This window comes from Rhizobium sp. ARZ01, assembly GCF_014851675.1.
GTDB lineage: Bacteria > Pseudomonadota > Alphaproteobacteria > Rhizobiales > Rhizobiaceae > Mycoplana.
This window is the reverse complement of the sequence record NZ_JACVAE010000001.1, coordinates 173,015-401,780: the sequence shown is the minus strand read 5'-3', so window position 1 is coordinate 401,780 and position 228,766 is coordinate 173,015. Positions and strand designations below refer to the sequence as shown.

The window sequence follows — 228,766 nt, the reverse complement described above, 5'->3', positions numbered from 1 at the left end:
CCGCTGCCGCCGTTTATCGTGTTAGCAGCGCTGTTGCCGTAAAGCTTGTCGGCGTAGCTCGAACCGGTCAGGTTCTCAATGGAGACGTAAGTGTCGCCCTTCGCATCGTTGGAGTTGAGCGATACCTTGGCCAGGCTGGCGACAACGCCCTTCGTCGCACCGGCATAGGATGCCGTGTCGGTACCCGCGCCGCCATTGAGCTTGTCCGCGCCCGCGCCGCCGATCAGCATGTCGTTGCCGGCGCCGCCATCGAGTGCGTCGTTGCCGCTGCCGCCGTTTATCGTGTTAGCAGCGCTGTTGCCGTAAAGCTTGTCGGCGTAGCTCGAACCGGTCAGGTTCTCGATCGACACGTAGGTGTCGCCCTTCGCATCGTTGGTGTTGAGCGATGCCTTGGCGAGGTTGGCGACAACGCCGTTCGTCGCACCAGCGTAGGATGCCGTGTCGATTCCCGCGCCACCATCGAACTTGTCCGCGCCCGCACCGCCGTTGATCGTGTCATTGCCGGACTCGCCGTTGATCGCGTCGTTGCCGGCCTCACCGTACAGCACATCATTGCCGGTACCGCCATAGAGCTTGTCATTTTCCGTGCCGCCCTTGACGGTGTCGTTGCCGCCTTGACCAAAGAGCGTGTCGTCGCCGGCGCCACCGTTCAGCACGTCATTCTTGTCGAAGCTCTTGAACACGTCCTTGCCGGTGCTACCGACAAAGTTGATGCTGTTCTTCTTCAAGAGATCGAGCAGCCCCTTGGTGTCCGCCGCCGACAGACTGGCGCGCAGCGCGTTGGCATCGGTGGCGTTTTCCAGGCCAAGGCCGCTGATCTTCAAATCGGTCGTCTGCTTGAAGGTACGGCTTGCGGCATCGAGCTTCGTGCTCGTGCCGAAGCGTAATGCGCTGAGAGACCCCGTCACCTGATGGGTGTTGATATCGTAGGCCCAGTTGGTCTTGCCCGCATCGAAGACGAGCCCCGTCGCCTTGGCGTCGAAAAGGGCGTACTGCTTGCCGGACATGCCGTCAGCTCCGGAAAACTGACCCCGGCCACTCGGGACGAAGGTCGCATCGAATCTGCTGAGATAGCTGAGAACATCGACACCGGTGCCATTCTTGTCGGTATCGTAGGCGGTAATCGTGATCGCCATGAGCTTGTCCCCCAAAGGCAAAAATTGAACACGAAAACTCCGCTATTAAAGGTGATTATTTTTGTCAAGTTTGTATCGGCCAAAATATGAGTTTTCTTGTCATATTATAAAATTCTGCCCGGGACCAGGCACCTCGGGATCACGGCGAGATCCATCCGGCACGATCGACGATCGCAATGGCATGTTCCCCACCTGATGCATCGCCCCACGCACCGCACAACCAAGATAAAACTCTATAGTTTTTATAGACTTAGTCATTAATGCTTGCCCCTGCCCCTATTCTTTGATCGGCTGGGAATAGAGAGATATTTGCTCTCTCCGGGCGGCATTAGAAATCCGTTTTCCTGTCCCTGCACAGCTTCGGCTGCGATATTCCGCGGACAACATCAGGATTTTCTGTCCATGGCATCGCAACTTGAAACCACTGCAAAAGCGCTCAACCGGCAGCTCGAAGGGCTCGATCTTGCTGGACGGCTTGCGCTCGTCGCAGGCCTGGACGGCAAGGCGGTCTTCACCACCAGTCTCGGAATTGAGGATCAGGTCATCACGGCCGAGATCGGCCTCAATCGCCTGTCGATCGAGGTGTCGACGCTCGATACCGGTCGGCTCTTCAAGGAAACCTCCGACTTGATCGGCGAAACGGAAGAGCGTTTTGGCATCGAGATCATCCGCTTCCATCCAAGCCAAAACGATATCGACGACTTTGCCGCCCGGTTTGGCATGAACGGCTTCTACGAGAGCGTCGAGGCGCGCCATGCCTGCTGCGGCGCGCGCAAGCTGAAGCCGCTTGCGAAGGCGCTTGAAGGGGCATCCATATGGATCACCGGCCTGCGCCGCGGCCAGTCGGGCAACCGGGCGGACACGCCGTTTGCCGAGTTCGACGCGGAGCGCAACCTCATCAAGGTCAATCCGCTGGCCGACTGGGACCTCGAGGCGATCCGGGCCCATGTGGCCGACAACGCCGTGCCGGTGAATCCGCTGCACGTGCGCGGCTACCCCTCGATCGGCTGCGAGCCCTGCACGCGGGCGATCAAGCCCGGCGAGCCGGAGCGCGCCGGCCGCTGGTGGTGGGAAAACGACGAGAAGCGCGAATGCGGCCTTCACGTTCCCGAGACTGCCATACCCTCGCTCAATTCAAGTTCGCTCTAGGCCTCCTCCCGGCCGAACGATTTCTGGAGACGATTAGGAATGTCCGATATCCGCAACGAGGCGGAGGCCAAGGGCGCAACCGCCGCCAAGCCACCGCTCGATCCGCATCTCAAGGCGCTCGAAAACGAAGCCATCCATATCTTCCGCGAGGTTGCCGCCGAATTCGAACGGCCGGTGATGCTTTACTCGATCGGCAAGGATAGCTCTGTCCTTCTGCACTTGGCGCGCAAGGCCTTCCATCCGGGCCGCGTCCCCTTCCCGCTTCTGCACGTCAACACCGGCTGGAAATTCGCCGAGATGATCGCCTTTCGCGACGAGATCGTGGAGAGCTACGATCTCGACCTGATCGAGCACGTCAACCCGCGCGGGGCGGCGGAGAACGTCACCCCGTTCACGCACGGCTCGGCCCGCTACACCGACATCATGAAGACTGAGGCGCTGCGCCAGGCGCTCGACTCCGGAAAGTATGACGCCGCCTTCGGCGGTGCGCGCCGCGACGAGGAAGCCTCGCGCGCCAAGGAACGCATCTACTCGTTCCGCACGCCTGACCATCGCTGGGATCCGCGCAACCAGCGCCCGGAACTCTGGAACGTCTACAACGGCATGATCAACAAGGGCGAGAGCGTGCGCGCCTTCCCGCTCTCCAACTGGACCGAAGTCGACATCTGGCGCTACATCCAGGCCGAGAACATCCCGATCGTTCCCCTTTATTTCGCTGAGAAGCGCCCGTACGTCGAGCGCGACGGCATGATGATCCTCGCCGAAGATCCCCGCCTTGAAATGCTTCCCGGCGAGACCAGGCAGGAGGGCCTGATCCGCTTCCGCACGCTTGGCTGCTTCCCGCTGACCGGCGCCATCCGCTCCACCGCCACGACGCTCGACGAGATCATTTCCGAGCTCGAAACCGCAACCGTTTCCGAACGCCAGGGCCGCGCCATCGACCGCGACCAGTCCGGGTCCATGGAAAAGAAGAAGCGCGAAGGGTATTTCTGAGATGACCGCATCCGCCACCGCAACCGTCATCGCCTTTCCGGCCCCCGAAGCCGAGCGTGTTACGCGCGACTCGCGCCCGCTGCGGCTCATAACCTGCGGCAGCGTCGATGACGGCAAATCGACGCTGATTGGCCGCCTGCTCTGGGACACCAAGGCGGTCAAGGAAGACCAGGCCGCGACGCTGAAGCGTGATTCCTCCGGCAAGCAGAACGATCTCGGCCTGCCAGATTTCGCGCTATTGCTCGACGGTCTCCAGGCCGAGCGCGAACAGGGCATCACCATCGACGTGGCCTATCGCTACTTCTCGACCGACCGCCGCTCCTTCATCGTCGCCGACACGCCCGGCCATGAGCAGTACACCCGCAACATGGCGACCGGCGCCTCGACGGCCGACCTCGCCGTGCTGTTGGTGGATGCCCGCGTCGGCCTCCTTGAACAGACGCGCCGGCACGCCACCATCGCGACGTTGATGGGCATCCGTCAGTTCGTGCTGGCCGTCAACAAGATCGACCTGACCGGCTATGACCGCACCCGCTTCGAGGAGATCAGCCACGAGTTCAGGGAACTGGCGCTGTCGCTCGGCGTCAAGCAGGTCACCGCCATCCCTGTCTCGGCGCTGAAGGGCGAGAACGTCGTCTATGACGGCCGCGCCTCCATGCCCTGGTACGAAGGGCCGACGCTGGTCGAGACGCTGGAGAAGGCGACGGTCCGCTCCAACCAGACCGTCGGCTTCCGCCTGCCAGTGCAGCGCGTCTCGCGCCCGGGCGAAAGCTTCCGCGGCTATCAGGGCACGGTCGCCGGCGGCGCGGTCAAACCCGGCGACAGCGTCGTTGTGCTGCCGTCCGGCATGATCGCCAATGTCAAGCAGATCGTTACCTTCGACCTCGTGCGCAATGCCGCCGTCGCCGGCGATGCGATCACGCTGGTGCTCGACCGCCAGGTCGACGTTTCGCGCGGCGACATGATCGTCTCGCTCGACAGCCAGCCGATGACGGGGCGCAAGTTCGACGCCCAGATCGTCGCGCTGCAGCCCGACGGCATCGAACCGGGCAAGCGCTACTGGCTGAAGAGCGGCAGCCGCCGCCAGCGCGTGACCGTCGCTCCGACAAGCCAGCTCGATCTCAAGTCTGGCAAGTGGAGCGCCATCGAGACACTGTCGATGAACGCGATCGGCAAGGTGGCGCTGACCTTCGACGAGCAGGCGATCTTCGACACCTACGAGCAGAACCGCACGACCGGCGCCTTCATCCTGATCGACCCCGACACCCACAACACGGTTGCCGGCGGCATGATCACCGGGCGGCATTCCGAGCTCGGCGGCATCCACAAGGACGACGAACGGGTTGTCCTGTCGCTGCCGGCCGATCTCGCCGAAAAGCTGATGGCGACCGCGATCTTTTCCGAGCGTCGCCACGATGCCGAGGTACGCCACACAAGCGCCGGCAGAGCAGCCGAGCTGCTGTCCGAACTAGACGGATAGCGGGGTAAAAATCGACGTTGCTCCGGAAGCCGCCCTAGTGATCGTCCGGGCGGCTTCCGCGATGGGCTTTGGGTCAGGCGAAGATGAAGTCCCCGGCCGACAATTCCTTGACGGACGCTATCCCGGCAATCTTCAGCGAGTTGGCGCCGCTGTTCCACGTCAGCAGAAGGTAGCTGCCGGCGTCGCTGAGGTGTTGGGCTTTCAGGTCGCTGAAGCTGGTGATCTCCGAGATTGCCGACAGATCGATGACATCGCTGACGGTGCTGAAATCGGTGATCGTGTCGTGGCCGCTCGCGGCGCTGAAGACGAAAGTGTCGGCTCCCGAATTTCCTGAAAGCCGATCCGCGCCTGCGCCGCCGATCAGCAAGTCGTTGCGGCTGCCGCCATAAAGCACATCTGCCCCGCTGCCGCCGTTCAACCGGTCTGCTCCGCCCTCCCCCTTGAGGATGTTGGCACCGGCATTGCCGGTGATACTGTTCGAAAGCGCGTTGCCGGTACCGGCAATGGCGCTCGTTCCAGTCAGCAGCAGGTGCTCGAGATTGTCGCCGAGCGTGAAGCCGACCGACGACTTGACGAGGTCGGTGCCTTCTCCGGCCTTTTCCCGCACGCTGTCGCGCGCGTTATCGACGATGTAGGTGTCGTTGCCGGCTCCGCCCACCATGCGATCGGCGCCGGCGCGCCCGTCGAGCAAATTGGCATAGGCGTTGCCGGTCAGGATGTTGACCAGTGCGTTGCCGATCGCGGTTCCGGCCTTGGCTTGCAGGACAAGTCTCTCCACGTTGTCGGCGAGCGTGAGCGACACGGTGGAATAGACCGTATCCGTGCCGGCGCCGGATGCTTCCCTCACGAGATCGGACACATTGTCGACGTAGTAGCTGTCGTTGCCGCGCCCGCCGATCAGCGTGTCCTTGCCTGCACCGCCAGAAAGGATGTTTGCGGCATCATTGCCGGTCAGCACGTTGTCGAGCGCGTTGCCGGTGGCGTTAGTGGTCGAAGCCCCCGTCAAGGTCAGGTTTTCGACGGCGGCAAGGGCTGCAAGCGAGTAGCTGATCGCCGAGCGCACGGTATCCGTACCTTCCGCTGCCTTCTCGACGATCACATCCGCATCGTCGCCTGTCGCAGTGATGGTATAGATGTCGTTGCCGCGCCCGCCGACCAGTGTGTCGCGACCGGCCCGCCCGGTGATTTCGTTGCCGGCGTCGTTGCCCGTGAGCTTATTGGCCACAGCGTTTCCGGTCGCTTTTTCAGCCGCGCCTTGCAGGACGAGGTTTTCGACGTTTTCGCCAAGCGCCAGCGAGACCGTCGAGTAGACGGTATCGCTGCCGGCACCTGGGGTCTCCAACACGATGTCGGACAGGCCGTCCACATAGTACTGGTCGTCACCGCGTCCGCCGAGCAGGGTGTCGCCGCCTTCATTGCCGATCAGCGTGTCGTTGCCGTCGCCGCCGGAGAGAATATTGGCCGCCTGGTTGCCGATGAGAACATTGTCGAGCGCGTTGCCGGTGGCGCCGATATCGGCCAGACCGGTGAGTCTGATATTCTCGACGGCGGCAAGTCCCGCGAGCGAGAAGCTGATGCTCGAGCGAACAGTGTCGTTGCCTTCTCCCGCATTCTCCCGGACCACATCGGCTTCGTCGCCGACCGCGCCGATGATGTAGACGTCGTCCCCGCGCCCGCCGGCGAGCGAGTCGACGCCAGCGCCACCGGAAAGTGTGTCGTTGCCGTCGCCACCAGCCAGACTGTTCGCACCCGAATTGCCCCACAGAACGTTGTCGAGTGCGTTGCCGGTGGCGTCGATGGCTGCCGAGCCAGTCAGTGCGAGGTTTTCGACGGTCGTAAGTCCGGCGAGCGAGAACGTGATGGCTGAGCGGACACTGTCGTTGCCTTCTCCCACATTCTCCCGGATCACGTCGGCTTCGTCGCCCGCCTCGATAAGGTAGACGTCATCCCCCCGTCCGCCGATCAGCGTGTCGTCTCCCGCTCCGCCGGAAAGCGTGTTGTTGCCGTCATTGCCAGTCAGGATGTTGGCCAGACCGTTGCCGGTCGCGTCGATATTGCCCTCACCCAGCAACGTCAGGTTTTCGAAATAGTCGCCGAGCGTCCATGACAGGGAGGCCTTCACGAGATCGGTCCCCCCGTAGTAGGCCTCTTCCTGGAGCGTGACTGCAGAGGAGACGACAAAGACGTCGTCGCCCCAGCCGCCCTTGACGATGCCGCTGACGGTTCCCCCCGTCGTATCGAAGAAATCGTCGCCTCCGCCGAGATCGACGCTTGCAAGCGAGCCGGTATTGATGATCCGGTCCGCAGCGTGCCTCAACGTGATCGCGCCGGTGATCGATCCCGAATTCGTCAGGAACAGGTCGGGGACAGTGCCATCGAACCGGTTGGTGCCATCGAGCACGATGGTGCCGTCAATGGTTCCGGCATTCCGGATCGTGAGCCCCTCCCCGGCGGACCAGATGGCCATCCCGCCCTCGAAGCCGCGTATGATTCCGTAGTTGATGATCTCCGCATCAGTGGCGCGCGTCGTCAGGTGGAAGGTACCGCCATGCGCCATGGTGTTGGTAATCACACCGCCGCCTTCATTGGTGAAGGAGGCGAACCGGTCGTCGACGATCACGGCCATGAAGGCCGTGATTGACCCCCAGTTCGTCACCGAGGCATAGGAGCCTCCAAGGGTAATGCCCCCCATGTAGGCGGTGATCGTTCCCCTGTTTTCGATGTCGGCCAGCGCCCCGGTCACCGTCAAAGCGCTGTATTGGGCGCTGATCGTCCCGTGGTTCCGGATGACGGCATCCTCCTGGTCGGCGACCACGGCCGAGGTCCAGGCCCGAACCTTGTTCCAGTTCGTGAAGCTGCTGCCTTCTCCGTCTAAGGATACGGCATATTGGCGGGTATCGATGTTTCCGTAGTTGCTAATCTCAGTACCGTAGACCGATGTGTATAGGCCCTGGTAACCGAGAATTTGACCGGTCGACCGGATATAGATCTCCGCGACTTCCGCTTCGGATCCCGCGATAGAAATCGCCGTGCCCCAGTCCGTCTTGACCGTGCCTGCGATATCGAAGCCGCCGCTGTCCGACCGGGTCGTGGTGGCGGACAGTGCGGCGAAGGGCGCGGAGGCAGGCACGGTGACATCGACCGTGACCCCCGCGTTGACCACAACGAGGCTGTTGAACGGAGCGTTAAAGCGGGTGGTCCGGTCCGTATCTATGATCTCGGTGTATGTGTAGCTCATTGCCGCCTCTTCATCCCTCGCGAACTGCGTGCTTGGACAATGGAAAGGCCGGAAGATCAACCGATCCGGCGTGGCCCGGCCCCTCTTTGGGATATCTGGTCAAGACATTGGGATAATTCGCAAAGCATATGCGTGTTGCGCCGAAGCAATTGCCAAACCGGGGGTTGACGCCGCATCAATCTCAACGTGATTATCTGTCGTTGAATCATCCCACATTGAGAACCGCATGGCGCCTGTGCTGCAGAGACTCCCGCACCTGACCTTGAGCGCCAGCGGCCTTTCCGATCCCGAGAGTTTTGAGACATACAGGCAGGCGGTTTCTGCCATCTTCGATGCAACGCTCGACGACTGGCAGCAACAGCCGGATTTTCGGGTGCATGTCGATTGCGTCCAGCTCGGTCCCATGCTGCTGAGCCAGGCAAACATGTCTAATGGCGCCTATCGTTACGAGCGCAGCATGAAGAAGGTCGCGCAGGTCGGCGCAGACGCCGTGCTCGTGCAGATCATTCTCGCCGGCAGCGACGTGCGGATCGTCAAGGGTGATGCCGTCGTCTCGGCGCCGGGCGACGTGTTCATCTGCGATCTCACCCGGACGATCTCGACCAGAGCGAAGGACTGCTGCAACTTCACCTTCGTTTTTCCCCGTAGTCTGCTCGGTCTGCCCGACCTCGAACTGGACGGCCTGCACGACATCTATCTGCCGGCCAGCTCGACACAGGCAAAGCTGCTTCTGGCGCATGTCCAAATGCTCTGGTCGGAGCGGGACCGGATCGCGTTGCCGGACGCCGCGATGTTCGCCCAAAGCACCGCCGGGCTGATCGCAAGCCTTACAGTCAACAGCATCGACAACGATGTTCGGCAGGCCCATGCCTCACGCGCCGAAATTGCTCGCGTGCAGCACTTCGTCGACAGCCACCTGATGGATGCGGAACTCGGGCCGGACATGATCTGCAGCCGATTGGGCTTCTCGCGCTCCTCCCTCTATCGGCTGTTCGAGCCGCTGGGAGGTGTAGCAAGCTACATTCGCGATCGGCGCCTGCGCCGCGTCTTCCGGCAGCTCGCGAGCCGGCAGACCAGCCACCGAAAGCTGGCGGAAATTGCCTTCGACACCGGTTTTTCCAACATCCCGGCCTTCACCCGCGCCTTCAAGGCCCACTATGGCGTGACGCCGCGTGAAGTGCGGATGCTGGCCGAGTCCGGAAACGGCTGGCCTGTGCATTTGGACGAACCGGTCGACGGCGGCGAACGTCTCGGCCACTGGCTGAACAGGCTGGGCAAGGCATGAACGAGCCCGCCGGCCGCGAGAATCGTTGGAGCGACTGAGACGGCCAGAAGGGGCCGCGTGGGCCCCTTCTCGTTCATTATTTGCGTAGTGACTTGGTCAAGCCTGCTCAGAAGTAGAAGTACCAGAGCAGCAAGACCACGAAGAGCGGAACGCCCATTAGCCACAGTATCAATGCTCGACCCATGTCTTCCTCCGCAGCGACAGTTGGTGCGGAAGGAATGCCGGAGCATTCACATTGTTCCCGTGGCTTTTATTAGCAGTGCGGTCCCAACGAGTTGCAAGCCCCGAGAATCGCAATGATACCCGTGACTTGCAGACGCAGATTGCGTGATTGCCGTTGCGGCATGCTCAACGCGTGGCCGCTGCTTCCTTGCCGGTTTCCTGGTTCGGAACCTGAGAAAAATAGTTCGCGATCAGCGCGCCCGAGATATTGTGCCAGACACTGAAGATGGCGCTGGGAACGGCGGCGACCGGCGAAAAATGCGCATTGGCCAGCGCCGCACCGAGGCCGCTGTTCTGCATGCCCACCTCGATCGCAATCGCCTTGCGCTTGGCGACGGAGAGCCCGGTCATCCTGGCGGCGAAATAGCCGAGCAGATAGCCGACGCCATTGTGCAGGATGACGACAGCGAAGATCATCAGTCCGGTGCTCGCGATCGCCGCCTTGCTGGCACCCACGACTGCGGCGACGATCAGAACGATACCGGCGACGCTGACGAGCGGAAGGGCCGGCACTGCTGCCGTGACGACACGCGGCAACAGCTTCTGTAGCAGGAATCCAAGCGCCAACGGCAGCAGGACCACCTTCAGGATGCTGACGAGCATCGCCATCGCGTCAACCGGCAGGTACTGGCTGGCGAAGAACCAGACGAGGAACGGCGTGACCAACGGGGCAGCAAGCGTCGTGACGCTGGTGCAGGCCACGCTGAGCGCGACGTCGCCCTTGGACAGATAGGTCATGACGTTGCTCGACGTGCCGCCGGGGCAGCAGCCGACCAGGATCACGCCAGCCGCAACCTCGGGTGACATCGGGATGATCTTTGTCAGCACGACAGCGATAAGCGGCATGATGATGAATTGGGAAGCAACGCCGACGCCGACATCGAACGGGCGGCGCGCGACTTCACGAAAATCGTCGAGCGACAGTGTCAGGCCCATGCCGAACATGATGATGCCGAGCAGCGTCACGATATAGGGCGTCAGTTGCTTGAACGTATCGGGAAGGACGAAACCGAGGACGGCGAAGAGGATGACCCAAAGGGCGAAGGTCTTTCCGACGAAGGCGGAAAGGGATGCGATGGCTTTCACAATAGTCTCCAGATGATGAACATCCGCCCCGCAGTACGCCTGCGGGGCGGATGGTTCAACCGCTAATATTAGCGAATCTTGCTCAACAGGAGACGGAGGCGAAAGGAATCACCGCTCCCGGAACGCCTTGTTGAAATAATCGGCCAGCGGCTTGACCAGGTACTCCAGCGGCGAGCGCTCGGAGGTCTGGATGAAGGTCTCGACCGGCATGCCGGGGATGACCTGCTTGTCGCCGAGCTTCTTCATCTCGCCGGCGTCCGGCTTGATTTCCGCCTGGTAGTAGGTGGCACCCGTGCGCTGGTCCTGAAGGACGTCGGCTGCAACCTTCGTCACGTGACCGAAGATCTCCGGTGTCGTGCGGTGGTCGAATGCGCCAAAGCGGATGTGGGCGACCTGGCCGACATGGACCTGATCGATCTGCGTCGGCGAGATCTGCGTCTTGATGACGAGATTGTTCTCCTGCGGGATGATGAAGAGCAGCGGGTCGGCCGGCTTGATGACCGACTTCAGCGCGTGCACCTGCAGCCCGAGAATGACGCCCGGAACCGGAGCGGTGATATCCATGCGGCTCAGGGTTTCGAGCTTGGCGGTGCGGTTTTCCTTCAGTTCGGCGATCTTCGCCTCGATCTCGCGCAGCGACGTCGTCGCCTCTTCGCGCATGTTGGAATCAACGTTGAGGATCGCAAGCTCGATCTCGGCCACCTTGCCGGCATTTTCTGCGATGTTCGACTTGGCCTGGCTGATCGTGCCGATAATCTCGGCCTCCTCGCGCTGAAGCTGCAGAACACGGCTGGCATTGGTCAGCGACTGCTTGAGCAGCTTGTTCTGGGCATCCAGTTCCTCGCTGATCAGCTTCAGTTGGGTGTCCAGCGCCCCGATGCGGCTCTCGAGCCCTTCGTTCTGCTTGGCAATCTGCTTCTTCTTCTCGGTGAGCTGACCGATCTGCTTGTCGCGCGTTTCCAGCCGCGCCCGCATCAGCCGCGTCTGGCCGTCGATGATCTCCTGGATCTCCGGATCGGACTTTGCGCGCTCAACCATCTCCGGATCGAAGCGAATTTCAGGCTTTTCGTCCTGCTCGGCCATCAGGCGCGCGGCCGTGCCCATCAGGCTGAAGAGCTGGCTCTCGATGACCGCGAGCTCCGACCGGTCGAACGTGTCGTCAAGACGCATCAACACGTCTCCGGCGGCAACCTTGTCACCGTCCTGCACCATGATCTTGCCAACGACGCCGCCGGTGGGATGCTGAACGACCTGACGGTTGCTCGCGACTTCGATGATACCGGCTGCGACGACCGCGCCATTAATCCGGGTCAGGGCTGCCCAGGACGCCATGCCGCCAAGCAGCACAAAGACCGTGCAGTACCCGATGAGCGCGTAGCTCCGACCGCTCCATTTCTTGTCCATCGTATCGAATTCCTACTCTATCTCGCGCCTTGAGGCGTCTTACTTGTTGCTGCCGCCGGTGCCGGTGCCTGCGACGACCTGGGCGTGATTGCGCAGGTGTGCGCGGAGCACGTCGTCACGCGGACCAAAGGCGAGACGCTGACCGTTTTCGAGAATGAGAATGAGATCGCATTCCTCGATCGCGGCCGGCCGGTGCGCCATGATCACGACAGATTTGCCCTCGGCCTTGAGGTTGCGGATGGCGAGGTTGAGCGCCATCGAGCCCTCGGCATCGAGGTTCGAGTTCGGTTCGTCGAGAACCACCAGCACGGGATCGCCGAACAGGGCACGGGCAAGCCCGATGCGCTGCTTCTGGCCGCCGGACAGTTTGGCACCGATTGCTGGCAGGTGCGTGTCGTAACCGTCCGGCAGGCGCAGGATCATGTCGTGCGCGCCGGCCTTCTTCGCAGCCGCGACGACCTTTTCCGCATCCGGGTTTATCTGCATGCGGGCGATGTTTTCCGCGACCGTTCCCTCGAACAGCACAACGTCCTGCGGCAGGTAGCCGACATGCTCGGCTAGACCGTCGAAGCCGTACTGTTCAAGCGAGGCCCCGTCGAGGCGGGCGTTGCCGCCGGCCGGCGGCCAGATGCCGGTGAGGATGCGTGCCAGCGTCGACTTGCCCGACGCGCTCTGGCCGATGACGCCGAGCGCCTGGCCCGGACCGAGATCGAAGGAGAGCATGCGGAGCGTCGCGACCTTCTCGCCCGGCGGGATCGCCGTGACCTGGTTGACTTCGAGGATCGCACGCGGCTTGGGCAGCGCGGTACGGGCCTCTTCCTCCGGGACCTTGCCGAGCAGCTCGGACAGCTGCCACCAACCCTGGATCGCACGCTGTACCAGCGCCCATTGGCCGATCGCACCTTCAATAGGAGCGAGCGCGCGGCCGATGATGATCGAGCTTGCGATCATCGCGCCGGCCGAAATCGAGTTCTGCAACACGAGCCAGGCACCAAGCGCCAGGATGGCCGACTGCAGGAAGACACGGAAGGTCTTGGACGAGATGGCATAGAAGCCGTTGCTGTCGCTGTAACGGATGTTGGCTTCGAGCGCCTTGTCGCGCAGCTTCTGCCAGCGCGCGGATACGGAGCGACGCATTCCGAGCGCGCGCACGGTATCGCTTTCGCGCTGCAGGACTTGGGTCATCTCGTCGCTCATGCGACCAGACACCATCGCCCGCTCCTGATCCGCCTTGGTACCGTTCTGGTTCAACCATGTCAGCGTGACGAGGATTAGGCCACCGGCGACGCCGAGTGCTCCCATCGCCGGATGGAACATGAAGATGATGAACAGGAAGAACGGTGTCCACGGAATGTCGAAGACGGTGAACAGAGCCGGAGAAGACAGCGCCTTCTGGATGGCGTCGAGGTCGCGCATGCCGGTCAGCGTCGAGATGCCCCTGGCGTTCAGGCCGGTGCGGTCGAGCACCGCATTGAACACGCGCTTGTCGAAGCGCGCCTGGAAGCGGGCACCAACCCGGGCTGCAAGCCGGCTGCGAATGTGGTCCAGCACGCCCATGATCGCGAACAGGCCGACGATCAGGCCCGTCAACGCCACCAGCGTCGCCTCGGAACGGGACGCGAGCACGCGATCGTAGATCTGAAGCATGAAGAGCGGCCCTGTCAGGACCAGAAGATTGACGAAGAAGCTGAACAGCCCCATTGCCAGAAACGCATTCGCGCTATCCTTCAGCGCGGCGCGCAACTCGTCCGCGCCGACCTTACCTGCAGAAAATGCCACGTTTTGCCCTCTTTCCACCGTCGAGACGGTATCGAAATAAAAACACGAAAACCTGCCGCGTCAGGCCCGGGGACACTGGCGGGCGGACAAGGCAGGAAGTCGTCTCAGAGTAAAGACGATATGGATCCCGTTTTATTCGCAAATCAATCGCACAAAATGGCAGCAACTGGACATTTTAGTGACATCTAAATCACCATTGCTACCATGTCGATTAATCCTACGGCATTAAACCTATGTCAACGCTTCCGTTCATGCCGGTTTGTCTTCTGCTTTGCTGACGACGGCGGCCGCGTCGTTTGGAGGAGCAACCTCTTCGCCTGTCTGGGCCGCGAGCCGACCGAGCAGATTGAGAACGATGAGGCAGGCAACGGCAGAAAAGGCCGCGATCGCCCAGTAGCCCAACCCGACCGACAGGCCTACTCCTCCCGACAGCCACATGCCAGCTCCCGTCGTCAGGTTCCGCACCTTACCGCGCGAAAAGATGATCATGCCCGCAGCCAGAAAGGCAACACCTGATGTCACCGCCTCGACGACGCGCAGCGGGTCGATGCGAACCTGCGCGTCGCCGAAGTGGCGCATGTGTACCATCTCGATGGAAATGATGGCAAAAACCGCGGCGGCGAGACTGACAAGAATATGCGTCCGAAGCCCGGCGGGGTGATTGCGGTACTCGCGCTCGAGCCCGATCAGGGCGCCCAAGGCGATCGCTCCCATCAGCCGCGCCGCAATGACTGCAAACGGAAGCTCCGTCTCCTGAAGGATATCATTGACGACCTGCTGCATGGCGAGCGAAACGCCATACTGCATTCGAAGTTCCCGGCAAGCCCCAGTGGTTTCGGCGCCCAACTGTGGACCGTCGCCACCCTGCGATTTTTTTTCAGTTTGGCGCTTGTGGAAACGAAAGGGCTGTTCTATACGGACGCCGCTGGTCACGGAGTGTAGCGCAGCCTGGTAGCGCACCTCGTTCGGGACGAGGGGGTCGAGTGTTCGAATCACTCCACTCCGACCAGCTAAATGCTTCTCCCGAAGGCACTTTCCCCGTAAACGTCGCACGCCGGTTTTATTCGTGAGCGGAGTCGTGCATTCAGAGCGGGCAAATCTGGTGCGGGTGTTCGACCCTTGAAATCCATCCTCTAATTCGGCGACGGCGAAGTGATTTCGCCCACCCGAATCCGCTATCGCATCTTTGCGATTGTGCTACTATTGCTTGTAGAGAGATCCCTCTCGCGCCTACGCTGCCAACAACCACCCTCTCGTCTACGTCGACCGGCGCATATGCCGATCAACAGAGTTCTGGTCAGCAACTGGCCCAGAACCAAGTCGATAACGATGATGACGTAGATGATGACGGCGATGACGAAGACGATGAGCACCACAACAAGCACGAAGTCTTCCAAGGAGAAGACCATTACGTCGACGAGTTTTGCGCCCAGCCGTGGCGCCCATGGCAGCCGCTACCGCGTTAGCACGACCTGTACCGCTTATCCGCCAGTTCAGGAGCACTCACTCGCCGAAATCGGGCACGTAGAGACATTGCGTGCGCCCTTTCGGGCCGAAGTTGCCCAGGCCTGCACAGCGGTGAAAGCGGCCGTCGGGCGAATGCTTCACCGGCCAGCTATTGTATTTGATAACCTCGCCGGTCGTCTTCACCAGCCAACCCTCCTTTGTCGGCCTGACCTCGTCGTCAGACACGGGCTTGCAATCGCGACCGGAGCAGCATTCGAGCTCATAGAAGCTATGCGCCGAAGCCGTCCCGGCTAGCGAGACCGTGACCATGAGGACTGTCAGCATCGAGCGTGCAATTCGCATACGTCGCCTCCTCCACCGACTTTGGGGGTCCATGAAGGAACATTAGCATGGCAGCATAAAGACGCGACAGCGGGCAGGACACCGAAGCTGGCAGAACGCCGGCCGGCTACCGGAGTGCTTCGGGGCTAGGTCACCGCGCCACGAACCGCATAGCGGACATCGCGCCAGACCTCGGTGCGCAGGATTTCCTCCAGCACATTGACCGCCTCGAACACGTCGCGATAGCCGACATAGAGCGGCGTGAAACCGAAACGCATGGTGGACGGCGCGCGAAAATCGCCGATCACGCCGCGCTCGATCAGCGCCTGCATGACCTCGTAAGCGCCCGGATGGCTGAACGATACCTGGCTGCCGCGTTTGTCGGCCTCGCGCGGCGTTTCCAGCACGATGCCGTACTGGCCGCACTTCTCCTCGACAAGGCGGATGAAAAGGTTCGTCAGCGCGATGCTTTTTTCGCGCAGTGCCGCCATGTCGACCGTGTCCCACATGTCGAGGGCTCCCTTCAGGGCGCGCAGCGACAGGATCGGTTGCGTGCCGCAAAGGAAGCGCACCATGCCGGCCCCGGCCGCATAGCGATGCTCGAAGGCAAAGGGTCGGGCGTGGCCCCACCAGCCGCTGAGCGGCTGGACAATGTTTTCGTGATGGCGGCGGGCAGCGTAGACGAAGGCTGGCGAGCCGGGGCCGCCGTTCAGATATTTGTAGGTGCAGCCGACCGCGAAGTCGACATTGGCACCATCGAGATCAACCGGCAGGGCGCCAGCCGAGTGGCACAAGTCCCAGACGACCAGCGCGCCGGCCTCGTGCGCCCGCTTCGTCAGCGCGGCCATGTCGCGTAACTCACCGCTCTTGTAGTTGACGTGGTTGACGAGGATAACGGCGACCGTTTCGTCGATCAGGTCCTCGATATCAGGCGCATCAATGCCTTCGAGGCGCAGTTTCGCTCCCGGCAGCGTCGAGGCGACACCCTCGGCGACATAGAGGTCGGTCGGGAAACTGCCGGCTTCGGCGACGATCACCTTGCGGTCCGGGCGAAGCGCCATCGCGGCATGCAGCGCCTTGTAGATGTTGAGCGACGTTGTATCGCAGACGACCGTCTGACCGGCTGCGGCACCGATCAGGCGGCCGACGCGGTCGCCGAGTTCGAGCGGCAGCTGGAACCAGCCGGCCGTGTTCCAGCTCTTGATCAGGTCCCGGCCCCACTCCTCCTTCGCCGCCGTTTCCAGTTCGGCAAAGGCTGCAAGAGAAGCCGCCCCCAGGGAGTTTCCGTCGAGATAGATCATCCCGTCCGCAAGGGCGAAGTTTTTGCGATAGGCGCGCAGGGGGTCTGCCGCGTCCATGGCATCGACGGCAGCGACATCAAGGGTTCCGGTCATGATCGAGCAATCCTGTTTCGTCGGGCCACGCCGCCCGCACGAGGGGGCAAAGTGCGGCAATCGGTGCGATGGGCGCACTCCCGGCGAGCGGTCGTCGGGAATGCGCAGAACCCTGCTATTCGCGCATGTGCTCGCGTGCAGGTGCCGGGCCGCGACTCCGCTTCAGGCTCGGCAGAGCCAGCATGGCGAGCACGAATAGGCCGGTCGCAAGTTTCAGGTCCGGCGGCGGCATGCCGGCGGCAAGGCAGAGCGAGACGAGCTGATAGTAGACGACCGCACCGACGAACGGCGCCAGCAACTGGCGCAGCACCGTCTTCTTGCCGACGATCGCTTCGCCGATCATCAGCGCGGCAAGGCCGTTGATCAGGATGCCGATGCCCATGTTGACGTCGGCAAAGCCCTGCGACTGCACCATCAGCGCGCCGCCGGTGGCGGAAAACGCGCTTGCCATGCCGACACCGCCGATCGTGGCTGCCCAGACGTTGATCCCCTGCGCCTCGGCCATGTCGGGGTTGGCGCCGACGGCACGGACCGCCGTCCCCTTCTCCGTCTTGAAGAAGCGGTCAAGCAGCAGGAAGACGACGAGGCCGAAGAGGCCTGCAACGACGATCTTGGCTACAGGGAAGCCGGCCTGCGTGAACGGCACGTTGTCAAACAGCGTCGGCGAGCCGAACACAGAAAGGTTGGATTTACCCATGATGCGGAGGTTGATGCTGTAGAGCATCGTCATCATGAGAATACCGGCGAGCAGCGTGTGGATGCGGAAGCGCAGGTGGATGAAGGCCGTGCAGCAGCCGGCGAGGAAGCCAACCAGCATCGCCACAAGCACCGCCGGAAACGGTGCAACGCCCGCTGCCAGCAGCACGCCGCAGACGCAACCGCCGAGCGGGAATGCGCCCTCGCTCGTCAGGTCCGGGAAGTTCAGCATGCGGAACGGGATCATGATGCCGAGCACCACGAAGGCGAGGATGAGGCTCTGGGCCAGCGTGACCGGGATCAGCCCGAGGAAGCTCGTGAGCGTGGTCTGAAAGAAATCCATGGTTGTCAGCTCGCCAAAATCATGCGGTCGGTCTTCACGGCGAAGTGGCTCACCAGGTCAGCGACCGTGGCGTTCTTCTTCTCTTCGCCGGTGATCTCAAGGCGCACCTTGCCGGCATCGAGCATCACGACGCTGTCGCCGAAATCGATGGCGTGCTGCATGTTGTGCGTCACCATCAGCGTCGTCAGCTTCAGCGCCTCGACGGCGCGCACCGTCGCCTGCATGACAATGTCCGCCGTGCGCGGATCCAGCGCCGCCGTGTGCTCGTCGAGAAGCAGCACATCGGGCTTGCCACCAACGGCCATGATCAGCGACAGGGATTGCCGCTGGCCGCCCGAAAGCAAGTCGACGCGGGTGTCGAGGCGGTTTTCCAGGCCGAGGCCGAGCACGGAAAGCCGTTCCTTGTAGTCTGCGAGGCGTGCAGCGTTGAGGCCCTTCCTGAGCGTGCGCCTGGACGCGCGCAACTCGGCAAGCAGCATGTTCTCGGCAATGGTCATGCTGGCTGCGGTACCCTTCATCGGATCCTGGAAGACCCGTGCAAGGCGAGTTGCCCGCTTATGGACCGGCATGTCGGTCACATCGTCGCCATTGATAAGGATCTTGCCGGCATCGAGCACCAGCGCCCCGGAAATGGCATTGAGCATGCTGCTCTTGCCTGCGCCGTTCGAGCCAATGACCACTCCGAACTCGCCATTGGCGAGCTTGAGGTTCAGGCCGTCGAGTGCGACCTTTTCGTCCGGCTGCCCCCTGTAGAAGGTCTTTCGCGCCGATCGGATTTCGAGCATCCGCTTCTCCCTGTATGACGACGGCGCCCGAGGGCGCCGTCGAACTTTCTGCTTTGTTTTAGGCGATTAGTTGGTGAAGCATTCGCAGTTGTCGAACGAGGCCGGGAGCTCGGCGCCGAACTCCTTCAACACGTCCTTGTTCACCAGCGGCGCATGGTCCTCATAGGCCGGGCGCCAGGCCGGGATTTCCTTCGGGTCCTTGCCCTTCAGGATCTCGGCGGCGATCTTGCCGGCGGCAATACCGACCTGGTCGTAGTTCACGGCGAAGCTTGCCGGCACCACGCCGTTGCGGACGGCCGCGTCGTCGGAATTGACGATCGGGATGCCGGCCTGGCGAGCGGCGGCGGCAACGGCGGCGATCGCCGGCTGCAGCAGGTTCGATGCCGGCGTGTAGATCACGTCGGCCTTGCCGGCGAGCGAGGCGATGCGCTGCTGAATGTCGTTGACGTTGTCGACGCCGACTTCGACGACCTCGAGGCCCGCAGCCGGACCGGCTTCCTTCATCTTCTCCAGCAGCGCCACGTCGTTGGCTTCACCCGGATTGTAGGGAACGCCGATGCGCTTTGCCGTCGGAACCAGCTTCTTGGCGAACGCCATCACCGCGCCGACGTCCTGAAGGTCGGTGGCGCCTGTCATGCCTTCGTCACCGGCCTCCCAGGACGGAACGAGCTTGGCTGCGACCGGGTCGGTCACGGCGGTGAATACGACCGGAATGCCCGAGCCGGCGAGCGCCTTCTTGGCGATCTGCGAGACCGGCGTCGTGACGGTGTAGATCATCTTCGGCTGCTCGGACTGGAGCTTCTGGATCATCTGGGGCACGAGAGAGGCATCGAAATTCGTGTGGCTCTCGGTGTAGACGACATCCGTGCCCTCGACGAAGCCGTTTTCGGCCAGTGCCTTCTTGAAGCCGACAATCGAGGCGTTCAGCTGCGGATGCTCGCCGAAATTGGCAATACCGATGCGGATTGGATCAGCTGCGGCGGAGCCTGCCGCCATCAGGGCGCCGGCGAGAACGATCCCTGACAACCAACCAAATTTCGACTTCAACATTATTTCCTCCACACATGACAAAGCCGCGGCGAGCCCGCAGTCTGGCGGCGATCATAGCGGTGCAACGAACGCTGTCAAACGCCGATATATAATCTTCTGCGACTTTGCAGATGATATATATTTTGCCGAAACCTATTCTATATATATCTGCAGGATTGGGCCGCTCCGGCCGGGAGAGACTATGCGGAACGAGAGAGGCGGAACGAAGACCGAGGAGGCCTACTGGCTCCTGCGACGCGATATTCTCTCCACCCGACTGCCTCCCGGCGCGTCCCTCAAGCTCGGTTCATTGCGAGAGACCTACGCTCTCGGCTGGACACCGCTGCGCGAGGCGCTGTCTAGACTGGAAGCCGAACGGCTGGTGACGGCTGTCAGCAATCGCGGCTTCGCCGTGGCGCCTGTGTCGCGGCACGAGTTGGAAGATCTGGTACGCGCCCGCATGGTCGTCGAAGTTCCGCTCCTGCTCGAATCCATCGAACGTGGCGGCAATGCCTGGGAAGAGGCGCTTGTTACGGCGCACTACCGCCTTTCGCGGTGCAAGACGGCGGGCGATGATCCATCCGAAACTGCCGTCAACGACTGGGACGAGAAGCACGAGGCCTTTCATTCGGCGCTCATCGGAGCCGCGACCTCCAGCTGGCTGCTGCGCTTCCGAAACACGATCTCCGATCAGTTGCGCCGGCATCATCGCTTCCTTGGGTTGGCGCCGACGCTGCGCGCCGCGGCCGGCCGGATCGACGGACACGAGGCCGCGATGGCCGCCTTGCGCGAAGCGATGGGACTTGCCCATCACACCGCACTGATGGAGGCGGCGCTCGACCGGGACGCGGAACGCGCGCAAAAGCTGATGGAAGAACACATCGGCTACACGATGGACGTCTATGCCCATTCCGAGGACGGCGCGGCAGTTCGAGCCGTCGAACTCACGGCCTGATTTCGAGCGGATCTCAAACAACGGATTCATTTCAACGCTCTAGGCAGCCACCCTCACGCACTGAATCCGGCCCTTCAAGCTGCGCTCAAAGCACGGTGCGGACCTTCCACAATTCGGGAAACAGTACGACCTCCAACATCTTCTTCAGGTAGGAGGCGCCGCCGGTGCCGCCAGTGCCGCGCTTCATGCCGATGACGCGCTCGACGGTGGTCACGTGATTGAAGCGCCAGCGGCGGAAGTAGTCCTCGAAATCGACCAGCTTTTCCGCAAGCTCATAAAGCATCCAGTGGCGCTGCGGATCGCGATAGACCGCCTGCCACGCAGCCAGAACCGCCTCGTTCTCGCCGCGCGTCTCGCGCCAGTCGGTGCGACCGGCATCCGCGCCGATGTCGAAGCCGTTGCGTCCGAGAAGGAGGATGGCCTCGTCGTAGAGCGATGGCTGTGAAAGGATGGCCTCCAGCTTCTCCATCAGATCGGGGCGGTGCTGGTGCGGCCCGAGCATGGCGAGGTTGCGGTTGCCGGTGAGGAACTCGATTGCGCGGTATTGCCACGACTGAAAGCCGGAGGACTGGCCCAGCGCGTCGCGGAAATCCGTATATTCGCTCGGCGTCATTGTCCGCAGCACGTCCCAGGCACTGTTCAACTGCTCGAAGATGCGGGCGACGCGCGACAGCATCTTGAAGGAGAGATCCAGCCGATCCGCCCGAATTGAGGAGATCGCAGCGCGCATCTCGTGCAGCGCGAGCTTCATCCACAATTCGGATGTCTGGTGCTGGATGATGAACAACATTTCGTCATGCGCGCTCGACAGCGGCGCCTGCGCGTTCAGCACCTTTTCGAGATCGAGATAGTCGCTGTAGGACATGCGGTCCTTGAACGACATCTGCGCGCCTTCGCTGGCGGGATCGTATGGTTCTATCATCTTGCTTCTCCTGCCGGCCGGATCCGAACCGTCCCCTGTAACGACAGCATTGACCACAATTTGCCGCCGATCTGAACCCTCCGAGTGAAAATTTCGATCGGGCGGCTACCCAGGCATTCAGCCTCGCCCTATAGACTGCGCCCGGACTGCAGGAGGACAAGGCATGTTCGGATTCAAGATCGAGGACTGGAGCAACGCGTACAGCAATAGCGCAAACATTGCCGGGGGAGACCGCTGGCCGGGCGCCTGGGAAGAGCCCGCCCGGCGATATCTCGAAGAAGCTGCAGCAGCACGGCGGGTCAGGCTCGACCTCTCCTATGGCGCCGCAACGCGCAACCGTCTCGACCTGTTCCTGCCTGAAGGCGATCCGAAAGGGCTCGTCGTCTTCATCCATGGCGGCTACTGGATGCAGTGCGACCAGCGCTTCCTCTCCCATCTGGCAAAGGGTCCCCTCGCCCGCGGCTATGCGGTGGCCATGCCCACCTATACGCATTGCCCGGAGGTGACGATATCAGACATCACCGCAGAAGTCGGTGCCGCAATCATGTCCGCTGCCGCAATGGTCGGTGGCCCCATCATGATCACCGGACACTCGGCCGGTGGCCATCTTGCCAGCCGCATGGCCTGCGAAAATTCGCCGCTTTCCGCCGAGATCCGCAAGCGCGTCCGCCATATCCTCTCCATTTCCGGCCTGCACGATCTGCGCCCGTTGATGCGGACCGCGATGAACGAGACGCTGCGGCTGGACGAGGCGACCGCATGCGCCGAGAGCCCGGCACTGCTTCGCCCGATCGAGGGCGCGCGCGTCACCTGCTGGGTCGGCAACTGCGAGCGGCCCGAATTCCGTCGTCAGAACGCGCTGCTCGCCAACATCTGGATGGGACTGGGGGCTGAGACGGCCGCCATCGAGGAGCCGGATCGCCATCACTACAACGTCGTCGATGGTCTTGCAGATCCTGACCATCCGCTTACGCGCACGCTCCTCGGCGAGTAACGGACGGGGCCAGCTTGTGTGCCGCTTCAGTTGCCTCAATAGGCATTAGCAGCTGGGGCATCGGCCGTTAATGCCGCCTTCAGCTTGGCCGCCGCAACCGCATATCCGCCGGAGGCACCATCGATGAAGTGCACGTGATCGCGGGCAAGCGGCGTCGGCACGACGCAGGTCATCAGCGCGGTATCCTGCCGGTGCAGGCCGTAGCGACAAACGCCCTCCAGCCGCGCCCTTTCCAGCCGCGCCTCGATCTCCGCCAGTCGGTCCGGATCGACATCGAGCGTCATCTTCAGCCCGTCGTCGAACTTGCGGAAGTCGGAATTGGCGACGATGTCGTTGCGATAGCGCTTCGGATCAAAGCGCCCAAGAGTGAGGCCCAGCCGCAGCAATGTCTGCATCAGCAGGTACTGCAGCACGATAAACGCCTTGCGTCGGAGCCGCCCGCCCTTCGGCACGGCCGCCCGCGCCTCGGCATCAAGGGAAGCCGGGCTGAGCCCGAGGCGCAGCCCTTCGATACTGACCGGACGGCCGGCACTCTCTTCACGCGCTGCCAGGGCGACGACATCGGAAACGAGCGTGCGGAAGGCCGGTTCGCTGCCGCCCGGAACGGGAACGGCGATGATCGAGACGATTTCGCCGTGACGCGCGGCGATCGGGTTCCAGCGGCAGGAGAGTCCGGCGAGATCCGGTCGCGCGCCCGGCGGGGCTATCGGGTTCATATCAAGCCCCTCCTTCATGCGCCGCTCGGCCCAGGCGGCCCCTCCTCCGGCAAACATGGCATAGGAGACGAATTCGTTCACCCGGTAGCGCGCCACCAGCACGTCCTGCCCGGCCGCGCGGATGGTCGACACGGGAACGACGGCGCCGCGCATGTCGAGCTTCAGCTCCTCCATCGTCCAGCGCTGCACGGCAGAAAGGGCAGCGCGCGCCGTGCCCACCTGCATCGCCGGCACCGCGACCAGTGCCCCGTCTCCGCCGAAGACGAAGGGCAGGTCGTGGCGACCGATCGCGTTCAGCACACCGGAAATGACGCTGGCGCCAGCCATATTGACGGATTTGTAGCGTCCGGCCTCGATGGCCCCGGTCGAATCGACGATATCGGCAAGCACGAGCGCCCATCCGTCCGGCAGCGGATGATAGTTGGCCTCATCGGCCACTCCCTCGAAATCGGAGAAGCTCGCCAGCGTGCTGAAGAAATCGTCATCGGCACTGTCGACCATGGGCGAGCCTACCATATTGGGTTTCGCTACTGGATCAGAATGCCGTGAGCGATCGACGGGCCGGATGGCGCAGTCGAGTGGCCAGTTCTACTGGCAGACGTCGACCCAGGTGCCGCCAACGAGCTCGATCATCCGCTCCGTCGGAATGCGGACGGCGGCATTGGTCGCACCGGCCGCGGGAACGATTTCCTCAAACGGCTGCAGCGACACGTCGCAATAGACCGGAATCTCGGACGGCAGGCCGAAGGGGCAGACACCGCCGACAGGATGGCTCGTCACGGCAACGACCTGCTCTGCCTCGAGCATGCGGGCCTTGCCGCCGAAGCGGTCCTTGAACTTGCGGTTGTCCAGGCGCGCCGTGCCGCTTGCGACGACCAGCATCGTCTCCTCGCCGACGCGCAGGCAGATCGTCTTGGCGATCTGCTCGGGGGCCACGCCATGGGCGGCTGCCGCCAGCGCGACCGTCGCCGAGCTTTCCTCGGTCTGGAGGATTTCGATTTCGGGCGCGTGCGCCTCAAAAAACTTGCGGACGGATTCGAGACTCATGGTGGTGAATGGATATCGGGGATTGCGCCCTTCGGCAAGCACTCGCCATCCTGCCGCTTTGCGCGAGCGCCGTACCAGCCCGACTGCATGGCGCCGCAAAGTGTTGCAATTCGGCCAAACTTGACAAATCGATGCCTTGGACAACGGCGTGTTACCGAAGAAGCGACTTTCCTTTTCCCCGGTCTGCGATAGAGCGAAAGGCACGCTCCCAAGCGCCAGTATTTACCCCGCACAACGCCCAAGGAATTGGTTCGCATGATCCTTCGCATTGCCACCCTGGCAGGCCTGATGCTTGCCGTCGCCGGATGCACCTCCGTCGCCCCAACCATTCCGACCACGCCGCTGGAAACCCGCTGGATCGGCCAATCCGCCGGCGCGTTCTTCGCCGCATACGGCCCGCCGGTCCGCGATATCGCGAGCGACGGGCAGACGCTCTACACCTGGCGTGGCGGCTTCATCAACCGCAAGGCCTGCCAGGTCGAGTTGACGGTCAACTCTGACTACAAGATCCGCAAGATCCGCCCCGTCGTCGACCGCAAGGATCCAAAGGGCGGCCCGTCGCATTGCGAGAAGGTGCTGGACGCGGCAAAGCAAGCCCCGAGCGCCTGACAGGACCCCAAGGCCGGACCCCTGCTCCGGCCTTTTTGTTCGCGCCTGCAAGGGGACCACGCATGCCTGCATTCGACCGCCTCTTCGATGACGCAGTGTTTGCCGATTTCTACGATCTCGAAAACGGCTGGGGCACGGATCTGGACTATGTTGCCGCGATTGCCGCGGACGCCACTTCCGTTCTCGATCTCGGCTGCGGGACGGGCGAGCTTGCGATCGCGCTTGGCGCAGGCCGCCGGGTCGCCGGCGTCGATCCAGCTGCCGCAATGCTCGAAATTGCCCGCGCCAAACCGGGCGCGCATTACGTGCGGTTCATCGAAGGCGACGCACGGACGGTCCGGTTGGGCGAGACTTTCGACCTCGTGGTGATGACCGGGCACGCTTTCCAGGTCTTTCTGAACGAGGCCGACCAGCGCGCCGTTCTTGCCACCATTGCCGCCCATCTGGCGCCGGGCGGCCGCTTCATCTTCGACACGCGCAATCCACTTGTGCGCGAATGGCTGGAGTGGGTGCCGCAGGAATCCGGACGCGTGCTGGAACACGCCCGGCACGGACGGGTGAAGGCGTGGAACGACATGGCGCACGACGAGGCGACTGGCATCGTCACCTATCAGACCCACTACTGGATCGAAAAGAACGACCAGCACCTCATGGCGGAATCGAAGATCCTGTTTACGCCGAAAGCACGGGTCGAGGCGATGCTTGCCGACTATGAACTTTCGGTCGAACGCTGGGCGGGCGACTGGCAGGGCGGCGCATGGCACGAGAACGCCCCGGAAATCATCCCGATCGGCAGGCTTTCCACCGCCTGACCTCCATGACCTCAGCCAGTCGCGAGCCTCTGGGCATGTTCCGGGCGTCAACCATTCGTTAAAATTTTAGCATCGTCTTTTATTCCCGGATAAGCGCGTTTCTTAAGCGCGCGGCAACACCCTGCAGCGATCATTGTGGGATGCTGGAGGGAGTATGATGCACCCGAAATTTGCCGAGCATAGGCAGGAGCGCCGTCGCAGCCTGCCGCTTGTGTCAGCCATTCCCGGCCTGATCTGTGTCGGGCTGTTGTTCGTCATCTTTGACAATATGAGCGGCACGGGGCTGGTCACGGCCTTCCGCGCCGCGGTCGCGAACTGCCAGATCAAGGGCAACATTGACCTGGTCGACGGCAGCAAGAGCTACTACCTGCCGGGCCAGGACCGCTACGCGTCGATCCGGGTCCAGCCGGCTGGGGGCGAGCGCTGGTTCTGCAGCGAGGAGCAGGCGCGCGCCGCAGGTTGGCACAAGGCGCGGCACTAGCGGGCTGCACGGCGGCGACCGATCGGCCCTGCCGCGCCGAGGCGGCCCGCTGTTGAACCGTGCGTCTTGGCCAGCACTTATTTCACTCAATACAAATATGACGGTGCGGGCGATACACACCAGCAGGTTCATATCCCGTTCAGGCACAACCTGCTTTAACGCTCTTACCCAACAATTGGGGCTATAGAGGGTTGTATAATATGAGAAAATTCAAAATCACGATACTTGCCGCCGCACTTTCCCTGGCAGCCGGCGCTGCCCAGGCAGAGGACCTGGTCTTCACCCTGAAGAACGGCACGAACTCCGTGCTGAACAACTTCTACGCGTCGCCGGTCGGTGTCGAAAACTGGGAAGATGACATTTTCGGCCGCCAGGCGCTCGGCCCGGGTGAGGAGATGGAAATCACGATCGCTGACGGCCGCACCGTCTGCGAATACGACATGCGCTTCGAGTTCCAGGGTGACGACCTCGACACCACAACGGACTCGCAAAACCTCTGCGAGCTCGGCGAGTACACGATCCACGAATAAGCGACCGGACTTTCGTCCGTTGCGACCCGCCGGGGAAACTTGGCGGGTTTTTTGCTATAGGGGAGTCTCGGCAAAGCCATTTTCAGTGGCGTGCCGCTCAACGCTGTTCTCAGGGGTAACAAGCCTTGCTTAAAGACGGACCACAACATCCTGACGTTGCCGCCTGCTTCTCGGCCAACCACCTGTCACGCGGCTTGCAGCTTGCTGGACGCGGTTGCAGATCCACCCTGATCGCGTCCTGGTCAAAGATCGGCGCATCGGCGCAGAAGAGCTGCATCGGGCGAATACCGTCACTGACCTCAAATGTCAGCCTGGCCGAGCCATTCAGGCCCACATGCTCGGAGACCTTGCGGATGATCGCCGCGAACTTGCCGGCCCGCATGTGGTTTCGTCCGCCTTCGTCAACATCCCACAACTGGACGAAGATTTCGCTCCACGCCTCCGGGTTCGCCCCGCAGTCAAGCGCCGAGAACTGGCCCGCCTTCACCTCGGTCACATGATAGCCCGGCCTGACAGGCCTTCCTTCGTAGTGAAAGACCAGCGGAAGGTCGGGCGCCGCATCAAGGGCAACCAGAAGGGCCGTGAGCGAGATGTCGGCCTGTGAATTTTCGGTCTTGTCGAGCGCGGTCATATCGTCTATCCAATATTTTAATGATATTAGGAATATCGAAACATGGAAGAACGTCAAGCCCTCGGCGCATTCGCGGCCCTTTCCCAGGAAACCCGCCTCCAGATCGTCCGGCTCCTCGTCGTCGCCGGACCTGACGGGATGCCCTCCGGACAGATCGGCGAGAAGCTGGACGTCTCCCCATCAAATGTCTCGTTTCACCTGAAGGAGCTGGAGCGAGCCGGCCTTGTGTCGACCGAACGGGCGTCCCGCTCCATCATCTATCGCGCCGACTATGATGCGCTTGGGGGACTGGTTCGCTTCCTGATGGAAGACTGCTGTGCCGGTCATCCCGAAATCTGCGCTCCTGTCGGCGCTTCGAACGTCTGTTGTTCGCCTGCCCTGAAGGAGAAGATGCAGTGAGTGAACTGATCTCCACATCCCTGATGATGCGTGAACTTCGAGACTGATCTTGTCCACATTCGAACGATACCTGACCGTCTGGGTCGCGATCTGCATTGTTGTCGGCATTGCGCTTGGACAGGCCTTCCCAGCCTTCTTTCAAACCATCGGCAGCGCGGAGCTGGCCCGGGTCAACATTCCGGTCGCGGTGCTGATCTGGCTTATGATCGTACCGATGCTGCTGAAGATCGATTTCTCCGCCTTGGGGCAAGTTGGGCGCCATTGGCGAGGCATCGGTGTGACGCTGTTCATCAACTGGGCCGTCAAGCCGTTCTCGATGGCGTTGCTCGGCTGGCTTTTCATCGGGTGGCTGTTCCGCCCCCTGCTTCCGGCAGACCAGATCGATTCCTACATCGCAGGTCTGGTCATTCTCGCCGCCGCGCCGTGCACGGCCATGGTGTTCGTGTGGTCGAACCTGACCAGGGGCGAGCCACATTTCACGCTGTCGCAGGTCGCCCTTAACGACACCATCATGGTCATCGCCTTCGCCCCCATCGTGGCGCTGCTGCTCGGCCTCTCGGCGATCACCGTTCCGTGGAGCACGCTCATCCTGTCCGTCGTGCTTTACATCGTCCTGCCGGTGATCGCCGCGCAAGTCATTCGACACGCGATGCTGAAGGACGGCAGCCCGGACCGATTGACTGGCCTGCTCGCCAAGCTTCAGCCGATCTCACTGCTCGCGCTGCTCACCACATTGATCTTGCTGTTCGGCTTTCAGGGGCAGCAGATCATCGCCCAGCCGGTGGTTATCGCCCTCCTCGCCATCCCAATTCTCATCCAGGTCTATTTCAACGCGGGGCTTGCCTATCTCTTGAACCGCGTCTTCGGCGAGCAGCATTGCGTTGCCGGCCCCTCAGCCCTGATCGGTGCATCGAACTTCTTTGAACTCGCGGTTGCCGCAGCAATCAGTCTCTTCGGCTTCAACTCGGGCGCAGCGCTGGCAACAGTGGTTGGCGTCCTGATAGAGGTTCCGGTAATGCTCACCGTGGTATGGATCGTCAACCGCAGCAAGGGCTGGTATGAGCGGGGCTTGCCCGCCGCCCAGAAGACGATCGCAGACGAAAGAGCCTGACCATGGATGCCACGATCTATCACAACCCCGATTGCGGCACCTCGCGCAATACGTTGGCGCTCATCCGGCATGCCGGCATCGAACCGACGGTCATCGAGTACCTTCTAACCCCGCCATCGCGGACTGAACTGGCGACGATGATAAAGGATGCCAGCCTGACGGTACGGCAGGCGATCAGAGAGAAGGGCACACCCTACGCCGATCTCGGACTCGATGACGATTCCCTGACCGATGAGCAACTGATCGACGCGATGATGGCGCACCCCATCCTGATCAATCGCCCCTTGGTCATCACGCCGCTCGGAACACGGCTGTGCCGCCCTTCGGAGGTGGTTCTGGACATCCTGCCCGACACATTCGCAGGCCCCTTCGTGAAGGAGGACGGCGAGCGCGTCCTCGATGCTCAAGGCAAGCGCATAGCCTGACCCGCGAGCGAGAGCATGTCCGAACAGGAACGAATGCCTTCTGCCATCGTCGCGGCCCTGGGCCTGACCCAGATCATCGGCTATGGCACCCTCTACTACAGCTTCAGCATTCTCGCCCCGGACATGGCCGAGGAAGCGGGATGGACGGTCGATGCGGTCTTTGCCGTCTTTTCGGTCGCGCTGCTGGTCGGCGGGCTCGCAGCCCCCGTGCTGGGCTCCATGATGGATCGTTTCGGCGCCCGGGGCATGATGGCGCTCGGATCGCTGTTTGCCGCATTCGCGCTGGCTCTTTGCGCTTATTCCGCCTCGGCTTCCGTGTTCATCGCCGCGATCATCCTGCTGGAGGTCGCATCGTCCATGGTCCAGTATCAGGCGGCGTTCGCCACGCTCGTGCAATTCCGCCCCATGGTGGCCGCAAAAAGCATCACCTATCTGACCTTGATCGGCGGCTTTGCCTCGACCCTCTTCTGGCCGATCACCTCGAGCCTGCACGGCCTGTACACGTGGCGGGAAATCTACTTGTTCTACGCCGTTCTCAACCTTGCGGTTTGCGCTCCGATTCACGTCTGGGTCATGCGTCGAAAGCCTGTCGAACACGCTGGAGCGGAATCAATGACCGGCCGGCGCGAGGTTCATGGCGTTCTGCGCCCGGATAGGCGCAGGGTCGGCTTCTATGTGGCGTCGGCCGCGTTCGCCCTTCAGGGCTTTGCCCTGTCCTCGATGCTCGTGCACATGGTTCCGATGCTCACCCAACTCGGCCTTGGCGCAGCGGCGGTCATGGTCAGCACCATTTTCGGGCCCTCCCAGGTCCTCAGCCGACTGATCAACATGCTGTTCGGTCAAAGGCTCTCGGCAACAACGCTGGCAACGCTCGCCGCCATGATGATCGTCGGCGGCATCGTGACGCTGCTCGTCTCCGGAGGGTGGATCGCCGGAGCCGCTGTCTTCGCCCTGTTGCTGGGCCTTGGCTCCGGCGTCAACAGCATCGCGCAAGGGGCGCTTCCGCTTCATCTCTTCGGCTCAAACGGCTACGGCAGCCTCACAGGAAAAATGGCAGCGATCCGCCTGAGCGCCGGCGCCGCCGCCCCGTTCGTTTTCGCCGCCCTGACCGAAAACTTCAGCATGACAGTATCACTTGCCATAACTGCGGCGCTTGGCGGCCTGGGCCTGGCCGGCTTCATGATTTTGGGCCACCTGGCGCTCGGTTCTGCACGAAATGATACGCTCCGTGGTACGGAATGAGTTCGCACAGAGATTGGCCGCGAAAGTGTGCCTCGGTGGGCTGAAGCAAGAGCAACTGAAAGCGTGTGTGAAGGCAGTGAAGGTGCCGTCTCTTCGTTCGCCAGCGTGACCGTCCACGCATCAACGCTTGATTGGTGTTTCACTCAAACGCTTATAGTATGCACCGTTAAGGTATTCCTTCGCGCTCGGAAAGTGGGAATCCTCGACTACATTGTCAGGGTCTACAGTGATGAGGAGTTGGCGCGCGAGCTGGCGACCCTTCGGGCTGAGGAACATGATCATTCTGCGCCCCTCCTTCGGGTCAGGCGCGGTCTCAATGAGACCATATCCCGGTTTGCCCAGCCTGTGCCAGTCGCCCAGTGCCGCGACAGAGCGCGAGCAGGATGCCTGAGAGATGCCTACCTCGTCCGCGAGATTGGCCATTGTGGTGCCGGGACGTGCCATGATGGCCAGGAACACGTGCGCCATCTGGATTGGCATCTGCTCCCCGCCCCTGCGGAGAGTGGAAATGATCTGGAGGAGTTTGACATTACTGGCATTGGTCATTCGGACGGCTCGTAAGGGATACCCAACATCTTGGCTCAGGCCATATTATTGTCAGTGAAACTTCTCAAGCCTGAACCTCCGCGTAGCTACGGGGTGGATGAAAAATCTTGACATTGCGAACAAACAGGGCAGTGGGTTCGCCGGGATCATCTTCATTGCCACCAACGCCTCGTCGGCTGGCTTCAAGTCGACAATGAAGGTTTGGGGCAAGTTGTCCGTACGTGCGGAGCGTCCTCATTCGTTGATCGTCACGTTGCTTCCCCGAATCCAGAGGGGAAAAAGGAGGTACCACCACCTAATAAAACATTGATTTTGCTGACGCCAGAAGAGATGGCTGGGGCGCCTGGAGCCCCACCAATCCATGGATAACCCCATAGAAAACATTGAGATTGTTGACTTCCTTTGATGGCGTGCGCTACCAACGCGTACTACTGACGTGTACTACCGGGAAGCAGATGGCTGATACTCGATACCTGAAACAGCGGCGGCAGGGCTGGTACTTCGCGATGAAGGTTCCTGCCGATTTGATCGAAAAGATAGGCAAGTCGGACATCGTGAAATCGCTGCGCACCCGCGACCTGTCACAGGCGCAGAAAGATCGCTGGCCACTGGCTGCAGAGTGGACCGCTCACTTTGAAGTCCTCCGTGGCAAGCGTACGTGGACACCTCCCGAGATCGAGGAGAAGGCACAGGCAGAGTACCACGACACGCTGAAGATGCTTGCCGAGCACAATGAGAGCGGGGAAAACGTCGACATTTTCGCCGAGCTTGAAGCCGAGAAGTTGGAGAGCGGGAAGCTCAACGATCTGGACCATGCCCTCGTTTCGGCTCGCATTGCGGCTGCAGCGGGACGCAGAGCCGTCATGGACGGAAGAACCTTCACCCTGCCGCCCGCCTTCGGACGCAACGGTATCGACATGGAGACCCTTCAGCCGGTGACATTGAAGAAGCAAACGTCCGGAGCCTTCGCCGACGCAGCCCGTCGCTACATCGAGGAAATCCAACGCGACCCGTCTGCCAAGCTCACGGAGCAAACGCGCGGCCAGTACGAAGCCGTGTATCGGTTGTTCGACCAGTGGGCGGGCAAGCCAAGCCTGGATGAGGTTGACCGTAAACAGGCGGCGGAGTTTCTCGACAAGATTGCTACGCTTAACCCCCACTGGGGTCGAAGCCCGCAGACAAAGCAGCGGACCTTCAGCGAGATCATCAGGGATTTTGGCAGCCATAAGACCGGCCTCACCAACCGGACCATCAACCGATACGCCACCGCCCTCTCCATGGTCTGGCAGTGGGCTAAGCGGCGTGGCCTGTTGACGAGTGAAAACCCCTGGGAGGACCAACATCGCAAGATCGGCGAGAAGAGGAAGACCCAGAAGCTGCCGTACACGATTGACGAATTGGAGAAACTCCTCGTCAGGCAGCCTGAGTTTCGCCCCGAGAAACAGAGCCACCCCAACACGCTTGCTTGGCTCTGCCTCATCTCAGCATATAGCGGCATGCGCTTGAACGAGATGTGCGATCGGAAGGCTGCCGACATCAAGCAAGAGGACGGCGTCTGGTACTTCGACATCACCAACGCAAAGTCAGAGGCGGGCGATCGGAAGGTGCCCATCCATACCCGCCTTATCGCTGCTGGCTTGCTCGACTTCATCCGCCATCACCAGAGCGAATGGCTGTTCCCCGCGTTGAAGCCAGGAGGCCCTGACGGCAAGCGATCATGGTACATCTCGAAGCGTTTTACCGAGCACAGGCGAGCGTTGAAGATCACCCGACTTGACGAACGAACAGGAAAGGATCGTGTCGACTTCCATTCCTTTCGGCGCAGCGCAATCAAAGTGCTTGAACGAGCAAGACTACCCCAAACCGAAGTCGCGCAGGTTGTCGGCCATGACCGGGAGGGCATCACGTTCGGCATCTACAATCCCGAAGGTCTCGACATTCACGCTCTGCAACAGGTGGTCGAGGCGATTAGATATCCCGAGATCGAGCAGCTCTTCGCGACCGCTGCGTGAACGAACATCCATAGGACGTTTGTTCCTTCAACCATCAAACGACCTTCAGGGCCCCGTTGAGCGATCTTCGGGGGCTTTGCTTTTGGGATGCTGTTTCCGTTCGGTTTCGACCGACCCGAGCTTGGTCAAGTTACGTCCGCACAAGGAGACAACGGACGTCAGAAGCGTAAGTCGAAAATTCAATCAATGCAGCCCATCGATTGCCCCACACATTAGGATGAAGACCATGCGCGATCACCTGATTGTCATTGATAAAAACTGCAACCTATAATTACCCCTTGCTTTGGAATAGAATTGAGCGCGCGATTACCCCCACCTTAGTAGATATATAACGCCCGTTGACCCCTCGGTTGGCCCCGTCCAATCTGGCACCACCAGCCCTACCGCACCGCCGCCTCATGGCGATCTTCCAGCCGGAAGTGCGGCGTGATGGGTTTCATCGCATCCCTTCATCATTGATCCAGCTTTCGGTCTCCTCGTTCCTGACGGTTCGGGGAGATTGGCATTTTGTGGCCATCCGAGGGGGACCGCAGCCGACAACAACATCATGACCACAAAATGAGGACGTTCCGTATGGACGCACACGCAGACCACGGCGGCGACATGCTGTCGAGTGACATTCATAGACAACCCATCGCTACTGTGCTTGAGGCCCTTCATCGTGTCGATCCGAACGCCCCTGCAGAGCCTGTTGAACTCCCGCTCAAGAGAGCCAATCAGGCTCGCAAGGAGACGGCAGAGTTCAACCATAAGGCAGTTCACATCCTTGCCGAGCTGGGATGGACGACGTGTGACATTGCCGGGAAACTGGAGATCACTCAGCGCCATGTTCAGGCCCTTGTAAAGCAGCCCTGCGAAGCCCTTGAGGTGGAACGCCGGGGGGTGCGGGAGAGAGGGGCGCGAGAGCGTCTTGCTCGTACCAGCGCCTCATTCTTCAACGAGGCATTCCCTGAGAAAGAGCCGCAGTTGCAACTCGATCCATCACTTCCGACCCGTGAGAAGGTCAAGCGGTACCTACGAGAGGGGAAGGTGTCACAGGCTGAAGCGGCCCGACGCCTCGGCATCTCCCGGCAAGCTGTGTCGAAACACGTCCAGGCACTGTCTGTTCAATGAAAGTGAATGATCTATGCGAACTGTTCACACCAAAGCGAAATTTGGGAGACCTTTGAAACGGATTTTATACAGCGCGATCAATCACTTAAGTGGTTGACATCCCTACATATAGGTAACCTTCGACGAGACAAGACTGGGGATTTGATGGTGGAAGACCAAGGATTGAGATCGTCCTAATCAATATCATCATCCACGCTCATCGAGGGAGACCAAGGATGGGGATTGAATAAAGGTGGTCGAGGTGGGTCTGATGAAATCAGGCAATCTCGGGTGATCTTTATCAGGGGGATGGTGACTGTCGACATCCTCCCCCTCCCAGCCTGACTGAGCATCAGCATCAGCACGACCAGCGTTCTTACGCACCCGAAGGCCGTCAGGCCCAGAGCCTTCCGCTCTTGCTGGGAACAGGTCGTTCATCTGTTCATCCCGTGGTTTGGGAGAGCAGTCGGCCAAGGCCCTGCAAACCTTGGTCGGCTCTTTCATGCCCGTGCTGTCGCACGACCCCGATCCACATCGATGAACATCACGCCTGTTCGATCCTTCACCAAACCCAAGGACGAACTCATGAACACTCATACCAACACCAACGCCCACCGCTTCTACATCGTCCCGACCAAACGGGACAAGCGACACACCCTCTACTCAGTCCTCTTCAATGGTCGTGTTGTCATCCTCGGAACACACCTCCCGACAGCCCACGGCTGCCGCTATCTGGCCTCGATGGGCCTTTCTGGCCGAGCAGAGATGTGGGACTTCTCACGGTCCTACGCCCGCATGGTCTTCCCTGACCTGGTCAAAGCCGCTGGCATGACGATCGAGGATGATGACCACGGTAGGCCGCGCGTTAAGCCAGTCAGAAAGCTGTGGCAGGACCACATTCATGAGGGTTCAGACGCCGGGATGGACAATCACCCATCCAACCATAAACGCCTCTCTACGGTCGCTTGAGCAGGAGACCTCGATGACAGCAACTACCGTGCAACTCGCAAGGGCGAGCCTCGCAGCGACCTCAAGCCATCAGGCTGAGGACAGCCTTCCAGAAGCCCTTCGCGTCGATGCTCTTCTTCTGCCCAGGCGGAAGGACGGCCTTCGACGCTATCGGCTTGAGTTCCTGGGAGAAGTGCTCAACGAGCTTACCTCGCTCCCCGGCCCCATGGCCCGTGATATCCTCACTCGACGGGGTCATGTTGGCTGGGTCGAGATCACCTTCGACGATGGCAGACCAAGTTCCCGGATGTGGGCTGGAGATGTACGACTGAGGCCCTTCTCTGATGGGTGAGACCTCCCGGTGATGGAGATGGCGATGGCTTGAGAGCTGTTGCCGTCTCCTCCGGTCGCCCTGACGAGTTGGCCTTCTCGGTCGCGCCTCCCCGAAATGTTCATAGCGAATTTTTCTGGCCCCACATCAGATAGGCGGAAACGCAGTTTCCCCCGGTGGCCCCCCGCACTTTGATCGAGCAAGGCATCGCCTGTCTCGCCACAGCCATGCATGTCTCGCCTCGTCCGCTGGCTGGCGATAGCGTGTCAGCACCAACTCACCACCTTCAACTACCTCTCCAAACTCGTTCGCGTAGTAGAGATCGATGGCCAAGCCGTGGCTCGCTGCGTCCGATGTGTACCGCGTCCTCGGGTAGAGGACGAATGGTCTAACAAACTTACACCAACGCGGCCTTGGCGCTGTGATCATCATCGCTGAGAGCGGAATCTATCGGCTCATCAATCGCTCCAGCAAACGGAGGCCCGTCAGTCCCAAGACTGCGTCACCCGCATAGCGCTCCCCGCGATCCGCAAGGACGGTGGCTATATCCTCGGCGAGGAGAAGGTCTCGACCAGCGAGACGAGCGAGCTGGTTCGATTGTGGTGCACCTTTAACGAACCACTCCGCAGTTGGTTCGATAAATGTCGATTGACAACTCAAAGCGAACCAACAATAAGAGAACCACCCATAACGAACTGAGGCGGTTTCCCATGCATGTCCGTGCCTATCTCCGAGCCAGTACCAAGGACCAAGACGCCAGCCGCGCGAAGGACGACCTGCTGCGCTTCGCTGACGAGCGTGGGCTGAAGATCGCGGCCTCTTATGTCGAGAACGAGAGCGGCGCCTCCTTGGCCCGTCCTGAGCTATTCCGTCTGCTGGCTGACTGTCACCCCGGCGATGTCCTGCTGGTCGAGCAGGTGGACCGCCTGAGCCGATTGAACGCTGCCGACTGGGAGAGGCTGAAGGCTGAGATACAGCAGCGCCGTGTGAAGGTGGTGGCGCTCGATCTGCCAACATCTTGGATGATGGCCACAGCTGACAAGGACGACATCCAGAGCCGGATGCTGGACGCCATCAACGGGATGATGCTCGATATGCTCGCAGCCATAGCTCGTAAGGACTATGAAGACCGCAGAAGGCGGCAGGCGCAAGGTATCGCCAAGGCAAAGATCGAAGGCGTCTACAAGGGACGCCCCGAGGACACAGAGCGCAACGAAGCCATCGTGAAGATGCTCCGAGCCGGCCAGTCCTGGAACACGGTCATCAAAGCCACTGGTTGTTCACGCTCAACCTTGTCGAGACTGGCTGCAAGATTGAAAACGGATGCTTGAGACTGCCAGCGCGTCGATTTCCCCCTTCGCTTTCGAGAGGGAGATTATGGCTTTTTCATTGAGCGATGTGTGAAGGGCTGGAGAGAACCCGATAGCGGCAGCGTGAGAGGCCTCTCCGGCCGCCCCCAAAACCTTGGGTCTTTAGGCACATGCTCGCCAGCACCGTCGCCATCCTTTCTTCTCAAGGAATTGCCCATCTCCTTTTGCAGCAGCGAAACAAAGTCCCCGCGTGACTGCCAGACGTGCGCTCTCAGCGCTTCCTTGTCCCCATCAAAGCCGATCGCCAGATGACGCGCCGCGTAGCAAGCCCTCAGCACATGGTCGAGAATTGCGACCCGTGTTCCCTTGTCATCGCTGTTTTCTATAGGCTTGCGCTTGGACGTGATCGGCGGCCAGCTAATCGACAGGCCAAGAAGCGTGCGGCGACCTTCATCCTTCACGTTGGGAAAGAACAGGCGCCCCTTGTCGACCAGGGCACTCGCTCTCTCGCTGAGCTTCTCGATCTTAGCCGGGCTGTATTTCGTTTCTGAAGAAAGCGGAGAGCAAGCCGTCTCGATTTCCGCCATCACGTCAATAACTTCATGGCCCCATTGGGTCATTTCAACATCACGCTGACGGCTCGCTGCGCGTGAAGAAAAGAACCACTGCGCCAGCGTCACCAGCACTGCGGCCACACCAGCAACCGCCGCCAACATCCCTTCAGACATAGTCCCCCTGCCCTTCAAACATGCCCGAAACCCCAGCGACTCTAATGGGCAGCCACTTCCTTCAACAACAACTCCGCCTGTGCCAGCACAGTCTGAACCGCTTCCTGCTCCAGATCGGGTGGATAGCCGAACTTCTTAAGAATGCGCTTGACCAGCACCCGCATCTTGGCCCGCGCGCTCGACTTGTGATGCCAGTCGACGGTCGCGGAGTTGCGCATCTGCTCGACAAGCTCATGGGCGATCACGCGCAACTGGTCGCTGCCCATGGCCTGGACGGCGCTGTCATTGGCCGCAAGCGCATCGTAGAAGGCGATCTCCTCCTGCGAGAGGCCCAACTCTTCCCCGCGTGCGGCTGCGGCCTGCATCTCCTTGGCGAGCGCGATCAGTTCCTGGATCATCTCGACGGTGGAGATTGCGTTGGCATGATAGCGTGCCACGGCCTCCTCCAGCCGTTTAGAAAAGGCCTTGGACTGAACGACGTTAGATTGCGAGCGGCTCTTGATCTCGCCATTCAGCAGCTTCTTCAGGGCCTCCAGCGCGAGGTTCTTCTTCTCCATGCGTTGGACGTCGGCAAGGAACTCGTCCGACAAGACGGAGATGTCCGGCGACTGCAGTCCGGCAGCCTTGAGGATGTCGACGATCTCGGCATTAGCCACTGCCTGATTAAGCAGTTGCTCGACGGCCAGCGACTTGGCCCTGTCCGACATTTTGCCGGAAGCGGTCGTCTTCACGAGGGCGGCACGCACCGCTTGGAAGAAGCCGACCTCGTCGCGGATTTCCGCTGCGGCATCGCTTGCGGAGGCCAGCGCGTAAGCCTTGCTCAGCTCCAATACCGCGTCCTGATAGCGGCGGTGTGCCTTCTTCTTCGCCTCGATACCCTCGACCGTCGCAGCCTCCTTCTCCTGCCACTTCAGTATCCAGTCTATGCCATCGGCCAGGGCTTTCAGACGCTGCTGCGGGGCTCCTGAAATGCCGAGGGTGTAGTCGTGACCACTGAACATGGCGCGAACGATCTCGTACTTCTCCAGAAGGACGGCGACGGCCTCATCCTCATCGATGCCGGTCTTGTCGCGGTCGGATTGGGAGTATTGTGCCAACGCCTTCTTCAGGTTCTGGGCGATGCCGATGTAGTCAACGATCAGCCCGCCTGGCTTGTCCTTGAAGACGCGATTGACGCGGGCGATCGCCTGCATCAGGCCATGGCCGTGCATGGGCTTGTCGATGTACATGGTGTGCATGCAGGGCGCATCGAAGCCGGTCAGCCACATGTCGCGGACGATCACCAGTTTCAGCGGGTCGTCGAGCTTGCGGGCACGCTTGGCGAGATCATCGCGCCGCTTCTTGTTGCCTATGTGAGGCTGCCATTCGAGCGGGTCGGATGCCGAGCCGGTCATCACGATCTTGATCGCGCCCTTGTCGTCATCGTCCGAATGCCACTCGGGCCGAAGCGCAACGATCTCGTTGTAGAGATCGACACAGATGCGGCGGCTCATGCAGACCGCCATGGACTTGCCCGGGAGGCCTTCAATGCGTTTCTCAAGGTGCGCAACGAGGTCGGCAGCGATCTGGGAGAGGCGCTTCTTCGAGCCGACCAGCCTCTCGACAGTCGTCCACTTGGCCTTCTGCTTCTCCTGCTCACTCAGCGTGTCGTCTTCGAGCATCGCCTCGATCTCGGCATCGATCTTCGGTTTCTCGTCCTCGTTCAGCTCGATGCGGGCCAGCCGGCTCTCGTAGTAGATCGGAACCGTGGCCTTATCCTCGACCGCCCGGCTGATGTCGTAGATGTCGATGTACTCGCCGAAGATCGCGGGTGTGTTGACATCTTCCGCCTCGATCGGCGTCCCAGTGAAGCCAATGAACGAGGCGTTCGGTAGCGCCTCACGTATGTAGTGGGCGTAGCCATAGCGGCGCTTGCCAGTGTCCTTGTCCAGCTTGGCATCGAACCCGTACTGGCTGCGGTGCGCCTCGTCCGCCATGACTATCACGTTGCGCCGGTCCGTCAGCATGGGGAAGCGTTCCTCGCCCGCCTCGGGCGTGAACTTCTGAACGGTAGTGAAAATCACCCCGCCTGACGCCCGGTTCAACAGCCGCCGCAGATCGTCCCGGCTGTTGGCCTGCTCCGGTGTCTGGCGGATCAAATCCTTGCAAAGGCTGAAGGTGCCGAAGAGCTGGTCGTCGAGGTCGTTGCGGTCGGTCAGCACGATCAGCGTGGGGTTCTCAAGCTCGCGCGAGCGGACAATCAAACCTCCGAGGAACGCCATCAGGAAGCTCTTGCCCGAGCCCTGGGTGTGCCAGATCACGCCGATCTTGCGGTTGCCGTCAGGCTTTGCCGCCTCGATCGCGCTGGCAATCGCCTTACGGGCGCCGTGGAACTGGTGGTAGCCGCCAATGATCTTGAAGGCGCCCGCCCCCTGATCACCGAACACGATGAAGTCGCGGATAAGCGCCAGGAACCGCTCCTTGTCGAAGACGCCCCGCAGCAGCGTATCCATCTCATAGGGACCGTGCGGCGTGAAATCACCATCTGCGCCCGTTACCGAGCGCCAGGGCATGAAGCGCTCCTCGTCCGCCGTCAGCGATCCGATACGGGCGAGCATGCCATCTGAAGCAATCAACACGGCATTGGTGCGGAACAGTGAGGGCACCTGCGCCTTGTAGGTCTGCAGTTGCTGGAAGGCCTGATCGATGGTCGCCGCCTCGCTACCTGCGTTCTTCAGCTCAATGATGCCGAGCGGCAGGCCGTTAACGAAGACCATAACATCGGGTCGGCGGGTGTACTTGCCCTCGACGACGGTGAACTGGTTGGTCACCAGCCAATCGTTGTTGTCGGGGTTGTCGAAGTCGATCAGCCAGACCTTGTCGCCCTTCACCTCGCCATCGCCGATGCCGAACTCGACATCGACGCCTTCGGCAATCAGCTTGTGGATGCGACGGTTCTCTTCCACCAGCGAGGGCGTCTCGGTCAGCAACAATTGGCGGATTGCCTGCTCCAGGGCATCATCCGGGATCATCGGGTTCAGCCGCACCACTGCAGACCGCAGGCGTTCGATCAGCAGCACATCACCATAAGCGTCTCGGGCGGGTGCGCTGCCATCGGGAGAAATGACTGCAGCGTTCTCGTACATGTATCCGAGTTCGCCGAAGGTGTTGATCACCACTTCTTCAACAAGGCCTTCGTTGAAGCCCCCCTTGCTGTGGTCGGAAGCTGACTGCATGTAGGGGACATCGTCCATTACCAGACCTCGAAACGTTCAAGATTGCGCTCACCGGCTCGCTGCATCAGCGCGGACCTAAACTCTTCTTTGATCACGCCGGCATCGCGGGGGGCGGTGGTCAAGTCGTCCACATCAGGTATTGCGGCGAGCCAAAGGGCCTCAACTTCTGCGGCGGTCAGTCGGCCGACCTCTTTCTGAAGGAGCGGTTCCAGAATGCTGTCCCAGGGCTCGTCGTCATCAAAGTAGGGGCCGTTTTGCGCATCGTGACACAGCTCGTCCCAAAGGCTCTTGTGCTCGTAGTCGCCAAAGACGCCGGAAGCATGCCGACGCTGGAGAGCATGGATGATACGCCCCGCCGCACGCTGATTGTATTCTGCGGCCAGCCTCCGCAACGCGGCCCACATCAAATCATGAGGTTGGGATGATGAGGCGTCCGCTCTGGTGACCGCATCGACAGACATCGTCACTCCCCCATCAACCCATGTTGCGGCAGTCGATCTTGATGCGACCGACTACCCCAAACTCCAGGTCGAGTGCTCGGCGCGCATCAGCGGCGACAATACCTTCCTCACCGCCTGTTGGAACAATGTACTTCGGCAGTTCAGCCTTCATTGCATCACTACCCACGTTGAGAAGTGTAATCGAAGGGAAGTCAGAGGAAGCCTTCGTCAGAGGGCAGGCCAAAAAGTGCCACGGCACGGTGATGTGTTCCAACGAGGTGAGATCGTTGTTTCCCCCGGTGGTGATCTTTGAAGCATCCCCTATCAAGCAGCCAGCTTCCAATCCAAGGGGCATTTTGGCTGCTGTCCACTTTCGTCTGGCTGTTTCAGGGCTGTAAAAGCAAAGAACTGGCATCAGCTTCATGGCTGCGGCGCCACGTATCAGCATGTCCACCTGAGGTGCCAGAGAAGACTTTGCTTTGTATGTGAACAGGCTCCTCATTTTCCCGGCATTCCGAGCCAGACGCTTCGCTTGAACCCGCATTTTGAAGGTGTAAGCCCTGCCAATCAGATGCCATTCCCAATCCGCACCGTTTCGTGCCTCCTGTCGCTTGGTGAAGGTTTCCACGTGAACGATCGAAGAGTGACGTCGCCAGATTTCAAGAAGGCAGCTCTCGGTGATGGTTTCCTCCCCATACGAGATCTCGCATCCGTACGAGAGTTGCAGATTTCGGGAGACCACATCTCCCAGCGTAAGCAGAGTGTGGCACAGATGAAATGCATCGCTGCTCACTGTGCCGCCTCCAATTGCGTTTCAGCTATTCGAAGGCTGAGTTCGCCGGACATCACTTTGGGAAGAAGGAGGTCACGGGTGGCGGCGAGCGTGCGGCATTCTATCTCGTTTGATGTGATCCTCTGCCGTAGAAGTCCGGCGATGCGCCCAAACTCCCGTACAATCGCTGGACTGGCCACTGCCACCTCAAGGCGATACGCGTTGCTTCGGTTTAGGCCCGGCACAGCGGCATCCGTATTCATGCCATCCAACCCCAGCGTCTGCAGGAGGTGGTAGCAGTAGATCATTGGCCTTTCCGACCTCACATAGAAGACGGTATCGATTGGATAGAAGTCACGGTCCTCCCAGTACAGGCTGCCGATCGTCCCCTTCCTGCCCACGATTACAGACGGCCCTTTCACCAGTGCGGCATCATGGAACCCACCAATCCCGCCGGAACCATACACCGGAAATGAACCATCCCGACGGTCACTCTTTGTCAGGGACTTGCCGTATGAAAGCTCGAGCACATCCTCAAGTCTTCCTACGCTCCACCCCTCGGGTAGTCCGTCGTCGCCCAGCCTTGCAGGGAAGTGATCGGCGAGTTGCTGCGAGCGTTCGGCATCGGCGACAAGACCGCCCATGATCTCGACAGGATCGGATGCACCTTCGATCTTGCGGCGGCTCGGGCCAAAGTCAACGAACCAGTCGCGGAAGATCGCCTGGGCCATTGCCTCAAGCGTCACGTTCATCTGTCGGTTCAGCTCGATCTTGTCGTCGAGGGCGCCGAGCAATTCAACGACCCGCTCTTGGTGATCTTTTGGGGGCAGTGAAACCTTAAACTCATGGCAATCGGCCACACGAATGTGACTAACCACTGAACCTGACCCGTCATGGGCGCCAAATTGCTGCTGGAGGTCTGGCGAACGAAAAGTGTAGTACAAGTACCGCGGAACTATTTTCCTCGGGTCAGGCCGATACTGCATGAGGCGTTGGCCAAGGAATACTGTCCCCAATCCACTCACATAACCGACTTCACCGATAGGAGCCTCGCGCGTAAGGATGACGTCACCATCAAGCACTCGTGCACGCCTCGTCCATCGCTCGTAGGTAGCCTCATCCACGTACCTGCAGGTGGAGAGGTCAATGCGACCGTCCTTGACGTTAGTTGTCCTGATCATTCGAAACGTTGTCTCGTGGTCGGCGACTGGTGCAGTTCGATTGACACAATCAACTATCAACGAGCAGACGTCCTTAACGGAGACGCGCGGCCATTTAGTCATTGCCAGACACCCAGCCGAGAGCGTTGGCGATGCGCCCTTCGAGCACACGTCCTTCGGCAAACTGAGCCATAAGGTCGCCGGCCAATCCTTCGATCTTCTCTGCGAACGGCGCACCATCATCCTCGACATCTGCCGCACCGACATAGCGCCCCGGCGTCAGCACGTGGCCGTGGCTACGCACCTCTTCCAAGGTCGCCGCCTTGCAGAAGCCCGGCTCGTCCTGGTACTCCGACCAGCTGTTCTTATCCCGCGTCTCAGGCTTGGCCCGCCAACGATGGTAGCTTCCGGCGATCTTCTCGATGTCTTCTTCTGTGAACTCGCGGCGCACACGGTCCACCATGAAGCCAAGTTTGCGGGCATCGATGAACAGGATTTCGCCTCGCCGGTCGCGGTGGCCGTTTGCGCTCTTGTCACGGGCCAGTATCCACAAGCAGGCGGGTATCTGCGTCGAGAAGAACAACTGACCCGGCAGCGCCACCATGCAGTCCACTTGATCAGCCTCGATCATCGCCTTGCGGATATCGCCTTCGCCAGACTGCTGCGATGACATAGAGCCGTTAGCGAGCACCACGCCTGCCGTGCCGCGAGGGGCAAGATGGTGGATGATGTGCTGCAGCCATCCGAAGTTGGCATTGCCCTTGGGCGGCACGCCGAACTTCCAGCGGGCATCCTCCGCCAACCGCTCGCCGCCCCAGTCGGAGATGTTGAAGGGCGGGTTGGCAAGGATGAAGTCGGCCTTCATGTCCGGCAGTTCGTCGCGGTGAAAACTGCCCTCGTTGTTCCAGCGGATGTCTGCGTCGATGCCCTGCACGGCGAGGTTCATCTTGGCGAGGCGCCAGGTGGTGTGATTGATCTCCTGTCCATAGATGGCGATGTCGTCCCGCCGTCCACCGTGTTCCTCGATGAACTTCTCCGACTGCACGAACATGCCACCCGAGCCGCAGCAGGGGTCGTAGACGCGGCCCTTGTATGGCTCCAGCATCTCGACCAGCGTGCGCACCACCGAGCGGGGCGTAAAGAACTCGCCACCACGCTTGCCCTCGGAACTGGCGAAGCCCGAAAGAAAATACTCGTAGACGCGGCCCAGCAGGTCCTTGGCCTTGTCGGAGCTGTCATGCATGCCGATGTTGGAGAACAGGTCGATCAACTCACCGAGCATCGTCTTGTTCAGCGTGGGGCGGGCGTAGTTCTTTGGCAGCACGCCCTTCAGCCCCTCATTCGACGGGGCCTTCTCGATCGCCTCCATTGCCTCGTCGATCAGCTTGCCGATCTCTGGGCGCTTGGCGTTTGCCTGGAGGAAACTCCAGCGGGCTTCCTTCGGCACCCAGAAGACGTTCTCAGCGAGGTATTCCTCCGGGTCTTCCGCATCGGCATAATCATCCGCCTCGAGCCGGGCGTGCAGCCCCTCGAAGGCATCGGAGATGTACTTCAGAAAGATCAGGCCGAGAGCGACGTGCTTGTATTCGGAGGGCTCCAGGTTGCCCCTGAGCTTGTCTGCTGCCTTGAAAAGCTCAGCCGTGAAGCTGAGGTCACCATTCACTTCTTTTGCCACGCATACGCTCCTGAATCAGTGAGCCGACGATAGCAGCGAAGCAGACTGTGTAAAGGGAAGACGGGCAAGCCCCAGCTGTCCATCCATCGTGTACTACTGGCGTGTACTACCACGGACGCAACCCGCGCCATAAGTCATTGAATTTAATGGCATTATACAGAGTGGCTGGGGCGCCTGGATTCGAACCAGGGGATGGCGGTACCAAAAACCGCTGCCTTACCGCTTGGCTACGCCCCAACGCGCGGGCCATGTGCCCGCCAAGCGGGAGCCTGATAGCAAAGCTCATCCCGGTGGACAATCCTTAAGTTCCCATCCGCCCAAGTTTCTTTTCGCACGTATCGTTCTGTGCCTCGGGACTGAGACTTCCGCCTGCAATTGCTGGCCAAATTATACCTGTTCCGTACGTCGTGTGGCGCGTGCCCACGGCCGCGCGAAGACTGGAGGCGTGCGGATCAATAACAGTCTGATTCTGCGCGTGAACCGCATCGAAAATCGATTCCGGCCATCACGGTTATGCGCTAAGGTCCGCGCGGCACACGCCGCCTCAAACGTCGGCGCTGCCGGCATATTAATAAATTACTATGGATTTCCCTATGAGCCAGTTCCGTGCCCGCCCACCTGCTGTACCCACCCTGCTTCTTGACGACAACGTCGTGCGTGTCACCCGCTGGGACTTTGAGCCCGGTGCCGATACCGGCCATCACGTGCACGGGCTCGGTTACGTGGTCGTGCCAATGACGGATTGCAACATGACGGTGGAGGATGAGAGTGGCACCTACCCGGTGCATCGGCCGGCTGGCATCGTCTATCGCCGCGAGGCCGGGATTGCCCACAACATCGTCAATGGCGGCGACGAACTGATGAGCTTCATCGAGATCGAGTACAAGTGAGAAAGTCCGCTTCTCCCACCTTCAACCTTGAATTTCAGCCGGCACATGGCGAGGCTGTGCCGGTTGCCGAACATGTGCAGCGCATTACCGTCAACAATCCTTCGCCGTTCACCTTCCACGGCACCAACAGCTACATCGTCGGCGACCGCTCGGTCGCCGTCATCGATCCCGGCCCGGAGGATGAAGCGCATTTTCAGGCGCTGATGAAGGCGCTGAAGGGGCGCGAGGTGACGCATATCGCTGTCAGCCATACCCATCGCGACCACTCCCCGCTGGCCCGCCGGCTGAAGGCGGAGACGGGTGCTCTGATCGTCGCAGAGGGGCCGCACCGCGCGGCGCGTCCTCTCTTTATCGGTGAGATCAATCCATTCGCCGAAAGCTCCGACAGCGACTTCGTACCCGACATGGCGCTTGCCCATGGCGAGCGCGTGTTTGGCGACGGCTGGTCGCTGACAGCGCTGTTGACGCCCGGGCATACGGCCAACCATGCGGCGTTCGCTCTCGACGGCACCGGCATCCTGTTTTCCGCCGACCATGTGATGGCCTGGGCAACGACGATCGTGGCGCCGCCGGATGGTGCGATGGCCGACTACATGGCCTCGCTGGAAAGGCTGCTCGAGCGCGATGACCGGCTCTATCTGCCGGGCCACGGCGGGCCGGTCACCGAACCGTCATCCTTCCTGCGCGGCCTCAGGACGCACCGCAAGATGCGCGAGCGGGCCGTGAAAGAGCGCATCCGCAAGGGTGACCGGCTGATCGCAGACATGGTGAAAGCGATCTACAAGGACACCGATCCGCGCCTGCACGGCGCGGCGGCACTGTCGGTGCTGGCGCATCTGGAGGACCTCGTCGAGCGCGGCGAGATCGTCACCGAGGGGCCGCCGTCACTGCACGGCATCTACCTGCCGGGCTGAGGGTGTTGCAGCCGCTGCCATCCCTTGCTAGCGCCTGACCGCGCGCGCTATAGCGATCAGGATGCAAGCACCGATGAAGCCGGCAATCAGGTAGCCGAGCCATCCGCCAAGGTTCACGCCGATCAGGCTCAAAAGCAGATTGGCGACGAAGGCGCCAACAATGCCGAGCACAATGTTCATGAACACGCCCAATTGCGACTTCATGAACATCTCGGCCAACCATCCAGCAATGCCGCCAATGAGGATGGCGGCGATCCAGCCAACGCCTGCGTCTTCCATGTGCACGGCCCTCGGTTGAAGATCAACTCAAGATAGCGCGCATTGCAAAGGCGTCAAGGAAATGCCGCGGCGCTCGTTCCGGCATCGTCGCACCGATCTGACCTCGACCGAGCCCAGAGGCTGATGCGGTCACGACATTTCGGCTAGTCGCCGGCAATTCCCAGCAGCTCGGCGTCGAGCGCCTTCAGGTATCTCGCGGCGAAGGCGGCCCCCATGCCGAGATCGTGCGGGCCATAGCGCGAGGCGACGCGCATGTCGACAAGCGCCGTCTCCTCCTCCTCACGCAATCGGATCGAAACGTCGAAGCGGAAGCCGAACAACAGCGAGCGCCACTCCCCCTGCAGGATCACGTCGCTCGGCCCACCATTGTTCGGCAGAAGCCCCTGCTCGACCGGGCGTTCGGAGGGAACCGGGATGACGGCAACTTCGCTTTCGCCGGACTTGTCCGCATCCTGTTTGACCACCAGATCTTCGAGATCGGCAATCACATTCTCCAGTCCGCTTTCCTCGGTGAAGACGATCTTCTGTTCTTCAGCGACCTTGCGCACGCCCTGCAGAACGCGGTCGAGCGCGCCCTCATAACGGCGGCCGGTCAGCCCCGGATAGGAGGCATCCTGGACTTCCCGATCCCTGAGCGTCACGGGCGGCCGCGGCAGAAAATCCTGCTCCGCAATCGGCACCTTCAGCCAGGGGGGCGATGCGTATGGGTCGGTCGTGACATCGTAGATCATCGGTCGGGTGAAATAGGCATAGGCGGCGAAACCGGGCACCCCGAGCGGAAGCGCTGCAAGCAGAAGTGCTGCAAACGCTGCCTTGCCGCCGCGCGCGCCGACTCGCCACAGGCGGACCAGTCCGACGAAGGCAAGCAGAACGGCAATCAGAGCCAGGCCAGCCGCAATACCGGCAAGCACGAGGAAATGCGGCGTCGTCAGCGGCCCGAAGCGATGGGACAGGGACGCGGCGAGAAAAAGTACGAGGGCAAAGGCGGCCATGCGCCGCGCCCAGTGCGCCGCGTGGGAATAGGGCCGCTCGTATCGAATGACCATCGCCATTGGCAGATCCTCTTCTTCGCCCGCGCATCGCTCAAGCTCGAAGGCGCGCGCAAATCAGTGCTGCCAGACAACTATCTCGTAGCCCCGACGTCAATCAAGGATTCGAGAAATCGGTGGAATGCCGGACCGGCGACCGAATTCCCTTGTGTGCCGCAAAATTGACACGCTCGTTAACGATTTTTGCCGCGGGCGGGCGAAAGGAGCTTTGTTATATGTTGCCGACACAGATGACCGTACAGCACGCACGGCCACTCGCCTTGCCTCCTCCCTCCAGCGACCCCACCCTCGCGCTCGAACTGGTCGAGCTCGAGCTTTCCCTGGATGGTTTTGCGACCGAGCAGGACGGGTTTTCCGAGGCGGTGCACCGCGCGGCAAAGGCGCTCGGCGGCGAGTTCCTCTTCGACCTGCCGGCCTCAGGTCTCGCCGAGGATTGCCAGCGCATCGCGGCACTGCGCATTCCCGAAGCAAACAGCAACGACATGAAGATCGTCTTCGCGCTTCTCGACGACAGCGGCACCGGCATTCGCGTCGAGGATCCGAGCGAGGAAACGACCGGCCTGAAGAATTTCGCCGACTCCTTCGTCGGCGTTCTCGAGCGCATGCAGTAAACTTGCCTGCCTGATCGGTCTCGCTATATCTCTTTCAGTGGAAGCGCGTGGCCGATTGCGACGGAGGCTGGGATGCGTGCGCAGATGCTGTTGGCGCTGGCTGCAACGGCCGCGATCCTTGCCGGTTGTCAGACGATAACACCGGAGCAGCAACGCGCCGCCGACGAGCAGCAATGCCTCGGCTATGGCTTCAAACGCGGCACGACCGCCTTTGCCGACTGCCTGCAACGCATCGACCTCAATCGCGCCGCCGACGCCCGCGCAAGACGTGTCGAGACCGCCGTCGAATTCGGCAGCTGGAATCGTCCCTGGTACGGGCCTGGTCCGGGCTGGTGGTGACAGGTCGCGACGCCTGCCACCGATATCCCGGACTTATTTCCCTGACCGCTCGACAAAGGCAGCCTGGGCGGCCGCGAGGCGCGCGATCGGCACGCGGAATGGCGAGCACGAGACGTAGTCGAGTCCCGCCTCTTCGCAGAAATGGATGGACGCCGGATCTCCGCCATGCTCGCCGCAGATGCCGAGCTTGAGGTTGTTGCGTGTCCGCCTGCCGCGCTCGGCGGCGATCTGGATCAATTCCCCCACACCGTCGAAGTCGAGTTGGACGAACGGATCGCGCTCGACGATCCCTTTCTGCAAGTAGGTGGACAGAAACGCGGATGCATCATCGCGCGAGATGCCGAAGGTCGTCTGCGTCAGGTCGTTGGTACCGAAGGAAAAGAACTCGGCCGATTCGGCGATCACATGGGCGCGCAGGGCTGCGCGCGGCAGCTCGATCATCGTGCCGATCAGGTAGTCAATGTTCACCCTGGCTTCGGCGATGACCTCCTTGGCCACGGCTTCGATGCGCTCCTTGACGAAGTCGAGTTCGGCCTTCAGGCCGACCAGCGGCACCATGATTTCCGGCACCACGGCGGCACCGGTGTCCTTGGCCGCCTGACAGGCAGCCTCGAAGATGGCGCGTGCCTGCATCTCGGCGATCTCAGGGTAGGAGATCGCCAAACGGCAGCCGCGGTGGCCGAGCATCGGGTTGAACTCGTGCAGCGCATCCACTCTCTGGCGCAGTTCCGCCGGATCGAAGGAAAGGGCGGAAGCGACCTCGGCGATTTCCTCGTCGGTCTTCGGCAGGAATTCGTGCAGCGGTGGATCGAGCAGACGGATCGTCACCGGCAGGCCGTGCATGATCTCGAACAGCTCGGTGAAATCCGAGCGCTGCATCGGCAAGAGCTTCGCAAGGGCCGCACGCCGCCCGGTTTCGTCCTCGGCCAGGATCATCTCGCGCATCACATTGATGCGGCCGTCCTCGAAGAACATGTGCTCGGTACGGCAAAGACCGATCCCCTCCGCACCGAAGGAGCGTGCCGCGCGCGCATCGGCCGGCGTCTCGGCATTGGTCCGCACCTTCATGCGACGGGTCGAGTCCGCCCATTCCATGATGCGGCCGAAATCGCCGGAAAGCTCCGGCTGCAACATCGGGATCGCCCCTTTCAGCACCTGTCCGGACGAGCCGTCGATGGTGATGACATCGCCCTTCTTCAGCGTCACGCCCTGGGCGATCAGCAATTCGTTGCGCAGGTCGACACGCAGTGTGCCTGCGCCGGATACGCAGGGCGTGCCCATGCCGCGGGCAACGACGGCCGCGTGGCTGGTCATGCCGCCACGCGTCGTCAAAATGCCTTGGGCTGCATGCATGCCGTGGATATCCTCCGGGCTCGTCTCCACACGAACGAGGATCACCTTGCGACCGTCATCCTGTGCGTGGACCGCTTCCTCTGAGGTAAAGACGATTTCGCCTGTGGCGGCGCCCGGCGAGGCTGGCAGGCCCGAGCCGATCACATCGCGCCGGGCACGAGGATCGATGGTGGGATGCAGGAGCTGGTCGAGGGACGCAGGGTCGATACGGGCGACCGCCTCTTCCTTGCTGATCAGCCCCTCCTCCGCCATCTCGACGGCGATCTTGAGGGCCGCCTTGGCGGTGCGCTTTCCCGAGCGGGTCTGCAACATCCAGAGCTTGCCGCGTTCGATCGTGAATTCCAGATCCTGCATGTCGCGGTAGTGTCCCTCCAACTGCGTGCAGATCTCGTTGAACTCGGCGAAGGCCTCCGGCATCAGTTTTTCCAGCGACGGCTTGTCCGAGCCGGAAGCGATACGGGCGTCTTCGGTGATGTTCTGCGGCGTGCGGATGCCGGCGACGACATCCTCGCCCTGCGCGTTGACGAGGAATTCGCCATAGAGCGCGTTCTCGCCGGTCGAGGGATTTCGGGTGAAGGCAACGCCCGTTGCCGACGAATTCCCGAGATTGCCGAACACCATCGCCTGGACGTTGACCGCCGTGCCCCAGTCGGCCGGAATGTTGTGTAGATTGCGATAGGTGATCGCGCGGGCGTTCATCCAGCTGGCAAAGACTGCGCCGATCGCGCCCCAAAGCTGCACTTCCGGGTCCTGCGGGAAGGTCTCGCCCAGCTCTTCCTCGATCGCCTGCTTGTAGCGTGTGATCACGTGCTGCCACTCGACAGCAGAGAGCTCGGTGTCCTGCTCGTGGCCGAGCCTCGCCTTCTCGTCTTCCAGAATCTCCTCGAAGACCTCGTGATCGAGGCCCATGACGACGTCGCCGTACATCTGGATGAACCGGCGATAGCTGTCCCAGGCAAAGCGCGCATCACCGGCATCGTGGCCAAGCGCCTGCACAGTCTCGTCGTTGAGGCCCAGATTCAGCACCGTGTCCATCATGCCGGGCATCGAGGCGCGCGCGCCGGAGCGAACCGACAACAGCAATGGCCGCTCGTTATGGCCAAAGGTACGGCCAGTAACCTGTTCCATCCGCCGCAACCCGGCGCGGACCTCTTCCTTCAAACTGTCGGGGATTGTGCGGCGGTTCTCGTAGTAGTGGGTGCAGGCCGTGGTGACGATCGTCAGTCCAGGGGGAACGGGCAGGCCGAGATTGCACATTTCAGCCAGGTTGGCTCCCTTGCCACCCAGAAGATTACGATTTCCGGCATTCCCCTCGGCGCTTCCCCCGCCAAAGGTGTAAACCCACTTCTGCATTGCTGTTCTCCACCCCGAAACAGTACTTTATGACAGATTTACAGCATATGGCACGCGTTGGAAACGGAGTGCACACGACAAAATGCTGCAATGCACCAACATTGCAACGGCATCGCAACATTCAAGGCATTACGAAGCATGAAAATTTGCGGAAAGAGGCGCAATACCACCCCCCGGAAGGCATCATTTTTCCTGGATTGACAACCCGTCCTTACCGACCCTGATCTCCACTCCGTCAGGCTGTTTTTCCTCCTGATAGGCATAGTAGGAAAATCCAACCACAACGACGATCAGTGCACCAATGATCATATAGAGGGCGTTCTTGCTCATGGATGTCCCTTGCGTCCTGTTCGGCTTGACGCGATCGCAACGCAAGACGGGTTGAATTTGTTCCGGACACGTCCTGCGGGAGGGTGATCGAATTGCGCAGGTTTGGGGGTCAGACGGCTTCGCGCAATTGCTCGGCGGTCTGCAGGTCGACGGAGACGAGCTGGGAGACGCCCTGCTCGGCCATGGTGACGCCGAACAGGCGGTTCATGCGGGCCATGGTGATCGGGTTGTGGGTGATGATGACGAAGCGGGTCTCGGTGGAAGCGGCCATTTCGTCCATCAGGTTGCAGTAGCGCTCGACATTGTGGTCGTCGAGCGGCGCATCGACCTCGTCCAGCACGCAGATCGGCGCGGGATTGGTGAGGAAGACGGCAAAGATCAGCGCCATCGCCGTCAACGCCTGCTCGCCGCCCGAAAGGAGCGTCATCGTCTGCGGCTTCTTGCCCGGCGGCCGGGCGAGGATTTCGAGGCCGGCGTCGAGCGGGTCCTCGCTCTCGATCAGCTGCAATTCCGCCGTGCCTCCGCCGAAGAGGTGGGTGAAGAGCCGCTGAAACTGAGTGTTGACCACGTCGAAGGCGGCGAGCAGTCGCTCGCGGCCTTCGCGGTTCAGGCTCTGGATCGCCGAGCGCAGCTTGCGGATCGCCTCGATGATGTCCTCGCGCTCGGTGACGAGCGCCTGCAGCTTCTCCGAAAGCTCCTTCTGCTCCTCCTCGGCGCGCAGGTTCACCGCACCCAGCCGCTCGCGTTCGATCTTCAGCCGGTCCAATTCCAGCTCCGTTTCGCGCGGATCGGGCAAAGGCATATCGACAGGGTGCTCGGCAAGCTTCAGCGCCTCATGCGGGGCGCAATGCAACGCTTCGCGGATGCGCGCTTCGCCGTCGACGCGGCGTTCGCGGGCGGAGACAAGGCGCTCCTCGGCACGGCCGCGCTTCTCGCGTGACTCGGCCAGCTGCGACAGTGCAGTCGCGGCAACCTGGTCCGCTTCGCGCTGGCGGTTTTCCGCCTCCTGCAGTTCGTCGGCGGCAACGCGGCGGGCCTGTTCGGCCCGGGTCAGCTCGCTCATCAGCAAGCGCCGCCTCTCCTCGATCTCCTCCGGCGCTTCGGCGATCTGCTCCGCCTCGTCCTGCGCTTCCGCCTCGCGTTCACGCAGCGAAGCGATGTGGCGCTCTGCATTGGCGGCACGGTTGCGCCAGGTGTCGCGTTCGGCAGCAATCGCCGTCAGCCGGCGCCGGCGCTCGGCCATCTCGCGCGCGAGGCCGTCATGGAGCGCACGCGATTCGGCTAGGGCCGCGCGATCGGTCGCGACCTTGGCGGACTGTGCCGAAAGCCGCAAGTCGAGTGCTGCGACATCGGGCGCATCCTCGAGCGCGCCGCGCGCCTCCTCGAGCGAATCCGCCGCCTCTTCCACCTGTCCTTCAAGTTGCGTCTTCGTCTCGGAGAGAACATCGCGGCGGCGGATCAGCTCGCCCGATGCCCGCTCGGCGGCATCCAAAGCTTGGCGTGCCTCGGCAAGCGCGCGGGCGGCAAGCCGTTGGGCGTCGCGCGACATCTGCAGCCGTTGCGTCTCGGCGCGAATGGCGGTTGCGGCCCGCTCCAGACCTTCCTGCGCCGCGCCAAGTGCCGTCTGTGCATCGGTCAGTTCCACCTCCAGCTCGCGAAGACGGTTCTTCTGCGCCAGTCGCAAGGCGGCAGCACTCGGGGCATCCGCGCCGGTCACATGGCCGTCCCAACGGAAAATCGCGCCGTCGCGGGTGACGAGACGCTGGCCGGGCCGTAAATCGGGCAGGAGCGCAAGCGCCTGTTCCTCGTCGGCGGCGATGCCGATTTGGCGCAGGCTGCGAGTGAGCACGTCAGGCGCGCGCACGTGGGACAGCAGCGGCACGACGCCACCCGGCAAGCCGGCGTCGTCGGCACCGTCTCCCGCAAAGCGCCAATGCGCCGGTGCTGCCGTATCGACTGGCGAATCCAGATCGTCGCCAAGGGCCGCTCCGAGCGCGGTCTCAAAGCCCTTGTCGACCTGCACGTCCTCGACAACAGGAGCAAACGAGCCGCCCACGGCGCCCGCCTCCAGCATGCGGCGGATGGTGCGCATTTCCGTCTCGACGGCGTTGACCTGGCCGCGCGCCGCCTCGACCGGACCGCGCGCCTCGATCTCTGCAAGCCGTGCGGCCTCCAGCGCCTCTTCCGCTTCGGCCAGCCGTTCGCCTGCCTCTTCCAGCGCGCTTTCGGCGGATTGCACGTCCTGGCGCTTCTGCTCCGGGTCCGGCAGGGCAGCGATGCGCTCGTCCATACCAGAGATTTCGGCCTCGAGGTTCATGAACTGCTGGGCAAGGCGCGCCTGGCGATCGGAAAGATCGCGAATCGTCTTTTCGAGCTGATTGCGCACGGCCTGCGCTTCGGCACGCTCGGCGGTGATGGCGCCAAGTGCACGTTCACTCTCCGCGAGGCGCTCGGCGGCTTCGTCCATCGCTTCGCGCGCGGCGGCGGCACGGTCGTCCGCTTCCCCGAGAATTTCGCCGATCTCTTCTTCCTCGGCAGCCAGCCGTTCCAGGATTTCGGCGTTGTCGGCGACCATCGCCTCTTCGCGGGAAATGTCCTCGGAGAGCTGGGCAAGCCGTCGGGCCAGTTCGTCGCGGCGGCGTAGCAGCCGGCCGGCATCCTCTTCCAGCTGCGAACGGGCAATCTGCAGGCGCTGCAAGGCTGCCGCGAGCTTCGCCTCGTTCTCGCGCAGTTCCGGCAGCTTCAGACTGGCGATAGCTTGCGCCTTCGCAGCTTCCATCTGCGTCTGCGCCCGTTCGGCGACGAGCGAGGTCGCCTGGTTCAACTGGCTTTCCGCCTCGCCCTCGGCCTCCTTGGCCTGGGCCCAGCGGATGTGCAGCAGCATCGCCTCGTGTCGGCGGATATCGGCAGACAGCATCTTGAAGCGGTTCGCCTGCCGCGACTGTCGCTTGAGGCTGTCGATCTGGCTTTCGAGCTGCGAGGTGACGTCATCGAGACGTTCAAGGTTGGTCTCGGCGGCGCGCAGCCGAAGCTCGGCCTCGTGGCGGCGCGAATGCAGGCCGGAAATGCCGGCCGCCTCTTCGAGTAGTTGACGGCGCGCCTGGGGCTTCGCCTGGATCAGTTCGCCGATCCGCCCCTGCCCGACCATCGAGGGCGAGCGCGCGCCGGTCGAGGCGTCGGCGAAGAGAAGCTGCACGTCCTTGGCGCGCGCTTCCTTACCGTTGATGCGGTAGACGGAGCCCTGTTCGCGCTCGATGCGGCGGCTCACCTGGATCTCGTCGCTGTCATTGAAGGCAGCCGGCGCGGTGCGGTCGGAATTGTCGAGATAGAGGCCAACTTCCGCGGTGTTGCGCGCAGGCCGGTTGCCAGAACCGGAGAAGATCACGTCGTCCATGCCGGACGCGCGCATGTTCTTGTAGGAGTTTTCCCCCATCACCCAGCGCAGCGCCTCGACAAGGTTCGACTTGCCGCAACCGTTCGGGCCGACGACCCCTGTCAGGCCGCGCTCGATGACGAATTCGGTCGGCTCGACAAACGACTTGAAGCCGAGGAGACGGAGCTTGGTGAATTTCATGCGGTCAACCCGCCCTTGTGGGACAGGTGAATAGCGGGCGCGCGGCTTCCGCCGCCGCCCGCTTCAAATTCGGCCGAACGATCAGAGCTTGCTGTCGATAAGGGCCGACATGGTGTCAACCGACATACCTCCGGTATAGCGCTGACCATTGATCAGGAAACTCGGCGTTGCCGTAATACCGAAATCCTTCGCGCCGCGCTCGCGTACCGCATTCACATCATCGAGAAGCTTCTGGTTCGTCAAGCAGGCCTCAAAGCTCTCCTGTGTAAAACCGGCGAGTTTCGACATCTGCAACAGTGCTTCGCGGCCATTTTCCGCTGCAGCCCACTGTTCCTGCTGCTTGAGCAGCATGGAGACCATGGGGAAATACTGCTCTGGCGGCGCGCAACGCGCCAGCATGAAGGCCGCAGCAGCGCGCGGATCGAACGGGAATTCGCGCAAAATGAAGCGGACCTTACCCGTGTCTATGTACTTCTTCTTGATCGGTTCGAGCGTCTCATTGTGGAAGGTGGCGCAATGCGGGCAGGTCATCGACATGTATTCGACGATCGTGACCGGAGCATTCGCGTCGCCCATGACCATTTCCGGCAGCGGGCCTGGTTCGAGAACCTTGGCCATGTCGACGTCGCCATCGGCAGCGGGGACCTCGACCTTGGCAGCCGGCGCCGCCGGGGCCGTCTCAGCCGCCGGAGCCTGGGCCGTCTCGGTCGCCGCCGGCGCAGCCGTCGTAGTCGTGGCCGTGTCCGCAGGCTTGCTCGCTGCCGGCTCGGCAGGCTTGGTTTCGGCGCTATCGGTTGCTGCCGGCTTGGTCTCCGGAGCCGCAGCCGTCTCCTTCTTCTCGTCGCTGCAGGCGGCAAGCGTAACGGCGAGCGCGGCAACGGCAACGCCGCTCATCAGACGCTTCAAAAGGCTCAATTCGGAAAAAGACATGGTCTCTCCTGTGGGGACAAAGTAAAAATTCTCTCGGTTGACCGGATATACCGGCTTTCGGATGCGAACAAGCACCCCCAACACCATGATCTTCAAAGAATTGTGACCGTGTGATGATGCACGTCAGCGTCGGTTCGGACCCTGCCTGCCGAGCACGGCGGTGCCTAGGCGCTTGAGCGCAGCCTTGAGCGCATCACCTTCGATCCCCTCCACCAGTTCTTCGAGGTGGCGTGCGGCCTCCCCGGTCAGTGGCCGCGGGGCGCGCCGGCGCCTTGTCGGCGGCGAGACAGGCTTCTGCACGATCCTGACCTGCCGGATTGCGGGATAGCCGAAGAAGCCGTTGATGCGCTGGATCAGTTCGCCCTGCTGGTGGGAGAGAAAGAGCGCGCGCGACCCCTCGCAGGCGATCGTGAGAACGCCCGGCTGGTAGCCGCCATCCTCGCCCGCCATCTCGGACGCGCGCCGCGGCCAGGTGATCTTCTCAGGCCGGCTGCAATCGGCAAAGGAACTGCCGGCGATCTCGTCCCACGAGCCGAGCAGCATCGTGTTGATGCCGGCACGCTTGGCGAGCACGGGATCGATCAGGTCGTTGGCGACCTCGCTGATTTGCATTGCACCCCTGCGGGGTGGACGGGAACTCACGGCAGTCGATACTCCAGCGGGCGGCTTTCCTGCTCAGGCGAAATTTGCCTTGAAGAAAGTGTGTTGCTTGGCCAGTTATACGCTTCCTCTTCACATTCAGGCAATTCATGACCGACGCGCATACAAAGCCAGGCCCAACCCGACAGATCCTTGCCTGGTACGACCGGCATCATCGCGACCTTCCCTGGCGGGTCTCGCCGGCCATGGCCGCGCGTGGCATCCAGCCCGATCCCTATCGGGTGTGGCTGTCCGAGGTGATGCTGCAGCAGACCACGGTGCAGGCGGTAAAGAGCTATTTCGATCTCTTCATCTCGAAGTGGCCGACCGTGACCGATCTTGCGAAGGCGGAAACCGAAGAGGTGATGAAGGCGTGGGCGGGGCTTGGCTATTACGCGCGGGCGCGCAACCTGAAAAAATGCGCCGAGGCCGTCGCCTTTACGCACGGCGGACACTTCCCCGACACGGAAGGCGGGCTGAAGGCCCTTCCCGGCATCGGCGCCTATACGGCAGCGGCAATCGCCGCGATCGCCTTCGACCGGCAAGCCGCCGTGCTCGACGGCAATGTCGAACGGGTGATCTCCCGCTTCCATGCGGTCGACGCCCCCCTGCCCGGCTCGAAGCCGCAGATGCGCGCCCTCGTGGCCGCGTTAACGCCGGCCAACCGGCCCGGCGATTTCGCGCAAGCGATGATGGATCTCGGTGCCACGATCTGTACGCCGAAGCGCCCCGCCTGTGCGCTCTGTCCGTTGAATGAGGACTGCCGGGCGTTGGCCGGTGACGATCCTGAACGCTTTCCCGTCAAGGCGGCGAAGAAGGACAAGCCCGTCCGGCTCGGCGCGGCATTTGTTGCGATCGACGAGACGGGGGCGGTCCTTCTGCGCAAGCGGCCCGGACACGGATTGCTCGGCGGCATGACGGAAGTACCAAACAGCGACTGGACCGCCCGTCGCGACGGATCGACGGAACCGGACGCCGCTCCCTTCGCCGCCGACTGGCAACCTTGCGGCACAATCATACACGTGTTCACACATTTTGAGTTGCGACTTGCCGTCTTCCGCTGCAGGGTCGGCCGCGCCGCGGACGGGGGACCAGGATGGTGGGAGCCGCAGGCTACGCTAGACGGCCAGGCCCTGCCGACCGTCATGAAGAAGGCAATCAGGCAGGCGCTTCCCGAGGTTTTCGAGCCGAAGGCGCCTGCACGCGAAAAGGTGAGGACACCATGACTAGCGAAATCCGGCACATCGTCTTCGATATCGGGCGTGTGCTGATCCATTACGATCCGCAGATCCCCTACAGCCGGCTGATCCCCGACGAAGCGCAGCGCAACTGGTTCTTCGCCAATGTCTGCACCCACGACTGGAACATCGAGCAGGACCGCGGCCGGAAGTGGGAGGATGCCGAGGCGCTGCTGATCAAGGACCATCCGGAGCAGGAAGAACTGATCCGCGCCTTTCGTAAATACTGGCACGAGATGGTTTCGCACGCCTATCTGGAAAGCGTCGCCATCATGGAAGGCCTGATCGCCGACGGGCGCGACGTGACCATGCTGACCAACTTCGCCGCCGATACCTTCAAGGAGGCGCGCAAGCTCTATCCGTTCCTGAACCGGCCGCGCGGCGTCACGGTTTCCGGCGAGGTGGGCCTGATCAAGCCGGATCTGGCGATCTACGAGAAGCACGCGCAAGATTTTGCGCTCGAGCCTGCGCACACGCTCTTCATCGACGACAGCGACAAGAACGTCGAGGCGGCACGCATCGCAGGCTGGAACGCTGTTCTCTTCACCGGCACGAAGAAGCTGAAAAGCGATCTTGCCGCCCACGGCGTTTGCATTTGACCGATTAAGTAGAAACGCCCGGAGCCAGTGGCTCCGGGCGTTCGTGCCTGTCCGGGACTGAAGGTACGAAACCGGAAGGCCGAAGCTGTTTGGCGAAGGGTCCGTCGCCTTTCGAAGACCCGTCACACTCGCTGCCATCATCCTATGCCGCGATAGTTAACAGCGATTGAACGCCCCCACGCCAGAATCCGATTTCGACAATATTCACAAATGCTTGCATACGGGCAGGGATTGTATGCCGCATCGGCGTTCTAGTGGCGAATTGAAATGGAGGGGCCCACCCGGGAACCGGGCCGGCGGGGGAACTGAGATCCGCTCAGCAGCGAGAGCGGTTGTTGGGGCGAATGACGTTCATCTGCAACTCGTGGGCGGACGCATAGCGGCCGAGAATCTTGATGAGCCGCTTCTCCTCGGCCCGATGGATGCCGGCCTTGCGGCAGTATTCGGAAACCTCCCAGACATGCTTGGCCCGCTGATGGTCGAGCTGCCTGATATCGATATGCCTCATGATCGCCTCCCAACTGACGAGGTATAACGCCGTACTTCGCCCCAGGTTCCACGGCCACAATACAACGTCGCCGTGTTACTTCGATCGCATGTGCAAGGATATTGTGATCATAGCGCTGACGCTTTGTCCACTTATGACTAAAGTCTAATATGATCATCACTCATGTTCGTCCCACCAGAGGGTGTCGAATAGACGCCTCAAACTGCCGCAACCTCCGGCGCAGGGTGCACCGAAGGCTGCAACAGGAGGTTTTCCTTGTGATCGGAGCGTGGCTGTCCGCTCAGTCGAGCTTGGCCATATCGCTCCGGACGACGGCGCGCAGATCGTCGATCGGCTTCAGCTCGTTGCCCTGGGCGTAGTGCCAGAAGGTCCAGCCGTTGCAGGCATCCAGTCCCTGCACCTTTGCACCGAGGCGATGGATGGAGCCGGCGTCGTTGCCGGATGCAAGCGTGCCGTCTGCCCGCACGATTGCGCTGTAGCGGCGCTTTGCATCCGTCAGAACCGTGCCGGGCACGATCAGGCCGCTTTCGATCAGGGTGTTGAAGGCGACGCGCGGCTCGGCTTTCTTGCCGGTCATGACCGTGAGCGCCGATGTGCCAAGAGGCTGCACGGCATCGATCCGCGCCAGCGCCGCGTCGATATAGTCCTGCTCGCGCTCGATGCCGACGAAGTGGCGGCCGAGACGCTTGGCGACGGCACCCGTCGTGCCGGAGCCGAAGAAGGGATCGAGCACGACGTCGCCCGGCTTGGTGGAGGCCATGATGACGCGGGCCAGCAGTGCCTCCGGCTTCTGCGTCGGATGGACTTTCTTGCCGTCGGCATCCTTCAGGCGCTCACCGCCCGAGCAGATCGGAAACAGCCAGTCGGAGCGCATCTGTACGTCGTCGTTGGCCGCCTTCATCGCATCGTAGTTGAACGTGTATCCCTTCGCCTTCGGATCACGGCTCGCCCAGATCATCGTCTCATGCGCGTTCTGGAAGCGCCGGCCCTTGAAGTTCGGCATCGGGTTGGTCTTGCGCCAGACGACGTCGTTCAGGATCCAGAAATTGAGGTCCTGCAGCGTGGCGCCGACGCGGAAGATGTTGTGGTAGGAGCCGATCACCCAGATGGTGCCGTTCGGCTTGAGCACGCGGCGGCAGGCGAGCAACCAGGCGCGGGTGAAGGCATCGTAGGCCTCGAAGGAGGCGAACTGGTCCCATTCGTCATCGACGGCGTCGACCAGCGACTGGTCCGGACGATGCAGCGTGCCGCCAAGCTGAAGGTTGTAGGGCGGATCGGCAAAGATGACGTCGACCGACTGGTTCGGCAGCGCGTCGAGAGCGGCGACGCAGTCGCCCTTGATGATCGTGTCGAGCCAGCCATTGGCGCGGACGGAACGGGCTTCGGCAAGCGAAAGAAATTTTGACATAGGAAACTCGCTGATACGCTTACTCGGATACGGCTTTCTGACCCTTATGGTTACCGAAGATGGTTACCGAAGGGTGAAGGGCCTCGAAGAAAGTGACGTATCCGCGTCTCGTGGCGGTTCACGGCCGGTGCGGCCCGAAGTCCGCGTCCGGCCTGCCATTGTCGCATTGTCCTCCAACACAAGCCAGTTCGGCCGATCTTCGACGCATCAAGCGCCCTCGTGCCAGGCGCGGCTGTCGGCCGGCGCCTCTTCGCGATCGACCATGCCGTAGTCACGCAGAACCGAGACGACGCGCAGTCGATAACCGGCGAATATGCCGCTCCGGCCAGCTTCCTGCGCGGCCCGGTGCTCGGCACTGTTTCGCCACGCGCTGACGGCCTTCTCGTCGCGCCAGAACGAGAGCGACAGGATCTTGCCGGGAATTGAAAGGCTTTCGAAGCGTTCGATGGAGACGAAACCGTCGATTTCCTGCAGCCGGGCATTCAGCCCGGCGGCGAGATTGAGATAGACGTCGCGGCGGCCGATCGCAGGGGAGACCTCGAAGATGACGGCAATCATGGCGCCACCTTCATTGCATGCGGCAAGGACATGTTTTTCAGGAAGATCCGGTCTTCCTTCAGGATGAAGCGTTCGCGCTTGGCAAACTGATAGTTCTCCGCACCAAGCGGATCGGCAGCGAGCCGGGCGCGATAGGCCTCGTAAGCCGCGAGGCTTTCGATATTGTAGACGCCGTAGGCCGTCGTTGCCGAACCTTCATGCGGGCCGAAATAACCGATCAGGTCGGCACCGTTGCGAGGGATCGACTGGCCCCAGTTGCGGGCGTAGGTGGAAAACTCCTCCTTCTTGAACGGGTCGATTTCGTAGCGGATGAAGCAGGTGATCATCGTCAGGGCTCCTTGTGTTGAGATGCCCCGTGATGCCACATTGATCGACGACAATGCTTCGACTATGATCGAAGTATGAAAGAAGGACCTGATATCGCCCAGATCGGCGCGCTCATTGGCGACCCCGCCCGCGCCAACATGCTGACCGCCCTGATGGGCGGCCAGGCGCTGACCGCCACGGAGCTCGCGGGTGCGGCTGGCATCACGTTACAGACGGCGAGTTCGCATCTGGCCAAACTGGAGGCCGGCGGACTTGTGACCCAGCGCAAGCAGGGGCGGCACCGCTACTTCGCGCTCTCCGACGACGAGGTCGGCCTGCTGCTCGAAGGCCTGATGGGCTTTGCCGCCAATCGCGGCTTTTTGCGCGCGCGGCCCGGGCCAAAGGACCCGGCACTGCGCAAGGCAAGGGTCTGCTACAACCATCTCGCCGGCGATTTCGGCGTGCGCATGCTGGATCGTCTGGTCGCTGATGGGCACGTCGCCGTCGATGGCGACGACGCAAGCTTGACCGAAGCCGGCGAAGCACGGATGGCCGAGATCGGCATCGACCTCGGCGCGCTCCGCGGCCAGCGACGCCCCATGTGCCGAACATGCCTCGACTGGAGCGAACGGCGCTCGCATCTGGCGGGCTCGCTTGGGGAAGCACTGCTCACCTCCTTCATAGACACGGGTTGGGCAAGGAGGAACGGCGACAGCCGCGCCGTCCGTTTCACGGCGGCCGGAGAGCGGGCGTTTCTCGACCTGTTCCCACCCCTCGACCGGGGCTGACTGGGACAGATGGAGCGGCGTTGACGCGGTGCGCCGCTTTCGAGATCAACAAACGTGGCCCCTCGACGAAGGTTGAGCTTCGAGCCACCATCGTATAAATGACGCATCAATTCATCGTGCCGCGACACCCGGTCGACAGGCGCGCCGCAATACACTCTCCCTCAAGGACGATCTCAATGGACGGTTTCGACCTCATCATCTTCGATTGCGACGGCGTTCTGGTCGATTCCGAGATCATCGCCGCCGAAGTCGAATCGCGGCTGCTGACGGAGGCGGGCTATCCGATCGGCGTCGAAGAGATGGGCGAGCGGTTTGCCGGCATGACCTGGCAGAACATCCTGCTTGCGATCGAGCGCGAGGCCTCCATCCCCCTTTCGGCTTCGCTTCTCGACAAGTCGGAGAAGCTGTTGGATGCAAGGCTCGCCAGTGAGGTGACGGTCATCGATGGCGTGAAGCTGGCGCTGTCGCGGCTGAAGCGTCCCTATTGCATCTGCTCCAACTCCGCATCACACCGCCTCGACATGATGCTGAGCCGGGTCGGCCTGCGGGAGGTCTTCGCGCCGCACATCTATTCGGCGAAGGATCTCGGTCCCGATCGGGTGAAGCCGAAGCCCGACATCTTCCTGCACGGCGCCAAGCAGTTCGGTGCTGATCCGGCGCGCACCCTCGTCATCGAGGATTCCGTGCATGGCGTCAGCGGCGCTCGCGCCGCGGGAATGCGTGTCGTCGGCTTCACCGGCGCGTCGCACACCTATCCCTCGCATGCCGACCGCCTGACGGACGCCGGTGCGGAGACGGTGATCTCGCGCATGAGCGATCTGCCGGGCGTCATCGCGGCGCTGGCGGAGTGGCAGGAAGCGTTCTGATAACCGAAGGGCCGTGGCGTCAGTGATGTCGCGGCATCTTCAGCCGTAGTGCTCCGGGCAATACCTCGATGCGCAGCGGCAGCATGCCGGGCGTTTCGCCGTCGCATTCGGCAAGCGCCACATTGGCGGGGTCGTCTGCGGCCGGCAGCACCGTGACGGATCGGGCCTGACGGCTCCACACCATCGGCTGGCCGAGATGACGGCCCGAATAGATCGTGTTCATCAGCGCGAACAACCTTGGCTTCCAGGCGGCGCGAATGACGACGACATCAAGCACCCCGTCATCCAGAGAAGCCTTTGGCGCAATCTTCATTCCGCCGCCGAACCAGCGACTGTTTGCAACGACTACAAGCAGGATGCGCTCCCGTCGCTCCTCGCCGTCATCGAAGCGCAGCAGTACGTCCTGAAAACGGTAGCGCAGCATTTCGCGGATCGAATGAAAGAGGAACAGCGCCTTGCCGCCGACAGCGCCGGTGCGGTGGGAACGGTTTGCGGCCAGCGCAGTCGGGCCGGAAACTCCGAGGCTCGCGACATTGATGAAGTAGCGTCGGAATGGTTCGCCATCTTGACCACGGCATTCGAGCCTGCCGGCGTCAACGTGGCTGACCTCGGTCGTTGCGATTGCGCGAAGCAGATCGTCAATGTCTTTCGGGACATGAAAATCACGCACGAAATCGCTGCCCGTGCCGAGCGGCACGAAGGCGAGGCAGGCCTGCGGTCGGCAGGATGACAGAATTCCGTCCGCGGCGTCGCTGATCGTTCCGTCACCACCGACAGCGATCACCAGTTCAACACCTTCCTCGGCGAAATCGCGTGCAATCACGGTCGCATCGCCCGGACGCGTCGTTTCCCGAATTTCCGCGGACGGGAAATGCCTTGAGAGGGCAGCGATTGCCCGCAAACGTCCGGTCACCCCTCGCCCGGAGACCGGATTGACGATGATGCCTGTCTTCAACTGAAATTCCCCCGCCCCTTCGTTCCATACTGAGGAAGGATGGGCAAGAGACCCCAATTATCGGCCAACAACTCAGTTCGTCTTGTACGGGCCTTCATCGAAGCCGACATAGATCTTGGCGTAGGAGCCGGCGCCGCCGGGGATGACGACATTGGCGTCCGTAAACACGTACTGCGCCGTGCCTTCGGGTGGGATGGTGACGCCGAATTTGCTCAGGTTCGAGTAAAGCGTGTTCTCCCCGTCGGTGGCGGCAACCCTGATCGGCAGGTTGACGGCGCCGGGAGCACCGGCGGGACCGGAGACGATGCGCCCCTGAACCATGACGGTAACCTTCAGGCTGTCCGCCGTCTGGACGCACTGGCGCGTCGTCGCCGAGAGTGTCGCCTGATACAGCACCTTCTGCGGGTCGTCCTTGGCGCCCTTGGCATAGGCGCGATGAACGGCGGTGCCTTCGCGCAGGAACACCTGCGGGCAGGCACCCTGGATCACTGCGGCTTGCTGCGATGCAGCCTGCTGCTGGCCCTCGCCGGAAGATACGCCGAGGTCGGCGCCCTTTTCCGTCTGGTTGCAGCCTGCGACGATGGCGAGTAGGGAAATGCCGATAAGGCGGCGGCCCGTCGTACCAATCACGTGTGTCTCACCCCTGCATTCGGACTTGAGATGCCCGCTTCAACTTATAAAAAACGGGCCTTTCTAGACCCTCGCGGATGCTCTATAGCAGCGGTGCGGCAAAAAATCGATTGTCCAAAATCGGCGTTCCACTTTTTGCTGTATCCGCTCGCATGCCGGGAAATCCCATCTCCATGCGTTGGAACCGCAAGGGCGATGGACTTTGCCATTGCTTGCCGCAACGAGAACCGTGCCCCTGCGCGGTTCGGATAGTTTCTCACGGTGCGGCATTCGCCGCGACCGAACCGGAAGGAAGCCTCGTGACCGCAGCCAAGCGCCTGCATGCGCCTGTTTCTTTCCGTCAGTCTGCCGTTCAATTTCAGGGATGATCACGTGAAATACATTTCGACGCGGGGCGAGGCCCCTTCCCTCGGTTTCTGCGACGCGCTTCTTGCAGGCCTTGCAAGCGACGGCGGCCTTTACGTGCCGCAGGAATGGCCGACGTTTTCGAAGAAGCAAATCCGTGCGATGCGCGGCATGAGCTACCAGGAGATCGCGTTCACCGTTCTGTCGCCCTTCGTCGACGGCGAGATCGACGGGAAGGTTTTCCGATCGATGATCGACGGGGCCTATGCGACGTTCCGGCATCCGGCGATCGCCCCCCTCGTGCAGACCGGCCCGAACGAATTCATCCTCGAGCTCTTCCACGGCACGACGCTCGCCTTCAAGGATGTGGCGATGCAGCTTCTCGCCCGCCTGATGGACCATGTTCTTGCCGAGCGCGGCCAGCGTGCGACGATCGTCGGCGCCACCTCCGGCGATACGGGCGGCGCGGCTATCGATGCCTTTGCCGGGCGCGACCGCACCGATATCTTCATCCTCTTCCCGCACGGCAAGGTCTCGCCGGTGCAGCAGCGGCAGATGACGACGTCGACCGATGGCAACGTCCATGCGCTTGCCGTCAAGGGCACCTTCGACGATTGCCAGAACCTCGTCAAAGCTATGTTCAACGACAAGGGCTTTCGTGAGCGGATGCAGCTTTCCGGCGTCAATTCGATCAACTGGGCGCGCATCATGGCTCAGATCGTCTACTACTTCACGAGCGCGGTCGCGCTCGGCGCTCCGGACAAGAAAATCTCCTTCACAGTCCCGACCGGCAATTTCGGCGACATCTTCGCCGGCTTCGTCGCCAAGCGGATGGGTTTGCCGATCGACCGGCTGGTGATCGCCACCAACGACAACGACATCCTCGCCCGCACCCTGAAGACGGGTCGATACGAGATGCGCGAAGTGGTTGCCACAACCTCGCCCTCGATGGATATCCAGATCTCCTCGAACTTCGAACGCCTCCTGTTCGAGGCCTCCGACCGCGATCCGGCCGAGATCAGGAGCCTGATGGGCGGCCTGAAGCAGTCCGGTGCATTCCAGATCGGCGACAGGGCGCTGAAGGCAATTCGCAAGGAATTCCGCGCCGGGCGCGCAACGCAGAAGCAGGTTGCCAAGACGATCGCTGAAACGCTTGAAAAGACCGGCTATCTTCTCGATCCTCACACCGCCACCGGCGTCTTCGTCAGCGCAAAAAATGCGCGTGCGGCGAGCCCGATGGTCACGCTCGCAACTGCCCATCCGGCAAAATTCCCCGCCGCCGTAAAATCGGCGAGCGGTATTGACCCGGCGCTTCCGACGTGGCTTGCTGACATGATGCAAAGGGAGGAGCGGTACGAAATCCTGGAACCGGAACTCGCAAAGGTGGAAGCCTATATCGGCACCCACTCCCGTATCCGGGGTTAGCGATCGCGGAAAGTCTGAACATGAAAGTTGAGTGCACAAGGCTGCCGTCCGGTCTGACGGTCGTCACCGAGAACATGCCGCATCTGGAGAGCGCTGCTCTCGGCGTGTGGATCAAGTCCGGCTCCCGCAATGAAACGGCGGACGAGCACGGTATCGCCCACCTGCTCGAGCACATGGCCTTCAAGGGCACGACGCGCCGCTCCGCCCGGCAGATTGCCGAGGAGATCGAGAACGTCGGTGGCGAGGTCAACGCCGCGACCTCCACCGAGACCACCTCCTACTATGCCCGCGTGCTGAAGGATCACGTGCCACTGGCCACCGACATCCTGGCCGACATTCTGACGGAATCGGTTTTCGACGAGGAAGAACTCGCCCGCGAAAAACACGTCATCCTGCAGGAGATCGGCGCTGCGAACGACACGCCTGATGATGTCGTCTTCGACAAGTTCTCGGAAGTCGCCTATCGCGACCAGACGATCGGGCGCGCCATTCTCGGCACGCCTGAGACCGTTCTCTCCTTCGAGCCGAACGAAATCCGCGCCTATCTCGACCGCAACTACACGACGGATCGCATGTTTGTCGTCGCTGCCGGTGCTGTCGATCACGACAACTTCGTTCGCGACGTGGAGAACCGGTTCGCCTCCCTGCCACACGCGCCTTCAGCACCGCCCGTTTCCGAAGTTGCCCATTATACCGGCGGCGACACGCGCGAGACGCGCGACCTGATGGATGCGCAGGTCCTCCTCGGCTTCGAGGGCAAAGCCTACCATGCCCGCGATTTCTACTGTTCGCAAATCCTGGCCAACATCCTCGGTGGCGGCATGTCTTCAAGGCTGTTCCAGGAGGTTCGTGAGCACCGCGGCCTCTGCTACTCGGTGTATGCCTTCCACTGGGGCTTTTCCGATACCGGCATCTTCGGCATCCATGCGGCGACCGGCGGCGAGAACCTGCCGGAACTCGTGCCAGTCATCATCGAGGAACTGCGCAAGTCCGCTGACCGGATCGACGAACAGGAAATCGACCGTGCCCGCGCACAGATCCGCGCCCAACTCTTGATGGGGCAGGAAAGCCCTGCAGCACGTGCAGGCCAGATCGCCCGCCAGATGATGCTCTATGGCCGTCCTATTCCGAACGAGGAATTGATGGAGCGGCTGGCCGGCATCACTGCGGCACGCCTGACCGACCTTGCTGGACGGCTCTTCTTCGACACGCGCCCCACGCTTTCGGCCATCGGCCCGCTGGAGCAACTGGCGTCCGCCGACGACATCGTGCACGCACTGACGCGTGGTGAGACGACGCAGCGCGCGGCGAGCTAGGCAGGCTCAGGCTGCGTCCGGTTTGACGGCATCGCGGACGCTGGCGTAGAGTTCGTCCTACGGGGATGGCCAGGCGGCCGGGCAAGGATGATGCGGGAACGCGGGGCGTTGCCGCACGGAGAGGCGTAAATGGCGCGATCGGTATTTCGGTTCCTGTCCAGACAGTCCGACACCGTCGTACTCGAAGACGATACGCATCTGCTTCGCCTCCCCCGCTTTGCCGACTATCGCCCGTGGTATCAATTGCGCTCCGAAAGCCGCCGCTTCCTCGAGCCCTGGGAACCGACCTGGCGCAGCGACGAACTGACCGAGGGCTCATTTCGCGCCCGCGTGGTGCGTAACGAACAGGAATATGCAAGCGGCCAGGCCCTGCCGCTCTTCCTATTCCACAAGAGCGACCAGCGCCTGTTGGGCGGGCTCACCATCGGCTATATCCGGCGGGGAGCGGCGCAATGCTGCATGATCGGCTATTGGATGGGCGAGCGATACGCCGGTCACGGCCACATGTTGGCGGGTCTGAAGCTTTCGATCCCCTACATCTTTACCGGGCTTCAGTTGCACCGCATCGAGGCAGCCTGTATTCCAGACAATGTGAGGAGCATTCGCGTCCTTGAAAAGGCCGGCTTTCAGCGCGAAGGCTACCTGAGAGAATATTTGAAGATAAACGGGGAGTGGCGTGACCACGTAATGTATTCACTGCTGGCAAGGGACAAGAGCCAGCAGCGGGTGCAGGTTGCGCCGGAGAGAGGGGTGTTAGACCCCCAGACGACAGGAAACTAGCGCTTCGATGACTTTCCGTACCGTGCCGACACTGCTGCTCGTCAGCCGGGTGCTCGCCCTCATCCTACTGACGGCGCTGGCGCTTGTCGGGCCGTTTGTTTCGTCGGCCGAAGCCGTGGAACCGGTGCAGATCTCCCGCGACGACACCGCACTCGACCTGACGGCGACAACCGAGATCTACACGGGGCGCGGCGAAGCCTTCCAGGTATCCACCGCACCCGGCACAGACGGCATCGTGCGGCGCATCGAGGTGAGGGCGACCAATCCCGGCCACGAGGGCGACTGGGCCGTCTTTGCTCTCGCCAACGTCTCTGAGGAACAGCTCGAGCGCGTCATCGTCGCCCCACATTTCCGGTTGGTGCGTTCCAAGCTCTTCTGGCCGGACCTCGGCTCGAAGCGCATCCTGTCGATCACTCCGAGCGAGGGCTTTGCGCTTGACCGCCAGCCGAGCGAAGAGGCGGACGTGTTCCGCATCACGCTCAATCCCGGTTCGGTCGTCACATTTGTCGCCGAACTTGCCAACCCTGAACTGCCGCAGATCTATCTTTGGGAGCCGGACGCCTACAAGGACACGGTCAATGCGTTTACGCTCTATCGCGGCATCGTGCTCGGCATTGCCGGGCTTCTCGCGGTTTTCCTAACTATCCTCTTCGTGGTGAAGGGGACCTCGATGCTGCCGGCCACGGCTGCGCTCGCCTGGGCGGTGCTGGGCTACATCTGCGTCGACTTCGGCTTTCTCTCCAAGCTGATCAGCATTACCGCCGGCGACGAGCGGATCTGGCGCGCCGGGACGGAAGTGTCGTTGGCTGTCGGCCTCGTCGTGTTCCTCTTCACCTACCTGAACCTCAACCGCTGGCACGCCCATCTTTCCTACGCGACGCTCGCGTGGATCCTTGGTCTCGGGCTGTTGTTCGGTGTCGCCATCTATGACCCGCCGATCGCCGCAGGCATCGCCCGGATCTCGTTCGCGCTGACGGCATCCGCCGGCATCATCCTGATCGCCTATCTCGGCTTCAATCGTTACGACCGGGCCATCCTGCTCGTGCCCGCCTGGGCGCTAATCCTCGTCTGGCTGTTCGGCGCCTGGCTAACGGTGACGGGCAGACTTGCCAACGACATCATCCAGCCGGCGCTCGGCGGCGGCCTCGTGCTGATCGTTCTCCTGATCGGTTTCACCGTGATGCAGCACGCCTTTGCCGGCGGCGCCTATCAGCAGGGGCTATTCTCCGACCTCGAGCGGCAGTCGCTGGCGCTCACCGGCTCTGGCGACACGGTCTGGGACTGGGACGTCGCGCGCGACCGCGTGGTCACGATCCCCGATATTTCCACCCAGCTTGGCCTGTCTCCCGGCGTCATGCACGGTCCCGCCCGCAACTGGCTGCCGCGCCTGCACCCTGACGACCGCGACCGTTTCCGCGCCACGCTTGATGTACTCCTCGAACACCGTCGTGGACGGCTGAACCACCAGTTCCGCGCCCGCGCTGAGGATGGGCACTACCACTGGCTGGCGATCCGGGCGCGGCCGGTGCTCGGCGCGAACGGCGAGATCATCCGCTGCGTCGGCACGATCGTCGACATCACCGAGCAGCGCAACTCGGTCGATCGGCTCCTGCAGGATGCGCTGCACGACAATCTCACCGGCCTGCCGAACCGCCAGGTGTTCCTCGATAGGCTGCAATCGGTGCTCTCGATTGCAGGGTCCGGTGAAGCGGTGCGCCCGACCGTGCTTGCCATAGACATCGATCGCTACAAGCAGGTGAATGACGCGCTCGGAATCGCCGCCGGCGACAATATCCTCGTTGCGCTGTCGCGACGCCTGCGCAGGATCCTGAAGCCCCAGGACACGCTTTCGCGGCTTTCAGGCGACCAGTTCGGCCTGATCCTCTTGTCCGAGCGCGATCCGGCCAAGGTGGCCGATTTCGCCGAGGCCGTCAGCAAGGCGATCACGGTGCCGATCAACTTCGCCAATCGCGAGATCATCCTCACCGCCTCGATCGGCCTCGTCTCTTGCCTCGACCCGCAGCAAGACGCAGCAAGCCTGCTCAACGATGCGGAGCTTGCGATGTACCGGGCGAAGAAGGCCGGCGGAAATCGCGTTGAGCCGTTCCGCCCCGCCTTCCGCACCATGGGCACGGACCGGCTGCAGATGGAAACGGACCTGCGCCGCGCGATCGAGCGCAAGGAACTCTCGCTCGTCTACCAGCCTATCGTTCGGCTCGCGGATGCCGAGATTGCCGGTTTCGAAGCGCTGATGCGCTGGGAGCATCCGAAGCGCGGCAGCATCTCGCCGGAGGAATTCATCCCGGTCGCCGAGCAGTCCGACCTGATCAGCCAGCTTGGCGCCTTTGCCTTCGACAAGGCGGCGAGCGACCTGATGGACTGGCAGTTGCAGACCGGCGACCTGCCGATTTTCGTCTCGGTCAACCTCTCCAGCGCGCAGTTGCTCAACAACGAACTCTACAACGACGTCCGCGCGGTGCTTTCGAAGACCCGGTGTGAGCCGCACAAGCTGAAGTTCGAATTGACGGAGTCCGTGGTGATGGAGAACGCCGAGCAGGCGCGCCTCGTGCTGAACAAGCTGCGCGAGGCCGGCCTTGGCCTGGCGCTCGACGACTTCGGCACCGGCTACTCCTCGCTCGCCTATCTCACACGCTTCCCCTTCGACACGATCAAGATCGACAAGGCACTGGTGCGCGACAGTTCGGACAAGCGCACGGTGCTCCTGCGCTCGGTAATCTCGATGGCGCGCGAGATGGAAATGCATGTCGTCGCCGAGGGCATCGAAACCGAGGAAGACGCGATCGAACTCGGCCGGATGGGCTGCGAGTACGGCCAGAGCTACCTCTTCGGGCCGCCGATCGGCTACGATTCGGTCTTGCGCCTGTTGAAGGAGCGCTTTCCGCTCATGAAGCGGGCTTGAGGCTTGAAGGACGCCGCCGGCCCTGATGCAGGTTGGTGGACATCAACGTCGGGTCACGCTTTCTGGCCCGGCTTCTTCCATATGGACTGCCATCCCTGTCCCGACAGGACAAGGCAACTGATGCCGGCCGGATTGGTCAGAGCCACCGTAAAGGTGCCGGTGTCGGCGACATAGATTTCCATAATCGTCTGCTCGTTGACCACTCCGACCGCTGCGAGTTTCTCGGCATAGGCCTCTTCGAGGTAGCTTCGCAAATCGGACTGGTTGGCGCAGTTGTGTTCCGGCTGCGAGACGGTGACCGCCGGCTGTACCGTTAGTGCGAAGATCAGCGTGACGGTGCCCGCGAGGCCACGGTTCAAAAAGCGCAACATGACTCACCTCCTTTCGCCGGACGACGAAGAGAAGGTTTACGTAGGCTGTTCGCCGGGTACCGGCAACTCGGTCGGCCGCCGCTCCTGCCATCGAACGGCACCGCTTTGTGTTATTTTACGCCGTCGTCGCGCAATCTCACAGGGACTCCAACGGCCACAAGTGACCGTTTAATCCCATGACAAAGCCCGCGGCACCGTCGCACACAGCTTAACGTGTTTCGAAGGATTGGCCTTGCTGGCCTTGCCGGCGCGCAGAAGCGCTATCAGGCGTGCCCGGCTTCCATCGACAGCATTGCCGGTGTGACGCCCATCAAGGCGAGCGCACGGTCGTACTTGTCCTCGGTTGCCGTATCGAAGATCAGATCTTCCGAGGCCGGGCATGTCAGCCAGCCGTTGGAGGCGATTTCGTTTTCCAGTTGCCCGGCGCCCCAGCCGGCATAGCCCAGCATAAGAAGACCGCGACGCGGCCCCTCCCCGCGGGATATCGCCCGGACTATGTCCAGCGTCGCTGTAAGGCTGATGTCGTCGCTGACAGGGATACTGGATTCACAGGCATAGTCGTCCGAATGCAATACGAAACCCCGGCCGCTCTCGCATGGGCCGCCCGTGCGGATGGGAAAATCGACTGTTCCGTCCGGCAGTCGGATCACCTCGTCCTCAGCCACCAGCTGCAGGTGCAGAAGCACATCGGTGAAGCTCATCTCTTGAGGTCGGTTGATGATGAAGCCCATCGCTCCATCTTCGGAGTGGGCGCAGATGTAGACGACGGAACGCTCAAAATTCTTGTCGAGCATGCCCGGCATGGCGATCAGGAAGTGACCGTCAAGGAAGCCGCGTTCTCGTTTCTTCTTCAGGACCGACATTGCCATAGCCAACAGCCTATCAATTCACGGCCAAATGAAAAGCACCTTCTCGCCGCGTCGCTGCTTTTGCCCGGCATCTTGAGAACCAACACTCTGATAGAACTGGAGCAGCGCACGCCGCGATCAAGAGAATATGATCCAGAAAACGGCAAAGGTGGTGGAATCTTCGGGAGACGGAGGCTACATCTTTCGCCCATGAGAGGTTTGCGTTCTACCTTGTTCGTCCTATCGGCGCTCGTTTTGGCTCCGACCTTGGCGGCTGCCGCCAGTTCCGATTGGTTCGAGACCCAGGGTGGCCGCGTTCGCCTCGTCGTGTTGCCGGAGCGGGCGGATGGGACGATACCGGCACTGCTCGACGTACAGCTCAAACCCGGTTGGAAGACCTACTGGCGCGATCCAGGGCAAAGCGGCATTCCACCCTCGATCAGCTTTTCGCCGGCCTCCGGACTGGCGCTCCAGACAATGCGGTTTCCGGTTCCAAAGCAATTCGACGACGGCTATTCACGCTACGCGGGCTACGACCAGTCCGTTGCCCTTCCACTGACCCTGCGGCGCGACGGATCCGCCCCCGATGGCAGCAAAGTTTCCGCCTCGATTTTCCTTGGCGTATGCAAGGATATCTGCATACCCGTGCAGGCCGAGCTTACGGTCGACCTGCAGGCATCGGCGACAGCTGGATCCCAGGACGAGGCGGTCGTGGCGGTAGCCGAGGCAGCCCTTCCGGAAGCCCCCTCGCCCGATTTTGCCGTCAGCGACGCGCGCTGGAGCGCCGACGGAAAGTCGATTTCGGTCACATTCACCGCCCCGGCACGGCGGTCGGACAAGCCCCCGCAAGTGTTCGTCTCGGGACCGGAAGGCTTCCAGTTCGGTTCCGGCGCGGCGCCGGAGCGCATTGGCGACGCCTACCGCGTCGACGTCCCCCTTCTGCATAAGCCAAAGTCGGCGAGCCTCTCCGGCGCTGCGATCCTGTTCACGGTCGAAAGCGGCGGCCGGTCGATGGAAACGCCGCTTGCCATCGACTGACCACGGCCTATAGTCCGCGCCGACTGCCCGCGTACCCCGCGCGGGTTGGAGCAAGCAAGGAGAACCACCGTGACGATTGCCGTTGGAGACAAACTTCCCGACCTGAAGCTGAAGGAAACCACGCCGGAAGGACCGGCGGACGTTTCGACCGGCGACCTCTTCAAGGGCAAGCGTGTCGTGCTCTTCGCCGTGCCCGGCGCGTTCACGCCGACCTGCTCGCTGAACCACTTGCCGGGCTACCTGGAAAACCGCGACGCGATCCTCGCCAAGGGCGTGGACGAAATCGCCGTCGTTGCAGTCAACGACGCGTTCGTCATGGGCGCCTGGGCAAAGGAGAGCGGCGGCGCCGGCAAGCTGCGCTTCCTCGCCGATGGCAGCGCTGCCTTTGCCAAGGCCCTCGGCCTCGATATCGATCTGACCGCAGCCGGCCTCGGCGTTCGTTCCAAGCGCTACTCGATGCTGGTCGATGACGGCGTGGTCAAGACGCTCAACATCGAGGAAAGCCCTGGTCAGGCGACCGTTTCGGCCGCTGCCGCGATGATCGAACAGCTTTGAGGCCGTAAGTAAAACATCCAATTTTGGACGCCTGATGCCGCTCGCGACCCCTGTCTCGAGCGGCGTTTTACGGGATGCGAATGAGTTTCTCTGCAAGCCCTCTTGTGCGGATTTCCACGGATCGCCTTGTCCTGCGGCCGACGGCGGCTTCCGATGCAGATCGCGCGTTCGAGATCCAGTCCGACTGGGACGTAACGCGCACGTTGCGCATGGCTTCCTTTCCGCCTGTTCGGGAGGATATCCGGAACTGGTTCGCCGATTATCAACGCGAGTGGATTGCAGGGGAGGCCTTTCGCTTCGCGGTCGAACTGCGGGGCCGCCTCATCGGGCTGGCCGATGTTGATGAAATCTCCGGCAGCGCGTGCGAACTGGGATACTGGTTTGAGAAGTCTAGCTGGGGGCATAGATATGCATCAGAGGCGGCGCAGGCCGTCGTGAACTTTGCCTTCGGGAAGGCGGCACTTTCGGAGTTATGGTCAGGCCATGCCGCCGACAATCCGGCATCCGGCAAGGTGCTGCTCAAGCCAGGTTTTTGCCCCTTAGACACCGTCCGCAAGGTGTCATCATCGCGCGGTGAAGAAGTCATTCACCAGCGCTATCTACTCCAAGCACCAGCTTGCCGGAGGGACCGCCCTCACCGCTTCTTGAACGGCTCCATGCCCATGCGGGCGAGTTCGTCGGCGCGCTCGTTTTCCGGGTGGCCGGCGTGGCCCTTGACCCAGTGGAGCGTCACCTTGTGGCGCCGCCGAGCCTCATCCAGCGCCTGCCAGAGCTCGCCGTTCTTCACCGGCTTCTTGTCGGCCGTCTTCCAGCCGTTCTTCTTCCAGCCGTGGATCCACTTCTCGATGCCGTCCATGACGTATTTCGAGTCCGTGTAGAGATCGACCTCGCAGGACGCCTTCAAAGCGTCCAGAGCGGAGATTGCCGCCAAAAGCTCCATGCGGTTGTTCGTCGTCTGCGGCTCGCCGCCGGAAAGCTCCTTCTCGACCTCGCCATAGCGCAGCACCGCGCCCCAGCCGCCCGGTCCCGGATTGCCCGAACAGGCACCGTCGGTGAAGATATCCACGTGTTTCATCGATGCACCAGGCCGTACTCTTCGGCTGACTTGATCTGCCGGTGGAAGCGCAGCTTGCGCAGATATTCGAGCGGGTCCTTCTTGACCACCAGAGCACCAGGCGGCGTCATCAGCCAGTCATAGAGGCGCGTCAGGAAGAATCGCAGTGCCGAGCCGCGTGCAAGCAGCGGCAACGACTTCAGCTCGGCGCCGTTCAGCGGACGCACCTGTTCGTAGCCATCGAGAAGCGCCATGCCCTTGGTCAGGTTGAACGAGCCGTCCTTTTCGAAGCACCAGGCGTTCAGGCCGATGGAAACGTCATAGGCATAGCTGTCGTTGCAGGCGAAATAGAAATCGATCAGGCCGGAAAGCTGATCGCCGATAAAGAAGACGTTGTCCGGGAAGAGATCGGCGTGAATCACACCATGCGGCAACGTCTTTGGCCAGTGGCTTTCGAGATAGGCGAGCTCTTCGGCAATCTCGTCCTGCAGGCCGGGCTCCACCTCGTCGGCGCGATCGGCAGACTTCTCCCACAAGGGGCGCCAGCCATCCACGGAAAGCGCGTTCTTACGGGTCAGCGTGAAGCCCTGACCGGCGACGTGCATGTCCGCCATCGCCCTTCCGACCTCACGGCAGTGCTTCGCCGCAGGCTTGCGCAGCCATGTACCCTCGAGGAACGTGATCATCGCGGCCGGGCGGCCGGAGAGTTCGCCGAGAAGTTCGCCATCCTTCCGCGACAAGGGCAGCGGGCAATTGAGACCGCGATCGGCGAGATGGTGCATCAGCCCCAGAAAGAACGGCAGGTCTTTCGGATCGACACGCTTTTCATAGAGCGTCAGGATGAAGGCGCCCTTCGTCGTGTGCAGGAGAAAGTTCGAATTCTCGACCCCTTCCGCAATGCCCTTGTAGGAAAGCAGCGTGCCCGCCTCGTACTCGGTCAGGAAGCGGGCGAGGTCGTCCTCTGTGATATCGGTATAAACTGCCAAATTTTTCAGCTCACGATCGAAGGCCCGGGAGGCAAGCCTTAATCCTATTCCCCATTGACGAAGGCCATGTCGGCCGTCGTCAGTTCCATGTTGCGGAGCTCGCGGTTGACGAGGAAATGCTCTGTTTCCTCGACAGTCTCGGCAAGCTCCACCGTTGTTTTATATCGGGCACGGAACGCCTCGATGATCTCGTCGACGATAACCTCCGGCGCCGAAGCACCTGCCGACAGACCGACGGTACGAATTTCGCCGAGTTCATTCCAGTCGATTTCCGCCGCGCGCTGAACGAGCAACGATTTTTTTGCACCCGCGCGCAGTGCGACTTCGACGAGACGCTTGGAATTGGACGAGTTCGGCGCGCCGACGATAAGGAACAGGTCGCAGCCGGGAGCGGCCTGCTTCACCGCTTCCTGCCGGTTCGTCGTCGCATAGCAGATCGAATCGGCTGCGGGCGCGGTCAGGTTGGGGAAGCGCTCCTTCAAGCGTGCGATGACGCCGGCGGTGTCGTCGACCGACAGTGTCGTCTGGGTGACGAACCCGAGATTGTCCGGGTCGGCTGGCACATAGGCGTCGGCGTCCTCGACGGTCTCAACCAGCGAGACTGAGCCCTCCGGCAGTTGCCCCATCGTGCCGATCACCTCGGGATGACCGGCGTGACCGATCAGGATGACGTGGCGGCCGAGGCGCTGGTGACGCATCGCCTGCTTGTGCACCTTGGAGACCAGGGGGCACGTGGCGTCCAGATAGAAGAGGCTGCGCGCAACCGCATCCTCGGGCACCGATTTCGGCACGCCGTGAGCGGAAAACACGACCGGCTGAGCGCGGTGTTCCTCGGGGATTTCATCCAGTTCCTCGACAAAGATGGCGCCTTTCGCCTCAAGGCCTTCCACGACATAGCGATTGTGGACGATCTCGTGGCGGACATAGACCGGGGCGCCATAGGCCTTCAGCGCCAGTACGACGATCTGGATCGCCCGGTCGACGCCGGCGCAGAAGCCGCGCGGGCCGCAAAGACGGATCGTCAGGGGGGAAAGTGCGGTTGTGGAAGCCATGTCAGAGTGTCACCGATACGAAGAAGAGTGCGATGATTGCGAGTAAGGCGTCGTTGCATCAGCGCTGTCAGCAGTACGAATAGATTGGCGAGTCATCAGCAACCGGGTTTCATTGCAGGGGGCATGTCGGATTTAGCATAAATCACCAGCGATGAAAGTCGCGAAGCGTGTCCACGTGTCATTACCGACGCGCACGCCAGATGTAGACGCCGCTCACGCCCACCATTGCCAGCGCCAGGCCATACCAGGTCAGCGCATATTGCAGATGATTGTTCGGCATCTCGAACTGGGTCACACCGCCAACTGGAAGCCCGCCCGGATTGGTCGCGCTGTCCGCGTCGATGAAGAACGGCACGAGGTTCGCAGGCGCGATGCCGGTGCTCGCGGCCATCGCATCAAGGTCCTTCCAGTAAAATACGTTCTTGGAAATATCATTGTCCGGAACGAGCGATGAGGGTTTCCCGTCGAGTTTCTCGCGCGCCAGCCCGCTCAATGTCTGTCCGCCCGCAATCTGTCCCTCCCCTCGGGTCCTTGCCTCCTTCTTCTCGAAGGGTGCAAAGCCGCGGTTGATGAAGACGTATCGCCCGTCGGCCAGCAGCAGCGGCGTGTAGACATGATAGCCGGACTGGCCGTTCCAGGTGGCGAGGAAGTGTCGCTCCTTGTCGTGATCGAAAGTGCCGGTGACCGATAGCGGCCGATACTCGATGTCGCCGCCTGTCCTTTCCATCGCCTCGATTGCTTCGAGCGTGACAGGTTCCTCTGTCCTCCGCTCGGATATGTCTGCGAGCAGCTTTTCCTTCCAGGCAAGCCGCTGCACCTGCCAGGTTCCAAGCGACAGCAGCGTTGCAAGTGCAGCAACCCATACCAGTGCCGCCAGAATCTTCCGCACGGGACCGCGTGCCCGCGGCTGCGCCTCAGCCACGGTCAATCTCACCGGGCCGCGCTTTGTTGCGATACTGGAGTGCGATCAGCACACCCTTCAACATGCGTGTCAGCACCAGGCCGAACACGGTTGCGAGCGGAATCCACAGCAGGAAGTGCAGCCAGAGTGGCGGACTGAGATTGACCTCCATCCACAAGGCGAGACCGAGAACGACGAAGCCCACGATCAGAAGAACGAAAACGACGGGTCCATCACCGGAGTCGGCGAACGCGTTGTCTAACCCGCAGGCGGCACAGCGCGGCTTGACCTTCAGGTACCCGTCGAAAAGCTTCCCCTGTCCGCAGCGCGGACAATGACCGCGCATCCCGGTCGAAAACGGTTCGACCGGCGGAAAGTGGGCCCTGTCTTCATTCATCGTCAAACTCCGGATAGCGCTTACGGCCCGGCTGCGAAGCACCGGATCTACTTTGAAACCAAGATCCGCCGCTCAGCGCCACGTGCCAATTGTCAAATAAGCGTAAGCCTATCTACGCCGCGCGTCCAACAAAGCGGATGCGACATAGCGACCTTGCCTCAACGAGAAACGGCCGCATTGCTGCGGCCGTCCCTGAACGATATGATGGCTTATCAGCCGTGGGCGATGGCCGCACCCCAGCTTCCCCAGATGTAGATCGAGAAGAAGAGGAACAGCCAGACGACGTCGACGAAGTGCCAGTACCAGGCAGCCGCCTCGAGGCCGAAGTGCTGCTTTGGCGTGAACGCGCCGCCGATCGCCCGGAACAGGCAGACCAGCAGGAAGATCGTGCCGACCAGAACGTGGAAGCCGTGGAAGCCGGTCGCCATGAAGAAGGTCGCGCCGTAGATCGAATCCTTGAAGGCGAACGGAGCGTGCGCGTATTCGTAAGCCTGAACGAACGAGAATAGGATACCGAGCAGGACCGTCAGGGTGAGACCCTGAATGAGGCCCTTGCGATCGTTGTGCAGGATCGCATGGTGCGCCCAGGTCACGCAGGTGCCGGACAGAAGCAGGATGATGGTGTTGTAGAGCGGCAGATGCCAGGGATCGAGAACCTCGATGCCCTTCGGCGGCCAGACGCCACCGGTATGCTCGACACGCGCAGCCTGGATGGCCTCGCCCGGGAAGAGGCTGGCATCAAAGAACGCCCAGAACCAGGCCACGAAGAACATCACTTCGGAAGCGATGAACATGATCATGCCGTAGCGCAGGTGCAGCGACACAACGCGGGTGTGGTGACCCTCGTTGCCTTCCTTGATCGTGTCGGCCCACCAGCCGTACATCGAGTAAAGCGTGATCGCGAGACCGATCACGAAGACCCACGGGTTGGCCATCTCCAGGCCGAAGATCTTCAAGGAGCCGCCAGCGAGGTAGCGCATGTAGATGATGCCGCCGATCGCCAGCACGAAAGCGCCGATCGATGACAGGAGCGGCCACGGGCTTGGATCGATGATGTGGTAGTCGTGATTCTTCTGATGCGCTTGCGCCATGTCAGTCATCCCCGAATGTATCGCGTTCTCGTCCCCGGCTTAGCCGGAAACGCGTGTCTTTCAAAGTTTGCTCGTTTCCTCATCGGCCTTGTCCGCCGAAGCCACCGGCTTCGTCTTCTCGTGCGGAAAGAAAGTGTAGGAAAGCGTAATGGTATGAATGTCCTTGGTCTCGACCGGTTCGACGATCGCCGGATCGACGAAAAACACAACCGGCATGTCCATCTCCTCGCCGGGCTTCAACGTCGTCTCGGTGAAGCAGAAGCACTCCACTTTGTTGAAGTAGGCACCGGCCGCCTGCGGCGTGACGTTGAACGTCGCCTGCCCGGTCGCGTCGGCATTCGAAGTGTTGCGTGCCTTGTACATGACCTGCACGGTCTCGCCGATCTTCAGCTCGAGCTCGCGCTGGACGGGTTCGAAGGTCCACGGCAGACCCGGTCCGGTATTGGCATCGAAACGAACCTTGATCTTCTTGTCGAGGATGACGGAGGACGCCTGCTCGACGCGTTGCGTCGTTCCGCCGTAGCCGGTCACCTTGCAGAACATGTCGTAGAGCGGAACGGCGGCATAGGCCATGCCGAGCATGCCGACGACAAACGTCAGGCAAACCGCGACGATCGTGCCGTTACCCTTCTTCTGCTTCTTGCTGGCTTTGATATCCGACATGCTTCAGCCCGCCATACCGCCGCCGGCGAATTTCACCAGCGTGATGATGTAGAAAAGGACCACAAGGCCGGCGAGTGTCACGGCGAGCGCGACATTGCGACCGCGCCGCGACTTCTTCTGCTTGTCGTTGAGAGCAATGGTTTCCATCAGAAACTCCATCCTGCCGTCCAGCCGGCAGCCATGACGGCGTGATCGATCATCAGGCCGGAAAAGATGGCGAAGAGGTAGAAGATCGAATAGCCGAACAGCTTCTTCGCCGGAACCATGACGCGATCTTCTTCCGGCATACGCAGCACGCCGATCGAATACCAGACGAATGCGGCACCCATGGCGGCGGCAAAGATGCCGTAGCCGAAGCTCGCAAAGCCAAGACAGCTCGGCACCACGGAGATGATGGCCGTAAGCACCGCATAGATCAGGATCTGGTGCTTCGTGGTCTTCTCACCTGCCACGTTCGGCAACATCGGCACGCCGACAGCGCCGTAGTCGCGCATTTTGAACAGTGCGAGCGCCCAGAAATGCGCCGGCGTCCAGAGGAAGGTGATGAGGAAAAGGACGATGCTCTCGATGGAAACGCCGTTCGTCACGCAGGCCCAGCCGATCATCGGCGGGAATGCGCCGGCGGCTCCGCCGATAACGATGTTCTGCGGCGTCGAGCGCTTCAGCCACATCGTGTAGATCACGGCATAGAAGAAGATGGTGAAGGCGAGCAGACCGGCGGAAAGCCAGTTGACCGCGAGACCGAGGATCACAACCGAGAAGGCGGACAGCGTCAGCCCGAAGGCGAGCGCTTCGCGCGGCTGGACACGGCCGGAAGGAATGGGACGTTTTGCGGTGCGCGACATGACAGCGTCAATGTCTGCGTCGTACCACATGTTGAGTGCACCCGACGCGCCGGCGCCGACCGCAATGCAGAGAATGGCGATCAGGCCGATAACCGGATTGATGTTGCCGGGCGCCAGCACAAGGCCGGCAAACGCCGTGAAGACGACGAGCGACATGACGCGCGGCTTCAGGAGCTCGAAAAAATCCCGTGCTGTCGCCTCAGAGAGGACCATGTCCCCGCCCTCCGCAGTCGCTTCGTGATGATCGATGATTGCCATATTGCCTGTCTAATCGCTGGGGCCGACACCTTCGGCCTGGTATCTGGAGAGGCCGCCGTTGAACGGCGGCCTCCGTGTTCGTGTAGGACCTTACTTGATCTTCGGGAGCTGTTCCCACTGGTGGAACGGCGGGGGCGACGACAGCTGCCACTCGAGCGTGTTCGCACCCTCACCCCATGGGTTGTTGCCGGCGACCCGCTTGCGCGCGAACGCTTCAAAGACACCGAAGAGGAAGATCAGCACGCCGAAGGCTGCAATGTAGGAGCCGTAGGAGGAGACCTTGTTCCAGCCGGCAAACGCATCCGGGTAGTCGATGTAGCGGCGCGGCATGCCGGCCAGACCCAGGAAGTGCTGCGGGAAGAACACGAGGTTCACGCCGATGAACATGACCCAGAAGTGCAGCTTGCCGATGAACTCGGAGTACATGTAGCCGGTCATCTTCGGGAACCAGTAGTACCAGGCCGCGAAGATCGCGAAGACGGCGCCGAGCGACAGAACGTAGTGGAAGTGAGCAACCACATAGTAGGTGTCGTGCAGGGCACGGTCGAGGCCGGCGTTGGCGAGCTGAACGCCCGTGACGCCACCGACGGTGAAGAGGAAGATGAAGCCGATCGACCAGACCATCGGAGTGGTGAAGCGGATCGAGCCGCCCCACATCGTCGCGATCCACGAGAAGATCTTGATGCCCGTCGGAATGGCGATGACCATCGTTGCGAAGACGAAGTAGCGCTGCGTGTCGAGCGACAGGCCGACGGTGTACATGTGGTGCGCCCACACGATGAAGCCGACGGCGCCGATCGCGACCATGGCATAGGCCATGCCCAGGTAGCCGAAGATCGGCTTGCGCGAGAAGGTCGAGATGATGTGGCTGACAATGCCGAAGCCGGGCAGGATCAGGATGTACACTTCCGGGTGACCGAAGAACCAGAACAGGTGCTGGTAGAGGATCGGGTCACCGCCGCCTTCCGGCGCGAAGAAAGCCGTACCGAAGTTGCGGTCGGTCAGCAGCATGGTGATGCCGCCCGCCAGAACCGGCAGCGAGAGCAGCAGCAGGAAAGCGGTGATCAGCACTGACCAGGCAAAGAGCGGCATCTTGTGCATCGTCATGCCGGGCGCGCGCATGTTGAGGATCGTGGTGATGAAGTTGATCGCACCGAGGATCGACGACGCACCGGCAATGTGGATGCCAAGGATAGCAAAGTCCATGGCGGGACCGGGCATGCCGGAGGTCGAGAACGGCGGATAGAGCGTCCAGCCACCACCCGCGCCATAGGCGCCTGCCGGCCCTTCAACGAACATTGAGAGCAGCACGAGCAGGAAGGCCGGTACGATCAGCCAGAACGAGATGTTGTTCATGCGCGGGAACGCCATGTCCGGCGCACCGATCATGATCGGCACCATCCAGTTGGCAAAACCGCCGATCAACGCCGGCATCACCATGAAGAAGATCATGATGAGGGCGTGCGCCGTCGTGAAGACGTTGAACATGTGCTTGCCGCCGTCGATGGCAGCATCACCTTCATAGCCGTAGACCATTGAGGCCAGGCCGTGGAAGATCTGGATGCCCGGCTCCTGCAGCTCGGCACGCATGAAGATTGAAAGCCCGCCACCGATGATACCGGCGATGATCGCGAAGATCAGATAGAGCGTTCCAATGTCCTTGTGGTTCGTAGAGAGGAACCAGCGGACAAAGAACGAGGGCTTGTGTTCGTGATGACCGTGGTCATCGTGGGCAGCGGTTGTTCCGGCCATGGATTGCACTCCCTTGGAATTACTGCGCGGCGTTCTGGGCGACGTCGACGGTTTTCTTTTCACCGTCGATGGATGCCATCAGAGCCTTGTTGGCCTCGCCGACATTGGTCGCAGCGGCGGCAAGCCAGGTGTCGAACTTTTCCTGCGAGACGACACGAACGGCGATCGGCATGTAGGCATGATCCTTGCCGCACAGCTCGGAACACTGACCATAGAAGAGACCCTCACGATCGGCCTTGAACCAGGTCTCGTTCATGCGACCAGGAACGGCGTCGATCTTGATGCCGAAGGACGGCATGGCGAAAGCGTGGATGACGTCTGCGCCGGTCACCAGAAGGCGAACGTGCTTGCCGACGGGAACGACGAACTCGTTGTCGACGGCGAGGAGACGCGGATAGACCGCCCTGTCTTCCTTGCCGGCAGCGGCGCGGTCGGCGTCCTGCAGGAGGAGGGAGTCGAAGGAGAGCGGGCTGTCGCCAACCTGGTACTCATAACCCCAGTACCACTGGAAGCCGGTCGCCTTGACCGTCAGCTCCGGCTCTTCCGTCGGCGCCAGCTGCTTGGTCAGCAACTGGAACGAAGGAACGGCCAGGAACAGAAGCGCGATCACCGGACCGATGGTCCAGATAACCTCGATTGCTGTGTTATGGCTGGTCTTGGACGGAACCGGGTTCGCGCCCTCACGGAACTTCACCACAACGACGACGAGGAGAAGAAGCACTAGGAGCGTGATCGGGACAATAAACCACAGGGTATAATGCTCGAACCAGCGAATCTCTTCCATGATCGAGGTGGCGGCAGGCTGGAGTCCCTTCTGCCAATCGACTGGCTGATCGGCCAGGGCACTCGAAGCAAACAGCGAACAGCCAATGGCGGCCAACGCTGCAAAAGCTTTCTTTATCACAACATATCTCCCCAAAGTGTTTGATTGGGATCAAACAACGCGCAGAATCCTGCAATGCTGAGTGCTTAAAATCACAGTTTCCGGCTCGCCGCAACCGCCTCGGATGAATGCCCATGCGTCATTTTTGCGCAAACGCAAGTCTGGAGGGCCGACAGCCAAATTTTCACCAGACTCTTTATAATTGGGGCCGCTGGTGGCCCCTCAACCGGAGTGCGACCCAGACAGACAGAGGTGTGAAGTTTGCCCACCGCCACGACGAATTGTCATGTGGCAAGCCCGCTTGCGCAAAGATTCGGCTACGACGTCCAATTTCCGCCGCATAGACTGGAAAAGAGCGCTAGGGGCTTTTATTTTCTGCCATCGCTATTCAAGAATGGCGCGTATGATTCGAGATTTCGAGGTTCTCATGGGTTCCGGTTCCCCTTCGCGTCTGGCCAGGACGTTTGGCGCCTTTGCCGCTCTAGCCATGGTCGCGGTGAGCTCGCCTGCTCTTTCTCAGGCACAGCAACAGCCGGGCACGGTGAAATCCAACCATGGCGCATGGTCGATCGTGTGCGACCAGCCGGCCGGCGCTTCGGCCGAACAATGCGCCCTGATGCAAAACGTGATCGCGGAGGACCGTCCCGAGGTCGGCCTTTCGGTCGTCGTCCTGAAAACGGCCGACCGCAAGGCGAAGATCCTGCGCGTGCTTGCGCCGCTTGGCGTTCTGCTGCCGAACGGGCTTGGCCTCAACGTCGACGGCAAGGACATCGGCCGTGCCTATTTCGTCCGCTGCTTCTCTGACGGCTGCTATGCGGAAGTCGTCCTGGAGGAGGAGCTTTTGAAGACCTTCCGCTCCGGCGCGACTGCCACCTTCATCGTCTTCCAGTCACCCGAAGAGGGCATCGGCATTCCCGTCGACCTGAAGGGGTTCGGCGAGGGTTATGACGCCCTGCCTTAAGCGCACTCGGACCTGACAGGTACAGCACACCGCTATCCCGTTGACGCCCAACTGAACCCGCTGAACAGGTGAAAGCTTGTCGTTTTCCGACCGGCTCTCTACATGGTGGGCAAAACGATATCGCCCGCGGAGCTCCCCATGAACACCGATCTCCTCTCCCTATTTGACGCCGACGAAGCGGCCGTGCGCAAGGTCCTCAGCCAGACGCTTGCAAACGCGGACGATGGCGAACTCTATCTCGAGCACGCCCAGGCGGAGTCGCTGACCTTCGACAACGGGCGCCTAAAGGGCGGCAGCTTCAACACGGACCAGGGGTTTGGGCTGCGCGCGGTTGCGGGCGAAGCCGTCGGCTACGCGCATTCGGGGGAAATGTCGCTCTCGGCGCTGAAGCGGGCAGCGGATGCCGCAGCAGCGGTTACGCGCGGATATGCCGGCACTTACGCGGCGGCCCCGCAGGGCACGAACCGCCGCCTCTATGGGCCGGAAAACCCAATCGGCAGCCCGACTTTCGAAGAGAAGGTGGCGCTGCTGCAGGATATCGACGCCTACCTGCGCAGCAAGGAACCGAAGGTCCGCCAGGTCACTGCGTCGATCGCGGCAAGCTGGCAGGTGGTCAACATCCTGCGGGCCGATGGCCACAAGGTCACCGACATTCGCCCCATGACGCGCATCAATATCTCCGTCGTCGTCGGCGAAGGCGACCGGCAGGAGAGCGGTTCATTCGGAATGGGCGGACGCCGCGGCTTCGGCGAATTCCTGACCACGGAAAGCTGGCAGCACGGCGCAGACGAAGCGTTGCGACAGGCGCTGGTGAACCTGGAGGCGATCGAGGCGCCGGCAGGCACAATGGACGTCGTGCTTTCGTCAGGCTGGCCCGGCGTCATGCTGCATGAGGCCGTCGGCCACGGCCTCGAGGGCGACTTCAACCGCAAGAAAACCTCGGCCTTTTCCGGGCTGCTCGGCGAGCAGGTGGCAGCAAAGGGTGTCACGGTCGTTGACGACGGGACGATCGAGGCGCGCCGCGGCTCGCTGACCATCGACGATGAGGGCACCCCCTCCGGCTACAACCTGCTGATCGAGGACGGCAAGCTGGTCGGCTACATGCAGGACCGGCAGAATGCGCGCCTGATGGGCATGAAGGCGACCGGCAACGGCCGGCGCCAGTCCTATGCCCACAGCCCGATGCCACGCATGACCAACACCTACATGCTTTCCGGCGACAAGACCCCGGACGAGATCATCGCCTCGGTGAAGAACGGCATCTACGCAGTCTCCTTCGGCGGCGGTCAGGTTGACATCACCTCCGGCAAGTTCGTCTTCGGCTGCACCGAGGCCTATCTGATCGAAGACGGAAAGATCGGCGCGCCGGTGAAAGGCGCGATGATCATCGGCAATGGCCCGGAGGCGATGCGCCGGGTGACGATGATCGGCAACGACTCCAAATTGGATACCGGCATCGGCATGTGCGGCAAGGCTGGGCAGAGCGTTCCGGTCGGTGTCGGCCAGCCGCATCTGCGGATGGACCAGATCACCGTCGGCGGCACGAAGGCCTGAATCACGTCCGCGAATGCCGGACATCGCCAGGCGCGTTAACCGCGCGGATACCATAGCACCCGCATAAAGGCGGCAAGAGAATCGCCTAGGGAGCGCAGATGTCGACATTGCAAAATGTTATGCGCCAGAGCCTCAAGCGCGCCGCCATTGCGGGCGGCCTGGAACTATCGAACCTGGCCGGCAGAGCAGGACTGTTGGCGTCCGCGCGTGGTCGTGGCGCGATCTTCACGCTGCACCATGTGCGGCCGAAGGTCGAGCATCCCTTCGACCCCAACGCTCATCTGGAAGTCACACCGGAGTTTCTTGACGAAACGATCCGCTTTCTCGCAGCCGAGGGCTACCAGTTCGTTGCCCTGCACCAGCTTGCCGCGCGGATGGCGATTGCTCGCCCCAAAGAGCGGTTTGCAGCCTTCACGCTCGATGATGGCTATCGAAACAATGCCCTCCACGCGCAGCCGGTCTTCACGGAGCATCGCGTTCCGTTCACGGTTTTTGTCACCGGGGGCTTCGCCTGCCGTACGCACAGCATCTGGTGGGAAACCCTGACCGAACTCCTGCGTGCCCTGCCGCACCTCGAGTTCGATTTCGGCTCCGGGCCGGTGACGCTGCCCTTGGCAACCAACCGGCACAAAGAGGCTGCCTTCGCCCGATTCACTGCGTTCATTCACTCCGGGGATGAGACGACCGCAATCAGGACCCTCGACGCCGTGGCCAAGGCCAACGACGTCGACCCGCTGCTGATCACCGAGCGACTGATCATGCGCGAGCCGGAACTGAAGAGCCTGGTGCTGAACCCGCTTGCCACCCTCGGCGCTCATACCATCAGTCATCGCGCCCTGGCGCGGCTCGACGAACACGAGGCAAGGGAAGAAATGCAGGCATCTGCCGAACGGCTGGAATGCATCACCGGCATCCGCCCCGTTGCCTTCGCATACCCATACGGCTTCAGCCCCACCGTTTCCCAACGCGAACACAGGCTTGCCGCCGAGTTGGGCTTCACGGTTGCGGTCACGACCGATCCCGGAACACTCGACGCACGAAGCTTCGACACGCCCATGGCCTTGCCGCGGATCTCGCTGAACGGGCTCTACCAAAAACGCAAGTATGTTTCGGCGCTGGCGTCCGGCATACCGTTCAGACTCCTGCGCCGCTGACCCCGGCATTCCAAGCGGCGATGCTCCTCCACGGAGACTGGCTGTGCGGCTCGAAGACCGTCTAAGCAAGCTTGAGGGCTGAAGAGATCTCGCCGACCGTCGCCTTCTCCGCCTCGCTCACTGGCGTGCCCCCGAATCCGAGGAACCCGCCCTCCTTGGAGGCTTCGGCGACATCCTTGCTGATCTGAAGGAGCCAGGCCTTGAAGGCCGGTGCATCTGCAGGCGCTTTGGCATCAACGACATCCGCCGCCTGACGGACCGACTCGATGCATTTCGCCTTGATCTCGTCGGATTTCGCGCCTTTCAGTGCGGCTTGCAGCCCGTCGCGGGCAGCATTGCGGCCTTCGGAGGTCTCAAAGCTCTCGACGACAGCCGTCATCAATTGCGTCGATCCTGCACCGGACTTGGCCTGTAGCAGAGCGCGGCTGCTCGCCATTCCCTCCTTCAGCATACCCCAAAGACCGCTCGGTTCGGCGGCGGTGACGGCAATTCCCGCCGCCATCACGCCTTGCAAAAGTTGGTTCCATTCATCGGGAGTAAAAGTCGATTTGTCAGCCATGGCTGATCGCCTCCTCTAGCAGCGGTAGAAGTGCGGGAAAATCCGATCGAAAGAGCACCGCCGGCCCCAGGCCGGCGATCGCTCTTTACGAGGTCAAGGCGCCAGCGCGGCGAGCTTTGCCTTCAAGGTGTCGATCGTCGGCTTCAGCACGTCAGAGACACCCGGGAGCGCCAGAACCTTGTCGAACAAGGCGTTGAGGCTCGTGATTCCGGGTTTGACGAGGTCCGACAACATGGTCTTCTGCTCCGCCGAAAGCTGCCCCAGCATACCGCCAACTTTGTCGAACGCGTCAGTCGCGGTTTGAAGCTTGGGCACGGCAGCCTGCGCGGTCGCGGCATCCGTGACGCCGTTCAGGGTCGTCTCCAGCTCCCGCATGGCATCGGTGACCTGCTTGCCAACGTCGACGCCACCGATCGTCAGCGACGGAGCGGCGGGCGTAGCAGGCTGAGTTTGGGTCTGTGTCTCAGGTGCCGGTGTCGTCGGCTGGGCGGGCTGCGTCTCAGTCTGAGCTGGGGTCTCGGGTGCCGGGGCGGTCTGTTCCGCCGTGCGTTCGGCCGGCCGGCCGAACAGGTAGTAGAGGATCGCCAGGAGCGCGAGTGCTGCCAACAGCCAATAGAGCCAGTTGCTGCTGCGCGTGGGGGTTGGCGCTGTGGCTGTGGCCGACCGAGCGGCTGTTGTTGCCGAAGCAGCGGCACGCGCCGCAGCGTCGCTAGCGGCTGTTGAGGCCGAACGGGCTGCCCCACCGAGTGAGTCGAGCACTCCCGTGCCACCCAGCAAGTCCTTCAAGCCTGTCGGCATGGCGGCCGCAATGTTGTCCTTCTGTCCGGCCAGCAAGCCGGCAATACCGTTCGCAGAAAGGTCACTGCCAACGTTCTTTGCAATCCCGCCCATGACTAGCGGCGCCAACATGCCGAGCAAGGAACCGCCAGCATTCTGGCCAAGACCGGAATAGCTGCCGATCGCGTTCGCCAGCGCGCCGCTGGTGTTGCCACCTAAGAGCGAGGACAGCAATTGCGAACCCGTTTGCACGAGCGATGACTGGTTTCCGCCGGAGAGCAGGCCGCCGAGGTTGTCGAGAACGCCGCTTTGCTGGCTGGCAGCATCCGCTACCTTCTGTGCCCCACCGGGCTGGGCCGCGACACCGGCCAATCCCGCCAGCACCGCCGGTACGGCCGCGGCAACGCCGCGCTGGACCTTGTCGGTGTCAAGACCGAGCGCAGCAGCCAGTCGCGCAATCACGTCGGGGGTCAAGAACTGCATGAGATAGGAAACAAGATTGCTGGCCATTGAATTCTCCTCCGCGTGAGTGCCTTGGATTCAGCCTTGCCCTGATGCGTGCGAAGTCGTCTTGAAACGATAATCCAACGCGCGGTCCATCGGACTGCGGGCTCAATGTTTTCCTGCCTTGATAAAAAATATAGCACACCAATTGGAGTTGTATACTCCGGCGGGCGTTCGCGGCCTGTGCGTGCGATCTGGTGGGAAGCGACCCCGCCTCCCTCCTCGACTGCGGACCGCATGACCGGGACATACTCGATTTCGCAACGAGTGCCCCGATCCAAACGCTATCGCGCATGGGCGTGCGACAGCGCATGGGAGGAGCGGCATCAGGGGTACATCCGTACCTTTTCCCACCCCTCACCGCCTGCTGCGCGGCGAAATTCCATCCGGTCGTGGAGGCGGAAGGGGCGATCGTGCCAGAACTCGATCGAGACGGGTTTGATGCGGAATCCCGACCAATAGGGCGGGCGCGGAATTTCCCCGATCGCGTAGCGCGCCGTATACTCGGCGACGGCCTTCTCCAGCGCGAAGCGGCCCTCGAGCGGGCGGGACTGCTTCGAGGCCCAGGCGCCTATGCGGCTGCCGCGCGGACGGGATGCGTAGTATTCATCAGCCTCCGCATCGGAAACGACTTCGACGGGTCCACGCACACGAACCTGGCGCCGGAGCGATTTCCAGTGGAAACACATGGCCGCCTTCCCCGCTCCGAGGACCTCCTGCCCTTTCTGGCTCTCAAAATTCGTGTAGAAGACAAAACCGCGTTCATCGAATCCCTTCAGGAGAACCATGCGCACATTTGGCAGGCCGGAAGCATCGACAGTGGCGAGCGCCACGGCGTTCGGATCGTTCGGCTCGCTCTTTTCCGCGTCCTTCAGCCATTTTCCGAACAGGGAAAACGGTTCGCTTTCCTCGGTAAAGTCACCGGTTGTTAACTCTGTGTCGCTCATATTTGAATCCAATGCCGAATGTCGGTCCGTTGGGACGCGCCGGAGTTGAAGTCATAGCAAAGTCGCGACGGGAGACAATGATATTGTGGACGAGACGGTCACGAATCGCCCTGCTCGCGCTCTGCCTTGCGCCTCTTTCGGGCTGCATGAGCGGGCTTGATTTTGCCTCGGAGATGTCCGTCGACAAGGCCGTCAAGACAAGCGCGGTACCCGGTGCGCGTCTCGACAACACCTCCGACGCAGTAACCGTACGCAACGCAGTCTCCTCTGCGGACCTTGACCGCAACGCCGGCAACCCGATCCCCTGGGCGAACACCGTCTCGGGCAGCGCAGGCGTCGTCAGCAGCGTCTCGGAACTCAACGACGAGGCGGGGCGCACATGCCGGGACTTCACCACGACGCTTCATTCCTACTCCGGTGTTGCCAACTATGACGGGCGAACCTGTGTCGGGGGCGATGGCATTTGGGCGCTGACGCGCTTCGACCGGCAGCAATAGCCAGCCGGACCGAAAAGCTTGGCATTAGGGCATCAGTAAGTAAGCCTACGCAGCCTATGCGATTCTCTGATGGACGCTGTAACCATCGGTTAGGACGTTGCTGGCATCATCCATCCCCGCAGGCTTTGCGGGGCCTGCCAGACTACAAGAGGCAAGGCTCCAGCAAAGAAGAGCGGGTAGATGTTAAAGCGTGATCCGTACGCGGTGTTGGGTGTCCAGCGCGACGCTGGCCAGGACGAGATTAAGGCGGCCTGGCGCACCCTCGCCAAGTCCGTCCACCCCGACCAAAACCAGGACGATCCATTCGCCGCAATCCGCTTCACCGAGGCCGGTCGCGCCTACGAACTTCTGCGCGACCCGGACAAGCGCAGCAGATACGACCGCGCACACCGTGAAGCCGAGATCCGGCGCGAGATGGAACTGCGCCGCATGGAACGGATGCGCCGCCAGCAGAGCGCACGCAAGGCACAGTCTGAGAAGTCCGAGAAGGCGCAGGGCGCGGCCGAGAGCGCTGAAGACATGGTGTCCCGCATCTTCGGCGTCGATGCGCGCCAACAGCAGCCGGCGGGCGATGCTCCCCCGCCCCCCCAGCCCTCCGCAAGCGCCGAACGGCAAGCGGTGCCGGGGCCGCAGGATTCCGGCGCCGAAAATGCCGCGGTAGTTCCCGCAACACGGCGCGCTGCGGCCGCCACCGATATCATCTCCGCCATCGTGCGCCGCATCCGGGGCTCAAGGCCGGTGGTCGAAAAGGCTCCGGACCTTGTCTGCGACATTACTGTAACTATCGAGGACCTGTTGAAGCAGTCTCGGCTTACGCTGGATATCAACGGCGAACTCCTCAAGGTGCCGCTTGCGGCCGGCACGACCGAAGGCACGGTCATCCGGCTCAAGGAACAGGGGCACCGGATCAACGATCTCAAGCGCGGCGACGCGATGATCACGGTCCGGGTGGCACCCGGTGCGTTTCGCGTCGATGGATTTGACCTTCGGACCACGCTCCCGGTATCGATCGAAAACGCCGTTCTCGGCTGCGAGACGACGATTCCCGGACCGCACGGTGACGACCTTCCGGTGACGGTGCCGGCCTGGTCCAGTTCGGATCATGTCATCCATATCGACGACCATGGCCTTGCCGGCAGCGATGGCAAGCGCGGTAAACTGATCGTCGAAATCCGGCTTCTGCTGTGGGAAAGGCCGGACGACAAAATGATCGACCTGATGAGAAGCCTGCGCGAAGGGCTGTATCTGTAACGGATCAGTGAAAAGCACCCAATGTTACGGGCGCTAACAGTTCCTGAACCCTGTTTTGCTTGAACCCTGATGCTGCCTATGCCATAGGCAAAATCCAAACGAAATCAGCAAGGGACATTCCATGGTTCAGGCATCCGGTCTGATGAGCGGCAAGCGCGGCGTCATCATGGGCGTGGCGAACAACCGGTCGATCGCGTGGGGTATCGCCAAGGCCGTTCGTGCGCAGGGCGCAGAAGTCGCCCTCACCTATCAGGGCGATGCCCTCAAGAAGCGCGTCGAACCGCTTGCGGCGGAACTCGGCGGCATACTCGCCGGCCATTGCGACGTGGCCGACGAGGCTTCGATCGACGCGGTCTTTGAAAACATCGAGAAGACGTGGGGCAAGATCGACTTCCTCGTGCATGCGATCGGCTTCTCCGACAAGGACGAACTGACGGGCCGCTATATCGATACGACCCCGCAGAACTTCGCCAGCACGATGCAGATCTCCGTCTATTCGTTCACCTCGGTCGCGCGCCGCGCCGAAAAACTGATGACGGACGGTGGCTCGATGCTGACGCTCACCTATTACGGCGCCGAAAAGGTCATGCCGAACTACAACGTCATGGGCGTCGCGAAGGCGGCGCTCGAGGCGAGCGTGAAATATCTCGCCGTTGACCTCGGCCCGAAGAATATCCGGGTCAATGCGATCTCGGCCGGACCGATCAAGACGCTCGCCGCATCCGGCATTGGCGATTTCCGCTACATCCTGAAGTGGAACGAGTACAATGCACCGCTGCGCCGGACGGTGACCATCGAGGAAGTGGGCGACGTCGGGCTCTACATGCTCTCGGATCTCTCTCGCTCGGTCACCGGCGAAGTGCATCATGCCGACAGCGGCTATCACGTCGTCGGCATGAAGGCCGTGGACGCCCCCGATATCTCGGTCGTCAAGGACTGAGGCTTTTCCGGAGCACGGCTGTGCTTGTCTATATGATCCGTCACGGGCAGACCGACTGGAATGCCGAGGGACGCCTGCAAGGCCAGAAGGACATTCCGTTAAACGCCATCGGACGCCGCCAGGCGTCCGACAACGGGCACGCCCTGAAGGCCATTCTCGGCAACACCGCCAATGACTTCGACTTTGTCGCAAGTCCGCTCGGACGAACGCGCGAAACGATGGAACTCGTGCGTGCAGCCATGGGCATCGATCCCCTCGCCTATCGCACCGATGATCGCCTGGTCGAAGTCTCCTTCGGCGACTGGGAAGGGTTCACCATCTCTGAGCTGAAGCAGACCGTGCGGCAGCGGGTGAAGGAGCGTTCGCGTTCGAAGTGGGACTTCATCCCCCCCGGCGAAGCCGCCGAGAGCTACGAAATTCTTTCCTGGCGCGTCGGCTCGTGGGCCAAAGACATAGACAGACCTACCGTCTGCGTCAGCCATGGTGGCGTCTTCCGCGCATTTTTCAAGTTCAGTGGCATGCCCGTGACCGAGGCGGCAAACGCCCCTGTCCATCAGGATCGAATCCTGCGGATCGATGACGAAGGAGCGACCTGGCTATAGGTCGCCCGGAGTAATGGAGAGCCCTGAGGCGGCCGTTACTGGATTATTTCCAGGTCGTCGATGATGCGCTTGCCGTCGACCTCCGTGTAGAAAACCAGCACCTTCACACCGGGCGTAAGTCCCTCGAAGTTGAACTCCTCGGGCGCCTGATACTTCTTTCCATCGTCGAGGGAGAGGCTCAGTCCAGACGTATCGACATTGGTGATGACAGCTTCAACATCGGCGCTTTCCGCATACACGTTCAGCGGCGCCAGAAAGCCTGCCGCGACCAGCAGCGCGGCAATCATGAAACGCATCCTGCGAACCCCCTTGATTGAATCAGTGTTCTTCTCAGCCACGCTAGATGCCCTTCGAATATGGCGAAATTCGCCCGCTGCGACGCTTCCGGTCCAAATGGATGCCGGGAAACTGGCTGCCGATCAAGTCCCGACAAAACACCATCCCCGGATTCGGATTTCGAACGCGGCAATGAACACAACCTGCGCGGGATATAAATCCAATCTTAATCTAAGCTTCCTAACGTGCGGGCTGACGTTAGGGGATGGCGTTGCGGGCCGGGCATATAGCACACAGAATCAAGACCTTTGCCGATTGGGCCAGACCGTCCCTCTTTCCGGCCGCAATCGCGGCGACCGTAATATTCGTCGCCGGTTACGCCTACGAGAAGCAGAATGAACGCCTGAACCGAAGCGCGCTGCATGCGCGTGTCGCTACGGAGTTGAGTCTGATCGGCGCGCGGATCGAGGGCGAAATCAACAGGAACGTGACTGCACTGCAAGGGGTTGCGAACCTGTTCGCAACCGCACCGGAACAGGCGACGGCCGAATTCGACCTTTTTGCCCGTAAATTGCTCGTGCAGAATGTTCAGTTTCGCCGTATCTCCGTCGCGCCAGGCGGGGTCGTCGCTCAGACTTTTCCGCTCCGGGGAAACGAGCGATACAACGGTACCGACCTCAATCGCTTCAGTTCGTTTCGCATTGCGACAGAGAAGGACCGGGCCTTCGGCCGACCGGTCATGCTCGGCCCGGTGCAACTGCCCGACGGCAACAGTGGCTTCACGCTGTTCATGCCCGTGCTTGGCACCGACGCGGGGCCTTTTGCTTTCTGGGGCTTCGTCGAAGGCGTTATCGATGAGCGCAGGCTTTATTCCGAAGCCGGGCTGTCCGGTCAGGCAAACGGCGCCCGGCTCGAGCGATGGAGCGGCGGCACGAGCCTGAAGCTCTCGATCCGCAACGTCAGTGTTGACGACGACAGTCCGGAGCCATTTTTCGGCGATAGCAAGATATTCGACAGTGCGCCCGTCCTGCGCATGGTCAATTTCCCGGGCGGTTCCTGGGAGCTCGCCGCCGTGCCCACAAGTGGCTGGCTAGCACCATCGGACAGCCAGGCACAGATCCGCCTTGCCACTGTCGGTGTCGCCCTTATCATCATTCTCCCGATCTTTCTCGCCGGTGGCCTTGTTGGAGAGCGACAGAGGCATATCGCCGGCCTGAAGGCACGCGAGACACAGATCCGTTCGCTCTCGCAACGGCTCGACCTGGCATTGGAAGCGTCCAAGACCGGAATTTGGGAGATCGCACTTTCCGACCGCAGACGAGAGTGGGATCGCCAGATGCACCTCCTGCACGGCCTCCCCGAGGCGCAGGCAGCCAACGAAGAGCTGTGGCGGGCAGCTGTGCACCCCGAAGACCTCACGGCTGCTGAGGCAGCCATCGCAACCGCCATCGAAGGTCAGTCCGGCTACTGGTCACAATATCGCATCGTCCCGCCGGACGGTAGCATTCGCCACATCCGCAGCGTCGGCTCGCGCCTGACGATCGGCGGCGATGAAAAACTCACGGGCATAAGCTGGGACGTTACCGAAGACGTGCTCCTCAACGAGCGGCTGAAGACAGCCAAGGAGCAGTCCGACCGGCAGAAGGAAGCGTTGATCAAAATCACCCAGCGCCTGGACATGGCGCTCGGCGCCTACCAGTGCGGCCTCTGGGAGGCGGATCTCGATGAAGGGCTGACGCTCTGGGACGACCGCATGCACCAACTCTATGGTGTTCCCAGCACCGGCAAACGCGTCACCCACGAGACCTGGCTGAATGCGCTTCATCCCGACGACCGTGCGGAAGCCGAAACACAAGCGACCGAGAGCATCCATGCGGGAACGCCCTACCTGCGCAAGTCCCGCGTCGTGCACCCTGACGGAGCGATCCGGCATATCCAGTCGGTTGGCAAGTTTCACGTCGAAACGGACGGAAGGCGGAAATTTGTCGGCCTTGCCTTCGATATCACCGACGACGTGCTGATGACCGAGCAATTGAAGCACGCCAAGAAACTCGCTGATGCAAGGAACATCGAACTCGAGCAGGCCAAGGACCGCATCGAGTACAATTCCCTCCACGATCCGTTGACGGGCCTCGGCAACCGGCGAAAACTGGACGGCCATCTGGACGCATTGGCCGAGCGCAGCAAGTCCGAGACCATCGGCATCGGCATACTCCATATCGATCTCGACCGGTTCAAGCAGATCAACGACACGCTCGGCCACGCGGCCGGCGATGCGCTTCTTGTCCATGCCGCGCAAATCCTGCGCTCATCCATCAATGAGGGCGATCTGGTCGCCCGCATCGGCGGCGACGAGTTCGTTGTGGTTACCGACCGTGACGACCAGGCGCACCTTTCGACTTTGTCGCAACGCGTCATCGGCCTGATGCGCCAGCCTGTCGACTACAACGGCCACATGTGCCGCTTCGGCGTGAGCATCGGCGTGGCTGTCGCCAACGGCCGCGCGCTCGACACCCGCAAGCTGCTCGTCAATGCCGATATCGCGCTGTACCGAGCCAAGGGCCTTGGGCGCAACCGGCACGAATTCTTCAATTCGATTCTTGAGGCCGAGATCGTCAACAGCAAGCGAATTGCCGACGACATCCTGAGCGGCATCGAAAACAACGAGTTCATCCCCCACTACCAGCCGCAAATCTGTGCACGCACGCTGGAGCTTGCCGGCGCCGAAGCCCTGATCCGCTGGCGTCATCCGCAGGACGGACTTCTAAAGCCTGACCGGTTCCTGAAGATCGCCGAGGACCTGAACGTCATGGCGACACTGGACCGGGTGATGCTTGAAAAAGCGCTGATTGACTGCAGTCGGTGGGCTGCTAAGGGCATCCTCATGCCGAAGATCTCGGTCAATGTCTCGGCTCGACGGCTGCGCGACGAAACGCTTGTCGACAGCCTGACCGGATTGTCGATCATGCCGGGCCAGATCTCTTTCGAACTCGTGGAATCCATCTTCCTCGATGAGACCGACGATGTGGTGCTGAAAAATATCGAACGCATCAAGGAACTGGGCATCGACATCGAGATCGACGATTTCGGGACCGGGCACACCTCGATTGTCAGCTTGCTGAAACTGCGGCCGAAGCGGCTGAAAATCGACCGCCAGCTGGTGGCGCCGATCCTGACCTCGCGCCATGAGCAGGCGTTGGTGCGCTCGATCATCGATATCGGCAAGTCGCTCGGCATCGCAATCGTCGCCGAGGGTGTGGAGACGATGGCGCATGCGGAGATGCTGAGCGCGCTGGGGTGCGATCTTCTGCAGGGCTTTGCATTCGCCAAGCCACTGCCGGGCAAGGATTTCCAGGCCTACGCACTCGAACGTGGCTGGAAAGCGGTGTCCTAGCGGCGCGTGTAGACATCTTCCATTTGCCCGGGACTTTCCCCATCAAAAAGGCTTCAACTTTGCGGCAATCGGCTCTATGAGTGCCGCAACAGGAAGGACCGGATCGCGGCGCAGGCCTGCGCCCCGATCTCGAGCGCTTCGGGCAGGATTTCATGTCGCACAACACTTTCGGCCATCTTTTCCGCGTGACCACCTGGGGCGAGAGCCATGGCCCGGCGCTTGGCTGTGTCGTTGACGGTTGCCCTCCCGGTCTCCGCTTCAAGCTTGAGGAGATCCAGGCCTGGCTTGACAAGCGAAAGCCGGGCCAGTCGCGCTTCGTCACCCAACGCCGCGAGGACGATCTGGTCCGCGTGCTTTCCGGTGTGATGCCGGACGAGGACGGCGAGACGATGATCACCACCGGTACGCCGATCTCGATGATGATCGAGAACACCGACCAGCGCTCGAAGGACTATTCCGAGATCGCCAAGCGCTACCGTCCCGGCCATGCCGACTACACCTACGACGTCAAGTACGGCATCCGCGACTATCGCGGCGGCGGCCGCTCCTCCGCGCGCGAGACTGCCGCACGGGTCGCAGCCGGCGGCATCGCGCGCAAGGTCGTACCCGGTATGACCGTCCGCGCCGCATTGGTGCAGATCGGCAAGCACAAGATCAACCGCGCCAACTGGGACTGGAGCGTTGTCGATACCAACCCGTTCTTTGCCCCCGATCCAGAGATCGTGCCGGTCTGGGAAGAATATCTGGACGGCATCCGCAAGGCTGGTTCCTCGATCGGGGCCGTCGTCGAGGTGGTGGCTGATGGCGTTCCCGCCGGCATCGGCGCGCCGATCTACGGTAAGCTCGATCAGGACATTGCGGCCAATCTCATGTCGATTAACGCCGTCAAGGGCGTCGAGATCGGCAACGGCTTCGGCGCAGCCGAGATCACCGGCGAGGAGAACGCGGACGAGATGCGTATCGGCCCCGATGGAAAGCCGATTTTTCTGTCGAACCATGCCGGCGGCATTCTAGGCGGCATTGCCACCGGCCAGCCGGTGGTGGCCCGTTTTGCCATCAAGCCCACTTCGTCGATTTTGACCGAGCGCCGCTCGATTGACAGCGACGGCAATGAGGTGGACGTGCGCACCAAGGGCCGGCACGACCCGTGCGTCGGCATCCGGGCGGTACCGATCGGCGAGGCCATGGTTGCCTGCGCGATCGCCGATCATTATCTGCGAGACCGCGGCCAGACCGGCCGGAAGTAGTCGCACCACGACTTAGGAGAAATAAGATGTCCTTTGACCAGAAGCGCGTTGTCGATGCGATCCGGGCTTTCGAAGCCGGCGAGATCGTCGTGGTCACCGACGATGACGGGCGCGAGAATGAGGGCGACCTGATCGTTGCTGCGGTTCACTGCACGCCGGAAAAGATGGCCTTCATCGTACGCCATACATCCGGCATCGTCTGCACGCCCATGCCGCGCGAGGAGGCCAAGCGCCTGAACCTCAGCGCAATGGTGGCGGACAACGATTCGGCGCACACCACCGCGTTCACGGTTTCGGTCGACTTCAAGCACGGCACGACCACCGGCATCTCCGCCGAGGACCGGACGCTGACCGTGCGCAATCTCGCCAATCCCAACATCGGCCCGGCAGACTTTGTCCGTCCCGGCCACATCTTCCCGCTCGTTGCGCGCGAAGGCGGCGTGCTGATGCGCTCCGGTCATACGGAAGCCGCCGTAGACCTCTGCAAGCTTGCGAGCCTTCCGCCGGTCGGCGTCATCTGCGAGCTCGTCAACGACGACGGCACCGTGACGCGCGGGCCGCAGGTCGCGGAGTTTGCCGAGAAACACGGCCTGAAGCAGGTTTCGGTGGCCGATCTCATTGCCTACCGCCAGCGCAAGGAAACGCTGATCGAACAAGGCTCGACCTTCGACATCGACACGCCCTTCGGCAAGGCAAAGGCGACCACCTATTCGCTGCCCTGGGACCCGATGCAACATATGGCAGTCGTCTTCGGCGACATCCGCGACGGTATCGACATTCCGGTACGGCTGCACCTTGAAAACGTCGGAGAAGACGTTTTCGGCAAGGACCGGCAGATGGAGTCGATCATGAAACGCATCGCCGAACATGGCCGCGGCGTGATCGTCTATCTGCGTGAAGGCTCGGTCGGCGTCGGTGTTTCCCGGACGGCGCGCAAGGGCAATCACGATCGCGAAGGGCACAGCGAGGCCAGGGCACGCGAGAACGAATGGCTGGAAATCGGCCTGGGCGCGCAGATCCTCAAGGACCTTGGCATCACCTCCATCCGGCTCATGGCGTCCCGTGAGCGTCACTATGTCGGGCTTGAGGGGTTCGGCATCCGCATCGCGGCGACGGATATCTGCTAATCAGTACGCCGGCCATCCGGCCTTGAATTTTAGTCCGCCCTGAAACATAAATCCTGCATGAAGCAGGACAAACCGTTGCGCCTGGTGATGCATATCGGTCCCCACAAGACCGCAACCACCTATATGCAGGCGAACTTCCATCACGATGCCGATCGGCTGCTGGAGCGGGGATGGCTCTATCCGTCGATCGGCGAGCGTGTCGGCATCGCCCACCACGATCTGTCCGATCATGGGAGCCAGTTTTTAAAGCGCGAAGGCGCGGCCTATTCCGACTTTGTCAAGGTTTTGCAGAGGGCCGATCGGGAAGGTCTCAACATCTTACTTTCGTCCGAGGGATTTCGGCGCTGGAAGGAGATGCATTTCGAGGTGATTGCAGAGCTCATCGGCAATCGCTCCCTACACGTGGTCTACACGCTGCGCGACCCGCTCGACACGGTCTATTCCCTTTGGGCGCAGAAGGCGGGCATGGGCTCGGCGCCGAGCCTGCCGGTATGGATGGAAAGGCCGTTGCGAAGCCCGCTCCGTAGCGCCTACATGAATCCATTGAAGGAGATCCAGCCGGTGCTGTCGATGCCGGGCGTCGACTACAAGGTTCTGCACTACGAGGAGATCCGCAAGCAAAAGCTCGACATCTATGCCTACTTTCTTCAGATCGCACTCGACATCCACGACCTCAAGGCGACGAAGCCATCGGCCAACGAGCGATTGCCAATCGAGATGACGGAATTCATCCGGCTGCTGGCGAAGGAGAGCGGTTTTCCGACCGGACGGTCGAACAGCCGCAATGCGCTCCATATCGGCCAGGTGATGCGCTATCTGTTCACACCGGAGGAAAAGACACGGATCATCGAGACGATCGCCGGAACCGCGCTTTCGGCTTGCCGGACGCTGACCCTGCCGCGGCAGTCCGAAAGCTTTTTGACCGTCGAGAAGCAACTGTTGAGCGCATTGCGGGAGCACATGTATCCACAGCCGGTGGGCGACCAGCTTTTTGCACGGCACGCCGCGGAGTTCGTCTATTACGACGAGGAAGAACTGCTCAAAATTCCGGCAGTGCAGCTACTGCTGCAATCGGCCCTGAAAAAGACTCGCAAGACCTATCCGCCCCTCGCCGCCATGAACATCGGCAAGCGCATGCTGGTCAATTTTCGCAAGATCAGAAAACGGGTCGCGTTCTGAGCCCGATCCAAGACTGACCGAGAGCCGTCACTCTCCCCGCCAGCCGTCGAGATAGCGGATTTCCTCGACACCGGTGAAGCGCGCCAGGCGGGACAGTTCTGCATCAAGGCGTTCCATCCGGCCTGTCGAAGGCTTCACCCCCGGTTCGAGCCAGAGTTTCCTGACCACGAGTTCACCGGCCTTGCGGTCCGCCTTCATATCGATGCGTCCGATCAGACGATCGCCTTCCAGCAAGGGAAAGACGTAGTAGCCGTATTGCCGCTTCGGCTCGGGAACGAAGACTTCGATGCGGTAGAAGAATCCGAACAGCCGTTCCGTCCGATTGCGATCCCGGATAAGCGGATCGAATGGCGAAAGCACGCGCAGGCGGGCTGGCGGTTCGGGTGCATCGTCGCGCGTTTCCGAGAAGTCGGCGAAGGCATGGCAGGCACGCGGTTTGCCGCCATCGGCCGGCTCGATGAGGATCGGCCGGAGCTCGTTTCGATGCGCCTCGACCCAGGCCTTGGCCTCGTCCGGTGAAACCAGGTCCCAGAATGCGGCAATCTCGCCGTGGGTCGCAAAACCAAGCCGCGTCAACGCACTCCGGCAGGCCCAATCGACGAAGGCGTAAGGATCCACCTCAGGCTCATGGTGCTGGCTGGGAACCACCCGCTCGGAGAGGTCATAGACCTTCTGAAAATTCTCGCGCCGTGCAATCGCCACCTTGCCGGTGCGCCAGAGATACTCGAGCGCTGTCTTGTTCGGATGCCAGTTCCACCAGCCGCCGGATTCGTGGTCGTCGGACTTCAGTTCGCGCGACAGCACCGCTCCGCCCTTTGCGATCCTCTCATAGGTCTCCTCGAAGCTCGTGTCGAACCCCTCCCCCTGCCAACGGCGCCAGCGCTCGAGGATGCGGTCGTTCTCCCGCCGGAACTTGTGCTTCCAGTAGCGGTAGAACAAGCTCGGGATGATCGAGGCGTCGTGCGTCCAGTTCTCGAACAGTTCGCCGTCCTTCTCCAGCAGAACGGCGAGGTGCTCGCGGCGGTAGGTCTGGTTGCGGGAAAAGAGGATCTGGTGATGGGCACGCTCGACGGTGGCGATACTGTCGACCTGCACGAAGCCGATGTTATGGATCAGCTGCAAGAGGCCGTCCTTGCCAAGCAGGCGGCCGGGTGGTGCGCACAGCCCCTGCTTTGCGAGAAAGATGCGGCGAGCATCGGCGTTCTTGATCAGATTCGTCATACGCCATGATAGGCATATATTCCCACATCTTCCAACCCGGTTTCCTTTGCCGGGCTAACTGGATATAGGACCGCCACGCCATCTGCCCGGGAGTTCCCATTGGATATCGTTTTCAGCGACGCTTCGGTCAGCTTCGCCGGAAGGCCCGCGCTTCATCCCTTGTCGCTGACGCTCTCCGAACGCCGCGTCGGCATCATCGGGCTCAACGGCTCCGGGAAGACGACCTTTGCGCGGATGATCAACGGGCTGGTGCGGCCGACAACCGGCCGGGTAAGCGTCGGCGGGCTGGACACGGTGAAGGACGAGGAGGCCGCACGCGGGCGCGCCGGCTTCATCTTCCAGAACCCGCAGCACCAGATGATCCTGCCGGTGCTGGCCGAGGATATCGCCTTCGGCCTTAAGAACCGCGGGTTGGCGAAGGACGAAATATCGAGGCGGACAGAAGCGGTGCTGGAGCGCTTCGGCATCGCGCATCTGGCCAAGCGCCGTGTACACGAGCTTTCCGGCGGTGAGACCCAGCTTGCAGCCATCGCCAGCGTGCTCGTGACTGGACCCGACGTCCTCATCCTCGATGAGCCGACCAACCAGCTGGACCTGAAGAACCGTGAACTGATCGAGCGCACGATCGCAGGGCTTCCCGAGCAGGCGATCGTGATCACGCACGACCTGCCGCTGCTGGATGGTTTCGACCGGGTGCTCCTGTTCCACCAGGGCCGGCTTGCCGCCGACACAGCGCCAGCCGAAGCGATCCGCATCTACAGGGAGATCGCTACGTGCTGACCGGCCTCGACATCGAAGGCGATACGCTGCTGCACCGCGCATCAGCCCGGACGAAACTCATTTCCTTGTTCGCTGCGGCGGTCGGCCTGTTTCTCCTTTCCAGCCCATGGGTGCTGGCCGGACCCGCAATCGTTGCCGCCGGACTTTATGCCTCAACGGGGATCGGACCTCGCGAAGCATTTCGCCGCGTGCGCTTCGTGCTGTTCACGGTGTTGCTCGTGGCGCTGGCGAACTACCTCTTCCATTCGCTCACCGATGCGCTTTCCGTGCTGTTCCGGCTGAGCGCGCTTGTGCTCTTTGCCGCGGCCGTTACCGCGACCACGACGGTCTCCGCCTTCATGGACGAGATCACGCGGCTGTTGCTCCCGCTCGAGCGCTTCGGCTTCGTGCGCGCGGCCGACGTCAGCCTGGCCGTCGGGTTGGTGCTGCGTTTCGCCCCTGAGATAATGGCGCGCTATGCCGACATTCGCGAGGCGCATCGGGCGCGCGGTCTGCGGGTGCGTCCCTTGGGCATTCTCGTGCCGCTGATCATCCTGACGCTCAAGGACGCCGACACGGTCGCCATGGCAATTGACGCTCGCGGATTTCGGCGGCAATAACCGCAAATTAGCGGCTTGCGGTTCGCAAATTCTGACGCATGTCGCCCACGAGACCCCACGCCTGCCGGCAACTGACTACGATCTTCGGCAGGCTCAACACATCGTCGGGAAGGCTTGCATGACCACCAGAGATATCGTCCTCGTCGCCCTGTTTGCAGCCATCATCATCGTGCTCGGCATGTTGCCGCCGATCACGCTCGGCTTCATTCCCGTCCCCATAACGGCACAGTCCCTCGGGGTCATGCTGGCCGGCTGCATTCTCGGCGCCAAACGAGGTGCGAGCGCTTGCCTGCTCGTCGTTCTCCTGGTGGCGATCGGCCTTCCGGTGCTCTCGGGCGGTCGCGGCGGGCTTGCCGTCTTCGCCGGACCGACGGCAGGCTATCTCGTCGGCTGGGTTGCCGGCGCCTACGTTACAGGCCTGATTGCCGAGCGGCTCGTGCGTGAGGGGCAGCCCGAACTACCGCAGTTCCTCGGCTTTCTCGTCGCGGCGATCGTCGGCGGCATCGGTGTCGTCTATCTGTTCGGTATTGCCTGGCTTTCCTATATGAGCGGCAAGGCCTTCGTCGAAATCACGCTCGCCTCGCTCGTCTTCATCCCGGGCGACCTGATCAAGGCCTTTGTGGCGATGCTGGCCGGACGCGCCGTGCTTGCCGGCTACCCGTTGCTGCCAGCCCGTAGCTGACGCTGCGTCGCTGGCGGGAACCCGCAGGTGTCCGCCTACTCCCATTTGTGCTGTTGTTGAAAAGCACGCGGGGCAGCCCCATTTCCCGTGGACCACACTCTGTACAGAGAGTAGCCTCCGGCCATGACGACGCTCCTCTTCGAAAGCCCGATTTTTCTCGAGCACAAGACCCCCGAGGGGCACCCCGAGCGGCCTGACCGATTGCGGGCGCTGAACCTTGCACTGGAGCACGAGCGCTTCCAGCCGCTCGTCCGCAAGGCGGCTGAGAAGGCAAACGAAGACTTCGTTCTCCTTGCCCATCCGGAATCCCATTTGCGCGCCGTGATGAAGGAGATTCCTGAAGAGGGTATCAACCAGTTCGAGGGCGACACCTATGCCAGCCCTGCCAGCCTCCAGGCGGCCCTGACCGCAATCGGCGGCGCGGTCGCGGCGGTCGACGCGGTCTTCTCCGGGGAGGCCGACAATGCCTTCATCGCCGCCAGGCCCCCTGGGCACCATGCCGAGAAGTCCAAGGCGATGGGCTTCTGCTTCTTCAACACGGCCGCCATTGCCGCACGCCACGCGCAAAAAATGCACAGCGCCGAGCGCGTCGCCATCGTCGACTGGGACGTGCATCATGGAAACGGGACGCAGGACATTTTCTGGGACGATCCTTCCGTGCTCTTCTGTTCGACGCACCAGATGCCGCTCTACCCCGGCACCGGGGCAAAGGACGACGTCGGCGTCGGCAACATCGTCAACGCACCGCTTTCGCCCGAGACCGGTAGTGATCATTTCCGCGAGGCCTTCAGGAGCCGCGTGCTGCCAAGGCTCGCCGATTTCCGCCCGGACTTCATCGTGATTTCGGCGGGATTTGACGCCCATCACCGCGATCCGCTCGCGCAACTTCACCTTGTCGCCGACGATTTCGATTGGGCGACGGCGAAATTGATGGATATCGCCGAGCGATCCGCATCACACAGAGTGGTCAGTCTTCTAGAAGGCGGCTACGACCTGCAAGGGCTTGCCGAATCGGCCGCCCTGCACATCCACCGGCTTATGAGAGGCTGACCATGACCACATCGACGACTACTGCTGATGTCTCCGGGCTTTCCTTCGAGCAGGCCGTGGAGGAGCTTGAAAAGATCGTAGCTGCGCTGGAGCGCGGCGACGTGCCGCTCGACAAGTCGATCGAAATCTACGAGCGCGGCGAATCCCTAAAGAAGCACTGCGAGAAGCTGCTGAACGCTGCCGAGAATCGAATCGAGAAGATCCGCCTTGATCGCGCGGGTAACCCGCAAGGCGTCGAGCCACTCGATAACGGTTAAGGCGCCAAGGCCCACAGCTGTTGACGGGTCACACAATCGTGACCGCGCGTCATCACACCTCCCCCACGCTGACTTTCGGTTCGCCCCGGCCACGTAAAACGGCTGGGGTTTGAACATTTGGGGGACCTTTCAGATTTGTGAACTGCCCCCGCCTCCCTGCACGTTTTGACCCGGCAAATTTGCATGGGCCAGTATTTGGGAGTTGCAAATTTCGATAGACCGGATCAAGTGCACCCACATAAGGAGCACCCTCAATAAATGGGTGCGCCTTACCCGCGTGTGCCTGACTGAACTGGCGCACGCTCCGATAGCAATACCGCGGCGAGACGCGATGAAGGAAAATGCAGAGGACTTTCAACCGGTCACAGGATCTCCTCCCCCCCCTGACGCACCATACAAACCCACCTCCCCTTCAAGCGTTTTCAAACCATTCGGCTCGCCCCCCAATACTTACATGCAGGCCCCACATGCTGAACCATCACCAGTCTACCGAACGTCATCACCCCGCTCGTGGCGGGAGCCGCGAAATCCTTGATCGTGTTGGCGACAAGTGGTCGCTGTCAGTCATCGAGACGCTGAACGACGGCCCCTTGCGCTTCAATGAACTCAAGAAGCAGGTCGCAGGCATTTCGCAGCGCATGTTGACGCTGACGCTCCGCCATCTGGAACGCGACGGTCTCGTCACGCGCACGATGTTTGCGACGATCCCGCCGCGCGTCGACTACGAGCTGACGCCGCTCGGCTTCAAGCTCCTGAAGCCGGTGGCGGAACTGGTCGACTGGGTTCGGGAAAACAGCGAGGAAATCGAGGCCGCGCAGAAGACCTTCGACCAACAGGCAACCACGCCAGTACCAATGCCCTGAACGCTGTGTTCACGTGGCAGGCCGGATCAACCCTTGCCACGGCCACCGGCCTCTTGTTCACTGTGAGCCACACGCGTGAAACGGAGTGCGCAACATGAGCTTTTTCCCCGGACCGGACCCAGTCGCAGGCGACTCTGCCGCCTGCGACGCCTTGGAGAACCTGATCATTCCGAGAACGAGTGATCTCGGCGGCTTCGAAGTGCGCCGGGCGCTGCCGACCGCTAAACGCCGCCTTGTCGGTCCCTTCATCTTCTTCGACCGAATGGGGCCAGCGCTGTTCAGGGCCGGTCAGGCGATCGATGTGCGGCCCCATCCGCACATCGGTCTTTCCACCGTGACCTATCTTTTCGACGGTGAGATCAAGCACCGCGACAGCTTGGGCACCGAAATGGTCATTCGCCCCGGCGATCTTAACCTGATGACCGCAGGACGCGGCATCGTGCACTCGGAACGTTCGCCGGAGAACGTTCGCGGCCATCCGCACAGCCTTTCGGGCCTTCAGACCTGGCTGGCGCTTCCAGACGGAAAGGAAGAGGTCGATCCAGCCTTCGTTCACACGACACGCGACGAGTTGCCCGCCTTTTCTTCGGACGGCGTGACAGGACGCGTCATCATTGGTCACTACGAGGGCCATCGCTCTTCGGTGGCAGTACCAACCGACACCCTCTACACGGATTTGATGCTCGCCCCGGGCGCCAGCGCACCCCTGGCTGCCGACTGGGAGGAGCGCGCAGTCTACGTTCTCTCAGGCGAACTCGATGTGGCCGGGGATGTCTTCGAGGCCGACCGCCTGTTGGTGTTCCGTCCCGGCGACACCATTACACTCAAAGCCGGCGCACAGGGCTGTCACGTGGCGTTATTCGGGGGTGCGGCTCTCGGCTCGAAGCGCTATATCTGGTGGAACTTTGTCTCCTCGTCGAAGGAGCGAATCGAACAGGCCAAACAGGAGTGGCGCACCGGCAGCTTCGATATCGTACCGGGCGATGAGGAAGAATTCATTCCGTTGCCGGAGAGCTGACGGCGCAATGCCCCGACAAAGCCTTCTTGTCGTTTCAGAAGCGGCAAATGCGGCGTTGGGTGCGGTTTCCTTGTCGGGAAATAGCATCTAATCTGGCGCGAAGGTTGCAAAGCGCCGCCGCATCGGCAATGACAGGCAGAACAGGACCATCGGCAAGGGCCCCGGCACAGGCCTGGCCGGCCGACGATCCGCAAAAGGGCATCGAGAGTGAAACAATTGCCAGCCACCCCCCTGCTCGATCAGGTGAATATCCCGGCAGATCTGAAGAAGGTGGACGATCGCGACTTGCCGCAGCTCGCCGCTGAGCTGCGCAGCGAGATGATCGATGCCGTGTCCAGCACCGGCGGCCATCTCGGCGCGGGCCTTGGGGTGGTCGAGCTCACCATCGCCATCCACAAAGTGTTCGACACGCCGAATGACCGGCTGATCTTCGACGTCGGCCATCAGTGTTACCCGCACAAGATCCTGACCGGGCGTCGCGACCGGATCCGGACGTTGCGCCAGGAAGACGGTCTTTCGGGCTTCACCCGCCGGGCGGAGAGCGAGTACGATCCCTTTGGTGCGGCGCACTCCTCGACGTCGATCTCCGCCGGCCTCGGCATGGCGGTTGCGTCGGAGCTTTCGGGTGCCGATCGCAACGTGATCGCGGTTATCGGCGACGGCGCGCTTTCGGCCGGCATGGCCTATGAGGCGCTCAACAATGCTGGCGCGCTCGATGCCCGCCTCATCGTCATTCTCAACGACAACGACATGTCGATCGCCCCGCCGACCGGCGCCATGAGCGCCTATCTGGCGCGGCTTGCCTCCGGCCGCACCTACATGGGCTTCCGCGAGCTCGGCAAGAAGATGACGGCCTACCTCGGCAAGTCGGTCGACCGCGCCATCACCCGCGCCGTTGAACACGCGCGCGGCTACGTCACTGGCGGCACGCTGTTCGAAGAGATGGGCTTTTACCATATCGGCCCGATCGACGGTCATTCCTTCGAACACCTGCTGCCAGTGCTGCGTAACGTCCGCGACAATGCCAAGGGTCCGGTGCTGATCCACGTGGTGACGCAGAAGGGCAAGGGCTATCCCCCGGCGGAAGCAGCGGCCGACAAGTATCACGGCGTCAACAAATTCGACGTCATCACCGGCGCGCAGGCGAAGGCGAAGCCGAACGCCCCCTCCTATACGGCGGTTTTCGCCGATGCGCTGATCCAGGAAGCGGGCTTCGACGACAAGATCGTCGGCATCACCGCCGCCATGCCGAACGGCACCGGACTGGACAAGTTCGGCGGGATCTATCCCACGCGCCTCTTCGATGTCGGCATCGCCGAACAGCATGCCGTGACCTTTGCCGCCGGCCTTGCGGCAGAAGGCTACAAGCCTTTCGCAGCCCTTTATTCGACTTTCCTGCAGCGCGCCTACGACCAGGTGGTGCACGATGTGGCGATCCAGGGGCTGCCTGTTCGTTTCCCGATCGACCGCGCCGGTTTTGTCGGTGCCGACGGCCCGACGCATGCGGGTTCGTTCGACACGACCTATCTCGCTTCGCTTCCCGGTTTCGTCGTGATGGCCGCTGCCGACGAGGCGGAACTGAAGCATATGGTCCGCACGGCCGCGGCCTATGACGAAGGTCCGATCTCGTTCCGCTTTCCACGCGGCGAGGGCGTCGGCGTCGATATGCCTGCGCGCGGCGAAATCCTGGAGATCGGCAAGGGCCGGATCGTCAAGCAGGGATCCAAGGTGGCACTGCTCTCCTTTGGAACGCGACTTTCCGAATGTCTGCTCGCCGCCGAGGACCTCGATGCCGCTGGCCTTTCCACCACCGTTGCCGATGCGCGCTTCGCAAAGCCGCTCGACCACGATCTGATCCGCCAGCTTGCCCGCCATCACGAGGTGCTGGTGACGATCGAGGAAGGCGCAGTCGGCGGGTTTGCCAGCCACGTCCTGCAGTTCCTCGCCGTCGAAGGCCTGCTGGAAACCGGTCTGAAGGTTCGGCCCATGGTGTTGCCGGACACCTGGATGGAGCAGGCCAAGCCGGAGAGCATGTATGCCAAGGCAGGGCTCGATCGTGCCGGCATCGTATCGACCGTTTTCAAGGCCCTCGGCCAGAAGGACATCGGCGTCGGCGTCGCGGGCTGACTTTTTTCGTTCGGCCGGCGCGTGCAACGCTTGCCTCGTTGGCCGCGGCACGCCATGAGAGGCCATGAGCGAAAAACCCGCCACATCCCTTCGCCTCGACCAGCTTCTGGTGGCGCGCGGCCTGTTCGACAGCCGATCGCGCGCCCGTGACGCGATCGACCGCGGCACCGTCTGCGTCGACGGCAAGGTGGTAACAAAGGCAGGCGCGACCTTCGGCCCGGACGCCAAGATCGAACTTGATGACCCAGCGCGTGCCTATGTCTCGCGCGCGGCGCTGAAGCTGGCTGCAGCACTCGACCACTTCAACCTCGATCCGGCCGGACTGGACTGTCTCGACATAGGGGCCTCCACCGGCGGCTTCACCGAGGTGCTGCTGCAGCGCGGCGCCCATCATGTCGTCGCCGTCGACGTTGGCCACGACCAGATGCATCCGCGCATCGCACAGGATGCGCGCGTTACCAATCTCGAAGGGCTGAATGCCCGCGCGCTGTCGGCGGCTGATGTCGGCGACAGGGCCATCAGTTGCGTGGTTTCGGATGTATCCTTCATCTCGCTAAAGCTGGCGCTGCCGCCCGCGCTCTCGTTCGCAGCCCCCGGTGCATTCTGTGTACTGCTCGTCAAGCCGCAATTCGAGGCGGGGCGCGAGGCGATCGGCAAGGGCGGCCTCCTCAAGGATCCCGCATCGGGGCCGGAGGTCGCAGCAACGCTCGAGCGTTGGCTCATCGAGGACATGGGCTGGCGCAGTCTCGGCATCATCCCCTCCCCCATTGCCGGCGGCGATGGCAACCAGGAATATCTTCTCGCAGGACGGAAATCATGAGCACCGAAACGGTCACCATCAACAGGCTCGGCAGCGGCGGTGACGGGATTGTCACCGGCACGGACGGCCCCGTCTACGTGCCCTTCACACTGCCCGGTGAAACCGTCGCGATCGCGCGGGTGAAGAACCATGGGACGGTGATGTCCACCTCCGTCGCTTCGCCCGAGCGGATAGCCCCGGCCTGCCACCATTTCGGCCCGGACGGCAAGAACGGTGCCTGCGGCGGCTGTTCACTGCAGCACGCAGGCGACACGCTCTATCACGCCTTCAAGCGCGGCCTTGTGGTCGATGCCCTCAAGGCCAAGGGTTTGACGGCCGATGTGGCGCCGCTCGTCATCGCCCGCCCGGGCGAACGGCGACGCATGGTCTTCACCGCGCGCAAGACCGAAAAGGGCATGCTGCTCGGCTTCAACCAGGCATCGAGCCATCACATCGTCGACATCGACGAATGTCCGATCAGCAGCCCGGGTATCGTCTCGCGCCTGGAGGCAATACGGGCCGTGGCCGCGGCGCTTGCGACCGACAGCCAAGGCTTCCGCCTGACCGTTCTCGAAACGCTCTCGGGTCTCGACCTCGCCTTCGAAGGCATCCGCAAGATCGGCGACAAGCAGCGGCGCGCGGTGACGGAATGCGTGCTTTCCCTTCGCGGCATCGCCCGCGTCAGCCACGATGGCGAGATCCTGATCGAGCCGCAGAAGCCGCAAATTGACTTCGGCGGTGTGCTGGTCTCGCCGCCCGCCGGCGGCTTTGTCCAGGCGACGAAACAGGCCGAAGAAGCGATGGCGGCCCTCGTCCTCGACCACCTCGACAAGGCAAAGCGCGTTGCCGATCTCTTTTCCGGATCGGGCACGTTTGCGCTGCGGATCGCGCGCGGTGCCCGCGTCCACGCCGTGGAGGGGGACGAGAAGGCTATAAAGGCGCTGGACCATGCAGCCCGGCACGCGCAAGGGCTGAAACCTGTGACGATCGAGAAACGCGACCTGTTCCGCCGTCCGCTGATGGCTTCCGAGCTGAAAGTGTTCGACGCCGTCGTCTTCGACCCGCCGCGCGCCGGCGCGGAGGACCAATGTCGCGAGCTTGCCCGCTCCGGCGTGAAGAAAATCGCCGCCGTTTCCTGCAATCCGGTTACTCTCGCGCGCGACCTGTCGATCCTCGTCGCTGCCGGCTACCGCATCACGCGCGTGACGCCGATCGACCAGTTCCTCTGGTCATCGCATGTCGAGGCGGTGGCGACACTGGAGAAGTAGACGGAACGCTGCGACCGATCTACCTGCGGTGGCAGCGAGACAGCCGATCAGGCGATGGCAACGATCTCAAGCTCTTGCGCGCCGACACTGGCGACATCGCCGATCGTCTTGCCCATGAGAATCCGTGCCACTGGCGATACGTAGGAAATCGAACCAGCCTTCGGATCGGCTTCGTCCTCGCCCACGATGCGATACGTCTGCACGCGGCCATCGTCACGGGTGAACGTCACCGTGCTTCCGAACGCAACAGTCTCGGTCGACGTCGGGTCCGGGACGAGTTGGGCCGTTCGCACCCTCTCAGCGAAATAGCGCAGATCGCGCAAGGGGCCGGCCGCTTGTCGCCGCCGTTCGTTCACGTCGTCAATGATGTTGGCCGCATTGTAGGCTTCACGCGCTTGTTGAAGCTGCAGTTCCAGAGCCTTCAATCCCGCTTCCGTGACGAGGTTCGGGTGCGGCGAAACCGGCCGGTCGGGCAACAGCGTTTCGGCAGCGGTTTCAGCACTCTCTTCCTTGACGAAGGCAACACTCAATCTCTCGAACTCCGTATGGACGCGGCACGCTCCGGCAGCAAGTGGATCTACGGCCGCAACCTTTGTCAAAACCTAGGATCGGATGACAATAGACGAACCGGCGCATTTGCTCCATGGGCGGCCACGCCCAGCCGGTTACTTCTTCGCCATGAAGGCTTCGAAGGCGGCGCGGGCTTCGTCGCTGCGCAGCCGAACGGCGAAATGATGCGCCTCCTCATCGATCCGCCCGGCGATCTCTTCGCGGTTGCCGCGCATGAGTTCTCGGGCGGTGCGCAGTGCTTCCGGCGGCTTGGCGGCAAGGTGCCTTGCGATCTCCATGGCCTCCGTCTCGACCGCATCGACGACTTTCCAGATCAGTCCGGCCGCGCGCGCCTCCTCAGCCGAGAAGCCCTCGCCGGCGACAAGCAGGGCAAAGGCGCGCTGGTGGCCCATCAGCCGCGGCGCGATCAGGCTGGAGGCGGCTTCCGGCACGAGCGCGAGATCGACGAACGGGGTCTTGAACAGCGATCGGGGCGAGGCAACGGTCATGTCGCAATGCAGGTGGATCGTCGTGCCGACGCCGATCGCGAGCCCGTCGACACCGGAAACGAGCGGCTTGGTATGGGCAGCAAGCGCATGCAGGAAATCGACAACCTCCCGGCCCATTGTTCCGCCCATGGCAAAGGCAAGGAAGTCGGCCATGTCGTTGCCGGCAGAAAAGCAGCCTTCCGAACCGAGCAGCACTGTCGCCCGGACAGCCGGGTCAACATCGGCGCTACGCAGCGCATCGGTCATCGCCTGGTACATTGCCCGCGTGATGGCGTTCTTTTTCTCCGGCCGATTGAAGCGGATGACCTGCACGCCGGGCGCAGAGTCAGGACGTTCGATAAGAATGTGGTCGGTCATGGCTTTTGCGTTCCCGTCGTCGGATGTTCGTGAAAATGAAACCACCGTTGCTCAACGGCGAATAGACATTGCGTAATTTTACGGATCAGTAGCCCCTCCCGACATAGGGAGGGGCATTCCATCTTCATCCAAGCACCGCACGTGCTGCAGCGAGGCTCGCCGCGCCGTTCACAACGCGATCCTTCAATGCCGCGGTTTCGGCGATGAGGTTTTCCGCGGCGAAACGGCAAAGGGCGACGCGCTCGGCGTTGCGACCGTCGCCCGCCTCGGCCAGCGCTCCCTTAGCGAGATAGGCGCCGGTCAGGACGAGGCCAAAGAGGCGTTGGTAGGGCGTCGCCCCGGCCAAGGCTTCCGCCTGACGTCCATCAGCCAGCGCCGCGCCCAGCCAATCGGTGGCCTCCCGGAGATCGGCGATGCTGGCCTCCAGCCGGGAAGCCGTCTCACCGAAATCCCGATCGTTCGAACCGCGCACCGCACGCGCAATCGCTTTCAATTCGCCGATGAAGCCCCTCACCTGGGCGCCGTTCGAAAGCGGCAGTTTGCGGGTGACGAGGTCGATTGCCTGGATACCGTTCGTACCCTCGTAGATCGGCGCAATGCGCGCGTCACGGTAAAGGCGCGCGGCCCCCGTCTCCTCGATGAAACCCATGCCGCCGTGAACCTGGACGCCGAGGGAGGCGACGTCGACACCGGCATCGGTGGAAAAGCTCTTGGCGATTGGCGTCAGCAGGCTTGCCCGCTCCGCCCAGTGTCGTGCTTCGTCGCCATCCGTCGCATGGGACATGTCGATCGCATGCGCGCAGGCATAGGCAATGGCGCGGGCTCCCTGCGTCAGCGCCTTCATCGTCAAGAGCATGCGGGCCACGTCGGGGTGCGCGATGATCGGGCTCATGCCCGAACCCTGCCAGCCGGGTGCCTTGCCCTGGGTGCGCTCTTTCGCATAGGCGATCGCCTTCTGGGTTGCCGCCTCGGCGATCGCGACCCCCTGCATGCCGACGGCAAGCCGCGCGTTGTTCATCATCGTGAACATGCAGGCGAGGCCTTTGTTTTCTTCTCCGATGAGCCAGCCGATCGCACCCGCCTCGCTACCGAAGCGACCGTCGCCATAGATCATCGTGCAGGTGGGCGAGCCGTGAATGCCGAGCTTGTGCTCGAGCGAGTGACAGAACACGTCGTTGCGCGCACCGAGGGAACCGTCGGCATTGACGATGAACTTCGGTACGAGGAACAGGGAAATGCCGCGCGTTCCGGCCGGGGCATCCGGCAGGCGCGCCAATACGAGATGGACGATGTTGTCGGTGAAATCGTGCTCGCCGTAGGTGATGAAGATCTTCTGGCCGAAGATGCGATAGGTGCCATCGCCGCGTCGCTCGGCGCGGGTCTTCATGACGCCCAGGTCCGAGCCGGCATGCGGCTCGGTGAGGTTCATCGAGCCCATCCACTCGCCGGAAACCATCTTCGGCAGGTAGGTCTTCTTCAATGTGTTCGATCCGTGCGCCGACAGGGCCTCGATGGCGCCGATCGTCAGCGTGGGGCCCAGGGCGAACGCCATGGATCCCCCGTTCCACATCTCCATCGTCGCGACATGGAGCATGTGAGGCAGTCCCTGCCCGCCGAATTCGCTCTCCGCGGTCAGCGAGTTCCAGCCGCCTTCCGCCCAAGCCTTGTAGAGTGCGGGCCAGCCTTCCGGTGTCTTGACCTCAGCATCCTTCAGCGTGGCACCTTGGCGATCGCCGATCTCGGCCAGCGGAGCGACCTCTTCACCGGCAAATCGTCCAGCTTCCTGAAGAATGGCATCGACGAGATCGCCGGACAGGTCACCGAGCCGGCCTTCATTCAATGCCCTATCGAGGCCGGCGACGTGGCGCAGCGTGAACGCGATCTCCTCGACTGGAGCCTTGTACATGATGGTTCTCCTCAGATTCGTCCTGCACCGGTGCGCCGGTAGAATGGCTACCGAAGTGGGAAGGTGCAATGCGCGGCAGGTTATTTATTTTTACGTGAACGTCAACGTAAAAGCAATTATTTGAAAGCCATTCCACCCCCTCGCCACTTCGACAAGAGGTTCTTTTACACTTCCCAACGAGGCTCACCGGTGTAAATTAGGATTGCCTTTCACATGAGAGCCGGGGGAAATCGAAGCTCTTCATCTCACGCACAGCCGTAGTCGGACCATGCAAATTGCCCGGTTTGTCCGGGTTTCAACAGGACTCGAGGCGCGGACGCTCAAGCCAAAACCTCGTTGTTAACGTCTTGCTAACCATGTCGACAGCACCATCCGGGGGCGGAGGGGCAGAAGCAGGGGATCGAAGCATGACGACGATGAAGAGATTGGCCGCCGCGATAGCGGCCGGCGCGCTCCTCCTGACCATGCCCGGTGCACTTTCCGCCACCGATCTGGAGCCGTGGCGAAAGACGGACAACGCCATCGTCATCGATGCCTACGAGATGAACGAGATCGATTGGCCACTCATGCTGACCGACAAGCGCATCGCCGGCTTCATTTCCAAGGCATCCGATGGCCTACCCGAGAGCTTCTCCTGCAAGGGCGAGCACGACGGCGACACGGTGGCGCACTGCAAGACGATGTGGCGCAAATACGCCGTCAGCCGCGAACTCTACGAGACACGCAGGCTGCTGGCCAAGGCGCAGGGCCTACTCTGGGGAGCCTATCATCTTGCGCGCCCCGGAAATCCCGTCGACCAGGCAAACCATTTTCTCGACTATGCCAAGCCCCAGCCGGATGAGATGATGGTGCTGGACATCGAGGGCATCGATCCGGAGCAGTTCATGTCGCTCGCGGATGCACAGATTTTTGCTAGCCACATCAAGACGCGTACCGGGCGCTATCCGCTGCTCTACACCAATCACTCGACGGCGCGATTCATCGCAGCAAATCGGGACAAATACCGCATCCTCTCTCGCTTGCCGCTCTGGTATGCCCGCTACAAGCCGGGCATCCGAAATGTCTTCCCGCTCGGCAACTGGGACAACTACGCGCTCTGGCAGTTCTCCGCCGCTGCAAACTGCAACAAGCGGCGCTGTCCCTATCGCGTGAAGGGGGCGCTGACCGATATCGACGTCAATGTCGCACCAATGAACCGCGCTGCGCTGAAAAGAACCTGGGCCTTCGGAGAACTGCTGCCCGAGAAGCCGCTGGAGCCGACCACCGATCAACTCGACGATGTTATGACGGCCTCCGTGAAGCGCGGTGCAGCTACGGAGGAGCCTAAATCGATGCCAGTGACGGTGAAGGCGGAAAGCGTCGCCGGTCTGGCCGCCGACGCCGATGCCCATGTCGTGAACAAGGGCGATCGCGGCACGGCAACTTTCCTTGTCGCATCTTCGTCTGGCACCCGCGTCGAAGCGGCACAGGTCGTCCCGACGACAGCCCAGTCGGGCGGGGCGAAGGAAACACCGGCGAACTACCGAGATTTCTAGCCGCTCACTGTACGGCCACACTCAGAACTCACGGCGGCGTAAGGGCGGCGTTAACCATAAGGGCCGCATGATCCACTCCGATATCACCATCCTCCGGAGTGCCATCCCGTGCAGCCCTCGCCGAAACTTAGATACTACGATGCTGGCGCATTGAAGCGCTCACAGGGCGCGCAGTCTGCCGCCTATACCGAATATCTGCGCACCGGAAAGCTGGAGAGACGGGATTGGGGCGGGACCGAGAGACGCTATCTCAGCTACGAGGAGGTCTCCGCGCGCACCGGCAAGAAGCTCGAAAAGGCCGGCAACGTCACCCACGAGCGCATCAATGGGTTCGACCGCTCGATCCGCTTCCCGAAGATGATCTTCCACCGCACACTCTCGTCCATGCCGCATCTCGGCTATTGCCATATTACCGTTTCCAACACGCGCTTTGCCCAGCACGACAACGTTCAGTGGTCTTTCTACATGGCGAACTTCTACTCGGAGATCGGCGAAGGCGAGCGCTTCTTCAAGGCGATCAGCCCGAAATTTCCGCGGATGTATTTCGCGGTAGCGACCAATCCTTCCGAAGCCGAGGGACGGCTGGAAATCAACCGGTCGGTCGGCGACGATGGCGTGCTGTTTCGCACGCACGATCCGAAGGTGGCCATGAAGAACGTACTGCTGCTCGGCGCACGCAACGAGGAACTGCGCAAGATTATCCATGCCAGCTGAAGATCTGGCAGGCTGGCCCTGAAGCTCTAATCGCTGAGACGGCTACCGGACGACCGGACCATCCGCCTTTTTCCAGGCGGCGATCCCGCCCTCGATGTGGCAGGTGCTCGTCAGTCCCGCATCCTGCGCGGCTTCCACAGCCATGGCCGAGCGCTCGCCGAAGGCGCAGTAGAAGACGATCCGCTTGCCGGTGGACAGAGCCAGTTCCTGCAGCATGCCACCCTTGCCGATGTTCTCCTGCAAATCAGGATACGGCGCATGCAAAGAGCCCGGAATGGTTCCGTGCTTCTCGCGCTCGGCCCGTTCGCGCAGATCGACAATCGCGATGTCCGGGCGACCGCGCAGCGCCATTGCCTCGCTGGCGGAGACGGCCCAGCCCTTCCGCGCGATCTCGTCCTGATGGAGGCCCACCTGCATGTTCGCCGGCACCGCCACATCCATCATCTTCGGATTGGGCAGGTTCAGGTTGTTCATCAGGTCCACATACTCATCGATGGACCCGACCCTCAGCCTGGGATTGAACCTTCTCTCTTCGCCGATGGTCGAGACCGTGTCGCCCTTGTAGTCATGGGCCGGGTAGACCAGCGTCTCGTCCGGCAGCTTCAGGAGCTTGTTGAAGATCGAATCGTACTGCTGTCGAGGGTCGCCGTTCTGGAAATCGGTGCGGCCGGTGCCGCGGATAAGCAGCGTGTCGCCCGTGAACACACGTCCGTCCATCAGGAAGGAGTAGGAATCGTCCGTGTGACCGGGTGTGTAGAGCACGTTGAGGCTCAAGCCCTCGATGGACACGCGGTCGCCTTCCGCAACCCGCATGGAGACGACATCGGCAGCGGTCTGCTCCCCCATGACAGTTATGCAATGGGTGCGGTCGCGCAACGCGCCGAGGCCGGTGATGTGATCGGCATGCAGATGGGTATCGACCGCTTTCACCAGCTTCAGATCAAGCTCGCGCACAAGCTGCAGATAGCGTTCGACCTTCTCCAGCACCGGATCGATGATCAGCGCCTCCCCTCCCCGCCGGCTGGCGATGAGGTATGTGTAGGTGCCGGAGACGCTGTCGAAGAGCTGGCGAAAGATCACAGGCCACTCCTTCCCACAGGTGACGGTTCAACCTTGCGGTTGCGGCACGATCCGGATGTAGGGCTTTGGCGCGCGCCATCCATCGGGATACTGCTTGCGCGCATCGTCGTCGCTGACGGAACCGGCAATGATCACGTCCTCGCCATGCTTCCAGTTGACCGGCGTTGCGACCTTGTGCTTTGCGGTCAGTTGCAGCGAATCGATGACGCGTAGAACCTCATCGAAGTTGCGCCCCGTGGTCATCGGATAGACCAGGATCAGCTTGATCTTCTTGTCGGGACCGACGACGAAGACGTTGCGCACCGTCTGATTGTCCGCGGGCGTGCGCGTTGTCGGATCGCCCGACACCGATGCCGGCAGCATGCCGTAGAGCTTCGATACCGTGAAATCGACATCGGCAATCATCGGGAAGTTTGGCGCATGCCCCTGTGTTTCCTCGATGTCGCTTGCCCAGCCGGAATGACGGTCGAGCGGATCGACGGAAAGCCCGATGATCTTGACGCCGCGCCTGTCGAATTCCGGCTTGATCTTGGCCATGTAGCCAAGCTCCGTCGTGCAGACCGGCGTGAAGTCCTTGGGATGCGAAAACAGCACGGCCCAGGAATCGCCAATCCAATCGTGGAAGGTTATATCGCCTTCGGTCGTCTGCGCCTTGAAGTCCGGCGCCACATCATTGATTGCAAGCGTCACGATACACCTCCCCGTCGACAGGAACGATCATCACAGCACTGAAGGCGCACAAGTTTGCACCAATCGGAATATTAGGCAACGCTGATTTTTGAGTAAACCGAGCGGCAGCCAATCGGGAAGTTCCGGCACAGGCTTGGCACAAAGACGCGAATTGTTGACGCGGACGGCGGCCTAGCCGGCCTTGTAGATCATCCAGTCCTTGCCCTCAGGCCCACCATCGCCACCGCGATGGACGACAAGGCGATTGCCGCCCGCGGCCTGCGCCTGTTGCAACGCCTTATCCGCGAAGTTGACGAAATCGAAGGCATTTCCGGCCTCAGCCACCATGCAGACGCCTGCCGAGAATGTAAGGCTGCCGAGGTTGCGCGTCGTTTCCGGGTGTCGCAACGGCGCGGCGGCAAAGGCAGCGCGCAGCACACCAATCAAGCGGACGATCTCGTTTTCGTCGGATGTGTAGAACAGAAAACCGAAACGCAGCCCATCGAAACGGCTGACGACGTCCGTTGACGGCGTCGACCGCTTGACGAGCGCTCCATAGTGACGGATCAGGTAGTCATTCAGCGCTTCGACCTGGACCGGCGAAAAGCGCTTGCCGACGTCGACGTCGACAATGGCAAGGCCGCAGGAAACCGGGAGCTCGGAATTGGCGTATACCTTGGCGACCGCCTTGTTGAAGGCGCGACGATTGCCCAGACCCGTGGCCGCATCGGAAAACTTGGTCGCCTCGAAAGCGGCCAGGTCGCGCTGGATTTCATCCATGTTTTCCGATTGTGCCGCGACGCTTGCCTCCATCGCAGCGTTGCGAGTCGCCTGCTGCTCGGTTGCCTGGCGCAGCCGCTCGATCGAGCTGCCAAGCGCCGAGTAGGACTCGGGACTGTCGGCAAAGATCGCCTGCGACGCCTCTCCGATCACGCGGCCGTAATCACTGAGCGAGATTTTCTCCTGCTGCAGCAGGGCCATGAAATTGGCCATCTCGTCACGGACGGCACCGGCCGAGCGCTGCAGGACGCCTTCCTCGTGATGATGCGGTAGATACTTCCGGCCAAGCTCGTCGAGAGCGGCCTGGGTCTTGTACTTTCCGAGGGCGACGAATTCTCGAACCAGTTCGGGGTTGGCCCCGGCATAGGCCTCGTAGACCAGTTCATAGTTTCGCGGCAAGGCATCAATGCCCATCTGGTGCATCGCTGACGCGATACGCAAGGCAATATCGTTGGTGGAGGATTTCCTCTGGTTCATTTCAATGCACCCACTCTCCCCTGTTACCCCGTCTATTAACAGTGATCGGTTACGAAGCATCTAACGCTGAAGCACCGTCGAATACGATTTCACTTCCCCGCAGGGTTCGTTTCCGTGCCCTTTCGGCCTTGGCATCTCGCCGTCAAAGGCTGTAAAGCGAGGACCGATCAACGGTGAAGATTGGACGAGATGGCAGAGGTCATCAACACGAGGACGAACCCCGAAGCGGCTCTTCGGCGCGCGATGGAGATTCTTGAGCAAGGCTTGCCGATCGCGATACCAACGGAGACGGTCTACGGGCTGGCTGCAGACGCGACCAATCCGGAAGCAATCGCCCGCATTTACGAAACGAAGGGCCGGCCACGCTTCAACCCGCTGATCTGCCATATGGCGGACCTTGAAATGGCGGAGCGGCATGCCCGGTTTGACCCGCTGTCGCGCCGGATCGCCGAGGCGTTCTGGCCGGGGCCCTTGACGCTTGTGCTGCCCGTGAGGGCTGATACGCCTATCCATCCGCTCGCGCGCGCCGGTCTCGATACGGTCGGGATCCGTGTGCCTACCGGCTTCGCACATCAGGTTCTGACGGCATTCGGTCGACCGCTTGCGGCACCGAGCGCGAATACATCCGGGCGGATCAGCCCGACGAGCGCCGGCCACGTAAATGCGGACCTCGGCGACAGGATCGAACTGATCCTCGATGGCGGCGCTTCAGATGTCGGGCTCGAATCCACCATCCTGAAAGTGGTCGACGGTGCCATCCATCTTCTTCGGCCCGGAGGACTCAACGTCTCCGACGTGGAGAAATTGACCGGCTGCACGATAATACGGCCGAAGAGCGCCGGAGTGACGATCGAGGCGCCGGGCATGCTTGCCTCGCATTATGCGCCCGACGCAGGCGTGCGGCTCAATGCCAGCGAAGTCGCCCCGGGTGAAGCGTTGATCCGCTTCGGCGGGCAGGCGCTGCCAGGCGAGGACCGGGCTACCATCGTGCTTGACCTGAGCCCTTCCGGCGACCTTCGTGAAGCGGCGGCCAATCTCTTCGGCTACATGCAGAAGGCGGATGCCACCGGAGCCCGCTCGATTGCGTTTGCACCAATCCCTGCAACCGGTCTGGGCGAAGCCATTAACGACCGGCTCGAACGAGCTGCCGCGCCGAGGAGCTAGAAGATGCCCGTCCCTACGCTCACGCCCGATCTGATTGCCCGGTTTTCCGCCATCACTGGGGAAAAATACGCGCTCACCGCCAGTGATGCAGTCGCGCCGTTCCTTGTCGAGACCCGAGGGCTTTTCCACGGGACGACGCCGCTGGTGTTGCGGCCGGGAAGCGTCGGCGAGGTCTCAGATATTCTCAAGCTCGCCACGGAGACCGGCACGGCGATTGTGCCGCAGGGCGGCAACACTGGTCACGTCGCCGGCCAGATCCCGCGGGAGGGCGCGACCGATGTCGTGCTGTCACTTACCCGCCTCAACCGCATCCGAGACGTTGATCCAATCGGCAACGTCATCGTTGCCGACGCCGGCTGCGTATTGGCCGACATCCAGAAGGCGGCGGAGGCGGTGGATCGGCTCTTTCCTCTGTCGCTCGGCTCGGAAGGAACGTGCCAGATCGGCGGCAATCTCTCCAGCAATGCGGGCGGCACCGCGGTGCTTGCGTACGGCAACGCCCGCCAGCTCTGCCTGGGGCTGGAAGTCGTGCTTCCCACCGGCGAAGTGTGGGACGGACTTCGGCGTCTGAAGAAGGATAATACCGGCTACGACCTGCGCGACCTCTTCATCGGCGCGGAAGGCACGCTCGGCGTCATCACAGGAGCCGTGCTGAAGCTCGCGCCCCGCCCGGCCGGTCACGAGGTCGCCTTCGCCGGATTGCGTTCCGTGGCTGATGCGCTGGCGCTGTTCGACTTGGCAGCGCGGCGCTGCGGCCCGGCCCTGACCGGATTCGAGTTGATGCCGAGGATCGGCATCGACTTCACGATGAGGCACATCCCCAGCGTGCGCGACCCGCTGCAGACGCGACACGACTGGTATGCACTGATCGACGTGTCGACGTCGGACTCGGCCGAGACCGCTCGGCGGATGATCGAGGCATTGCTGGCCGAGGCGATCGAAGGGGATCTCGCCCAGGATGCGGTAATCGCTGCGAGCGGCGAGCAGCGGCGGGCTCTATGGCATATGCGCGAAAGCATGTCGCTCGCGCAAAAACCGGAAGGCGGATCGATCAAGCACGACGTGTCTGTCCCGGTTTCCAGCATTCCGGCCTTCATGGCGGAGGCGGATGCAGCCGTCGTCGCAATGATCCCGGATGCCCGTATCTGTGCCTTTGGCCACATGGGCGACGGCAACATCCACTACAACATTTCCCAACCTGTCGGCGCGGACAAACAGGCTTTCCTCGACCGCTGGCGCGAGGTGAATGCGGTCGTGCACGGGATCGTGCGGAAGTTCGGCGGATCGATCTCCGCCGAGCACGGTATCGGTCAATTGAAGCGGGACGAACTGGCCGATGTCCGCCCGGCCATCGAGATCGACCTGATGCACCGGATCAAGCGTGCCTTCGACCCTGCCGGCATCATGAATCCGGGAAAGGTGTTGCGGGCAGAATCTTAATTTACCCGGGGTGCGCAGTTGCGCCCCCGGCTCCGTCTCACATCCCGCCCGTTCGCAACTGGGCCATGGTCAACAGCGTATCGGCACTGATGTTTCCGCCGCCGCTAAGGATGGAAACGGCCCCCGATGTCTCACTGAAGTTCTCAACGTCGTAGAGAACTGCGAACTTGGCGATCATCTTCGACACCTTCTCAGGATCCTGCAGATCTTCCAGGTTCATGTACTTCTTGATCAGCTCCGCCTGGGCATCGATGTCGGCACTGCCAATGTCGTCGGGCAGGCTATGGAGGGTCTTGAAGACTTCGTAGAGTGCGTCGTCAGCGAGGATATCGTAGGCGCTCGATACCGACGGGGCCTTGCGCTCGAAGTAGAGGGCGAGGCGCACCCCGGCATTGTCGTTACCGGCCTCCTCCTCCATCATCTGACGGATATAGCTGTCGATCGTCTCAAATACGCCGCGCCTGGACTGAATCTGGGCATCGTCGGGCCGCACGACCTTCCCTTCGGAATTAAAGTTGAACGACGCGACGATCTTGCGGAAGGAACGGTTCGCCTGCTGGTTCACGAAGCTGTCGGGATCATTGAGGTCCGAGGTGAATATCTTCGCCATGAACTCGGCGTCCACGCCCTCCAGATCGATACCGTTCGCCTCCAATACGAAGGCGACCAGACGCGCATCGGACAGAAATTCCTTGACGGATTCGACCTTTTGCATCTGGACGGAGAAATATTTCGCCTCCTCTTCGGCGAGCTTGCGGTCGTCTTCCGTTCCGAAGCGGGACTTTTCAACCACATAGGCACGAGACATCACGCGAGTTTCTGATTCAGCCTGAGCCAGCTTGGGCTGTGTGATGTTTCCGTCAGGCCCGAAATTGAAAGCCTTGGCCAGTTCTACGAAGCGTTCGTCCTTTAACTGATACACATAGCTTCGCGGATCGTTGAGGTCGCTCTTCAACACGTTCTTGATCGTCAGGGCTGAGACCTTGCTCGGATCAATATCGAAGGCCTTCAGGGCAAAGTTGTAGATCGTGGCTTCGCCAACAAAATCCTGCACAGTCTTCACTGCGCCGATCTGGCTCTTGAAGCGTTTGACGGCGAGCTCATCCGCCGCGTCGTCCTTGTCGTTATAATGGACCAGGTAGCCTTCGCCGGTCTTGGCGGTCTGTTCGGCTGTCTGTGCCGCGTCACTCGCCGCTAGCGTGCCGTCCTCCTGGAAATTGAAGGCCGCACGCAGCGCAAAATACTTTTCCTTATTTGCACCGCCGAACTGGTTGATGTAGCTGCTGGCATTGTCCGGGTCAGGATCGCTCGTCAGGACGTTGCGGATCGTCGCCGCCACGACGGAAGATTTGTCGAGATCGAAGGCCACCTTGACGTAGGCCAGCAGGCGCGGATCGGAAACGAGCTCTTCAACCGTAGTTATGCTGCCGATGCGGCTCTCGAAATACTCCTTGTTCAGCAACGCGGCGGCCGTCGTCACGCGTGGATTGGAGAGTGTATAGAGCTCATTCGTGCTCTTCTTCTGGTCGGCATCCTGAACGGTGCCGGCCGTTGCTGTACCATCCGTGTTAAAGTTATAGGCGGCCGCAAGCACGTGATACTTCTCGACCGTCGTGATCACTGCGGTCTGCCGGGCGGACTCCGCCTTGAGGAAAGCTATGCGAGCGGCGGCCTCGGAGCGGGGAATGAGCAAGGCATCCAGATCTGCGACGGCAGTCTGCTTTGTCGCCAGGTCGTCTTGGTATTCCGTCAACGTGCTCTCAAGGGCAGTTAGCTGCTCCTGCTTCGCCGCGATGATCGCTTGCAGCTCCTCGTCTCCGAGACCGTCGGGGTTTCCGCTGAGCGCGGCGATCTCGGCCTGGAGACTGGCGATACTTTCTTGCAGTTTGGGGATATCCGCTTCCAGCTTGGCAATGCTGCGCAGGTGGGCTTCCCGCTGCTCGAGCGGCGCCAACTCGTCGGCTGCTGCTTGGCGGGCCGCTTCCGCAACCGGAATTTTGGCCGCAAATTCGGTATTGAAGTAGCTTGCCGGATCATTGAGGTCGCTCGTCAGGAGCTGGCGGATCGTGTCACGCGAGTAGGTCTTCGGATCGACACCGAAGGCAGTGAACATGTAGTTGCGCAAGCGGTCGTTGTTCAGCAACTGGTCCACGTCCGTCAGGGTGTCGATGACGATATTGTAGTAGCGCGTTTCTTCCTTGATTGCCGAACCGGCATTGGCGACTGTCGCCGAGTAGAGCCCGATGATCTCATCGAGCTGAGCCTCGGTTTGCGCCGACACGCTTGACGCTTCGAAGCTGAAGGCATTCGCGAATGAACGATATCGCGTATCTGTCAGAAGATTGACGAAGCTGTTCGGGTCGGTCAGATCGCTTTCCAGGACTTTACGCATGAAAGCTTTGGCATAGGCCATATCCTCTAGGCCGTAGGCTTTCACTGCATAGTTGTAGAGCCGATAGTCATCTAGAAACTCGTCGACCGAGCCGACCTTGCCGATGTTCGCCTTGTAGTATTCCGCCTCGCGCGCATTGATTGTCTGCTGCGAAACACGGCTCAGCGATGTCAGCATATCCTTGGCGAGAAGACTATAGCTCGTGTAAGTCGAAAGCATTGTAAGACTATCCCTTTTGCACCTTGGCGACGGCGGTCACGCCGCGCATGCGCATAAACCCTTTGCCCATCATGGCCGCGCTGCCTTGTCCGTGGCTGTCGAACCGTACGTTGACGAAGCGGAAACCTTGACCGGGCGGCATTTTGCTAACCATCCGCTCGGGCAAAGTTTTCTTAACCGCGATTTTTAAGCGGAGCGGAAGATGCGGCGCCTAATCTTCACGCCATAGAGGGACGCAAAGTCCCCAGGAGAAGACCGGATACCGGCTCTCAAGGAAGACAAGGGCGAAAAACATGTTGAACACCGTTTCCAAGCCGGCCTGGGCCGGAAGCACACTGCGGCTCGACCCCAAACGATTTCCCCAGCAGATCACCTACGCCCTGCGCAGCGATGCGAGCGACGTGACGATCACGCTCGACGAGCGCGGCGCGGTGCTGCGCAAGATCCTGCCCTCCAGCGGCCTGCCACTTTCGTTTGCCCTGCCCGCCCGCGCCTTCAAGGGCGTGGCCGCACGCGCGATCGACCACGGCAACGGCGAGGTTACCGTGACGCTCGAATTGCATCACGACGATCAGGACCTGTGCATTCCGCTGCTCGTTGCGCACGACCTGTGCGACATCGCTGCCGACTGGCGCAGCTGGGCTGAAGCCTATCGCATCCCGATGCTGATGGTGGAGGCCGATGGCGTCGCCCGTCCGCTGGAAATGCATCTCGGCTCGCTCCCGGCCCGCCCCGCACGGAAGCGCCGCCACCACACCTATTTCGCCGACCGCCGGCCGCGCTTCCTCGTTCGCCGTTCGACCGGCAAGCTCGGCGTGCAGATGAAGATCGAGGGCCGGGAAATCATCGCCCGCCGTTGAACATGCGATGACGACATGACCCCATAGGGCGTTTGCGCTTTCCTCCAGTCGCGACGACACCCTATCCCTTCGGCAGTTCCGGTCGCGACCGCCTCGCACCCTTATGGAATTGCCCAAGCCGGCCGCCCCCTGCGGCCGGCTTTTTTTGTGTCACCCTTAGGACACTGCCGGCGCCCAGCGCCGCCGCGGCGATCGCTTTCCGCGCTATCGGTAGATCAATCAGCGGTTGACAACGGGCTGTGAAACCGCACATTGCACTCCGGTTTTTTTCAACGTCGGGAAGTCGCTATATGTCGCGTGAACTTGGTACTGATCGTGAATTGCATGCAACCAAGGCCGTCATCGGAGAATTGGCGAAACATCTCGACGTCAATATTTGCCTGGAGCTTTGGGACGGCACGATCATACCGCTCGGCCAAGGCGCGCAGGAAGAGATCCGCTTCGTCATCGCCTCCGCAAACGTATTGCGCCGCCTGCTGCGCCAGCCCTCGCTGATCAGTGTCGCCGAACTCTACGCGACGGGCGACCTCGACGTCGTTGGTGCCAACCCGGTCGACGCGATGCGCAATGTCGACCACCTGCAGTTCCTCGCACTGCCGCGCAAGGTCAACAAGGCGCGCATGCTGAAGATGGCCCTGCCCATCCTGCTCAAGAGCTATTCGGTCTCCTCCTTCGTCAAGCGCTTCACCAAGACGGCCGGCGTCACGCCGACCAGCGGCCGCAACGACAAGGAGATGATCGGCTTCCACTACGACCTCTCCAACGCGTTCTACGAACTCTTCCTCGACAAGGAGATGGTGTATTCCTCGGCCTATTTCCCGACGCCAGACTCCACGCTCGACGAGGCACAGCTCAACAAACTGGACCTCATCTGCCGTAAGCTGCGCCTTGCACCCGGCGACAAGCTGTTCGATCCCGGCTGCGGCTGGGGTGGCCTCTTGTGCTATGCCGCCCAGCACTATGGCGTCGACGCCTACGGTACGACGCTGTCGGAGGAACAATTCGCCCACGTGAAGACCAAGGTTGCGAACATGGGCCTTGGCGACCGCGTCAGGGTGGAACTGCGCGACTGCCGCAGCCTCGCAGCCGACCAGATTTTCGACAAGATCGCCCAGGTCGAGATGATCGAGCATGTCGGTATCGCCAACCACCAGGATTTCTACAAGTACCTGCGCAAGCACATGCGCCCGCGCGGCGTCTATTTCGGCCAGGCCAGCTTCCGCCGCAACACGGCGCGGCCAGAAGACTTCCCGCGTCTCACGCCCTATATGCAGTTCATCATCAAGTACATCTTCCCGGGCGGCGAGCTGGACCATATCGGCATGACGACAGGCGCGCTGGAGCAGGCCGGCTTCGAAGTGCATGAGGTCGAGGCCGTGCGCGAGCATTTCGGCTACACGACGGAGCACTGGGTGCGCCGCCTCTATGAGCGCAAGGAAGAGGGCGCCGCCCTCGTCGGCATGCCGCAGACGCGCATCTGGCTGCTCTATCTCTCGCTCTGCGCCCTCTCCTTCCACCGCGGCGCGCTCAACGCGTTCCAGGTGGTCGCCACGAGCCGCCACTCCGGCGCATCACGCGTTGGTTTCGATCGCACGACGGTCTATGGCGGCGCACGCCGGGTCGCTTCGGACGAAGCGCCGGCGCGTACGCTGGAGACTGCCTGACGCCTCAGGCGAAAGGCAATGCGGCGAGAAGGCCGACAAACAGGATCAGACCGACAACGCTGTTGAACTTGAACAGCGCCAGGCATTGATCGCCATCGTCGATGTCGATCGTCACGATTTGCCAGACGAGCATTCCGGCGGCGATGGCGAGCCCGAGGTAGGCCGGGAAGCCGACACCGGCCAGGACAAAGGACGCAAGGACCAGCAGAACGGCCAGTCCATAGAGCGCGACGAGCCATTGGCGGGTTCGCTCGGCGAACAGGCGCGCGGTCGAGCGAACGCCGATCAACGCGTCGTCTTCCTTGTCCTGATGGGCGTAGATCGTGTCGTAACCGATCGTCCAGACGATGGCGCCGCCATAAAGCGCGATGGCGGAGAGCGAAAGCGTGCCGAATTGCGCCGCCCAGCCCATCAGTGCGCCCCAGGAGAAGGCCAGGCCGAGGAAGAACTGCGGCCAGTCGGTGAAGCGCTTGGCGAAGGGATAGATCGCGACGATCACCAGCGAGGCGACGCCGAGCACGACGGTGAAGAGATTGAACTGCAGGAGAACCAGCAGTCCGGTCAACGCCTGCAGGCCGATGAACAGCTTCGCCTGAGTACGCGTGACGCGGCCCGACGGCAGCGGCCGGGAACGCGTGCGTGCGACCGCCTTGTCGATCTCGTGGTCGACGAGGTCATTGTAGGTACAGCCGGCTCCGCGCATCGCAATCGCGCCGATGAGGAACAGCAGCAGGTGCCAAACAAGCTGTGAGAGTGAATAAGCTGAGGCGGCCCGCGCAACATTGGCAGCCAGTGCTGATGACCACAGGCAAGGCCACAGCAGCAGCTGCCAGCCGATCGGCCGGTCCCAGCGGGCAAGTTGCGCGTAGGGCCAGAGCGAGCGGGGAAGGACGCGGTAGACCCAGTTGTTTGAGGGCGCGTCGGCAACGCGCCCGGAATCGGGATTGATGCTCATGCACCTAGTTCGCAGCCTGCCTGCGACAGGTCAAGCTCAGATACGCTTCCGGCGCGCTCAGGGAAGCGTGAAGCCGAACCTGTAGGTGGCGCCGACACCGATGAGGAACTGGTTACGGCTGCCGCGTTCGCGCACAAGGCTCGAGTCTCCGGCCGGCCCCGTCAACCGCGAATACTCGGCAAAGACGCCAGTCGTGATCTTGTCGGTCGCCTGCCAGGTCACGGCCCCGCCGACGCCGACCGACTGCACGCCGCCGCCCGGATCGTATTCGGAAAGCCCGGAAGCGGCCGCTTCCGACGCCGAAACCCCATAGTAGGCGTCCATGTAGTCGCTCGATGCAATAGAGGCGCGCGGTCCAGCCGAGACGCGGACCCCCGGCGCGACGTCAGTGAATGCATCGGCGGCAAGGTCTGCGACGAGACCGGAATGGCTGCGTATGCCCTGGAGCACCTCCGCGCGGAGCCTCAGCCAGTCTGTCGGGTAGTACTCGGCAAAGCCGCCGACTTCAGCACCGAACTCCAGGTCGTCCAGTCCCTTGATGTCCTTGTCATCGGGCATGACGAACCGGCCGGCCACGCCGACGCGCACGTCGCCTGCGTCATACAGCGAGAAGGAAGCGCTGTCGTTGCGCGAGGTGAAGCGTGTGACGTTTCCGGCCTTGCCGAGCGAGATCAGCGGTGAGGCTTGAAGAAGGTAGTCCTTTGAACCCTTATATTTCGGCGCGACAAAGCCCTCGGCGCCCAAAGAGAGGTACCAGTCGCCCGACCACCAGTAGCCGCCGTCACCGGCCTGCGCATACGCGGGAACGGCGAGCAGGAGAGTTGCAGACAGGGCGAAGGCTTTACGCATTACATAACCTCAGACAATCAATACGGAAAAGCGGATGCCGCAGGACGCGCATTCGAAAATGAAGGCAAAGGCTAACCATGTTTCGTTACCGTTGCTTTAACCATTCCCATTGCGACCATCCCAGCAGTGCGCGCCCCCTCAGGCAAGCCGGATTCTTCATCGCCGGACATTGCGATTCGCGCAAGTACGGCACTTGACCTTTGCCCCCTGCCCGCTTAACCCGCGGGCACACGCGGATTGCAAGGGATTTGGCCATGAAGGTTCTGTTGATCGGTTCGGGCGGGCGCGAACATGCACTGGCCTGGAAGCTGGCGCAGTCGCCACGCCTGACCAAGCTCTTTGTCGCTCCGGGAAATCCCGGCATGGCCGAATGCGCGACGCTGGTCTCGCTCGACATCGAGGATCATGCAGCCGTCTCGGCATTCTGCCGCGACAACGGCGTCACCTTCGTCGTCGTCGGCCCTGAGGCGCCGCTGGTTGCAGGCCTGGCCGACAAGCTGCGCGCCGATGGCATCGATGTCTTCGGCCCTTCGGCCGCTGCCGCGCAACTGGAGGGCTCCAAGGGCTTCACCAAGGACCTTTGCGCCAAGTACGCGATCCCAACCGGCGCCTACAAGCGCTTCTCGGACGCAGCCTCCGCAAAGGCCTATGTGAACGAACAGGGCGCGCCGATCGTCATCAAGGCCGACGGGCTTGCTGCAGGCAAGGGCGTGACGGTGGCAATGACCATCGACGAGGCGCTTGCGGCAATCGACGACTGCTTCGACGGCGCGTTCGGTGCGGCGGGAGCCGAAGTGGTGGTCGAGGCGTTCCTCGATGGCGAGGAGGCGAGTTTCTTCTGCCTGTGCGACGGTACCAATGCACTGCCTCTCGCCTCGGCCCAGGACCACAAGCGCGTTGGCGACGGCGACACCGGCCCGAACACGGGTGGCATGGGCGCCTATTCCCCCGCCCCCGTCATGACGGCAGAAATGACCGAGCGGACGATGAAAGAAATCATCGAGCCCACCATCCGCGGCATGGCGGCGGACGGCCACCCCTTCACCGGCGTCCTCTTCGCCGGTCTGATGATCACGAAGAAGGGGCCGGAACTCATCGAGTACAACGTCCGTTTCGGCGATCCGGAATGCCAGGTGCTGATGATGCGGCTTGAAAGCGACTTGCTTGCCCTGCTCCATGCCGCGGCAACCGGTTCGCTCGACAAGGTATCCGCCGAATGGAAGGATGAGACGGCGCTCACCGTCGTGCTCGCCTCGAAGGGCTATCCGGGTAGTTACGAGAAAAACACGCCGATCGCGTTCGTTCCGGCCGATGGCGGATCGGCCAAGGTGTTTCATGCCGGCACAGCGCTGAAGGACGGCGGGCTGGTCGCGACCGGCGGCCGGGTGCTGAACGCGACTGCTGTCGCTCCGACCGTCGCCGAGGCGCAAGCCCGCGCTTACGCCCTGACAGATCAGGTGAAATGGGAAAACGGCTTTTGCCGCCGCGACATCGGCTGGCGCGCGGTCGAACGCGAAACGGTCTGAACTGGCTTGCCGCGGGACGCGGCACAAAACAACGCGTCATTCAATTTTTACCAATTCTCCTGACCGGAACGTAACGGAAAACGCATAGTCTTTCCGTCGACCTTACGGGAGAACCACTGATGCGTAGCCTTTTGCCGACCGTTGCATTTGCGCTTCTTGGCGCCCCTGCCCTTGCCTCGTCGATCGAACCGATTGCCTCAAGCGACAAGGGCCAGGGCAGCATCGCGACGATTTCCTGCACCGATTGCCCTGCGCTGAAGGAAAAGAAGCAGAGCAAGACCTACTTCGTGCCTGAAGTCGAGCCCGGCACGCAAAAGGTCGAGATCCGCGAAGTCGACGGGGAAAAAATGATCTTCCGCAGCGAGTCCTGGCTGGGCGGCTCGCCGGTCGTCTTCGTCAGCAAGGCACCGGAAGAGGCGGACGATGCGGCCAAGGACGATGTGGCCGCGACAGCTGTCCATACCGTCGATCCGGAAGCCACGACCGGCGCCCTTAACGCCAATGCTTCCGGCCACGCCGTGGCCGCTGCAGCTGACGGCCATGAGCCCGGCTCACGAGAGCTTGATCCGTCAACATTTGAACTCCGGGTCAATTGACCCCATAATAGAGCGGTTCCCTGCCCCATCGGCCCTCCAGGCTGATAGGGTATCCGCCCGAAGCGGCGGATATCTTGCGCCCCTGAAGAGAAGCGGGGGCGCAAGTTTTTTATGAGGGAATGGCGTCTTCAGCGGCAAGCTCTGCGACGAGACGTTCGACTTCGGTGTGCGCGAACACCGAAATGCTGTGGCGCCTGAGATAGGCCGAGGTCACGCCCTCGCCTGCCTGACGCTTGCCCGAAAAACTACCGTCATAGACAAAGCCAGAACCGCAGGACGGACTGCCGTCGATCAGCAGCGCGTGCCGGCAGCCGTTCTCCCGGGCAATCTCAAGCGCGTGGCGCGCGCCTTCGACGAAACCGTCGGACACGTCCCGGCCGCTCGCCTCGATCACCCGGGCAGAGCCATCAAGAACATCGCCGCCATCCATCGCACGCTCGATCTCGGCGGCGGGGCGCGGAATGGAGAAACCGCCGGCAAGCTCGGGACAGAAGGTGACGAGCCGCCCCTCCTCCCGCCAGCGCGACACCGCCTCGTGCAGGAGCGGCTTGGCCGAGCCGTCGTATCGAACCGGCAGGCCCATGAGGCAGGCGCTGATGAGGATCTTGCCGGCCATCAGCGCCTGTCCTTGTCAGCCCGCGATCTTGGAGAAATCCGCAACCGTGCCGGTTGCCGAACGGATCGCGGCCAGCAGCGCCAGGCGGTTTGCCCGGATCGCCGCGTCCTCGTCGTTGACGAGCACGTCTTCGAAGAACGTGTCGACGGGTGCTCGCAGCTTCGACAGCGCCGTCATGGCAGACTGGAAGTCCTCCTTGGCAACGGCGCCGGCAGCCTCGCCCGTGGCAACCACGATCGCATCGTGCAGGTCCTTCTCCGCCGCAATCTTGAAGAGGTCGGAGGAGACGCCGTCGGCGACCACCGTGCCCTTCTTCTCCTCGGCAGCCAGAAGCTGCGTGGCGCGCTTGGTGCCGGCGAGAAGGTTCTTGCCGTCCTCGGAACTGATGAAGGCCGTCAGCGCCTCGACGCGGCGGGCGACCATCAGGAGATCGTCGGCATCCGGCGTCAGCACCGCGTCGATCAGGTCATAGCGGGCGCCGAGATCGCGCAGGTAGACCTTCAGGCGGTCGTGGAAGAAGGAGAGGAGATCGGCATCCTTGACGACCGACAGTAGTGGCAGGCGAACACCCTTCTCCAGCAGGATGCGGATGACGCCAAGTGCCGCCCTTCGCAGCGCATAAGGATCCTTCGAACCCGTCGGCTTTTCGTCGATGGCCCAGAAGCCGATCAGCGTATCCAGCTTGTCGGCCAGTGCGACCGTGATGGCGACCGGATCGGAGGGCACGCGGTCGGAGGGGCCTTGCGGCTTGTAGTGATCCTCGATCGCATCGGCGACGGCCTGGGGCTCGCCCTGCAGGAGCGCATACTTGTGGCCCATGATGCCCTGGAGTTCCGGGAACTCGCCGACGGCCTCGGTGCGCAGGTCCGCCTTGGCGAGCACCACGGCGCGATCGACGAGCTTCGAATCAGCGCCGGTGACCTTGGCAAGCTCCGCAGCCAATGCACGGATGCGCTGGACGCGCTCACCCTGCGTGCCGAGCTTGGCGTGGAAGGTCACGTTCAGCGCATCGAGCTTGGCCATGCGCTGGTCGAGCGGCTTCTTCAGGTCGAGGCCGAATTTTTCCGCCGAGGCGACGAGCGTATCGAGGTCCGGCAGGTCCTGCTGGTCGCGGGTCCAGAAGTGGCGGGCGTCGGACAGGCGAGCGCGCACGACCTTGCCGTTGCCGTGGACGATCTCCTTGCCGCCGTCCTTCGCCTCGATGTTGGCGACGAGAATGAAATGGTTGGACAGCCCCTCGCCGCCCGCCGGACGGGTGACGAAGCACTTCTGGTTCGTCTTGATCGTCAGGCGGATGATTTCCGCCGGGATCGCCAGGAATTCCTCCTCGAAGGTGCCCATCAGCACTTGCGGCCATTCGACGAGGCCGGAGACCTCCTCAAGCAGCCCTTCGTCCTCGACCAGTTCAAGGCCGTTGGCAAAGGCGATGTTGGCGGCGTCCGTGGCGATGATCTGCTTGCGGCGCTCGGCATCGAGAATGACCTTGGCCTTTTCCAGGCCCGCCACGTAGTCGGCGAAGCGGCGCACGGTGAAGGCTTCCGGCGCGTGGAAGCGATGGCCGTAGGTGACGTTGGAAGCGACGATGCCGTCGACCTCGAACGGAATGACCCGGGTTTCCTCGGTTTCCGAACCGAACACGCAGACGATCGACTGCAGCGGGCGCACCCAGCGCAGCGCACCGGGCCTGGCGGAGGCTACGCCGGAGCGCATCGGCTTCGGCCAGGGGAAATTAGTGATGATGCCCGGCATCACCTCGGCAATGATCTCGTCTGCCGGCCGGCCCTGCTTGACGATATGAGCGACGTAGAAATCGCCCTTCTTCGGATCGCTATGGACATGCGCCTCGGAGATCGAGGCCAGACCTGCCTTGCGCAGAAAGCCCTGGATCGCCTGCTCGGGAGCCGATGTTGCCGGCCCCTTGATATCCTCGCGCACGTCGCTCGAGCGCGCGTTGAGGCCGCGAATGTCGAGCGTCAGCCGGCGCGGCGTCCAATATTCCCGAGCGCCCTCGTAGGTGAGGCCGGCATCCACCAGCGCGTCGGTGACGAGCTTCTTCAGGTCGCCAGCCGCCTTGCGCTGCATGCGGGCGGGAATTTCCTCGGAACGGAGTTCTAGCAGAAGATCGGGCATGTCAGCTTTCCTCGCCCTTCCCTTCATCGGGAGGGTCGGCACCAGGTGCCGGTATGGGATGATTTTCGATGGCCTCTGCTAACAAAATTTGTCGCTGCTGCACAACCGCAAAAATGGTGTCGAGAACCCCGTCGATGTCATTGAGAACGTCGGCGTTCCAGAAGCGCAGCACCTGATAGCCTTGGGCTTCAAGGAACGCAGTCCGCAGCCCATCGCGCACGACACCGTCGTCGGTCGCATGTTGACTGCCGTCGAGTTCGATCACGAGACCGATCTGGTGGCAGGCGAAGTCAGCAAAGTACGGACCGATCGGCACCTGTCTGCGGAAATGGGCGCCTTCGAGCGGGATCCTCCAAAGATGGCTCCAAAGCTTGGTTTCCGCATCGGTCACATTCGCCCGCAAGCGACGACTATTGGAGACTTTGAAGCGATTGAGCTTTGATGCCTTCCCTTTCATCGCGAACTCCAAGACGCCGATACCGAGCGTTGACACCCTCCCCTTGAGGGGGAGGGTCGGCACGAAGGGCCGGGGTGGGGTGGCTCCCAACACCAGCCATGGATCACCCCCACCCGCCGCTTCGCGGCGACCTCCCCCCTCAAGGGGGAGGTGGAGACTACCAGCCTCCCCCGCCGCCGCCGCCACCGCCGCCTCCGGAGAAGCCGCCGCCGCCGGAACTGCCGGAGAAGCCTGAGGACGAGCTCTTCGGCGGGGGAGGAAGAGAGGACGTGATCGTGTCGGCCATGGAACCGGCAAAGCCGCCCATGCGATCAGCGAAATTGCCGGAGCTGAAGCCGTCGCCGCTGTACCAGCTCGGATGGTAGGTGGTAGCCGCCGCCCCGGCCGCAGCTGTCGCCAGCCAGAGTTGGAAGGTGTCGGACCAGGGCTTTTCGACGCCGAGTGCGACCGCATAGGGCAACAGCGTCTCATAGTGGCGCGGCGACATTTCCGGTGCGCCCGCCATGTTCATCCGCTCCTTTTCGGCAAGCGTCAGATACTGGCGAAGCCCGTCGATCCCATCCATCATCTTCCGGCCGATCGGCGTCGGCGCCCCCATCAGGAAGTAGAAAAGCAGGTTGAGCAGGATGATGCCGCCGACCGCGGCGAGGATCGGGAGGTTCCCGCTTTCGATGCCGCTTGCGACGAGCCCGGCCAGAACCGCGCCGAAGATGCTCAGGAACACGAAACCGAAGAAGGCGACGATCACGACCGACATGATGCGCTGGCCGAGGCTTCTGGCGCCGCCCAGCGACTTGCCGAAGGACACGGAAAAGACGGAAAGGAAAAAAGCCGCAGCGGCCGGGACGACGACCAGCACGATCCCATCCTCGGACAGATTGCCGAAGAAGAGGAGCGCCAGCAGACAGAGCGCGGACAGCACGACGCCACCGACGATATAGCCCCAATTGGCGTGGTAGTACTTGTCGCGGTGCTCCGCCTCCATCGACTGGCGGAACCGGGCCCCGAGCGTCTGGACGCGGGAACCGTTGGCCTTGTCGATGACGAGGCGGTCGCCTTCGCCGCTCACCGATTTCAGCAGGACGCCCTCGCCGATCGGAAGCTTGCCATCCACCGGCTTAGCCGTGCGGGTCACCACGATCGATTGCTTCAGGTCGTCGAGCGTGACGAGCCCTTTCACCGCGAGGTTCAGCAGACCTGCTGAAAGCGCCGTCCAGCCCTCACCGCCGAAACCCTTGTTGTCTATGTAGTTCACGAGCGCCGGCGAAGCACCATCAGGTGGATGCCACTGCGGGACGATGACGCCGCCGGCGGGATCCCGCCCTGCGACGATCCAGGCGCGCAGATAATAGAGCGCGACCAGCAAAAGCCCGCCGATGCCGATCAGTGATCCGGCATTGTCCTTGAGAAACCACCACCGCTCCTGGGCGGCGCTTGGCCTGTCGATGCTCCCGGCGGGAAGCTTTACGCCGATCGTCAGCCCTTCATGCGCGCCGAGCCCACGGGTCGTGATGAATTCGGCCTGATTGCCCGCCGAACTGGCCCGGGCGTTCTTGCCGGTATCGCCATAGGCGCCGGTGAAATAAGTCAGCTCCTGCGGTTCGATGCCTTCCGGAAGCATCACCGTGGCAGAGGCCAGCCGGATCGGAAACGCCCATTCCGTCCCCGTGACGTTCCAGAACAGTTCGTCATACGTTTCGAAATAGCGGATCTGGCGGTCCGTCCGGTAGGTCAGTTCATAGGTGTGCGGCCCCGGATCGAGCAGTTCGTCGGAGGAGCCGAAATAGATGCGGATTGCGCCGCTCTCCTGCTCGGTGTGATACGGCTCGGTGTCGCCGTCCCGCAGCACCTCCAGGATCTCGAAGCCGACCTGCCGCTGCCGACCCTCGTCATCGATGATAGTAAGCGGAAAGTCGCGATAGATGCCGCGACGGATGAGATCACCCTCGGCATTGACCTCGATCGTCTCGGTGACGGTCAGCTCCCCGTCCTTGGCCACGTCGATATCGGCGTGGAAGGAGGATATGAACTCCGCCGCCTGACCGACACCGGCCGCAAGAAGGGCGATCAGAAATAGGAAAGAGGCTGCGATCCGCGACATGACTGCTCCGGCTCTCAGAACTTCACTGTGGGGACCGCACGGTCGGCCGCGTTCTCGATCTCGAAAAACGGCGCCTTGACGAAGGAGAAGGCCGTCGCGAGCAGGTTTGAGGGGAAGCTCTCGACCTTGACGTTCAGATCACGCGCGGCACCGTTGTAGTAGCGGCGCGACATCTGGATCTCGTCTTCGATGGTTTCGAGGGACTGCTGCAATTCGCTGAAGTTCTGGTTCGCCTTGAGGTCGGGATAGGCCTCGGCGAGCGCCATCAGCTTGCCGAGCGCCTGGCCGAGCATGCCTTCGGCGACGGCGCGCCCGGCAACGTCGCCCGCCGGCACCGCCTGCGCCTTGTTGCGCAGTTCCACCACCTCTTCCAGCGTTTCCCGCTCGTGCTTGGCATAGCCCTTCACCGTCTCGATCAGGTTCGGGATGAGATCGGCGCGGCGCTTCAACTGCACGTCGATGCCGGACCAGGCCTCTTCCTTGACCTGCCGGGCCCTCACCAGGCCGTTGTAGAGAAGGATCGCGTAAAGCGCGACCACCGCTGCGATTGCCAAGCCGATCATGGGTGTCCTCCGTTAGTCGAGCGCCGCGACAGTAGCATTCACGAGGGCATAGGGAAGCCCCTCGCCCGGTTTCGCTCCACAGTTGCAACAGGAAATCATTCCGCGAGCGGAAGCCGCGGCTTTGCAGAAACGTTTCAATCCGTCCGCTCAATGTGACCGGCAGAACGATATCGACGTGTTCCCCAGGGAACCGCTGGAATGTGCGGTCGGCGCGACAATCGGGCCATCAAGCAGCATCAACCTGCAAGGCCAACGGCGATGAAAGCGCTCGCAACCACCCTCAACATCCTCGGCTTCACCGCCCTCTTCATCGCCTATACGGCGGGCGTCCCTGATGAACGTCCGGCCGGTGTGCGCCGGGCGCTACAGACCTATGGCTGCCAGTCGCAGACCATCGCGTTTCCGGTGCTCGATCGGTTGCGCGAAATGGGCGTGATGGTGAGCGAAAAAGGGGTGAACGGATGAGATCAGCAATGAATCCCACCCGTTCGATGCCAGAACGGTCGACCGTCTACTACGCCGCCTTGCCGAGCCAGTTGACGCCGCCGGCATCGGTCAGCAGGAAGGCTTCGTCTAAACTCCGCTGGCGTACTTCGCCGCGGTAGCTCTCAAGCGATCGGAGTGTTCGTAGATTTGATCGAGTGAGTCGATAATGATCCTCTCCTCGTTCTCACCGTCGAAAAGACCTATGTATTTCACCGAGCGATTGAACCAGAGCCGCGACAGCGGCTTTCGATTATTGTTATCAATGAGTATTCCGCAGTAGGATTTTTGATCACGCATTATGATTCTCTGCGGACTGATCGTGTCGCGCACGATCGCCTTCACGATCATGTATCCTTCGCGCTCCTCATCTGTCGTCACAATCTCCGGCTCGTCCGCGATTGGATCATCAATTTTCTCGATTACTTCCTGCGTGTCCGCAAGTGCGCTCGACAGGCGGCTTTTAACAGTGTCCATAATCACTTCTCTGAAGGCCGCTCGAACAACACCCGTCAACATTTCTCGGGCCGTCGCGGTCATCCGCCCCTCGTAGACCTCACCCGCTACCATTCGCACAAACTCCTCGGAGGGATCTTCTATCAGCTTGGAGATCACCTGCTTGACGCCCGACGTGTACTTCAGCCGTTCCGCCGTAGCCAAAATCGCCGATACATCGAAAGAAGATTTCTCGAACTTTCGCAGTTCGTTGACTATGCCGGCATTAAAGTCGGTTACGTCAAAGACAAAGAATGGCCGAACATCGAGTTTGTTTGGAGCCTCCAGATCAGTGTAGAAATTGAAGGTGCGCCCATTCGTTAGAATGGCAAACTTTGCATTTGTGACACTGAAATAGCGATAAAGTTGATCAAGGTGTTTCTTATCTAACGCGACGGATATTGGCTTGCACTCTATCAGTATCCGGATATCGCCATCGATCTTTATTGCGTAGTCGACCTTTTCGCCCTTCTTTCCTACGGCATCAGCCGTGAATTCGGGTATGACCTCGGACGGATCGAAAACGTCGTACCCCAATGACCGCAGGAATGGCAGAACAACGGCAGTTTTCACCGCCTCTTCCGTGGCCATTGTGCTGGAATGCGACTTCACGCGCTCAGATATCGCGCGCAGGCTCTCTTCAATTGTGCTCATGATTCCCCCACCCGTTATCCGGGCAGAGTTACCTACGTCGACGCCATCGTCAAGTTGCAGACCAACAAGACTACAGTGTCTACTACGCAGCCTTGCCCACCCAGTTCACGCCGCCGGCATCGGTCAGCAGGAAGGCTTCGCCGCAGGCCTTTGCCAGCGTGCGGACCCTCAGGATGTAGCTCTGCCGCTCGGTGACCGAGATGACGCCACGGGCGTCGAGCAGGTTGAAGACGTGGGAAGCCTTGATGCACTGGTCGTAGGCCGGCAGCACGCACTTGTGGTAACCGTTGGCCGCGTCGCCGGGCGCGCCGGCGGCGAGCAGCGCCAGGCACTCCTTCTCCGCATCGACGAAATGACGATGCAACATCGCCGTATCGGCGAATTCGAAATTGTGGCGGGAATATTCCTGCTCGGCCTGGAGGAAGACGTCGCCATAGGTGATCTTGTCCTCGCCCTCGCGACCGTTGAAGTTGAGGTCGTAGACGTTGTCGACGCCCTGCACGTACATGGCGAGGCGTTCCAGGCCATAGGTCAGTTCCCCGGAGACGGGGGAGCATTCGATGCCGCAGACCTGCTGGAAATAGGTGAACTGCGACACTTCCATACCGTCGCACCAGCATTCCCAGCCGAGACCCCAGGCACCGAGCGTCGGGCTTTCCCAGTCGTCCTCGACGAAACGCACGTCATGCAGCAGCGGATCAAGGCCGATCGCGGCGAGCGAGCCGAGATAAAGCTCCTGCAGGTTCGACGGGTTCGGCTTCAGAAGAACCTGATACTGATAGTAGTGCTGCAGGCGGTTGGGGTTCTCGCCATAGCGGCCGTCGGAGGGACGGCGGGACGGCTGAACGTAGGCTGCTTTCCACGGACGGGGGCCAAGGGCACGCAGTGTCGTTGCCGGATGGAACGTACCCGCGCCGACTTCCATGTCGTAGGGCTGCAGCACCGCGCAACCCTTGTCCGCCCAGTAGTTGTGGAGCGTCAGGATCAGCCCCTGGAAGGAGCGCGTCGGGTGCATGTGGTCAGGCAGGGCGGCAGCGGTCATCGGTCTTGTCCGGATGGGTCTTTGGATGCGCGGACAGGTGCCACGACATGCAGGCACGGTCAAGGGTTCGGTGGCCCCTTTCGCACCCACACAGCGCCGTCAATGCCGTTCGAGCGACCGGAAGAGACCGGAACCTGCCGGCTGCGTCGTGACCGCCGACTTGCCCGGTGCAAGGTCCGGGACATTGCGAAAGACGGTGCGCGAGAGAGGCGACAGCCGCGACCGGTACCACCCGGCGAGCAATTTCACTTCACTTCGCAGCGAAGCCTCCGCCTGCCAGCCGAGAGCGGCGAGCGCCCGCGTCGAAACTTGGGGACGGTCCTGATTGCCGGGGCGACCGTTGTTGAAGGCGACGCCGGCGACGGGATCCGGCACCGCATCGAGCACCATGCGTGCGACCTCGAGGACCGAATAGGTCTCCGGTCCTGAGATGTTGTAGACGCCGTTCCGCTCGCCGCGGCTGATGACGGTGCGCAGGCCTGCGCAAAAATCCGAGATCGCCAGGAAAGAGCGGCGCTGATTGCCGTCGCCATGAACAGACAGCGGCTTGCCGACGGCGGCAAGCTCGAGGAAGCGCGGCAGCAATTTCTCGGTGTTCTGTCGGGTGCCGACGATGTTGACGGGACGCAGCACGCGTATGTCGAGATCGTAGACCACCCGAAGACCGGAAAGCAGCATCTCGGCCGCAGCTTTCGAGGCACCGAGAGGATTGTCCGGCTGCATCGGTGCCGTTTCGGCGAGCGGAGTGCTCGATGGACCATAGACCTCGGCCGTGCTCACGTGGATCATCTGCGGCACGCGACGCCGGGCCATCGCTTCGGCCAGCACCTGCGTGCCGATGGCATTGGAGACGCTGAAGCGCTCGGGCGATAAAAAGGAACGGTCGACATGGCTTTCGCCCGCGGCGTTCACGACCAGATCGGCGCCGCGCAATGCGTCGGTCACGAGCTCGAGATTGCCGATATCGCCCTGACGCAGCGTCACGCGACCGGTGCGCATGGCGCTGTCCAAGTTCGCCATGTTGGCGGCATAGGTGAAGGCATCGATGACGCGGATCTGTGCTGCCGGGCAGGCATCGAGCAGATCGTCGACCACATGCGAGCCGATGAAGCCGGCGCCACCCGTGACGACGATGGTGCGGATGCTGGCGAGGTCGAGCGAAGCCATGATGTCTGCCTTCCCATGTTTTGCAATCTGGAATGGCAGATTTCGGAGTTTTGGCCGGGTAGTGCAATGCGGGCGGGCGGATCGGCAGATCTTTATGCGGCGTTAACCTTACGCGACCTGGTTAATGACCCGGTTCGACACGGAAGGCAGCGCCAGAGTCCCGAAACGGCACAACGGCAAGCTACTCGTCGTCCCGGCGAAGGCGGTATTCGCCGGTCTCGGGATCCTTCACCAGCGTGCCGATCGCACCGGTTTCGTGTTCCTTCTCCGCGGCGCGGCGCTTGCGCGAAAGCCGCTCGGCATCGGCGACAAACTTGCGGTAACCCAGCCAGGCGACCGCGACGACGATCAGCAGGAAAATGAGTTGCGGCATTTCTCCTCCAAGGCCCTATCGGCCGTAGCGCGACCACAGCGCCTTCTCTTCCGCGATCTCGGCAAGCGCGCCGATCCCGGCCGCTCCGGCCTGCTCTGCGGCAGCGGCGAAAAGACCCGCGCCGACGCCCGGTATCTTGCGGCCGAAAAGGCCACGTGAAGGCGAAATCAGCTGCAGCCTTGCATTCGAACCATAGCGGCGGCGAATCTCGCCGCGCATGTCGGCGAGGCCGTCGATGAGCCCCAGGGCCAGGCCACGCTGACCAGTCCAGAACAGGCCGGTAAAAATGTCAGGATCGCTGGACAGACGCGGGCCGCGCCGCTCCTTGACCATATTGATGAAAACGTCGTGGATCTCGACTTGCAGCGACTTGAGATACTCGATGTCGGATTCCCGCTCCGGCTTGAACGGATCGAGGATGACCTTGTTTTCGCCGGCGGTATAGACACGCCGCTCGACGCCGATCTTGCGCAGGAGTTCCGGAAAGCCGAAGCCGCCGGAAACCACGCCGATCGAACCAACGATTGAGGTCGGATCCGCGAAAATCTCGTCGCCCGCGAGGGCAATCATGTAGCCGCCGGAGGCTGCGACATCCTCGACGAAGATGAGGACGCGCTTGTTCTTCTCGCTGGCAAGATCACGAATGCGCTGGAAGATCAGCCGCGACTGCACCGGCGAACCGCCGGGCGAGTTGATGGCGATGGCGACGGCTGGCGCGTCCTTAACGGCAAACGCCTTGTCGAGGACGGGGGCCACAGTGGCAAGGTTGAGCGCCGGACGAAACTGCCCGCCGCCCGCCATGATTGCGCCATGCAGCCGCACGACCGGAATGGTGACGCCCTCCTTGCGGAATCGTTTCGGCATCAACTTCCTGAAAAATCCGGCCATGTCGCTATCGAGTCTCCAATGCGCACTCTAGCGCCAGATGTATGCACATGGCGGAAAAACGCAATGGTTTCCGGGTAAAATTGGGCGGGTAGCAGGCGCTTCACCTTGAGAAACCCACTTGCCGCAGAGTCAGCCACTTACGCAGCGTCAGCACATTCCGTTGAGTCAGGAGCGTCTTCTGCTTGCAAGCCTTGGATAGGACGTGCGCCCGTTGTTCAGATCGTCCACGGCGGCAGAAAAGCGGTGGCTGTCGTCCTCGTGCATGATGAGCGGCGCGCGCATCGTCAGGCGCGCCCGCGAGCCCTTGATCGCAGTGATGAGAATACGCACGGCACTTTCTCCGGGGCGCGGGTGCAGGGGGGTGATCTCGATGCCGCCGAACCGCTTGCCGCAGGCGTCGATGATCTCCGCGATCGATTCCGGCCGGGCGATGAGTGAGAGCTGCCCGCCGGGCTTCATGATCGCGCCAGCAGTACGGATCCATTGCTCGAACAGCCCGTCGTCCATTGCATGCGCCTCGGCCTTGAGCGCGTCGGGCGTACGCCGGTCGCTGGCGTCATTGAAGGGCGGATTCATGATCACGTGATCCTGGATCTCGTCCTCAAGCCCCGTGGCAAGTCGCGAGCGGCCCGTGAGCGTCACGTCCGCCTCGATGATCTCGATCCGGCCGGCAAGACGTTCGTTTTCCGGAAGCGCAAGGCTCATTCGCGCATATTGGGCCATCACCGGCGAGCGTTCCACCAGCAGGAGATGCGCGCTCTCGATCCGGGACGCGACCGCGAGGCCCGCCGCCCCCGCTCCCGCGCCGAGATCGGCGACATGCATCGGTCCGTCGCCCGTGACGAGCGAGGCAAGCAGCATGGCATCCATGCCGGCGCGGTGCCCTCCGCCCTTCGGCTGCACGAGGTGGAAGCGACCGCGATGAAAGGCGTCGATCGTGTCAGTCACCGGCATCAGGGTCGCAGCTCCGCACCCAGTCCGGCATCCCGAAGAATGCGCCTTGCCTCGTCCTCGCGCTCCGCATCCACCAGCAGCCGACGCGGCAACATGCCGAGCGAGCCTTCGAGGATGCTCATCCCCTGATCTGCGATGAGACAATGGATGCCCGCATCCTTCATCAGGCTTTCAGCGAAGGAGAGCAGGACTGCGTCGTTGGTCCGGATCAGTTCGATCATTCGTTTTCCAGTTATATTTGCGAAAGCGAGACATTTCGCCTCTTGCTCCGACAGCCCCCCCTTTCTATTGTCCCGCGACAGAATTGAACAGGAGTCCGGGCATTTGGGCGTCGTGATACCGCTTGACGAGGGCAAAAACAAACTGGCGTCGGTGAAACCGTTGGTGGACCTGACGAAAGCCGACATGGAGCGCGTTAACCAGCTGATCCTGTCGAAGGCCGGCTCCGACGTCCAGATGATTCCGGAAGTTGCCAATCACCTGATTTCCTCGGGCGGAAAGCGCCTGCGGCCCATGCTGACGCTCGCGTCCGCCTCGATGTTCGGCTACGAGGGCGATCATCACATCAAGCTCGCGACCAGCGTCGAGTTCATGCACACGGCGACGCTCCTGCACGATGACGTGGTCGACGAAAGCAATCTCCGCCGCGGAAAATCGACAGCCCGGATGATCTGGGGCAACCAGGCAAGCGTACTCGTCGGCGATTTCCTGCTCGGCCAGGCGTTCAAGATGATGGTCGAGGTCGGTTCGCTAGATGCGCTCGACGTGCTCTCCTCCGCCGCCACGGTGATTGCTGAAGGCGAAGTGCTGCAGCTCTCCGTCGCCAAGAACATGGAGACGACAGAGGACGACTATCTCGAAGTCATCCGCGCCAAGACGGCAGCGCTCTTTGCCGCAGCAGCCGAAGTTGGCCCGATCGTCGCCAACACTGGCCGGGCCGAACGCAATGCGCTGAAGTCCTACGGCATGAACCTCGGACTTGCCTTCCAGCTGGTCGACGATGCGCTCGACTATGGCGGCAAGGCCGCCGATCTCGGCAAGAACGTCGGCGACGACTTCCGTGAGGGCAAGATTACCCTCCCCGTTATCCTCGCCTGGCGGCGCGGAACGGCCGAGGATCGCGCCTTCTGGCGCAAGGCGATCGAGGGCGGCGAAAGCGATGAGGCCAACCTGGAGCACGCGCTCGGGCTGATTACTCGTTACGGTGGCCTGTCGGACACGATCGCGCGCGCGCAGCACTACGGCACGATTGCCCGTGACGCGCTGGCGCCGCTGCCGGAAAGCCCGTGGAAATCCGCGCTTCTGGAAGTGATCGATTTCTGCATCTCCCGCGTGAGCTGATCGCGATCAGTTTCGCAGGAAATTCTTGCCGCACCGCGCCAAAAAAGCCATTCTCTCAAGTCATGTGTCCAGGTGATTTGGACAAGATCGCGACGTGGTCGGCGGCCGCACCTGCCGACCCCACAAGTGTGAAAGGCATCTGCATGCGGCATTCCCTGATCATCAGGCTTCTCTCGGGCGCCGCCATCGTGGCCGGCATTGCCTTTTCGGGTCTTCCAGCCGCCCAGGCCCAAGATGCGCCAGCCGCCGCAACCGAAGAAGCTCCCTTCGATCCACAGAGCGTCAACAGCTTTTCCGGGGCTTTCCTGGCGGCCCGCACCGCCGATGTCGACAAGGACTTCAAGAACGCGATCGCGCTCTATCAAATTGCCCTGCAATATGACCCTACGAACACCGAGGTCAAAGAGCGGCTGATGATCACGCTCCTGATGGATGGCAGGTTCGACGAGGGCGTGAAGCTGGCCGAAGCACTGAAGGGCGACGCGGCCGTCGAGCGTATTACAACGGTCGTGCGCGGCATGGACGCAATCCGCAAGCGGGAGTACCGCACAGCCGAGAAAATTCTCCGCTACAGCGGTCCGAACGATCTGGACCGAATGATGAATGGCCTGCTGCTGGCCTGGGCGAAATTCGGTGACGGCAAGACGAAGGAAGCGCTCGCCACTATCTCGGACATGAAGGGCCCGGACTGGTTCGGGATCTTCAAGAACTACCATGCAGGTGCCATTGCCGCCGCAGCCGGCGACAAGGCCACGGCACGCAAGCGGCTGAACGACGCCATCCTCGATCGCGACGGTGGCAGCGCGGCACCCGACACCTTCATGCGCGCGGTGATGACGCTTGCCCGGCTCGAGGCCCGCGACGGCAACAAGCAGAAGGCGCTCGACGCAGTTTCCGTGGGTGAGAACCTGATCTCGAACTATGCGCCCCTGAAGGCGCTGCGCGAGGGAATTGAAAGCGGCGAGAAGCAGGATCAGCAGGTCCGTACGGCAGCCCAGGGCGCTGCCGCCGTGCTGTTTTCGATCGGCGGCGCGTTGAACCGCGAAGGCGCGGAAGATATCGTCTCGCTCTATCTGCAGATCGCACGCGCGCTCGACCCTGACAGCGCCGACACGCTGGTGCTGCTCGGCGGCATCGCGGAGAGCCAGAAAAAGCCTGAACTGGCGATCGAGTACTACCGCCAGGTGCCCAAGGATTCGCCGATGCGTCGCATCTCCGAGCTGCAACTCGGGTTGCAGCTTGCCGATCTTGGCAAGGTGGATGAGGCAAAGAAGCACCTCAAGGCGCTGATCGACGCAGACCCGAAGGACATGCGCAGCTACCTCGCCTATGGCAGCGTCCTTTCGGATGCCAAGGAATACAAGGAGATGGGCGAGGTATATGACCGCGCGGTCGAGCAGATCGGCAGCGTGCCAAACCGCTCGCACTGGACGATCTTCTTCCAGCGCGGCATTGCCTATGAACGCCAGAAGAAGTGGGATCTCGCCGAGCCGAACTTCCGCAAGGCGCTGGAATTGAACCCGGACCAGCCGCAGGTGCTGAACTATCTCGGCTATTCCTGGGTGGATATGAACATCAATCTGGACGAAGGGCTGGAGATGATCCGCAAGGCGGTCAGCATCAAGCCCGACGACGGTTACATCGTTGACTCGCTCGGTTGGGCCTACTTCCGCCTCGGTCAGTATGACGACGCGGTGGCGGAGCTCGAGCGAGCCGCCGAGTTGCGGGCGGGCGATGCGACCATCAACGACCATCTCGGTGACGCCTACTGGCGCGTTGGCCGCAAGCTGGAGGCGAACTTCCAGTGGAACCGCGCACTTGGTCTCAAACCCGAGGAAGCCGACATCCCCAAGATCAAGGCCAAGATCGAAGCCGGGCTGCCCCAACTGACCGATACGCCTCCAGCCGCCGCCCAGGCGACGGACAGCAAAGAGCCGATCAAGACCCCATCACTGACTGTGACGGAGACTGACAAGAAATCCTGATCCGGCAATGGTTCCCGACCAAGGCATAGCCGGCTTCGTCCAGACGGAATCGGCACCCGCCAAGATCAATCTGGCATTGCATGTCGTCGGCCAACGCGCCGACGGCTACCACCTCCTCGACATGCTCGTGACCTTCACCCGGTTCGGCGATCGCATCGGGATCGCATCTGGCGATGTCGACCAGTTCACCGTCTCAGGCCGCTTTGCGCAGCAGCTCGATGCAAGCGGCGCGGCGGAGGACAATCTCGTGCTAAGGGCGCGCGATCTTCTCCGGGCCGCGCTGCGACGCAACGGTGTTTCGACCGGTCCCGCCCACCTGCATCTGGAAAAGAACCTGCCGGTCGCCTCCGGTATCGGTGGCGGCTCGGCGGACGCGGCCGCTACTCTGCGCGGGCTCTTGCGGCACTGGCAAGCCTCACTCCCTGCAAACGAACTGAACGATCTTGGACTGCAACTGGGCGCGGACGTGCCGATGTGCCTTGCCGGGCGGCCATTGATCGCCCGCGGTATCGGCGAAGAGATCACCCAGCTCGAAGAGCTGCCCGCTTTCCCGATCGTGCTCGTCAATCCCCTCGTCGGCGTTTCGACACCGGACATCTTCCGGCGCCTTGCTACCAAGGATAACCCGTCGCTCGGTTTGCGCGGGGCTGTCACCGGCAGGTCAGGATGGCTTGCAGCGTTAGAAGGGATGCGCAACGATCTCGAGGATCCGGCGCGGACTGTTTGCCCGCAGATCGATGCGGCAAGAGCGGAACTGGCCCGTACCGATGCCCAACTGGTGCGCATGTCCGGTTCAGGCGCCACCTGCTTCGGCCTCTACGAGACCATCGACGCGGCGCAGCGGGCAGCCGAAGCGCTGAAAAAGTCGCGCCCGGACTGGTTCATTGTCGCGACCGAAAGCTATGAGGGAAGGGATCACCATGGCACGGCTTGACGAGACGAGACCCTTCATTCCCCTCTCGATCGCCGTGCTGACCGTGTCGGACACGCGCACGCTTGCGGACGATCGCTCCGGCGACACACTGGTCGAGCGACTGGAGAAGGCCGGCCACCGGCTCGGGGCGCGTGCGATCGTACCCGACGACAAGGCGGCCATCCGTGCCCAGGTCGAGGCGTGGACGAAGGACGACGGCATCGATGTCATCATCACCACCGGCGGAACCGGGTTCACCGGCCGCGACGTGACACCCGAAGCGCTCGAACCGCTGTTCGAAAAGAAGATGGACGGTTTTTCGGAGGTGTTCCACCGGATCTCCTACGACAAGATCGGCACCTCCACCATCCAGTCCCGCGCCACGGGCGGCGTGGCGAACGCGACCTTCATCTTCGTGCTGCCCGGCTCGCCCGGCGCCTGCCGCGACGCCTGGGACGGCATCCTCGCGGCGCAGCTGGACTACCGTCACATGCCCTGCAATTTCGTCGAGATCATGCCGCGGCTGGATGAACACCTGAAGCGGAAGTAGGCGGCCTTCCTCCGCCTGCGTCAAGCGTCGGCCGCATCGCGCATGGCGCGCACCGCCCAGGCTGGCACGAGTTCCGCAACCAACCGGCGCCCCGCCACGCCGCTGGCAATCTGATCCAGCCGCATACCCGGCCGGACCAGCGCGCTGGCCTGGCCCTTGGGAACCAGCAGTCCTTGTTCGAGCGGTGCTCGCCCCCGCAGGAGCCGCTTGTGGAGCCGCCGGCGGTGGTTGCGCGAACCGGCAAAGCGGGCTGGTGCCTTATTCAGCGAGACATATTCGGCCACGGCTTCAACCCAGCCATTCAACGGGCGAGCGCCCGGCTCGAGCAGCAGCAGCCACTCGCCCCGGGCCGAGCGCACGACATCCTGCGTGTCCCAGTCCGTCAGAAAGCTGCAACCGGCTGCATCGGCCACTTTGGACGAGCCGTCAGACGAGCCATGGTCGAGTATGATGACATCCTTGACCAACCCTTCGACCGCCCCGGCAACAAGGGCTGCCAGCGTGTGCGCCAGCTCGGGTTCGTTGTCTTGGCATTCGATGATTACCGTCAGCATACCCAGACCAATATCGCATTGTTGCATGCAACGCCACGGGGACGCTAGCACCGCCCTGGTTGAAAGGCGACGCCCCATCAACCGCGCACGCACCCAGATTTGTTCTTGCAATGTTCTCTTTCCACTGTTAGGAATAAAGTCATTGAGAGAGACACGATTCCCTCGACGGAGAACCTCGATGACCGAACTGCAAATCCTCAGGGAGGGCGCGCTTGCGCCAGCCAATACGGTCGATATTGCCGATGCATTGATGGCGCAGACAGGCCTGCGCGTCGATGTGGACCGGCGTCGCGGACGCGGGGCCGGGCTCAACTTTTCCGGCCGTTTCGAACCACGGACGCGCGAGAGCTTTGATGACGGCTGGCAATCGCTGGAGGATCTTCCACCCTTCAAGACTGACGTTCAGGTGGAGAAGCCGCGTAGTATCATCACGCGAAACGACTCTCCGGACATTCCCTTCGATCGTTCGGTCAATCCCTATCGCGGCTGCGAGCACGGCTGCATCTACTGCTTTGCCCGCCCTTCGCATGCCTTCATGGGGCTTTCCGCCGGGCTGGACTTCGAAGCGAAGCTTTTTGCCAAGCCGGATGCGCCGCGACTGCTGGAACGAGAACTGTCCAAGCCCGGCTATCGCCCCCGGGCGATAGCAATCGGGACCAATACGGACCCTTACCAGCCGATCGAGAAAGAATGGCGCGTCATGCGCCAGATCCTCGAAGTGCTGGAAGCAGCCGACCATCCGGTCTCCATCGTCACCAAGTCCGCCCTTATCATGCGCGATCTCGACATCCTCTCACGCATGGCTACAAAAGGGCTCGCCTGGGTCGGCTTGTCGGTCACGACGCTCGACCGCAAGCTGGCCCGCAGCATGGAGCCGCGCGCTGCGACGCCCGCGCGGCGGCTGGAGGCGATGCGCACATTGTCGGAGGCCGGCATTCCGGTCAGTGTCATGGTGGCGCCGATCATTCCCGGCCTGAACGATCATGAGATCGAGCGCATCCTCGACTCCGGCAAGACCGCCGGCGCCCAGGAAGCAAGTTATGTGCTCCTGCGCCTGCCGCTCGAGGTCAGCCCGCTATTTAGGGACTGGCTGCTGCGCGAGTATCCGGATCGTTATCGCCACGTCATGTCGCTCGTCCGCTCGATGCGGGGTGGCAAGGACTATGACGCCGAGTTCGGCAAAAGGATGAAGGGCGCCGGTCCCTATGCCTGGCAGATTGCGCGGCGCTTCGAACTGGCGACGAAGAGGCTCAAGCTGAACCGGATCCGCCGTAGCCTTTCGACTGATCTGTTCACACCGCCTTCGGGCAGCGGCGTACAGCTTTCGCTTCTGTAGCAGGAAGGCGGTGCATTCAGCGTCCTTCAAAGGTTTTACGAGGGCGAAGGGCTTGGAAGCGTTCCGTTGCGCGCCGTGGTTTCTAAGCGGCTGTGTGGGTGCAGACATCATCTGACGCTTCACATTGGTCGCCTGCGGGTGACTGATGGACCCTACGGCGGGGTGTCAGCGAGTGAAGGTGCCGCCAGTGATCGCATCCGGCGTGGCGTGTGAGACATGCCGGTCCTTTGCCGGCCTCGATTCGACATTGCCCGTCCCCGCAATGTCGATATTCCCTCGGCGCCGCCTCGCCGGGGGACTTGCAGGGAATCGGTCGGTCGTGCGAGGGTCGCCGCATGCCACGCCGCGCGACCACCGATTCCCCCCTCCTCTTCGACCTTCCCGAAGGCCCGGACTTCCTGATGGAACTGGCCGCCCGCAAGGCCGGTCAGTGGCCGGTTGCCGGTGCCGATGAAGCCGGGCGCGGTCCGCTCGCAGGCCCCGTTGTGGCGGCGGCCGTCATCCTCGACCCGGAAAGAATTCCGGACGGCCTTCATGATTCCAAGCAACTGACTGCCGCAAAGCGCACCATCCTCTTTGAGGCGATCCTCAAGACCGCGACCGTTGCGGTCGCTTCCAGCAGCGCCCGGCGCATCGACACGACCGATATCCGCAAGGCCAGCCTCGATGCCATGCGGCGAGCGGTCAGCGCCCTTCCCATCCGGCCTGGCCTCGTGCTCACCGACGGGCTGGACGTCCCGCCTGGTCTATGTTGCGACGGCCGGGCGGTCGTAAAGGGGGACGCACGTGTGCTTTCGATCGCAGCGGCCTCGATCGTTGCCAAGGTGGTTCGGGACCGAATGATGACCTGCGCGGAAACGACCTTTCCCGACTATGGCTTTTCCGCGCACGCCGGCTATGCCACCGAACGCCATCGCGACGCGATCGGCCAGTTCGGTCCATGCGCACTGCATCGAATGAGCTTTCGGCCGCTTCGCGCCGGTGAGGTTGACTGAGCCCCCCTGCGCAGAAGGCCGTTTCTGCGCTCCATCGGATCTCGGCATCAATACCGGGCCACAGATATTGGCGGTTTCGATAAATCGGGCGGAGACGGCCCGGCGCATTTCTGATGCGTTGTCAACAACGGTGCAGACGTCACCGGCTTCCGCCCCCCGCCCTGCCAAAGCGATCACCCTGCCGACACGATGCGAACCCGCACCGCGAAACGGCGACGACGCTGGACACCGCGATGGAGCGCGCCAAACTCCACCCAAGAAAAAAGGCCGGATCGCTCCGGCCTTTTCAAACTACGTTTATTGCAATCCGAACGTCAGTTCAGGCGAGCCTTCACTTCCGAGACGGCCTTGTCGAACAGCGACTTGCTGGTGGCAGCGTCGGCCTTGCTCGAAAGCACGTTCTCGGCTGCGCTGATGGCGAGATCGACGGCAGTGGAACGAACGGCGTTGATCGCGTCGACTTCGGCCTGCTTGATCTTCTGCTCCGACAGCGCCGTGCGACGGGCGACGTATTCTTCGGTCTTCTGCTTGGCTTCGGCGGTCAGCGCCTCGGCCTCGCGCTGGGCAGTCGCCACGATGGCGGCAGCCTCGGCCTCGGCTTCCTTGCGCTTGCGCTGGTATTCGGCCAGCAGGCTCTGGGCCTCCTCACGCAGGCGCTTGGCCTCCGCGAGCTCGTTCGAGATCTTCTCAGCCCGCTGGTCGAGGGACTTGCCCATCATGCCAGGAACCTTGAGGTACACGATCAGCGCCAGGAAAAGGACAAGACCGACGAAGGCGTAGAAAGTTGCATCAAATGCCATGATCCGCTTCCTTACTTCGCTGCCGCCGATTTCACCGCAGCCGCGATTTCGGTCTTGGTGGTCTTTCCGCCGATCAGCTGTTCGATGACAGCCGCAGCAGTTTCTTCGGCGATCGCGCCGACGTCGGCGAGTGCCTTTTCCTTGATCCCGGCAATGCGGGTCTCGGCGGCGGCAATCTTGCCGTTGAGGCTTTCTTCGATCTTTTGGCGCTCGGCGTCAGCCTTGGCCTTGGCAGCGTCACGTGCTTCCGAAGCAATGGCGTGGCCCTTTGAACGGGCGTCGGCCAATTCCTGCTCATAGGTCGCAATCGCGCTGTCCGCCTCGTTTTTCAGGCGGGCTGCCTCGTCGAGGTCCTGCGCAATGCGGTCGTGGCGCGTCTCGAGGATCGAACCAACACGCGGCACGATGACCTTGGACATGATCAGATAGAAGACGCCGAAGGTGATCGCCAGCCACAGGAGCTGGGAGGGAAACGTAGAGGCGTCGAACGGCGGGAAGACACCGCTTCCAGGCTCTTCGCCGTGCGCGACGCCTGTCTCTGTGTGCAGGTCGCCCGCAGGAGCGGCAGCGCCGTGGGCATCGGTTGCCGGAGCAGCCTGATGTGCGTCGCCTGCCGGAGCCGTTTGCGTCGTGGTCTCGGCCTGAGCGATCGTGATTGGGGTGGACTCGGCCTTGGCCGCGGTCGCAGACATGCTCACCTCCAGGTGCACTCAAATAGTAAGCGGACCACGGCCCGGAAGGAGCCGTGGTCCGGTCTTCGAGCCGTTATTAGACGGCGAAGAGCAGCAGCAGAGCGACGAGCAGCGAGAAGATGCCCAGAGCTTCCGTAACGGCGAAGCCGAATACGAGGCGGCCGAACTGGCCGTCAGCAGCAGACGGATTGCGCAGAGCGCCGGCGAGGTAGTTGCCGAAGATGTTGCCGAGGCCGAGGGCCGTGCCGGCCATACCAAAGCATGCGAGACCTGCGCCGATGAACTTTGCTGCTTCCGCTTCCATGATGAACTCCTTCGAATGGGTTGTTGCGGCTTAGATAGCGCTTCCGGCGGAAAGACCGGCCGGAAGCAAACGACTGTTATTCCTTAGTGGCTTCCCGGATGCACAGCGTCGTTGAGGTACATGCACGTCAGTACCGCGAAGACATAGGCCTGGAGAAAGCAGACGAGGAATTCAAGACCGGTGATTGCGACGGTCATGATGAGCGGCAGGATCGCACCACCGATGCCGAGCGCACCGAGCGCGCTCAACGACGTAACGAAGCCTGCGAAAACCTTCAGCGTGATGTGGCCGGCCAGCATGTTTGCGAACAGACGAACCGAGAGGCTGATGGGACGGGAAAGGAACGAGATGATTTCGATCGCGACGACCAGCGGCAGAAGAATACCCGGCACGCCATGTGGCACAAACAGCTTCAGGAAGCCGAATCCATGCTTGTAGAAGCCGTAGAGAATGACCGTGCCGATGACAAAGATCGCGAGCGCGAAAGTCACGATGATCTGGCTGGTGACAGTGAAGAAATAGGGCACCATGCCGAGCAGGTTCGCCGTCAGGATGAACATGAACAGCGAGAAGACCATCGGGAAGAACTTCATGCCATGGCTGCCAGCACCTTCGCGCAGCATCGAGGCGATGAACTCATAGGACATTTCCGAGACGGACTGCATGCGGCTCGGAATGATGCCGCGTTGCGACGTCGTCATGTAGAGGAAGCCCGCAGCGACAGCGGCGGAGGCGACCATGAACAGCGACGAATTGGTGAAGGAGAAATCGATTCCGCCAATTTCGATCGGAACGATCTTGTTGACCAGAAACTGATGGGTCGGATCGTTGGACACCGCTAATCTCTCTCTCTTGCCGCCCGCCGGACGGTTATCCTCTTAAGGCCGGACAGCGCTTACGCGCCATCCTTGTTCGTCTTGTCTCCAGCATCTCTGCCGGCCATCCTGTCGACAGGATGGGGCGAAGCCACCAAACCCGCCGACCGCATTACGTTCAGCACACCCGCGCAGAAACCGAGCAACAGGAGCACGATCATGCCCCACGGCGCAGTCCCGGCGAAACGGTCCATCAGGTACCCCAGAAGCGCACCTACGATGACCGCGGCGACGAACTCGCTCGAGAGCTTCATCGCAACCGCGTAGCCCTTGCGACTTTCGGCCGCCTTTTCCTCGGCGGCATCGCCTGCGCTGTCATCGGCGCGCCTTTTCGCGAGTTCCGCGTCAAGGCGCTGCATGCGTTCTTCCAGACTTTCCCTGCGGCCGCCTTTCATGGCGCTTCCTTCCGTTTCCGCGACGCTGGATGCGCCCTATTGCGGACATATTCACGGTTAGGCTTTAAGCCAGCTTCAGGCCCGTTTGAAGTCGGGCGCAACATAGTTTTAGGGGCTTGCATAGTCAAGGCGGGGCGAAGCTTTGACTAACGTGATTTTTAATCAACAAAATCAATCAATTAAGGAATGAACGGCGATTCCGGTCGGTCTGAAACCATGGAATCGCCGGGAGAACGCGCACTTGCCGCGCCCAGCCACATGCCAGACTCAGATCCAGCCTCCGCCATAGGTGCGGTAGAAGATGTGCTTTCCGATCTTGGCGACCTGTTTCATTGTCGGCCCCCAGTTCGGCTTCACATAGGTGGCGTGGTAGTGGGTGGACGAGCCGATTTCCGGCAGCCAGATCTTGCCGGCGGTAACCGCCATCGCCACTTCCTTGGCCGTCTTCCAGTGCCAGGGCGCAAGGACAAGGTCCGGGATGCGGTCGCAGGTGAAGGAGAACTGGCAGCCGGTACGCAGTTTTTCGCCCTGGTAGACCACATTGCAGACCGTGTTCGGATAGGCCGGGTTGCGGGCACGGTTGAGGATGACCTGCGCGACGGCCGCCTGGCCCTTCAACGATTCTCCGCGCGCTTCGAAATAGATGCCCTCGGCCAGGCATTTCTGTTCGGCTGCAGAAAAGACGGTGGCGGGAAGCACGGTGGCGGCCCAGTCGTGATCCTCTGCCGAAATCTCGGGTACAAAGCGGCCTTCGCCCTGATCCCTCTTCGTCAGGATCGAATCGAACGGCGAGACGCGGGCATAGTCCGTCTCGGGCGGAGCATAGGCCGTCGCAAGAATGTCGGCGCCATCATTGGTAACCAGATCCGCCAGAATGGCCGGCACACCAGGATCCTTCAGAACCGGCTTTTTCCGGTAGAAGGCCGTGGCGATCTCGATTTCCTTGCCCTTTATCTTCGCGGAGGCAAAGTGCATGCGCTCGGCGCTGTAAAATCCGGGCTGCAACAGGGAAGCCTGACGGTCGAGCACGGATCCGGCGGTAAAGGCCTTTGGCGGCGCCACGGGCGTGACGGCAACGATGCGCCCTTTCTTCTGCCCGCGGGTGACACGATCCTCGTCCGGCACGCCCCCCTCACTCTTGCGAGCATCGATGAGGGACGCCTCTGCGCCGCCAGGCAGCGTGAAGCCTGCGCCGTCGGCAAGCGCCCCTGTCGTGATCGGATCGTTGAAGGCGATATCGACCGCGTGGACGGAACCTGCCGGTGAACGGGTCATGACGACATTCTGGCCGGAGCCCTTTCGGTTCAGCCCTGAGATGAAGGTCGCTAGATCCGAATGGCCGACATCGACTGGAAGGGCCGCATAGAAAGTGAGCCCGAGGGAGAAGGAAGCAGTCCAGGTGCGGCGCGACAGGGCCTGCTTCATCAAACGAACGCTACGCATACGCACCGACACACTCCGACAACCGACTGGCCGAGCGGGGTCGCGCCCGGCGAACCAGGGTGCTTTCCCTGCTGACGATTACTCTTGCTGAAGCCGCCCCCTCATGAAGCAGGGTCAGTCGGCTCGTTTCATTGACGGAGAATGAAGAATTAACCTTGATGGACGGTTAACGCCGCCGGCCACAGAAGCACATACGTGTGACCCATCCTCGCGAGCATTGGTCCGCGAGGGTGGGGCACAAATCGCACTCGTTCTTCAGATGATGACCTGGGAGCCGAGTTCGACGACGCGGTTGGTCGGCAGGCGGAAGTAGTCGGAAGGATCGACTGCGGCGTTCGCCATGGCGATATACAGACGGTCCTGCCAGTAGGGCATGCCCGAATGGCGGTCAGGCACCAGCTTGCGCCGGCCGAGGTAGAAGGAGGTCGACATGATGTCGAACTTCACGCCAGACTTGCGGAACAGCCCGAGCGCCTGGGAAACGTTCTGCGTCTCCATGAAGCCGAAGCGGACCTGGATACGCGCGAAGCGGTCCGAAAGCCGCTCCATGCTGCAGCGCTCGGCCGGCGGCACCTTCGGGGTATTGGTCGAAGTGATCGTCAAGATGAAGTTCTGCTCGTGCAGCACCCGATTGTGCTTGATGTTGTGCAGCAGAGCAGCAGGCGCCGATTCCGGATCGCTCGTTAGGAAGATTGCCGTCCCCCCGACAGAGACGGGCGCATGCGCGCTCTTCTTCTCGATCGACTTGACGAAGGCTTCCAGCGGCACCTCGATATGGCGTGTCTTTTCGCGCAGCAGCGCCGTTCCGCGTACCCAGGTCCACATGAGGAGCATGCAGCTGGCTGCGATCAGGATCGGCACGTAGCCGCCATCGTGAACCTTGAGCAGATTGGCGCTGAGGAAGACCAGCTCGAGAAGGAGCAGCGGAAGCAGCACCAACGCTGCCGTCATAGGCTTCCAGTTCCAGCGCATACGCAGGAATTCGAAAGCGAGCACCGTCGTCACGACCATGGCGCCCGTGACCGAGATACCGTAAGCGGTCGCCAGCCCCTCGGAAGAACCGAACAGGAAGACAAGGAGCATGACGCCGAACAGCAGGATGGCGTTGACCGCCGGCAGGTAGATCTGCCCCGTCTGGGTCGCGGAGGTATGGAAGATTTCCATGCGCGGCAGGAAGCCGAGGTGAATCGCCTGACGGGTGATCGAGAAGGCGCCGGTGATGACGGCCTGGCTGGCGATGATCGTTGCTGCCGTCGCGAGGATGACCGCGGGAAGCAGTGCCCATTTCGGGAACAACATGAAGAAGGGGTTCTCGATCGCTTCGGGATGCTTCAGGACAAGGGCGCCCTGCCCTAGATAGTTCAGCGTCAGGGCGGGAAAGACCAGGCAGAACCATGCCCACTGGATCGGCTTACGCCCGAAATGGCCGAGGTCGGCGTACAGAGCTTCCGCTCCGGTCACGGTCAGGAAGACCGCGCCGAGCACGACGAAACCGAGGTATCCGTCGTGATAGAGGAATGTGGCGGCGTAGACCGGATTGAAGGCTGCTAGGATGCTGAGATCATCCCCAAGATGCGCAGCACCTGCAACCGCCATTACGATGAACCAGAGTGCTGTGATCGGGCCGAAGAACTTGGCGACGGCATCCGTCCCCCAGGATTGCACCGCAAACAACATGACGAGGATAACGACCGAGATCGGCACGACATAGTCCGAAAGGTCGGGAGTGACGAGCTTCAGACCTTCGACAGCGGAGAGCACCGAGAGTGCCGGCGTTATCATGGCGTCACCGATGAAGAGCGCAGCGCCGGCAAGCCCCATAAAAAAGAGAACGGCCTTGTGTCCGTTCGCTGTTTTCCTCAGCAGTGCTAGAAGCGACAGCGTGCCACCTTCACCCTGGTTGTCGGCACGCAGCAGGAAGAGCACATATTTCAACGTCACGATGATCGTCAGCGTCCAGATCACCAGCGAGATCAACCCCACGACTTCTTCCCATGTGACACCGTCATGGGAGATCGGGCGAAGTGCCTCGCGAAAGGCATAGAGCGGGCTGGTGCCGATATCGCCATAAACAACCCCGACCGAGCCGAGTGCGAGAAGAAACAGAGTGCGCGCCCGGCTATGGCCAGCGGCTGCGTGTGCTTCGGTATGCGACATGGTATCGAACAGGCCCTAGAGCCAGCCTTTCCAGCGAAAGAAGAAGAACGGTATCACTGCCGATACGACCATTGCGCCAAGCGACAGCGGATAGGCATATTGCGCGTGCAGCTCCGGCATGAACTCGAAATTCATGCCATAGATCGAGGCGATCAGCGTCGGCGGCAGCAGCACGACCGAAGCAATGGAGAAGATCTTGATGATCTGATTCTGCTCCAGATTGATCAGTCCGAGCGAGGCGTCAAGCAGGAACGAGATGTTGCTTGAAATGAAGTTCGCGTGTTCTGACAGTGACTGGATGTCACGGGAAACGGTGCGGCACAGCTCCCGGCTCTCCCGGTCTGTCTGAAGCATCGGCGCGGCATATAGGAACGTCAACAACCGTGAAAGCGACATCAGGCTGTCTCGCGTCTTTGCCACAAGCCGATGTAGTGCGGAGATTGCGACCAGCCGATCTTCGAGATAGTGCGGCGGCCTTCGTTTGAGATGCCGCTTGTCGCCAAAAACCTCCAGCGACAGCGTGTCCGCCTTCGCTACCGAGGTTTCAAGGATCTCGGCAGTCCGGTCGACAATCGTTTCCATCAGCCGCACGATCATTGCCGTTCCTGATCGGCATTCCCCTGCAATTCGCGACATAGCCGCCTTGAAGAGCTCAAAGGAACGGGGTTCGGCGTAGCGGATCGTCAACAGAAAGCGATCGGTCAAGATGAAGGCGACATCGGTCAGCTCCGGCTGATCGCTCTCGGCCTTCCAGACGAGTGATGCCGTCATGTAGATCGTGCCATTCTCGGTGTAGAGCCTGCTCGAAGGCTCGATGTCCTTCAACTCGTCACGCGTGGGCACATCGATGCGCAGCAGCCTTTCGACCAGCGCGTCCTCATCATGCGTCGGCGAAAGGAGATCCACCCAGACGACATCATCAGGAATCGAAACGGAATCCGTCAGCGCTTCGGGCGCAAGAATCCGTGCGTCCCCGTTGGAACGATAGATCGTTATCACCTGCGGGGGGCTCCGAGGAAGACCAAACGCGCACCTTTGCCCTATCTGACACCTTGCTCACGAAGGCAGGGCGGATGCGCATATTGCGCAGGCGGGGCCCAAAATCAAGCCCAGCCCCATTTCCGCCACGTTTGGGAACGCCCGCCTCAGTCGAAAACGATACTTGGGGCTGTGCGTGCGCCGGCTGTCTGCTGCGCCTTCAGGCCCTCCCAGACGCGAGCTGCGATCTCGCGATAAGTATTCGCCGCAGCCCCTCCCGGATTGGAAACGACCACCGGGGTACCCGCATCGGACGTCTCGCGGATGTCCATCGTCAGCGGAACCTCGCCGAGGAAGGGAACGCCGATCTTCTCGGCTTCCCTGCGTGCGCCGCCGTGTCCAAAGATGTCATAGCGGTTGCCGGTGTCGGGCGCGATGAAATAGCTCATGTTCTCGACAATTCCGAGCACCGGAACTTCGACTTTCTTGAACATGGTCAATCCCTTGCGGGCGTCGATAAGGGCCAAGTCCTGCGGTGTGGAGACGATGACGGCACCTGCAAGCGGCACTTGCTGCGCCATCGTCAGTTGGGCATCGCCGGTCCCCGGCGGCATATCGACAACCAGCACGTCGAGGTCGCCCCATGCCACCTCGCGCAGCATCTGCATCAGCGCCGACTGGACCATCGGGCCGCGCCAGATCATCGCCACATCCTCGTCGACGAGGAAGCCCATGGACATGACCTTGATGCCGTAGTTCTCCATCGGCTTGATGATGCGGTTTTCGATCTGTTGTGGCCGGCCAGAGATCTTCAGGAGACGCGGCATTGATGGCCCGTAGATGTCGGCATCGAGAATGCCCACGCGGAGGCCGTTCGCTTTGAGTGCCAGCGCAAGATTGACCGAAGTGGTCGATTTGCCGACACCGCCTTTGCCTGACGCAACGGCGATGATGGCGCCTACGCCGGGGACACCCGTCTTGGCTTGCTGCGGCGCTTGGCCGGGGGCGCGTTGGGCATGGCCCGCGTGCGCCTGGGGCGCCGGCCGCGACACGGGCGCCGATCCCGAGCCTGCCTTCTTGTCGGCGGTCAGTGCCACCATCGCGGCCTTCACCCCGGGGATGTCCCGCACGACGCGCTCAGCAGCAGCGCGCATGGGATCAAGCTCCTTCGCCCGCTCTGCCGGAACCGTAATCGAGAAATAGACCTTGCCATCGGAGACAAAGACGTCGGAGACCAGGCCGAGGTCGACGATATTGCCGTCCATGTCCGGTCCACGAACCGATTTGAGCTTTTCAAGTACCAGGTCTTTCGAAACGTCTGCCATGCAAGCCTCGCCAGTATTCGTTAGCGCTTTGATAGCGCATTCACGGCTGGACGGGAACGGCAATCAGCGTGATGGACCGGCGCAGGCCGTCCGGTGCGGCAAGATGACCGCCTTCGCTGGCTGCTTCGCGACTACAACTGCGGCACCTCAGCTAATGAGACCTCGGCGAATGGCCTTCACCACGGCCTGGGTGCGGTTTACCGCCTCGAGCTTGCGCGTCACCTGGTTGAGATAGTGATTGACCGTGTGCTCGGACAGACCGAGAATTTCGGCGATTTCTATGCTTGTCTTGCCCGCCGCCGTCCAACTCAGGCACTCGATCTCCCGCTCGGTCAGCACGACTTGCCCGGTCTTCCAGACGGCCCCAATCTCGGCGAGGCGGTTGAACACCTGTATCGAGATCATCTGTAGCAGTAGCCGGTCTTCAAAGCTCAGCGTGCGTTTCTCTCCGCACCAGACAACGGCGCCCCGGTTTCCAAGCGCGTCATGAACCGGGAAAATGTGGCCAACGAGCATGCCATGGTGTTGCATGAGCTTGGCAAGATCGCTCAGGTCCATATCCTGGGACGCTTCGCCGATCCATTTCGCCATGTCGAAGGAAAATGGGACCGTTGTAACGCGCAGCTTTCGAATGCCGGGACTGCGCCGCACCATATGGAGCGCATCGTATTTGGCAATGACTTCCGCCGGCCAGTTGCTGACGATGGAGTGGGCCGAGAGCTTCTCCGCCTCGAAACCAGGAAGCGAGATGACGATGAAGTGCTTCAGGAAAAAGGTTTCGCCAGTTCGTCGCAGGAAACGCACGACATCGAACTGGGTCTCAAGGCCTGCAATTTCGGCACTGGCGTCATGACCGTTTCGTTCGCCGCGACCCGTCTCGTCCGCTGTCATGTCGATCCGCATCCATGCACTCCGTAATTCACAGGCTTGAGCCTGCGGCATCCACGACCGTCATGCGCCCAAAATGCGATCAATTCAAAAGCCCAGCCCGGATCGCCTTGGCAACTGCCTGGACGCGGTTGACTGCATCCAGTTTGCGCGTTGCGCGGTTCAGGTAGTGATTGACGGTGTACTCTGACAAACCCAGAATCTCGGAAATCTCGACGCTTGTCTTGCCGGCGGACGCCCAGGACAGGCATTCGACTTCGCGGCGGGACAGCGACACATTCGAGCGACCGCCGACCCGGAACTCAAGGACCTTGTTGAAAGCGAGATTGGCGATGGCGTTGAGTTCGGCCATTTCCATGTGCGTTAGAACGGTCCTGTTGCCGCCAAAGGCAAGGGCGCCGCGCTGCCCCAGAGGATTGTGGGCCGGAAAATAGGCCCCGCGCGGGAGGCCATACTGGCCAAACAAGCTGATGGCGATCTGCGCCTTGCCGTCATGCCGGATGCTGTTGGTGCTGATCGTATCGTAGGTGAACGGATTGGTACTGTCGCGCAGGTGCTGTATCACCGGACTTCCGAGGATCAGTTCCGCCTGATCATAACCCTTCAGCATGTCGTCGGGCCAGGTCGTCATCAGGACGTAGGGAGAGATCTCGGTCGAGGTATTGGTAGGTACGTTGATCAGCAAATAACTAGAAAGGCCGTAGGCCCTCGTCACATCAGCGAGCAGCGTCGATACTTCGCGTTCCGATCCGACCTCGGCAAAGCTGCGCGCCCATTGCGGAGGCGTCCTTGATGCGATCGTTAGCAGCTGTTCGGTCATACCGTATCTTCCTGCAGCAAACCGTCGCGTGCCAAGTTCGACATCGCATATCGGTCCTGCATCCTCCCCACTCCCACCAACAAGTCTGGCCCCCCTCGTCCCTCGTCAGGTACGGCATGCACCCAGAAATGTTCGCTCGGGCGAAGAAGCTAACCATCCCCCCCATGCGCGTCCAGCGCATTTCGCTAATTTACCGTAAAATGGTTTCGCATTTGAACCTGCACCGGGAGCGCGCATCTCTTAACGATGCGGTCCGAGGCGGGCTGCGATTTCTTCCATGATCGTTGCTGCGGTCTTGCGGACCAGCGGCGCCCAGGTCTCCAAGACCTCCTCGCCGACGCGGTATGCAGGCCCAGTGACCGAGACTCCGCCAACAAAAGTCTGTGCCGAATCGGCAATCGCCGCAGCGACACAGCGAATTCCAGGTTCATGCTCTTCCCGGTCGAAGGCATATCCAACTTCGCGAATCACCGCGAGTTCCGCCCCCAATGCTTCGCAGGTGGTGATCGTGTGCGGCGTGAAGCGCTGAAAAGACACGGCACGCAAAAGGTCGCGCAAACGCGCCTCCGGCAGCACGGAAAGCGCCGCCTTGCCGACGCCGGTGCAGTAGGCAGGCGAAGCCTTACCGATCTGCGAGGTCATGCGCACCGCCTGCTTGCTTTCGACCTTGTCGAGATAGATGATCTCCGCTCCCTTCAGGACACCAAGATGGACGGTTTCTCCGGTCAATTCATGCAACGTCTGCAAATGCGGCGCTGCCAACCGGCGCAGGTCGCTGCGCATCCAGGCGTTGGAGGCGAGTTTTAGGAGACGAAGACCGGGCTCGTAGCAATGGTCCGCCTTCAGGTCGAGCAGCCCCTCTTCGACCAGATGGCTCAACTGGCGGTGCAGCGTACCGCGCGGTTGCCCGACACGCTCGAGTATTTCGGTGAAGCGCAGGGGTCGATCCGCCAGCGCCACAAGCTCGAGAACGGCGATCGCCTTGCCAAGTGTCCCTGTGTTCGAGACAGGCAAGTCTGTTTCGCTCTGTCCAGCCATGCTCCCTCCGATCGCTTGACAAGTTTTTGGTGGCAAACATAATTCCATATATTCAAACTATGTTCCATATATTGGAACCCAATTTGAGCATCTATTACTCCGAGCCGGCAGGAGGCCGTCATGTCCGTGAGCGCCGTCTTCTATCCGGAGCTACGTGATCGCAGTGTGCTGATCTCTGGGGGTGGCTCCGGCATCGGTGCGGCGCTGGTCGAAGCGTTTGCGCGCCAGGGCGCCCGAGTCGCCTTCGTCGACATTGCAGAAGCGGAAAGCGCGGCGCTCATTGATCGCCTTGCGGCAGAAGTGCCCCACAGGCCGCTGTTCCTCAAGGCGGACATTCGCGACATCCAGGCCTACCGGGAGGCGATCGCAGCCGCCATCGCGGCGATCGGGCCCGTTCGCGTGCTCGTCAACAACGCTGCCCGGGACGACAGGCACGAGCTTGGGGAGATCACGCCGGAATATTGGGACGAGAACCAGGCGGTCAATCTGCGCCACGTCTTCTTCGCCATTCAGGCCGTGGCACCGGCGATGCGTGAGGCTGGCGGCGGGTCGATCATCAATTTCTCGTCCATTGCCTATATGCTAAACATGGGCGACTTGACTGCCTATGCGACTGCCAAGGCCGGCATCATCGGCCTGACCAAATCGCTGGCCGGCAAGCTCGGACCAGACAATATCCGCGTCAACGCGATCCTACCTGGCATGGTGCTGACCGAGCGGCAGCTGCGGCTGTGGATCGACGATGCAGCGATCGCAGCGATGCTGAAGGAACAGTGCCTGAAGCGTCCGCTCACACCCGAAGACATCGTCGGCCCCTGCCTGTTCCTCGCGTCCGACGCCTCGGGCGCAATGACCGCACAATCCATGATCATCGATGGAGGAGTATTCTGATGGTAAAACCAGCCTATGTCGCAGTCGACTGGGGCACCTCCAGCTTCCGGCTCTGGCTGATTGGCGATGACGGCGCTGTCCTAGCGGAACGCCGTAGCGGCGAGGGCATGACGACAGCGGCCTCGATCGGGTTCGGCAGTGTGCTGGCAAGCCATATCGAGGCGCTGTCTGCGCCCGCGGGCTTGCCGGTGATCGTCTGCGGCATGGCCGGCGCCCGACAGGGATGGGTCGAGGCGGGCTACATCGATGTTCCGGCTGCCCTTTCCAGCATCCCGTTTGCTGCCGTGCGCGTTCCCGGCACCGCCGCCGACATCCGCATCCTGCCGGGACTAGCGCAGCGCGACAGGGCGCATCCCGACGTCATGCGCGGAGAGGAAACGCAACTCCTTGGCGCGCTTGCCGAACTTTCGGACGGGCACAGCCTTGTCTGCATGCCGGGCACTCATAGCAAATGGGTGCATGTCTCGGACGGCTTCGTGACCCGCTTCTCCACCTTCATGACCGGAGAGCTTTTCGATGCGATCGCAAAGCACACAATCCTCAGCCACTCGATCGGCGATGCCGGCGCCATCGACGGCAACGATGGCGCCTTCCGGCAGGCGGTCACCGAGGTCGTACGCAACCCGTCGGCTGCGACCAACCTTCTGTTTGGCGCCCGCTCGGGAGCCCTTCTGCACGGCCTTTCCCCGGCGGACGCAAAAGCCCTGATCTCCGGCACGCTGATCGGCCTTGAAATCGCAGGTGCGCTGGATGCTGCGGAGCCTGACGCGCCTGTAACGCTCGTATCCTCAGGGCCGCTGGGCGCACTCTACGAAAGCGCACTGGACTCAGCCGGGGTTGAGCCGACGATCGTCGACGCGGATGCGGCCGTGCGCGCCGGCCTTGCCGTAGCAGCACACGCCCTCTGGGCCGTCTGAACGCTTTACTCCTCAAGGAAGTCCTGCACATGAACCGCATTCCCTTTCCGCCCATGACATATCCGCTGATCGCCATCCTGCGCGGCCTGAAGCCAGCCGAGACCGAAGGGGTCGTCGGCGCCCTGATCGACGCGGGCTTCACCGCGATCGAAATTCCGCTCAACTCACCCGACCCCTTCCGCTCGATCGAGATCGCCGCGAAGATGGCACCAAAGAACTGCCTGATCGGTGCTGGGACCGTGCTGACAACGGACCAGGTCGAACAGCTGGACGCCGTCGGCGGTCGCCTGATGGTGAGCCCGAATGTCGAGCCTGCCGTGATTTCGCTGGCTGGAGCCAAGGGGATGGTAACGATGCCCGGCGTCTTCACGCCCACCGAGGCGCTGGCTGCGGCGCGTGCCGGTGCGACTGGCCTCAAGTTCTTTCCGGCGAGCGTGCTTGGGCCTTCCGGCATAAACGCGATCCGTGCCGTTCTGCCTCCCGATCTGGAAATCGCGGCGGTGGGCGGCGTTTCGGAGGAGAATTTTGCCGCCTATGCGAAAATCGGCATCAGGAGCTTCGGCCTCGGATCGAGCCTCTACAAACCGGGCATGACTGCAGCAGATGTCACTGCGCGCGCCCGCGCGACGATCAAAGCCTACGACCGCGTCTACGGAGTGTGATGATGACGGATATCGTACCCTTTACCGGCAAGACACTGTGCCAGGTCAACAGCGAGCTCGGCGAGGGACCGAGCTATGATCCCGCAACCGATACCGCCTGGTGGTTCGACATCACGGGCCGCAAGTTGCACGAACTGCACCTGTCGTCCTCAACGAAGCGGGTACACGACCTTCCCTTCATGGGCAGCGTCATCGCAGTGATCGATCCGGCACGCCAGCTGATCGCCTCCGACGAGGGCCTGTTCGTGCGCGACACGAATTCGGGAAAGCTCGAGCACCTCGTCACGATCGAGGACAAGCCCGGCAACCGTTCCAACGATGGCCGCGTGCATCAGTGCGGGGCGCTCTGGATCGGGACAATGGGGTGCCGTGCCGAGAAAGACGCTGGAGCCATCTACCACGTCGCGGGCAGCAAGGTGACGCGCCTCTATTCCAATATCTCCATTCCGAACAGCATCTGCTTTTCGCCGGACGGTGCAACCGCCTATTTCACCGATACCACCGTCAACAAGCTGATGCGCGTCGAGGTCGATCCCGGAACCGGCCTGCCAACCGGTTCGCCCGAAGTGCTCAGTGAGCCGAAGGGCCACCCCGGCGGCCTGGACGGTTCGGTCTGCGATGCGGATGGACTGATCTGGAACGCTCGCTGGGGGGCGGCAACGGTCGACGTCTACCGTCCGGACGGAACCAAGGTCCAGCGCTACGCCACACCCGCGACGCAGGCGAGTTGCCCTGCCTTCATTGGAGCCAAGGCCGACCGGTTGCTTGTCACCTCCGCCTGGCAAGGGATGGACGAGAAGGCGCAGGCGGCGGATCCGGACGCCGGCCGCACGTTCGAACTCGGCATTACAGTGAAGGGACGATTCGAGCCAGCCTTCCGGCTCTAATTTGCCGCGACTCCAAACTGCGCTGCAGCTTCGGATTGCCATCCGAAGCTGTTTTCCTTTGAGAAACGGCTTCAAGTGTTCTCGATTTTTATGGGAACCAATCGCGAATGCGCGAGTTTTGCAAACATCAGCGGGCGCGTAGTGACAGCCAGAAATATCCGCGCCCTGATGAAGATGCAGAAGAAAGGCAGGTTTACCATGACCAACAAGCTTCTCACTTCCGTGGCCGCTAGCGCGCTCTTCCTTGGTGCTGCCGTTGCGCCCGCGGTATATGCGCAGGACACCACCCAGCCGCAGACCAACCAGACGATGGAACAGCCGCCGGTCATGCCTGACGCCAGCGCTGACCAGACCAAGCCGATGGACGACACGGCAGCGCAGACCGGCTCCACTGCCCCGGAAATGGATACGGCAGAAGCCGGTACCTATCTGACCGAACAGGCGGCCGACCAGATCAGCGCCAACACCTATATAGGACAGCCGGTCTACAATGCCGCTGACAAAAGCATCGGTTCGATCAACGATCTGATCATGAAAAAGGATGGCGGGATCACCGCTGCCGTGATCGGTGTTGGCGGCTTCCTGGGGATAGGCGAAAAATGGGTCGCCGTGCCGTTTGAGAATATCGCCGTGACCCAGATGCCGGACAGCGGCGATGTCAAGCTGACCACCACTGAGACGGCCGAAAGCCTGCAGGCAGCGCCCGAATTCAAGACGCTGACGCAGAAGGTTGCCGAGCGCGCCACTGTCGATACGACCACAACGGGTTCGACGACAGGCACGACACCGGCACCTGTAACCCCTGCTCCGGCTCCGACGACGGAACCCGCAAAGTAGGCGGGACAACAGGAGCGACCGACGCCCGGCCACGCACATACGTTGTCGGGCATCGGTTTCCAGTTATCGGTTAGATCAGCACTCCGTAACGCAGGGCATCATAGATGCCCGCGTGAATGTTGCGGCTGTGGACGGCGTCGCCGATACGGATCAGGTCGAACGTGCCATCGGGATTGCGCGTGGCGATCGGATTTTCCCGTCGGATCAGCGCCTTGTAGTCGACGGCGCCAAGATTGCGGGAGAGGGGCTTCAGTTCGAAATAGAGGTCAGCCATCGGCATCGTGCCGTGCTCGACCACGACCTGCGCCACACGCCGCTCGGTTCTGGCGATCTCGGAGTAATCAGACCCCAAAGTCGCCACCAACGCGTTGCCGTCCCGCCGGACCGCCTTCAGCCGCGTGTTGATCGTCACCCGCACATTCTTCTCGGCAAAGGCCTTTGCATAAGGCACGTGATTCAGGCCGCCGATCTCCGGCGCGAAGTAGCGTTCCGGCGAAACCACCTCCAGCTCGACGCCGGCATTGGCGATCAGCTCCGCAGCCGTCATGGCGGAATGGGCGCCGTTGTCGTCGTAGAGCAATGCAGGCCCCTCGGGCTTCACGGCACCGGCGATGATGTCCCAGCTTGAGATTACTAGATCGTCACCCGATTCCAGTTCAGGATTCTGCGCGATCCCTCCTGTTGCAATCACGACGACATCGGGCGTGCGTTCGAGGACCTCGTCCCTGCCGGCAAAAACATTGTAGTGCACCGGCACGCCGAGACGTTCGAGTTCGGATAGCCGCCAGTCGACAATGCCGATCAGTTCCTTGCGCCTCGGATTGCGGGCGGCGAGCAGGATCTGTCCGCCAGCAGAGCCGGTCGCCTCAAGCACCTCGACGGCATGCCCGCGCTCGGCAAGGACGCGGGCAGCTTCGAGCCCGGCCGGTCCGGCACCGACGACGACGGCCTTGCGGATCGGGCCCGTCGTCCTCGAGATCACGTGCGGAACGATCGCCTCGCGCCCAGTTGCCGCGTTGTGGATGCAAAGCGCCCCGCCGCCCTCGTAGATGCGGTCGAGACAGTAGGTGGCGCCGACGCAGGGACGGATCTGCGCCTCCCTGCCTTCTTCGATCTTGCGGACGATGTGCGGGTCAGCGATGTGCGCGCGCGTCATGCCGACCATGTCGAGCTTGCCCTCGGCGATCGCATGTCGGGCCGTCGCCACGTCGGCGATGCGGGCGGCATGGAACACCGGGAATTTCGTTGCCGCGCGCACTTCGCCGGCGAAATCGAGATGAGGTGACGCCGCCATGCCCTGGATCGGGATGACGTTGGTCAGATGCGCGTCATGATCGATGTGGCCCTTGATGATGTTCAGGAAGTCGATCTTGCCGGATCCGGCGAGCCGTTTGGCGATCTCGACCCCTTCAGCCTTGGAAAGGCCGATGTCCCAGTCTTCGTCCGCCACCATGCGGATGCCAACAATGAAATCCGGCCCGACGGCCTTGCGCACGGCGTCGATCACCATGCTGGAGAACCGCATCCGGTTTTCCAGCGAGCCGCCGTACTCGTCCTCGCGCCGGTTGGTCGCCGGCGACCAGAAACCATCCATCAGGTGGCCATAGGCCTCGAACTCGATGCCGTCCAGGCCGGCGGCCTGTATGCGCTGGGCGGCGGCCGCATAATCACCGACGATGCGTTCGATATCCCAGTCCTCGATCTCCTTCGGAAAGGCACGATGGGCGGGTTCGCGGATGGGCGAAGCGGAAAGCACGGGCAGCCATTCGCCCTTATTCCAGCCGGTACGGCGACCGAGATGCGTGAGCTGGATCATCACGGCCGCGCCGTGCTCGTGACAGTCGTCGGCAATCTTCTTCAGCCACGGCACGATCTCGTCGGAGTAGGCATAGAGATTGCCGAAGGCCGGCGGCGAATCCTCCGAGACGATCGCGGAACCCGCCGTCATCGTCAGGGCGATACCGCCCTTCGCCTTCTCCAGATGATAGAGCCGGTAACGGTCCTTCGGCATGCCGTCCTCGGAATAGGCCGGCTCGTGCGACGTCGACATGATCCGGTTCTTCAACGTCAGGTGCTTCAACTGATAGGGCTGGAGCAGCGGGTCTTTCGAAAGCGACATGCGAATTGTCCTTGACGATTACATCAGTACCAAGCGTCGGCCATGCCGGCCTTGCGCCGCTCGACATAGTCACAGAGCGCCTCGTCGATCGCTTCGTCCAATGGCGGCGCTTCGTATTCGGCAAGCGTCTTCTTCCACTGGCGGTTGGCGCGTGTGGCAATATCGGTGGAACCGCCCTCCTCGCTCCACTTCTCGAAGGGCTCGTTGTCCGAGAGCGTCGAATCCCAGAAGGCGGTCTGGTAGTTGCGCATCGTGTGGTCGCAGCCGAGGAAATGGCTGCCGGGTCCCACTTCCAGAAAGGCGTCCATCGCCAGCGTGTTGTCGTCCACGGTGACACCGGCGAGATAGGAATGCAGCGCCCCACAAAGGTCGGCATCCATCACGAACTTCTCGTAGGACATGGCGAGCAACCCATCGAGGAAACCTGCCGAATGCAGGATGAAGTTGGCGCCGCAGTGGACAGCCGACAGCATCGACATCAACCCTTCCTGCATCGCCTGGCCGTCGGGCAACTTCGAGTTGGAAAAGTTGCCGGCGCAGCGCAGCGGCAGGTTCAGGCGACGGGCAAGCTGGCCAATCACCATGGAGCCGATTGCCGGTTCCGGCGTGCCGAAAGTGGGCGAACCGGATCGCAGCGACATGGACGAAAGGAAATTGCCGAAGATGACAGGCGCGCCCTTGCGCTCCAACTGCGTCAGCGCGCATCCGGCAAGCGTCTCGGCATAGGACTGGGCGATTGCACCGGCATTCGTGACTGGCCCCATGGCGCCGCCAAGGATGAAAGGCACGATCACGGCCGCCTGGTTCGCACGGGCATAGGCGCGCAACGACTTCGTCATCGTCCCGTCCCAGACAAGCGGCGAGTTGACGTTGACGTTGCCGAGAATGACGCAGTTCCGGTCGACGAAATCGGCGCCGAACAGGACCCGCGCCATGTCGATGGAATCCTCCGCCCGTTCTTCTGCCGTGATCGAGCCCATGAAGGCCCGGTCGGAATACTTGATGTGGCTGTAGACCATGTCGAGGTGGCGCTTGTTGACAGGCACGTCCACCGGCTCGCAGATCGTGCCGCCGGAATGGTGCAGCCAGGGGCTCGACTGGGCGAGCTTGATGAAGTTGCGGAAGTCCTCGATCGTGCCGTAGCGACGCCCCTTGTCGAGATCCATGACGAAGGGCGAGCCGTATGCGGGAGAGAAGACGACATTCTTTCCGCCGATCTCGACGTTGTTTGCCGGGTTGCGCGCATGCTGCGTGAACTGCGCAGGAGCGGTCGCAACAATCTCGTTCAACATGCCGGGCTCGAAACGCACGAGCAGGCCATCGACTTTTGCGCCCGCCCGCCGCCAGAGTTCGATCGCGGCCGGATCATCGCGGAATTCGATGCCGACCTCGGCAAGGACCCGATCGGCGGTGCGCTCGATCTTCTGCAGGTTCTCCTCGGAGAGAATGTCGTAGGTCGGGATGTTGCGCTGGATGTAGGGGACGCCCTTTGCCTTCGCTGCCCCCTCCCGGCGCTGGGGTCTGGCCCCGCGTGTCCGTCTTGTCGTGTTTTCAACTGCCGCCGTCGCCACCATGTCTCCTCCATAATCGGGAAAGAGGCTAGACGGGAAAAACGCCCGTGTAACGCTGGAAAAAACTTGGGGCAGATATAAGTTGGATTTATGGAAACCCTTCGCCGCCTCCTCCCCTCTGCCGCCAGCCTGATCGTCTTCGAAGCCGCGGGACGCCACCAGAATTTCACACATGCCGCCAAGGAACTCGGCATGACACAGGCCGCGGTTTCCTATGCCATACGGGGGCTGGAAGAACAGCTTGGGGTACCTCTCTTCCATCGCGCCCATCGCGCCGTCGCCCTGACCGAGGCAGGCGAACGATTTCACACCGAAGTGTCCCTTGGGCTGTGGCGCATCCAGAAGTCGGCCGAGGACATCCGCGCAAAGGGGCGCGAGGTAAATGTGACACTTGCGGCCTCGACCGCCTTTGCCTCAATGTGGATGCTGCCGCGGTTGGCGAAATTGCGCGAGGACCTGCCGGAGATCGATCTCAGGATCCAGACGAGCGTGCGCGACCTCGATCTCGAGGAAGAGCCGATCCCGCTCGGCATTCGCGGCGGCGACCCCGCCAATTGGCCGCGCTATCATGCTGCCCTGCTTGCGCCGGAGGTGATCAATGCCGTCGCCAGCCCCGCTTTCATCGAGGCGCACGGCATGCCGACGACGCCGCAAGACCTACTGAGCTTGCCGTTGATCCATCTGGAAGAACCGGTGCGGCAGGCCTGCGACTGGCCGGAGTGGTTCGCCAGTGCCGGACTACGCGATCCGGCGCAATCCCGACGCCTGGCCATCAACGACTACGTGCTTGTAATTCAGGCTGTGCTGGCAGGCGAAGGCATTGCGCTCGGCTGGCATCACCTGATCGCGCGGCAGATCAAATCCGGCGCGCTGATGCCGGTCGGCGAACATGTCCTTGAGACGGGATTGGCTTTCTATGTGGTCTGGCCGCGATCGCGGGAACTCAACAGCCAGGCGCGGCGCGTTCGCGACTGGCTGCTGGAAGAAGGCAGGCGGGATCTCTCCCAACCGGAAGAATGATGCGCGCCGGTCAGCGGCGCATGACAGGCTTCACTTCCTCGTGGAAGAAGCGGAAATAGGAAGAAATCTGCGCCAGGGCGTTGGTGTTGAGCTTGTACTCAATGCCGAGGCGCCCGTTGTTATACCAGCGCACCGTACCCGACAACTGCCCCAGTTCCTCGCTTTCAATCGTCACGATCTGGCCGGGCATGATCCGGATGGGGCTTTCGATATCGAGCGCCATGCCAGTCGGCGAAAGGTCGACGACCCGCGCCCGGCTCTTTTCATGCATGACCTTCACCGTCACGAAGATACGGACCTTGGAACGGTCGTTGCCCCTGACCGGCATATCCTTGATGTTCTGCAGCATCCTATTGCCCCGTTTCTTATTCGGATGCCGTTACGTTAGGAGGAGCGAATTTATTTCCGGCTAAGGCGATTGGTTAATGCGCGGTGTATTGCCCATTCCATCGCTCGAGCGGAGTCAACCGTAAGCCGCTTCTGCTTCGACGCGCATGTAGCGCTCAGCCAGGAAGCGCATCGTTGCGACCGCATCGGCGGGCTTTCCGTAGAAATAGCCCTGTCCCATGCCGCAACCGAGCGCCTTCAGTTTCAGAGCTTCGGAAAAATCCTCGATCCCTTCCGCCACGACCTCCAGGTCGAGCCCCTCGCACATCGCAACGATCGCCTTGATGATGTGTTCGGATACGCGATCGTCGGAGATGCGCGAAACGAAGGCGCGGTCGATCTTCACCTTGTCAAAGGTGAAGTCGCGCAGGCGGCCAAGACTGGACTGGCCGGTGCCGAAGTCGTCGAGCGAGACCCGCACGCCGGCGCCGCGCAGTTCCGCAACGATCTTCTGCGCCGTTGCCGCATCCGTCATCACTGCTGTTTCGGTGATTTCGAGCTCAAGCCGGCGGGGATCCAAACCGACCCGGTTGAGGATCGCAAGCGTCGTCAGGCTCGTCTTGGGGTCCATCAGTTGCGCCGACGAAAGGTTGAAGGAGAGAAACAGCTCCTTCGGCCAGGAGAGCGCGGCTTCGGCGGCCTTGCGAAGCAAAGTTTCTGAGAGGGTATCGATGAAGCCACGCTCTTCGGCAAGCGGCACGAAGACGGCAGGCGAAACGTAACCGAGATCGGCATCGCACCAGCGCGCCAGCGCCTCGAAACCGACCACCATGTCATTGCGGAGGCTGACGATCGGCTGGAAATGCACGTCGACTTCATTGGCCATGATCGCGTTGCGCAGCGCCTGCTCCAGATGGGTGGCACGCTTCATTTCCTGCGCGATTTCCTGCGAATAGACCGTTATCTGCCCGCGGCCGCGGCGCTTCGAGCGATAGAGAGCCGTATCGGCGCTCTTGAGCAGGTCAGCGAATTCTTCACCGGCAAAGGGATAGATCGCAAGGCCGAAAGAAGCTGACAGCCGAACGTTGCGGTCGCCGAGATCGAACGGGGCCGAGAGGACTTCGCGCAGCATCTGGCCGATCTTCTCAGCACCTTTGCGCTCGAAAACGAGAGGGAAGAGGAAGGCAAACTCGTCACCGCCGTGGCGCGTCACGGTCGCGCCGTCCGGGATGCAAGCTTTCAGGCGATGGGCGACCTGGCAGAGGATCTCGTCGCCGGCTTGCGGGCCGAAAAGGTCATTGATTGGTTTGAAGCCGTCGAGATTGGCGATGCCGACTGCGAAGGGGGCCGGGTCTTCGGCACGCTCGGCTGCAAGCTGGCGAACCTTATCCCTGAGGCGGTAGGTATTGCCGAGACCCGTCAGCGGGTCCGTGTAGGCCATGGCATGCAGATCGCTTGGAGAAACGTCCGTATCCGAATACTCACCCGACTTCATTCACTGACTTCCCGACACGTATCTGTCTCCGAGTGACAGAATGGGGCACGAGAATTAATAAACACATAGCAACCGGTTTCACTTTTTGCCTGCAGGCACCCGAAATGTCGGGAGTTGACAGCAATCCACACCCTCAGGCTGCATTCCTGTCGCGCTTCTGCGCCACGAACCGGTTATAGATGCTTTCGATCATGTCCGGACTGACGGGCTTGGTGATGTAGTCGTCCATGCCGGCGTCGAGGCAATTCTGCATGTCGACGTTCAATGCCTGTGCGGTGACCGCGACAATGGGTGTGCGGATACCGAACACCCTCTCCGCCTCGCGGATCTCGACAGTCGCATCAAGCCCGTTCTTGACCGGCATGGAAATGTCCATGAGCACCAGGCGCGGCTGATGCTTGTGCCACAGCGCCACCGCCTCCTCGCCGTTTTCGGCGATCCGGTGCGACACGCCCATACCTTCCAGAATCTGCGAAAAGACGAACTGATTGATCTGGTTGTCCTCGGCGACCAGGACTTCGATGTCACCGTGCACGATCGGGACCATCGCTTCGGGATCGGTCGCGATATACCAGTCGTCGAACAGGGCCGACGGGGCGGCGATGTCCGTTGGCAGATCTTCCACCATCACTTCATGCGGCTCGACGAGCGCCCGGAAGAAGTCCGTCCCGATACGATCCGGCGCTATGACCCGCACCGGCACGCCGCTTGCTTCAACAATTGCTGCATACCCGTCCATGGTCTCGTCGACCACTATGAGGTCAAGCCCGACGCCGGAACGGTTTGCAACCTCGAGAAACGCCCAAAATTCGTCAAGCGAGCGCACAGCACAGCAGTCCGCGCTGCGGACACGCAATTGGCCGATCAACAGGTCTTCCGTTCTCCGGGTTGCAGTCCCGACAAGGACCCGTTTACCGGCAAGATCGGCGTCGCCACCCGAGTTCCACTGCTGCAACAGTAGCCGCTCTTCCGTTTCACGAACCGGATCGAAGCAATTTTCCGCCTTCTGGAATTGCGTCCTCACCCGGAGCTTGAAACGGTTTGCAGCCATCCCGTGCTTCGGATCCACGATCTGGGTGACGTCGTCCATCAGCGTGACGAGCATAGAATTGTCTGGCGTACCGATCCTGTACTTGCGCGTGACGACGTAGAAGTGGCGGCCGTCGACACCGACAATATGCTCTTCGCATCTAAATGGTATGCCGGTTTCGAGCACACTGCGATCACTCTCGTCGATGCGCGCCGAATTTTCACCATCAACCAGATCCCACACGGTACGGCCGAGGATAGCTTCTTCCTCGAGCCCGTGAATAGCGCAGAATGCCCTGTTGACGGCGACATAGGCGAGATTGCGATCCTTGATGATCAGCGGATGGGGCAGCGTATCGAGAACCTGCTCGGTCAACGCGACCCGCACCTGGTCGGCGCGCCACTGTTCTTCCTGTTTTCGCTGATCGGAAACATCCGTCAGCGTCGAAACGTTGTATCCGTTTGGCAAACGCCGTTTACGGAAATGCACCCAGCGGTCCTTGCCGAGCCGCTCGACCATGTCGTGCTGTTCGCGCCAATGGGCGGAGATCCGCGCCGAGATCCAGTCCTCGCGATTGACCGTCTTGTGACGGTCTTCCGGCGGGATGCCATAACGGATGCCGGCGTCGAAGACCGCACCCAAAACGTCGCGCAGGCGCGCACCGGGGCGCAGGACATCGGCGCTGATTGGCAGAAAACGCTGGATCTGGCGGCTGGCGAAGACGAGGCAATCGTTCTTGTCATAGACGAACGCACCGACGCCGAGAAGGTCGCAGGCCGCGTCGAACATTCCAGATTGGATGTCTGCGTCAACGGACGCACCATCGTTCATTCGCTGCAGCCCCCGCCGCCCCTGGGATTAAAGATCCATGCTGATCGGGCAGAATGCCCTTGGACGCGAGGAAATTCAGCGGCCAGCAGCGCTGAAATCGTCCGCCGGTAGGATCCGGCTGGCTTGTGCTCATACAAGCGAGAAGCACACATTCTCAGCATTTTATTAAAGTCGAATTAAACGGCAAACGGCACGGAAATACGCCGCCACCTGAAATACCGGGAGAAGTGCGGCACAGGAACATTCGCCCTTTTCACATGGCTCCGAATCCCGGAAAATGCGGCCATGACGATACGCCAGCTCTCCGAAACCCTGATCAACCAGATCGCCGCGGGCGAAGTCATCGAGCGGCCGGCCAGTGCCGCCAAGGAACTCATCGAAAATGCCATTGATGCCGGCTCCACCCGGATCGAGATTGCGACCGCCGGCGGCGGCAAGACGCTGCTGCGCGTCACCGACAATGGCTCAGGGATGTCGCCCGACGACCTGACGCTCGCCGTCAGGCGCCACTGCACTTCCAAGATCAGCGACAGCCTCGAGGACGTCCGCACGTTGGGCTTTCGCGGGGAAGCGCTTCCGTCCATCGGATCGGTGGCCAAGCTGACGATCCAGAGCCGCACAGCCGCCGCCTCGGAGGGTTCGGAGATTTCCATCTTCGGCGGCCGGCTTGCGCCGGTGCGGCCGACACCGGCCAATCGCGGCACGGTCGTCGAAGTGCGCGACCTCTTCTTCGCGACACCCGCGCGGCTCAAATTCATGAAGAGCGAGAAAGCCGAGGCCGCTGCAATTACCGAGGTTGTGCGCCGCATGGCGATTGCCTTCCCGGCGGTCCGCTTCGTGCTTTCCGGTCCGGACCGCTCGACGCTGGAACTGCCCGCCACCGGTGACGACCGGCTCGCCCGCATCGCCCAGGTGCTGGGCAAGGACTTTCGCGACAACGCAATCGAGATCGATGCCGAGCGTGAAGGCGTACGGCTGACCGGTTTTGCCGGCGTTCCGACCTTCAACCGCGGCAACAGCCTGCAGCAGTTCGCCTTCGTCAACGGGCGGCCAGTGCAGGACAAGCTGATCTGGTCGGCGTTGCGCGGAGCCTATGCCGAGACGGTGCCGAGCGGCCGCTATCCCGTCGCCGTTCTGGACATCGCGATCGACCCGGCCCTCGTCGACGTCAACGTGCATCCGGCGAAGTCGGACGTGCGTTTTCGTGATCCCGGCCTGGTGCGCGGCCTGATCATCGGGGCGATCCGCGAGGCGCTGACGCGCGAGGGCGACCGCGCCGCCACGACTGGTGCCGCCGGACTGATGCGGGCCTTCCGCCCAGAGGCAGCCCGCCAGCAAGCATGGAGCCCATCGACATCACCCTATCGGCCGTTCGAAACACCACCAATCTCGAACGGTTTCTCGGACATGCAGCAAGCCGGCCTCGACATGGGTATCCGGCCCTCGGCGCGCGCCGAGCCGATCCCGTCCATGGTCCCGCCCGCTACCGATGCAGAACCACAACGTCATCCGCTTGGCGCCGCGCGGGCGCAAGTGCATGAGAACTATATCGTGGCGCAGACCGAGGATGGCCTTGTCATCGTCGACCAGCATGCGGCGCATGAAAGGCTCGTTTTCGAGGCAATGCGCAATGCGCTGCATTCCCGCCCCGTCCCCGCGCAAGCTCTTCTCATCCCGGAAATTGTCGACCTGCCGGAGGACGATTGCGATCGCCTCGTCGCCCATGCAGAGGCCTTCGCGAGATTGGGGCTCGGCATCGAGCGCTTTGGACCTGGCGCTGTCGCCATCCGGGAAACGCCCGCGATGCTGGGCGAGATGGATGCTGTCGGCCTTGTGCGGCAACTCGCCGACGAGCTCGCCGAATGGGACACGGCGAATGGCCTTGCAAGCCGCCTAGACTATCTCGCCGCGACCATGGCCTGCCACGGTTCGGTGCGCTCGGGCCGGCGCATGCGGCCGGAGGAAATGAATGCGCTCCTGCGCCAGATGGAAGCCACCCCTGGCTCGGGCCAGTGCAATCATGGCCGACCGACCTATATCGAACTCAAGCTTGCCGATATCGAGCGGCTGTTCGGCAGAAGCTGAAAATGCTGGCATTCGATGAAACACCGCGATATGGCACGGGAACTGCTGCCGTCCCCGAGTATCGGCAAGCAGGCGCCCGCGGAGCATGAAGGCCTCGCGACGCCCTTTCCCGGCCAGCAGACGAAGGCAACAGGAGATGCGGACGATGAACCGACTTGAAGGAAGCCGTGAGGCCAAAATCCGCTACCTCGATGGCGATTTCCAGATATTGATGCCCGGCGCCTATGTGGTCTGCGCCGTGACCGGCGAGCAGATTCCGATCGATGAACTGCGGTACTGGAGCGTCGCCCGCCAGGAGGCATACATCGATGCGGCTGCCTCGCTGGAGGGAGATAAGCGGGCGGGCGCCCTGCCAAATCAGACGCACTGATACGGCGACGCTTCTCTCCTAGGGCCGTCGCTGAGTCCCGAGCCTGCGCTTGCGGGCTGAATCCAGGGCGGCATCGATGATCTTGTCCGGCGCCCTGGGGTCGTCAAAGCGGATTTCGACCTCGATCACGCGACTCTTGCGCCGCAATTCTTCCGATCGCCCATGCCCGCCCGCAAGGCGCACGCTGTCCTTCGCAGTCGTCACGATGCCGTAGCCGTGCGCCTCGGCGTGGTCGAGAATATCCGTCACCTCGTCTTCCGTGAGATGATGGTGATCGGGAAAGCTGCGGGTGACGTAGAGCGAGGCACCGGTGCCCTCAACGGTGCGGAAGAACTTCTCGTTGTCGGCAATCCCGGACCAGGCCAGCACCGGCGTGCTGTTCAAATCCGCCACGTCGACGGTTGCAAGTCTCGCCGTATGAACGGGTTTGCCAGCCCTGGCCGCCTGCCGGATCAGCGCGTCTGCTGCGTTTCCGTCGCCGATCACCATGAGCGCCGAGGCCTGGTGCATCTGTTCGGAAAGTGGCGCGCGCACGGGACCGCTCGGGACTAGGTAGCCATTGCCGAGGCCGCGCCGAGAGTCGACGACGAGCAAAGCGTGATCGAAAACGAGCCGAGCGCTCTGGAACCCGTCGTCCATGATGATGAGGTCGACCCCCTCTTCCGCCAGTCGGCGGGCGCCCCCGACCCGGCGACGCGAGATCACGGTCAGCGCTTCGCGCGCAAGCAGGAGCGGTTCGTCGCCGACGTCACGCGCCCGATGACGCTCCGGATCGACCACGGTGATGACATCGAGTGAGCCGCCGTAGCCGCGGCTCAAAAATCCAGGGCGCAGGCCACGTGCCTTGGCCGCCCGCGCAAGCGCGATCGATGTGGGCGTCTTTCCGGCACCACCGACAGTGAAATTGCCAACGCAGATAACCGGGACTGGGATAGAAGCGCGGCGGGCGCGGCGCATGCGGGCGCCAGCGATCAATCCGTACAGCCGCGATACCGGCCACAGCGCGTAGGCGCGCCAGTCCGGCTTCGTCCACCAGAAAGGTGGAGCCTCAGAAACCATGCCTTCCCCCGATCAGTTCCGCCCTGCGACGGCAAGCCCCCGGCGCGATGTCCATGCATTGACCACAGCATACGGCCCGTCCGCTCCGGACGCTTGCCGCATTCGCACTAACAATGCCCGGAAAATCAAGGAATGCAACGGTATCAGGCTGTCGCCCGGCGCGGTGCACCATGATCCGGCAGCAAGGCCGGCAGTTCGGTGATGTCGTTGAGGCAATAGTCGGAGGCGGCGGACAGAGATTCCCGCGATCCGGTTCCCGTCAACACGGCAACCGTCAATCCGGCCCCGGCGCTGCGCCCCATGTGCAGATCGTGATTGTTGTCGCCGACGACGGCGACCTCATGCGGATCGAGCCCGGTGGCGGCGCAGAAACCCAGCACCATGCCCGGTTCCGGCTTTATGCCGAAGCCGCTGTCATAGCCGGCGACGTAGTGGAGATAGCTGTCGAAACCAAAGCGGCGCGCGGTCTCCCGAATGGACTGTTCGTTGTCACTCGATGCGACGCCCAGCCGATAGCCCTTTTCATGGAGTGCAGCGAAAAAACCGGCCAGGTCCGTCACCGCCACGGCCATGGATGCCGATTGTGCGAAGAGGCCGTCGAACAGCACGGAAAGCTCGGTCACAGTCATCGGCGAACCGGCGGCAACCATTCCCTCGGCGATTTCGACAGTATTGCCGGCGGCAAGGAGCGTATCGGGGGCGACATGACCGGTATCCGGGTCCATCCCACCCGCAACAAGCAGCCGGCGGGCCAGCCCCTCGTCACCCTTGGCAGCGATGCGGGCGAGTTCATAATTCACCGGCACCCAGCTTTTCGCATAGTCGAGCAGTGTCCCGTCCTTGTCGAACAGGATACCGGAAATCGTGCGAGTCTTTTCCATTGCGTTCTCGATCATCATACCTCGCGCGGGTGAAGCCGCGCCTTTACCGTCAATGGATTGAGATAGGGCTCCAGACCACGGACAGTTTCGGTCAGAGCGCCGCGCATCTCCTGCAGGGTATCCTGCCCCGCCGCAATCATCTTGTGGCGCATCTCGTCGTTGATCAGGAGGTAGCCAACGCCCTTGGTCAGCATCTCCACATCTCGCACCATCTTGGCGCTGCCGCTCTTGGCCAGCCGTTGATAGCTTTCGCGGAAATTCTGCACATTCGGGCCGGAGAGAACGGCACAACCGAGCATAGCCGGCTCAAGGGGGTTCTGCCCGCCCTCGCCGCGAAGCGAACGGCCGACGAAAGCAATTTCCGTCATGCGCAGATAAAGCCCCATCTCGCCGATTGTGTCCCCCAGGAAGATATCGGTCTCCGCCGTGAGCGGATCATTGCGCGTCCGGCGCGCAACTTTCAGTCCGTTGGCGACAAGCTCTTCTTCGATCGCGTCGGCACGCTCAGGATGGCGCGGCACCACGATCGTGAGGAGCCCCAAACGTTCCCTCAACGTGGCGTGCACGGTGCCGGCTGCCAGTTCCTCTCCTTCGAACGTGGAGATCGCCGCCCAGGTCTTGCGGTCGCCGAGTTGGTTCCGGTAGGCGGAGAGACTTGCGGGATCGTAGGGCGGCGCGTCCGTATCCACCTTCAGATTGCCGGAGACGAGAACCGGCAAGGCGCCAAGGGTGCGAAAACGCTCCGCGTCCGCCTCCGACTGGGCAATGACAAGGGCGAACTTTTCGAATAACGCGTCGGCAAGTGCCGGCCGCTTCTTCCACCGTGCGAAGGAACGATCGGACATCCGCCCGTTGACGAGCACCTGTGCTATGTGGCGCGCCCCAAGTTCGAGGATCGTCATCGGCCAGATCTCGGACTCCACCATGATAGCCAGGTCCGGGCGCCAGTGGTCGAGGAAGCGACTTATCACCGGCTTCAGGTCGAGCGGCACATACTGATGAATAACGCTGTCGCCGAGCCGTTCCCGAGCCACGCGGGCCGAAGTGACGGTCCCGGTGGTGAGAACGACGTTGATCCCCCGCCTGCGAATTTCGCGGATCAGCGGCGAGACAGCATTGGTCTCCCCGACGCTTGCGGCGTGGACCCAGACGAGCGGACCGGCAGGGCGCTCGACGCTGGCGCGGCCGAAGCGTTCACGCCGACGGCCACGCTCTTCCTTGCCCTTCGCCGCCCGTATGGCCAGGTAGGGCCGCATCACCGGATAGAGGCCGAAGCCGACCCAGCGATAGGCGGACAGGGCCAGGCGCGCGAGAGCGTTGCTCATCGGCACCCACCGGCTGCGTTGATCCGTCCGAAAGACTTCATGGAGGTTCCGGTTGTTGTTTGCCCGCGGCATCAAGGTCAGCCGCAAGGCGAAAAGAAGGCGTCAGCCGTTCTCTGGATCGAGCAGCTTGTGCATATGCACGATGAAATAACGCATGTGCGCGTTGTCGACGGTCTGCTGCGCCTTAGACTTCCATGCCGCCAGGGCGCTCGCGTAGTCAGGAAAAATCCCGACAACGTCGAGATTGTCGAGGTCACGAAACTGCACATCCTTCAGCGTCGCCAATTCGCCGCCGAAGACGAGATGCAGGCGCTGTTTGCTGTCGCCGGTCTCTGTCATGGTGTTCTCTTCAATTGTGATATTTTTCACATCGGATTTGGGACATCCGCGCGAAAAGGTCAATGGTCGGCGAGGTCGCACGAGGCGCTTATCAACCTTCCGAGCCATGAATTACCCGCCGCGCACAGGACATCGTGGCGGACTTCTGGCCGATTGTAGGTGAGTGCGGCACCGTCCAGCGCCACAAGCGCGCCGCCGGCATTGGTGAGAATGAGATCGGCAGCAGCGAGATCCCAGTCGTGCGAGTTGACCTTGACCAACGTGCCGTCGATCCGGCCGTCCGCCACCATTGCCAGACGATAGGCAAGCGACGGAACGTGCGGAATGCGCTGGATCACACCGAGCGTTGCGCGGTCCAGACGAGCAACCATGTCCTCCGCGCCGGCCAGCCGCAAGGGCCCTCCTTCGCCGGGCTCTGACACGCGCACGCGCTTGCCATTCCTCAAGGCCGGTCCACCGAGCCTCGAAGCAAAAGCCTCATTCAACGCGGGCGCCACAAGCACGCCAGCGACGGGATGCCCTTGATGGACCACGGCGGCACTGACGCACCACAGGTCCCTGCCGGTGATGAAGGCGCGCGTGCCGTCTATAGGATCGACGACAAACAACGTATCGCAGGAAAGGCGGGCCGGATCGTCGTCGGTCTCCTCCGACAGCCAACCGTAGTTCGGACGTGCCGCAAGCAACGTCGATTTCAGGATGTCGTTGGCGGCAATATCCGCCTCGCTGACGGGCGAACGTCCTTCGTTCTTCCACCAGACCTCAGGCTCTTTGCGGAAAAATTCCATCGCCCGGGCGCCCGCCGCCTGCGCGGCCTGGAGCAACAGATCGAGATCATCCTCCCATTCAGACTTACTCTCGATCGGCATGTGCGCTCCAGTTTCCTTGATCGGGCCTGCGTACTCATTTACCTGCGAGCGTCATGCCCTCGATTGCGAGCGTCGGCGCTGCCACACCGAACTTCCGGTCGATGTCGTTGGCAGGCGTCATCCGCATGAACATGTCGGTCAGGTTGGACGCGATCGTCACCTCGGAAACCGGAAAAGTAAGCTCGCCGTTCTCGATCCAGAAGCCGGAGGCACCGCGGCTGTATTCGCCGGTCACCATGTTGACGCCGTGCCCGATGAGTTCGTTCACGTAGAAGCCGTTGCCGACCGAGCGGATGAGATCCTCCGGCGAGATATCGCCCGGCTCGAGTGCCAGGTTCGTCGATGCCGGACTGACGGCGGTGCCGCCGCGCACGCCACGGCCGTTCGTATGAAGGCCCAGTTCGCGCGCGGTGGAAGTCGACAGGAACCAGTGGTTCAGAACACCATCCTCGATCATGACGAGGCGCTCGCCTGTCACCCCTTCGCCATCGAACGGGCGTGAGGAAGATCCGCGGACGACCAGCGGATCATCGGTGACAGAAAGACCGGTCTTGAGAACCTGCTTGCCCATCTTGTCGCGCAGGAAGCTTGTCTTGCGCGCCACGGAGGCGCCATTGATGGCGCCGGCGATATGGCCGGCCATGCCGCGCGCCATGCGCGGGTCGAAGACGACCGTGAGGTTCTTGGCCGTCGGCACCTGCCGCGGGTTGATGCGCTTGACCGCACGCTCGCCTGCCGTGCGGCCGATGTCGACAGCGTCACGCAGATCGGCGAAATAGAGACGGCTGTCGAAATCGTAGTCCCGCTCCATCTTGGTGCCCTCGCCCGCAATCACGCTGACGGAGCGGCCGAAGCGGCTCGCCGAATAGGCGCCGGAGAACCCGTGCGAGGTGGCAAGCACGAGACCGCCCATGCCGGCTGAAGCGCCAGATCCGCCGGAGTTTGTCACGCCAGAGACGTCGAGAGCGGCCGCTTCCATCGCAAGTGCGGCCTCGGCAAGGCTGTCCGAAGAGACGTCCGTCAAGTCGAATAGCTCAAGGTCCGGCCAGGTTTTTGCGAGGTCGGCCGGATCGGCGAGTGAAGCGAAGGGATCCTCGGGCGAGGCCTTGGCCATCGCGACAGCTCGCTCGGCTAGAAGCTGGAGATCGAAGCCCGGATTGGCCGAAACGCTCGCCACACGCTTGCCAATGAAGACGCGCAGGGAGAAATCATCGCTCTCCGAGGCTTCCGTTCCCTCGACTTTGCCGAGCCGCACAGTGACGGACCGCGAGCGGCCGCGCACGACCACCGCATCGGCTGCTTCGGCGCCTGCTCTCATTGCACGGTCGATAAGCTCGCCGGCGCGGGCGAGAAGGCTTTCGGAATCGATTGTCTCGGACATGATTTGGCCTTTCATTCCTGCCCCATTTATTGTGCAGTGGCAGAGGCATCAAGGGTCGAGCCTGTGATTCTTGGCCAGCACCGATCTTACATGTCGAAGGACCCCAACGCGCATGGCAAACACGCATGCCCTGTTCGCAGAAGCATTGCTCCTCCTCGGAGGGGCGGTACTGGCTGCACCGATTTTCAAGAAGCTCGGGCTCGGGACCATTCTCGGCTATCTCGCTGCGGGCATCGTGATCGGCCCGATCCTGCATTACATCCACGACGGCGAGGAGATCCTGGGGGTTGCCGAACTTGGCATCGTCTTCCTGCTCTTCCTCATCGGGCTGGAACTGCAACCGTCGCGTCTGTGGCAGATGCGCCGGGAGATCTTCGGCCTCGGCACTGCGCAGGTCGTGGCGAGCGGATTGGCGCTGACGGCCCTTGTCCTTGTGATGGGCGTGGAGGAATGGCAGGCGGCGCTGATCATCGGCTTCGGGCTTGCGCTGTCCTCGACCGCCTTCGCACTGCAGATCCTGGACGAGAAAGGCGATACCAACACCCGCTATGGGCAGCGTTCCTTCTCGCTGCTGCTGTTCCAGGATCTCGCCATCGTTCCGCTCCTTGCCCTGATCCCGCTCCTGGCGAAACAGACGCCGGAGGACACGACCACTGCGCTTCAGGACTTCATCATCGCAATCGCGGCCATTTCCGCCATGTTGGTGATCGGACGTTACGTTCTCAACCCACTCTTCCAGGTGATCGCCCGCACTGGTGCGCGTGAGGCGATGATTGCAGCCGCCCTGTTCGTCGTTCTCGGCTCGGCGACGCTTTTGCAGTTCGCCGGGCTCTCGATGGCCATGGGCGCTTTCCTCGCCGGCGTGCTACTTTCGGAGTCATCTTACCGACACGAACTCGAGGCCGACATCGAACCCTTCCGCGGTATCCTGCTCGCACTCTTCTTCATGGCAGTCGGCCTGTCGCTCGACCTCGACGTGGTGTTCCGCAACTACCAGATCATCCTCGTGGCAGTGCCGGCGCTAATGCTGGTCAAGGCGATCGTGATCTATCTGATCTGCCGCATGGGGCGCTCGCCACACAACGATGCGGTGCGCGTGGCGTTGCTTTTGCTGCAGGGCGGAGAATTCGGCTTCGTGCTTTTCACCGCTGCCGCCGCGGCTGGTATCTTCTCTTCCGCCGTCGCTTCACTGCTGGTGGTGATCGTCACCGTTTCTATGGCACTCACACCGCTCGCCTCACTGCTGGCCGGACTACTGATCCGCGAGGACAGCCGGGAAGAGATTGCGGAGGATTTCGAAGGTGCGGGCTCCGACGTGCTGATGATCGGCTTCTCCCGTTTCGGGCAGATCGCCGCGCAGATTCTTCTCGCCGGCGGGCGTGACGTGACCGTCATCGACTTTTCCGCCGACCGCGTCCGGCAGGCGGCGAGCTTCGGCTTTCGCATCTACTTCGGTGACGGAACACGCAAGGAGGTGCTGCGCGCGGCCGGCATCGAGCGAGCCAAGATCGTCGCCGTCTGCACCCACAAGGCCGAGATCACCGACCGGATCGTCGACCTGGTCCAGTCCGACTACCCGAATGCCCGCGTGTTCGTTCGTTCCTACGACCGCATCCATACACTGGCACTGCGGGCCCGCGGCGTGGATGTCGAAGTGCGCGAGACCTTCGAATCCGGTCTGCTCTTCGGCCGCAAGACCCTGGAAGAGCTCGGCGTGAGCGACGACGAGGCGCTGGCGATCAGCGACGACATCCGCCGCCGCGACGAAGAGCGCCTGATCCTGCAAGCAGCCGAAGGGCTGACCGCTGGCCGGCACATGCTGCATTCCCGTCCGGTAAGACCGGAACCGCTGATCAAGCCGAAGCATACCGAGCAGGTGCCAGACGACGACGAGGAGGACATCCCCGTCATGGCTAGGTCGGCGGCTGACTAAGCTGCCCGCTAAACCCGCCCGACGGTCGTGCGAGCCGCTTGTCCAGCGCACGCTTGAGATCGTCTCGCACACCTGCGGAATGATCGAGGATCTCCTTCGCCCTGACGAAGTCGAGAACCCGGAACCGGCCGACTTCCGGCTGGAGAAATATGTCGGGCTGGCACTGTTTCAGCTTGAGCGCGATCATTGAGCGCATCGTCAACTGACTGGCGCCGTAGAGGCTGTCGATGCTGTTGGGAATTGCACGCTCATCGCCGGTAGGCTTGCCGACGACATCGACGCCGATGGTGATGTCTGCCGTACCCACGAGGTGGTCGAACGGCACGGGATTCCAGAGCCCGCCATCGATGAGAATGCGCCCACCGATCCGCACGGGCAGAAACACGGCTGGAAGCGCGGCCGAGGCGGCGAGCGCCGGAAACAGGGAGCCGCTCTCCTGCACGCGTTCGCACTGTTCGTAAAAATCTGCCGTGATGACCTTCAGCGGGATCTGCAGTTCCTCGAAACGCTCGGGCATCTGCGGATGCAGAAAGGCGCGCAGGAGGCGTTCAAGATTGAACTGACCGATGCGAAGCCCGCCGGACCAGGCATCCGCAAGTGTCGCGGGCCGCAGGCCCCAAATGCGGGCGAGCGCCTCTGTGGGACGACCGACTGCGGCGAGTGTATGACCGCGAATTTCCTTGCCGCTAAGGCCTGCCGCCATCGCCGCGCCCATGATCGCGCCGATCGATGACCCGGCGATGAGTTTTGGCCGAATGCCGAACTCGTCGAGGACTTCGATCACATGGATATGCGCAAGCCCCCGTGCGCCGCCGCCGCCGAGGGCGAGCGAAACCGTCGGCGTCGAGTGCACTGCGGCGCTCTTTGCGGCATCCGGGTTGGGGGCATCGGCCAGCATCGAACCTCCTCTGCCCGCAGGGTCTCAGGCGGGCGTATACCGGTAGAAATGCATTCGCGTATCGCCGAACGCACGAACCTCCAAGGGCTCGTAGCCACCGACGGCCGCGGGCGTCACATCGGCGCGCTCTTCCAGAATGGCAAGGGCGCCCGGCACAAGCCAGCCGCCTTTTGCCGCCGCGTCAAGGGCCTTCTCTCCGAGACCACGGCTGTAAGGCGGATCGGCGAACAGCAGGTCGAACGGCTCCATAGTTCCGACCCCGCCAAGCGACGTGGCATCGCGCCGAAAGATCTTCGCCCGGCCCTGCAGGCCGAACGCCTCGATGTTCGTGTGGATCAGGCCGCGGCCTTCCACGCCCTGCTCAACGAAGAGTGCGGCGCGGGCGCCGCGGGAGACCGCTTCAAGACCGACGGCGCCGGTCCCGGCGAACAGATCGAGGACCCGCGCTCCCTCAAGGTGATCCGGGTAGGCATGCGCCAGAATGTTGAACAGGCTTTCGCGCGTGCGGTCCGTGGTCGGCCGTATGTCATCGCCTTTCGGCGTAGCGAGCGCACGGCCCCGCAATGTTCCCCCGACAATCCGCACAGCGCGTCAGTTCCCTCGTCCGCGCGGCTTGCCGCCGGCGGGGCGACCGCCACCCGGCTTGCCTGCGGGCCTGCCGCCACCAGGCTTTCCACCCGGGCGGCCACCTGCCGACTTGCCGAAAGACGGCTTTCCACCAAAGGATTTCCCGCCCGGCTTGCCACCGAACGCACGTTCTCCACCCCGACCGCCGGAAGGCTTGTCACCGAAAGAACGTTCCCCGCCTCGGCCACCAGAAGGCCTGTCACCGAAAGAGCGCTCGCCCCTGTCGTTTTCACGCCCGCGGAAAGGTCTGTCTTCGCGCTTGCCGAACGGCTTGTCGCCGCTCCGCTCGCCGAAGGGCTTGCCGCGCGGCTTGCGGTCGTCGCGCCCGGGGCGATCACCGAAATCGCGCGGTGCACGCTCGTCTCCGGATCGCGAGCGGCCGAAGCCACCGCCGCGATCGTCACGCGACTGCGCTTCCGGTTCGCTGGCGCGGATCCATTCGCCGCCTTCATCCCCGGCGCCGAGAACACGCGGACCGCGCGCGCCACGGTTGCTGTCTCGGTTGCGGTCGCGATCGCCGCGTTCCTCGAAACGGCCGCCGGGCTTTTTCCGGTCGGGATCGAATTTATGCGTCGACTTCGTCGCCTCGCCATCCCGGGTCCGGCCATAGCGCTTGGTCTTTGGAGCGCCTTCCGGCCGGTCACGCGGCGTGCGCTTCACGGCTTCCTCACCCTCGGCCGCCTTCTGACCCTTCTCCGCCACGGGGCGTGCGCCGGGTGCCATCCAGACGTTGGATTTGCGCGCGCGATGACCCGGCTCACGCTTCGGCCGGTCGTCAAAGCGGTCATCGTCGCGGTCACGTCCGCGATGCTCGCCCCGCTTGTCTCCAAACCGGTCGTCCCGCTTCGTATCAAGGCGCGCCCGCGCCTTCTCGCGGCGATCGCCGTCCTTTTCCCGGAATGACGAAGGCCCGCGCTCCTCGCGGCCACCCTTCTGGGCGCGCGTGAGGGCTTCTTCCTTGTCGTCGTGCTGCTGATCGAACAGAGGCGCCTCGAAATTCGCCTTGGCTTCCTCGATCAGCCGCGGACCGAGCTGGTCGCGCAGCGTGCGGCCACGGATTTCCTGTGCGTGCCCTTCCGGCAGGTCGCCGAGCTGGAACGGGCCGTAGGAAATACGGATCAGGCGGTTGACCTCCAGACCAAGCGCGCCGAGCACGTTCTTGATCTCGCGGTTCTTGCCTTCGCGAAGACCCATTGTGATCCAGACGTTCGAGCCCTGCACCTTGTCGAGCGTCGCTTCGATGCCGCCGTAGAGAACGCCGTCGACGGCAATGCCGTCCTTCAGGCCGTCGAGTGCTTCCTGTTCGATCTTGCCATGGGCGCGCACGCGGTAGCGGCGCAGCCAGCCGGTCGTCGGCAGCTCGAGAACGCGCGCAAGGCCGCCGTCATTGGTCAGAAGGAGAATGCCCTCCGTGTTGATATCGAGCCGGCCGATGGACATCACCCGCGGCAGGTCCGCCGGCAGGTGCTCGAACACGGTCGGGCGGCCTTCAGGATCGGAGTTCGTCGTCACCAGGCCAGCGGGCTTGTGATAGAGCCACAGGCGCGTGCGCTCGATGCCGCGGATCGGCACGCCATCCACCTCGATATGGTCCGCGAAGGTGACGTTGACGACCGGCGTGTCGAGCACGGCGCCGTTCAGGCTGACCCTTCCCTCCATGATCATGCGCTCTATATCGCGGCGCGAGGCCACGCCTGCGCGCGCAAGCAGCTTGGAAATGCGCTCCGGTTCCTGTCCTGCGGAATGGCCGGATGCGGCAGCGGGGGCGCTCGACTTGGCCTTCTTTCCGAAGTCGCGTTCGGTGTCCTTCCGCGGTCCTTGCGATTTTGCGGGACCGCGTTCGGATTTTGTGAAGCCGCCCGCCTTCGCGCCCGCGCCAAACGGCTTCTTGCCGGCAGGCTTGCCAGCGCCGTCACGGGGCTTGCGATCGCGGTCGAAGGGCTTTGCGCCCGGCCGTTTTGGCTTGTCTCTGGATATCATATGTTGTTTGCCTAGCGTTTTGGCGTGTCGTATCAGGTCAGGCGACCGGGGTTAAGAGAAATTGTGAGCGACATGACGAATAGGTTCATGGATCAGGCGTTGGCCGAAGCCCGCAAGGCGGCGAAACGCGGCGAAGTGCCGATCGGCGCCGTTCTCGTCCATGACGGCAAGATCATCGCCCGCGCCGGCAACCGTACCCGCACCGATCGCGACGTGACAGCGCACGCGGAGATCCTGGTCATCCGCGAAGCGGCCGAAGTTCTTGGCAACGAACGCCTCAACGATGCCGATCTCTATGTCACGCTGGAACCCTGCACGATGTGCGCCGCCGCCATCTCCTTCGCCAGGCTGCGGCGGCTCTACTATGGCGCTGAGGATCCCAAGGGCGGGGGCGTCGACAATGGCGTGCGCTTTTACGCTCAACCCACCTGCCACCACACGCCTGACGTCTATTCGGGTCTGCAGGAAAGCGAGGCGGCAGAGATACTCAGGCAGTTTTTCCGGGATCGACGCGAAGGCGACTGAATTCAGGCAGCCCTGGTCGATGCGGATACCTCGCGCCCGTCCATCACGATGCAGTTTCGGCCCGCGGATTTCGCGCGATAAAGATCTGCATCCGCCCGACGAAACAACTCCATTGGATCGAATGGGCCGTCGCTGATTGCGATTCCGATGCTGATGCTCAACGGGACCGGCCTTCCGTCGGCCAAGAGGCCGCTTACCAGTACGGAACGGCGGATGCGCTCGGCTACCTGAATGGCGCTTGTGCGATCCGCGCCCTGCAGAAAAGCCACGAACTCTTCCCCGCCAATCCTCGCCCATGGAGCGTTTTCTCCCAGGGTTTTGGTCATGACGGCACCGATCCTCCTCAGCGTTTCGTCGCCAACCAGGTGGCCGAAGGCATCGTTGATCTTCTTGAAGTGATCTGCGTCGGCGATCAACAGCGCAACCGGCCCTGCATTGGATCCTTTCGCTTCGAAGTTTGCGAAGAATGCCTCACGGTTGAGGCCGCCAGTCAGGGAATCCGTTCGTGCCTTTTGTTCAAGATCGGCATGCAGGCGTTTCAGCGTCAGATGCGCCTCCTCCAGTTCGCCATGCATGCGGGCCAAATCCTCGTGCTGCCGCGCAATGGTTTCCTTCTGGTGGAATTGGTAGGTGCTGGCAGGGCCGCCGATGAGCAACGGACACAGCACACTCATCCAGAAGCCCGGTCCGTCCGGGTGGCCACCCAGTATCGGCACCAACAACAGGACGATGCAAACGGAAACAACGACGGAGGCTCCCGTCGCGACTGCAGCCTTCATGGCCGTTTTTCTGCTGATACCCAACATGCGGCGGAAGCTATCCCTGCCGGGTTAAGAAGATATGAGATGTGAAGTGAAATTTGCAACTTTCACAACGCGGGCGTGTCAACCGGCCGCGAATGCCTTGAGTTTTTCGCCTGCCAGGCGGTAACGTACCCATTCGGTCTGCGGCTCGGCGTCGATCGCGTCATAGACGCGGATCGCCGGTTCGTTCCAGTCGAGCACGCTCCATTCGAAGCGGCCACATCCCTCGGCCACGGCGACCTGTGCCAGATGCCGCAGGAGCTTGCGCCCGACTCCGCCACCGCGATGGCCAGGTGTCACGTAGAGGTCTTCGAGATAGAGCCCCTTACGGGCCTGCCAGGTGGAATAGTTGTAGAACCAGATGGCGAAGCCGGCCGGAACCCCCATCTCAGTCTCGCAGATCACCGCGCGCGTCACCGACTTCGGTCCGAACATCGTCTCCGTCAGGGTCTCGACCGTCGCCTCGACCTCATGTCCCGCCTTTTCGTAGACGGCGAGCTCCGTGATGAAGCGCAGGATGACTGGCGCGTCGGACGCAGTCGCGTTGCGGATTCTGTAGTTCATCGCTTCTTGCTCGAAAATAAAAAGGCCGTTGTGCGGCAACCCGACAACGGCACTTCGCTGGAACATTGCGCAAGGGCGTCGCCCTTGCGCTGCAGACATCAGAACGGCCACCACGTCTTCGAGCCGCCGTTGGCCATTTTGGCCTCCTTCAGACGCCGGCGCTCCTTCTTCTTTTCCGGCTCGCCGAGGTCCGCGGCCGCCTCTTCGGGAAGCTTGCGATAGTCGAGCGGCGGATCGCTAAGGTAGCGACGCTTGTCGGAATAGAGGCCCTGCTGCAGCCTGCGCGCCTCACGATACTGCTCCGTCTGCTCCTTTGTCGAGAGCTGGCGCATCGTGTTGTTCTGCGTCTGCAGCGGAGAATTGTAGCCGATCTTGCGCTCGTTCTCGGTTGCCTCGGCCTTGAGACGGTCACGCATATCCTCGGGGTTTTCCACCCACTGCGGATTGTCCGTCGTAGAGGCGAGCGACTTCTGCGGCGTCACGAGCTGCCCCTGCTCCTTGGGCACCACGAGGCCGCCGCGCGGCGCGTAGGCGATCTTCTTGTCGCTGCTGTTCGGCGCCCTGAGCATGACCGAGTTGCCGATGTCGTCCATCAGCTGCTCGCCGCTCGTCTTGTCGGTTCCGTAAGTCGGGCCGCCGATGCAGCCGGAAAGCACAGCGCATGCGCCAAGCAGTGCCGCTACGCTGGCGCCCAGTCGAATTCCTCGCGTCATTCCCATGCAAACCCTTCCCAGCAGAGCCGGTGAATCACGTCGACCATGTTTGTCGGATGCCGTGCGTTGGCCGAGAAATCCGACGATTTTCAGGCAGCAATACCGGATGAAGCACAAATGTGCAATTCATCCGGTAACTTAGATGCCTTGTTCACAACCTTTCGTGATCACACCGCTCAAGCGGCGGCGCGAAAGCCGATCTCGCGAAGGGCTGCCGCATCGCGAGTGGAAACGTCCGGATAGTCCGGATCCGAGCCGACATCGGTGGTGATCCGCCAGGACCGGGCGCACTTCTTACCTTCTGCAAGCTTAGGCTCGACGGCGACGCCTGCGACTTCAGCAAGGCGGAAGGCCTCGGCCGGCCCCTCACCCGCGACGAGCGTGATCGCCGAGGTGATGCAGATCTCGGCGAAATCCTCGCCCTCCAGTGCCGCCATCAATTCCGTATCGGCGATGTAGACGACCGGAGCGGCTTCCAAGGACGAACCGATCCGCTTCTCACGGCGCTCGATCTCCAGCGCGCCGGTGACGACGGTGCGGACCGTGCGGATCTTCTCCCACTTGGATTCGAGCGCGTCGTTCTTCCACTCCGCCGGGATCTGCGGGAATTGCTCGAGGTGAACCGAAACCGCATCGGGCTTGTGCGACAGCCAGGCTTCCTCGGTCGTGAACGGCAGCATCGGCGCAAGCCACAAGACGAGGCAGTCGAACAGCTTGCGGATGACCGCAAGTGCTGCGCGGCGGCGCAGGCTGGAGGGTGCGTCGCAATAGAGCGCGTCCTTGCGGACATCGAAGTAGAAGGCCGACAGCTCGACGTTGGAGAAGTCGATCAGCGCGCGGGCGATCTTCTTGAAGTCGAAGGCGTCGTATCCCTCGCGCACGAGCTTATCCAGCTCGGCGAGGCGATGCAGCATCAGCTTTTCCAGCTCCGGCATGTCGGCATAGGCGATCTCCTCACCCTTGTCGTGCGCTAGCGTGCCGAGCATCCAGCGGATAGTGTTGCGCAGCTTCCGGTAGGCGTCGATGTTGGTCTGAATGATCGTCTTGCCGAGGCGCTGGTCTTCCCAGTAGTCCGTCGTCATGACCCAGAGACGCAGGATATCGGCGCCGGCGTCCTTCATGACGTCCTGCGGCGAGACGACGTTGCCCTTGGACTTCGACATCTTCTCGCCCTTCTCGTCCATCGTGAACCCGTGGGTGACAACGGCGTTATAGGGCGCGCGGCCGCGCGTCGCGCAGCTTTCGAGCAGCGAGGAATGGAACCAGCCGCGGTGCTGGTCTGAGCCTTCGAGATAGACGTCGGCCGGCCACTTCAGGTCCGGGCGGTCTTCGAGCGTGAAAGTGTGGGTCGAGCCCGAGTCGAACCAGACGTCGAGAATGTCCATGACCTGCGTCCACTTGGCGTGGTCGTGGTCATTGCCGAGGAAGCGCTCCTTGGCGCCGTCGGCGAACCAGGCATCGGCGCCTTCCTTCTCGAAGGACTCGAGGATACGGGCATTGACCGCCTCATCGAGCAGTACGTTGCCGTCGTCGTCAGCGAAGATGGCGATCGGCACGCCCCACGCTCTTTGACGGGAAAGCACCCAGTCCGGGCGGGCTTCGATCATGGCGCGCAGACGGTTCTGGCCGGCGGCTGGCACGAAGCGGGTGGCATCGATCGCCGACAGCGAGCGCGAGCGCAGCGTCGTGCCATCGCCGAGTTCCTTGTCCATGTAAACGAACCACTGCGGCGTGTTGCGGAAGATCACCGGCTTCTTCGAACGCCAGGAATGCGGATAGGAGTGCTTCAGGCGGCCGCGGGCGAAGAGCGCGTGACGGGCGATCAGCGCCTTGATGACGCGGTCGTTGGCGTCGCCCTTCTTGCCCTTGTCGTCGATGACGCGGCCGGCACCGCCCTCCGCATCCGGGCCGAAGCCGGGCGCGTCGGAGGTGAAGTAGCCGGCGTCGTCGACGGTGAAGGGGATGGCCGAGGAGATGCCACGCGCTTCGAGCGCGCGGGCAGAATCCATCCAGGCGTCAAAGTCCTCGCGGCCGTGGCCGGGGGCGGTGTGGACGAAACCCGTGCCGGCGTCGTCGGTGACGTGGTCGCCGTCAAGCAGCGGCACCTTGAAGTCGTAGCCGCCGCCGAGACCGTGCAGCGGATGGGCGCAGGTGATCGCGGCGAGCTCATCGGCCTCAATGTCGCGGACGAAGTTGAAGGTCAGCTTGGCCTTGGCGGCGGACTCGTCCGCAAGCCGCTTGGCGAAAATCAGCTTTTCGCCCGGCTGCGGGCCGAAATCGTTCTCGGCGGTCGCCACTTCATAGAGGCCGTAGGCGTAGCGTGAGGAAAACGCGACCGCGCGGTTGCCGGGGATCGTCCACGGGGTCGTCGTCCAGATGACGACGAAGGTGCCGGCAAGCGCGTCCGGGCCTTCCTTGACCGGGAATTTCACCCAGATCATGTCGCTCTCGACGTCAGCATACTCGACTTCCGCCTCGGCCAGCGCCGTGCGCTCGACGACTGACCACATGATCGGCTTGGAGCCGCGGTAGAGCTGGCCGCTTTTCGCGATCTTCATCAGTTCGCCGGCGATGCGGGCTTCCGCATGGAAATTCATCGTCGTGTAGGGGTTTTCGAAGTCGCCTTCGATACCGAGACGCTTGAACTCCTCGGTCTGCACTTTGATCCAGCCGGTAGCGAAGTCGCGGCATTCCTGGCGGAACTCGTTGACAGGAACCTCGTCCTTGTTCTTGCCCTTCTCGCGGTATTTCTCCTCGATCTTCCATTCGATCGGAAGGCCGTGGCAGTCCCAGCCGGGCACGTAGTTGGCGTCATAGCCGCGCATCTGGAACGAGCGGTTGATGACGTCCTTGAGGATCTTGTTCAGCGCGTGGCCGATATGGATGTTGCCGTTGGCATAGGGCGGGCCGTCGTGCAGGACGAACTTCTCGCGGCCGGCGGCAGAGGCGCGCAGCTTCTTGTAGAGATCCATCTTCTGCCAGCGGGCCACCGTTTCCGGCTCCTTCTGCGGCAGGCCGGCACGCATCGGGAAATCCGTCTGCGGCAGGTAGAGGGTGGAGGAATAGTCGATCTTCTCAGCGGTATCGGTCATGGCTTGGCTATCGCTTCATCGCGCGAACTGTCGCGCTACAGGTGGGAATCTGTCTGTCGGTGACGGCGGGGGCGTTGTTCGAAACGCCCGAAATCCCGGACCTTCCGGCCTCGCTCAGAGCGCGCGGAAGGCCGGGCCACTAATTCGCAGATCGATGGTCAGCCGGTAGAACATCATGACGCGCGGTATTACGGCGTTTTGGCGCGATTGAAAAGGTGCGGAGACGCAGCCCGCACGTTTTCTTCTTCAGCAACAGAGCAGCCGGTCGATTTCGCCGAGGGGGCGCACATCTGAAAGGAGTGCCCGCGCCTCCTCCTCGTCGCGCTTCATCTGCACGACCAGCGCGTCGAGTCCGTCGAATTTCAGTTCGTCGCGCAGGTGCTCGAAGAAGGACACCGTGCAGGTTTCGCCATAGAGATCGCCGGAAAAATCGAAGACGAAGGTCTCAAGCAGCGGCGCACCGTTGCTGTCGACGGTCGGCCGACGGCCGTAGCTTGCGACGCCGTCGAAGAGTGTCCCGTCGGCGCGGCGGAAGCGGACCGCGTAAATACCGGTTCGCAGTTCCACCTCTGGCGGAAGCTGCATATTGGCGGTGGGGAAACCGAGCGTGCGACCAAGCTTCTTGCCGCCGATCACCTCGGCTTCCACCGTGTAGTGATAGCCGAGCAGGCCCGCGGCTTCAGGCACGCAGCCTTTCGCAAGCAGTTCGCGAATGCGGCTCGACGAGATCACCTCGGCGCTCTCGTCACGGAAGGCATCCACCAGGGTCACGCCGAAGCCGTTTTCCTCACCGGCTGCCATCAGGAAGGCCGGTCCACCTTCTCTGCCCTTGCCGAAATGAAAATCGAAGCCGGTGACGACATGGCTTGCGTGCAGCCACTCCATCAACACCTGGCGGACGAAATCCGCTGCCGCCGTCTGCGAGAACTGCCGGTTGAAGGGATATTCGATCACTGCCGAAAACCCCATGCCCTCGAGGATTTTCGCCTTCAATGACGCAGGCGTCAGGCGGAAGACCGGCTGATCGGGGCGGAAGACCGTGCGGGGATGCGGCTCAAAGGTGAGGACCAGCGCCGGCACGCCTCGCGCTTTGGCGATATCCAGCGCCCGCTGCAAAACCGACTGATGCCCCCGATGAACGCCATCGAAATTGCCGATCGCGATCACGCCGCCGCGAAGACGCTCGGGCAGCGGCTCCTTCGTTTCGTTGCGATGGAATACGGTCATGTGCCCTCGTCCGTTGAAATCACTGCAATCGCGGCATCCACCATTTCGGCGCCGCCTTCTCGCGCGCCAGAAACGCTTCCAGCTTCGCCTCGTCGGTCTTGCCGTCCTTGACATATTCCTTGGCGTGAATGCCGCCGGAAATATAGAGCACATCGAGGCCGAAGGCTTCGGCGCCGCGCACGTCGGTCGGCATGCCGTCGCCGATGGCAATCACGCGTGAAAGATCGAACCCGTCCCGCACCTCGCGTGCCTCCTCGAGCGACTTCTCATAGATCGGCCGATGCGGCTTGCCGGCGATCAGCGTCGTTCCACCCAGGTCTGTGTAGAGCTTGGCGAGCGCGCCGGCGCACGGGATCAGCCGATGGCCGCGTTCCACGACCAGATCGGGATTGGCGCAGATGAAGGGCAGATGGCGGGCCGCGAGCTTTTCCAGCTCCGCGCGATAGTCCTCCGCCGTTTCCTTTTCGTCATTGCGCAGGCCCGCGCAGACGACGATGCCAGCTTCCTCCGCCGAAACGGCCTCGACGCCAAGGCCGTCCAGCAACGCCTCGTCCTTGCGCGCACCGATGAAGTAGATCTTCTCCGGGCCGGCGGTGATCAACGAGCGGGTCACGTCGCCGGAGGTCACGATGCGGTCATAGGCCTCATCCAGAACGCCAAGGCCGCGGATCTGCACTTTTACACCGGGGCGCGGGCGCGGCGAATTGGTGATCAGCACAACCGTCAGGCCGGCGGCGCGCGCTTCTGCCAGCGCCTCGGAAGCCTGCGCGAAGGCCTCGACACCGTTGTGCAGTACGCCCCATACGTCGCAGAGCACGACGTCGTACTGATCAGCGATCTCGCGAAAGGATTGAATACACTTGGCCATGCTGGTTCCCCGATCCTGAAGAGCCCGGCTGACATCGCAAAGCCGGACCGAGAAAACAAGGGCCAAATGGCAATTTTGCCGTTCACCGGCTCAAATGAGCGCGTTCAGGGCGAACCCCGCCACCGCACAGACAAGGAGCGTGTAGACGATCCCAAGGCGCAAGCGGAACAGCATGAGGGCTGCAGCGGCGGTCAGCAGGAGAGAAAGGGGATCGAGAGAGGCCGGTTCCGGCAGCGCCATCGAGACCGGGCCGATCCGAAGGGTACCCACCTCCCGGAAGAGAACGTGCAGGCCGAACCAGACGGCGAGATTGAGGATGACGCCGACGACGGCCGCCGAGATCGCCGCAAGCGCGCCGGACAGGGCTGCGTTGGCGCGCAGACGCTCGACATAGGGCGCACCGAGGAAAATCCAGAGGAAACAGGGAACGAAGGTCACCCAGGTGGTGAGGAACGCGCCGAGCAGGCCGGCCACGAGCGGATCCAGACCTGCCGTATCCCGGAACGCGGCGAGAAACCCGACGAAGGATAGGACGAGGACCAGCGGCCCCGGTGTCGTTTCGGCGAGCGCCAGCCCGTCCACCATCTCTCCCGGCTTCAGCCAGTGATAGGTCTCGACCGCCTGCTGGGCGACATAGGCGAGCACCGCATAGGCACCGCCGAAAGTGACGACCGCCATCTTGGAGAAGAAGATGCCGATGTCGGCAAATGCACCCGGCCCCTCGGGGAGCAGCGGCAGAAGCGCAAAGGGCGCCGCCCAGAGAGCGGCGCCCACGACGGTGACGCCGAGTGTTGCGCCAGGCCCCCGCCGCCTGTCAGCAAAGGTCTCACCGACCACCGAGGGTTTGTCTGGTGCATGCGCCTTGTGGCCAGCCGGCGGCTGCAAAAGCCCCGGCGACCTACGCGCGACAAGATAGCCTGCAATGCCCGCCGCCGCGATGACCAGCGGAAACGGCAATGCGAAGAAGAACAGACCCATGAAGGCGAGTGCTGCCAGAAGGCGTGCGAACGGCGTCTTGAGTGCGCGACCGGCAACCCGCACCAGCGCCTCGAGGACGATCGCCAGAACTGCGGCCTTCAAGCCGAAGAAGAGATTTTGCAGCCAGTCGGTCCGCTGAAAAAGAGCGTAGGCCGCCGACAGCGCGCAGATGACGAGGAAGCCCGGCAGCACGAACAGCGTTCCGGCCACGATGCCGCCGCGCGTGCCGTGCAGGAGCCAGCCGACGTAGGTGGCAAGCTGCTGGGCCTCTGGCCCCGGCAGCAGCATGCAGTAGTTCAGTGCATGCAGGAACCGGCTCTCCGAGATCCAGCGGCGCTCGTCGACGAGTTCCTTGTGCATCAGCGCGATCTGGCCGGCCGGACCGCCGAAACTCAAAAGACCGATCTTCGCCCAAACGCGGAGCGCCTCGCGAAAGGAGGGATGCGGCGGCGCCGACAGCTCGGCACCGCCGGAAAGAACCGGCTTATCCACGATCGTCCCTCTTGCGCGGCGTGTGCGAGACCCAGTCGTGCTTCTCGTCCGTGGCGTCACGCGCCCAGCGATAGAGCGCGTCATAGACGAGCATGCCGGCCTCAAGCTGTTCGAGATCGTCGACATACATGCGCGACAGACCGAGCGAAATTGCGAGCAGCCCCGCCGCCTGCGGTTCGAGATCGGGCCGATTGGTGTCGGCGCCACGGACGATGCGCGCCACATGCTTCAAGGCGGGGAAGGAAAGGCCAAACTCCTCCACCATCACGTCGAAGCTGCACAGCTCGCCCCGATGGCTCCAGAACACGCCCTCAACATCGAAAGGCGTTGCCCCGAACCGTTCGGCCACGGCCTCCACCTCGGAGGGAGAGACGAAGAGAAATCTCGCTTCAGGATCGATGAAACGGCGGATGAGCCAGGGGCAGGCGATACGGTCGATCTTCGGGCGCGACCGCGTGACCCAGAGCGTGCCGCCGGCCGTCTCTTCCTGCGGCAAGCTCTTGACCGGAACGAGCGGCAAGGCAGTCTCCTGCCATGCGGCAAACCCGCCTTCGAGGATTTCAGCTTGCGCGCCGGCACGGCGCAGGAAGGCGGCAACGCCCTCGCTCAGCTTTAGCCCTTTCTGGCACGTGACCACCACCCAGCGGCCGCGGTAGGCCGGAGCCCAGGCCTCGACATCTGCGTAGCTTTTGCGGATTGCCGAGGGTAACAGGCAAGGAGCGGCGGCGAAATCATCGTCGTCGCGCACATCGATGATGACCGGCGCTCTCGGCGTGCCGATCAGGCGAGCAAGTTTTTCGGGAGAAATTGCGTTGTAGGAAGCCATGATACGTCCCTCGATAGAGCCAAAAAGGACGCGAAATTCGGCATGGCGCCTCGTGGGGCATTCGCAAACCCCATGCCACCGTTAAACATAATCTCGGCAATCAAGTCAATCGGATCCGGGGAGCCAACTTTTTTGATGGCCAATTCTTGACTCCATCCGGACCCAAGCCTATCTCCCCTATCGCTAGCACTCACCAACTTGGAGTGCTAACACCTATCCACCGGGTCGGACCCGACCTGAGAAATGTCATTTGATCGAGGGATTAGACAATGGCAAGCACCAACTTCCGTCCGCTGCACGATCGCGTCGTCGTACGTCGCGTCGAGTCCGAGGAAAAGACCAAGGGCGGCATCATCATTCCGGATACCGCGAAGGAAAAGCCGCAGGAAGGCGAAATCGTCGCCGTCGGTTCGGGCGCGCGTGACGAAAGCGGCAAGATCGTCGCTCTCGACGTCAAGGTCGGCGACCGCGTCCTGTTCGGCAAGTGGTCCGGCACCGAGGTCAAGCTCGACGGCGAAGAGCTTCTGATCATGAAGGAAGCCGACATCATGGGCATCATCGGCTGATCGCCGGTTCCCCACGAACGTTTCTGTAAATTTCAAGCCGGAACCACCGGCATTTCGAAACCAGGAGTTTTGAAAATGGCAGCCAAAGAAATCAAATTCGGCCGCACCGCTCGCGAAAAGATGCTTCGTGGCGTCGACATTCTCGCTGACGCAGTGAAGGTCACGCTCGGCCCGAAGGGTCGCAACGTCATCATCGACAAGTCCTTCGGCGCTCCGCGCATCACCAAGGACGGCGTTTCCGTTGCCAAGGAAATCGAACTGGAAGACAAGTTCGAGAACATGGGCGCCCAGATGGTCCGCGAAGTCGCTTCGAAGACCAACGACATCGCCGGTGACGGCACGACCACCGCAACCGTTCTGGCCCAGGCGATCGTTCGTGAAGGCGCAAAGGCCGTTGCTGCCGGCATGAACCCGATGGACCTGAAGCGCGGCATCGACCTCGCCGTCAAGGAAGTCGTCAAGGATCTCCAGGCCAAGGCCAAGAAGATCAACACTTCGGAAGAAGTTGCACAGGTCGGCACGATCTCGGCAAACGGCGAAAAGCAGATCGGTCTCGATATTGCTGAAGCCATGCAGAAGGTCGGCAACGAGGGCGTCATCACGGTTGAAGAAGCCAAGACCGCCGAGACCGAACTCGAAGTCGTCGAAGGCATGCAGTTCGACCGCGGCTACCTGTCGCCCTACTTCGTCACCAACCCGGAAAAGATGATCGCAGACCTCGACGACGCTTACGTTCTCCTGCACGAGAAGAAGCTGTCGAACCTGCAGGCGATGCTCCCGGTTCTTGAAGCCGTCGTTCAGACCGGCAAGCCGCTCGTCATCATCGCTGAAGACGTCGAAGGCGAAGCTCTTGCAACGCTCGTCGTCAACAAGCTGCGTGGCGGCCTCAAGATCGCTGCCGTCAAGGCTCCTGGCTTCGGCGATCGCCGCAAGGCCATGCTCGAAGACATCGCCATCCTCACGGGCGGCACGGTGATCTCCGAAGACCTCGGTATCAAGCTCGAAAACGTCACGCTCGACATGCTCGGCCGTGCGAAGAAGGTTTCGATCTCCAAGGAAAACACGACGATCGTCGACGGTGCCGGCCAGAAGGCTGAAATCGAAGGCCGCGTCGCTCAGATCAAGGCCCAGATCGAAGAAACCACTTCGGACTACGACCGCGAGAAGCTGCAGGAACGCCTTGCAAAGCTCGCCGGCGGCGTTGCTGTGATCCGCGTCGGCGGTTCGACGGAAATCGAAGTGAAGGAAAAGAAGGACCGCATCGACGACGCGCTCAACGCGACGCGCGCTGCCGTTCAGGAAGGCATCGTACCGGGCGGCGGCGTCGCTCTGCTGCGTGCCTCCGCCCAGCTGAAGGTCAAGGGCGAGAACGCCGACCAGGAAGCCGGTGTCAGCATCGTTCGCCGCGCCCTGCAGGCTCCTGCCCGCCAGATCGCCGAGAACGCTGGTGACGAAGCTTCGATCGTCGTCGGCAAGATTCTGGACGAGAAGAGCGACAACTTCGGCTACAACGCCCAGACCGGCGAGTATGGCGACATGATCGCCATGGGCATCGTCGACCCGGTCAAGGTCGTTCGCACCGCTCTCCAGGACGCTGCTTCGGTTGCCGGCCTGCTCGTCACCACCGAAGCCATGATCGCCGAGCTGCCGAAGAAGGAAGCTGCTGGCGGCATGCCGGGCGGCATGGGCGGCATGGGCATGGACGGCATGATGTAATTAGACGAAAGTCTTATGACATGCAGGGGGCGGCCTTCGGGCCGCCCTTTTTGTTGTTTCCTGCGACTTGATAGCTGCAAATTCGTGCTTGAAGTTATTGCTGGTTGCAAAAAACACAGTATAGAAGCGCCCCAAGCAAGCAAAAGACTTGCCGGAAGGGGTGAGGTGTCGGGAATGCGAGGGCCGGGAACGCGTTGCGCATTAACCCTGCAGCGAACATGTCCTTTGAATTCAAGGAATGCCTAATCATAATATGATTGCCGGCACGATCGAAAGATCTTGTCGGAGGACGGCTGTTTGACTGGCAGGCTCTTTGCCGGGACCGGACAGGCGTCGCGAAGTGAATTGCGATCCGGAGAAGCCCGCACCTTCGCCGAACGCAGTGAGTTTGCTTGCAGCGTCGTCACGGAAAGACGGCGCGATGGTGGAGTCGGACCTACCGGCTGGGGTTAGATGTGTTCAAGATTGCCAAGACCGCTTTCGCTTCGCCGTTCGTGCCTGGCTCCATTTCATTCGATTCCTCGGACAATGAACTGCTGACGCAATATTGCGTCACGGAGCGTTGGACCGGCGACCTGTCGAACGGTCTTTTCCGGCTGGGCGAGAAAGCCGCCCGGATGCATGGGCTGGATCAGCGCAATTGCGGTCTTCTCAATCTCGTGCGCTGCTATGAGCCACTGGATCGCGGCCGAGTGCTCGAATTGTTCGAACAGGCGGCTACCGCATCTTCGAGCTTCTGCTTTTCGACGACGATCAACGCGACCGGCGCACCGCGCCAGCCGGTCTTCTGCGTCGGTGAATCGACGGGCCTTGAGCAGCGCTATGCCGGCACGATCATCGGGCTATTCCTCTTCCCTCGCTTCCAGCTCGATCGCGTCAGCCAGGTATTCAAGCCGCAGTAAACGCAAGGTCTGGCAAATCCTATGCGGCCTTCGTTTCGCCCTTGCTCGTCATCGGTTGCGGCCGACCGAGGTAGTATCCCTGCGCTTCGTTGCATCCCTCAGTGAGAAGGATATCAAGCTGGTCCTTGGTCTCGACGCCTTCGGCGAGTACCGGGACTTCCAGGGTTTGCCCGAGCGCCACGATCGCGCGGAGGATGGCCTTCGCCTGCGGACTGTCCTCCACTTCGTTCATGAAGCTGCGATCCAGCTTGATCTTGTCGAACGGGAAGGAACGCAGCGTCTCCAGCGACGAGTAGCCTGTGCCAAAATCGTCGATCGCAATGGTGACGCCGAGCGCCTTGATCTGGCGCAGCGTGTGGAGGGCGCGCTCCTTGTCGCCGATGATGGTCGATTCCGTTATTTCCAGCTCAAGCCGCTGAGGAGCAAGGCCCGTTTCAAGCAGAACACGCTGAACCAGGCCCGCGACATCGGCATGGGCGAGTTGCACCGGCGAGAGATTGACCGCGATCTTGTGCGGTTGCTCCCAGCTCGCCGCCTCCCGGCAGGCCTCCCGCAGCACCCACTCGCCGATCGGTATGATGGCGCCACATTCCTCGGCAACCGGAATGAAATCTGATGGAGCGATCGCGCCTCTTTCGGCATTGTTCCACCGCAGAAGCACCTCATATCCGGTAATGAAGCCGGAACCGACGGCCTTCTGGACCTGATAGTGCAAGTGTAGTTCGTTTCGTTCGACGGCAAGCCACAGGTCGTTGGCAATAAGACGCCGACTGCGGGCTGCTTCGTCCATGGAAACCTCGTAGAAGCAGACGGTCTGCGTCAGCGCGTCCTTGGCCCGATACATCGCAAGGTCGGCATTATTGAGGAGCGCTTCGAGGTCGTCGGCGTCTTGAGGATAGATCGCAACGCCGAGGCTCGCCCCAGGCTTGATCTCGTAACCGTCAATGATGATGTCTTCCTGGAAGCATCGCTCCAGCCGCTCGATGAAGTCATTGAGCTCGCCGACATCGTCGAAGCGCTTGGAGGCAGCGAACTCATCGCCACCGAAGCGGGCGACCGACTCATCCGGCCCGAGGCAAGCCTGCATGCGCTGTGAAAGCGTGATCAATACCTGGTCCCCGACCGCGTGGCCGCGCGTGTCATTGATTTCCTTGAACCTGTCGAGGTCGATGCCGATCGCTGCGACCTTGCCGGAGAAACGGCCGGCATGCTCGATGGCGGTTGCGAGGCTGTCGTTGAAATTCGCGCGGTTCGGCAAGCCCGTGAGCCCGTCGTGCCGTGCCATGAAGGCGATCTGTTCCTCGTTGCGCAGGCGCTCGGAAATGTCCTCATAGGTCGCCACCCAGCCGCCATCGGCAAGGGCACGATATCTGATCTGGACGGATATTCCCTTCGGCAGCTTCTCGACGACCCCACCGCTCTGCTGGATGATCGCGCGATGGCGCCCATAGAGTTCGGAGGCCTTCGGCAGCCAAATTTCCGGCGCCCGATACGTATCCGCCAGAGCCCTGTCGATAAGTTCCCGGAAGGTAAGGCCCGCGCGCACACGCTGGTCAGACAGATCGAACAGCTCCGCAAAGCGCTTGTTGGAGAACACAAGCTTCTCGTCGCGGTCGTACAGGCACAGCCCCTGGGACATGTTCTCCAGCGCCAGATCGAGGTTCTTGCTGACCTCTGCGATGCGGTCGGCGTTGGCCTTTTCTTTTGTCACGTCCTTGGTGATTTTGGCATAGCCGAGCAGCGTGCCATTCTCATCATGGATCGCGTCGATCGTGACATGCGCCCAGAAATGCGTCCCGTCCTTCCGGTAACGACGTCCCTCGGCTTCATGCTTGCCCTCCTCGCGCGCGATCCTCAGCGCTTCTTCCGGAAGGCCTGCCTCGCGATCTGCCTCGTCATAGAAGCGGGAGAAATGCTGTCCGACGATTTCGTTCGCCTTGTATCCCTTGTTGCGCTCCGCCCCGGCGTTCCAGTTGGCAACGACGCCCTTCGGATCGAGCATGTAGATTGCATAGTCGGTGACGCCCTGAACCAGCAATGCAAACTGGCGCAGACTGTCGTTGACAGCCGTCTCCGTCTGCCGCGCGAAGATCGCAGCCGTCAATCCGGTGAAAAGCAGAGAGAAGGCCACGACTGCGATCAAAGGCGCCATCAGTGCGGGCGACAACACTGCGCTGTCATTGACTTGCATCGGCCCCGGCACAACGGTGACGGCCGCCATCGCTACGAAATGCAGCGAGACGACGCCAAGTACCATGAAGACGGTCGCGGTAAGGCGCGATACCGCACTCCCTCCTCGGCGCATACACAGCACCAGCGACAGGCCACAGAAAAGCGCGCCCCCAGCGAGGGATGTTGCGACCAGCGCACGGTCCCAGATGATCTCACCGGGCAGCTCAAGCGCTGCCATTCCGAGATAGTGCATGCCGGCAACGCCAGCGGCAACGATGAGCCCGCCGCTGGCTGCCGCGGCCGGGCCGGCAACATAGGTCGCAAATGCGGCACCGCTCGTTGTTACGGCGATGGCGACAACAAGCGATGCCAGCGTCAGGTGCAAACCGTAGCCGATGACGACGCCCGGATCGTAGGCCAGCATGGCGATAAAGTGCGTTGCCCAGATACCGAACCCACTCGCGACGCCGGCAGCCCCGAGCCACAGTATCCGCGCTTTTCCCGATGCGGACCTGGCCCGGTGGGTCAGAGACACCGCCACATAGCAGGAGAGTAAGCAGATCAAAGCAGCGAGGAGAACCAACCGCAGATCGTGCTCTACGGTGAGGCAGGTGAGGATGCGGAGCATGGGAAATCCGGTAGTGTGGGCTTTGGAAGCGCACTCAGCCGCAGAATGTTGAAAAATGCATGAACCGGGCCGCAAGGGGCGGACTCGTTGCAACCCTTTGCCGCATGATGCTTAATAAACGCAAAACGGCACACCCAGCCGGAAGGGGTCAAGCTGCCCTATCTAAACAATGCCAAGACTGGCTGACTAAAGCGTCAGTGCCTTCAGATCCAAAGACGGATCTTCAAGCTGCGCCCGATCCGGACTGCGCCCGAGTTCAAGCAGCTTCTTGCCGACCACATAGGCCTTGGCGTCGTTGACAGCATCGACGGCGATAAAGCGGCCGTCGCGGAAATACCAGACCGAAACGCTGCCCTCCCGCTGACCAGGTCGGACCAGGGTATCGTCGTAGCCCATGCAGAAGCCGGCAATCTGCAGTTTCACGTCATACTGATCCGACCAGAACCAGGGCTTCGGCACGTAGGGGTCATTGCCGCCGGCGATGACGGCGGCCGCGGCTTCGGCCTGATCGACGGCATTCTGCACGGATTCCAGCCGCACCCTCTTGCCCTCGAAAGGCAGTACCGCGCAGTCGCCCATGGCGAAGATCGCGGGGTCGGAGGTGCGGGCAAACTCATCGACGACAATGCCATGCGCGACCTCGAGGCCGGCGTCGCGCGCAAGCTGGTCGTTCGGCGCGATGCCGATACCGACGATGACGATATCGGCGGGCAGGACAAAACCATCGGAGAGCTCCGCCCCGGTGACGCGACCTTCCTCGCCGATCAGCCGAACGAGCCCCGTCTTCTCGCGGACATCGACGCCGCGGGCCATATGGATCGCCTTGAGGATCGTCGCGGTTGCCGGCGAGGCGACGCGCTGGAGGATGCGGTCAGCCATCTCGATGACGGTGACGTTCAGCCCCCTGCCCCGCGCAACCGCGGCCGCCTCCAGCCCGATATAGCCGCCACCGACAACCAGCACCTTGCGTCCTTCGGTCATTTCAAGTCCGAGGCGATCGGCATCGAGATAGTCGCGCACCGTGTAGACGCCCTCGAGGTTGCCACCGACCTCCGCCGACAAGCGGCGCGGCGCAGCGCCTGTGGCGAGCGCCAGATACTCGTAGTCAAGCTTCGAGCCGTCATCGAGCGCGACGGTCTTTGCCGCCCGGTCGATCGAGGTCACCGTGGTCGAAAGCCTGACCTCGACGTCGTTCTCCGGATACCAGGTTTCGGGACGGAACTGCAGGCGAGTAAGGTCGGCCTCGCCGAGAAGGTACTTCTTCGACAGCGGCGGGCGCTGATAGGGCAGGCTCGCCTCAGAACCAACGATCGTGATCGGACGCATATCCTTCAGCGCGCGCAGTTTTGCGACCAAGGCAAACGCGGCCTGTCCGCCGCCCACGACTACCAATCTTCCGGTCACGATGCTGATCCTGCGTCCTTGCGTTTCGTCAGAGGTAGCGCGCAGTGGCGGGCGACGTCAACGCGCTGGCGCGCCGCCCGGTCGCGCCTTTGCGTCACTCCTTGACGGGAACGTCGATGCCCCGATCAGAGGCCGGGCGGGCAAGGCAGCGCTCCAGCCAGGCCATGACGGCGGGGAAATCGTCGTAGCCGATCACGTTCCGGCCGCCGTAGAACACGTCTGCGCCGCGGACCCATGGAAAGAGCGCGATATCGGCGATCGTATAGGTGTCGCCCATAATCCACTGCTGGCTCTTCAGCCGGCCTTCCATGACGCCGAGCAACCGCTTGGCCTCGTCGCGGTAGCGCTCTACGGGGTAGGAATTGTTGGCGACCTTCTCGGCGGCGTATTTGTAGAAATGGCCGAACTGGCCGAACATCGGCCCGACCCCGCCCATCTGGAACATGACCCAGCACAGCGTCTCGTAGCGGCCTGCGGCATAGGCGGGGATCAGCTTGCCCGTCTTTTCGGCAAGATAGTAGAGGATCGCACCGGATTCGAAGAGACCGATCGGTTTTCCGTCGGGGCCGTTCGGATCGATCAGCGCAGGGATGCGGCCGTTGGGATTAAGGGACTCGAACTCTGGAGACTTCTGTTCGTTGGCGCCGAAATCGACGCGATGCGCTTCGTAAGCAAGGCCAAGCTCCTCCAGCGCGATCGAAACCTTCACGCCGTTCGGCGTCGGCAACGAATAGAGCTGGATGATGTCGGGGTTTTTTGCAGGCCACTTCTTGGTGATAGGAAAAGCAGTAAGGTCGACCACGGACAACTCCTCGTTCGATGGAGCCCCTACATAGGATGCCGTTTCCGCCCGGGCCAGTCCCCCGATCAAAGAACCTTGCGCACCGCCTGGATAATCTCTTCGACTACCGGATCACCCGCGTGGCTCTCCCGGCGGGCCCGCACAAGGCAAGCCTCGGACCTCAGGATCACGCCATCGGACAGAATTTTCAGGTGGTTGGCTGTGAGCGTCGAGCCGGTCGAGGTGATGTCGACGATGATGTCGGCCGAGCCGGAGGCTGGCGCGCCTTCAGTGGCGCCAAGGCTCTCGACGATGCGATAGAGCTGGATGCCGTGGTTGCCGGAAAAGAACTGCTGCGTCAGCCGCCAGTATTTTGTTGCGATCGTCAGGCGCCGGCCATGGCGGGCGCGGAAATCGGCGGCCACGTCGCCGAGATCGGCCATGGTGTCGACATCGAGCCAGATTTCCGGCACGGCGACGACGACATCGGCATGACCGAAACCGAGGCGGGCGCAGAACTCGACGCGGGCGTCGGCCTCAGCCAACCCCTCGCGCACCAGATCCTCGCCGGTGACGCCGAAATCGACCGAGCCGTTGCCGATCTCGCGGGAAATCTCCGAGGCCGAGAGGAAGGCGATCTCGATGTCGTCGCGGCCCTCAACGCGCCCGCGATAGGAGCGGTCGTTGCCGACGGAGGTAATCGTGAAGCCTGCCCTGGAAAAGATCTCCGAGGCGTCCTCCTTCATGCGGCCCTTGGAAGGAAGCGCAATGGTGATGGTCATGCGGATACGCCTTCCGAAATCGCCTGTTCGATGCGGTCGAGCCAAAGCGAAAAGCCCACGGCCGGGATACGCGTCGTCGCACCAAGCAGCGTCATCAGCCGGTCGAAACGGCCCCCGCCGGCCAGTACCGCGGGATTGTCGTTGGCGGTGATCTCGAAGACAAGCCCTGTGTAGTAGTCGAGCGGCCGGCCGAAAGCGCTGCGATAGGTGATCGACGCCGGGTCGACGCCCGCATCGACAAGCGCCTTCGCACGGGCTTCAAAACGCGACAGCGCCTCGTCTATGGCAAGGCCGGCCGTACGGGCGAAATCGTTGAGGGCCTTTGGTGCATCAGCGAATGGCGTTTCGATTGCAAGAAATGCACGCAAGGTATCGAGCGTGCCGGCATCGAGGCGCGTGCTGGCCAGCGTCATCTTCTCGCGAAGTCGCCGCGCAATGTCGACCGGGCTGCGGCTGGCGTTGGTCGAGTAGCCTGTCGCCTGCATCGTCTCGTCGATGTGGCGGGCGAGCGTCGCCTCCTCCTCGAGCAGGCCGAGGCTTGCCAGACGTTCCACCTCCGGGCCGAATACCCCCTTCGCGACGGGCTCCGACAGTTCCGACAAGAGCTTGCGCAACCGATCCTGATTGCCAAAGGCGTGGATCAGCCGCTTCTGCCACCCCGAGTGCAGCCCGCATGCAGCGACGACCGCTTCAAAAACACTCTGGTCGCCCAGAACCACCTTGAGGGTTCGTCCGGGCAGCCGGTTGCCGAGCACCAACAGCGCATCATGAACGGCGCGCGCATCGGCGCGGGCGACATCGCCCTCGCCCAGGTCCTCGATGCCCGCCTGATAGAACTCGTTGGCGCCCTCGCGCCGCTGGCGGAAGACCTCGCCGAGATAGGCATAGCGCCTGGGCGTCCCGGTCGCGGTTTCGATGTGGCGCAGGCAGACGGGAATGGTGAACTCGGGACGCAGGCAAAGGCTCTGGCCGGTCTCGCTCTCGGTCATGAAGATGCGCCGACGCAGGTCCTCGCCGGCCATGTCGAGGAACGGCTCGGCCGGCTGGATCACCGGCGTGTCGACACGTTCCGTGTCAAGGCTTGCGAATTCGGCGAGCAGTTCGGGGACGAAGGCGGGGAGATTGATCAGCGGCATGGTGCGCCTTCCCTCAGCCTTTGGTGGCTCGCGCCCGGTCATCGGCCTGATGGGCCAGGATCTCACGAACACGCTGGATCATGTCTTCTTCCGATACCACGACCTGCGCCACGCGCGCCTCGCGCCAGGTGACGTTGTCCTCGATGTCGCCGGCAAGTCGCTTGCCCTCGATCAGGTCCTTGATCTGCACGACGCCGAGCGCGCGCTCGTCGCCGCCCTGGATGATGGCGATCGGGCAGCCGCGGCGGTCGGCATATTTCAACTGGTTGCCGAACTTCTTCCAGTTGCCCTGGTACATCTCCGCGCGAATGCCGGCAGCACGCAGCGCCTGGGTGAAGCGCTGATAGCGGCCCATGCTCTCGATATCGCCGTCCATGACGGTCACGAGCACGGGTGCCACCACCTCGTCCTCGCCAAGCTTGCCGAGGTTCTTCAGCGCCGTCATCAGGCGGGAGACGCCGATGGAAAAGCCCGTCGCCGGAACCGGCTGGCCCATGAAGCGCGAGACGAGCCCGTCATAGCGACCACCGCCGCCGACCGAGCCGAAGACGACCTTCTCGCCCTTCTCGTTGGTCACGGCGAACTGCAACTCGGCCTCGAAGACGGGGCCGGTGTAGTATTCGAGACCGCGCACGACCGAGGGATCGATCTTGATCCGATCAGACTCGTAGCCGGCCGACGATACCAGATGGCCGATCTGGTTCAGTTCATCCACACCTTCCGGTCCCCTGGCAGTGCCGGCGACGATTTCGGCGAGATGCTCCGCGCTCTCGGCATAGTCCTTGATACCGACGAAAAAGAGAACCTTCTCGATCTGTTCGGCGCCGAGCCCGGCACCCTTGGTGAAGTCGCCGCTCTCGTCCTTGCGGCCTTCGCCCAAGAGCAGGCGCACGCCCTCGGGGCCGAACTTGTCGAGCTTGTCGATGGCGCGCAGCACATTAAGGCGCGCATTGGCCTTGTCGTCACCGCCGAGGCCGATCGCCTCCAGCACGCCGTCGAGCACCTTGCGGTTGTTGACGCGGATCACGTAGTCGCCGCGCGCGATACCAAGCGCCTCCATCGTGTCGGCCATCATCATGCACATCTCGGCATCGGCCTGAACGCCGGCGGTGCCGACCGTGTCGGCATCGAACTGCATGAACTGGCGGAAGCGACCCGGGCCGGGCTTCTCGTTGCGGAAGACGTAGCCGGCGCGATAGGTGCGGTAGGGAAGCTGGATCTCGTTGAAGTTCTCGGCCACGTGGCGGGCGAGCGGCGCCGTGAGGTCGTAGCGCAACGACATCCACTGGTCGTCGTCGTCCTGCAGCGAGAACACGCCTTCGTTCGGGCGATCGCTGTCGGGCAGGAACTTGCCGAGCGCATCCGTATACTCGAACAGCGGCGTCTCAACCGGGTCAAAACCGTAGCGCTCATAGACTTCGCGGATCTTCGCCGTCATCTCGCCCACGGCGCGAATATCGGCGGCGGAACGATCGACAAAGCCGCGCGGCAGGCGGGCCTTCAGTTTCTGCGGTTTTTTCTGCTTTTCGCTCATCGTGGACGCCCAGAATGCTGATATCGCTTTTGGTGGCTTCCCTAGCGGATTGGGCGGGGTGCGGCAAGGGCGGCGGCGGCTGACGATGCACCGGCCGATCATTCAGGCCTCCGGCAGAGCACGCGAATCCGATGAAGAAGAAAATAGCCGATCGGGACTTTTCACCTCCAGATTGTTTCCCTACATCAGCGGCATGAGAAGACTGTTCGTGATCCTGGCCTTTGTCGCCGCCCTCCTCGCCGGCTGGACGCCCGCGATGGCTGCGTCGCTGCACGCGGCCACGGTGGCCAACGAACACGCAGGCCATCTGTCCGGGGGCAAGCACCAGGATCACGGCAACCAGAAGCATCAAGCGGTCCACCCGCTGCTGTGCTCAGCCTGTTTCGCCGTTGTGGCCGAGGCAGACAGGATCGCGCCGCCACCGGCTCCGTCCGTCCACCCCGCCGCAATCAGCAACACGCTGCTTGGCGGATATGTCCTGCCTCTGGAACCACCTCCCCGAAACTGAGCCTGCTGAAAACCTAAAGCACGCGGAGCGCTGCTCCGCAGACCAATTTCAGATAGGACATGACAATGAACATCAAGACCTTCGCGCCGGGCGTCGCCCTCGCGCTTCTTCTCGCCCTGCCCGCTTTTGCGCAGGATTCCTCCCATCAGCCGATGGATCATTCCACCATCCAAATGGCCGAAACGAAGGGCGACCAGGGACCCTCGAGCCAAGCCTTCGCGGAAGCCAACGCCAAGATGCATGCCGGAATGGACATCGAGTTCAGCGGCAATGCCGACGTCGACTTCGCCCGCGGCATGATCGCCCACCACCAGGGCGCGATCGACATGGCCAAGATCGAGCTCGAGCACGGCAAGGATCCGGCGATGCGCAAGCTCGCCGAAGAGGTGATCAAGGCCCAGGAAGGTGAAATCGAAATGATGAAAGCCTGGCTGGAAAAGAACGCCAAGTAACCAAAACGACGAACCCGGCGAGACCATCGCCGGGTTCGTTCGCATTCGATTTAAGATGCTGGCGTCTTTGAAAGCGCCGCTAGTGCGGCGGCCTTGCTTTGGCATTTCGTTGAATACAGTTACTCACCGGCAGGCGTGAATTGCTCAGCGGTTGCTGCCGAAGCCTCAACCAGCGAAGCCGCAATTGCCTTGGCCAGCGTCATGCTGTGCTGTCGAATTTCAATGCTGTTACCGGTCCTCGCCGAGCGGATGAGGTCAAACCCCTCGCGCAAAACGATTTCCTGGGCCTTGTTGCAGGCCCAAATTTCGATGTCTGCCCCGTTTTGCGTCATTTCGTCCCCGTTGGCTAAATTAACGCAGAAACTTCCCCGTTGAATCCGTGAACTGATCGCCCCGCAACCATGACGATACATGATTCGTCAAAAAATACACGCGGCCGCAACTGGCCCGGCCGCATCCTGGATATTTTCACGCAAGGTTCCAAAACCGCGTCGCCCTATGGGTAGCGTCGCCTTGCTTCAGGACACGGGAACAGCCGCGAACGGCCGCTTCATCTCCCGTCTGAGACGCTCGACCTCCGGCTGGCAGAAACAGCCGTGGACATGATCGTTGACTAGCCCCATCGCCTGCATGAAGGCATAGACGGTGGTCGGGCCGACAAATGTCCAGCCGCGTTTCTTCAGATCCTTCGAGATGCGGCTGGAGGTCGGCGTGCTGGGATTGGCGATCAATGTCTCATAGTCCATGACAGCCGGCCGTTCGCCGGCCTGGGGCTCGTGGCTCCAGAAATAGCCGGCCAGCGAGCCGAACTCAGCGCGCATCTCCTGTGCCCGGCGGGCGTTGTTGATGGTCGAGACGATCTTGCCGCGGTGACGCACGATGCCGGTATCGGCAAGGCAACGGGCGATATCCTCGTCGTCGAACTCCGCTACCTTGTCGAAGTCGAAGCCGGCGAAGGCGGCACGGAAATTTTCGCGCTTGCGCAGGATCGTCAGCCAGGACAAGCCAGACTGGAAACCTTCGAGGCAGATCTTCTCGAACAGACGGATGTCATCGGTGACGGGACGTCCCCATTCCGCATCATGATAGCGGCGATAGTCTTCCAGGTTGCCGGTCCAGCTACAGCGTTCGCGTCCGTCGTCCCCGACGTTGATTCCCTTTGCGGTCATAAACTGCTCCATTCGTTTCTGCTTTGTTCCGATTTACCATCCATCAACCAGATTTGGAAAGGCCGCAATAACCCTACCCGGAGCTTTCATCGTTCCAGCGGCTTTTAATGAACGGGAATTTACCTTTCGCTTCCCGCACGGTGCGACCATCGCGGTCGATGCGCCATGACAGCGCCCATTTACGCACGACATCCGCCGCCCATCCGGGGTAGCGGCACGATCATGTCCGGCGAAAGGTTGAGAGTACGCCCGATGTTGAAAAAGTCCCTTCTGCTTGCCGCAAGCCTTCTTTGCGCCGTCCCCGCTGCCGAGGCAAGCGACCGGTACGCAACCCGTCCGCCGGTCGTCGTCAGCCCTGACCTCACCGCACCCTGGGTCATGCAGCTGACCGGCCGGGGCGTCCAGCCGGCCGTATCAACCCGCAGGATCGTCACCCGGCAAAAGGTGCAGCAGAAGCGCATCGTGCGTCAACCGAACGCGGCCGGCGTGCAACTGGCCGCGGTAGGCGGCGCACAGCCGGCAAGGCCCCAGATCGATCCGATGTACCTGCCGCAGATCGTCGACTACGAAAGCCCCCACAAGGCCGGCACGATCGTCATCGACACCAACAATCGCTTCCTCTACCTGGTTCTCGATGGCGGCGAGGCCCGGCGGTACGGTGTCGGCGTCGGCAAGCCCGGCTTTGAATGGGCCGGCACGCACAAGGTGACAGCCAAGAAGGAATGGCCGAGCTGGACACCGCCGAAGGAGATGATTGCGCGCGAGGCCGCCAAGGGCCACTACCTGCCGGACTTCATGGAAGGTGGACCTGCCAACCCGCTCGGCTCGCGTGCCATGTATCTTGGTTCGACGCTCTACCGGATCCACGGCACCAATGCCCCCTGGACGATAGGCTACGGTGTCTCCTCTGGCTGCATCCGCATGCGCAACGAGGACGTGGTCGATCTCTATGAACGTGTCGGCGTCGGCACCAAGGTGATCGTTATCTAAGCAAAGGTGCCGAAGACGACACCTTGGCGATTCGCCAACATCAATGGTTGAAGCATCGACAACGGCGGCAATCATGCCGCCGTTCCTCTGTGTGCCGCGCGCAACACATGCGGCGTTACTGGTGCTACACTGCCTCCACAAATCCCTATTGCGCGGCCGCTCCGCTTGAAAAGCGTTAAAACTTCGTTAGCCTCCGCGCAAATTTGAGGCCAAGAGGAAAACGAAATGACGAGACTCGTGCATGTGCTGCTGGCCGGAGGCGTTGCGCTTGCAACACTTCTGCCGGCTGCATCCGCGAATGCTTTCACCGCAGGCCAGACCGGATCGTCTGACGCTGCATCCAGCGACATCATTCGCGTCGCGCAGTCGAAGCAGGTCGCACCGAAATACCACCGCCGCATGGTGCGCCTGACCACGGACGAGCGTCCGGGCACGATCATCGTCGATACCAACAACAAGTACCTCTATCTCGTCGAGAGCAAGAACCGCGCAATCCGCTACGGCATCGGCGTCGGCCGCGAGGGATTTGGCTGGTCGGGCGTCGTCAAGGTCGGTCGCAAGGCGGAATGGCCGGGCTGGACGCCGCCGCCGGAAATGGTCGCCCGCGAGCGCAAGAAGGGCCGGATCCTGCCCGCCTATCAGGAAGGCGGCATCAACAACCCGCTCGGCGCACGCGCGCTCTATCTCTACAGCAAGTCCGGCGGCGACACGTCGTTCCGTATCCACGGCACCAACGAGCCCTGGTCGATCGGCCTCAACATGTCGTCCGGCTGCATCCGCATGATGAACAAGGATGTCGAGCACCTCTACGAGCGCGCCGACATCGGTGCAAAGGTGATCGTTGTCGGGCCCGGCGGCAAACAGGGCAAGGTCAGCTACGACGATCGTGGCGTCGACGTTCTTCGCACGATCTTCGGCAGCTTCGGCGGCTGAGCCCGACCATCACAAACAATCGAACGGCGCGCGTCCGCATGGTCGCGCGCCGTTTCGTTTTTTCCCAGATTCATTCACTGAGCGAGCACTTTGCCTTGCCGTGCCTTTCGATCGTCTCTGTCGGCCTGCTCGCCGAAAACAGCCACAGTGTGTATTGGCCCTCGTAGGTCATTCCTTCCTCGCCCGTCTTTGTCATGATGACGATTTCGGCCGATGAGAATGGCAGGTCACCCTGGGTCTCGACATAGATCAGCAGCCGCAATTCGTCGTAGTGCAGCCAGTGATGCGGGAGATTGTCTCCGTTGAGCGAGACCTTTTCCAACTCCTTCGGCGCGATGGTGGGCGAAAGGGTGAGCTGACCGGCAAAATTCAGCAGAGGCGCGCCCATGCCGTGTCCGAAGCCGCTTTCCACCTCAAGTCGGAGGTTGGCATCATCTATCTCACAAGCGAAACCGCCGGTCGCATAGGCGGATGAAGCCGACGTGAGAATAGCAAGGCCCGATAAGGCTGAAATGATCCAAATGCGCATGAGGAACTCCCGGAACCGGTTCTTCCCTCTTCAACGCGTGGGGGCGCGAGAATATTTGCAGGGGCGCAGTCTACATCGCCAACTGGCGCACCCTCCTCACGCCAGGATCGCCGGCTTCTCGCCGCCATAGGCCCAATCCAGAAGTTCTATCGTGTGCAGGATCGGTACTTCCGTGCCGGTGGCAATCTGCGTGATGCAGCCGATGTTGCCGGTGGCGATCACGTCCGGCTTCGTCGCCTCCAGGTTCTTCACCTTGCGCACCTTCAGCTTCTCGGAAATTTCCGGCTGCAGAATGTTGTAGGTGCCGGCGGAGCCGCAACAGAGATGGCCTTCGGCCGGATCGCGCACGGTGAAGCCGGCATTCTTCAGCAGTGTCTTCGGCAGCATGGTGATCTTCTGGCCGTGCTGCATCGAGCAGGCGGAATGATAGGTGACGGTGACGCGCTTCATCTCCTGCTGCGGCAGGTCAAGCGTGGCGAGATACTCCGTTATGTCCTTGGCGAGGGCGGAGACACGCGCCGCCTTTTCCGCATAGGCCGGATCGAGCCTCAGCATGAAGCCGTAGTCCTTGATCGTCGTGCCGCAGCCCGACGCCGTGATGATGATCGCATCCAGCCCGCCATTGTCGATTTCGCGCAGCCAGACGTCGACGTTGCGGCGCGCCGCCTCCAGCGCCTGCTCCTCCCGGCCCATGTGATGGACGAGCGAACCGCAACAGACCTCGCCGACCGGCGCCACCACGTCGACGCCGAGGCGGGTCAAAAGCCGGATCGTCGCTTCGTTGATTTCCGGCTTCAGGACCGGTTGTGCACAGCCGGACAGGATCGCCACCCGACCGCGTTTTTCTCCTGTGGCCTCATGCGTGCCGGGCCGGGCGCTTGGCGACGGCTTTGGCACATGCCGCGGCGCCAGATCCAGCATCGCTGCGAACGGCTCCAGGCCCTTCACTCGCTTGAACAGCCCCGCGAAGGGCCGGCCAAGGGCAGCGGCCCGTAGCGCCAGCCGGAAACGTCCCGGATAAGGCAACACGGCCGCGAGCACGTTGCGGGCCACACGGTTCCAGAACGGACGACGATAGGTGTTCTCGATGTGGGCGCGGGCATGATCGACCAGGTGCATGTAGTCGACGCCGGAAGGGCACGTGGTCATGCAGGACAGGCAGGACAGGCAGCGGTCGATGTGGGTCACGACCTGCTCATCGGCCGGCCGGCCGTTCTCCAGCATGTCCTTGATCAGGTAGATGCGGCCACGCGGGCTGTCGAGTTCGTTGCCAAGCGTCACGTAAGTCGGACAGGTGGCAGTGCAGAATCCGCAATGAACGCACTTGCGCAGGATCTTCTCGGAGGTTGCGACATGCGGATCGGCCAACTGCTCGGCGGTGAAATTGGTCTGCATCTCTCTTACGCCTCGCTCGCAGATGTGCCGGCGAAGATCCCGGCCGGATCGAACTTTTCCTTGATCCGCGCGCTCAGGAGTTCGATCGCTTCCGCTTGCGGCTGCAATACGGCGGTCGCTGCCAGAACCGCCGCCGAGACGCGCATCAGTGTGGCATGCCCGCCTCCGAGCGCCTTGATGTAGCGGCGCACCAGTTCGGCTTCCGGATCGGCCTCCATGCGCAGCCAAACGAGACCACCCTGCCAGTCGAAATAGGCATCGACACCGGTTTCGAGGCGTAGCGCTGCTACAAGCTGGTGGCCCGCAGTCGGTGCGACCGATACGCGCCAGAGCGGGCGTGCCGTACCATCGGCATAGGGGTGGACGTCGCGGATTTCACGCCAGAGCACTCCTGTATCTTCGGCGTTAAGGGACGAAATCCCGCCAAACGACGCCAAAGCCTTCAGCTTTTCGGCGCGCACCGCAACAGAGGCGGCAAGGCCCTCGATCCGCAAGACGGTCGCAGGCCCTTCCGGCAGCCGCCCGCCGATAAACCGTCCGCAGACGCTCTCGGGCAAATGCGCCGCACCGGAGACTTCCACCGACATCGACATCGCCGTTGCCATCGCGGCGGCCGCTTCCGCATCGTTCAGGCCGGAAACGACGATGGTGGCGGCCGTTTCGGGAACAGGCAGCAGCCGACAAGTCACCTCGGTGAGGAAAGCGAGCGCGCCGCGGGAGCCGGCGAGCAGCTTCGTCAGGTCCAGGCCGGTGACATTCTTCATCACACGGCCACCCGCCTTGACGATTTCGCCCGTGCCATTGACGAAGCGAACGCCGAGCAGGCTGTCGCGCGCGGCCCCGGCAACGAAGCGTCGGGGGCCGGACGCATTGGTTGCGAAGACGCCGCCGATCGTCGGGATTCCGCTCGTGCCGAGTGCCGGGCGCAGATCGAGCGGCTCGAAGGAAAGCATCTGCCGTCTTTCGGCGAGGACCGCCGCGATCTCGTCCAACGGAGTGCCGGCCTTGGCGGTCATGGTCATCTCGGCCGGATTGTAGGAAACGATGCCGGAAAGACCGGTCGACGACAGCACGTCCCGGCTGGCCTGGCCGCTGGAAAGCATGCGGGTTCCGCCGCCGCGGATTTCGAGCGGGGAGGAAGCAGCCACAGCAGCACGGATGATCCGGGAGGCGGCCTCCTCGGACAAGGGTTCATGGAACATGGTCATGCGGCGGTGCGCCCCTCCAGCGGGAAGACTTTCGAGGGATTGAGAATCCATTGCGGATCGAAGGCCGCGCGCACGGCCATCTGTTGGGCAAGATCGGCCTCGGTATACTGGTGACGCATCAGGTCGCGCTTTTCGATGCCGACCCCGTGCTCGCCGGTAAGGCAGCCACCGGCGTCGACGCAAAGCTTGAGGATCTCGTTGCCTGCTTCTTCGGCCCGCGCCGCATCCTCGGGATCGTTGGCGTTGAAAAGGATCAGTGGATGCATGTTACCGTCACCGGCGTGGAAGACGTTGGCGACGCGCAAGCCGTGGCGCGCAACGATCTCGGCGGTGCCGCGCAGCACGTTCGAAAGCTGGCTGAGCGGGACGGTCCCGTCCATGCAGATATAGTCGGCGATGCGGCCCGTCGCGCCGAATGCGGATTTGCGGCCCTTCCAGATCAGCGCGGCCTGGGTGGCCGACTGGCTTTCCTTGACGACCTTGACGCCGTGGCGCCCAGCGATCTCGATGATGCTCTGAAGCATGCCATCCATCTCGGCCTCGGAACCCTCGACCTCGACGATCAATAATGCCTCGACGTCCATCGGGTATCCGGCCTGGGCGAAGGCCTCGCAGATCTCGATCGCTGGCTTGTCCATGAATTCGATCGCGACCGGGATGATGCCCGCGCCGATGACATCGGCAACGCAGGCGCCGGCCTCCTCGGAGCTGTCAAAGCCGAACAGGACCGGTCGGGCGCCTTCCGGCTTGGCGATCAGCCGCACCGTCGCCTCGGTGACGACGCCAAGCTGGCCTTCGGAGCCGCAGACGAGGCCGAGCAGGTCGAGGCCCGGCGCGTCCAGCGCCTTGCCGCCGAGTTCGATCACGGTACCGTCGACCAGCACCATCTTCACGCCAAGCAGGTTGTTGGTCGTCACGCCGTATTTCAGGCAGTGGGCACCGCCGGAATTCATGCCGATATTGCCGCCGATCGTACAGGCGAGCTGCGAACTCGGATCGGGCGCATAGAAGTAGCCGTCGCCCGAAACGGCGTCGGAAATGGAGAGATTAGTGACGCCAGCCTGGACGGTCGCCGTCCGATTCGCGTAGTCCACCTCAAGCATGCGTGACATCTTGGAAAGACCGAGAACGACGGCATCTTCCTGCGGGATTGCCCCGCCGGAAAGCGAGGTGCCGGCCCCACGCGGCACGACCGGGATGCCGTAGCGATGGCAGTACTTCAGCACGGCAGCCACCTGCGCTGTCGTCTCCGGCAGCGCCACGGCCAGCGGCACGCGGCGATAGGAGACGAAGGCATCTGTCTCGAACGGCACGAGCTCGCGCGGCTCATGCACGAGGCAGCCCTCCGGCAGCAGGTCCATCAGGTCGCCGACGATCTCGCGCCGTCGCGACAGCACGGCGGGTTTCGGCGGCAGAAAGCCGATCTGCTCCATCCCAAAGCTCTCCCCGCTACATCCGATTGGTATTTTTTCTTTACCACTTTGCCCGAAGGCAGGCAAATGTTAAGCACTTTTTCCTCTAAGGCGAAAATGGATCCCGTTTATGACGAATCTGGGTGATCTGGAAATATTCTCCCGCGTGGTCATAACCGGAAGCATGTCTGCCGCCGGCCGGGCACTCGGGCTCTCGCCCGCCGTCATTTCCAAGCGCATCAAGCGGCTGGAGGAGCGGCTCGGCACACGACTCCTGCAACGCACGACCCGGCAGATCTCGCCGACGGAAGCCGGACAAGGCTTCCATGAACGCATTCTCGGCATTCTCGCGGGCATCGAGGAGGCGGAAGCCTTCGTTTCCGGCCGCGCCGGCGCAATGCGCGGGATCTTGCGGATCTCCGCCCCGACCTCCTTCGGGCGGATGCATATCGCGCCGCATCTGGTGCCCTTCATGGAGGCCAATCCGGAACTGACCGTCAATCTCGTCCTGACGGACGACTTTTCCGACATCGTCGGTGAAGCCTTCGATCTGGCGATCCGCATCGGCGAACTGGAGGATTCTTCGCTCGTGGCACGTCGACTGGCACCGGTGCGGCGTGTGCTCGCTGCCTCGCCTGCCTACCTGGAACGCCGCGGCACTCCTCTTGCGATTACCGACCTGGCACAACACACCTGCCTGCCTCCCCACAGCCAGGACATCTGGCGGCTGGACGGCCCAGGTGGCCCGGTCACCTACCGGCCGCAGAGTACCCTGATTACGAATTCGAGCGAAGTCGTGCGCGAAGCGGTGATCGCCGGCATGGGCATCGCACTGCGCTCGACCTGGGACATCGGTCAGGAGCTGCGAGACGGGCGGCTGATGCAGGTGCTGCCGCAGTATGAAGGCTCGCGCAACGTCGTCCTCTCGGCGATCTACGCGAGCCGCCAGTTCCTTCCGGCCAAGGTACGCGTCTTCATCGACTATCTGGCCGACCTCTATGGCCCAACGCCCTACTGGGAGCATGGGCAGGCGCCCAAAGCGCATCGCGATCTTTCAGATTCGCTCACTGCGCTTTAGGCATTGGTGTTGCGTATGACTTACCCCGAAACCGGTCCTTACTTTCGGGAGACATGCTTTGTTGAGCCTCAGTGCGCATCCTCCTCGGCGTGCTTGCGCCGGATAGCCCGCACCATCAGCCACATGCCGACAACGACGACCGGGACAGAGAGACCGGTCAGCGTCTCCGGTTTGACAGGCAGGCCGAGGCCGTGCGCCGCCTTGGCAAGATAGCCGAAGAGGCCGACGACATAGTAGGAGATCGCAGCGACCGACAGCCCTTCGACTGTCTGCTGCAGGCGGAGCTGCAGCTTGGCGCGCCGGTCCATCGAGTTGAGCAGACCCGTGTTCAACTGCTCTAGTTCAACGTCGATCCAACTGCGCAGCAGTGCCGTGGCACGCGCCAGCTTGCGCGACAGGTTGGCCTGCCGCTCCTCAACTGACTGGCATGTGCGCATAGCCGGCGCGAGCCGCCGTTCGAGGAAAAAGCCGAGCGTCTCGTAGCCAGGAATGGCCGTCTCGGCCAGCGTGCGGATGCGCTCCTGCACAATGCCGTAATAGGCACGGCTGGCACCGAAGCGATAGAGACTGAGCGCGGCGTTCGCCTCGAGTTCGGCGGCAAGGCGGGTGATCTCGGAGAGCATGGAATCGGCCTCGTGACGCGCATGCTGCTTCATGCGTTGCGTCACGGCCGTCAGCCCATCCTCGATGCGACGGATCTCCGGCGACAGCGACTGGGCGAGCGGCAGGCCCACCATCGCCAGCGTCCGGTAGGTCTCGATGTCGAGCAGGCGCTGGACCAGTGCGCCACGCCCGGCTTCGGTCATCCCCCGGTCGATCACGAGGATCTGCGTCAGCCCGTCGCCGTTCTGGCGAAAGTCGGTGAGGATCACGGCCTGTCCGTCCTTGACCTCGCTGTAGCAAAGGCTGGTCGGGTCAAATGTGCCGATTGCCTCTCTCGTCTGCGGCGTGTCCGGGCGGATTTCGAGGCGGATACCGGAGATCAGCGTGCCCGGTGGCGAAAAGCTGTCGCCGAACGGATGAACCGGGACCACGTCGCCGAATTTTTCCGGCACCGGACAGTCCCAGAAATAGGTCGAAAACTCGGTGTGACGCTCCCAGCGCAGCGTCCCCTGCCCCCAGCTCATCGCATGATGGCTGGCATCGCGCGCCGGCGGCGAGATACCGCGCGAACGGGAAAGGTCGGAAAGAACAGCGTGGTCTACGCCTGTGCCGCCCTCGGTGAGAAAAGCCAATTGAAAGATGACGCGTGGCGACGGAACCAGCGCGTAAGGCCTGGCGTGTATCTCCCCAAGTGCCTGCGCGCGCGCCGCAGCGGCCGGGAAAGCAAAGCTTCCATTGGTCATGCCTGCATCGTCCCCCTCGTGATGCATTCCCCAAGGCTTGTTTAGCAAATGACAATTGCGCAGGGAAAAGGGCGCATTGACGCAGGGAGCCGAATATCGAGGCGCTTCCTCACTCACGGCAGTTCATCGGCTAGCGTGGACAAGTTTATTGACCAGTTGTGGCAGACTGTTATCCTCCGGGCATGGAAAGCCTGTACGCCGAAACGCCCTTCGACCTCTTCACCCACGTCAGCCACAATCGTACGGCAGATGAGGTCGTCCGCCAGATCGAGCTTTTGTTGCTGGAAGGGATCTTGCGCGACGGCGAACGGCTGCCGGGAGAACGCGAGCTTTCGAAGCGGCTGGACGTTTCACGACCGATCCTGCGCGAGGCATTGAAGGTGCTGGAAGTCCGCGGACTGCTCGTCAGTCATCACGGCGGAGGCACCTATGTGGCGGATATCATCGGCCAGGTGTTTTCCAAGCCTGTGGTCGAGCTGATCGCCCGCCACCAGCGCGCGACCATTGACTATCTCGAGTACCGCCGAGCGCTGGAAGGCATCACCGCGGAATTTGCCGCGCAACGAGCGACTGCGTATGACAAGCAGGCGCTAAAGCGCATTGTCGAAGACATGCGACGGGCCCATGCCAGCGGCCGCTTCGAGGACGAACTTGCCGCCGACGTCGCCCTGCACAACGCGATCGGCGAGGCGGCCCACAACATCATCCTCCTCCATACGCTGCGGGCCTGCTACCGGCTGCTGGAACAGGGGATCTTCTTCCACAGACACCTCGTCTTCGCTTCAGATCATGCCCGTGGCCAGTTGCTCGCCCAGCATGAGGCGATCAGCGATGCCATCATCCGCGCCGAGCCTGCCATTGCGAAGGCGGCTGCGCAGGCCCACATAGACTACATCGCCGACGCGATCCGCGAGGCGGAACGCACGGGCGAATGGCAGCGAATTTCGCAATTGCGGATGCAGCAGCGCTCGGCTTCCGGCAAGAGCGACTAGCCCCAGAAAGCGATCCTCCGCCGCTTTTCGCCCGCTTTTCACCGCTATCGCCATGATCCGGGATGGCGTGGCCGTTTACAGGGGCGCAAATGCGCTCATACTCAACGAACACGTGTTCAATGCGAATCAGCCGGAAGAGCGGCTGGAAGGGATGATGAAGAGATTGAATATCCTGAATCGAATTGCCAGCGACGTGCGACTGATGTTCCGGCGACCTGCCCGGATTCAGTATGCTGCGCTGTGCTTCCGTATCAGGAAGAAGCGGGGCCAGATCGAGGTTCTGCTCATCACCAGCCGCGACACCGGACGCTGGGTTATTCCAAAAGGCTGGCCGATGGAGGGCCGGCAATCCTTTGCCGTCGCCGAGCGCGAGGCCTATGAAGAAGCTGGTGTCAAAGGCAGGCCCCACAAGGAGCCGATCGGCTACTACATGTACCAGAAGGGGCTTTCCCAGGGCCTGAAGGTCCCGTGCAAGGTGCAGGTCTACGCCTTGGAAGTGGACGAGCTATGCAAGAATTTCCCTGAAAAGGGTCAGCGTCGCCTGGAGTGGGTCAGTTGCTCCGAGGCCGCTGCGCGCGTCGCCGAACCCGGATTGAAGACCCTGATCCTGGATTTCGAGCGCACCTGGACAGCGTCGCACCAGCCAGTCCCGGCAAAAAATGCGCACGCCTGAACATCCCGTCATATTGCTCTCGATGTGCTGAGGCAGTAGTGCCACGGTAACTCCTGGAGCATCTGGATGGACAATACCCCCACGCGGCTGGGAAAGCCGACTCTTGACAAGGATCTCGACAAGCTGACGCGCCTCGAGGAGGCGACGCATTTCATTTCAAGAGGCCTGCTCGCACCCGGCATCGGCTTGATCTTTCTTGCGCTCGCGATGATTGTCGCGGCAGCCTTCGTGATCGACCGGCCCGGCGCCGCGGTCATCATCGCCGCCGCCGCGCTTGCCGCCTACATGGCCATGAACATCGGCGCGAATGACGTCGCCAACAACGTCAGCCCGGCGGTCGGGTCGCGCGCCCTGACGATGACGGCCGCCCTTGTCATTGCGGCGGTGTTCGAGACGCTCGGCGCCCTGCTCGCCGGCGGCGACGTGGTTTCGACCGTTTCGGAGGGGATCGTCGGTCCGGCCTCGATGCCGCCGGATACGCTGATCCTGGCGATGCTCGCCGCGCTGCTGTCGGCAGCGGTGTGGATCAATGTCGCCACCTGGCTGGGCGCGCCGATTTCGACGACACACGCGATCGTCGGCGCCGTGATGGGCGCGGGAATCGCTGCTGCCGGTGCTGCTTCAGTCGACTGGAAGCTCATGTCGGGCATTGCGACGAGTTGGGTCGCTTCGCCCTTGCTCGGCGGTGTGATTGCGGCCCTTCTCCTCTTTTTCATCAAGGAAACAATCATCTATCGCGACGACAAGATCGCCGCGGCACGCCGCTGGGTGCCGGGGCTGGTCGGGCTGATGAGTGGCAGCTTTGTAGCCTATCTTTCGATCAGCCCGCTGGACCATCTCCTCGACTTAAGCCTCGGCGCCAGCCTTTTGCTCGGACTTGCGGCAGGTATGGCGACCTATGCGGCGAGCGTCCCGTTCATTGCGCGCCAGTCGATTGGCCTTGACAATCGCAACCAGTCGCTGCGCAAGCTTTTTCGGGTTCCGCTGATCATTTCGGCAGCCCTCCTCTCCTTTGCCCACGGCGCCAATGACGTGGCGAATGCGATCGGCCCACTTGCGGCGATCGTCCATGCCGCCCAAACGGCGCAGAGCGGCTTCGATCACACTCTTCCGCTGTGGGTGATGCTGATCGGCGCGCTCGGCATTTCTTTGGGACTGCTGCTGTTCGGCCCGAAGCTCATCGAGCTCGTCGGCAAGGACATCACCAAGCTCAACCCGATGCGTGCCTATTGCGTGGCGCTTTCCGCCGCCGTGACGGTACTTGTCGCCTCTGCCTTCGGCATGCCCGTGAGTTCGACGCACATTGCAGTCGGCTCAGTCTTCGGTGTCGGCTTCTTCCGCGAATGGTACACGCGCAACTCCAGACGCCGGCTCGACTACATCCGCAAGCGCGGCGGCATCATCGATGTTGAGGAACTCGAGGATCGCAACCCCGATGAAATACGCCGGCGGCGCTTGGTGCGACGCTCGCATTTCATGACCATCGTCGCGGCCTGGATCATCACAGTACCGCTCACCGCGATGGCAGCCGCCATCCTCTTCACGCTTCTCAATGGCTTGTTTGGCTAACCGGAACGACAATGCGCGCCAACTATCGCATGCAACGACTCTTCGTCGAAGCTGATCTCTCCAGAGGCCGCGCCTTTGAAGCCTCGAAGGACCAGTTCCACTACCTGGCCAACGTGTTGCGCGCGGAAGAAGGCTCAGACGTACTTGTTTTCAATGGCCGTGACGGGGAATGGCGGGCGCAGCTCTCCTATCCGACCCGCAAGCGGCTGCTGCTGACCGCGACAGAACAGACGCGGCCGCAACCCGCACCGAGCGACCTTCACTATCTTTTCGCGCCCTTGAAGGTTGGCCGCCTCGACTATCTTGTGCAGAAGGCGGTGGAGATGGGCGCCGGCCTGCTACAACCGGTCATGACGCAACACGTTCAGGGGAAGATCACCAGCCTGGAGCGGATCGAGGCGAACGTGATCGAGGCTGCCGAGCAATGCGGCATTCTCGCTATTCCGCAGGTCACAGCCCCCCGGCGGCTGGAGGATCTTCTCCCGGACTGGCCGAGCGACCGCCGCATCATCTATTGCGACGAGGGGCATGACAGCCAGAATCCCCTGCCTACTCTCAACGCAATCAGAGAAAGCAAGCTCGCGCTTCTGGTTGGTCCGGAAGGCGGTTTCTCCGACGGCGAGCGGTCACTTTTGCGCGCCCTGCCCTTTGTCACGCCCATCCCGCTCGGCCCCCGCATTCTCAGGGCGGACACCGCCGCGGTCGCCGCCCTTGCGGTTATCCAGGCCGCGATCGGCGACTGGAAATAGACCATTTCTGACGGCTGCGGCATCGCCTGGCCCAAGGACGACCATTCCGTTTTTTTGATGGCATCTTGAAAGAAATTCGCTTGCACCGCACATAATTACGGTCCAAGCACCTTCACCTGCCTGGCCCTTCCGGCCGGTCCCACCTGACAAGAAGACGCCCATGGCCCGTGACACCACCGACCAGACGCCGGTTCGCTCGACAGCGGAAATGACCGAATACCTTGCCGCCGGCTGCAAGCCGAAGGAAGCGTTCCGCATCGGAACAGAGCACGAGAAATTCGCGTTCTTCACCGCCGACAATGGCCCCGTTCCCTATTTCGGTGAACGCAGTATCGCAGCGCTCCTGACCGGCATGCAGGCCAAGACCGCCTGGGAGCCGATCATGGACGGCGACAACATCATCGGACTTGCCGGTCCCGAGGGCGCCGGCGCGATCTCCCTGGAACCCGGTGGTCAGTTCGAGCTTTCGGGCGCACCTTTGGAGAACATCCACGAGACCTGCAAGGAATCGAACCAGCATCTTTCGACGCTGCGTGAAGTGGCCGAACCACTCGGCATCCGCTTCCTCGGGATGGGCGGCAGCCCGAAATGGTCGCTCGCCGATACACCGCGCATGCCGAAGTCGCGCTACGACATCATGACCCGCTACATGCCCAAGGTCGGCTCGCACGGTCTCGACATGATGTACCGCACCTGCACGATCCAGGTGAACCTCGACTTTTCCTCCGAAGCCGACATGCGCCGCAAGATGCAGGTGTCGCTGAAGCTCCAGTCACTCGCGACCGCCTTCTTCGCCTCCTCCCCCTTCACCGAGGGCAAGCCGAACGGGCTCCTTTCCTGGCGCGGCGACATCTGGCGCGACACGGACAACAATCGCGCCGGCATCATCCCCTTCGCCTTCGCCCCGGATTTCGGCTTCGAGCACTATGTCGAATGGGCACTCGACGTGCCGATGTACTTCGTCGTGCGCGACGGCAAGTATCACGACTGCACCCACATCACCTTCCGCCAGTTCATGGCAGGCGCGCTGAAGGGCGAGATCGCCGACTGGCAGCCCAACATGGGCGACTGGACCAACCATCTTTCGACGCTCTTCCCGGACGTGCGGCTCAAGCGCTTCCTGGAGATGCGAGGCGCCGACGGCGGCCCATGGCGCCGCATCTGCGCGCTGCCGGCCTTCTGGGTGGGGCTGCTCTATGACGATACGGCACTTTCTGCCGCCGAAGACCTGACGCGCGACTGGACGGTCGAGGAGGTCTCAGCGCTCCGCGATGCGGTTCCCGCGCAGGGGCTTAATGTAAAACACCGCGGCGTGGCACTTTGGGACATCGGTCGCGAGGTGCTCGCGATTGCACGTTCCGGCCTCGTTTCGCGCGCAAGGGTCAATGGCGATGGGGTGGATGAGTCGGTGTTCCTGTCACCGCTCGAGGAAGTCCTGGCCAAGAAGTCGGCGCTCGCCGAGGATATGCTGGCGCTCTACGACGGCCGCTGGAACAAGTCCGTCGAGCCGGTCTTCGCAGACTACCAGTACTGACGCACCGGTAGCGCCAAGAAAGCGGTTTTCGTCCCGGATATTCCCGTTATAGTGCAAGGACATGCTCGCGCATGAGTCATGGCTAATCACGCCGGCCGGATGCGCCAGCGGTTGCCCGCACGATGACGAAAGGACCGGTGATGATCCCGCTTTACGACTTGATGCTGAAGGCACAGAACGGCGGCGCGCTGGATGTGATGGCGAAGCAGTTCGGGCTGGCGCAGAAACAGGCAAACGACGCGATTACAGCCCTGATGCCGGCCTTCTCGGAAGCCTTGAAGCGCAGCGCCGCCAATCCGTATGATTTGGGCTCGTTTCTCAAGGCCCTCTATTCGGGCGAATACGCGAAATATTTCGACGACGTGACCAAGGCCTTCACGCCAAAGGGAATTGAGGAAGGCAACGACCTGCTCGGTCAGTTCTTCGGCTCGAAGGAGGTTTCGCGCGCCGTCGCAGCGCAGGCCGCGCAAATGACCGGCATCGGCCAAGAGAT

At 62.1% G+C, this 228,766-nt stretch carries 216 protein-coding genes, 2 tRNA genes and 1 pseudogene (2 of these 219 cut by a window edge); 95 read left to right on the top strand and 124 right to left on the bottom strand.

Going from position 1 to position 228,766, the window contains the following annotated elements:
- Window positions 1–1,136, bottom strand: partial view of a calcium-binding protein gene (locus IB238_RS01850; RefSeq protein ID WP_192243044.1) — the 5' portion only. Its footprint begins 523 nt before the window's first position; 1,136 of the gene's 1,659 nt are visible here — the first part of the coding sequence; it begins with the start codon at window positions 1,134–1,136; its stop codon lies off the left edge, out of view.
- A gap of 402 nt (window positions 1,137–1,538) precedes the next feature.
- On the opposite strand from IB238_RS01850, the gene IB238_RS01845 reads away from it, so the two are divergent.
- From IB238_RS01845 to cysN, 3 genes are read left to right on the top strand one after another with little or no spacing between them, the layout of a single operon-like run.
- Window positions 1,539–2,285, top strand: coding sequence for a phosphoadenylyl-sulfate reductase (locus tag IB238_RS01845; RefSeq protein WP_192243042.1), 747 nt, complete (start codon window positions 1,539–1,541; stop codon window positions 2,283–2,285).
- Between the two features lie 39 nt (window positions 2,286–2,324).
- Window positions 2,325–3,278: a sulfate adenylyltransferase subunit CysD gene (gene cysD, locus IB238_RS01840; RefSeq protein WP_192243041.1), complete on the top strand. Its 954-nt coding sequence runs from the start codon at window positions 2,325–2,327 to the stop codon at window positions 3,276–3,278.
- A 1-nt stretch (window position 3,279) separates the two neighbouring features.
- Window positions 3,280–4,758, top strand: a complete 1,479-nt coding sequence (gene cysN / locus IB238_RS01835) for a sulfate adenylyltransferase subunit CysN (RefSeq protein WP_192243040.1) — start codon at window positions 3,280–3,282, stop codon at window positions 4,756–4,758.
- Window positions 4,759–4,831: 73 nt separating this feature from the next.
- On the opposite strand, the gene IB238_RS01830 is transcribed toward cysN, so the two are convergent.
- Complete coding sequence (locus tag IB238_RS01830; RefSeq protein WP_192243039.1) at window positions 4,832–7,996, bottom strand: calcium-binding protein; 3,165 nt, start codon at window positions 7,994–7,996, stop codon at window positions 4,832–4,834.
- Window positions 7,997–8,222: 226 nt separating this feature from the next.
- Between IB238_RS01830 and IB238_RS01825 the strand changes: the two genes are divergently transcribed.
- Entirely contained in the window at window positions 8,223–9,281 is a 1,059-nt protein-coding gene (locus IB238_RS01825; RefSeq protein WP_192243038.1) for an AraC family transcriptional regulator, read from the top strand.
- 348 nt (window positions 9,282–9,629) lie between these two features.
- On the opposite strand, the gene IB238_RS01820 is transcribed toward IB238_RS01825, so the two are convergent.
- The 4 genes from IB238_RS01820 to IB238_RS01805 all read right to left on the bottom strand — a co-directional run bounded on the left by IB238_RS01820 (window position 9,630) and on the right by IB238_RS01805 (window position 14,555).
- Window positions 9,630–10,589, bottom strand: a complete 960-nt coding sequence (locus IB238_RS01820; RefSeq protein ID WP_192243037.1) for a bile acid:sodium symporter family protein — start codon at window positions 10,587–10,589, stop codon at window positions 9,630–9,632.
- A gap of 108 nt (window positions 10,590–10,697) precedes the next feature.
- On the bottom strand, window positions 10,698–11,993 hold the full coding sequence (locus tag IB238_RS01815; protein WP_192243036.1) for an HlyD family type I secretion periplasmic adaptor subunit: 1,296 nt from the start codon (window positions 11,991–11,993) through the stop codon (window positions 10,698–10,700).
- Window positions 11,994–12,032: 39 nt separating this feature from the next.
- Window positions 12,033–13,772, bottom strand: a complete 1,740-nt coding sequence (locus IB238_RS01810) for a type I secretion system permease/ATPase (protein ID WP_348648183.1) — start codon at window positions 13,770–13,772, stop codon at window positions 12,033–12,035.
- 249 nt (window positions 13,773–14,021) lie between these two features.
- On the bottom strand, window positions 14,022–14,555 hold the full coding sequence (locus IB238_RS01805; protein ID WP_192247261.1) for an MgtC/SapB family protein: 534 nt from the start codon (window positions 14,553–14,555) through the stop codon (window positions 14,022–14,024).
- Window positions 14,556–14,704: 149 nt separating this feature from the next.
- On the opposite strand from IB238_RS01805, the gene IB238_RS01800 reads away from it, so the two are divergent.
- Window positions 14,705–14,781 (top strand) — tRNA-Pro (locus tag IB238_RS01800).
- A 494-nt stretch (window positions 14,782–15,275) separates the two neighbouring features.
- On the opposite strand, the gene IB238_RS01795 is transcribed toward IB238_RS01800, so the two are convergent.
- From IB238_RS01795 to IB238_RS01775, 5 genes are all read right to left on the bottom strand, one after another.
- Complete coding sequence (locus tag IB238_RS01795) at window positions 15,276–15,581, bottom strand: hypothetical protein (RefSeq protein WP_192243034.1); 306 nt, start codon at window positions 15,579–15,581, stop codon at window positions 15,276–15,278.
- 125 nt (window positions 15,582–15,706) lie between these two features.
- Entirely contained in the window at window positions 15,707–16,954 is a 1,248-nt protein-coding gene (gene kynU, locus IB238_RS01790) for a kynureninase (RefSeq protein WP_192243033.1), read from the bottom strand.
- Window positions 16,955–17,069: 115 nt separating this feature from the next.
- Entirely contained in the window at window positions 17,070–17,993 is a 924-nt protein-coding gene (locus IB238_RS01785; RefSeq protein WP_192243032.1) for an ABC transporter permease, read from the bottom strand.
- A 5-nt stretch (window positions 17,994–17,998) separates the two neighbouring features.
- The gene (locus tag IB238_RS01780) at window positions 17,999–18,778 is read right to left on the bottom strand and encodes an ABC transporter ATP-binding protein (protein WP_192243030.1); all 780 of its coding nucleotides are present in this window, start codon (window positions 18,776–18,778) and stop codon (window positions 17,999–18,001) included.
- Window positions 18,779–18,844: 66 nt separating this feature from the next.
- Entirely contained in the window at window positions 18,845–19,828 is a 984-nt protein-coding gene (locus IB238_RS01775) for an ABC transporter substrate-binding protein (RefSeq protein ID WP_192243028.1), read from the bottom strand.
- Between the two features lie 181 nt (window positions 19,829–20,009).
- Between IB238_RS01775 and IB238_RS01770 the strand changes: the two genes are divergently transcribed.
- Window positions 20,010–20,762: a GntR family transcriptional regulator gene (locus IB238_RS01770; RefSeq protein ID WP_192243026.1), complete on the top strand. Its 753-nt coding sequence runs from the start codon at window positions 20,010–20,012 to the stop codon at window positions 20,760–20,762.
- Between the two features lie 85 nt (window positions 20,763–20,847).
- On the opposite strand, the gene kynA is transcribed toward IB238_RS01770, so the two are convergent.
- Complete coding sequence (kynA, locus tag IB238_RS01765) at window positions 20,848–21,684, bottom strand: tryptophan 2,3-dioxygenase (RefSeq protein WP_192243025.1); 837 nt, start codon at window positions 21,682–21,684, stop codon at window positions 20,848–20,850.
- A 163-nt stretch (window positions 21,685–21,847) separates the two neighbouring features.
- Here kynA and IB238_RS01760 point away from each other — a divergent pair, with 163 nt between their 5' ends.
- On the top strand, window positions 21,848–22,678 hold the full coding sequence (locus tag IB238_RS01760) for an alpha/beta hydrolase (RefSeq protein ID WP_192243023.1): 831 nt from the start codon (window positions 21,848–21,850) through the stop codon (window positions 22,676–22,678).
- A 35-nt stretch (window positions 22,679–22,713) separates the two neighbouring features.
- Here IB238_RS01760 and IB238_RS01755 read toward each other — a convergent pair whose 3' ends face one another.
- Entirely contained in the window at window positions 22,714–23,895 is a 1,182-nt protein-coding gene (locus tag IB238_RS01755) for a DUF3095 domain-containing protein (protein WP_192243021.1), read from the bottom strand.
- 87 nt (window positions 23,896–23,982) lie between these two features.
- Window positions 23,983–24,441, bottom strand: coding sequence for a YbaK/EbsC family protein (locus IB238_RS01750; protein WP_192243019.1), 459 nt, complete (start codon window positions 24,439–24,441; stop codon window positions 23,983–23,985).
- A 255-nt stretch (window positions 24,442–24,696) separates the two neighbouring features.
- On the opposite strand from IB238_RS01750, the gene IB238_RS01745 reads away from it, so the two are divergent.
- The 4 genes from IB238_RS01745 to IB238_RS01730 all read left to right on the top strand — a co-directional run bounded on the left by IB238_RS01745 (window position 24,697) and on the right by IB238_RS01730 (window position 26,873).
- On the top strand, window positions 24,697–25,050 hold the full coding sequence (locus tag IB238_RS01745; RefSeq protein ID WP_192243018.1) for a hypothetical protein: 354 nt from the start codon (window positions 24,697–24,699) through the stop codon (window positions 25,048–25,050).
- A gap of 62 nt (window positions 25,051–25,112) precedes the next feature.
- On the top strand, window positions 25,113–25,862 hold the full coding sequence (locus IB238_RS01740; protein WP_192243016.1) for a class I SAM-dependent methyltransferase: 750 nt from the start codon (window positions 25,113–25,115) through the stop codon (window positions 25,860–25,862).
- 154 nt (window positions 25,863–26,016) lie between these two features.
- On the top strand, window positions 26,017–26,343 hold the full coding sequence (locus IB238_RS01735) for a succinoglycan biosynthesis protein exoi (protein ID WP_192243014.1): 327 nt from the start codon (window positions 26,017–26,019) through the stop codon (window positions 26,341–26,343).
- Window positions 26,344–26,543: 200 nt separating this feature from the next.
- Window positions 26,544–26,873, top strand: coding sequence for a hypothetical protein (locus tag IB238_RS01730; protein ID WP_192243012.1), 330 nt, complete (start codon window positions 26,544–26,546; stop codon window positions 26,871–26,873).
- A 109-nt stretch (window positions 26,874–26,982) separates the two neighbouring features.
- Here IB238_RS01730 and IB238_RS01725 read toward each other — a convergent pair whose 3' ends face one another.
- Complete coding sequence (locus IB238_RS01725) at window positions 26,983–27,504, bottom strand: DUF6428 family protein (protein WP_192243010.1); 522 nt, start codon at window positions 27,502–27,504, stop codon at window positions 26,983–26,985.
- Between the two features lie 42 nt (window positions 27,505–27,546).
- Here IB238_RS01725 and IB238_RS01720 point away from each other — a divergent pair, with 42 nt between their 5' ends.
- Genes IB238_RS01720 through arsK form a run of 4 tightly spaced genes read left to right on the top strand, consistent with a single transcriptional unit; the run spans window position 27,547 to window position 30,681 of the window.
- Window positions 27,547–27,903: a metalloregulator ArsR/SmtB family transcription factor gene (locus IB238_RS01720; protein WP_192243008.1), complete on the top strand. Its 357-nt coding sequence runs from the start codon at window positions 27,547–27,549 to the stop codon at window positions 27,901–27,903.
- Window positions 27,904–27,952: 49 nt separating this feature from the next.
- Window positions 27,953–29,014 (top strand): ACR3 family arsenite efflux transporter, encoded by a 1,062-nt coding sequence (arsB, locus tag IB238_RS01715; RefSeq protein WP_192243006.1) that lies wholly within the window; start codon window positions 27,953–27,955, stop codon window positions 29,012–29,014.
- A 2-nt stretch (window positions 29,015–29,016) separates the two neighbouring features.
- On the top strand, window positions 29,017–29,439 hold the full coding sequence (gene arsC, locus IB238_RS01710; RefSeq protein ID WP_192243005.1) for an arsenate reductase (glutaredoxin): 423 nt from the start codon (window positions 29,017–29,019) through the stop codon (window positions 29,437–29,439).
- 15 nt (window positions 29,440–29,454) lie between these two features.
- Window positions 29,455–30,681, top strand: a complete 1,227-nt coding sequence (arsK, locus tag IB238_RS01705) for an arsenite efflux MFS transporter ArsK (RefSeq protein ID WP_192243003.1) — start codon at window positions 29,455–29,457, stop codon at window positions 30,679–30,681.
- 120 nt (window positions 30,682–30,801) lie between these two features.
- On the opposite strand, the gene IB238_RS01700 is transcribed toward arsK, so the two are convergent.
- Complete coding sequence (locus tag IB238_RS01700) at window positions 30,802–31,227, bottom strand: MarR family winged helix-turn-helix transcriptional regulator (protein ID WP_192243001.1); 426 nt, start codon at window positions 31,225–31,227, stop codon at window positions 30,802–30,804.
- Window positions 31,228–31,616: 389 nt separating this feature from the next.
- On the opposite strand from IB238_RS01700, the gene IB238_RS01695 reads away from it, so the two are divergent.
- From IB238_RS01695 to IB238_RS01675, 5 genes are all read left to right on the top strand, one after another.
- Window positions 31,617–33,239, top strand: a complete 1,623-nt coding sequence (locus IB238_RS01695; RefSeq protein WP_192242999.1) for a site-specific integrase — start codon at window positions 31,617–31,619, stop codon at window positions 33,237–33,239.
- Between the two features lie 573 nt (window positions 33,240–33,812).
- The gene (locus IB238_RS01690; protein WP_192242996.1) at window positions 33,813–34,352 is read left to right on the top strand and encodes a winged helix-turn-helix domain-containing protein; all 540 of its coding nucleotides are present in this window, start codon (window positions 33,813–33,815) and stop codon (window positions 34,350–34,352) included.
- A 564-nt stretch (window positions 34,353–34,916) separates the two neighbouring features.
- Entirely contained in the window at window positions 34,917–35,300 is a 384-nt protein-coding gene (locus tag IB238_RS01685) for a hypothetical protein (RefSeq protein WP_192242995.1), read from the top strand.
- Window positions 35,301–35,313: 13 nt separating this feature from the next.
- Window positions 35,314–35,631 (top strand): hypothetical protein, encoded by a 318-nt coding sequence (locus IB238_RS01680; protein WP_192242993.1) that lies wholly within the window; start codon window positions 35,314–35,316, stop codon window positions 35,629–35,631.
- 689 nt (window positions 35,632–36,320) lie between these two features.
- On the top strand, window positions 36,321–36,941 hold the full coding sequence (locus tag IB238_RS01675) for a recombinase family protein (RefSeq protein WP_192247259.1): 621 nt from the start codon (window positions 36,321–36,323) through the stop codon (window positions 36,939–36,941).
- A 44-nt stretch (window positions 36,942–36,985) separates the two neighbouring features.
- Here the strand turns inward: IB238_RS01675 and IB238_RS01670 are convergent, their stop codons facing one another.
- The 7 genes from IB238_RS01670 to IB238_RS01640 form a co-directional block, all read right to left on the bottom strand.
- On the bottom strand, window positions 36,986–37,648 hold the full coding sequence (locus IB238_RS01670; RefSeq protein ID WP_192242991.1) for a hypothetical protein: 663 nt from the start codon (window positions 37,646–37,648) through the stop codon (window positions 36,986–36,988).
- Window positions 37,649–37,689: 41 nt separating this feature from the next.
- Window positions 37,690–40,881, bottom strand: a complete 3,192-nt coding sequence (locus IB238_RS01665) for a type I restriction endonuclease subunit R (RefSeq protein WP_192242989.1) — start codon at window positions 40,879–40,881, stop codon at window positions 37,690–37,692.
- Window positions 40,881–41,324 carry a hypothetical protein gene (locus tag IB238_RS01660; protein ID WP_192242987.1) on the bottom strand — a complete coding sequence of 148 codons (444 nt, stop codon included), beginning with the start codon at window positions 41,322–41,324 and terminating at the stop codon, window positions 40,881–40,883. Before IB238_RS01660 ends, IB238_RS01665 begins: the two co-directional genes overlap by 1 nt.
- A 13-nt stretch (window positions 41,325–41,337) precedes the next feature.
- Window positions 41,338–42,096 carry a DUF6615 family protein gene (locus tag IB238_RS01655; RefSeq protein WP_192242984.1) on the bottom strand — a complete coding sequence of 253 codons (759 nt, stop codon included), beginning with the start codon at window positions 42,094–42,096 and terminating at the stop codon, window positions 41,338–41,340.
- Window positions 42,093–43,157 carry a restriction endonuclease subunit S gene (locus IB238_RS01650; RefSeq protein ID WP_192242981.1) on the bottom strand — a complete coding sequence of 355 codons (1,065 nt, stop codon included), beginning with the start codon at window positions 43,155–43,157 and terminating at the stop codon, window positions 42,093–42,095. The genes IB238_RS01655 and IB238_RS01650 overlap by 4 nt, the downstream gene beginning before the upstream one ends.
- Before the next feature lie 193 nt (window positions 43,158–43,350).
- On the bottom strand, window positions 43,351–44,910 hold the full coding sequence (locus tag IB238_RS01645; RefSeq protein WP_192242978.1) for a class I SAM-dependent DNA methyltransferase: 1,560 nt from the start codon (window positions 44,908–44,910) through the stop codon (window positions 43,351–43,353).
- A 162-nt stretch (window positions 44,911–45,072) separates the two neighbouring features.
- Window positions 45,073–45,147: transfer RNA gene (locus IB238_RS01640), tRNA-Gln, on the bottom strand.
- A gap of 356 nt (window positions 45,148–45,503) precedes the next feature.
- Between IB238_RS01640 and IB238_RS01635 the strand changes: the two genes are divergently transcribed.
- Together IB238_RS01635 and IB238_RS01630 are read left to right on the top strand one after the other, a co-directional pair.
- Window positions 45,504–45,800 carry a cupin gene (locus IB238_RS01635; RefSeq protein ID WP_192242975.1) on the top strand — a complete coding sequence of 99 codons (297 nt, stop codon included), beginning with the start codon at window positions 45,504–45,506 and terminating at the stop codon, window positions 45,798–45,800.
- Complete coding sequence (locus tag IB238_RS01630) at window positions 45,797–46,714, top strand: MBL fold metallo-hydrolase (RefSeq protein WP_192242973.1); 918 nt, start codon at window positions 45,797–45,799, stop codon at window positions 46,712–46,714. Before IB238_RS01635 ends, IB238_RS01630 begins: the two co-directional genes overlap by 4 nt.
- A 27-nt stretch (window positions 46,715–46,741) precedes the next feature.
- On the opposite strand, the gene IB238_RS01625 is transcribed toward IB238_RS01630, so the two are convergent.
- Window positions 46,742–46,993, bottom strand: coding sequence for a GlsB/YeaQ/YmgE family stress response membrane protein (locus tag IB238_RS01625; RefSeq protein WP_192242970.1), 252 nt, complete (start codon window positions 46,991–46,993; stop codon window positions 46,742–46,744).
- Between the two features lie 143 nt (window positions 46,994–47,136).
- Entirely contained in the window at window positions 47,137–48,039 is a 903-nt protein-coding gene (locus IB238_RS01620; protein ID WP_192247257.1) for a DUF1499 domain-containing protein, read from the bottom strand.
- Window positions 48,040–48,257: 218 nt separating this feature from the next.
- On the opposite strand from IB238_RS01620, the gene IB238_RS01615 reads away from it, so the two are divergent.
- Both IB238_RS01615 and IB238_RS01610 read left to right on the top strand, forming a co-directional pair.
- Window positions 48,258–48,653, top strand: a complete 396-nt coding sequence (locus IB238_RS01615) for a hypothetical protein (protein ID WP_192242967.1) — start codon at window positions 48,258–48,260, stop codon at window positions 48,651–48,653.
- A 72-nt stretch (window positions 48,654–48,725) separates the two neighbouring features.
- Complete coding sequence (locus IB238_RS01610; RefSeq protein ID WP_192242964.1) at window positions 48,726–48,992, top strand: hypothetical protein; 267 nt, start codon at window positions 48,726–48,728, stop codon at window positions 48,990–48,992.
- A 33-nt stretch (window positions 48,993–49,025) separates the two neighbouring features.
- Here the strand turns inward: IB238_RS01610 and ppdK are convergent, their stop codons facing one another.
- From ppdK to IB238_RS01585, 5 genes are all read right to left on the bottom strand, one after another.
- A complete protein-coding gene (gene ppdK / locus IB238_RS01605) occupies window positions 49,026–51,698 on the bottom strand; it encodes a pyruvate, phosphate dikinase (protein ID WP_192242961.1) in 2,673 nt (890 codons plus the stop codon).
- A 183-nt stretch (window positions 51,699–51,881) separates the two neighbouring features.
- Window positions 51,882–52,028 (bottom strand): hypothetical protein, encoded by a 147-nt coding sequence (locus IB238_RS01600; RefSeq protein WP_192242959.1) that lies wholly within the window; start codon window positions 52,026–52,028, stop codon window positions 51,882–51,884.
- Between the two features lie 109 nt (window positions 52,029–52,137).
- Window positions 52,138–55,602, bottom strand: coding sequence for a chromosome segregation protein SMC (gene smc, locus IB238_RS01595; protein WP_192242957.1), 3,465 nt, complete (start codon window positions 55,600–55,602; stop codon window positions 52,138–52,140).
- 81 nt (window positions 55,603–55,683) lie between these two features.
- The gene (locus IB238_RS01590) at window positions 55,684–56,532 is read right to left on the bottom strand and encodes a DsbA family protein (RefSeq protein ID WP_192242955.1); all 849 of its coding nucleotides are present in this window, start codon (window positions 56,530–56,532) and stop codon (window positions 55,684–55,686) included.
- A gap of 123 nt (window positions 56,533–56,655) precedes the next feature.
- A complete protein-coding gene (locus IB238_RS01585) occupies window positions 56,656–57,144 on the bottom strand; it encodes a DUF721 domain-containing protein (protein ID WP_192242953.1) in 489 nt (162 codons plus the stop codon).
- Between the two features lie 137 nt (window positions 57,145–57,281).
- On the opposite strand from IB238_RS01585, the gene mutY reads away from it, so the two are divergent.
- The gene (gene mutY / locus IB238_RS01580; RefSeq protein WP_192242951.1) at window positions 57,282–58,397 is read left to right on the top strand and encodes an A/G-specific adenine glycosylase; all 1,116 of its coding nucleotides are present in this window, start codon (window positions 57,282–57,284) and stop codon (window positions 58,395–58,397) included.
- The gene (locus tag IB238_RS01575) at window positions 58,394–59,008 is read left to right on the top strand and encodes an HAD family phosphatase (protein ID WP_192242949.1); all 615 of its coding nucleotides are present in this window, start codon (window positions 58,394–58,396) and stop codon (window positions 59,006–59,008) included. The genes mutY and IB238_RS01575 overlap by 4 nt, the downstream gene beginning before the upstream one ends.
- A gap of 316 nt (window positions 59,009–59,324) precedes the next feature.
- Here the strand turns inward: IB238_RS01575 and IB238_RS01570 are convergent, their stop codons facing one another.
- The 4 genes from IB238_RS01570 to IB238_RS01555 all read right to left on the bottom strand — a co-directional run bounded on the left by IB238_RS01570 (window position 59,325) and on the right by IB238_RS01555 (window position 61,808).
- Window positions 59,325–59,516 carry a hypothetical protein gene (locus IB238_RS01570; RefSeq protein ID WP_192242948.1) on the bottom strand — a complete coding sequence of 64 codons (192 nt, stop codon included), beginning with the start codon at window positions 59,514–59,516 and terminating at the stop codon, window positions 59,325–59,327.
- A gap of 280 nt (window positions 59,517–59,796) precedes the next feature.
- Window positions 59,797–60,924, bottom strand: coding sequence for a site-specific DNA-methyltransferase (locus tag IB238_RS01565; protein ID WP_192242946.1), 1,128 nt, complete (start codon window positions 60,922–60,924; stop codon window positions 59,797–59,799).
- Window positions 60,925–61,131: 207 nt separating this feature from the next.
- Complete coding sequence (locus IB238_RS01560) at window positions 61,132–61,482, bottom strand: antibiotic biosynthesis monooxygenase (RefSeq protein WP_192242944.1); 351 nt, start codon at window positions 61,480–61,482, stop codon at window positions 61,132–61,134.
- The gene (locus IB238_RS01555; protein WP_192242942.1) at window positions 61,479–61,808 is read right to left on the bottom strand and encodes an NIPSNAP family protein; all 330 of its coding nucleotides are present in this window, start codon (window positions 61,806–61,808) and stop codon (window positions 61,479–61,481) included. The genes IB238_RS01560 and IB238_RS01555 overlap by 4 nt, the downstream gene beginning before the upstream one ends.
- Window positions 61,809–61,883: 75 nt before the next feature.
- On the opposite strand from IB238_RS01555, the gene IB238_RS01550 reads away from it, so the two are divergent.
- Window positions 61,884–62,576, top strand: a complete 693-nt coding sequence (locus IB238_RS01550) for a winged helix-turn-helix domain-containing protein (RefSeq protein WP_192242939.1) — start codon at window positions 61,884–61,886, stop codon at window positions 62,574–62,576.
- A 176-nt stretch (window positions 62,577–62,752) separates the two neighbouring features.
- A complete protein-coding gene (locus IB238_RS01545; RefSeq protein WP_192242936.1) occupies window positions 62,753–63,442 on the top strand; it encodes an HAD family hydrolase in 690 nt (229 codons plus the stop codon).
- A gap of 19 nt (window positions 63,443–63,461) precedes the next feature.
- Here the strand turns inward: IB238_RS01545 and IB238_RS01540 are convergent, their stop codons facing one another.
- Both IB238_RS01540 and IB238_RS01535 read right to left on the bottom strand, forming a co-directional pair.
- Complete coding sequence (locus tag IB238_RS01540; RefSeq protein WP_192242932.1) at window positions 63,462–64,397, bottom strand: diacylglycerol kinase family protein; 936 nt, start codon at window positions 64,395–64,397, stop codon at window positions 63,462–63,464.
- A 72-nt stretch (window positions 64,398–64,469) separates the two neighbouring features.
- Window positions 64,470–65,027 carry a hypothetical protein gene (locus IB238_RS01535; RefSeq protein WP_192242929.1) on the bottom strand — a complete coding sequence of 186 codons (558 nt, stop codon included), beginning with the start codon at window positions 65,025–65,027 and terminating at the stop codon, window positions 64,470–64,472.
- A gap of 372 nt (window positions 65,028–65,399) precedes the next feature.
- Between IB238_RS01535 and thrC the strand changes: the two genes are divergently transcribed.
- From thrC to IB238_RS01515, 4 genes are all read left to right on the top strand, one after another.
- Entirely contained in the window at window positions 65,400–66,797 is a 1,398-nt protein-coding gene (gene thrC, locus IB238_RS01530; RefSeq protein ID WP_348648182.1) for a threonine synthase, read from the top strand.
- 20 nt (window positions 66,798–66,817) lie between these two features.
- Window positions 66,818–68,113: a pitrilysin family protein gene (locus IB238_RS01525; RefSeq protein ID WP_192242923.1), complete on the top strand. Its 1,296-nt coding sequence runs from the start codon at window positions 66,818–66,820 to the stop codon at window positions 68,111–68,113.
- Between the two features lie 129 nt (window positions 68,114–68,242).
- Entirely contained in the window at window positions 68,243–68,893 is a 651-nt protein-coding gene (locus IB238_RS01520; protein WP_192242921.1) for a GNAT family protein, read from the top strand.
- A gap of 7 nt (window positions 68,894–68,900) precedes the next feature.
- Entirely contained in the window at window positions 68,901–71,813 is a 2,913-nt protein-coding gene (locus tag IB238_RS01515) for an EAL domain-containing protein (RefSeq protein ID WP_192242918.1), read from the top strand.
- A gap of 53 nt (window positions 71,814–71,866) precedes the next feature.
- Here the strand turns inward: IB238_RS01515 and IB238_RS01510 are convergent, their stop codons facing one another.
- Together IB238_RS01510 and IB238_RS01505 are read right to left on the bottom strand one after the other, a co-directional pair.
- Complete coding sequence (locus IB238_RS01510; RefSeq protein ID WP_192242916.1) at window positions 71,867–72,184, bottom strand: hypothetical protein; 318 nt, start codon at window positions 72,182–72,184, stop codon at window positions 71,867–71,869.
- Window positions 72,185–72,447: 263 nt separating this feature from the next.
- Window positions 72,448–73,053 carry a YqgE/AlgH family protein gene (locus IB238_RS01505; protein WP_192242913.1) on the bottom strand — a complete coding sequence of 202 codons (606 nt, stop codon included), beginning with the start codon at window positions 73,051–73,053 and terminating at the stop codon, window positions 72,448–72,450.
- 234 nt (window positions 73,054–73,287) lie between these two features.
- Between IB238_RS01505 and IB238_RS01500 the strand changes: the two genes are divergently transcribed.
- The 3 genes and pseudogenes from IB238_RS01500 to IB238_RS01490 all read left to right on the top strand — a co-directional run.
- Window positions 73,288–74,070, top strand: coding sequence for a protein-disulfide reductase DsbD domain-containing protein (locus IB238_RS01500; RefSeq protein ID WP_192242910.1), 783 nt, complete (start codon window positions 73,288–73,290; stop codon window positions 74,068–74,070).
- A 69-nt stretch (window positions 74,071–74,139) separates the two neighbouring features.
- Window positions 74,140–74,625: a peroxiredoxin gene (locus IB238_RS01495; RefSeq protein ID WP_192242907.1), complete on the top strand. Its 486-nt coding sequence runs from the start codon at window positions 74,140–74,142 to the stop codon at window positions 74,623–74,625.
- A 74-nt stretch (window positions 74,626–74,699) separates the two neighbouring features.
- Window positions 74,700–75,146, top strand: a pseudogene (locus IB238_RS01490) (GNAT family N-acetyltransferase); the annotation flags it as partial.
- A gap of 113 nt (window positions 75,147–75,259) precedes the next feature.
- Here IB238_RS01490 and rnhA read toward each other — a convergent pair.
- The 11 genes from rnhA to coxB form a co-directional block, all read right to left on the bottom strand.
- Window positions 75,260–75,700: a ribonuclease HI gene (gene rnhA, locus IB238_RS01485; RefSeq protein WP_192242903.1), complete on the bottom strand. Its 441-nt coding sequence runs from the start codon at window positions 75,698–75,700 to the stop codon at window positions 75,260–75,262.
- Window positions 75,697–76,665 (bottom strand): homoserine kinase, encoded by a 969-nt coding sequence (locus IB238_RS01480; RefSeq protein WP_192242900.1) that lies wholly within the window; start codon window positions 76,663–76,665, stop codon window positions 75,697–75,699. The genes rnhA and IB238_RS01480 overlap by 4 nt, the downstream gene beginning before the upstream one ends.
- A 44-nt stretch (window positions 76,666–76,709) precedes the next feature.
- Window positions 76,710–77,717 carry a 4-hydroxy-3-methylbut-2-enyl diphosphate reductase gene (gene ispH, locus IB238_RS01475; protein ID WP_192242897.1) on the bottom strand — a complete coding sequence of 336 codons (1,008 nt, stop codon included), beginning with the start codon at window positions 77,715–77,717 and terminating at the stop codon, window positions 76,710–76,712.
- A 181-nt stretch (window positions 77,718–77,898) separates the two neighbouring features.
- Window positions 77,899–78,639: an SURF1 family protein gene (locus tag IB238_RS01470; RefSeq protein ID WP_192242879.1), complete on the bottom strand. Its 741-nt coding sequence runs from the start codon at window positions 78,637–78,639 to the stop codon at window positions 77,899–77,901.
- Window positions 78,632–79,015 carry a DUF983 domain-containing protein gene (locus IB238_RS01465; protein WP_192242876.1) on the bottom strand — a complete coding sequence of 128 codons (384 nt, stop codon included), beginning with the start codon at window positions 79,013–79,015 and terminating at the stop codon, window positions 78,632–78,634. The genes IB238_RS01470 and IB238_RS01465 overlap by 8 nt, the downstream gene beginning before the upstream one ends.
- Before the next feature lie 212 nt (window positions 79,016–79,227).
- Window positions 79,228–80,106 (bottom strand): cytochrome c oxidase subunit 3, encoded by an 879-nt coding sequence (locus IB238_RS01460; protein ID WP_192242872.1) that lies wholly within the window; start codon window positions 80,104–80,106, stop codon window positions 79,228–79,230.
- A gap of 60 nt (window positions 80,107–80,166) precedes the next feature.
- The gene (locus IB238_RS01455; RefSeq protein WP_192242869.1) at window positions 80,167–80,769 is read right to left on the bottom strand and encodes a cytochrome c oxidase assembly protein; all 603 of its coding nucleotides are present in this window, start codon (window positions 80,767–80,769) and stop codon (window positions 80,167–80,169) included.
- A gap of 3 nt (window positions 80,770–80,772) precedes the next feature.
- Complete coding sequence (locus tag IB238_RS01450; protein ID WP_192242865.1) at window positions 80,773–80,916, bottom strand: hypothetical protein; 144 nt, start codon at window positions 80,914–80,916, stop codon at window positions 80,773–80,775.
- Window positions 80,916–81,872 carry a heme o synthase gene (locus tag IB238_RS01445; RefSeq protein WP_192242862.1) on the bottom strand — a complete coding sequence of 319 codons (957 nt, stop codon included), beginning with the start codon at window positions 81,870–81,872 and terminating at the stop codon, window positions 80,916–80,918. Before IB238_RS01445 ends, IB238_RS01450 begins: the two co-directional genes overlap by 1 nt.
- A 90-nt stretch (window positions 81,873–81,962) precedes the next feature.
- A complete protein-coding gene (gene ctaD / locus IB238_RS01440) occupies window positions 81,963–83,624 on the bottom strand; it encodes a cytochrome c oxidase subunit I (protein WP_192242857.1) in 1,662 nt (553 codons plus the stop codon).
- A gap of 19 nt (window positions 83,625–83,643) precedes the next feature.
- Entirely contained in the window at window positions 83,644–84,528 is an 885-nt protein-coding gene (gene coxB / locus IB238_RS01435; RefSeq protein ID WP_192242854.1) for a cytochrome c oxidase subunit II, read from the bottom strand.
- A 466-nt stretch (window positions 84,529–84,994) separates the two neighbouring features.
- On the opposite strand from coxB, the gene IB238_RS01430 reads away from it, so the two are divergent.
- From IB238_RS01430 to IB238_RS01420, 3 genes are all read left to right on the top strand, one after another.
- Window positions 84,995–85,468, top strand: coding sequence for an invasion associated locus B family protein (locus IB238_RS01430; protein ID WP_246723561.1), 474 nt, complete (start codon window positions 84,995–84,997; stop codon window positions 85,466–85,468).
- 138 nt (window positions 85,469–85,606) lie between these two features.
- Window positions 85,607–87,022 carry a metalloprotease TldD gene (gene tldD, locus IB238_RS01425; protein ID WP_192242849.1) on the top strand — a complete coding sequence of 472 codons (1,416 nt, stop codon included), beginning with the start codon at window positions 85,607–85,609 and terminating at the stop codon, window positions 87,020–87,022.
- A 98-nt stretch (window positions 87,023–87,120) separates the two neighbouring features.
- Window positions 87,121–88,176 carry a polysaccharide deacetylase family protein gene (locus tag IB238_RS01420; protein ID WP_192242815.1) on the top strand — a complete coding sequence of 352 codons (1,056 nt, stop codon included), beginning with the start codon at window positions 87,121–87,123 and terminating at the stop codon, window positions 88,174–88,176.
- 61 nt (window positions 88,177–88,237) lie between these two features.
- On the opposite strand, the gene IB238_RS01415 is transcribed toward IB238_RS01420, so the two are convergent.
- The 3 genes from IB238_RS01415 to pdxH form a co-directional block, all read right to left on the bottom strand.
- Window positions 88,238–88,735, bottom strand: coding sequence for a hypothetical protein (locus IB238_RS01415; protein WP_192242810.1), 498 nt, complete (start codon window positions 88,733–88,735; stop codon window positions 88,238–88,240).
- Between the two features lie 93 nt (window positions 88,736–88,828).
- Window positions 88,829–90,022, bottom strand: a complete 1,194-nt coding sequence (locus IB238_RS01410) for a DUF937 domain-containing protein (RefSeq protein WP_192242807.1) — start codon at window positions 90,020–90,022, stop codon at window positions 88,829–88,831.
- Between the two features lie 320 nt (window positions 90,023–90,342).
- Window positions 90,343–90,963, bottom strand: a complete 621-nt coding sequence (gene pdxH, locus IB238_RS01405) for a pyridoxamine 5'-phosphate oxidase (RefSeq protein WP_192242804.1) — start codon at window positions 90,961–90,963, stop codon at window positions 90,343–90,345.
- Between the two features lie 77 nt (window positions 90,964–91,040).
- Between pdxH and IB238_RS01400 the strand changes: the two genes are divergently transcribed.
- The 4 genes from IB238_RS01400 (at window position 91,041) to IB238_RS01385 (ending at window position 94,253) form a co-directional block, all read left to right on the top strand.
- A complete protein-coding gene (locus IB238_RS01400; RefSeq protein ID WP_192242782.1) occupies window positions 91,041–91,460 on the top strand; it encodes an RT0821/Lpp0805 family surface protein in 420 nt (139 codons plus the stop codon).
- Between the two features lie 180 nt (window positions 91,461–91,640).
- Entirely contained in the window at window positions 91,641–92,711 is a 1,071-nt protein-coding gene (locus IB238_RS01395) for a DnaJ domain-containing protein (protein ID WP_192242779.1), read from the top strand.
- A gap of 121 nt (window positions 92,712–92,832) precedes the next feature.
- Window positions 92,833–93,651, top strand: coding sequence for an enoyl-ACP reductase FabI (gene fabI / locus IB238_RS01390; protein ID WP_192242776.1), 819 nt, complete (start codon window positions 92,833–92,835; stop codon window positions 93,649–93,651).
- A 20-nt stretch (window positions 93,652–93,671) separates the two neighbouring features.
- Entirely contained in the window at window positions 93,672–94,253 is a 582-nt protein-coding gene (locus IB238_RS01385; RefSeq protein ID WP_192242773.1) for a histidine phosphatase family protein, read from the top strand.
- Window positions 94,254–94,288: 35 nt separating this feature from the next.
- On the opposite strand, the gene IB238_RS01380 is transcribed toward IB238_RS01385, so the two are convergent.
- Entirely contained in the window at window positions 94,289–94,549 is a 261-nt protein-coding gene (locus IB238_RS01380) for a DUF1344 domain-containing protein (protein WP_192247255.1), read from the bottom strand.
- 251 nt (window positions 94,550–94,800) lie between these two features.
- Between IB238_RS01380 and IB238_RS01375 the strand changes: the two genes are divergently transcribed.
- The 4 genes from IB238_RS01375 (at window position 94,801) to IB238_RS01360 (ending at window position 101,476) form a co-directional block, all read left to right on the top strand.
- The gene (locus tag IB238_RS01375; RefSeq protein ID WP_192242769.1) at window positions 94,801–97,923 is read left to right on the top strand and encodes an EAL domain-containing protein; all 3,123 of its coding nucleotides are present in this window, start codon (window positions 94,801–94,803) and stop codon (window positions 97,921–97,923) included.
- A 152-nt stretch (window positions 97,924–98,075) separates the two neighbouring features.
- Entirely contained in the window at window positions 98,076–99,170 is a 1,095-nt protein-coding gene (gene aroC / locus IB238_RS01370) for a chorismate synthase (protein ID WP_192247253.1), read from the top strand.
- A gap of 26 nt (window positions 99,171–99,196) precedes the next feature.
- Window positions 99,197–100,297, top strand: a complete 1,101-nt coding sequence (gene ribB, locus IB238_RS01365) for a 3,4-dihydroxy-2-butanone-4-phosphate synthase (RefSeq protein ID WP_192242766.1) — start codon at window positions 99,197–99,199, stop codon at window positions 100,295–100,297.
- 57 nt (window positions 100,298–100,354) lie between these two features.
- Complete coding sequence (locus tag IB238_RS01360) at window positions 100,355–101,476, top strand: hypothetical protein (RefSeq protein WP_192242763.1); 1,122 nt, start codon at window positions 100,355–100,357, stop codon at window positions 101,474–101,476.
- A 27-nt stretch (window positions 101,477–101,503) separates the two neighbouring features.
- On the opposite strand, the gene IB238_RS01355 is transcribed toward IB238_RS01360, so the two are convergent.
- Window positions 101,504–102,697, bottom strand: coding sequence for a winged helix-turn-helix domain-containing protein (locus tag IB238_RS01355; RefSeq protein WP_192242760.1), 1,194 nt, complete (start codon window positions 102,695–102,697; stop codon window positions 101,504–101,506).
- A 99-nt stretch (window positions 102,698–102,796) separates the two neighbouring features.
- On the opposite strand from IB238_RS01355, the gene IB238_RS01350 reads away from it, so the two are divergent.
- The 10 genes from IB238_RS01350 (at window position 102,797) to IB238_RS01305 (ending at window position 112,140) form a co-directional block, all read left to right on the top strand.
- The gene (locus IB238_RS01350; protein WP_192242757.1) at window positions 102,797–103,477 is read left to right on the top strand and encodes an ABC transporter ATP-binding protein; all 681 of its coding nucleotides are present in this window, start codon (window positions 102,797–102,799) and stop codon (window positions 103,475–103,477) included.
- Window positions 103,471–104,076: an energy-coupling factor transporter transmembrane protein EcfT gene (locus IB238_RS01345; RefSeq protein ID WP_192242754.1), complete on the top strand. Its 606-nt coding sequence runs from the start codon at window positions 103,471–103,473 to the stop codon at window positions 104,074–104,076. Before IB238_RS01350 ends, IB238_RS01345 begins: the two co-directional genes overlap by 7 nt.
- Before the next feature lie 118 nt (window positions 104,077–104,194).
- The gene (locus IB238_RS01340; RefSeq protein WP_192242750.1) at window positions 104,195–104,758 is read left to right on the top strand and encodes a biotin transporter BioY; all 564 of its coding nucleotides are present in this window, start codon (window positions 104,195–104,197) and stop codon (window positions 104,756–104,758) included.
- A gap of 123 nt (window positions 104,759–104,881) precedes the next feature.
- The gene (locus IB238_RS01335; RefSeq protein WP_192242747.1) at window positions 104,882–105,808 is read left to right on the top strand and encodes a histone deacetylase family protein; all 927 of its coding nucleotides are present in this window, start codon (window positions 104,882–104,884) and stop codon (window positions 105,806–105,808) included.
- A gap of 2 nt (window positions 105,809–105,810) precedes the next feature.
- Entirely contained in the window at window positions 105,811–106,065 is a 255-nt protein-coding gene (locus IB238_RS01330) for an exodeoxyribonuclease VII small subunit (protein WP_192242744.1), read from the top strand.
- 467 nt (window positions 106,066–106,532) lie between these two features.
- Window positions 106,533–106,928 (top strand): helix-turn-helix domain-containing protein, encoded by a 396-nt coding sequence (locus tag IB238_RS01325; protein WP_192242741.1) that lies wholly within the window; start codon window positions 106,533–106,535, stop codon window positions 106,926–106,928.
- Window positions 106,929–107,022: 94 nt separating this feature from the next.
- Window positions 107,023–107,946, top strand: coding sequence for a pirin family protein (locus IB238_RS01320; protein ID WP_192242738.1), 924 nt, complete (start codon window positions 107,023–107,025; stop codon window positions 107,944–107,946).
- 207 nt (window positions 107,947–108,153) lie between these two features.
- Window positions 108,154–110,073 (top strand): 1-deoxy-D-xylulose-5-phosphate synthase, encoded by a 1,920-nt coding sequence (gene dxs, locus IB238_RS01315; protein WP_192242735.1) that lies wholly within the window; start codon window positions 108,154–108,156, stop codon window positions 110,071–110,073.
- A 64-nt stretch (window positions 110,074–110,137) separates the two neighbouring features.
- Entirely contained in the window at window positions 110,138–110,893 is a 756-nt protein-coding gene (locus IB238_RS01310; protein ID WP_192242732.1) for a TlyA family RNA methyltransferase, read from the top strand.
- Window positions 110,890–112,140 carry a class I SAM-dependent RNA methyltransferase gene (locus IB238_RS01305; protein ID WP_192242729.1) on the top strand — a complete coding sequence of 417 codons (1,251 nt, stop codon included), beginning with the start codon at window positions 110,890–110,892 and terminating at the stop codon, window positions 112,138–112,140. Before IB238_RS01310 ends, IB238_RS01305 begins: the two co-directional genes overlap by 4 nt.
- Before the next feature lie 47 nt (window positions 112,141–112,187).
- On the opposite strand, the gene greA is transcribed toward IB238_RS01305, so the two are convergent.
- The 3 genes from greA to IB238_RS01290 all read right to left on the bottom strand — a co-directional run bounded on the left by greA (window position 112,188) and on the right by IB238_RS01290 (window position 115,461).
- Window positions 112,188–112,670: a transcription elongation factor GreA gene (greA, locus tag IB238_RS01300; RefSeq protein ID WP_192242726.1), complete on the bottom strand. Its 483-nt coding sequence runs from the start codon at window positions 112,668–112,670 to the stop codon at window positions 112,188–112,190.
- Between the two features lie 135 nt (window positions 112,671–112,805).
- Window positions 112,806–113,555, bottom strand: a complete 750-nt coding sequence (locus IB238_RS01295; protein WP_192242723.1) for a crotonase/enoyl-CoA hydratase family protein — start codon at window positions 113,553–113,555, stop codon at window positions 112,806–112,808.
- A gap of 124 nt (window positions 113,556–113,679) precedes the next feature.
- Window positions 113,680–115,461 (bottom strand): acyl-CoA dehydrogenase, encoded by a 1,782-nt coding sequence (locus IB238_RS01290; protein ID WP_192242721.1) that lies wholly within the window; start codon window positions 115,459–115,461, stop codon window positions 113,680–113,682.
- Between the two features lie 464 nt (window positions 115,462–115,925).
- On the opposite strand from IB238_RS01290, the gene IB238_RS01285 reads away from it, so the two are divergent.
- Together IB238_RS01285 and IB238_RS01280 are read left to right on the top strand one after the other, a co-directional pair.
- Window positions 115,926–116,996, top strand: coding sequence for a GH25 family lysozyme (locus IB238_RS01285; RefSeq protein WP_246723560.1), 1,071 nt, complete (start codon window positions 115,926–115,928; stop codon window positions 116,994–116,996).
- 108 nt (window positions 116,997–117,104) lie between these two features.
- A complete protein-coding gene (locus tag IB238_RS01280) occupies window positions 117,105–117,710 on the top strand; it encodes a DUF6656 family protein (protein ID WP_192242715.1) in 606 nt (201 codons plus the stop codon).
- A gap of 42 nt (window positions 117,711–117,752) precedes the next feature.
- Here the strand turns inward: IB238_RS01280 and IB238_RS01275 are convergent, their stop codons facing one another.
- From IB238_RS01275 to IB238_RS01265, 3 genes are all read right to left on the bottom strand, one after another.
- Entirely contained in the window at window positions 117,753–118,790 is a 1,038-nt protein-coding gene (locus IB238_RS01275) for an MBL fold metallo-hydrolase (RefSeq protein ID WP_192242712.1), read from the bottom strand.
- A 27-nt stretch (window positions 118,791–118,817) separates the two neighbouring features.
- The gene (locus tag IB238_RS01270; protein WP_192242709.1) at window positions 118,818–119,480 is read right to left on the bottom strand and encodes a peroxiredoxin; all 663 of its coding nucleotides are present in this window, start codon (window positions 119,478–119,480) and stop codon (window positions 118,818–118,820) included.
- Between the two features lie 171 nt (window positions 119,481–119,651).
- Window positions 119,652–120,716: a GGDEF domain-containing protein gene (locus IB238_RS01265; RefSeq protein ID WP_192242706.1), complete on the bottom strand. Its 1,065-nt coding sequence runs from the start codon at window positions 120,714–120,716 to the stop codon at window positions 119,652–119,654.
- A gap of 189 nt (window positions 120,717–120,905) precedes the next feature.
- On the opposite strand from IB238_RS01265, the gene IB238_RS01260 reads away from it, so the two are divergent.
- Window positions 120,906–121,880 (top strand): L-threonylcarbamoyladenylate synthase, encoded by a 975-nt coding sequence (locus IB238_RS01260; protein ID WP_192242703.1) that lies wholly within the window; start codon window positions 120,906–120,908, stop codon window positions 121,878–121,880.
- A 3-nt stretch (window positions 121,881–121,883) separates the two neighbouring features.
- Window positions 121,884–123,320, top strand: a complete 1,437-nt coding sequence (locus IB238_RS01255) for an FAD-binding oxidoreductase (protein WP_192242701.1) — start codon at window positions 121,884–121,886, stop codon at window positions 123,318–123,320.
- A 37-nt stretch (window positions 123,321–123,357) separates the two neighbouring features.
- Here the strand turns inward: IB238_RS01255 and IB238_RS01250 are convergent, their stop codons facing one another.
- Together IB238_RS01250 and IB238_RS24865 are read right to left on the bottom strand one after the other, a co-directional pair.
- On the bottom strand, window positions 123,358–125,931 hold the full coding sequence (locus IB238_RS01250; protein WP_192242698.1) for a DUF1217 domain-containing protein: 2,574 nt from the start codon (window positions 125,929–125,931) through the stop codon (window positions 123,358–123,360).
- A gap of 7 nt (window positions 125,932–125,938) precedes the next feature.
- Window positions 125,939–126,073: a hypothetical protein gene (locus tag IB238_RS24865; RefSeq protein WP_281414427.1), complete on the bottom strand. Its 135-nt coding sequence runs from the start codon at window positions 126,071–126,073 to the stop codon at window positions 125,939–125,941.
- 151 nt (window positions 126,074–126,224) lie between these two features.
- On the opposite strand from IB238_RS24865, the gene IB238_RS01245 reads away from it, so the two are divergent.
- Window positions 126,225–126,791, top strand: coding sequence for a DUF6101 family protein (locus IB238_RS01245; RefSeq protein WP_192242695.1), 567 nt, complete (start codon window positions 126,225–126,227; stop codon window positions 126,789–126,791).
- Between the two features lie 290 nt (window positions 126,792–127,081).
- Window positions 127,082–128,455 carry a cyclopropane-fatty-acyl-phospholipid synthase family protein gene (locus IB238_RS01240; RefSeq protein WP_192242692.1) on the top strand — a complete coding sequence of 458 codons (1,374 nt, stop codon included), beginning with the start codon at window positions 127,082–127,084 and terminating at the stop codon, window positions 128,453–128,455.
- A gap of 4 nt (window positions 128,456–128,459) precedes the next feature.
- Here IB238_RS01240 and ubiA read toward each other — a convergent pair whose 3' ends face one another.
- Complete coding sequence (gene ubiA, locus IB238_RS01235) at window positions 128,460–129,410, bottom strand: 4-hydroxybenzoate octaprenyltransferase (RefSeq protein WP_192242688.1); 951 nt, start codon at window positions 129,408–129,410, stop codon at window positions 128,460–128,462.
- A gap of 57 nt (window positions 129,411–129,467) precedes the next feature.
- On the bottom strand, window positions 129,468–130,259 hold the full coding sequence (locus tag IB238_RS01230; protein ID WP_192242685.1) for a MipA/OmpV family protein: 792 nt from the start codon (window positions 130,257–130,259) through the stop codon (window positions 129,468–129,470).
- A gap of 254 nt (window positions 130,260–130,513) precedes the next feature.
- On the opposite strand from IB238_RS01230, the gene purD reads away from it, so the two are divergent.
- Both purD and IB238_RS01220 read left to right on the top strand, forming a co-directional pair.
- Window positions 130,514–131,785 (top strand): phosphoribosylamine--glycine ligase, encoded by a 1,272-nt coding sequence (gene purD, locus IB238_RS01225; RefSeq protein WP_192242671.1) that lies wholly within the window; start codon window positions 130,514–130,516, stop codon window positions 131,783–131,785.
- 119 nt (window positions 131,786–131,904) lie between these two features.
- Window positions 131,905–132,381: a plant virulence effector HPE1-like domain-containing protein gene (locus tag IB238_RS01220; protein ID WP_192242668.1), complete on the top strand. Its 477-nt coding sequence runs from the start codon at window positions 131,905–131,907 to the stop codon at window positions 132,379–132,381.
- A 109-nt stretch (window positions 132,382–132,490) separates the two neighbouring features.
- Here the strand turns inward: IB238_RS01220 and IB238_RS01215 are convergent, their stop codons facing one another.
- The 5 genes from IB238_RS01215 to IB238_RS01195 form a co-directional block, all read right to left on the bottom strand.
- Window positions 132,491–132,997 carry a DUF523 domain-containing protein gene (locus tag IB238_RS01215; protein WP_192242666.1) on the bottom strand — a complete coding sequence of 169 codons (507 nt, stop codon included), beginning with the start codon at window positions 132,995–132,997 and terminating at the stop codon, window positions 132,491–132,493.
- 15 nt (window positions 132,998–133,012) lie between these two features.
- Window positions 133,013–135,127: a glycine--tRNA ligase subunit beta gene (gene glyS, locus IB238_RS01210; protein WP_192242663.1), complete on the bottom strand. Its 2,115-nt coding sequence runs from the start codon at window positions 135,125–135,127 to the stop codon at window positions 133,013–133,015.
- Window position 135,128: 1 nt separating this feature from the next.
- Window positions 135,129–135,584, bottom strand: coding sequence for an endonuclease domain-containing protein (locus tag IB238_RS01205; protein WP_192242661.1), 456 nt, complete (start codon window positions 135,582–135,584; stop codon window positions 135,129–135,131).
- A gap of 157 nt (window positions 135,585–135,741) precedes the next feature.
- Window positions 135,742–137,685, bottom strand: coding sequence for a DUF2207 domain-containing protein (locus tag IB238_RS01200; RefSeq protein ID WP_192242658.1), 1,944 nt, complete (start codon window positions 137,683–137,685; stop codon window positions 135,742–135,744).
- A 14-nt stretch (window positions 137,686–137,699) separates the two neighbouring features.
- On the bottom strand, window positions 137,700–138,248 hold the full coding sequence (locus IB238_RS01195; protein ID WP_192242654.1) for a LemA family protein: 549 nt from the start codon (window positions 138,246–138,248) through the stop codon (window positions 137,700–137,702).
- Window positions 138,249–138,506: 258 nt separating this feature from the next.
- On the opposite strand from IB238_RS01195, the gene IB238_RS01190 reads away from it, so the two are divergent.
- A complete protein-coding gene (locus tag IB238_RS01190; RefSeq protein WP_192242651.1) occupies window positions 138,507–138,713 on the top strand; it encodes a hypothetical protein in 207 nt (68 codons plus the stop codon).
- Window positions 138,714–138,821: 108 nt separating this feature from the next.
- Here the strand turns inward: IB238_RS01190 and IB238_RS01185 are convergent, their stop codons facing one another.
- From IB238_RS01185 to IB238_RS01155, 7 genes are all read right to left on the bottom strand, one after another.
- Window positions 138,822–139,880: a type I restriction endonuclease gene (locus IB238_RS01185; protein ID WP_192242648.1), complete on the bottom strand. Its 1,059-nt coding sequence runs from the start codon at window positions 139,878–139,880 to the stop codon at window positions 138,822–138,824.
- Window positions 139,881–139,962: 82 nt separating this feature from the next.
- Window positions 139,963–140,922 carry a glycine--tRNA ligase subunit alpha gene (locus tag IB238_RS01180; RefSeq protein WP_192242645.1) on the bottom strand — a complete coding sequence of 320 codons (960 nt, stop codon included), beginning with the start codon at window positions 140,920–140,922 and terminating at the stop codon, window positions 139,963–139,965.
- Between the two features lie 99 nt (window positions 140,923–141,021).
- Window positions 141,022–142,089 carry an NAD-dependent epimerase/dehydratase family protein gene (locus IB238_RS01175; protein ID WP_192242642.1) on the bottom strand — a complete coding sequence of 356 codons (1,068 nt, stop codon included), beginning with the start codon at window positions 142,087–142,089 and terminating at the stop codon, window positions 141,022–141,024.
- A gap of 181 nt (window positions 142,090–142,270) precedes the next feature.
- Window positions 142,271–142,462 (bottom strand): hypothetical protein, encoded by a 192-nt coding sequence (locus IB238_RS01170; RefSeq protein WP_192242639.1) that lies wholly within the window; start codon window positions 142,460–142,462, stop codon window positions 142,271–142,273.
- A 15-nt stretch (window positions 142,463–142,477) separates the two neighbouring features.
- Window positions 142,478–143,350 (bottom strand): S49 family peptidase, encoded by an 873-nt coding sequence (locus IB238_RS01165; RefSeq protein ID WP_192242636.1) that lies wholly within the window; start codon window positions 143,348–143,350, stop codon window positions 142,478–142,480.
- Between the two features lie 165 nt (window positions 143,351–143,515).
- A complete protein-coding gene (locus IB238_RS01160; protein WP_192242633.1) occupies window positions 143,516–144,304 on the bottom strand; it encodes a methyltransferase in 789 nt (262 codons plus the stop codon).
- Window positions 144,304–144,525, bottom strand: a complete 222-nt coding sequence (locus IB238_RS01155; RefSeq protein WP_192242630.1) for a DUF2007 domain-containing protein — start codon at window positions 144,523–144,525, stop codon at window positions 144,304–144,306. The genes IB238_RS01160 and IB238_RS01155 overlap by 1 nt, the downstream gene beginning before the upstream one ends.
- Before the next feature lie 103 nt (window positions 144,526–144,628).
- Between IB238_RS01155 and IB238_RS01150 the strand changes: the two genes are divergently transcribed.
- The 4 genes from IB238_RS01150 (at window position 144,629) to moaB (ending at window position 149,093) form a co-directional block, all read left to right on the top strand.
- A complete protein-coding gene (locus IB238_RS01150; RefSeq protein WP_192242626.1) occupies window positions 144,629–145,645 on the top strand; it encodes a polyprenyl synthetase family protein in 1,017 nt (338 codons plus the stop codon).
- A 143-nt stretch (window positions 145,646–145,788) separates the two neighbouring features.
- Window positions 145,789–147,630 carry a tetratricopeptide repeat protein gene (locus tag IB238_RS01145; protein ID WP_192242623.1) on the top strand — a complete coding sequence of 614 codons (1,842 nt, stop codon included), beginning with the start codon at window positions 145,789–145,791 and terminating at the stop codon, window positions 147,628–147,630.
- A gap of 7 nt (window positions 147,631–147,637) precedes the next feature.
- Window positions 147,638–148,564 carry a 4-(cytidine 5'-diphospho)-2-C-methyl-D-erythritol kinase gene (locus tag IB238_RS01140; RefSeq protein ID WP_192242620.1) on the top strand — a complete coding sequence of 309 codons (927 nt, stop codon included), beginning with the start codon at window positions 147,638–147,640 and terminating at the stop codon, window positions 148,562–148,564.
- Window positions 148,551–149,093 (top strand): molybdenum cofactor biosynthesis protein B, encoded by a 543-nt coding sequence (moaB, locus tag IB238_RS01135; protein WP_192242618.1) that lies wholly within the window; start codon window positions 148,551–148,553, stop codon window positions 149,091–149,093. The genes IB238_RS01140 and moaB overlap by 14 nt, the downstream gene beginning before the upstream one ends.
- Before the next feature lie 20 nt (window positions 149,094–149,113).
- Here the strand turns inward: moaB and IB238_RS01130 are convergent, their stop codons facing one another.
- Entirely contained in the window at window positions 149,114–149,647 is a 534-nt protein-coding gene (locus IB238_RS01130) for a glycosyl transferase (RefSeq protein ID WP_192242615.1), read from the bottom strand.
- A gap of 178 nt (window positions 149,648–149,825) precedes the next feature.
- On the opposite strand from IB238_RS01130, the gene IB238_RS01125 reads away from it, so the two are divergent.
- Entirely contained in the window at window positions 149,826–150,983 is a 1,158-nt protein-coding gene (locus tag IB238_RS01125; RefSeq protein ID WP_192242612.1) for a PA0069 family radical SAM protein, read from the top strand.
- 335 nt (window positions 150,984–151,318) lie between these two features.
- Entirely contained in the window at window positions 151,319–151,978 is a 660-nt protein-coding gene (locus IB238_RS01120) for a ribonuclease HII (RefSeq protein WP_192242609.1), read from the top strand.
- A gap of 314 nt (window positions 151,979–152,292) precedes the next feature.
- Here IB238_RS01120 and IB238_RS01115 read toward each other — a convergent pair whose 3' ends face one another.
- The 12 genes from IB238_RS01115 to IB238_RS01060 form a co-directional block, all read right to left on the bottom strand.
- Window positions 152,293–152,778 carry a F0F1 ATP synthase subunit B gene (locus IB238_RS01115; RefSeq protein ID WP_192242606.1) on the bottom strand — a complete coding sequence of 162 codons (486 nt, stop codon included), beginning with the start codon at window positions 152,776–152,778 and terminating at the stop codon, window positions 152,293–152,295.
- A gap of 11 nt (window positions 152,779–152,789) precedes the next feature.
- Window positions 152,790–153,470: a F0F1 ATP synthase subunit B gene (locus IB238_RS01110; protein WP_192242603.1), complete on the bottom strand. Its 681-nt coding sequence runs from the start codon at window positions 153,468–153,470 to the stop codon at window positions 152,790–152,792.
- Window positions 153,471–153,546: 76 nt separating this feature from the next.
- The gene (locus IB238_RS01105; protein ID WP_192242600.1) at window positions 153,547–153,774 is read right to left on the bottom strand and encodes a F0F1 ATP synthase subunit C; all 228 of its coding nucleotides are present in this window, start codon (window positions 153,772–153,774) and stop codon (window positions 153,547–153,549) included.
- A gap of 83 nt (window positions 153,775–153,857) precedes the next feature.
- Complete coding sequence (locus tag IB238_RS01100) at window positions 153,858–154,610, bottom strand: F0F1 ATP synthase subunit A (RefSeq protein ID WP_192242597.1); 753 nt, start codon at window positions 154,608–154,610, stop codon at window positions 153,858–153,860.
- Window positions 154,611–154,669: 59 nt separating this feature from the next.
- Window positions 154,670–155,044, bottom strand: coding sequence for an AtpZ/AtpI family protein (locus tag IB238_RS01095; RefSeq protein WP_192242595.1), 375 nt, complete (start codon window positions 155,042–155,044; stop codon window positions 154,670–154,672).
- Between the two features lie 267 nt (window positions 155,045–155,311).
- On the bottom strand, window positions 155,312–156,493 hold the full coding sequence (locus IB238_RS01090) for a cell wall hydrolase (protein WP_348648181.1): 1,182 nt from the start codon (window positions 156,491–156,493) through the stop codon (window positions 155,312–155,314).
- Between the two features lie 249 nt (window positions 156,494–156,742).
- Window positions 156,743–158,644, bottom strand: a complete 1,902-nt coding sequence (locus IB238_RS01085) for a potassium transporter Kup (RefSeq protein WP_192242593.1) — start codon at window positions 158,642–158,644, stop codon at window positions 156,743–156,745.
- Window positions 158,645–158,659: 15 nt separating this feature from the next.
- On the bottom strand, window positions 158,660–159,634 hold the full coding sequence (locus IB238_RS01080) for a magnesium transporter CorA family protein (RefSeq protein WP_348648239.1): 975 nt from the start codon (window positions 159,632–159,634) through the stop codon (window positions 158,660–158,662).
- Window positions 159,635–159,789: 155 nt separating this feature from the next.
- The gene (gene apbC, locus IB238_RS01075; protein ID WP_192242589.1) at window positions 159,790–160,947 is read right to left on the bottom strand and encodes an iron-sulfur cluster carrier protein ApbC; all 1,158 of its coding nucleotides are present in this window, start codon (window positions 160,945–160,947) and stop codon (window positions 159,790–159,792) included.
- 147 nt (window positions 160,948–161,094) lie between these two features.
- Window positions 161,095–161,850, bottom strand: coding sequence for a LuxR family transcriptional regulator (locus tag IB238_RS01070; RefSeq protein ID WP_192242587.1), 756 nt, complete (start codon window positions 161,848–161,850; stop codon window positions 161,095–161,097).
- Window positions 161,851–161,917: 67 nt separating this feature from the next.
- Window positions 161,918–162,655, bottom strand: a complete 738-nt coding sequence (locus tag IB238_RS01065) for a LuxR family transcriptional regulator (RefSeq protein WP_192242585.1) — start codon at window positions 162,653–162,655, stop codon at window positions 161,918–161,920.
- Between the two features lie 240 nt (window positions 162,656–162,895).
- A complete protein-coding gene (locus IB238_RS01060; RefSeq protein ID WP_192242582.1) occupies window positions 162,896–163,693 on the bottom strand; it encodes an IclR family transcriptional regulator in 798 nt (265 codons plus the stop codon).
- Window positions 163,694–163,813: 120 nt separating this feature from the next.
- On the opposite strand from IB238_RS01060, the gene IB238_RS01055 reads away from it, so the two are divergent.
- The 5 genes from IB238_RS01055 (at window position 163,814) to IB238_RS01035 (ending at window position 167,887) form a co-directional block, all read left to right on the top strand.
- On the top strand, window positions 163,814–164,584 hold the full coding sequence (locus tag IB238_RS01055; protein ID WP_192242580.1) for an SDR family oxidoreductase: 771 nt from the start codon (window positions 163,814–163,816) through the stop codon (window positions 164,582–164,584).
- Window positions 164,584–165,501, top strand: a complete 918-nt coding sequence (locus IB238_RS01050) for a 2-dehydro-3-deoxygalactonokinase (RefSeq protein WP_192242578.1) — start codon at window positions 164,584–164,586, stop codon at window positions 165,499–165,501. The genes IB238_RS01055 and IB238_RS01050 overlap by 1 nt, the downstream gene beginning before the upstream one ends.
- Before the next feature lie 29 nt (window positions 165,502–165,530).
- A complete protein-coding gene (locus IB238_RS01045; RefSeq protein ID WP_192242576.1) occupies window positions 165,531–166,163 on the top strand; it encodes a 2-dehydro-3-deoxy-6-phosphogalactonate aldolase in 633 nt (210 codons plus the stop codon).
- A 2-nt stretch (window positions 166,164–166,165) separates the two neighbouring features.
- Window positions 166,166–167,050, top strand: a complete 885-nt coding sequence (locus IB238_RS01040; protein ID WP_192242573.1) for an SMP-30/gluconolactonase/LRE family protein — start codon at window positions 166,166–166,168, stop codon at window positions 167,048–167,050.
- A 198-nt stretch (window positions 167,051–167,248) separates the two neighbouring features.
- On the top strand, window positions 167,249–167,887 hold the full coding sequence (locus IB238_RS01035) for a PRC-barrel domain-containing protein (RefSeq protein ID WP_192242571.1): 639 nt from the start codon (window positions 167,249–167,251) through the stop codon (window positions 167,885–167,887).
- A 70-nt stretch (window positions 167,888–167,957) separates the two neighbouring features.
- Here the strand turns inward: IB238_RS01035 and IB238_RS01030 are convergent, their stop codons facing one another.
- On the bottom strand, window positions 167,958–170,006 hold the full coding sequence (locus IB238_RS01030; RefSeq protein WP_192242569.1) for an NADH:flavin oxidoreductase: 2,049 nt from the start codon (window positions 170,004–170,006) through the stop codon (window positions 167,958–167,960).
- A gap of 23 nt (window positions 170,007–170,029) precedes the next feature.
- The gene (locus IB238_RS01025) at window positions 170,030–171,580 is read right to left on the bottom strand and encodes a trimethylamine methyltransferase family protein (RefSeq protein ID WP_192242567.1); all 1,551 of its coding nucleotides are present in this window, start codon (window positions 171,578–171,580) and stop codon (window positions 170,030–170,032) included.
- An 87-nt stretch (window positions 171,581–171,667) separates the two neighbouring features.
- Between IB238_RS01025 and IB238_RS01020 the strand changes: the two genes are divergently transcribed.
- A complete protein-coding gene (locus tag IB238_RS01020; RefSeq protein ID WP_192242565.1) occupies window positions 171,668–172,597 on the top strand; it encodes a LysR substrate-binding domain-containing protein in 930 nt (309 codons plus the stop codon).
- 10 nt (window positions 172,598–172,607) lie between these two features.
- Here IB238_RS01020 and IB238_RS01015 read toward each other — a convergent pair whose 3' ends face one another.
- From IB238_RS01015 to IB238_RS01005, 3 genes are all read right to left on the bottom strand, one after another.
- The gene (locus tag IB238_RS01015) at window positions 172,608–172,946 is read right to left on the bottom strand and encodes a PilZ domain-containing protein (protein WP_246723462.1); all 339 of its coding nucleotides are present in this window, start codon (window positions 172,944–172,946) and stop codon (window positions 172,608–172,610) included.
- Between the two features lie 114 nt (window positions 172,947–173,060).
- Window positions 173,061–174,419 (bottom strand): EAL domain-containing protein, encoded by a 1,359-nt coding sequence (locus IB238_RS01010; RefSeq protein WP_192242563.1) that lies wholly within the window; start codon window positions 174,417–174,419, stop codon window positions 173,061–173,063.
- A gap of 133 nt (window positions 174,420–174,552) precedes the next feature.
- Entirely contained in the window at window positions 174,553–176,280 is a 1,728-nt protein-coding gene (locus IB238_RS01005; protein WP_192242560.1) for a response regulator, read from the bottom strand.
- A 285-nt stretch (window positions 176,281–176,565) separates the two neighbouring features.
- On the opposite strand from IB238_RS01005, the gene mutL reads away from it, so the two are divergent.
- Together mutL and IB238_RS00995 are read left to right on the top strand one after the other, a co-directional pair.
- Entirely contained in the window at window positions 176,566–178,365 is a 1,800-nt protein-coding gene (mutL, locus tag IB238_RS01000) for a DNA mismatch repair endonuclease MutL (RefSeq protein WP_192242558.1), read from the top strand.
- Between the two features lie 145 nt (window positions 178,366–178,510).
- Window positions 178,511–178,735 (top strand): DUF2093 domain-containing protein, encoded by a 225-nt coding sequence (locus IB238_RS00995; protein ID WP_192242556.1) that lies wholly within the window; start codon window positions 178,511–178,513, stop codon window positions 178,733–178,735.
- A gap of 18 nt (window positions 178,736–178,753) precedes the next feature.
- On the opposite strand, the gene lpxK is transcribed toward IB238_RS00995, so the two are convergent.
- The 6 genes from lpxK to IB238_RS00965 all read right to left on the bottom strand — a co-directional run bounded on the left by lpxK (window position 178,754) and on the right by IB238_RS00965 (window position 184,589).
- Window positions 178,754–179,794, bottom strand: a complete 1,041-nt coding sequence (lpxK, locus tag IB238_RS00990) for a tetraacyldisaccharide 4'-kinase (RefSeq protein WP_192242554.1) — start codon at window positions 179,792–179,794, stop codon at window positions 178,754–178,756.
- A 143-nt stretch (window positions 179,795–179,937) separates the two neighbouring features.
- Entirely contained in the window at window positions 179,938–180,675 is a 738-nt protein-coding gene (locus IB238_RS00985; RefSeq protein ID WP_192242551.1) for an HAD family hydrolase, read from the bottom strand.
- Window positions 180,676–180,689: 14 nt separating this feature from the next.
- Window positions 180,690–182,000, bottom strand: a complete 1,311-nt coding sequence (gene waaA / locus IB238_RS00980; RefSeq protein ID WP_192242549.1) for a lipid IV(A) 3-deoxy-D-manno-octulosonic acid transferase — start codon at window positions 181,998–182,000, stop codon at window positions 180,690–180,692.
- 102 nt (window positions 182,001–182,102) lie between these two features.
- Window positions 182,103–182,339, bottom strand: a complete 237-nt coding sequence (locus IB238_RS00975) for a DUF4170 domain-containing protein (protein ID WP_192242547.1) — start codon at window positions 182,337–182,339, stop codon at window positions 182,103–182,105.
- Window positions 182,340–182,398: 59 nt separating this feature from the next.
- Window positions 182,399–183,208, bottom strand: coding sequence for a 3'(2'),5'-bisphosphate nucleotidase CysQ (locus IB238_RS00970; protein ID WP_192242545.1), 810 nt, complete (start codon window positions 183,206–183,208; stop codon window positions 182,399–182,401).
- 34 nt (window positions 183,209–183,242) lie between these two features.
- The gene (locus IB238_RS00965) at window positions 183,243–184,589 is read right to left on the bottom strand and encodes a TldD/PmbA family protein (RefSeq protein WP_192242543.1); all 1,347 of its coding nucleotides are present in this window, start codon (window positions 184,587–184,589) and stop codon (window positions 183,243–183,245) included.
- 112 nt (window positions 184,590–184,701) lie between these two features.
- Here IB238_RS00965 and IB238_RS00960 point away from each other — a divergent pair, with 112 nt between their 5' ends.
- Entirely contained in the window at window positions 184,702–186,522 is a 1,821-nt protein-coding gene (locus IB238_RS00960; protein ID WP_192242541.1) for a monovalent cation:proton antiporter-2 (CPA2) family protein, read from the top strand.
- Here the strand turns inward: IB238_RS00960 and IB238_RS00955 are convergent.
- From IB238_RS00955 to IB238_RS00945, 3 genes are read right to left on the bottom strand one after another with little or no spacing between them, the layout of a single operon-like run.
- Window positions 186,503–187,420: a patatin-like phospholipase family protein gene (locus IB238_RS00955; RefSeq protein ID WP_192242539.1), complete on the bottom strand. Its 918-nt coding sequence runs from the start codon at window positions 187,418–187,420 to the stop codon at window positions 186,503–186,505. The genes IB238_RS00960 and IB238_RS00955 overlap by 20 nt on opposite strands.
- Before the next feature lie 24 nt (window positions 187,421–187,444).
- On the bottom strand, window positions 187,445–188,005 hold the full coding sequence (gene rsmD / locus IB238_RS00950) for a 16S rRNA (guanine(966)-N(2))-methyltransferase RsmD (protein WP_192242536.1): 561 nt from the start codon (window positions 188,003–188,005) through the stop codon (window positions 187,445–187,447).
- A 6-nt stretch (window positions 188,006–188,011) separates the two neighbouring features.
- Window positions 188,012–190,027, bottom strand: coding sequence for a pseudouridine synthase (locus IB238_RS00945; protein WP_192242534.1), 2,016 nt, complete (start codon window positions 190,025–190,027; stop codon window positions 188,012–188,014).
- Between the two features lie 72 nt (window positions 190,028–190,099).
- Between IB238_RS00945 and IB238_RS00940 the strand changes: the two genes are divergently transcribed.
- Window positions 190,100–190,552: a nucleoside deaminase gene (locus IB238_RS00940; RefSeq protein WP_192242532.1), complete on the top strand. Its 453-nt coding sequence runs from the start codon at window positions 190,100–190,102 to the stop codon at window positions 190,550–190,552.
- Window positions 190,553–190,554: 2 nt separating this feature from the next.
- Here the strand turns inward: IB238_RS00940 and IB238_RS00935 are convergent, their stop codons facing one another.
- The 8 genes from IB238_RS00935 to IB238_RS00900 all read right to left on the bottom strand — a co-directional run bounded on the left by IB238_RS00935 (window position 190,555) and on the right by IB238_RS00900 (window position 200,115).
- Complete coding sequence (locus IB238_RS00935; protein WP_192242530.1) at window positions 190,555–191,331, bottom strand: GGDEF domain-containing protein; 777 nt, start codon at window positions 191,329–191,331, stop codon at window positions 190,555–190,557.
- 105 nt (window positions 191,332–191,436) lie between these two features.
- Window positions 191,437–191,919: a GNAT family N-acetyltransferase gene (locus tag IB238_RS00930; RefSeq protein WP_192242528.1), complete on the bottom strand. Its 483-nt coding sequence runs from the start codon at window positions 191,917–191,919 to the stop codon at window positions 191,437–191,439.
- 98 nt (window positions 191,920–192,017) lie between these two features.
- A complete protein-coding gene (locus tag IB238_RS00925; RefSeq protein ID WP_192242526.1) occupies window positions 192,018–192,638 on the bottom strand; it encodes a hypothetical protein in 621 nt (206 codons plus the stop codon).
- A gap of 170 nt (window positions 192,639–192,808) precedes the next feature.
- Entirely contained in the window at window positions 192,809–195,724 is a 2,916-nt protein-coding gene (gene ileS, locus IB238_RS00920) for an isoleucine--tRNA ligase (protein ID WP_192242524.1), read from the bottom strand.
- A gap of 246 nt (window positions 195,725–195,970) precedes the next feature.
- Complete coding sequence (locus IB238_RS00915; protein ID WP_192242521.1) at window positions 195,971–196,951, bottom strand: bifunctional riboflavin kinase/FAD synthetase; 981 nt, start codon at window positions 196,949–196,951, stop codon at window positions 195,971–195,973.
- A gap of 19 nt (window positions 196,952–196,970) precedes the next feature.
- The gene (locus IB238_RS00910) at window positions 196,971–197,819 is read right to left on the bottom strand and encodes a TIGR01459 family HAD-type hydrolase (RefSeq protein WP_192242519.1); all 849 of its coding nucleotides are present in this window, start codon (window positions 197,817–197,819) and stop codon (window positions 196,971–196,973) included.
- A gap of 90 nt (window positions 197,820–197,909) precedes the next feature.
- A complete protein-coding gene (gene chrA, locus IB238_RS00905; RefSeq protein WP_348648180.1) occupies window positions 197,910–199,289 on the bottom strand; it encodes a chromate efflux transporter in 1,380 nt (459 codons plus the stop codon).
- On the bottom strand, window positions 199,282–200,115 hold the full coding sequence (locus IB238_RS00900; RefSeq protein WP_192242515.1) for a sulfurtransferase/chromate resistance protein: 834 nt from the start codon (window positions 200,113–200,115) through the stop codon (window positions 199,282–199,284). The genes chrA and IB238_RS00900 overlap by 8 nt, the downstream gene beginning before the upstream one ends.
- Before the next feature lie 269 nt (window positions 200,116–200,384).
- Between IB238_RS00900 and groES the strand changes: the two genes are divergently transcribed.
- The 3 genes from groES (at window position 200,385) to IB238_RS00885 (ending at window position 203,299) form a co-directional block, all read left to right on the top strand.
- Window positions 200,385–200,681 (top strand): co-chaperone GroES, encoded by a 297-nt coding sequence (groES, locus tag IB238_RS00895; RefSeq protein WP_192242513.1) that lies wholly within the window; start codon window positions 200,385–200,387, stop codon window positions 200,679–200,681.
- Window positions 200,682–200,756: 75 nt separating this feature from the next.
- Entirely contained in the window at window positions 200,757–202,397 is a 1,641-nt protein-coding gene (gene groL, locus IB238_RS00890; RefSeq protein WP_192242511.1) for a chaperonin GroEL, read from the top strand.
- A gap of 455 nt (window positions 202,398–202,852) precedes the next feature.
- Window positions 202,853–203,299, top strand: a complete 447-nt coding sequence (locus IB238_RS00885; RefSeq protein ID WP_192242509.1) for a hypothetical protein — start codon at window positions 202,853–202,855, stop codon at window positions 203,297–203,299.
- Window positions 203,300–203,318: 19 nt separating this feature from the next.
- Here IB238_RS00885 and IB238_RS00880 read toward each other — a convergent pair whose 3' ends face one another.
- The 6 genes from IB238_RS00880 to hisS form a co-directional block, all read right to left on the bottom strand.
- A complete protein-coding gene (locus IB238_RS00880) occupies window positions 203,319–206,099 on the bottom strand; it encodes an EAL domain-containing protein (RefSeq protein WP_192242507.1) in 2,781 nt (926 codons plus the stop codon).
- 186 nt (window positions 206,100–206,285) lie between these two features.
- A complete protein-coding gene (locus IB238_RS00875) occupies window positions 206,286–207,503 on the bottom strand; it encodes an FAD-dependent oxidoreductase (RefSeq protein ID WP_192242505.1) in 1,218 nt (405 codons plus the stop codon).
- A gap of 94 nt (window positions 207,504–207,597) precedes the next feature.
- On the bottom strand, window positions 207,598–208,305 hold the full coding sequence (locus tag IB238_RS00870; RefSeq protein WP_192242502.1) for a glutathione binding-like protein: 708 nt from the start codon (window positions 208,303–208,305) through the stop codon (window positions 207,598–207,600).
- Window positions 208,306–208,370: 65 nt separating this feature from the next.
- Window positions 208,371–209,066 carry an ATP phosphoribosyltransferase gene (hisG, locus tag IB238_RS00865; RefSeq protein WP_192242500.1) on the bottom strand — a complete coding sequence of 232 codons (696 nt, stop codon included), beginning with the start codon at window positions 209,064–209,066 and terminating at the stop codon, window positions 208,371–208,373.
- The gene (locus IB238_RS00860; protein WP_192242498.1) at window positions 209,063–210,202 is read right to left on the bottom strand and encodes an ATP phosphoribosyltransferase regulatory subunit; all 1,140 of its coding nucleotides are present in this window, start codon (window positions 210,200–210,202) and stop codon (window positions 209,063–209,065) included. The genes hisG and IB238_RS00860 overlap by 4 nt, the downstream gene beginning before the upstream one ends.
- Window positions 210,203–210,215: 13 nt before the next feature.
- Complete coding sequence (gene hisS, locus IB238_RS00855) at window positions 210,216–211,736, bottom strand: histidine--tRNA ligase (RefSeq protein WP_192242496.1); 1,521 nt, start codon at window positions 211,734–211,736, stop codon at window positions 210,216–210,218.
- Between the two features lie 85 nt (window positions 211,737–211,821).
- Between hisS and IB238_RS00850 the strand changes: the two genes are divergently transcribed.
- Window positions 211,822–212,244, top strand: a complete 423-nt coding sequence (locus tag IB238_RS00850) for a hypothetical protein (RefSeq protein ID WP_192242494.1) — start codon at window positions 211,822–211,824, stop codon at window positions 212,242–212,244.
- A gap of 65 nt (window positions 212,245–212,309) precedes the next feature.
- Window positions 212,310–212,696, top strand: coding sequence for a DUF305 domain-containing protein (locus IB238_RS00845; RefSeq protein ID WP_192242492.1), 387 nt, complete (start codon window positions 212,310–212,312; stop codon window positions 212,694–212,696).
- Between the two features lie 119 nt (window positions 212,697–212,815).
- Here the strand turns inward: IB238_RS00845 and IB238_RS00840 are convergent, their stop codons facing one another.
- Together IB238_RS00840 and IB238_RS00835 are read right to left on the bottom strand one after the other, a co-directional pair.
- On the bottom strand, window positions 212,816–213,109 hold the full coding sequence (locus IB238_RS00840; protein ID WP_192242490.1) for a hypothetical protein: 294 nt from the start codon (window positions 213,107–213,109) through the stop codon (window positions 212,816–212,818).
- 105 nt (window positions 213,110–213,214) lie between these two features.
- Entirely contained in the window at window positions 213,215–213,865 is a 651-nt protein-coding gene (locus tag IB238_RS00835) for a DNA-3-methyladenine glycosylase I (RefSeq protein ID WP_192242488.1), read from the bottom strand.
- A 252-nt stretch (window positions 213,866–214,117) separates the two neighbouring features.
- On the opposite strand from IB238_RS00835, the gene IB238_RS00830 reads away from it, so the two are divergent.
- Entirely contained in the window at window positions 214,118–214,855 is a 738-nt protein-coding gene (locus tag IB238_RS00830; RefSeq protein ID WP_192242486.1) for a L,D-transpeptidase, read from the top strand.
- 225 nt (window positions 214,856–215,080) lie between these two features.
- Window positions 215,081–215,788 carry a L,D-transpeptidase gene (locus IB238_RS00825; RefSeq protein ID WP_192242484.1) on the top strand — a complete coding sequence of 236 codons (708 nt, stop codon included), beginning with the start codon at window positions 215,081–215,083 and terminating at the stop codon, window positions 215,786–215,788.
- A 70-nt stretch (window positions 215,789–215,858) separates the two neighbouring features.
- On the opposite strand, the gene IB238_RS00820 is transcribed toward IB238_RS00825, so the two are convergent.
- The 4 genes from IB238_RS00820 to IB238_RS00805 all read right to left on the bottom strand — a co-directional run bounded on the left by IB238_RS00820 (window position 215,859) and on the right by IB238_RS00805 (window position 220,353).
- Window positions 215,859–216,317 (bottom strand): hypothetical protein, encoded by a 459-nt coding sequence (locus IB238_RS00820; protein ID WP_192242482.1) that lies wholly within the window; start codon window positions 216,315–216,317, stop codon window positions 215,859–215,861.
- Window positions 216,318–216,413: 96 nt separating this feature from the next.
- Window positions 216,414–217,712: a glycolate oxidase subunit GlcF gene (gene glcF, locus IB238_RS00815; protein WP_192242480.1), complete on the bottom strand. Its 1,299-nt coding sequence runs from the start codon at window positions 217,710–217,712 to the stop codon at window positions 216,414–216,416.
- Between the two features lie 5 nt (window positions 217,713–217,717).
- Window positions 217,718–218,920 (bottom strand): FAD-binding protein, encoded by a 1,203-nt coding sequence (locus IB238_RS00810; protein WP_192242478.1) that lies wholly within the window; start codon window positions 218,918–218,920, stop codon window positions 217,718–217,720.
- Window positions 218,917–220,353, bottom strand: coding sequence for an FAD-linked oxidase C-terminal domain-containing protein (locus IB238_RS00805; RefSeq protein ID WP_192242476.1), 1,437 nt, complete (start codon window positions 220,351–220,353; stop codon window positions 218,917–218,919). Before IB238_RS00805 ends, IB238_RS00810 begins: the two co-directional genes overlap by 4 nt.
- A gap of 109 nt (window positions 220,354–220,462) precedes the next feature.
- Here IB238_RS00805 and IB238_RS00800 point away from each other — a divergent pair, with 109 nt between their 5' ends.
- Window positions 220,463–221,410, top strand: a complete 948-nt coding sequence (locus tag IB238_RS00800; RefSeq protein ID WP_192242474.1) for a LysR family transcriptional regulator — start codon at window positions 220,463–220,465, stop codon at window positions 221,408–221,410.
- A 68-nt stretch (window positions 221,411–221,478) separates the two neighbouring features.
- Here the strand turns inward: IB238_RS00800 and IB238_RS00795 are convergent, their stop codons facing one another.
- Complete coding sequence (locus IB238_RS00795; RefSeq protein WP_192242472.1) at window positions 221,479–222,756, bottom strand: DUF3422 family protein; 1,278 nt, start codon at window positions 222,754–222,756, stop codon at window positions 221,479–221,481.
- 182 nt (window positions 222,757–222,938) lie between these two features.
- Here IB238_RS00795 and IB238_RS00790 point away from each other — a divergent pair, with 182 nt between their 5' ends.
- The 6 genes from IB238_RS00790 to IB238_RS00765 all read left to right on the top strand — a co-directional run.
- Entirely contained in the window at window positions 222,939–223,748 is an 810-nt protein-coding gene (locus IB238_RS00790) for an FCD domain-containing protein (RefSeq protein ID WP_192242469.1), read from the top strand.
- A gap of 163 nt (window positions 223,749–223,911) precedes the next feature.
- Window positions 223,912–224,421 carry an NUDIX hydrolase gene (locus tag IB238_RS00785; RefSeq protein ID WP_192247247.1) on the top strand — a complete coding sequence of 170 codons (510 nt, stop codon included), beginning with the start codon at window positions 223,912–223,914 and terminating at the stop codon, window positions 224,419–224,421.
- Window positions 224,422–224,487: 66 nt separating this feature from the next.
- On the top strand, window positions 224,488–225,990 hold the full coding sequence (locus IB238_RS00780) for an inorganic phosphate transporter (protein WP_192242467.1): 1,503 nt from the start codon (window positions 224,488–224,490) through the stop codon (window positions 225,988–225,990).
- An 11-nt stretch (window positions 225,991–226,001) separates the two neighbouring features.
- Window positions 226,002–226,739: a 16S rRNA (uracil(1498)-N(3))-methyltransferase gene (locus IB238_RS00775; RefSeq protein ID WP_192242465.1), complete on the top strand. Its 738-nt coding sequence runs from the start codon at window positions 226,002–226,004 to the stop codon at window positions 226,737–226,739.
- Window positions 226,740–226,899: 160 nt separating this feature from the next.
- The gene (locus IB238_RS00770) at window positions 226,900–228,273 is read left to right on the top strand and encodes a glutamate--cysteine ligase (RefSeq protein WP_192242463.1); all 1,374 of its coding nucleotides are present in this window, start codon (window positions 226,900–226,902) and stop codon (window positions 228,271–228,273) included.
- Window positions 228,274–228,413: 140 nt separating this feature from the next.
- Window positions 228,414–228,766, top strand: the 5' portion of a protein-coding gene (locus IB238_RS00765; RefSeq protein ID WP_192247245.1) for a DUF937 domain-containing protein. The gene runs 475 nt beyond the window's last position; only the first 353 of its 828 coding nucleotides appear in the window; the start codon lies at window positions 228,414–228,416; its stop codon lies beyond the right edge, outside the window.

Bases quoted from the DNA above. Each gene is read 5' to 3' on its own strand.
- IB238_RS01845 (WP_192243042.1), top strand. From the start codon at position 1,539: ATGGCATCGCAACTTGAAACCACTGCAAAAGCGCTCAACCGGCAGCTC.
- cysD (WP_192243041.1), top strand. From the start codon at position 2,325: ATGTCCGATATCCGCAACGAGGCGGAGGCCAAGGGCGCAACCGCCGCC.
- cysN (WP_192243040.1), top strand. From the start codon at position 3,280: ATGACCGCATCCGCCACCGCAACCGTCATCGCCTTTCCGGCCCCCGAA.
- IB238_RS01830 (WP_192243039.1), bottom strand. From the start codon at position 7,996: ATGAGCTACACATACACCGAGATCATAGATACGGACCGGACCACCCGC.
- IB238_RS01825 (WP_192243038.1), top strand. From the start codon at position 8,223: ATGGCGCCTGTGCTGCAGAGACTCCCGCACCTGACCTTGAGCGCCAGC.
- IB238_RS01815 (WP_192243036.1), bottom strand. From the start codon at position 11,993: ATGGACAAGAAATGGAGCGGTCGGAGCTACGCGCTCATCGGGTACTGC.
- IB238_RS01805 (WP_192247261.1), bottom strand. From the start codon at position 14,555: ATGCAGCAGGTCGTCAATGATATCCTTCAGGAGACGGAGCTTCCGTTT.
- IB238_RS01795 (WP_192243034.1), bottom strand. From the start codon at position 15,581: ATGCGAATTGCACGCTCGATGCTGACAGTCCTCATGGTCACGGTCTCG.
- kynU (WP_192243033.1), bottom strand. From the start codon at position 16,954: ATGACCGGAACCCTTGATGTCGCTGCCGTCGATGCCATGGACGCGGCA.
- IB238_RS01785 (WP_192243032.1), bottom strand. From the start codon at position 17,993: ATGGATTTCTTTCAGACCACGCTCACGAGCTTCCTCGGGCTGATCCCG.
- IB238_RS01780 (WP_192243030.1), bottom strand. From the start codon at position 18,778: ATGCTCGAAATCCGATCGGCGCGAAAGACCTTCTACAGGGGGCAGCCG.
- IB238_RS01775 (WP_192243028.1), bottom strand. From the start codon at position 19,828: ATGTTGAAGTCGAAATTTGGTTGGTTGTCAGGGATCGTTCTCGCCGGC.
- IB238_RS01770 (WP_192243026.1), top strand. From the start codon at position 20,010: ATGCGGAACGAGAGAGGCGGAACGAAGACCGAGGAGGCCTACTGGCTC.
- kynA (WP_192243025.1), bottom strand. From the start codon at position 21,684: ATGATAGAACCATACGATCCCGCCAGCGAAGGCGCGCAGATGTCGTTC.
- IB238_RS01760 (WP_192243023.1), top strand. From the start codon at position 21,848: ATGTTCGGATTCAAGATCGAGGACTGGAGCAACGCGTACAGCAATAGC.
- IB238_RS01755 (WP_192243021.1), bottom strand. From the start codon at position 23,895: ATGGTCGACAGTGCCGATGACGATTTCTTCAGCACGCTGGCGAGCTTC.
- IB238_RS01750 (WP_192243019.1), bottom strand. From the start codon at position 24,441: ATGAGTCTCGAATCCGTCCGCAAGTTTTTTGAGGCGCACGCGCCCGAA.
- IB238_RS01745 (WP_192243018.1), top strand. From the start codon at position 24,697: ATGATCCTTCGCATTGCCACCCTGGCAGGCCTGATGCTTGCCGTCGCC.
- IB238_RS01740 (WP_192243016.1), top strand. From the start codon at position 25,113: ATGCCTGCATTCGACCGCCTCTTCGATGACGCAGTGTTTGCCGATTTC.
- IB238_RS01735 (WP_192243014.1), top strand. From the start codon at position 26,017: ATGATGCACCCGAAATTTGCCGAGCATAGGCAGGAGCGCCGTCGCAGC.
- IB238_RS01730 (WP_192243012.1), top strand. From the start codon at position 26,544: ATGAGAAAATTCAAAATCACGATACTTGCCGCCGCACTTTCCCTGGCA.
- IB238_RS01725 (WP_192243010.1), bottom strand. From the start codon at position 27,504: ATGACCGCGCTCGACAAGACCGAAAATTCACAGGCCGACATCTCGCTC.
- IB238_RS01720 (WP_192243008.1), top strand. From the start codon at position 27,547: ATGGAAGAACGTCAAGCCCTCGGCGCATTCGCGGCCCTTTCCCAGGAA.
- arsC (WP_192243005.1), top strand. From the start codon at position 29,017: ATGGATGCCACGATCTATCACAACCCCGATTGCGGCACCTCGCGCAAT.
- arsK (WP_192243003.1), top strand. From the start codon at position 29,455: ATGTCCGAACAGGAACGAATGCCTTCTGCCATCGTCGCGGCCCTGGGC.
- IB238_RS01700 (WP_192243001.1), bottom strand. From the start codon at position 31,227: ATGACCAATGCCAGTAATGTCAAACTCCTCCAGATCATTTCCACTCTC.
- IB238_RS01690 (WP_192242996.1), top strand. From the start codon at position 33,813: ATGGACGCACACGCAGACCACGGCGGCGACATGCTGTCGAGTGACATT.
- IB238_RS01685 (WP_192242995.1), top strand. From the start codon at position 34,917: ATGAACACTCATACCAACACCAACGCCCACCGCTTCTACATCGTCCCG.
- IB238_RS01680 (WP_192242993.1), top strand. From the start codon at position 35,314: ATGACAGCAACTACCGTGCAACTCGCAAGGGCGAGCCTCGCAGCGACC.
- IB238_RS01675 (WP_192247259.1), top strand. From the start codon at position 36,321: ATGCATGTCCGTGCCTATCTCCGAGCCAGTACCAAGGACCAAGACGCC.
- IB238_RS01670 (WP_192242991.1), bottom strand. From the start codon at position 37,648: ATGTCTGAAGGGATGTTGGCGGCGGTTGCTGGTGTGGCCGCAGTGCTG.
- IB238_RS01665 (WP_192242989.1), bottom strand. From the start codon at position 40,881: ATGGACGATGTCCCCTACATGCAGTCAGCTTCCGACCACAGCAAGGGG.
- IB238_RS01660 (WP_192242987.1), bottom strand. From the start codon at position 41,324: ATGTCTGTCGATGCGGTCACCAGAGCGGACGCCTCATCATCCCAACCT.
- IB238_RS01635 (WP_192242975.1), top strand. From the start codon at position 45,504: ATGAGCCAGTTCCGTGCCCGCCCACCTGCTGTACCCACCCTGCTTCTT.
- IB238_RS01625 (WP_192242970.1), bottom strand. From the start codon at position 46,993: ATGGAAGACGCAGGCGTTGGCTGGATCGCCGCCATCCTCATTGGCGGC.
- IB238_RS01620 (WP_192247257.1), bottom strand. From the start codon at position 48,039: ATGGTCATTCGATACGAGCGGCCCTATTCCCACGCGGCGCACTGGGCG.
- IB238_RS01615 (WP_192242967.1), top strand. From the start codon at position 48,258: ATGTTGCCGACACAGATGACCGTACAGCACGCACGGCCACTCGCCTTG.
- IB238_RS01610 (WP_192242964.1), top strand. From the start codon at position 48,726: ATGCGTGCGCAGATGCTGTTGGCGCTGGCTGCAACGGCCGCGATCCTT.
- ppdK (WP_192242961.1), bottom strand. From the start codon at position 51,698: ATGCAGAAGTGGGTTTACACCTTTGGCGGGGGAAGCGCCGAGGGGAAT.
- IB238_RS01600 (WP_192242959.1), bottom strand. From the start codon at position 52,028: ATGAGCAAGAACGCCCTCTATATGATCATTGGTGCACTGATCGTCGTT.
- smc (WP_192242957.1), bottom strand. From the start codon at position 55,602: ATGAAATTCACCAAGCTCCGTCTCCTCGGCTTCAAGTCGTTTGTCGAG.
- IB238_RS01590 (WP_192242955.1), bottom strand. From the start codon at position 56,532: ATGTCTTTTTCCGAATTGAGCCTTTTGAAGCGTCTGATGAGCGGCGTT.
- IB238_RS01585 (WP_192242953.1), bottom strand. From the start codon at position 57,144: ATGCAAATCAGCGAGGTCGCCAACGACCTGATCGATCCCGTGCTCGCC.
- mutY (WP_192242951.1), top strand. From the start codon at position 57,282: ATGACCGACGCGCATACAAAGCCAGGCCCAACCCGACAGATCCTTGCC.
- IB238_RS01575 (WP_192242949.1), top strand. From the start codon at position 58,394: ATGACTAGCGAAATCCGGCACATCGTCTTCGATATCGGGCGTGTGCTG.
- IB238_RS01570 (WP_192242948.1), bottom strand. From the start codon at position 59,516: ATGAGGCATATCGATATCAGGCAGCTCGACCATCAGCGGGCCAAGCAT.
- IB238_RS01565 (WP_192242946.1), bottom strand. From the start codon at position 60,924: ATGTCAAAATTTCTTTCGCTTGCCGAAGCCCGTTCCGTCCGCGCCAAT.
- IB238_RS01560 (WP_192242944.1), bottom strand. From the start codon at position 61,482: ATGATTGCCGTCATCTTCGAGGTCTCCCCTGCGATCGGCCGCCGCGAC.
- IB238_RS01555 (WP_192242942.1), bottom strand. From the start codon at position 61,808: ATGATCACCTGCTTCATCCGCTACGAAATCGACCCGTTCAAGAAGGAG.
- IB238_RS01550 (WP_192242939.1), top strand. From the start codon at position 61,884: ATGAAAGAAGGACCTGATATCGCCCAGATCGGCGCGCTCATTGGCGAC.
- IB238_RS01545 (WP_192242936.1), top strand. From the start codon at position 62,753: ATGGACGGTTTCGACCTCATCATCTTCGATTGCGACGGCGTTCTGGTC.
- IB238_RS01525 (WP_192242923.1), top strand. From the start codon at position 66,818: ATGAAAGTTGAGTGCACAAGGCTGCCGTCCGGTCTGACGGTCGTCACC.
- IB238_RS01520 (WP_192242921.1), top strand. From the start codon at position 68,243: ATGGCGCGATCGGTATTTCGGTTCCTGTCCAGACAGTCCGACACCGTC.
- IB238_RS01515 (WP_192242918.1), top strand. From the start codon at position 68,901: ATGACTTTCCGTACCGTGCCGACACTGCTGCTCGTCAGCCGGGTGCTC.
- IB238_RS01510 (WP_192242916.1), bottom strand. From the start codon at position 72,184: ATGTTGCGCTTTTTGAACCGTGGCCTCGCGGGCACCGTCACGCTGATC.
- IB238_RS01505 (WP_192242913.1), bottom strand. From the start codon at position 73,053: ATGGCAATGTCGGTCCTGAAGAAGAAACGAGAACGCGGCTTCCTTGAC.
- rnhA (WP_192242903.1), bottom strand. From the start codon at position 75,700: ATGAAACACGTGGATATCTTCACCGACGGTGCCTGTTCGGGCAATCCG.
- ispH (WP_192242897.1), bottom strand. From the start codon at position 77,717: ATGGCTTCCACAACCGCACTTTCCCCCCTGACGATCCGTCTTTGCGGC.
- IB238_RS01465 (WP_192242876.1), bottom strand. From the start codon at position 79,015: ATGAATGAAGACAGGGCCCACTTTCCGCCGGTCGAACCGTTTTCGACC.
- IB238_RS01460 (WP_192242872.1), bottom strand. From the start codon at position 80,106: ATGGCGCAAGCGCATCAGAAGAATCACGACTACCACATCATCGATCCA.
- IB238_RS01455 (WP_192242869.1), bottom strand. From the start codon at position 80,769: ATGTCGGATATCAAAGCCAGCAAGAAGCAGAAGAAGGGTAACGGCACG.
- IB238_RS01450 (WP_192242865.1), bottom strand. From the start codon at position 80,916: ATGGAAACCATTGCTCTCAACGACAAGCAGAAGAAGTCGCGGCGCGGT.
- IB238_RS01445 (WP_192242862.1), bottom strand. From the start codon at position 81,872: ATGGCAATCATCGATCATCACGAAGCGACTGCGGAGGGCGGGGACATG.
- ctaD (WP_192242857.1), bottom strand. From the start codon at position 83,624: ATGGCCGGAACAACCGCTGCCCACGATGACCACGGTCATCACGAACAC.
- IB238_RS01430 (WP_246723561.1), top strand. From the start codon at position 84,995: ATGGTCGCGGTGAGCTCGCCTGCTCTTTCTCAGGCACAGCAACAGCCG.
- tldD (WP_192242849.1), top strand. From the start codon at position 85,607: ATGAACACCGATCTCCTCTCCCTATTTGACGCCGACGAAGCGGCCGTG.
- IB238_RS01420 (WP_192242815.1), top strand. From the start codon at position 87,121: ATGTCGACATTGCAAAATGTTATGCGCCAGAGCCTCAAGCGCGCCGCC.
- IB238_RS01415 (WP_192242810.1), bottom strand. From the start codon at position 88,735: ATGGCTGACAAATCGACTTTTACTCCCGATGAATGGAACCAACTTTTG.
- IB238_RS01410 (WP_192242807.1), bottom strand. From the start codon at position 90,022: ATGGCCAGCAATCTTGTTTCCTATCTCATGCAGTTCTTGACCCCCGAC.
- pdxH (WP_192242804.1), bottom strand. From the start codon at position 90,963: ATGAGCGACACAGAGTTAACAACCGGTGACTTTACCGAGGAAAGCGAA.
- IB238_RS01400 (WP_192242782.1), top strand. From the start codon at position 91,041: ATGATATTGTGGACGAGACGGTCACGAATCGCCCTGCTCGCGCTCTGC.
- IB238_RS01395 (WP_192242779.1), top strand. From the start codon at position 91,641: ATGTTAAAGCGTGATCCGTACGCGGTGTTGGGTGTCCAGCGCGACGCT.
- fabI (WP_192242776.1), top strand. From the start codon at position 92,833: ATGGTTCAGGCATCCGGTCTGATGAGCGGCAAGCGCGGCGTCATCATG.
- IB238_RS01380 (WP_192247255.1), bottom strand. From the start codon at position 94,549: ATGCGTTTCATGATTGCCGCGCTGCTGGTCGCGGCAGGCTTTCTGGCG.
- aroC (WP_192247253.1), top strand. From the start codon at position 98,076: ATGTCGCACAACACTTTCGGCCATCTTTTCCGCGTGACCACCTGGGGC.
- ribB (WP_192242766.1), top strand. From the start codon at position 99,197: ATGTCCTTTGACCAGAAGCGCGTTGTCGATGCGATCCGGGCTTTCGAA.
- IB238_RS01360 (WP_192242763.1), top strand. From the start codon at position 100,355: ATGAAGCAGGACAAACCGTTGCGCCTGGTGATGCATATCGGTCCCCAC.
- IB238_RS01355 (WP_192242760.1), bottom strand. From the start codon at position 102,697: ATGACGAATCTGATCAAGAACGCCGATGCTCGCCGCATCTTTCTCGCA.
- IB238_RS01340 (WP_192242750.1), top strand. From the start codon at position 104,195: ATGACCACCAGAGATATCGTCCTCGTCGCCCTGTTTGCAGCCATCATC.
- IB238_RS01335 (WP_192242747.1), top strand. From the start codon at position 104,882: ATGACGACGCTCCTCTTCGAAAGCCCGATTTTTCTCGAGCACAAGACC.
- IB238_RS01330 (WP_192242744.1), top strand. From the start codon at position 105,811: ATGACCACATCGACGACTACTGCTGATGTCTCCGGGCTTTCCTTCGAG.
- IB238_RS01325 (WP_192242741.1), top strand. From the start codon at position 106,533: ATGCTGAACCATCACCAGTCTACCGAACGTCATCACCCCGCTCGTGGC.
- IB238_RS01320 (WP_192242738.1), top strand. From the start codon at position 107,023: ATGAGCTTTTTCCCCGGACCGGACCCAGTCGCAGGCGACTCTGCCGCC.
- IB238_RS01310 (WP_192242732.1), top strand. From the start codon at position 110,138: ATGAGCGAAAAACCCGCCACATCCCTTCGCCTCGACCAGCTTCTGGTG.
- IB238_RS01305 (WP_192242729.1), top strand. From the start codon at position 110,890: ATGAGCACCGAAACGGTCACCATCAACAGGCTCGGCAGCGGCGGTGAC.
- IB238_RS01295 (WP_192242723.1), bottom strand. From the start codon at position 113,555: ATGACCGACCACATTCTTATCGAACGTCCTGACTCTGCGCCCGGCGTG.
- IB238_RS01290 (WP_192242721.1), bottom strand. From the start codon at position 115,461: ATGTACAAGGCTCCAGTCGAGGAGATCGCGTTCACGCTGCGCCACGTC.
- IB238_RS01285 (WP_246723560.1), top strand. From the start codon at position 115,926: ATGCCCGGTGCACTTTCCGCCACCGATCTGGAGCCGTGGCGAAAGACG.
- IB238_RS01265 (WP_192242706.1), bottom strand. From the start codon at position 120,716: ATGAACCAGAGGAAATCCTCCACCAACGATATTGCCTTGCGTATCGCG.
- IB238_RS01260 (WP_192242703.1), top strand. From the start codon at position 120,906: ATGGCAGAGGTCATCAACACGAGGACGAACCCCGAAGCGGCTCTTCGG.
- IB238_RS01255 (WP_192242701.1), top strand. From the start codon at position 121,884: ATGCCCGTCCCTACGCTCACGCCCGATCTGATTGCCCGGTTTTCCGCC.
- IB238_RS01250 (WP_192242698.1), bottom strand. From the start codon at position 125,931: ATGCTTTCGACTTACACGAGCTATAGTCTTCTCGCCAAGGATATGCTG.
- IB238_RS24865 (WP_281414427.1), bottom strand. From the start codon at position 126,073: ATGCCGCCCGGTCAAGGTTTCCGCTTCGTCAACGTACGGTTCGACAGC.
- IB238_RS01245 (WP_192242695.1), top strand. From the start codon at position 126,225: ATGTTGAACACCGTTTCCAAGCCGGCCTGGGCCGGAAGCACACTGCGG.
- IB238_RS01240 (WP_192242692.1), top strand. From the start codon at position 127,082: ATGTCGCGTGAACTTGGTACTGATCGTGAATTGCATGCAACCAAGGCC.
- ubiA (WP_192242688.1), bottom strand. From the start codon at position 129,410: ATGAGCATCAATCCCGATTCCGGGCGCGTTGCCGACGCGCCCTCAAAC.
- IB238_RS01230 (WP_192242685.1), bottom strand. From the start codon at position 130,259: ATGCGTAAAGCCTTCGCCCTGTCTGCAACTCTCCTGCTCGCCGTTCCC.
- purD (WP_192242671.1), top strand. From the start codon at position 130,514: ATGAAGGTTCTGTTGATCGGTTCGGGCGGGCGCGAACATGCACTGGCC.
- IB238_RS01220 (WP_192242668.1), top strand. From the start codon at position 131,905: ATGCGTAGCCTTTTGCCGACCGTTGCATTTGCGCTTCTTGGCGCCCCT.
- IB238_RS01215 (WP_192242666.1), bottom strand. From the start codon at position 132,997: ATGGCCGGCAAGATCCTCATCAGCGCCTGCCTCATGGGCCTGCCGGTT.
- glyS (WP_192242663.1), bottom strand. From the start codon at position 135,127: ATGCCCGATCTTCTGCTAGAACTCCGTTCCGAGGAAATTCCCGCCCGC.
- IB238_RS01205 (WP_192242661.1), bottom strand. From the start codon at position 135,584: ATGAAAGGGAAGGCATCAAAGCTCAATCGCTTCAAAGTCTCCAATAGT.
- IB238_RS01200 (WP_192242658.1), bottom strand. From the start codon at position 137,685: ATGTCGCGGATCGCAGCCTCTTTCCTATTTCTGATCGCCCTTCTTGCG.
- IB238_RS01195 (WP_192242654.1), bottom strand. From the start codon at position 138,248: ATGATCGGCTTGGCAATCGCAGCGGTGGTCGCGCTTTACGCGATCCTT.
- IB238_RS01190 (WP_192242651.1), top strand. From the start codon at position 138,507: ATGAAAGCGCTCGCAACCACCCTCAACATCCTCGGCTTCACCGCCCTC.
- IB238_RS01185 (WP_192242648.1), bottom strand. From the start codon at position 139,880: ATGAGCACAATTGAAGAGAGCCTGCGCGCGATATCTGAGCGCGTGAAG.
- IB238_RS01180 (WP_192242645.1), bottom strand. From the start codon at position 140,922: ATGACCGCTGCCGCCCTGCCTGACCACATGCACCCGACGCGCTCCTTC.
- IB238_RS01175 (WP_192242642.1), bottom strand. From the start codon at position 142,089: ATGGCTTCGCTCGACCTCGCCAGCATCCGCACCATCGTCGTCACGGGT.
- IB238_RS01170 (WP_192242639.1), bottom strand. From the start codon at position 142,462: ATGCCGCAACTCATTTTCCTGCTGATCGTCGTCGCGGTCGCCTGGCTG.
- IB238_RS01165 (WP_192242636.1), bottom strand. From the start codon at position 143,350: ATGGCCGGATTTTTCAGGAAGTTGATGCCGAAACGATTCCGCAAGGAG.
- IB238_RS01160 (WP_192242633.1), bottom strand. From the start codon at position 144,304: ATGCCGGTGACTGACACGATCGACGCCTTTCATCGCGGTCGCTTCCAC.
- IB238_RS01155 (WP_192242630.1), bottom strand. From the start codon at position 144,525: ATGATCGAACTGATCCGGACCAACGACGCAGTCCTGCTCTCCTTCGCT.
- IB238_RS01145 (WP_192242623.1), top strand. From the start codon at position 145,789: ATGCGGCATTCCCTGATCATCAGGCTTCTCTCGGGCGCCGCCATCGTG.
- IB238_RS01140 (WP_192242620.1), top strand. From the start codon at position 147,638: ATGGTTCCCGACCAAGGCATAGCCGGCTTCGTCCAGACGGAATCGGCA.
- moaB (WP_192242618.1), top strand. From the start codon at position 148,551: ATGGCACGGCTTGACGAGACGAGACCCTTCATTCCCCTCTCGATCGCC.
- IB238_RS01130 (WP_192242615.1), bottom strand. From the start codon at position 149,647: ATGCTGACGGTAATCATCGAATGCCAAGACAACGAACCCGAGCTGGCG.
- IB238_RS01125 (WP_192242612.1), top strand. From the start codon at position 149,826: ATGACCGAACTGCAAATCCTCAGGGAGGGCGCGCTTGCGCCAGCCAAT.
- IB238_RS01120 (WP_192242609.1), top strand. From the start codon at position 151,319: ATGCCACGCCGCGCGACCACCGATTCCCCCCTCCTCTTCGACCTTCCC.
- IB238_RS01115 (WP_192242606.1), bottom strand. From the start codon at position 152,778: ATGGCATTTGATGCAACTTTCTACGCCTTCGTCGGTCTTGTCCTTTTC.
- IB238_RS01110 (WP_192242603.1), bottom strand. From the start codon at position 153,470: ATGTCTGCGACCGCGGCCAAGGCCGAGTCCACCCCAATCACGATCGCT.
- IB238_RS01105 (WP_192242600.1), bottom strand. From the start codon at position 153,774: ATGGAAGCGGAAGCAGCAAAGTTCATCGGCGCAGGTCTCGCATGCTTT.
- IB238_RS01095 (WP_192242595.1), bottom strand. From the start codon at position 155,044: ATGAAAGGCGGCCGCAGGGAAAGTCTGGAAGAACGCATGCAGCGCCTT.
- IB238_RS01085 (WP_192242593.1), bottom strand. From the start codon at position 158,644: ATGTCGCATACCGAAGCACACGCAGCCGCTGGCCATAGCCGGGCGCGC.
- apbC (WP_192242589.1), bottom strand. From the start codon at position 160,947: ATGGCAGACGTTTCGAAAGACCTGGTACTTGAAAAGCTCAAATCGGTT.
- IB238_RS01070 (WP_192242587.1), bottom strand. From the start codon at position 161,850: ATGCGGATCGACATGACAGCGGACGAGACGGGTCGCGGCGAACGAAAC.
- IB238_RS01065 (WP_192242585.1), bottom strand. From the start codon at position 162,655: ATGACCGAACAGCTGCTAACGATCGCATCAAGGACGCCTCCGCAATGG.
- IB238_RS01060 (WP_192242582.1), bottom strand. From the start codon at position 163,693: ATGGCTGGACAGAGCGAAACAGACTTGCCTGTCTCGAACACAGGGACA.
- IB238_RS01055 (WP_192242580.1), top strand. From the start codon at position 163,814: ATGTCCGTGAGCGCCGTCTTCTATCCGGAGCTACGTGATCGCAGTGTG.
- IB238_RS01050 (WP_192242578.1), top strand. From the start codon at position 164,584: ATGGTAAAACCAGCCTATGTCGCAGTCGACTGGGGCACCTCCAGCTTC.
- IB238_RS01045 (WP_192242576.1), top strand. From the start codon at position 165,531: ATGAACCGCATTCCCTTTCCGCCCATGACATATCCGCTGATCGCCATC.
- IB238_RS01040 (WP_192242573.1), top strand. From the start codon at position 166,166: ATGACGGATATCGTACCCTTTACCGGCAAGACACTGTGCCAGGTCAAC.
- IB238_RS01035 (WP_192242571.1), top strand. From the start codon at position 167,249: ATGACCAACAAGCTTCTCACTTCCGTGGCCGCTAGCGCGCTCTTCCTT.
- IB238_RS01030 (WP_192242569.1), bottom strand. From the start codon at position 170,006: ATGTCGCTTTCGAAAGACCCGCTGCTCCAGCCCTATCAGTTGAAGCAC.
- IB238_RS01025 (WP_192242567.1), bottom strand. From the start codon at position 171,580: ATGGTGGCGACGGCGGCAGTTGAAAACACGACAAGACGGACACGCGGG.
- IB238_RS01020 (WP_192242565.1), top strand. From the start codon at position 171,668: ATGGAAACCCTTCGCCGCCTCCTCCCCTCTGCCGCCAGCCTGATCGTC.
- IB238_RS01015 (WP_246723462.1), bottom strand. From the start codon at position 172,946: ATGCTGCAGAACATCAAGGATATGCCGGTCAGGGGCAACGACCGTTCC.
- IB238_RS01010 (WP_192242563.1), bottom strand. From the start codon at position 174,419: ATGAAGTCGGGTGAGTATTCGGATACGGACGTTTCTCCAAGCGATCTG.
- IB238_RS01005 (WP_192242560.1), bottom strand. From the start codon at position 176,280: ATGAACGATGGTGCGTCCGTTGACGCAGACATCCAATCTGGAATGTTC.
- mutL (WP_192242558.1), top strand. From the start codon at position 176,566: ATGACGATACGCCAGCTCTCCGAAACCCTGATCAACCAGATCGCCGCG.
- IB238_RS00995 (WP_192242556.1), top strand. From the start codon at position 178,511: ATGAACCGACTTGAAGGAAGCCGTGAGGCCAAAATCCGCTACCTCGAT.
- lpxK (WP_192242554.1), bottom strand. From the start codon at position 179,794: ATGGTTTCTGAGGCTCCACCTTTCTGGTGGACGAAGCCGGACTGGCGC.
- IB238_RS00985 (WP_192242551.1), bottom strand. From the start codon at position 180,675: ATGGAAAAGACTCGCACGATTTCCGGTATCCTGTTCGACAAGGACGGG.
- waaA (WP_192242549.1), bottom strand. From the start codon at position 182,000: ATGAGCAACGCTCTCGCGCGCCTGGCCCTGTCCGCCTATCGCTGGGTC.
- IB238_RS00975 (WP_192242547.1), bottom strand. From the start codon at position 182,339: ATGACAGAGACCGGCGACAGCAAACAGCGCCTGCATCTCGTCTTCGGC.
- IB238_RS00970 (WP_192242545.1), bottom strand. From the start codon at position 183,208: ATGCCGATCGAGAGTAAGTCTGAATGGGAGGATGATCTCGATCTGTTG.
- IB238_RS00965 (WP_192242543.1), bottom strand. From the start codon at position 184,589: ATGTCCGAGACAATCGATTCCGAAAGCCTTCTCGCCCGCGCCGGCGAG.
- IB238_RS00960 (WP_192242541.1), top strand. From the start codon at position 184,702: ATGGCAAACACGCATGCCCTGTTCGCAGAAGCATTGCTCCTCCTCGGA.
- IB238_RS00955 (WP_192242539.1), bottom strand. From the start codon at position 187,420: ATGCTGGCCGATGCCCCCAACCCGGATGCCGCAAAGAGCGCCGCAGTG.
- IB238_RS00945 (WP_192242534.1), bottom strand. From the start codon at position 190,027: ATGATATCCAGAGACAAGCCAAAACGGCCGGGCGCAAAGCCCTTCGAC.
- IB238_RS00940 (WP_192242532.1), top strand. From the start codon at position 190,100: ATGACGAATAGGTTCATGGATCAGGCGTTGGCCGAAGCCCGCAAGGCG.
- IB238_RS00935 (WP_192242530.1), bottom strand. From the start codon at position 191,331: ATGAAGGCTGCAGTCGCGACGGGAGCCTCCGTCGTTGTTTCCGTTTGC.
- IB238_RS00930 (WP_192242528.1), bottom strand. From the start codon at position 191,919: ATGAACTACAGAATCCGCAACGCGACTGCGTCCGACGCGCCAGTCATC.
- IB238_RS00925 (WP_192242526.1), bottom strand. From the start codon at position 192,638: ATGGGAATGACGCGAGGAATTCGACTGGGCGCCAGCGTAGCGGCACTG.
- ileS (WP_192242524.1), bottom strand. From the start codon at position 195,724: ATGACCGATACCGCTGAGAAGATCGACTATTCCTCCACCCTCTACCTG.
- IB238_RS00915 (WP_192242521.1), bottom strand. From the start codon at position 196,951: ATGACCGTATTCCATCGCAACGAAACGAAGGAGCCGCTGCCCGAGCGT.
- IB238_RS00910 (WP_192242519.1), bottom strand. From the start codon at position 197,819: ATGGCCAAGTGTATTCAATCCTTTCGCGAGATCGCTGATCAGTACGAC.
- IB238_RS00900 (WP_192242515.1), bottom strand. From the start codon at position 200,115: ATGGCTTCCTACAACGCAATTTCTCCCGAAAAACTTGCTCGCCTGATC.
- groES (WP_192242513.1), top strand. From the start codon at position 200,385: ATGGCAAGCACCAACTTCCGTCCGCTGCACGATCGCGTCGTCGTACGT.
- groL (WP_192242511.1), top strand. From the start codon at position 200,757: ATGGCAGCCAAAGAAATCAAATTCGGCCGCACCGCTCGCGAAAAGATG.
- IB238_RS00880 (WP_192242507.1), bottom strand. From the start codon at position 206,099: ATGCTCCGCATCCTCACCTGCCTCACCGTAGAGCACGATCTGCGGTTG.
- hisG (WP_192242500.1), bottom strand. From the start codon at position 209,066: ATGACCATCACCATTGCGCTTCCTTCCAAGGGCCGCATGAAGGAGGAC.
- IB238_RS00860 (WP_192242498.1), bottom strand. From the start codon at position 210,202: ATGCCGCTGATCAATCTCCCCGCCTTCGTCCCCGAACTGCTCGCCGAA.
- hisS (WP_192242496.1), bottom strand. From the start codon at position 211,736: ATGAGCGAAAAGCAGAAAAAACCGCAGAAACTGAAGGCCCGCCTGCCG.
- IB238_RS00850 (WP_192242494.1), top strand. From the start codon at position 211,822: ATGCACCGGCCGATCATTCAGGCCTCCGGCAGAGCACGCGAATCCGAT.
- IB238_RS00845 (WP_192242492.1), top strand. From the start codon at position 212,310: ATGAACATCAAGACCTTCGCGCCGGGCGTCGCCCTCGCGCTTCTTCTC.
- IB238_RS00840 (WP_192242490.1), bottom strand. From the start codon at position 213,109: ATGTATCGTCATGGTTGCGGGGCGATCAGTTCACGGATTCAACGGGGA.
- IB238_RS00835 (WP_192242488.1), bottom strand. From the start codon at position 213,865: ATGACCGCAAAGGGAATCAACGTCGGGGACGACGGACGCGAACGCTGT.
- IB238_RS00830 (WP_192242486.1), top strand. From the start codon at position 214,118: ATGTTGAAAAAGTCCCTTCTGCTTGCCGCAAGCCTTCTTTGCGCCGTC.
- IB238_RS00825 (WP_192242484.1), top strand. From the start codon at position 215,081: ATGACGAGACTCGTGCATGTGCTGCTGGCCGGAGGCGTTGCGCTTGCA.
- IB238_RS00820 (WP_192242482.1), bottom strand. From the start codon at position 216,317: ATGCGCATTTGGATCATTTCAGCCTTATCGGGCCTTGCTATTCTCACG.
- glcF (WP_192242480.1), bottom strand. From the start codon at position 217,712: ATGCAGACCAATTTCACCGCCGAGCAGTTGGCCGATCCGCATGTCGCA.
- IB238_RS00810 (WP_192242478.1), bottom strand. From the start codon at position 218,920: ATGACCATGTTCCATGAACCCTTGTCCGAGGAGGCCGCCTCCCGGATC.
- IB238_RS00805 (WP_192242476.1), bottom strand. From the start codon at position 220,353: ATGGAGCAGATCGGCTTTCTGCCGCCGAAACCCGCCGTGCTGTCGCGA.
- IB238_RS00800 (WP_192242474.1), top strand. From the start codon at position 220,463: ATGACGAATCTGGGTGATCTGGAAATATTCTCCCGCGTGGTCATAACC.
- IB238_RS00795 (WP_192242472.1), bottom strand. From the start codon at position 222,756: ATGACCAATGGAAGCTTTGCTTTCCCGGCCGCTGCGGCGCGCGCGCAG.
- IB238_RS00790 (WP_192242469.1), top strand. From the start codon at position 222,939: ATGGAAAGCCTGTACGCCGAAACGCCCTTCGACCTCTTCACCCACGTC.
- IB238_RS00780 (WP_192242467.1), top strand. From the start codon at position 224,488: ATGGACAATACCCCCACGCGGCTGGGAAAGCCGACTCTTGACAAGGAT.
- IB238_RS00775 (WP_192242465.1), top strand. From the start codon at position 226,002: ATGCGCGCCAACTATCGCATGCAACGACTCTTCGTCGAAGCTGATCTC.
- IB238_RS00770 (WP_192242463.1), top strand. From the start codon at position 226,900: ATGGCCCGTGACACCACCGACCAGACGCCGGTTCGCTCGACAGCGGAA.